The sequence below is a fragment of the Azospirillum picis genome, from assembly GCF_017876115.1.
Classification (GTDB): Bacteria; Pseudomonadota; Alphaproteobacteria; order Azospirillales; family Azospirillaceae; genus Azospirillum; species Azospirillum picis.
Genome location: NZ_JAGINO010000002.1, coordinates 1 through 222,413, shown reverse-complemented (window position 1 = coordinate 222,413; position 222,413 = coordinate 1). Strand labels below are relative to the sequence as shown.

Here is a 222,413-nt window from a genome sequence, read left to right as displayed (position 1 = left end):
TTCGCGGCCCTCTTCGCCATCAACCATGCGCTGGGGCTGACCGGATTGCCGGCCTCCCTGGTCCGGGAGCTGGAGGCGTCCGGATGGCTGCCCGACCGCCTGGCGGTGATGACGCCGCTGGCGCTGGCCGGCAGCAACAGCATCGGCAATGTTCCGGCGGTCATCCTCCTGCTGGCGGCCTGGCCGACGCCGCCGGAGGGGGCGCTCTATGGACTGGCGCTGCTGTCGACGCTGGCCGGCAACCTGCTGCTGCCAGGCAGCCTTGCCAACATCATCGTCGCGGAGCGTGCGGCGGCGGCCGGCGTGCGCCTGGGCTTCGTCGAACACGCCCGCTGCGGTGTTCCGATGGCACTGCTGTCGATGGCCGTGGCGGCCGTCTGGCTGTGGGCGGGCGGTTGGATGGCCTTGTGAGCCAAGCGAGTGATCCGGAGCTGTGACCTATGACGCGGCATGACTTTCCGCCAAGCAAACCTCTTCTTCGGGGTGTGACAAATGAGGTAATCTTTCGGCGCATCGGGGTGGGGAGCGCGCTGTGAGTCTGGTCGTTCAGTTCATGGAATTCATAGAAGGCGCGCCGAATCAGTCGCTGCGGGCATTGAGTGACCGGGTGCTGCGCAAGTGCCGCGAGGTGACGGGAGCGGAGGCCGGCACCGTCTTCATGCTGCGCGGGCAAGGAAAGGGCCGGCGGCTGGAGGCCGTCAGCGCGCAGAACGACCTGATCCGTACCCGTTCCACCCTGTTCACCGTGCCGGTGAACCAGACCTCGATCGTCGGCTATGTCGCGTCGACCGGCGAGACGCTGCTGCTGGATGACGCCTATGCCATCCCCGGCGAGCGGCCCTACCGCTTCAATCCCGGTTTCGACCAGAACACGGGTTTCCGGACCCGCTCGATCATGGCCTTCGCGTTGAAGGGATTCCGCGACCGTCCGATCGGCGTGGTCCAGTTGATCAACCGGCGTCCGGTCGCGGGGGAGGCGGGGCCGCCGACCTTCCTGGCCGACCACGAGCAGATGATCGCTCCGGTCAATCACATCGTCGGGCGTGCCCTGGAGCGGGCGGCGACGCTCGAACGCCTGACCGAGCGGAACCGTGCCCTGATGCAGGAGCGTCGCCGGGTCGCCGAGCTGCAGGTCGAAACGGAACGCGCCTTCATGGTGTCGGTCAATCTGCTCGCCCGTGCCGCCGAGGTGCACGACGAGGAGACCGGCAACCACATCCTGAGGGTCAACGAATACTCCTATGCGCTGGCGACCTGGGCCGGATGCAACCGCGCCTTCTGCAAGGAGATCCGCTTCTCGGCCGCGCTGCACGATGTCGGCAAGATGAGCGTCGACCAGGCCGTGCTGCACAAGAAGGGCCGGCTGGACGATCGGGAACTGGCGGAAATGCGGCGCCATCCGGTCTACGGCCACGACATCCTGGTCACGTCGGACCGGTTGAAGATGGCGGCCGAGATCGCGCTGTACCATCACGAGCAGTGGGCCGGCACCGGCTACCCGATGGGCCTGAAGGGTGAGGAAATCCCGCTCGCGGCACGGATCGTCGCCATCGCCGACTGCTACGACGCACTGCGCAGCCCGAGGCCTTACAAGCCGTCCTTCAGCCATGAGAAGAGCGTGGACATCCTGCTGAACGGCGACGATCGCATAAGGCCGGCGGATCATTTCGACCCCCGCCTGATCGCTCTTTTCGCCCAGCATCATGCGGAGTTCGACGCGATCTGGGAGCGGCTGAAGGATCCAGAGCCGGTGGAGGCTTGACGGTCGGAGCCGTGGGAGGCGGCCCCGGCCGCCATGAGCGCTGCCCTTTGATCCGCATCAAAGCGGACGATCCGTCCATCGTGTGATATGGCGGGGCAGAGCAAGCGTCCAAGACAGATGTCGCCATGAAATACGTCGATGAGTTCCGCGACCCGCTCCTGGCCCGTACCGTCGCCGCGGCAATCGCGCGCGAGGCGCGGCCGGACCGCGCCTACAACCTGATGGAGTTCTGCGGCGGTCACACCCATGCGATCTCCCGCTACGGCATTCCCGACCTGCTGCCGGGCAACGTCCGCATGATCCATGGACCGGGTTGCCCGGTCTGCGTGCTGCCGGTCGGTCGGATCGACGACGCCATCGCCCTGGCCCGCCGGCCGGAGGTGACGCTCTGCACCTACGGCGACGTCATGCGTGTGCCCGGATCGGGGCGGCTCAGCCTGCTGAAGGCCAAGGCGCAGGGCGCCGATGTCCGCATGGTGGTCTCGGCCGACGCCGCCGTGCGCATCGCCGCCGAGAATCCCGGACGGCAGGTGGTGTTCCTCGCCATCGGCTTCGAGACGACCACGCCGCCCACGGCGCTGGCGGTCCGTGCCGCCGCGGCGCAGGGCCTGTCGAACTTCACGGTCTTCTGCAACCATGTCCTGACGCCCTCGGCGATCCAGGGAATCCTCGCTGATGCCGGGGACGGCAAGGAGGTGGCCTCGCTCGACGGTTTCGTCGGCCCCGCCCATGTCTCGGTGGTCATCGGTTCCGAGGCCTATGCGCCAGCCGCTGCGGAGCATGGCAAGCCGGTGGTGATCTCCGGCTTCGAACCGCTGGACGTGCTGCAGTCCATCCTGATGCTGGTCCGCCAGATCAACGAAGGCCGCGCCGAGGTGGAGAACCAGTTCACCCGCGCCGTGACCGCCGAAGGAAACCGCAAGGCCCAGGCCATCGTGGCGGAGATCTTCGAGACGCGGGCATCCTTCGAATGGCGCGGATTGGGAAGCATACCGCACAGCGGCCTGAAGCTGCGAGAGGCCTATGCCGCCTTCGACGCCGAGAGGCGCTTTCCCGTCGCCGGTGCCAGCGTGCCCGACCACAAGGGCTGCGATTGCGGTGCGATCCTGCGCGGAGTGAAACGCCCGGTCGATTGCAAGCTGTTCGCCGGCGTCTGCACGCCCGAGAACCCGATGGGCTCCTGCATGGTTTCGGCGGAGGGCGCCTGCGCCGCGCATTACACCTACGGGCGCTTTCGCGACGCCTGACCCGCGGACGCCCGCGTCGGTCGCAGGTGGCGAGCCGGGAGCTTGCGATCTTTCGCCGCTGGCTGGACGCAGGCCGTGCGGTTAAACATGATGTGTCTCAAACAATCCGCTTCCCCGCCGTATGGCGGGGGTGACCGTTGCTACCGGACATCGCACCATCACCGGGAGGACTCGCATGGCTTACAAGCATATCCTCGTCCATCTCGACAGCAGCCCGCATGTCGAGGCGCGGCTCGACGCCGCCATCGGCCTGGCGCAGCGCCATGGCGCCTTCCTGCGCGGCCTGTTCGCCCAAGGCGACCGCAGCGCCACGAGCGTGATCGCCCGGCGGCCCAGCGATCACCTTGTCGAGGCGGCGGCCCGCAGCGAGACGCTGTTCAACGAAAAGCTGGCCGCATCCGGCCTGCAGGGACAGTGGCACGGCCTCACCCACGGGGAATACAACCATGTGATCCGTGAAGTGATCATCTGGTCCCGTTTCGCCGACCTGACGGTGCTGGGTCAGTATGACCGCGATGCCGGGCAGCTTGCGGCGCCCGAGGAGTTGAACGAGCAGGTGGTTCTCAATTCCGGCCGGCCGGCGCTGGTGATCCCGTATGCCGGCAAGTTCCCGGTCATCGGCAAGCGCATCGCCGTCGCCTGGAACGCCGAGCGCGAGGCCGCCCGCGCGCTTTCCGACGCCATGCCGATGATCGAGAAGGCTTCCGAGGTGACGGTCATCACCGTCCTGACCCAGGCCTCGTCCTCTGTGCCGGAGACGCCGCGCGTCGGCCTGCTCGACCATCTCACGCTCCACGGCGTTACGGCGGAGCAGACCCATTTCACGGTGACCGATATCGGCGCGATGGACGCGCTGCTCGCCCGCAGCATGGACACCGGTGCCGACCTGCTGGTGATGGGCGCCCACGGTCATTACGGCTTCCCGTTCCTGCACCGCGGCAGCGGCACCCGCCATGTGCTGCGCACCTGCCCGGTTCCCCTGCTGCTGTCGCACTAGAGTCTGTCTGGTGCTTGTTGAAGCACCAGACAGACTCTGAGCTTTTGGTCTTCCGTGTGGGTCACGTTTCAAGCGATACCGCTTGAAACGATCACACTCTAAGACGCCGACCTGCCGGTTCAGCTTCGCGTAGCGCCCCTTCCCCGCGAGAGCGGGGAAGGGGCGGACCGTACACCGCCCGTTCCTCAGGCGGCCTTCACGCCGGCCAGGAAGCTCTCCACCTCGCGCCGCAGGCGGGCCGCCTCGTCGCCCAGGCGGTCGGCGACGCTGCGGACGTCGTCGGCGGCACGCCCGGTGTCGCCGGCGACATGGGTCACCCCGACGATGGTGCTGGTGACCTGTTGCGTCCCCTGGGCCGCTTCCTGGACATTGCGGCTGATCTCCTGGGTGGCTGCGCTCTGCTCCTCCACCGCCGAGGCGATGGTGGCGGAGATCTGGCTGATCTCGGTGATGATGCGACCGATCTCCTCGATCGTGGTGACGGCCTCGCGCGTCGCCCCCTGGATTGCCGAAATCTGTCCGGTGATTTCCTCGGTTGCCTTGGCGGTCTGGTCGGCCAGGCTCTTCACCTCGCTCGCCACGACGGCGAAGCCCTTGCCGGCCTCGCCGGCGCGGGCCGCCTCGATCGTCGCGTTCAGCGCCAGCAGGTTGGTCTGGCTGGCGATGTTGTTGATCAGGCTTACCACGTCGCCGATCCGCTGGGCGCCGTCGGCCAATCCCGAGACGACGCTGTTGGCCCTTCCCGCGCCCGTCACCGCCTGTTCGGCCACCCGGGTCGACTGGGCGACCTGACGGCCGATCTCGCCGATGGAGGAGGACAGTTCTTCCGCGGCGGCGGCCACGGTCTGCACGTTGGCGGATGCCTGTTCGGCGGCCGATGCCACGGCCGTGCTCTGCTGGCTGGTCATATCGGCAGTGGTGGTCAGGGTTCCGGCCGACTGCTGCATCTGCGCCGCCGCACCCGACAGCCCCTGCACCACGGCGGTGACGTTGCCTTCGAAGGCACGCATCAGGTCGTCCAGGCGGGCCGCGCGGCGGGATTTCGCCTCTTCCTCCTCCCGCTGGGAGGCGGCAAGCCTGTCGGCCTCGATGGCGTTGCGCTTGAAGACGTCGACCGCATTGGCCATCGCGCCTACTTCGTCGCCGCGACCGACACACGGCACCTCGACCTTGCGGTCGCCGCCGGCCAAACGCACCATGACGGTGGTCATGGCGACGATCGGTGCGGCGATCGACCGGCGCAGCAGCAGTCCGGCCGTCACCGCGGCCAGAACCGTCAGCAGGGCGCCGCCTATTGCGGTCATGTAGCCGGTGGAGAAGGCGTCCTGCTGCTCGGCTTTGCGCCGGTCGAGCAACCCGCGCTCGGTGGCCTCGATCTGGACGACCAGTGCCCGGATGCTGTCCATCGAGGTCTTGCCCAGTGCCTTCGCCTCCATCGCGCGTGCTTCGGCGCGCGTCTCGGCCTTGGCCATCAGGGCGACTTCCGGTTCCGCCACCGTCCGCCGCCATGTCTCGGCATGCTTGCGCAACTCGTCGAGCCTGGCCTGCTGCTGCGGGTTGTCGGCGGTCAGTTTCTTGACGTCGCCGAAGGCCGAGTCGAAAGCCTGTTGCCCTTTGCGGAAGGGATCCAGGAAGGCGTCGTCGCCGCTGACCAGGTAGCCGCGCAGTCCCGTTTCCTGGTCGACCATTGCCGCCATGACGATATCCGCGGTCTGGATCACGCGGTAAGTGTGGATCGTCCAGTCGATCGAGGTCTGGATCGAGGACAGCGTGACATAATTGGCGGCGCTGATTCCGCCGGTGATCGCAATAAGGACAGCGAAGGCCGACAGCAGCTTCCCGCCGATACGAAGATTGGTGAACCAGGACATCGTCATGACCCTCATGTGACGACTGGCATCGACCCCATTGCGATCAAATCCCTGTCCTGATGCCACCATTGGGACCTTTCGCGGTGCCCGCATTACGGCAGGGACGTCGAATGGAGCGGCCAGATCGCTGCCAATCACCCGACTTCATGCATGGATCACGAGGTCAGGCCTTTAAGGATGCTCTAATTCTATTTTCTGAAGGAAATCTTAAACGCAAGCGGAAGCATGCTCGCGAAGAGTTGAAATAATCGCCGGTCGTGAATACACCAATATGCATTCCCAATAGCTCCGGCGCTCTTCGGCGCGGCAGCTTCAGCGCTGCAGGTGCATATCGATGTGTGCGATGCCGAAATCGTCATAGACGGCGCCGCTGCGCCGGAAGCCGAAGCCGCCATAGAAGCGTTCGAGATGGAGCTGTGCACCGATGACGACGGTGCGGCCGGGCCAAGTCTCCGCAAGGACGGACAGGGCTTCGGCGACCAGGGCGCGTCCAAGCCCGGTGGCGCGGTGCGAGCGGTCGACCGCCAAGCGCCCAAACGAAACCGGTGCATCGGGAGCGTCGCCCGTCGGCGGCAGGCAGCGGGCGCAGCCGGCGATGTTGCCGCTGCGGTCGGTGGCGATCAGGTGCAGGGCGTTCGCGTCACGCCCGTCGATGTCGGGATAGGGGCATGTCTGCTCCACCACGAAGACGCTGCTGCGCAGCCGCAGCAGCTCGTAAAGTTCGTGCGTGGTCAGCGCGTCGAGTCCGACACGGCGGATGGCCGGCAGAAGCGGGGGCGGAGGGACGGCGGGCGGGGCAGGTTCAGGCGATGGCATTGCGGATCATGTAGTCGGCGATGTCCTTCGGCTTGACCTTGATCTCGGTCAGCGGCTCGTCCGCGGTCATCGCCTTGGCGACCAGCAGGCTGTTCTGGACATTGGCGAGCGCGATGCGGAACACACCGGGCGTTCCCTTCAGACGCGGGTAGTAGGTGGGGTCGATGACTTTCTCGCGGCGGCCGAGCCTCGCCAGGGCCTCGTCCTCGTCAAGGCCCTGGCCGTCGATCGTCTTGGACTGCACCAGCTTCCAGTCGTTCTCCCCGCCCCAGCCGGTGGCGATGGCCGCTTTTGCGGCGGCCTCGTCCTCGGCGACACCGAGCTTGAAGATGTGCTTCCCCTGCCCGACGTCGGATGCCCACTTGGTCAAGGCGGCGCTGCGCGCGACGTAAACGACGGCCATGGCGGTTACTTTCCTGGCGAATTTTCCCGGCGAATTCCAAGGGCCGGCCGGAGCCGGCAGGCTGCTGCTACAGCGACGACTGGCGCGCGACAGGTGTGATCAGGATACGGCTGACGACATCCTTGCCGAACATCGCGACGACCGACTCATCGATGCGGCGGCGCAGGGCGGGAACGTTGGCAATGTTCCCGCGGACGATCCATCCCTCCTCGATGCCTTTGTAGATGGCGGTCAGGATGGCGTCCTGCAGGCGCGGAATGCTGAGCTGCACCTCGCCGAGCCGCAGTGCGTCGGCGATCTCGAGATTGACCTCGATCTGCGTGTATTTCTCGATACGGTTGCCGTTCACCACCGGGACCATCAGCGGCTTGATCCGCACCGATGGCGGCGGCCCCCCGGGACCGCCTTCAGCCGCCAGGGCCGGCCCGGCGGATGCGGCCAGGATCGTGAACAGCGCGAAGAGGACGGCAAGAAGCGGAGCGGACGGCTGGCCGCGCATGACGGAACACCACGAAGGACCGGCGGGACGCAAATCCTACCGGTCCGACGCGGGTGTTTCAACTGCCGCCGGGCCGCCGAAGCGGCCGGCGGCGCAGAGGTCACGGCCGGCGCCTGGATGCCTTGGGCGCCGGCCACCCCGTCAGGCGGCCTTGCGGCCGCCGGCGGCGAGCGCCTTCTTGTTGACGTCGCCGATCGCGAGCTTGTTCAGCAGGGTATCGGTGTCCTTCTCCTCGGAGAGGGTTTCCTCCAGGAGCTTGGCGACCTTGTCGAGGCCGCAGGCGGTGGCGTAGGCATGGAGCGTGCCGTAGCTGGCAATCTCGTAATGCTCGACCTTCTGGGCGGCGGCGATCAGGGCGGCGTCCTGCACCTCGGGGGCGAGGCCCATTTCCAGAATTTCCTGCGCTTCGCTGATCAGCCCCTCCATCGCATCGCAATGCTTGCCGCGGGCGCGGGTGTCCAATTCGTCGAAGACCTGCTGCAGGCGCTCGATCTGGCCGTTGGTCTGCTCGACATGAAGTTCGAACGCCTTTCGGAGTTGTTCGGAATGCGCAGCCCGCGCCAGTTTGGGCAGGGCCTTCGCGATCTGCTTCTCGGCATGGTAGATGTCGCGAAGATCCTCGATCAGCAGATCCTGCATCGTCTTGGCGGCCATGGTGGCGGTTCCTTCCTCGCTGTTCGATGGTGCCGGGCACCGGCTTGCGACCCGGCAGCCTCGACAACACGGCAGGGGAGGGCGTTGTTGCAGCCTCCAACGATTGGTACTGACCTTTGGGAAACAGGAGGAGACGGAGCAGATGGCCCAGACAGGCGGGGGCGATGAAGTCCTGTTCGAGTTCCACCGTGTCGGAAGCTACCTGAAGGTGGTCGCCATCGACGCCAAGACCGGCGTCGAGGTGTCGGTGGCCGGACCGGCGACGGGCAGCATGGAATTGCTGAAGCGCACGGCCATCAACAAGCTGAGGTTCGTCCAGAGCAAATCCGGTCCGGGGCAGGGGACTCCCGGCGGCGGGCGGCGCTGACGCGCGCATTGTGCCGTCAGCGGTACGCGGCGCAGGCGGGGCGAAGAAAAACGCGCCGCCGGACAGGACCGGGCGGCGCGCATGGAAGTCTGGCTTTTGCTGATGGTGAGCGCCGGCATGCCCACGCCGGCAGGCACGACCTTCAGTCGCACCGCCGGTCGTAGAGCGAACCGCTCGGGCCAGACAGTAGACCTATGCCTGCCCGATGGCACTGGCGCAGGCGGCTTAACGCTTGTAGAAGCGCGCTTCGCTGAACGAATGGCGCATAAAGTCAGCCCCCGGATGGCGGCCCGGCTGGCCGCCCGAGGGCGAGGAACAAACCCCAGAGGATCGAGGCGATGGTTCGTGTGACGGCTTTCCTGCGCGCAGCCCTGACGGCGGCACTGTGGGCCACCACCCTGGTGGCGGCATCCCCATCGTCCTGGGCCGCGTCCCCGACCGCGCAGTCCGGAACCCCCGGCCATGCCGTGCCGGCGGCCAACGGCCGATCGGGCAGCGGCTCGGGCAGCGGTTCCGGAGCCGGCACCATGCCGGGGAACACGGTGCCGCAACCGACGACGCCGGCCGCGATCTGCCTGAAGCCCGGGGCGCCGGTGTGCATGGACGATCCCGGCACCTTCGTCAGCGCCGACAAGATGTCGTCCTGTCAGGGCGAGGTAAAGGAATACGTCGACAAGACGATGGCCTACCTGACCTGCCTCAACGATGAGAATGTGGCGACCGGAAAAGAACTCGGCCGTAACGTCGACCGGTTCAACTGCCGCCTGTCGGGGCGCAAGGGCTGCAACTGACAGCCGGGTCCGGCAGGCGCCTGACGGGCGGGGAAGCGGCGCGTAAGGATCGCCGCCGCACCCGTTCCGGACCCGGTGCCGCGGAGGCCGTTTCGCGAATTCAACCAAACAGACTTCAAATGTGCGGAGCGCACGCGCACATGACACGCACACGGGCCGCCTTAAACAGGAGCGGCCCGCGTTGCATACGGACGGACTGAGGAATTAACCGGTCTTGCGGCGGGTCTGGCGGCCGGAGCTGCGGCCGAGGCCGATGCGCTTGGCAAACTCGGAACGCTGAGCGGCATAGTTCGGCGCGACCATCGGATAGTCGGGCGGAAGTCCCCAGCGTGTACGGTATTCGTCGGGCGACATGTTGTAGGTGCTGCGAAGATGCCGTTTCAGCATCTTCAATTTCTTTCCGTCTTCCAGGCAGACGATGTATTCAGGCGTGACCGACTTGCGAATCGGAACGGCCGGCTTCAGCGGTTCCGCCGCAACCTCCCTCGGCTGACCATTCAGGCCGGTCAATGACGAGTAGACGGTATTGATCACGTCGGGGATTTGCTGAGCAGGCAACACGTTCTTGCTGACATACGCCGATACGATGTCGGCGGTCATCCGCAGCAGCGCATTGTCCGGCACATCGGCGCGAAGCTGGTCGCTCATTGCACTGTGTCCTGGTCTTTCATTTGTCCGTAGCAACCAAGTTGCATACCGTGATTTGGGTGTCAATATAATTTCCGCAAGCGTCAAAATAGTTGCTTTTGCCGTTCAGAACAAAGCAGCGCTGCGTAAATCAGCATTCGCTGAAAACCGCGACCCGGTTGTGGCTCCGCCCCTGCTTTAAGGGCTGTGTAGTAGGCAAGGGCTTTGAATTTTCCGCCGAGTCACGCGCGGCAATTGACGCTTTCTACCCCCCTATAACGAATCGGTTATCTCCCTTCCTTCTCCCGGGACAACGAAGAGGTGAAATTCGCCCCGGAACTTTCCCGGGTTGGTGTGGCGCCGGGTTGCAATGGGCGTCGATGGACGCGAGGCGCCGGGCGGACCTCCGAAGGCCGCCGGGCCTTCCGATTCTTGCCATGCATCCACGTCATGGTGTGGCAGTGGCGGTTCGCATCGACATCTGGTAGGGTGCGGGCGTCTTTCGTTGCCTTGCGGGTCGACCGCGAGATCACGACACCGATTGGCACGCACCGGAGTTTTCACCGCCATGACCGTCCGCACCGTAGCCCTCGCCTCCGACCACGCCGGATATGAGCTGAAGGCTCAGATCGCCCGGCAACTGGAGGGCGCCGGTTTCAGCGTCCTCGACCTCGGCACCGATGGTCCGTCGTCGGTGGATTATCCGGACTTCGCCGCCGCCCTCGCCGCCGCCGTCACCGACGGGCGCGCCGAGCGCGGCGTGCTGGTCTGCGGCAGCGGCATCGGCATCAGCATTGCCGCCAACCGGCATCCCGGCATCCGCGCGGCGCTGGTCCACGACGTCACCACCGCCCGCCTGTCGCGCGAGCACAACGACGCCAACGTGATCGCGCTCGGCGCCCGCATCATCGGTGCGGAGATCGCGAAGGATTGCGTCGACGTGTTCCTGAAGACGGAGTTCGAAGGCGGCGAACGCCACAGCCGCCGCATCGCCAAGATGGGTTGACCGCGCAACCGCGCGATACCCTTTGCGGCGCGCTATGCGGCTGCATGAATTTGGCCCTCGGGCCCGCGGCCGGGACGCGACAGCGCCCGGACAATTGTGTCTGATGACCCCTGCCTGAAGCCTTCCGTTCGTCTGGTCCGGATCGTTTCGCGTATTCGATGAGGAGCCCACCGCCATGTCCAGCAGCAATTCCGCCGAGATCGGCCGCTTCTTCGCCGCCTCGCTTGCCGAGACCGATCCCGAACTGGCCCGCGCGGTGCGCGACGAGCTGGTGCGCCAGCAGGAGCAGATCGAGCTGATCGCGTCCGAGAACATCGTCTCCCAGGCGGTTCTGGAGGCGCAGGGCTCCGTCCTCACCAACAAGTATGCCGAAGGCTATCCGGGCAAGCGCTATTACGGCGGCTGCGAGTTCGTCGACGTCGCCGAGACCCTGGCGATCGAGCGCGCCTGCAAGCTGTTCGGCTGCGACTTCGCCAACGTGCAGCCGAATTCCGGCAGCCAAGCCAACCAGGCGGTGCTGTTGGCCCTGCTGCAGCCGGGCGACTGCGTGCTGGGCATGTCGCTCGCCGCCGGCGGCCACCTGACCCATGGCGCCACCCCCAACCTGTCGGGCAAGTGGTTCAAGGCCGTGCAGTACGGCGTCCGCAAGGACGACCACCTGATCGACTTCGACCAGGTCGAAGCCCTGGCCCGCGAGCACAAGCCGAAGTTGATCATCGCCGGTGGGTCGGCCTATCCGCGCGTTCTCGACTACCAGCGTTTCCGTGCCATCGCGGACGAGGTCGGCGCCTTCTTCATGGTGGACATCGCCCACTATGCCGGCCTGATCGCCGGCGGCGTCTATCCGAACCCGTTCCCCTACGCCGACGTGGTCACCACCACCACCCACAAGACCCTGCGCGGTCCGCGTGGCGGCATGGTGCTGACCAACAAGGAAGACATCGCCAAGAAGATCAATTCGGCGGTCTTCCCGGGCCTGCAGGGCGGCCCGCTGATGCACGTCATCGCCGCCAAGGCGGTGGCATTCGCCGAAGCGCTGCGTCCGGAATTCAAGGCCTACGCCCAGGCGGTGGTCGACAACGCCCAGATCCTGGCCAAGACCCTGATCGAAGGCGGGCTGGACATCGTCTCCGGCGGCACCGACAGCCACATCGTGCTGGTCGACCTGCGGCCGAAGAACCTGACCGGCAAGGCGGCCGAGGCCAGCCTCGAACATGCCGGGATGACCTGCAACAAGAACGGCGTTCCCTTCGACCCGCAGAAGCCGATGATCACGTCCGGTGTCCGCCTGGGCAGCCCGGCGGCGACCACCCGCGGCTTCGGCACCGCCGAGTTCCGCCAGGTCGGCGAGATGATCGTCGAGACCCTGGACGGCCTGGCCGCCAGCAACTCCGGCGACAACACGGCGGTCGAGGCATCGGTCCGCGAGCGTGTGCGCGGCCTGTGCCGCCAGTTCCCGATCTATCCGACCCTCTAAGCATCCGGGGAAACGACAGATGCGCTGCCCGTTCTGCGGAAACGAGGACACACAGGTCAAGGACTCGCGACCGACGGAAGACAATTCGGCGATCCGCCGGCGGCGCTTCTGTCCCAGTTGCAGTGCCCGCTTCACGACCTTCGAGCGTGTGCAATTGCGCGAGCTGACCGTCGTGAAGAGCAACGGCCACCGCGAACCCTTCGACCGCGAGAAGCTGCTGCGGTCGATGAGGATCGCGCTGCGCAAGCGGCCGATCGACATCGACCGGATCGACCGGGTGGTCAACAGCCTCGTCCGCCAGTTGGAATCATCCGGCGACAGCGAGATCCCGTCGAAGCAGATCGGCGAGAAGATCATGGAGGCGCTGCAGACGCTCGATCAGGTCGCCTACATCCGCTACGCCTCCGTCTACAAGGACTTCCGCGAAGCGTCCGACTTCAACGAGTTCGTCGGCCAGTTGGCGCCCGAGGCGACGCCCGAGGTCTGAACGGGCCGGAGGCTGTGAGGCTCTCCTTCTCCCCGGTCACCGGCGAAGCCGGGAACCAGGGAGAAGGAGAGCCGGCACGGCAGTGATTGCCGGCCCTCAGCCGGCCTGCGCCAGGATCGCCAGCAGCAGGATCGCCACGATGTTGGTGATCTTGATCATCGGGTTCACCGCCGGGCCGGCGGTGTCCTTGTAGGGATCGCCGACGGTGTCGCCGGTCACCGCCGCCTTGTGGGCGTCGGAGCCCTTGCCGCCGTGGTTGCCTTCCTCGATGAATTTCTTGGCGTTGTCCCAGGCGCCGCCGCCGGACGTCATCGAAATGGCGACGAATATTCCGGTGACGATGGTGCCCAGCAGCATGGCGCCCAGCGAGGCGAAACCGGCCGCCTGCCCGCCGATGGCGGCGATGACCAGATAAAGAACCACCGGCGCCAGCACCGGCAGCAGCGACGGGATCACCATCTCCTTGATCGCGGCCTTGGTCAGCATGTCGACGGCGCGGCCGTAGTCCGGCTTGGCGGTGCCTTCCATGATGCCGGCGATCTCGCGGAACTGGCGCCGGACCTCCACCACCACGGAACCGGCGGCGCGTCCGACCGCCGTCATGCCCATGGCGCCGAACAGGTAGGGCAGCAGGCCGCCCACCAGCAGGCCGACGACGACATAGGGGTCGTTGAGCCGGAACTCCACCGGAACATTCGGGAAGTAATGGCCGAGGTCTTGGACATAGGCGGCGAACAGCACCAGTGCGGCAAGGCCGGCGGAGCCGATGGCATAGCCCTTGGTCACCGCCTTGGTGGTGTTGCCGACCGCGTCCAGCGCGTCGGTGGTGACGCGGATTTCAGCCGGCATCTCCGACATCTCGGCGATGCCGCCGGCGTTGTCGGTCACCGGGCCATAGGCGTCGAGCGCCACCACCATGCCGGCCAGCGCCAGCATGGTGGTGGCGGCGATTCCGATCCCGAAGACACCGGCCTGGCCGTGGGCGATCAGGATGCCGGCACAGATGACGATCACCGGCAGGGCGGTCGATTCCATCGAGACCGCCAGCCCCTGGATGACGTTGGTGCCGTGGCCGGTCTCCGACGCCTTGGCGACGCTGCGCACCGGCCGGAAGGCGGTCGAAGTGTAGAATTCGGTGATCCACACCAGAAGGCCGGTGACGCCCAGCCCGACCAGCGCCGAGACGAACAGGTTCAGCCCGGTGATCGTGCCGGCGCCCGCCATCGGGATCGCACGGGTGAATCCGAACAGCACGGCGGTGACGATCAGGATCAGCACCAGCGATAGCCCGGCTGCCGCCAGAAGCCCCTTGTAGAGCGCCTTCATGATGGCGCCGTCCGGTCCGAGCGTCACCGCATAGGTTCCGGCGACCGAGGCGAGGATGCACACCGCACCGATCAGCAGCGGATAGACCAGCATCAGCCGCAACACGCCGCCCGAAAAGAAAATCGCCGCCAGCAGCATGGTGGCGACGATGGTGACGGCGTAGGTCTCGAACAGGTCGGCGGCCATTCCGGCACAGTCGCCGACGTTGTCGCCGACATTGTCGGCGATGACCGCCGGATTGCGCGGGTCGTCCTCCGGGATGCCGGCCTCCACCTTGCCCACGAGGTCGGCGCCGACGTCGGCGCCCTTGGTGAAGATGCCGCCGCCCAGCCGGGCGAAGATCGAGATCAGCGAGGCGCCGAAGCTGAGGGCCACCAGCGCCTCCAGCACCTTGCGCACCTCGACCGGATCGTTGATGTGGTAGACCATGGTCAGCAGGGCGAAATAGACGCCGACGCCGAGCAGGCCGAGCCCGACCACCAGCATGCCGGTGATGGCGCCCGATTTGAAGGCGATGTCCAGCGCCGGCGCCAGTCCGCGCGTTGCCGCTTCCGCGGTGCGGACGTTGGCGCGCACCGACACGTTCATGCCGATGTAGCCCGCCGAGCCGGAGAGCACCGCGCCGATCAGGAAGCCGAGCGCCACGGCGAAGCCCAACGTCGCCCACAGGATCACCAGGAGCACGGCGCCGGCTATGGCTATGGTGGTGTATTGGCGGTTCAGGTAGGCGCGCGCGCCCTCCTGCACCGCGGCCGCGATCGCCTGCATCCGCTCCGATCCCGGCGATGCGGCCATCACTTGTCTGCTTGTGTAAAAACCGTACGCCAGCGCAAGCAGGCCGGCGGCGATGATGACGATGAACGCTAAAGCCATCGCATCCCCCGATTCATTTTCCAGGTCGCGCCCATGAAAGGCGTCTCCCAGGCCGTGCCAAATGCAAAGCGAATGGGGGAGAAGTCGGGCGCAAGTATTGCCGGGAAAAGCATGCGCCCGCTGGCGCGCCTTTGCAACCGCCGCCGGGACGTGGGTCGCGCGGCGAAATGGCCGGGGGCACACCTGACCTTTGTCGGTACCTCCGGGATTGTTGCACTGCGCAATGGGAACCGGTTGCGTGTGCCTGTGGGAGCGGTCAGAGATTACGCTGCGTAACCGCCTGAACCAGCACGTCCTGGACGGCATCCTTGCCGACGATCTTGCCGGCGGCTTCGATCAGCTTGTCCTTCAGGGCGGGAATGTTGACGAGCGGGCCGGAGAGGATCGACTTGTCGCCGATCCCGCCGTAGATCGCCGTCAGGAAGGCATCGGTCAGGCGGGGTTGGTTGGCCTGGACCATCGGCTGCTTCTCCTGCACCACCTCCACCGCCACCACCACCGTCACGAATTGCTCGACTCGCGACGGCCCGATCATCGGCACAACCAGCGGCGCCAGACGGACGAAGGATGTCGGTGGTTTGGGCGGCGGCTCCACCTTCTTCGGCTCGTCCTGGTGGGCGACGAAATACTTCTGGTAGACGAACCAGCCGCCGAAGCCGGCGCCGCCCAGAAGCAGGACGCCCAGCACGAGCACGATCAGGGCCTTGACCACCGCACCACACCTTCAGGAAACCGGAATGCCGCGGCACCCTGCGCCGTATGGGCTTTCCATTGTCTTAAGCCGGCGATCCGGCGGCCCCGGAAACCCTGCCCGGAAGCAGGTGCTCAGAAGTGATCCCACCCCCGGCGGGCGAGCGGCAGCGGAGCGCCGGCAGCGTCCAGCACCGTCACCGTGCCGGCCCGCCCCGGCACCAGCTCGCCGATCTGCGTGATGGATACCCCGCTGTCGGCCGCTAGCGACGCGAGGGTTTCCGTGGCCGACGATGGCGCACAGAAGAGCAGTTCATAATCGTCGCCGCCGGTGATCGCCAGGGCCAGCCGCGCCGCATCGCCGTCGATGGCGCCGACCGCGGCCTCCGACAGCGGCACGGCATCGCCGTACAGCAGGGCGGCACAGCCCGACTCCTCGCAGAGATGGCCGAGGTCGGCGACCAGCCCGTCGGACACGTCGAGCGCTCCCGTCGCGAGCCCGATCAGCCGAGGTCCGAGACCGGTGCGGGGGTCGGGGCGGCGCAGCCGGCGCAGCAGATGGTCACGGGCCGCAGCGTCCGGCATGTCGAGACGGCCATAGGCGATCTCCAGACCCAGCGCCGCGTCGCCGATCGTCCCGGTGACGAAAACCCTGTCACCCGGCTGCCCGCCCCATCGCGGCAGCGCCCGGCCGGCCGGAACCAGACCGAAGGCGGTGACCGACAGGGTGATCGGGCCGGATGTGGACACCGAATCGCCACCGGCGAGCCCTATGCCGAACCGTTCCTGGTCGCCGGCCAGCCCGCGGACGAAAGCCCCCAGCCAAGCCTCCGGAAGGTCGCGGGGCAAGGCGGTCGCCAGCGTGTATGCCAGCGGCTCCGCCCCCATGGCGGCGAGATCGGACAGGTTGCAGCGCAGCAACTTGGCCGCAATATCCTCCGGCCGGTCGTCGGGGAAGAAATGAACCCCCGCGACCATTGCGTCGGTGGTGACCACCAGCTCCTGCCCCTCGGGCAGCCCGAACACCGCGGCATCGTCGCGCAACCCCCGTGCGCCGGCGAAGCCGGCGGCCAGCGGTTTGAAGTAACGGGAGATGCGGCCGAATTCGCCGGAGGGAGGGGGGGTGGCCATGGTCGGGGGTCCGATCGATCTCTCCCCCTCCCGCGGGGGAATGACCCTGTCCACCCTTCGGTCCAGGGGCGGTGGCTGGGTTTCGCCGGCTGGGCGTCATCCCCGCGAAAGCGGGGAACCGGAGCTCACTCCTCGGCCTGGGACCGGCCGGGGTCGGGCTTCGCCAGGTCCTCGGCGCGGAGCGCGCGGGCAACGTGGTCGAGGACGCCGTTCACCATCGCCGGCTCGCGGCCGGAGAAGAAGGCGCGGGCGACGTCGACATACTCGCTGATCAGGATGCGCGGATGGGTGTCCAGATGCACGGCGATCTCGTAGGCGCCGGCCCGAAGGATCGCCCGCAGCAGAAGCTCCAGCCGGTCGAGCGGGAAGCGCGGGTCGAGGGCCGCGCCCAGCACTCCGTCCACCTCGGCACGGCGGTGGGTGACCCCGCGCACGATGTCGGCGAAAAGCTGCGGATCGCCGGCGACGAACTTGGCACCGTCGATCTCCTCGCCAAGACGATGCGCGACGAACTCGCCGACGACGTTCTCGACCGGTGCCTGGGCAAGGTCGATCTGGTACAGCGCCTGGGCCGCAGCCAGACGGGCGGCCTTGCGGCGGGCCTTGGCGGAGCCGCCGCCGGTCTTGTTCTTCCGGGACTTCGGCTTCGCGCCCTTGGGGTCACCGGCCTTGTGTTCGCCTGAGGCGCGTTCGGGTGTCACGGGGCTGCCCGCGTCGTCGTTGCTCATGTCTGCGATCGCTAAAAAAGAGGAGATGTCGGGATCAGCGCGGATAGAGGCGGAATTTGCGCTTCAGGTCAATCATGTCAAGACAGGCGCGCGCCGCTTGGCCGCCCATGTTCACCGATCCGACGTTGGCGCGCGCCCAGGCCTGCTCGCGGTTTTCCACCGTCAGGATGCCGTTGCCGACCGCCAGCGTGTAGCGCAGGGCCAGATCCTGCAGGCCGTGTGCGCTTTCCGCGCAGATGGTTTCGTAGCGCGTCGTCTCGCCCCGGATCACGCAGCCGAGAGCCACATAGCCGTCGAACCGCTTGCGCGCGGTGAAGAAATCCATGGAGCGGATGGCGTACATGATCGCCGCCGGAATTTCCAGGCAGCCCGGCACGCCGTAGCGGATGTGGCTGGCGCCGGCGCGGTCCAGTTCCGCGACGGCGCCCCGCACCAGCTCTTCGGCGATGTCCTCGTGGGCGCGGGCATCCACGATCATGATGTGGGGCGTATCGGTCATCCGGTGGCGATCGGTTCCGCTGCTGGGCCTGCTGCTGGTCCTGGGGGAGGTCAGTCGTCGCCCAGGGGCTCGGCGCCGGGCGTGATCGGCCGATGCCCGACCACGGTCAGGCCGTAGCCTTCGAGCCCGATGATCGGCTTCTTCCGGTTCGACAGCAGCACCATCTGCCGCACCCCCAGGTGGAGGAGGATCTGGGCACCGATGCCGTAGTCGCGCAGTTCCGGCGCGCTGCTCGCCTGGCCTTCCAGCCGGGCCTTCAGGACGGTCGACAGGCCGCTGGGGTTCGGCTCGCGCAGCAGCACAACGACGCCGCGGCCTTCCCTGGCGATCAGTTCCATCGACGCATGCAGGTCGTTGTCGCGGCCGGAGTTGCGGTCGCCCAGCACGTCGTCCAGCACCGACTGGGCATGCATCCGCACGAGGACCGGCTCATCGCCGGAGATGTCGCCCCGCACCAGCGCGATGTGCTCGGCATACTGGATCTTGTTGATGTAGACGTAGGTCTGGAAGCGGCCGCCGTAGCGGCTGTCGAGATTGCCGGCCAGCACCTGCTCGACGATCGTCTCGGTGTGGCGGCGGTAGGCGATCAGGTCGGCGATGGTGCCCACCTTCAGCCCGTGGAACTGGGCGAACTGCACGAGATCCGGCAGGCGGGCCATGGTGCCGTCGTCGTTCATGATCTCGCAGATCACGGCGGCCGGCGAATGTCCGGACAGCCGGGCGATGTCCACCGACGCCTCGGTGTGCCCGGCGCGGACCAGGACGCCGCCGTCGCGTGCCAGCAGCGGGAAGATGTGGCCGGGGGTGGCGAGGTCCTGCGGCCCGGACGCCGGGTCGATGGCGACGGCGATGGTGCGGGCGCGGTCGGCGGCGGAGATGCCGGTCGTGACCCCTTCGCGCGCCTCGATGGAGACGGTGAAGGCGGTCTGGTGGCGCGAGGCGTTCTGCTGCGCCATCAGCGGCAGGCGCAGCCGTTCGATGTTCGGCCGGTCCATGGTCAGGCAGATCAGGCCGCGGCCATGCTTGGCCATGAAGTTCACCGCTTCCGGCGTGGCGCAGGAGGCGGGGATCACCAGGTCGCCCTCGTTCTCCCGGTCCTCGTCGTCGACCAGGATGAACATCCTGCCCTGACGCGCCTCGTCGATGATCTCTTCGGCCGTCGACAGGTACTTGTGAAACTCGGACGTCATTCCTGCCCCGCGAGCCGGGCGACGTAGCGCGCCAGCATGTCGATCTCGAGATTGACCGCATCGCCCTCCTTCAGGCCGCCGAAGGTGGTGGCGGACTGGGTGTGGGGGATGATGTTCACGCCGAACCGGGCGCCGTCGACCTCGTTGACGGTCAGCGACACGCCGTCGATGGCGACGGAGCCCTTGGAGGCGATATATTTGGCCAGCGCTGCCGGCGCCTCGAAGGTCAGGCGGAGCGACTCGCCTTCGGGGCGGATCGACACCAGCCGGCCGACGCCGTCGACATGTCCGGACACGATGTGGCCGCCCAGCTCGTCGCCGACCTTCAGCGCGCGTTCCAGGTTGACCGGCGTGCCGGGCTCCCAACCGCCGAGGGTGGTCTTGGACAGGGTTTCCCCAGACGCCTGGATGACGTAGGCCCCTGGTCCCTTTTCGATGACCGTCAGGCAGACGCCGTTGTGGGCGATGGACGCCCCGATCGCGATCGTCTCCGTGTCGAAGGCGGTCTCGATGGTGAACCGGGTGTCGCCCTGCCGCTCCACGGCCCGGACGCGCCCGACATCGGTGATGATTCCAGTGAACATGGCGGCGAATTTAGCAGGTTTCGCGCCCAGGGGAAGCGCGCGCGACGCCGCGTGCCACGCAACGGACTGTTGCGTCTGTCAGGTCGAGGGCGGGGACCGGTCCGCCAGGGCGGACCTGCGGTAGCGCTCGGCCAGGTCCGCCCCCGCGGCCTGCACCGTCACCCGCTCGAAACGGGCCATCTCCGCCAACGCCTCGACCCCGAAGCCGGCAACCGCCGGCAGGCCGTCGCCGCCGATCAGCGAGGCGGCGCGAAACCATTCCAGCCGGTCGACCAGACCGGCTCCGAACAGGGAGCCCGCAAGCGCAGCACCACCCTCAACCAGCACCCGGGTCATGCCACGCGCCGCCAGCGCCGCCAGGGCGGCGGCGGGATCGATGCGGCCGTCGGGAGCGGTGGCGACCGGGATCACGTCCACCCCGCGCTCCGCCAGCGCTCCGGCACGGGCGGGATCGGGGGCGGGGCCGGTGACGACCCAGGTCGGGGTCCTACCGGCGTCGACCGCCAGCGCCGCGTCCGGGGGCAGGCGCAGGCGGCTGTCCAGCACGATCCGGACCGGGCTGCGGTCCTCCAGCCCCGGCAGGCGGCAGGTGAGTTCGGGGTCGTCGGCCAGCGCCGTGCCGATGCCGACCATGATCGCGTCGTTGGTGGCGCGCAGCCGATGGCCCCAGGCCCGTGCGGCCGGGCCGGTGATCCATTGCGAGGAACCGCTGCGGGTGGCGATGCGGCCGTCCAGCGTGCTCGCGACCTTCAGGGTGACCAGCGGCCGCCCAAGCGTCAGGCGGTTGAAGAAGCCTTCGTTGAGGGCCAGCGCCTCGGCCTCGCAGAGACCGGTGTCCACGGCGATGCCGGCGTCGCGCAGGCGGGCGAGGCCGCCGCCGGCCACCCGCGGATCGGGATCCCGGCAGGCGACGACGACGCGCGCCACCCGGGCCTCGACCAGCGCCAGCGCACAGGGCGGCGTCTTGCCGTAGTGGTTGCAGGGCTCCAGCGTGACATAGGCCGTTGCACCCTCGGCGCCGCCCGCCAGCCGCCGTGCCTGGGCCAGCGCCTCGGTTTCCGCGTGGGGGCGGCCGCCCGGCTGGGTCCATCCGCGGCCGATCACCGCGCCATCGCGGACCAGCACGCAGCCCACCGCCGGATTCGGCCATGTCCGGCCGAGCCCGCGCGCGGCGAGCGACAGGGCGGCCCGCATGTGGCGCAGGTCGGTTCCGGTACCCGCCTCGGCGACCGGTGCAGCGCCCGCCGCAGCCTTGGACATCGGGTCCCCCGCCGGCAAGAAGCTCATCCGCGGATCAGCTACCGGGGCTCTTGCCCTTGGTGTCCTTCGCGGAGAAGCGGCCGACGTTGCCCATCATCTGTTCCAGGAAGCCGAGCTCGCGGCCGGCGGTCGGCGTGGTGCGCTCGACCATCTCGATGTCCTGGCCGTTCGATTTGTCGAGCGTCTTGATCTGCCGCAGGATGCCGTTGTCGTCGAAATGGGCGACGACAACCCGGCGCTCGGTCACCTCCGGTTCGAAGAAGGCGGTCTTCTCCGTCTTCTGGCCGATGTAGTACCAGACGTTGGGATCGAAGGTCCCGACCGAGGTCGGCGTGCCGAGCACCGCGGCGACGTCGTCGCGGCGGCTCTGGCCCGGCTGCAGTTCGGCCACCATCTCCGGGTCCGTCAGGTTGCCGCGGGTGGCGACGGTCGGCGAGCATCCGGCGGTGGCCAGGCCGGCAAGCAGGGCAGTGCCCAGCAGGGCCGTGCGGAAAGCGGAAATATTCGATTCGGTCATGGTGCTCAGGCTATGATGGAGCCGGCGGGGCGGATGGCCGCCCCATTCGGGGGAGCCTCCGGTGCGGACAATCGCACCGGGCGCTTTGCCCTGTCAACGAGTCTGCGAGTCGGGAAGGGTGACCTTTCGTGTCGGCCAGCATCATAGAACGGCTATTGGTCCGGATCGCGGGGGGAGGGCGCTCCCGCCGGGTCGCCGCGGTGTCCGGCCTGTTCGCCACCGTCGTTTCCCGGGCGCGGGAGCCTGGATTCTATAGCGCCTTCGGTGTTCCCGACACGCTGGACGGACGCTTCGAGATGGTGGCGCTGCACCTGTTCCTGGTCATGCGCCGGCTGAAGGGGCAAGGGGCCGGGGCTGCCAAACTGTCGCAGAGCTTGTACGAGGCCATGGTCGACGACTTCGAGAAGTCGCTGATGGAAATGGGTGCCGGCGACAGCGGCGTTCCCCGCAGGGTCAAGACCATGGCGAGGGGCATGGCCGGCCGCATCCGCGCCTATGACGAGGCGCTGTCCGAACCCGGAGACGGCCGCCTGGAGGTGGCGTTGGACAACAATCTGTACGGCACCGTCGATCCGGCGCCGGCCGGTGCCCTGGGCGCCATGGCCGGCTACGTGCGCGCCAGCGCCGCCGCGCTGGATGCCCAGCCGCTGGAGGCGCTGCTGCGGGGAGAGGCGCGCTTCGCGCCCGTGCCCGTGCCGGCATGATGCGGCCCGCACTCTATCTATATCCGTGATGCCCGCTATCCGCACCGTCCGATCTGCGGCGACCGCCTGCCGGCGGGCTTGCCTTTCGGAACCGGCGGCTGCATGTGACAGGGAGGGGCGGATGCCGCCCGCCTTATCGACCCGACCAGGACCCATTCCATGACTGCTCTGAACGGCGCCGTGCCCGCCCCCGAATTCTCGCGTGTCGTCAATGCCGACACCGTGCGCCGCGCCGAAGTGACCGAGACCATAGAGGCGACGGAAGGGGAGCGCCGCGCGCTTGCCGAGCGGCTGGAGTTGGAGGCCATCGGCCGGCTTGCGGCGACCGTGCGCCTGCGCGCGGTGCGCGGCGGCACCATGATCAGGGTGTCCGGCAAGCTCGAGGCCGACGTGGTCCAGACCTGCGTCGTCACCCTGGAGCCGGTGCCCGCCCATGTGACCGAAACCTTCGAGGCGCTGTTCGCGCCGGAGACGATGGTCGAGGACCAGGGGCTGGAGATCGACTTCGATCCCAGCCTTTCCGACGAGGACATCCCGGAGCCGATGGAGAACAACCGCATCGATATCGGCGAGTTGACGGCCCAGCACCTCTCGCTGGCGCTCGATCCCTATCCGCATGCTGAAGGGGTCGAGTTCACGGGCTATGACGAGGGCACGGAGGAAGAGGAGGAGGCGCCGGCCGAGCCGGAGAAACCCAATCCCTTCGCCGTTCTCCAGCAGTTGAAGTCCAAGAACTAGGCTGGATGAGAGGCCGGGAGCCCGGCCGGCGGGAAGCATGGCCCCAACCCCCTCCAATGAGCGGCGGGGGCGTGGAAATTGGGGGCTGTTCGGGCTTGCCCTTTGGGGGCATTTGCCTTATTGAATGCCGCTCGCGCTGGGCGGCCCCTGTTCGGGCCGCCCTTTCCAATGAAGAGAGTTTACGGTCATGGCTGTTCCGAAGAAGAAGACCTCCAAGTCGCGGCGCAACATGCGGCGTTCGCACCACGCTCTGCCGACCTCGGCCTACAACGAGTGCCAGAACTGCGGCGAGCTGAAGCGCCCGCACCATGTCTGCGGGTCTTGCGGCCATTACGACCAGCGTGAAGTGGTTCAGAGCGGCACCGCGGCCGCTTGACCTCGATCGCGTCGTTCCGGGTCCCGAAGGCCGGGGACGCCCGTCGTCCCTGCCGGGGTCCTAGCCGGGGAGCCTGTTCGCGGTGAGCCAGCGCCTGACCATTGCCCTCGACGCCATGGGCGGTGACCTCGGTCCCGACATGGTGGTTGCCGGGGCGGACATCGCGCGGGAACGCCATCCCGACGTGCGCTTCCTGCTGTATGGCGACCGGCAGCGGATCGAGCCGCTGCTCAGCCAGCGGCCGGCGTTGAAGGCGGTGGCGGAAATCCGCCACACTGCCGATTTCGTGGCTGGCGATGCCAAGCCCGCGGTGGCGTTGCGCGCCGGACGGCAGTCCAGCATGCGGCTCGCCATCGATTCGGTGGCTGCCGGCGAGGCGGCCTGCGTGGTGTCGGCTGGAAACACCGGCGCCCTGATGGCGATGGCCAAGTTCGTGCTGAAGACGCTGCCGGGCATCGACCGGCCGGCGATCGCCTCCTTCTTCCCGACGCAACGGGGCGAGAGCGTCATGCTGGATCTCGGCGCAAACGCTGAATGCCAGCCCGAGAATCTCGTCCAGTTCGCGGTGATGGGGGCGGTCTTCGCACGTGCCGTGCTCGGCCTGCCGGAGCCGACGATCGGTGTGCTGAACATCGGCTCGGAAGACGTCAAGGGCAACGAGGTCGTGCGCGCGGCTGCGGCCAGCCTGCGGGAGATGCCGTTGCCCGGACGGTTCCATGGCTTCGTCGAGGGCAACGACATCGGCCTGGGTACGGTCGACGTCGTCGTCACCGACGGCTTCACCGGGAACGTCGCGCTGAAGACGGCGGAGGGGACGGCCAAGCTGTTCTCCGAATTCCTGCGCCGAACATTCGCCACGTCGTTCCTGGCGCGGATCGGGTATCTGCTGGCCCGTGGCGCCTTCAAGCGCTTCCGCGAACGGATCGACCCGCGCCGCTACAACGGTGCGATGTTCCTGGGGCTGCGTGGCGTCTGCGTGAAGAGCCATGGCGGCACCGATGCCGTCGGCTTCGCCAACGCCGTCGCGGTTGCGATCAATCTGGCTGCGCACGGTTTCAACGAGCGCATCAAGGAGGAGATGGGGCGCATAGCCGACGCGAACCCTCTCCCCGATTCGAAGGCGGCGGCGGGCTGAATGATGGTCATGCGTTCCCGAGTTCTGGGTTGCGGGTTCTACCTGCCGGCCAATGTCGTCACCAACCAGGACCTGGAACAGCGGGTCGAAACCACGGACGAATGGATCGTCCAGCGCACCGGCATCAAGTCGCGCCATATCGCGATGGAGGGGGAGAAGACCTCCGACCTTGCGATCGCCGCGGCGACGCGCGCGCTGGAGAATGCCGGCGTGCCGGCCTCCAGCATCGACTGCATCATCCTGGCGACCACCACGCCGGACAACACCTTCCCGGCCACCGCCACCAAGGTCCAGGCGGCGCTGGGTACCGCCGGCTTCGCCATGGACATCCAGGCGGTCTGCGCCGGCTTCGTCTACGCCCTGTCGGTCGCCGACAACTTCCTGCGTGCCCGCCAGGCACGCCGTGCCCTGGTGATCGGCGCCGAGACCTTCTCGCGGCTTCTTGACTGGAACGACCGTACGACCTGCGTCCTGTTCGGCGACGGTGCCGGCGCCCTGGTGCTGGAGGGGTACGAGGGCAACGGCGACGCCACCGATCGCGGCATGCTGTCCGCGCATCTGCATTCCGACGGCAGCCAGTATGATCTGCTCTATGTCGACGGTGGCGCGTCGTCGACCGGGACCATCGGCCATGTGCGCATGCACGGGCAGGAAGTGTTCCGCCACGCCGTCTCAAAGCTGTCGGCGGTGGTGGAGGAGGCGTTGGCCGCCAACGGCCTGCAGGCCTCGGACGTCGACTGGCTCGTCCCGCACCAAGCCAACCGCCGGATCATCGACGGACTGGCGCGCAAGATGAAGCTGGCGCCGGAAAAGGTGGTGCTGACGGTGGATCGCCACGGCAACACCTCGGCCGCGTCGATCCCGCTGGCGTTGGGCGAGGCGGTGGCCGACGGCCGCATCAAGCGCGGCGACCTGATCCTGATGGAAGCGATCGGCGGCGGCCTGACCTGGGGTTCGGCGCTGATCCGCTGGTAGGCCGGCAACGTCGCCTTCCGGTGCGGCGCGGCATGCAGGGGCGTGGTCGGGATGTCGGCGGGTGTTGCGCCTCCGCCAGCCGCCCGCGGCGGCGACCGGCTGTCAAGCTTTTGAATTGACGGACCTTCTTTCCCCGGATTACCGTCTTTGCAACGGTTGCGGGGGGGAGGTCGACAATGTCTCAGAATACGGTCACGCGCGCTCAACTGAGCGAAGCCGTCTACCAGGAAGTCGGGTTGTCGCGCAACGAATCGGCGGAACTGGTCGAAACCGTCCTGGACGAAATTTCCGATGCGCTCTCGCGCGGGGAGATGGTCAAGATTTCGTCCTTCGGCAGTTTCCAGGTTCGGCAAAAGGGTGAACGGATCGGCCGCAACCCGAAGACCGGGGAAGAGGTGCCGATCCTGCCGCGGCGTGTCCTGGTCTTCCGCGCCAGCCATGTGCTGAAGAATCGCATCAACGACGTGCAGGAGGGCGGTGCTCCGGCGCAGGCACGGGCGCTGTCCTGACGGCGGCGTCACATGACGGGCCGACCCCTGTCCGCTTTCATGCCTGATCCGGTGCCCGTCCCGTCCCGTGAACGCGGGGCTTGATCGTGCCATGAAGTCCGCCACCGCTTACCGCACCATCAGCGAGGTGTCGGCCGACCTGAGCGTGCCGCAACACGTCCTGCGTTTCTGGGAAACGAAGTTCCCGCAAATCCGCCCGCTGAAGCGTGGTGGCGGCCGGCGTTACTACCGGCCGGAAGATGTCGATCTGCTACGGCGCATTCAGGCGCTCCTGTACGAGGATCGCTACACCATCAAGGGTGTCCAACGCCTGCTGAAGGAAGGCCGGCTGTCCGATCCCACGCCCCCGCTGGCCGAGGATAGAGAGGACGCGGAGGGGGGCGACGGCGCCGCACCGGAGAACGGGCAGGGCGGGGACGACGGCACCGTCAACGACATGCGAGGCGGCATGGATGACGACAAGGCTTCCGCACTGTCCGACGCCGTACGTCACGAGATCACGATGGTGGTGGACGAGCTGAACGCTTTGCGTTCGGTGCTGTCCCGCCTGACCGAAATCGGCAGCAAAAAAAGCTGAAAAATCATCACGGGAGTTGTTGCATCGGCGAAAGCCCGCGGCTATAGTCCCGTTCCCTTCCGGAGCCAAGCCGCAAGCACTGCGGTGAAGTTGACGGAGCGTAGCGCAGCCTGGTAGCGCATCAGACTGGGGGTCTGGGGGTCGCAGGTTCAAATCCTGTCGCTCCGACCAGTTCCGGAAGGATCGGAAAAGCCTTGGAACCCAACGGTTCCAGGGCTTTTTCTTTGTCCGTTTATTTGTGATCATCATGTCGCGCCCTCTCCGGTGGTGGTGACTTTCGAAGACGGCTGTCCTCCTCGCATGAGTGAGCAGAGCTCCGCGATGGCTGCTGCAAGAGCCCATTGGCCCTGTCGAAAGACAAGCATTTTCATGATCGTTTGACTGCCAGGCCGTGCGCGCGGCTCGGAAACTCCGGATTCGGGCATTGGCGTCGCAGCGGAGCCGGACCGCATGCAACAGACGCATTGCGTGCAATATGATAGCGCATGCCTTAAACGATTGCGCACAATCAAATTGTGAGCGATATTTCTTCTCACACAGACACCGGGTCGTGACATCATCCAGGCGCGGCCCACCGCCTCCCATAGGGGCCGACCATGATGACCATGGCACCGGCGCCTCACCGCAAATCACAGCGAGGAGTAAAAGCGATGAAGACCCTCTATTCGACCAAGGTGACCGCGACCGGTGGCCGTGACGGCAAGGCTGCGAGCGAGGATGGATTGCTGTCGGTCGCTCTGGCGGCGCCGAAGGAACTGGGCGGGCAGGGCGGTGCGACCAACCCGGAGCAGCTCTTCGCCGCCGGTTACTCGGCTTGCTTCATCGGCGCCATCAAGTTCGTTGGCAACCGTGACAAGATAGCCGTTCCGGCAGGCCTCACGGTGACGGCGCAGGTCGGCATCGGCGCCCGCGACGACGGTGAAGGGTTCGGCCTGACCGTCGACTTCGCGGTATCGCTGCCCGGAATGGACAAGGCTGCCGCCGAGGATCTGTTGGCCCGTGCCCACAAGGTTTGCCCTTACAGCCACGCCACCCGCGGCAACATCCCCGTCACCACGACCGTGGTCTGATCCGGTCGCGAGGCGCCTGCCGCCTTCCGATGCGGTTCCACAGGTTTCGCCGGTTCCGCGATGAGGCGGGGGATTGCACCGCCGGGGTTTCGTGCGCGATTGTGCCCTGCATGATCGACCGGCGTGCGAGGCTCCGGCGGTGCGTGCATTTTCGTGGAATTCTCTGAAGGAGGCAGGATCATGACGGCCGGCAGAGACGATCCGTTGCTGCTCTCCAACCAGGCCTGCTTTGCGCTTTATTCAGCAAACCTTGCGATGGCGCGCGTCTACCGCCCGCTGCTGGAGGAAATCGGCCTGACCTACCCGCAGTACGTGATGATGCTGCTGCTGTGGGAGGAGGACGGCCAGTCGATGAAGGTGCTGGGCGAGCGGCTGGGACTCGACAGCGGCACACTCACTCCGCTGCTGAAGCGGCTGGAGGGGCAGGGCCTGGTCACCCGTGCCCGCGACCCTCAGGACGAGCGTCTTGTGCGCATCCGCCTGACGCCGCAGGGTGCCCAGTTGCGCGGCAGGGCCGAGTGCCTGCCGTCGCACATCGCCGCCGCCGCCGGTAGCTCGGCGGAGGAATTGGGGCGGTTGCGCGACGCCCTCCTGCGACTGCGCGACGACCTCAATCTGGCCGCCGACCGCAAGTGAGCGATCACCAGGGCGGAGCCAGCCCGGCCGATGGGATCGTGGTACAAGGGTCCCCGTCGACCGCGGTGCGGGGCGTCATGCCGCAAGGTTTCCTGTCCGTCCGCCCCTGCCGCCCTCCCGATACCAGATGAAGGCCGCACAATGCCCGCCATTCCCCGGATCTCCGAACATCTTGTCCGCCTCAGGCCGGCCGATGCCGACGATGCACCGGAGCTTGCGCGGCTGATCGATATCGCGGGCGGCGGCGTCTACGGTTTTCTCCTCGACGGCCTCATGCCGGGAATGACGGCGGCGGAGATGCTGACGCCGGGCCTTGCCGGCCGGAGCGGCTCCTTGTCCCATCGTCAGAGCGGCGTGGCCGAGCTTGATGGGCGGATCGTCGGGATCGCCCACGGCTATCCTGCCGACTGGATCCGCACCGAGGATTACAGCGGCCTGCCGCCGGACCGTGTCGCCCATATGGCGGAGTTCACCGGCTCCCATGACTGGGGCAGCTATTTCCTGGCGGCGCTGGCGGTCGATTCCGACCAGCGCCGCCGGGGCATCGCCAAGCGGTTGCTCGGCTGGTTCTACGAACGCGCCCGCGGCGGTGGCTTCGATCGGGTCACCCTGCATGTCTGGGCCGACAACGGGGTGGCGCGCAGCCTCTATGCCGCGGAAGGTTTCGAGGAGATCGGCCGGGCGGACATTCCCTGGCATCCCCGCCTGCCGCACCATGGTGGCAGTCTGCTTCTGCGCCGCTTCGTTTGACCCGGAAGGCCACGGCGAAAGCCGGTTTCACGAACCGGCGGGCGCGCGTTCGGCAGCCAGTTGGTCGACGCTGCGCACCACCAGGCCGGGGGCGGCGTAATGCACCATGTGGCCTGCGTCCGGCACCCAGTGCAGGGTGCTGTGCGGGATGACCCGGTGCAGCCGGCCGCTCTGTTCCCGCTGTTCGACGACACGGTCTTCCAGTCCGGCGATGATCGCCACCGGCAGCCGCAGGCCGGCGTAGCGGTGCTGCATCCGCTCGGCCGCCGGCACCAGGGTGACGCCGTCCTGAGCGTTGGCGCGCAACTGCCCCGGTCGCGTTGTCAACGCCGCCGGGAAGGTTTCCTCCAGGTCGTCCGGCACCGGGCGCGGTGCGAACAGGGTTTTCAGAACCGCCGGCATCATCACCTTGGCGAAGGGCGGCGACACGGTGTGGCGCAGCAGGTCGCCCACCACAGGGACAGCCGCCGGTGCGGCAAGCAGCGCATCGAGCCGCTTGGTCGGGAAATAGTAGCCGGCCATCAGCACCAGGCCATCCGCCGCGTCGGGATGATCGAGCGCCAGCGCCAACGCCACCAGGGTGCCGTAGGAATGGCCGATGACCACCGGCCGGTCGATGCCGAGCATGGCGAAGGCGTGGGCCAGCAACCGCGCCTGATCCTCCGGCGTCCAGTCGGGGCCGCGTGGACGCTCGCTGTGTCCCATGCCGGGCCGGTCGAAGGCCACCACCCGGTGGTTTTGTGCCAACCGGTCGAAAATCCCGCTGGCCAGGGCGTCGTCCGCCGCCGACACGTTGCCGTGCAGCACCACCACCGGTGGACCGCTGCCGGCCTCCAGATAGTGCAGCCGCACCCCGTCGACGGTCACGAAACGGCCGCGGGGCGGGTAGCGCCGCTCATCCCGCTTGGCGATCAGCGCATTGGCCAGGGCCAATCCGCCCAGCGCGAGCGCCGCGATGCCCATGCCCCCGGCGAGACCGGACCCGCGATATTCGGTAAGCTGGCTTGCCATGGCGGTTGTTCTCCCGACGATTCGCTGCGTTGCAACATCGCCGCTAACAACCGGCGGCCGGGGAGAAGGGTTCCCGACCGGCCGCCGACCGCCGTCCGCCTATTTGCCGGCCTTCAACTGGTCCCTTGTCAGCCAGAACACCTCGCCGAAGCTGTTGGCGGTTTCCAGCCACAGGAAGTCGAGCTGCGGATACTCGGCCTCCAGGATCTCGCGGCCGGTGCCGAACTCGCAGAGCAGGCCGCCCTCGGGGGTCAGGTGCTTCGGCGCTTCCTTCAGGATGCGGCGGACGATGTCCAGCCCGTCGTCGCCGCCCGCCAGCGCCAGCGCCGGCTCCGCCCGGTACTCGGGCGGGAGTGCCGCCATCGCCTGGGCATCGACATAGGGCGGGTTGGTGATGATGACGTCGTACTTGCGCGTCTTCAGCGGCGCGAACAGGTCGCCTTGGTGCAGCGTGATGCGGTCCTCGAAGCCGCTGTCGGCGACGTTGCGCTTCGCCACCTCAAGCGCATCGGCCGACAGGTCGACGGCATCCACCTGGGCTTCGGGGAAGATGCGGGCGGCGAGGATGGCGAGGCAGCCGGAGCCTGTGCACAGGTCCAGCACGCGCTCAACCGCCGTCGGATCCTCCACCACGGTGAAGTCGTCGCCGCCGAACAGGTCGGAGAACAGCAGTTCGCCGATGTAGGAACGGGGAACCAGCACCCGCTCGTCGACATAGAAGGGGATGCCCTGGATGTAGGCCTTGTTCAGCAGGTAGGGCGCCGGCTTACGGGTGTCGATGCGGGCGTGGATGATGCCGGCGACCGCTTCGCGTTCCGCCGATGTCAGCCGCGAATCGAGGTAGGGGTCGAGCTGCTCGATCGGCAGATGCAGGGTTTCCAGAACCAGGAAGGCCGCCTCGTCATAGGCCGAGCTGGTGCCGTGGCCATAGTCGAGGTCGGCCTCGTTGAAGCGGCTGACGCCGTAGCGCAGGAAGTCGCGGATGGTCGACAGCTCGGCGGCGGCGCCGGCGGCGGTATGCTTGGTGCTCACGATGGCGGGCTCCGGTGGCGGGGGCGGCGGGAAGGGATTTCGGTCGGGAGGTCAGAGGATGTCCAGCACCGCCTCCGGCGGCCGGCCGATCCGGGCAAGGTCGCCCTTCACCACGATCGGGCGCTCGATGGCCGCCGGGTTCGCCGACAGGGCGGCGACCAGCGCCTCGCCGTCAAGCTCCTTGGGGATGCCGGCCTCGGCGGCTTCCTTGGACCGGGTGATGGCGCGCGGCTCCTTGCCCAGCTTGGCAAGGATGGCGGTGAGCGTGGCGGCGTCCGGCGGCGTCTTCAGGTATTCGATTACCGTCGGCTCGATCCCGCGGGAGCGCAGGAGGTCCAGCGTCTCGCGCGATTTGCTGCACCGCGGGTTGTGGTAGATCGTCACGTCGCTCATGGTCCGATCCCATGGTTTCGATCCGGCGACAGATACACCCAACCCGCGCCTTGCGCCAATCCGGCATGCGGAAAGCGCCGTCGCGCTGCAGCATCGCCGTGATGACAAGGCCGGCGGTTGGGATTACCTTGCGCGCTCTATTTTCCGTGGCCCGTTCCGCCGGAACCGGCGGGGCCGGCCGATGACCAGAACGGATGCCGGCCGTGACCAAGCTCTCGCTCTCCAAGGACAAGATCAACATCCTTCTGCTCGAAGGCGTTCACGACAACGCCATCGACGAGCTGGCCCGGGGCGGCTACGCGTCCGTCGAGCGGCTGCCCCGCGCGCTGGACGAGGCGGAGCTGCTTGAGCGCATCGGCTCGGTCCACATCCTGGGCATCCGCTCGCGGACCCACCTGACGGCCAAGGTGTTCGAGGCGGCGCACAAGCTGATCACCGTCGGCTGCTTCTGCATCGGCACCAACCAGGTCGACCTGAAGGCGGCGCGGCGCCATGGCGTCCCGGTGTTCAACGCCCCCTATTCCAACACCCGGTCGGTGGCGGAGCTGGTGATCGGCGAGATCATCATGCTGATGCGCGGCATCTTCGAGAAGTCGCAGCTCGTCCATGGCGGCGGCTGGATGAAGTCGGCCAAGGATTCCTACGAGATCCGCGGCAAGACGCTGGGCATCGTCGGCTACGGCCACATCGGCACCCAGGTGTCGATCCTGGCCGAAGCCATGGGCATGCAGGTCCGCTTCTACGACACCGTGCGCAAGCTGGCACTGGGCAACGCCCGCGCCTGCGATTCGTTGGAGGAGCTGTTGTCGGTGTCCGACGTGGTGACGCTGCATGTGCCGGACACCCCGCAGACCCGCGACATGATCGGCGAGCGCGAACTGGCCGCGATGAAGAAGGGGAGCCACCTGATCAACGCCGCCCGCGGCCAGGTGGTGCAGATCGACGCGCTGGCCGCGGCGATGCGGTCCGGCCACATCCTGGGCGCGGCCATCGACGTCTTCCCGGTCGAGCCCGGTTCCGACAAGGACGAGTTCCAGAGCGAGCTGCGCGGCATCAAGACCGCCATCCTGACCCCCCACATCGGCGGATCGACCATGGAGGCGCAAGCCAACATCGGCACCGAGGTGGCGCAGAAGCTGATCGAGTATTCGGACAACGGCTCCACCGTCGGTGCGGTGAACTTCCCGCAGGTCGCCCTGCCGGTGCAGGCCGGCTGCACCCGCTTCCTGCACGTTCACGAGAACCGTCCGGGCATCCTGCGCAAGGTGAACGAGGTTTTCTCCGGCCGGAACCTGAACATCGCCGCCCAGTATCTCCAGACCGATCCGGAACTGGGCTACGTGGTGGTGGACGTCAACGGCGATGTCGACGAACTGGAGGTCACCAACGACCTGCGGAGCATCGAAGGCACGCTGAAGGCCCGCTTCCTGTTCCCGTCGCAGCACTGACGGGCGAGGGGCGGCGGCATCGGACACCGGCGATCGAACCGGCCCGGCCGCGCCCTTTTCCCGACCATCTTCCTTTGCATGTCTCTTGCCGGCGGGCGGTTTCCTGCTAACAGTGGTCGGATGACCGTTCGCCTCCTGTTCCTCTTCTTCTGCGGGGTCCTGCTGTCCGCCCAAGCGGCCGTGGCGCAGGACCGCGGTTGCGGTCAGTTCCCGGCTCCGCAGTTGACCATCGACAGCACGCTGGCGCCGGTCCAGCGTGACGACGGGCTGACCATCGCCCAGCTCACCCGCCTGCCTGGGCGCGGTCCCGGTCCGGTCGGCACCTCCACCGGCCATGTGCTGGGCCTGACCCTGGCGCGTTACGGTGAACAGTCGCAGGTTTCCGCCCTGTTCAAGGCGCTGGGCGACGGCACCTACTGCGCCGCGCCGAGCGCCGTTGCCGTCACCTTCGGCTTCCAGCAGCGCATCGTCCATGTCGCCCGCGAGATTCCCGGCGCGTCGTGCCTGCACGGCGAGGTCCTCGCCCATGAGATGCGCCATGTCGCCGTCGACGAGACCTTGCTGCGCGACATGCTTCCGCAGATCCGCAGCCGCCTCACCGACGTGGTCGGCCGGATGCAGCCGGTGCGGTCGCGCAGCCAGAACCAGGCGATGGCGGCGATCCGCCGACCGCTGGAGACGGAGATGCGCCGGATCATGCGCGACTTCGGCCAGGAGCGCGACCGGCGGCAGGCGCAGGTCGATTCGGTCGAGGAGTACGAGCGGGTCAGCCGCGTCTGCAACGGCGAAGCACGCAACTACCTGCCCAAACCGGCCTCGCGCCGCGGCTGACCCGCGTTCAACGTTTGCGCCGGCGGCCGGTGGCGTGGCGGTCGACGAATTCGGGCGGCTTGCGGCGGACCCAGCGGATGAAGCTGGCGATCTCCGGATGGCCGCGCAGGGCGTCGATCTCGTGATACTGGTCCCGCAGTTGCTGCTCGGTCAGCACGGCGTGGATTTTGGCGTGGCAGATGCGGTGCATCGTCACCGTCTCCCGGCCGCCGTAGGTCCGGGGGACGAGATGATGCTCGTTCAGGCTGGCGCCCGGCACCATCGGACGGCCGCAGAGCGGGCAGGCCGTGGTGCCGATATCGGCCGGAGCGGGTTTTGGGGGAAAGGGTTTGTCTGGAAGGCGCATATCGTCCGGAACGGTCGGCCATGCCCCATGTTGGCGATTCTGGAGGGACCATGATCCATATGGTCCGCACCTTCTGGGAGGCCACTGTGGACGATCGCAAATCACAGCCTCGCGACCAGAAGACGGCCGAAAAGGCTGCCGGTCATTCCGCCGATTGCACCGACTACGGACAGCCCGCGGGATCGCCTGGCGCGCGCGGCGGCACCACCTGCTATGGCGGCATCAAGCGGGTGCAGCCCCGCAACCGCTCCGCCGACCGGGAAACAGAGAAAGAGGAATAAAAAAGGGGGGAGCCGCCGTGAGGCGTTCCCCCCTTCCTTCCGCGGTGCCGGTGCGGGGCCGGCGTCAGGCCGCCGTCTTCTTCTGTGCGATCAGTTCGACGAACCGGTCGAACAGGTAGTGGCTGTCCTGGGGGCCGGGCGAGGCTTCCGGATGGTACTGCACCGAGAAGACCGGCTTGCCCTTCAGGCGGATGCCCTCGTTGGTGCCGTCGAACAGGCTGACATGGGTGACTTCGGCGTCGGCCGGCAGCGTTTCCGGAACCACGACGAATCCATGGTTCTGGCTGGTGATCTCCACCCGGCCCGAGGCGAGGTCCTTGACCGGATGGTTGGCGCCGCGGTGCCCGAGCGGCATCTTGGTCGTCTTGGCACCCAGCGCCAGCGACAGCATCTGGTGGCCAAGGCAGATGCCGAACATCGGCACGCCGGTATCCAGGAGCCCCTTGATGGTCGGCACGGCATACTCGCCGGTGGCGGCGGGGTCGCCGGGGCCGTTGGACAGGAACACGCCATCCGGCTGGTGGCGCATCACGTCGTCGACCGTGGCGGTGGATGGGACCACGGTCACCTTGCAGCCGGCCGCGGCCAGGCAGCGCAGGATGTTGCGCTTGGCGCCATAGTCGATCGCGACGACATGGTACTGCGGCTTGTCCTGGGTGGCGTAGCCGCCGCCGATGCTCCAGCCGCCTTCGGTCCAGTCATAGGTCTGGCGGCAGGAAACGTCCTTGGCCAAGTCCATGCCTTCAAGCCCCGGCCAGCCCTTCGCCTTGGCGACCAGCGCCTCGATGTCGAACTTGCCGTCCGGCGCGTGGGCGACGACGCCGTTGGGCGCGCCGAGGTCGCGGATGCGGCGGGTCAGGCGGCGGGTGTCGATGCCGGCCAGCCCGATCAGGCCGTAGCTCTTCAGCCAGTCGTCCAGGTGGCGGGTGGCTCGCCAGTTCGACGGGTCGGTGATGTCGGCGCGCAGGATCAGGCCGCGCGCCGCCGGGGTGATCGTCTCGATGTCCTCGGTGTTGGCGCCGGTGTTGCCGATGTGGGGGAAGGTGAAGGTGATGATCTGTCCGGCATAGCTGGGATCGGTCAGGATCTCCTGATAGCCGGTCATCGAGGTGTTGAAGCACACCTCGCCCACCGAATCCCCAACGGCCCCGATGCCTCGGCCGCGGAACACCGTGCCGTCGGCCAGGACGAGCACGCCGGTGTGAACCGCATTGTCGGAGGGGGGAGTGGCGAGAGTCATTCCGATGGACCTTCCCAAAAACCGCGGCCGTCGACGGATCGGGTGAGCGGCGGAACGGCGACGGCCAAGCGTCCCGCCGGGCGCGCACACGTAGCCGCTCACACCCCACATCCGCCGTGACGACGGGGATCGTGGGATCGAGCGGGCTGATCGGATGGGCCGGACATGCTATATGACGATTGGCCGCCGGATTTCCAGCAATAGCTTTGCAGGGCCGGGCTGCGCGGTTCCGCGACCGCCGCGCCCTCTCGGATCCCTGATCCGGCGACCCCTTATTTGGAATGGCAATCCACGACTGTTTTCGGAATAGTCGGCTTCCGGCTCCGCAGGCGCCGGCCCGACCGGACATGATCCAGGACCAAGGAACAAAAGACATGACGCTGCGCACGCGGTTCAACGACTCCCTGAAGGATGCGATGCGCGCCAGGGACACGCGCGCGGTCTCGACCATCCGCATGATCAACGCCGCCCTGAAGGACCGCGATATCGCCGCCCGCACCCGCGGCGTGACCGATGGCATCGATGAAGGCGAGATCCTGTCGATGCTGCAGGGGCTGGTGAAGCAGCGCAACGAATCGGCCGCCCTCTACGACCAGGGCGGCCGCCCCGAGCTGGCCCAGCAGGAACGCGAGGAGATCGCCGTCATCGAGCGTTTCCTGCCCAGGCAGATGAGCGAGGAGGAGGCCGGCGGCGCCATCGATGCCATCGTCTCGGAACTGGGGGCGTCGAGCATCAAGGACATGGGCCGGGTGATGGCGGAGCTGAAGGCCCGGCATGCCGGCCAGATGGATTTCGCCAAGGCCGGCGGCCTGGTGAAGCAGCGGCTGTCCGGGAAGTAGGCGCGGCATTTCCGCAGCGGCCCAAGTCTCCCCCGGCCCGGCATCGGACGGTCCCGGGCCGGGGGGGACTTGGGGCCGCCGACCCCCTGCTGTCCGCTTGCGCCCTTGGGACGACCGCCGCTGGTCCCCATACTATGCCTCTGCTATAGCCTGGGCAGGTTTCCCGGACTCCGCTCGCCCATGGGCGGCCCCGGAAAACCTGCCCAGCGCCCAACACACCCCGGTGACCGTCCGACCATGGCTTTCCCGCCCCAATTCCTGGAGGAGCTGCGCAGCCGGCTGGCCCTGTCGGAGGTGGTCTCCAAGCGCCTGCGCCTGATCCGCGCGGGCCGGGAGTTCAAGGCGCCCTGTCCGTTCCACAACGAGAAATCCCCGTCCTTCTACGTCAACGACCAGAAGGGCTTCTTCCATTGCTTCGGCTGCGGAGCCCATGGCGACGTCATCGGCTTCGTCATGCGCCACGACAACCTGGGCTTTCCCGAAGCGGTGGAACATCTCGCCGGCGAGGCCGGGCTTCCGGTACCGCGTCCGACCGAGGAGGACCGTCAGCGCTACGAACGGCGCAAGACCCTGCACGACCTGGTGGAGCAGGCGGCGCGCTGGTTCGAGCAGCAGCTTCATGCCCCGGTGGGTCGGCCGGGGCTCGACTACCTGCTGCGCCGCGGCCTGGATGGCGACACCATTGCCCGCTTCCGGCTCGGCTATGCGCCCGGCGACTCCGGGGCGCTGCGCAGCCATCTCGGCAAGCAGGGCTTTTCCGACGAGGACATGGTCAATGCCGGGTTGCTGAAGCGGCCGGACGACGGGCGTGCGCCCTACAGCTTCTTCCGCAATCGCGTGATGTTTCCGGTGACCGACCGCCGCGGGCAGGTGGTCGCCTTTGGCGGCCGCATCCTGGAGGGCGACGGGCCCAAATACGTCAATACCGCCGACACCCCGCTCTTCCACAAGGGCACACTGCTCTATGGGCTGTCGCGGGCCAGGCAGGCGGCGGCGGACGGCAAGCCGGTGATCGTCGCCGAAGGCTACATGGATGTCATCGCGCTGGTGCGCGCCGGCTTCGAGGGCGCGGTGGCGCCGCTGGGCACCGCGCTGACCGAGACCCAGGTCCAGGAACTGTGGAAGCTGATCCCGGCGGCCGAGAAGGTTCCCTTCCTCTGCTTCGACGGCGACAATGCCGGCCGGCGCGCCGCATGGCGTGCGGTGGAGCGCATCCTGCCGCATCTGGCGCCCGGCCAGTCGGCCCGGGTGGCCTTCCTGCCGGAGGGCGAGGACCCCGACAGCCTGATCCGCGCCCAGGGGGCCAAGGCGATGGGGGCGGTGCTGGAGGCGGCGATTCCGCTGTCGGAGGCGCTCTGGCGGATGGAGAGTGAGGGACGCTCCACCGATACGCCGGAAGCCAAGGCGGCCGTCAAGGCGGCGCTGGAAGGGCGCGTCTCGGCCATCGCCGACCGCGACGTCCAGAGCTTCTACCGCACCGAGATGCGTCGGCGCGTTGACGAGGCGTTCGCCCCCGTGCGATCCGGCGGCGGTTCCTGGAGCCGCCCGTGGGTTCCGGGACAGGGGCGGGGCCGTTTCGGCGAGCCGCCGCGCCGCCATGTGCCCGGCGTGCCGGGCGCCCGCACGTCGAAGCCGGCCGGCGAGGGCAGGGGGCGCGCCTCCCGCCTCGCCCTGGTGCGGGAGCGCATCCTGCTGGCCACCCTGATCAATCATCCCGAGCTTTTCGGCGAGTTGGCCGAGCCGATGGGGCTGTTGCCGTTCAGCGACCCCGAGCTGGAAAAACTGCGTTGGACGGTGATCGAATGCCTTTCCGACGAGGCCAACGGCGACTCGACACTTGACGCCGCTGCGCTTTGTCGCCACTTGTCATCCGCCGGCCATGATACGATGGTCGGTGCTTTGCTAAGCGAGTCGACCTATATCCATGCCGCTTTCGCCCGGCCGGATGCGTCACCCGATGACGCGCGGAAGGGCTGGTGGCCGGCATGGCGGCATCTGCATCATGAGAGGGTGCTCGACGATCTTAGGGAAGCGAAGACGGCTCTGACCCGTGACAACAGCGAGGCAAACTTCGCGAGGGTCGTGGCTCTTCAGCAGGAGGTCATAAAGTCCGGTCTGGGAATGACGGATGATGGTGACTTTGACGACGCCTGACGGTTGACGGTGCATGCTGTCGACGGAATGGCGTCGGTTGATGGGACGGAGCCGCATGGCGGGTTCGGGGTAGTCGGATGGTTGGGGGTGGGGCGGACGGACCGGGTGACCGGGACCGGGCGCTCTTTTCGTCTTTTCAATGGGGTAATGCGGGGGCACCGATCGCATGGCCACGAAAGCTGCGAACAGCGTTGAAGTTTCCGAAACGCGGGAGGAATCCGCAGACGGTCCTCTGATGGACGGCATGGGTTTGGCCGTCAAGAAGATGATCGCCCGCGGCAAGGAGCGCGGGTATGTCACCTATGACGAGCTGAACGCAGCGTTGCCGCAGGATTCGTCCTCGTCCGAGCAGATCGAAGACACGATGGCGATGCTGTCCGAGATGGGCATCAACATCGTCGAGTCGGAAGAGCAGGACTCGGACAACGGCGGCGAGGCCGGCGGCGACGGCGAGGGCCGCTCCGCGGGTAATCTCGACGACGACGACATCGGCCGCACCGACGACCCCGTGCGCATGTACCTGCGCGAGATGGGCTCGGTGGAGCTGCTGTCGCGCGAGGGCGAGATCGCGATCGCCAAGCGCATCGAGGCCGGCCGCGAGATGATGATCGGCGCGATCTGCGAATCGCCGCTGACCATCCGCGCCATCCTCGAGTGGCATGATTCCCTGATGGAAGGGAAGATGCTGCTGCGCGACATCATCGATCTGGACGCCACCTACGGCGGCGGCCCGGACGGCGAGGAGATGCCGGAAGGCCTGGCGGAGGCGGTCGAGTCCGCCGCGCCGAACGGTTCGCCTGCAGCCGCTGCCGGCGCCGAGGCGCCGGCCGGCGAGGAAGGCGACGAGCAGCGCCCGCCGCGCGCCGAAGGCGAGGGCGAGGAAGGCGAAGAGGGTGAGGAGGGTGAGAACAGCCTGTCGCTGTCCGCCATGGAAGCCGCGCTGAAGCCGCAGGTCATCGAGACCTTCGAGAACATCAAGGCGACGTACGACAAGCTGCACAAGCTGCACGAGTCCCGGATGGCCGCGATGCAGCGCGGCGAGGACGTGGCCAAGCAGACGGACAAGAAGTACGACAAGCTCAAGACCGAGATGGTCGAGCTGATGAACACCGTCCGCCTGAACAACCAGCGCATCGAGCAACTGGTCGAACAGCTCTATGGCCTGAACCGCAAGCTGACCGGTTTCGAAGGCCGTCTGCTGCGCATGGCGACCGATTGCCGGGTCAAGCGCGAGGACTTCCTGAACCAGTATTTCGGCCACGAGCTGGATCCGAACTGGCAGGAGCGCATCCGCGGCCTGAACCCCAAGACCTGGGGCAAGTTCGCGGAGAAGTACGACGGCGACATCCGCAGGGCGCGCGAAAGCATCGCCGCGGTTGCCGAAGAGGCGCGCCTGCCGATCAACGAGTTCCGCCGCATCGTCTCGACCGTCCAGAAGGGCGAGAAGGAGGCGAGCCGCGCCAAGAAGGAGATGGTCGAGGCCAACCTGCGCCTGGTGATCTCCATCGCCAAGAAGTACACCAACCGCGGCCTGCAGTTCCTGGACCTGATCCAGGAGGGCAACATCGGCCTGATGAAGGCGGTCGACAAGTTCGAGTACCGGCGCGGCTACAAGTTCTCGACCTACGCCACCTGGTGGATCAGGCAGGCGATCACCCGCTCGATCGCCGACCAGGCGCGGACCATCCGCATCCCGGTCCACATGATCGAGACGATCAACAAGCTGGTCCGCACCAGCCGCCAGATGCTGCACGAGATCGGCCGCGAGCCGACCCCGGAGGAACTGGCCGAGCGGCTGATGATGCCGCTGGAGAAGGTGCGCAAGGTCCTGAAGATCGCCAAGGAGCCGATCTCCCTCGAGACGCCCATCGGCGACGAGGAGGATTCGCATCTCGGCGATTTCATCGAGGACAAGAACGCGGTCCTGCCGCTCGACGCCGCCATCCAGGCGAACCTGCGCGAGACGACGACCCGCGTGCTGGCCTCGCTGACGCCGCGCGAGGAACGTGTCCTGCGCATGCGCTTCGGCATCGGCATGAACACCGACCACACGCTGGAAGAGGTCGGCCAGCAGTTCAATGTCACCCGCGAGCGCATCCGTCAGATCGAGGCGAAGGCGCTGCGCAAGCTGAAGCATCCGTCGCGGTCGCGCAAGCTGCGCAGCTTCCTCGATACCTGAGCGGGGACGGTCGTTCAGCGTTGGCAAACGGGGGCCTTTCGGCCCCCGTTTGCTGTGCGGCCGATCTTCGGCACGCTGCGAACGAGGGGTTGCATTCCCCGAACGCTTTGTCGCAAAGTGCGGCCCGCGGAAGGGCCTGTAGTTCAGCGGTTAGAACGCGCCGCTCATAACGGTGTTGTCGTCGGTTCGAATCCGGCCGGGCCCACCATCTTTTCAACGGGTTAGCCACCCTCCCGGATGGGAAAGCGGCCGATGGGAAAGCAATGGGAAAGCAAGGGCGGTCAACGGGTCGCCCGCAGGACCAAAGCTTCAGCCTTCAGGGCTTGTCGGATGACGCTGATGGTGCCGTCCGAGACGCCCGTGATTGCCTTCACCTGGGCGTGAGGCACCCCCTCTAGGATCAGGCGGCGGACCTCCGCCCGCTTCTCCTCGCCGATGCCGCGCCGGATGGCCTTGCCGGTCGGTGCGGTCATGACCGTAGGCGCGTCGCCCCCGGCCTGGGGCGGCTGCTGGCTAGCTTTCGTCATCGTCCCGAGTCGCTGCATCACCGCGTCGATCGCCGCTGCCGCGTCGGCCAGATAGCCCGGCTCGTAGGGTGCATAGACCGCGGTCGTGGCTGCCGCGCCTTGGGGGAGGTGCCCAAGGAAGATGCTGATCTGATCGCCAGGGACGCCGGCCTTGCGCAGCTCGCGGGCCATGGTGTGGCGGATCGAATAGGGGGTAACTCGTGCGTCGAGACCGGCGGTCTCTCTCGCGACTCGGAAGGCCGCGAGGATCGAGGTGACGGGCTTCCCCCGATAGGTGACGAACCGGCCGGTCTTCTTTTCGGCGGTCTCGGTCAGCCACGGGGTCAAGGCGGCGGCGACGGGTATCACGGGCCGCCATTTCTTGTTCTGGATGCGGCCGGGCGGGTTGAGCGTCAGGACGCCATGTTCTGCGTCGTACTGACCCGCTGTCATGTCCAGAACCGCCGCCGGCCGCGCCAGGGTGCCGATGGCGAGCATGAGGTACATCAGCATGTGCCGGGACTGCGCCGCGTCAATCAGACGGGCTAACTCGTCCAGGGACAGCGGGCGGCCCTTCGGCTCACGGGATCGTAGCTCCTCCGCTGGGCGGAAGCCGGAGATGAAGGGGACCGACTCGACCTCTTCGTTCTTCCTGGCATGGTTCAGCGCCGCGCGGAGCGTCGAGAGGATGCGGTCTATCCCGCCGGGCCCGGTGCCCAGCTCGGCGAGGTGTTGGCGGAACCGGCGCTGTGCGTCAGGGGTGATGTCCGCGACGGTCTTGCCCTCCCACCATTCCTGTATCAGGCGCAGCTCACGCTTGGCTGTCTTGGCAGAGGGGAGGGCGTGTGCGCGGTCTGTCCAATACCGTAGGGCGAGGGTGTCTATCAGCGCCTGCGACCGCGGAGCGTGCCGCGGTCGCTCATTGTCCAGCACCCAGGCGATCAGCGCGCGGTGGGCCGTCTGAAAGTCTCTCTCGCCAGTCGAGACGCGGCGGACCTGACGGCAGGATCGATCGTACCATGTCCGGTACCAGACGCCCGAGTCGCGTCCGGGTTTGGTTTCGAGCCAATATCCCTGGAAATACCCTGGCTTGTTGGTGTGGTCTGGCATGGCTCGATGCAGTGGCTGTTGAAGTAGGCTTTGAGTTGATCGGGCAGGTAGAAGATTTTGTTCAGGATGCGGACATGACCGATCTGGCCGCTCTTGCGCAAGGCTCGCAGCGATCCAATCGAGATCCCGAGTTCCCGCGCGGCGTCGGGTTCGGTCAGCCTGATCGGTAGGACGGTACCCTTCTCGGTCATTTCGTCACCTCACCAGCAGGGGCTGCACGGCCCCGTCGCCATAGATCATGTCCTGCGGGACATCGCCTGTCGGCTCGTCCCCATCCCAGCCGTTTGGCCAAGTGCCGGCGGCGATCAGCTCCCGGATGCGGTTTTCTTCCTCTGCGTTCAGCATGTCGATGACGGGGCGGCCGCTCTGCGCGGCGGCCTCGTTCACCGCGGCCTGGATCGTCAGGATGCGGTCTAGACCCATCAGCCGGGCTTCGAAGGTCAGCGGCCCCATGCGCTGCCTGTTCTTCGCCTTGGCGATGGTGCCATCGGCGTTCAGCCCGGTCTTCTTCAGCCGGTGTTGCGGCAAGCGCAACTCGCGGTACAGCGGCTTCAGACCGCGTAGGGGCGACAGGTACGCCCACTTCGGTGACTTCAGGATCGACTCCAGCGCCAGCTCCTTCTGGGCCAGCGGGCAGCCGGTGCAGCCCGTGCGGGCGTTGATCTCCTCCGCCTCGTCCCCGCCGTAGGCATCGGCAATATCCGCCGTGGCCCAGCCGGCGGCGTGTGCATCGAACATCAGCCATTCCCAGACATGACAGACCCGCCAGTGCAGCAGCGGGGCCAGCGTGGCGATTCGCCCCCGGATACCCCTCGCTGCCGGCAGAACCTGCTGATACCAGCCCTGGCCGCATTCGCCGCCATCCTTGCCGCAGGACATGGCGATGCGCTGGTCGCGGGCGGCGCTCTCGCCCAGGCGCACCCCGGTGATCATCAGGAAGGTGCCGTCGACGGCGTTGATCTGCTGTTCGATGGCCGCCGTCATCGGGTCCACCTTGATCTGACGGGTGCACCATCTCAGGGTGTTGTTGTTCGGAGGTGGTACCCCGCGCCCCAGAATGTAGACGAGGAAGCGCTTTTCGAGCGGGGCCGTGACCACGCGTACCGCGATCCCGCGCGCCTGGAGCTGATCCATGATCCGATGGGCAGCGATGGCGAGCGGCGGCAGCTCCTGACGGGTGTCGGCATAGAAGACCGTCAGCGAGCGCGGCCGGGGGATGCGCCCGGTGTCCAGCAGGTGCACCAGCAAGGTTAGGGTGGCGGAGCTGTCCTTCCCGCCGCTCCAGGCGATCCCCCAATGCGCGTGATCGCTGCCATGCGCCAGCAGGCTCTGCACCGTCAGTTCGACAGCCTCATCCTTGTGCAGGCGCTCGCGGTCCCAGAGGGTGGCTTGCAGCTTGGTCATGATGTCACCTGTCCGCGGCAGGCGGAGAGAAACCACACGAACCCGCCGGCATAGCCGGCGAGGATCGCGGTGATGGTCAGGGTGGGCAGCAGGATGGTCATTCCTCGCCCTCCGCCGGGAAGAGGAAGCTGCGGACGTCGTCCCAGCGGTCGGCCGTGCGTTCGAGCTGCGCCCGATATTCGTCTTCACGGGAGATGGCGGCTTTCCAGGCGTCGCCGTCGATCAGCCCGTCAATCTGGTCGCGGATCAGCTTGTCGATGACAGTGGGGTCGAGCGCGTCCAGCTCCCAGGACTGGTCGCCGTGGCGCTTGATGTAGTCGGCGAATCGGCTGTCACCCTCTTTGGCCGGATTGGGCGGTGGGCGATAGCGCCGGACCTGATCCATGTTCAGCGCCAACCGGCGGATTTCGACGATGTCTTCCGCCCCGGCAAACAGAGCAAGCCGCTCGTCATTGTCGCGGGTCATGTCCAACCCGGACGGGTCATGGTCGCCCAGGTGCAGCACGACCACGTGCTTGCCGGCACGGTGCTTCTTCCGAAGCCGGCGGCCAGCTCGCCACTGTTCGCTCTGGCTGGTGTAGCCACGGCAGGCGAAGAACGGCACATAGAACTCGTTGCACACCGGCTCGATGACACCGATGAGCGCTTCCTTCTCAATCCACACTTCGACGTGGGCGGGCTGGTCGGCCCAGCGGTTCACCCGGAACTGTGCCGCGCAGGCGTCGATGATGCTTTCCGGATCCTCCCAGGTCGACACGCTCTGGAGATTGCGCGTGCGGTCTTCGATGGCCTCCCAGTCGATGAGCCCCGCCATCCGACCGTTGTTCACGATCTGCCCGAGCCGCTTGTACGACTGCATGGTGTTCGGGATCAGTGCCCGCGCCACGAACTGGTAGTAGAGCTGGCGCAAGGTCAGTACGAAACCCTGCCGCTGATATTCGGCGATGATGTCGTTCGCCTGGAGGATGACCGCTTCGTTCTTGGCGGTGAAGCGCATCTCCACGAACTGCTCACGGGGCATGGCAGTCAGCCCCCTTCGGAAGGAGGTGGCGGCCGATCAGGGCGATGGTGTCTTCGCGCGTCGGCAGAGAGGCAAACGATTCACCCTCTTCGGTTGTGCAGGCGTCGCACAGGCGCGTAGTGCGGTCGATGCGGGTGTGTTCGCCACAGTTGTGGCAATGGCCGATGACGGACATTCAGTGCCCCTCCGGCTGGCTGCGTTCGGCGGCGTCACGCTCCGCGCGCTCCTTGGCCGCAATCAGCTCCCAGGCGTTCTTCAGTTCGGTCCGCACCTTGTCGATCCCTTCGGCAAGATCGGCGTGGCCCAGGTCGTAGAAAGCCTGGGCGGCAGCTTCCAACTCGTCATAGAGCTTGCTGTATCGCTTCCAGTTCAGCGGGAACCTGTTCGTCTTGATGGAAAGCAGGGGGGTAACCATGCGTCCTCACTTCCGCCGCTCGCGGCGGCCGGTCTTGGGGTTGAAGGTGCGGGGCCGCCACCGCCGGCCGGCGGCGCGGTCTTCGTCGAGGAAGGTGCTGACAAGGGCGGTGACCACGGCGAGCGCGCCGGGTTGGCGAAGGACGCGCCACGTCATCACCGCTTCGTAGAGCTTCGCGCCGCGCAGCCGCGCCCGGTTGTTCCAGGCGATGCGGCAGGCCGGGCGGCAAAATTCCTGTGCCAGATCGGTGGCCTTGTAGGCGGCTCCGCATTCCCGACACACCGACCCACCGGCCGGATGGGCGGGGGCCATTCCTGGGGCTTCTGGCGGAACGCGTGTACACGCCGCGGATTTGCTGAGGTTCTGCATCACTGGACCCGCAGACGCAGGTTCAGGAAGTAGATGCAGCTCGCCTTCTGACGCCGCAGACCATGGCGTCCGAGCTGCATCATCAGCCCCTTGCGGGTGATCGGCTCCAGGCCGCGGGGCTGGCACCAAGCGACGTAGGCGGTCCACAGCGCCTCCGCCTTCAGGCGGGCACCGGGGGCCGGTTCCGTGCAGTCGGAGAGGAAGGAGTCGACCCAGTCGGGCGTATCCTTCCCCTTGCTGTGTGCGTCCAGCGGCGGCAGGGGGGAAGACCGCCACAGCCGGCGGGCGGCGTCGCGACCGCCCAGCATGCGCGCCTCCCGGATGATGTCGATCCACAGGCGGTAGACCGCTTCAAGGTCGGGGTCGTGCGTCTGCGGGAGGGCGGGCAAAGCTCCGCCGTCCACCGGATCGGTGGTGTCGGTCATGTCGATGTCTCGGGGTGTGGTCCCGGTGACCCCCGGCAATTCCGCCGACGCCGGGGGTCTCTGGCTGGGACACACGCTATGTGGCTGGGATGCGCCAGCCGCGCCCGCTGCCTAGTGCGGCGGCGGCCGGAACGGATGCCGCATGCCTCCGCTCGGGTCGTCGTCGCAATATACCCCCGCAGGTCGCGGCCGGGCGATTAAGTCGCCCGGCCGCGTGTGCTACTGTGTTTTTGTTCAACCAAGCACAGGAGCTACCCGTGGAACCGTTTTTCGCGATGATTGAGGGCCGCTTCGCCGCCATCGAATTTGTCTTGGAGCAACTTATATCCCGCCAGTGCTTGACGGCCCCTAACCCCGTTCAAAATGCTCTGGAAGCAAGAGACCGGATGAAGGTCCTTCTCAGCAGAACCACTGCAGGACCAGGGATGAACCCGGAGGACTTTGAGCAGATATCTGCCGAGATGTCCAAGTACATGAACTACCTTATGAACAGGGTAGTTAAGCGCGTTCAAGATGTGGCTGACGATGAATAGACGGTCCTGACTTTCCGATGATCTGAAAGCCGCTTGACCGTCCGCGGCTCGACCCGAGAAGTTGTCGGGCGTAGCCGCGGGCGGCTTCGATGTGGGTCTTGATGTCGCTGGCGCTGAAGTCGGTCAGCAGGTCGGCTTCCGTCACCGCGTCGCCGGAGCCGCCCAGATCGGCGATTTTCCGTCCCATCTTACGGGCGGTCGGGTGCATTTCGGAGGGGCTGCGCATCGTGTGGCGGTGCTTCATATCGCGTTTCCCTGAAAAGCTCCCCGGCGGGCCGCGTCTCAGCCGCGCCGGGGCAGGTTGGGAGGAACGCCAAGTCGCGGCTATCAACCGGTGCTCACGACCAAGCGCGGCACATATATACACATACGCATATCTGGCGACAAAGAGAAAAATGCAGGTCTGTATGAGAACCCCGTTTTCATGCGTGATTATGCAGGGGGGGGAGGCAGAAGCTTGGCCGCATATGGTGCGACTGATACCGCACCATTCTCAGCCTATGGTGACGGTCGGCAGTCGATGTGAGCGAGCCGAGAGGTTAGCGCCTACGGAGGAATGGGCGGTACGAACCAATGACGAGGCCAGCGATTACCACTGTCTCCACATCATCCTCATGGCCGTTACGGAGCTTGATGGGGCGTTGAAATGCTGGGTGGTCTGACTCAGGCACAAGCCACGGCTCGTCATCCATAACAACGAGCTTCTTAACCGTAGCTTCGATGCACCCATCAGCGCGATGGCGCTCAACAACTACGTAATCATTCGGCTGCGGTTCTTCGCCCAAATCCTCAAAGCGGATGCACTCTACAACAGAGCCTTCAGGAAAGACGCGGTTCATAGATGGCCCGCGCACTTCCAGCCCGAAACGCTTTATTTCGGGATACTGAGGGTGTGGCGGAAGGGAAACCGAATACCACTCGTCGCGATTCCACTCCACTGCTTCCACCCAATGACCGGCTTGCACTGCGCCGACCACGAATACGAGCTGCAAGGTTAACTCTTCGTTGACCTGCTGCCCGAATGCAAACTGCTGCGGCGTTTCACCCGCCAAATCGGCCAGAGCTACGATCTGATCGAACTCCGGCTCGCTCTTGCCCAGCTCCCAGCGGCTCACAGTGGGCTGAGTGACGCCAAGCAGTTCGGCGAACTCAGCCTGATTCAGCCCGCGCGATTTGCGGAGCTGCTTGATGCGTTGGGCGAGCGGGTTCATGAGGAACGGCATATTCGCTTGCGTATCACATGGCAAATACGAGGTGGCATAATCATTGGGATAACCCCTTGCCCCTTTATACGTATGTGCATATAGTCGCGGCTCATGAACGCCATCCGCCGCATCCGATGCGAAATTCTCCAGCTCACGCAGGCCGAATTGGCGCGAGCGGCTGGAACCACCCAAGCCACCGTAAGCCGATGGGAGCGTGATGAAGCAGAACCGTCGCTGAGCGAGATGACCCGCATCCGGACCCGCGTGAAGGAGGCCGGTTTACCCTGGGACGACGCGTGGTTCTTCGAGCCGCCACCGGCGATGGCCGGTCGGAAGGCAGTCGCCGCATGACTGGAATAATTGCAACTGGCGGCCGGTGCGTGCCGCAGCAACCAACTCGTTCCGGGCTGGGAGGCTGGCTGCCATGGGTGTCGGCACTTCGTCTGCTGAGGGTCTTCGGGCATGGCTGTAATATGAATGCGAGAATAATTGCCGTCCTGTTCAATCCAAGAGAGAGTGTCGGACAATGACAAAGCGCCGTGATCCGCTGTCCTTGGAGGACGGCGTATTTCTTGCCCATGCCTGCCTGGGCGATGCTGGGGTCGAGGAAATCACCGGGAAAAGCGCCCGGCTGGTGCGCATGTGGTCGGACCCCGACGACGATGCCCACAAGATCCCGCTGATCCAGGCCCTGAAGCTGGATCGCGCGCTTGTGGTGCGGGGCGAGCATCCCGCGATCCTGACCGCCTACAAGGCGGAGCTGCGCCGCGCCCATGCCGCCGCCACCGTGCCCGGCGACCCCATGGCCCGTCTCGCCGACGCGATGGCGGAGATGGGTGACCTTGCCGAAGAGCTGCGCCGCGCCCGCTGTCCGACTGGTGACGGCGGGCGGCAGATCACCCCAGAGGAGGCGCGGGAAATCCTGCGCGAGTTGGGCGACCTGCGCAGCGTCCTTCTGGCGCTGGAGACGGACGTCACCTCATGCCTGCCGGCGCTCCGGCCTGTCGAGGTGGCGTGATGACTGCGCTACTGACCAACCGTGGTTGTGCCCTGGTGCTGTCCGGCCGGATGGATCATCCCGCTGATGCGCGATTCCTCGCTGCCTGGGGCGAGGGTGCCACCGCCCGGATTGCGGGCGAGCTGGCGACGGAGAACCCGTACCTGCCCGACACCATCAGCGGCTGGGGCTGGGCGGCCGGCTGGACCGAGACCGATCCGCTGATCGCGGCGATGCCCACCGTCGACCGCGGAGGGCTGTAGCCATGACCGGCCCGCGTGACCTCGACCCCGGCATCGCCCTGTCGCTGGCCTGCGGCCGGGTGCTGGTCGGCAAGCCGCATGAGGATGACCGGGCGGCCCTGGCCGAAGCCATCTTCGCCGTTCCCGACCGTCCCAGCGCCGCGCGCGGGCTGTCCCAGGTCGCACGGGCATGGCTTGCCGGCGACCTCGACAACCGGGCGCTGACCGCTGCCCTGACCGTCTTCAACGCTCCTTTCTGCGACGGCGGGTCTGCCGGCCGTCGCCCCCATCCGCCGGCCGTGCCGGGCGACCAGATGCCGCCCCGCGCCGCCGCCACCCACGCCGCGAGAACGGCCCAAGCCCTGGAGGATTGACCCCATGTCCGCCACGTTGAACGCGTTCCTCCGCAGTGCATGCGAGGGACGCGAAGCCTCTGTGCATGTCCGCGTCAGCCACCTGTACGGCGACTATACCCGGTTCTGCGCCGGGCACGGCGTGCAGCCGGTGCAACGCAAGAAGTTCGCCCGGCTGCTGCGGAAGGAGGGGCTGACCGTCACCCTCGACGATGCAGGCATCACCTGGGTGCGGGGAATCGTCTTCGCGCTGGAACTGCCGTCCGGTCTGGACCAAGCGGACAGGGACGCCCTGCGCCTGATCGCGCTGGAGCTGGCGCGGCAAAGGGTGGGCGAGGGTTTTACCGCCGCGCATGACGGTGCCCACGATCCGGGCGACTTGGAGATGGCCGGCGGCTGCTACCTGCTGAACGCGGGGACGTCGGACAAAGAGCGCGCCGACTTCCCCGCGGGCGCCCCCTGCGACCTGTGGCCCTGGGAGAACCGGTGGTGGAAGCCGGCGAGCCGCGTCCGGGATGCGGTGCGCGGTTCGGCGCTGGGCGCGGCCGGTATCGCCACCCGCCTACGGGCTGGCGAGCGGGCGGAGGGCTGACGCCATGGGAGACCATTGCACCATCGAATGGGTGGTCGCGCTCGCGCGGCAGATCAACGCCATCCCGGCCAGCCTCAACCCGATCCGGGGGTGCAGCCGTCTCAGCGAAGCCTGCCGGAACTGCTATGCGGCCAGCATCGCCCATCGCTTCGGCCACAAGGGGAACGGCGTCTATGCGGGCTTGACCAATCTGGACCCCGCCGGAACGCCCCGCTTCAACGGCACCCTCCGCTGGGTGCCGGAGGTGCTGAATACGCCGATCAATGCCAAGCGCAGCCGTGTGTATTTCGTCTGCGACATGTCGGACTTGTTCCACGGCAGCGTCGAACAAGACTGGATCGATCAGGTCTATGCCATGATGGCGCTGTGCCGGCATCACCATTTCCTGCTGCTGACCAAGCGGCCGGATCGGATGCGGCATTATTTGGCCTCGGTGGAAACGCCGTATCGGATCAACAGGTGCCTCTACAGGCTTGGCAGCCAATCTACACGGGCTGGCGATCTGCACTTGTCGCTGAAGGTGCTGGACGAAGGCACCAAGGATCGCCTGCCTGATTGGCCGCTCCCGAACGTCTGGACCGGTGCGACCGTCGAGGATCAGTCGGCAGCGATCGAACGCGTTCCGCACCTTTCGCGAACGCCATCTGCCGGGCGCTTCCTCTCATGCGAGCCGCTGCGGGGGGCGCTGGACCTGACCGATATTCCGTTCAGCTACAACGGTGTGAACGGCGGAACGGTCAAGGTGCTGAATGCCCTGACCGGTAATATCGCTGTTGTCGATCCGGTGTTTGGCCCTGCCGAAGGGGTCTCTGCCTTGGATTGGGTGATCTGCGGCGGCGAGAGTGGTCCCCGCGCCCGGCCCAGCCATCCGGATTGGGTCCGGACGCTTCGCGACCAGTGCGCCAAGGCGGGCGTGCCGTTCCTGTTCAAGCAACATGGCGAGTTTCGCGAGTTTGACACCGGAAGCCCCGCGGTCGAGGTGATCGAGACCGACGACGAGTTCTCCAACACGATCAACCCGGCCGACCTGGGCGCGGTCAAGCCGGTGTTCGTTGCCATGGATGGGCGCAGCTTCGCCCACTTCACCGACGTTCCCGAGGGCCTTCCTGTCCGGCTGATGGAGCGTCTCGGCAAGAAGGCCGCCGGCCGTCTGCTGGATGGCCGGACCTGGGACGAAGTCCCGGAGGTGGCGTAATGGTCGCCTACAGCTTCAACAAGCGGTTCGCCGACCGCATCGTCGCCGGCCTGGAACCCGGCCCGCTGCTGCCGGGGATGAAGCGCCAGACCATCCGGGCGCCGCGCAAGCGCCATGCCCGGCCGGGTGAAGAGCTTCAGCTCTATGTCGGCATGCGGACCCTGTCCTGTCGCCTACTGGGCCGCGCGATCTGCACCGCCTGCGTCCCCGTCACCCTCATTCTTGGCCGCCAGCCTTCGGTGATCGTCGGCGGAGAGGATGGCGGCCTTGCGCAGATCATCACCGACACGCCCGGTCTGAACGAGTTCGCCCACTATGACGGCTTCAGCAACTGGGCTGACCTCTGCGGCTTCTGGGCTGATGCCCATCCGGGCCTGCTGGAGTTCCGCGGCGTCCTGATCCGTTGGGAGCCACGGCCATGACCACCGCCAGCTATCTCGGCGACCTGCGGCGGCTGGCCCAGGACGCTACCAGCATCGCGGCCGAATGCGAGGTGCTGCACACCGCCATCTTGAGCCTGCGGGCCGGCCGCCGCATCACCGTCGACACTCACCAGCACCTGGGCTTGCGCCGGCAGATCAGCGACGTTGCCGCCGGCCGGCTGATGCCCATCACGCTGGTGGGGACCGCGCTGGTGCTCATGCCCGCCGGCTTCCGCCTGGAGACCAGCGACCGGCGGGCGGCCATCAGCCGGGGCGGGCAGGGCTATGCCTCGGAACGCCTGTGGTCGCTGGCCCTATCCATCGCTGATGCCTGCCTCTGGGCGCATGTCCACGATCTGACGTCCGGGGAGGTTCGGCCATGACCGAAGTTGCCGGACCGGAACTGTTCGAGGCGGCGGCGGCCTATGCCGCCCGCGGCTGGGCGGTGTTCCCGTGCGTGGCCGGGGACAAGCTGCCGTACAAGGAAAAGGACTTCTTCGAGCACGGCGTGCTCGACGCCAAGACCTCCCCTTATTGGGTGAAGCAGTATTGGACCCGCTGGCCGCGGGCGAATGTCGGTCTGGCAGCCGGGGAACAGTCCGGCTGGTGGGTGATGGACGCCGACATCAAAGAAGCGGTGGGCGACAAGCCGGCGGAAAACGGCTTCGAGACGCTGCAGATCCTTGAGGAGCTGTTCGGGGAGCCGCTGCCGGAGACGCTGGGGCAGAACACCCCCAGCGGCGGCCGGCATTGGCTGTTCCGCTGGCCGGGCCGCCCGGTCAAGAACAGCGCGCGGTCGCGTCTGGGCCCCGGCCTCGACACCCGATCGACCGGCGGTTACATCCTCGCCGCGCCTTCCATCCACCCGAACGGTGGGCGGTATGACTGGATCGGCAGTCCCGACGTCACGCCCATCGCTCCGGCCCCGGAGTGGATGATTCGGCTGCTGATGGGAGAGCCGGAAGACCTCGACTGGTTGCGCCTGCGCCTCGACGGCCGCGAGCTGCCGGCCTTCCTCGCCAAGCGCATCGGTCAGCCGGTGCCGAAGGCCGTCCGCACTCCTTCGACCAAGACCGAACGTATCTCCGCCTATGCCCGCGCGGCCCTGGATGACGAGGTGAAGCGGGTTCGCCAGACCGGCCCCGGCAACCAGAACAACGCGCTGAACGAAGCCGCCTTCAAACTGGGCGGGCTGGTCGCCACCAATGCCCTGCCGGAAGACCTTGTCGCGCAGCACCTGATGGCTGCGGCGCTGGGGTGGAGCCATGACCCGCGGAAGGGGCCGTGGAAGCCGGACCATCTGGAGAAGATCATTGCCGGCGGCATCGAGGCGGGCCGGCAGCACCCGCGCGAGGTGCCGGAGCCTCCGGCCCAACAGCAGCGACGCTATCAGCCCCAGCGTCGCCGCCGTAGCGATGCCCCCTCCGCCGCCACGCTGGGCGTTCAGATGGCCGCCGGCCGGGCGGTGTGGAATGCCCGCGCCGCATCGCTGGTCGACACCCCCGCCGCCGCCTTCCTTGCTGCCAACGGCGTGGACCCGTCGACCGCGGGGCCGTGGTTCGGCTTCGGCGAGGTAGACTATCTGCATGCCCCGGACGGGGCGGAGCCGGTGTGCATCGGCCGATGGCCCGCCCTGCTGGCGGGGATGGCGCGGTGGCCGGACCGGGACGGCAAGCCGGAGGTGCGCGCCGTGCTGGCGACCTTCCTGTCGCCGGATGGCCGCATGGCGACGATCGCCGATCCCAGCACGGGCGAGGTGCTGCCGTCCCGCCGCCTAATCGGGGCTTGGCAGGGTGCGGCGGTGCGCCTGGGCAAGCTGTCGGGGGAGCGGCTGCACGTCGCCACCGGGGCCGTGATCGGGCTTCAGACCCGCGCCGCCTATCCAGGCGTGCCGGTGTGGGTCGGCGGGCCGGTGTCGGCTCTGCTGCATCTGGCACTGCCGGAGACGGTGCGGGACGTGATCGTGATCGGCGCGGATGCCGCGTCGGACGAGCTGCGGGCCAGGGTGGCGATGTCGCTGGGCGGTGATCGCCGGGTGACCGTGCGCTTCACCCGGCGGGCGCGGAATGGGGGCGGGCATGGGTAAAGCGCGCGCCTACTACAACGAACGCGATGCCTATGCGGCGGCATGGCTGCGCAACCTGATCGCCGTCGGCCTGATAGCGCCCGGCGATGTGGACGAAAGGGACATCCGTGACGTTAGACCTGCTGACTTGGCGGGATACACCCAATGCCACTTCTTTGCCGGCATCGGGGTCTGGAGCCGCGCCCTGCGTCTCGCCGGATGGCCGGATGACCGGCCCATTTGGACCGGATCATGCCCTTGCCAACCTTTCTCCCAGGCAGGCACAGGCGATGGGTTTGCTGATGAGCGGCACCTATGGCCGTTCTGGCACCACCTCATCCGCGTCTGCGGCCCTGACGATGTCCTTGGCGAACAGCTTGCGTCGGACGACGGCCTGGTCTGGCTCGACCTTGTTCACGATGACTTGGAAGGCGAGGCGTACACCGTTGGGGCGGTTGATCTCTGCGCTGCGGGCGTCGGTGCGCCGAACATCCGGCAGCGATTGTTCTTCATGGCCCACACCAGCCGCATCGGACGGCGGGCGGGGTGGGCGGCTGACAGCGGGGATGTCCGGAACATCGCTTCCCCAGGCAGTCAACTCGGCGCTGGGAAGCTGGCCAACGCCAACAAGGGCCGATGCAGCCGGCGGGCCGGACAAGTGCCGTCGAGACACGGGCGCTCCGAACTCGCAACTGAAGACCATTGCTTCGCTGGCCGGTTGGCCGACACCAACGGGAAACGATGCGCTGCGCCATCCAGCGCCAGGGTTCACGACCAAGAACATCACGCTGAACCATGCAGCATCCTGGGCGACGCCTGCGGCGAGGGATTGGCGGTCGGATCGATCGCAGAAAACTACGGAGGAGCTGTACGGCTCCAAAGGCGTGTCGCTCCCGCGGCAGGCCCTGTTAACGGCTTCTGGGGCAACGCACAGTGGGTCTGGTGCGAAGACCAGCGGTGGCGGCCAGTTGAACCCGGCACATTCCCGCTGGCTCATGGGGCTGCCGCCCGAGTGGGACGCCTGCGCGCCTATGGGAACGCGATCAACGCGGAAGCTGGAGCGGAATTCGTCCGGGCCGTCCGGTGGGTCATGACCGAACTTCAGGGCGGCGGCCATGGATGATGCCGCCGCCCGCATGCTGGCCTTCCGCTACATGACCACGACCACGCGCCGCGCGCCGGACGTCTACCGCTGGTGCCGCCGGCTGCTGGGGCACCGTGACCGCGCCCGCGACTGCAACGCCCTGTGGTCGGATGCCTTCGACCTGCTGGCCGTGCTGATCGCCGATAGCGAGCTGTTCGCCGCCGGCATCGCCCGGCGGGTGGCCGTGGCCGAGCGAGCGACGGCCAAATTCGACCAAGACCGAACGAGGGTCGCCGCGTGACCAAGCCAGCCTCCCCCGCGCCCCTCCTGTTCGATCTGCCTCCGATTGGGGGTGATGCTCCCTCGCGGGCGTCCTCGCTGTCGGGCAAGCCTGCGTCCTGGCGTTGGGGCAGCCTCGCCCCAGCCGCGTATAGGCTCATCATGGCTGACCCGCCATGGCGCTTCTACAACCGCTCCGCCAAGGGCGAGGCCAAGAACCCGGTGGCGCATTACGACTGCATGCCGTTGGACGACATCGAGGCGCTACCGGTGCAGCAGCTCGCCAACCCGCGCGGCTGTCTGCTGTGGCTGTGGGGGGCCTGGGCAATGCTGCCGCAGGCGATAGCGGTGGGGCAGGCGTGGGGCTTCCGGTACGTGACCGGCTTCCCCTGGCTGAAGCGCACCCCCAAGGGCACGGTAGCCTTCGGCCCCGGCTATGTCGTCCGGGTCTCGACGGAGCACGTCACCCTGTGGGCCATTGGCGAGCCGCCCTATGGGCCGGGCTGCACGTCGGAGCGGGGCGTCCTGCTGGACGGTGGCGACGCCCTGGACGCTGCCACGCGCGAGCATAGCCGGAAGCCGGACGAGCAATACGCCATGGCGCGTCGCCTGATCCCCAGTGGCCCCGCGTGCGAGCTGTTCGCCCGCCAATCCTGGCCCGGCTTCGACGCCTGGGGCAACCAGACGGACAAATTCACGGCGCCGGCCGGGGAGGTGGAGCCATGACCTACCGACACCCCTCCGCGCCTCCCCCCTCCCCCCTCCAAACATGGGCGCCCGATGGGCGTGCCAGAGGCTTTCAGGTGCGCGATGCCCGATGACGGTTCCAAGATCGTGCCGGCGGACCTGCCCGACGCGCTGGAAGACCTGCGACAGCAGATTGACGGCGCGGTCGTGGTCGATGCCGGCATGGGTGGCGGCGGCGTCGCCCAACCGCCGGATGATGACGACGGAGAACCGCCGCCCGACCGAGAGCTTGCAACTTACGATAAGTCCGACAAGGGAAACGGCGAGCGGCTGATTCAGCGGTTCGGCCGTGACCTCGTCTTCGTCGATCAGAACGGGTGGGCGGTCTGGGATGGCAAGCGCTTCGGCTACGAGCTGGGTGAGGCGGCGGCCACGAAGCTGTGTCACCGCATGGTGGAGAAACTGCGGGACGAGCTGAAGGAACTGCGCGACCTGGGGCCGCCGCCGGCCCCTCCGACCGAGACCGAAGAGCCTGACCCGACCATCCAGGGCAAGATGCGGCTGGAGCGCATCAAGGACTGGGAACGCGGCCTGAAGGCGTTCGAGGCGTTCGCTGTCAAGTCGGGTGACACGCCGAAGGTGAAAGGCGCGCTGGAGCAGGCCAAGCCCTACCTGTCGAAGCCGATGCGGGCAATGGACGCGCATCCGTGGCTGCTGACGGTCGACAACGGCACGCTGGACCTGCGCCAGAAGCCGGAGAGCCGCGACCAGATGCACCTGGGCGGCTTCCGCAAGACGAACCTCATCACCCGGCTTGCCGGTGCGGCTTTCAACCCACAGGCGAGTGCGCCGCAGTTCGGCCGTTTCATAAACCGCATCCTGCCCGACGAAGAGGTACGGAAGTTCGTGCAAAAGCTTCTCGGATACTGTCTGACTGGAGACACATCCGAACAGATATTTGTCATCTTCTACGGCACCGGCAAGAATGGCAAGTCGAAGCTGATTGACCTGATCCGCAAGATTTTCGGGGACTATGCAGCCACGATCCCGGTGGGCGTCTTCCTCGACGGGAAGGACAAGAAGGCGGACGGGCCGAAGCCGTCGATTGCCAAGCTGCCGGGCGTGCGGCTGGTGCTGATGTCCGAGCCGGACAAGGGCGAGGCCCTATCGGAAGGTCTGGTCAAGGAGGTGACCGGCGGCGAACCGATGGAGACGCGCAAGCTGAACCGGGACCCCTTCGAGTTTCGGCCAGAGTTCACGCCGATCATGGTCACCAACCATCGGCCGATCATCCGGGGCCAGGACGTGGGCATTTGGCGGCGCGTGATCCTCGTCCCTTTCGAAGTCTTCATCACCCCGGACGAGCGCGACCCGCACATCCTCGACAAGCTGGTCGCGGAGAAGGACGGGGTCTTGAACTGGCTGCTGGACGGGCTGTGGCTGTGGCTGGAAGAGGGGCTGGACCCGCCTGAGAAGATCATGGCGGCGGTCGAGGAGTACCGGCGCGATCAGGACCCGCTGGGCGATTTCCTTGAGGCGGAGACGGCGGCGTTGCAAGGGCGGCGCGTCACGGCAACGGCGCTGTACGAAGCCTACACCAAGTGGTGCGAAAGAAATGCACAAGAGCCTCTCAAGCAAAACGGGTTCGGGCGGAAAATGAAGGATCGCGGCTTCCGCACAGTCAAGAGTTGCGGTGTGAACGAGTATGTGGGGCTGTGCCTGCTGGAGGGGCTGCCCCAGAGCGTCGAGGCTCCGCCCCCCGAAATCTGACGGGAGAGGGAGCAATCGACCCCAGAGGGAGCAATCGCTGGCATGGCCCCTCTGATGGAAGGCGCGGAAATCCTGGGTTTAGGGAGCATAGGGAGCGAAGGGAGCGATTTTCGGGGGTCTCACATATGTGCGTGCGTGTGTGCGCGGGTGCGTGCGGGCGCGTATGGCAGACCTCCGAACATTACTCCCTATCCTCCCTATCCTCCCTAAAGTGAGAGTTTCCAAGGGGTTCAGAGAGGGAGCATTCCCGCCGGGCGGGGAGCAACAGGGAGCAATCGGGCATGGATGGCGGAGCGGTGATGCTAGGCAGTGGCGAGGGTGATGGTGACGGGCTGGTCACCGGCCGGCTGCGCGACCTGCCGGAGCGGGGTGACCCGGCCGTGCCGGGGCTGGTGTGCGGGCGCGGCTGGGTGGCGCTGATGTACGCCCGTGGTCGAATGGACGTGGCGCAGCTCGCGGCGGCGGTGGACATCGGGCGCGGGCTGGCGATGGCGATCCCGACCGCGTCGGGGCTGCGGGCGATGGACCCGTCCCGGTTGGTGGTCGATGGCGGCAACCGCACCAGCCCGCCGCTGGCTCCGTCGGGCGGCACGGTGTCGTGGGAGCTGGCGGAGGGGCCGGCTTGGCGGTTGGAGCGGTGGTGCGCGAGCGTGCGTGCGGCGGGCAAGGCGGGCTGGCTGCGCGGGCGGCACCGGACGCTGTATCTGGACGTGGCGGTGGTGCTGGTGGTCACCGGGGAGGCCGAGCCGCGCGGACTGGACGTGGAGCTGGGCTTGCGCAATGGCCGGGTGTCGGAAGCCGTCCTGAAGGCGCTGGGCGGGTACGCCGCAACATTCGGTCTCGGTGTTCCGAAAAATACCGCTTGACGGACACGGGGACGTTTGGGTTAGCCTCTCCGCTAGATTGAGGTAGTGCGCCCGGCCGGGGTAATCCCCCGCGCCGGGCGCACTGCGTTTCGACCCATGACAGACACCCGCACCCCCTCCACACGGCACCCAATGGTGCCCCTCCGCTGCCCCCTGGGCGGCGGGGAGGCGCGTCCGGCGCCTGCCGTCCGCCTGCCGGCCCCCGGCCGGGGTGGCACCCCCGCCACCCCCACCCCCCTTGCGGGTCCTTCCGGCAATCCGGCCGAATACGGGTGGCGAAGGCATGATGGCGGGCCAGTGGGTGGGGTCCAAGTTTGCAGCAACGCCGTTGCAGGCGTTGCAACAGGACGTGCAACGTGAGCAACGACCGTCCTGACGACCTTGTCGGCGTCACCGAAGCCGCTGCCGCCGTGGGCGTGAACAAGTCCACCGTCAGCCGCTACGTGTCGCAGGGGCTGCTGACCAACTATGGGGTGTCCGGTCGCCCCTTGGTCTCCATCGCCGCCGTGCGTGCGCTGCCGGTATTCCTCGACCCGGCCAAGCGTCGCACGTCAGGTTCTGCCCCAGCGGCGGCTCCGGCCGATGCCGACCCGGCCGAATCGGCTCCGCGTCCCGTTCTCCCCACCACCATCGCCGCCAGCGTCGAAACCACGCTGGCGAACGAGCGCATCCGCAAGACCCGCGCCGACGCGGACCGGGCCGAGCTGGAGAACGCGAAGGCGCAGGCGCAGCTGGTCGAGCGGGACGCCGCCGCGAATGCCGGCTTCGACCTGGGGCCGGCTCTGATGCGCCTGCTGGACGAGCGGGCGCCCGATCTGGCGAACCGCCTTGTCGGCGTCGTCGACTATCGGACGGCACTCGGTGTCATTCAGGACGTCGACCGGCAGTTGCTGGAGAAGTGGAAGCGCCAGATCGAAACCACCATGGCCGAATTCGGCCTGACGCGGACCGATGGCAAGCCTGAGTGACCGCTTCCCCGCGCTGGGCGACGCCCGCGCCGTGGTGCTGTCATCCTTCGCCCGCGGGATTACCCCGCCGCCGCGTCTCACCGTCACCCAGTGGGCCGAGACGGAGCGGTATGTCAGCGCGGAGAGCGGCAGCCCGTACCCTGGCAAGTGGAACGGTGACCGTGTGCCGTACCTGCGCGAGGTGCAGGACGTTCTCAGCCTGTCGCACCCCTGCACCGAAGTGGCGTCGATGAAGTCGGCGCAGGTCGCCTTTTCGGAGGCCGGGCTAAACCTCGTTGGCTCGGTCATCCATGGCGAGCCGTCGCCGATCCTGATCCTGCTGCCCAGCCTGGGCGAGATGGACAAGTATGCCAAGCTGAAGCTCGGCACCACCATCGACGTCACCCCGGCCCTGCGCGAGCGCGTCCGCCCCCAGCGGTCGCGCGATGCCGACAGCTCCACCCAGGGCATGCTGCGCTTTGCCGGCGGCTTCGCCGTCATCGGCCATGCGTCGTCGTCCCAACCGCTCCAGATGATGAGCTATCGCGTCGTCGTGCTGGAGGAGGTGTCGGAATACCCGTGGGACGTCGACGGGCGCGGCGACCCGGTCGATCTGGCCTATGCCCGAACCAAGGCATGGCGCGAGACCCGCGGCGCGAAGATTTTCTATTGCTCCACCCCTGGCGTCGAAGGTGCCTGTCGCATCACGGCCAAATTCGAGGCCAGCGATCAGCGCCGCTACTATGTGCCGTGCCCGCATTGCGGTGCGTATCAGGTGCTGCGCTGGGAAACCCTGCGGTGGGACGGGGATGCGCCGCCATTTAGCGCGCACTTTGTCTGCATGTCGGTCGGCTGCGGTGGCGTGATCGAGCACCATCACAAGACAGAGATGCTCGCCCGTGGCATCTGGTTGAAGTGCCATCCGGGCAGCGAAGACGATCTGCCGCCGCCCCAGGTGATCGAGCCGGAGGAGCTTGCCCGGTGGCGTGCCCGCGGCTCCGCTGGACGACAGCCCGGCTTTGCCATCTGGCAGGCGTATTCCCCGTTCAACAGCTGGGACGGGATCGTGAAGGAGTTCCAAGAGGCCAAGCGCAAGGGGCCGGCCGGGTTGAAGGTCTTCACTCAGCAGACGCTGGGCGAACCATGGAGGGAGAAGGGCGACGCGCCGGAGGCTGAAAAGCTGCTGGAGCGTCGCTTGAGCTACCCGCACCGCCGGTTGCCGCCGGGGGCGCTGGTGGTCACCGGCTTCTGCGACGTGCAGGCGGATCGCCTGCAATGGGGCGTCTACGCCTGCGGCCATGGCCTGCCCGGTGTGCCCACCTTCTGGCGTATCGACGGCGGCACCATCCCCGGCGACCCGGAAGAGGACGAGGTGTGGAAGCGGCTGGAGGCGATCCAGGCCCGCCGCTACCCGGACGCTCGCGGGGCGACGTGGCCGATTGAAGCTTTCGGCGTCGATACCGGATACCTGTCGCATCGGGTCTACCTGTGGGCGCGTCGCCGTCCGGGCGTCTTCGCCTGTGACGGGCGCGGCGGCGATGGCACCCAGGCGTGGCTGCTGCCGCCTCTCGGGACGCCGAAGAAGGTCGACATCGACTGGCGCGGCCAGCGGGTCAAGGGCGGGTGCCTGCTGTGGCCGATTGGGACATGGCCGCTGAAATCGCAGCACTATGCCGCCCTGCGCCGCATGCTGCGCGGCCCCGGCCCGGACGGCGTGATCCGCCCCGGCGGCCTGTACGTCAATGAGGACGCCGACCTGGGCTTGCTGAAGCAGATGACGGCGGAGACCCTGCGCAAGGGCACCCGCAACGGACGTCCGCACCAATGGTGGGAACAGCACGGCGCGAACGAAGAGCTGGATATTGCTGTCGGCTGCCGGGCGCTCGCCTACTACCTGGGCTGTGACACCATGACGGCCGACCAGTGGCAGGCGCTCGCCGCCCATCGGGCCGCCGCTCCGGTGACGAACCGTGACCTGTTCGACCTGCCGTTGGTCGCGGCAGCGGAGCCGCCTGTCTTCGCTCCGGCGGCTCCGCTGCCGCCCGCCGTCTCCGTCACCGAAGAAGCGCCCCGCGCCCCTTCGGTCGTTTTGCCGGCACCTCTGCGCCGGGCGATGAAGGGGGCCGGCGGCCCCCGCATCACCCTGCCCAAAGCCACTGACGCCGACGATCCCTATCTGTCGTGAGGGTTTCCACCATGGCTGACATCGAGACGCTTCGGACGCGCCTGTCCGAAGCGGAAACCGCTTTGCACACCCTGCTGACCGGCGGGCGCTTTGTGCGCGTCACCAGCGGCGATGGCCGGACCGTCGAGTTCTCGACGGCCAACGTCGCCGATCTGCGCCGCTACATCGCGGAGCTGAAGGAGCAGATCGCCTCTGCCTCCGGCCGTCCGCGCCGTGCCCTGCTGATCAGCTTCTGAGCGCGCGACCATGCCCCCCGTTCCGTCCGTGACGATCCTCGACCAGCACGGCAACCCGATGCGCCCGGTGCACCGCTCCGCCGTCGACACCGCCTATGACGGCGCGTCGCTGATGTCGCGCGAGCTGGCGTCCTGGCAGGTCGGCGCGACGTCGGCGGATGCCGAGCTGCTGCCGGAGCTGTCCACCCTGGTGGCGCGGTCGCGCGACCTGTGGCGGAACAATGGCATCGCCTCGTCCGGCATTCAGTCGATCCTCGACAACGTCGTCGGCACCGGCCTGCGGCTGTCGAGCACACCCGATTACCGGGCGCTCGGCCGGGACAAGGCGTGGGCGGACGAGTGGAGCGAGGTGGTGGAGGCGAAGTGGCGCGCGTGGGCGGAGACTACCGATTGCGATGCCGCCCGCACCCTGACCTTCGCCGGCATGACGGCGCAGATCACGCGGGCCGGGCTGCTGAACGGCGAGGGGCTGTCTGTGCCGTTGTGGCTGCCGTCGCGTGACCGCAAGTATGCGACCTGCATCCAGGTGATCGAGGCGGACCGCCTGTCCAACCCGAACGACCGGATGGACGGGCCGACCCTGCGCGGCGGCATCGAGATCGATCGCTACGGTGCGCCCACCGGCTACTGGATCAGGAATGCGCACCCCGGGGACTGGTTCAGCTGGGCGCCCGACATCAACCAGTGGACGCGGGTGCCGGCCATGACGCCCTGGGGGCGTAAGCAGGTCATCCACGTCCATGACCGTGAGCGTACCGGTCAGAACCGCGGCAAGCCCCTGCTGTCGCCCGTGCTGGCGCAGTTCAAGATGTACCAGCACTACACGGAATCGGAGCTGAAGGCGGCCATCGTCAACGCGATGATCGCCGCCTTCATCAAGACCAGCTCGACCGCCAAGGATCTGGAAGAGCTGTTCGGCGGGTCTGACCAGTACATGGAGAAGCGGGCGGAGCATGCGGTGCGGCTGAAGGGCGGCTCGGTCATCCCGCTGTTCCCCGGCGACGAGATGCAGCCCTTCACCCCGGCCCGGCCGGCGACGGCTTTCGACGCCTTCACCAAGTCGGTTCTGCGTCACATCGCGGCGGGGATGAACATCCCCTATGAACTGCTGCTGAAGGACTTCAGCCAGACGAACTACAGCAGTGCGCGGGCTGCGATGCTGGAGGCATGGCGCTACTTCCTGGGCCGCCGCGCGTGGCTGGCCACCTATTGGGCCACCCCGGTCTTCCATCTCTGGCTGGAAGAGGCGGTCGCCCTGGGCGAGGTGGAGGCTCCTGACTTCTACGGCAACCGCTACGCCTATGGCCGCTGTCGCTGGATCGGCGTCGGGCGTGGCTGGGTGGACCCGGTCAAGGAAGTGGCCGCCGCCGAGATGCGCATGAAGATCGGGGTTTCCAACCTGGAGGATGAGTGCGCGGAGCAGGGCAAGGACTGGCGCGAGGTGGCCGAACAGCGCGCCAGCGAAGCGGAGTTCCTGCGCAAGCTCGGCCTGCCGGTGCCCTGGGAGGCCCCGACGCAGGTGATCCTGCATGACGGCCCGGAACCGTCCGACCGCGATCGCCAGTCCCGCGAGGATTGATCATGGGCCCTTTCCTGTTCGTCTCGGGGCCGGCGCTGCTGGCTCCGGCCTTCGTCACGTCCGCATCGGCGCTGCTGCCGCAGCTCGTTGGCGCGGCGCCGGCGGGCGCCTCGTCCGGGCTCCAGCGCCCGGCGCCTGGTGCTTTGCATCTGTCCGAGCTGGACGAGCGCAGCCGGCCCTATCAGCTCGTCGGCGGTGTCGCCATCGTCCCGGTGTGCGGCCTGATCGTGCCGCGCTTCGACTGGATCGGCTGGAGCTATGCCACCGGCTGTAACGTCCTGCGGCTCCAGCTCGGCATGGCCTTCGCCGATCCCCGGGTGCAGGCAGTCGTGCTCTGGTGCAAGAGCGGCGGCGGCTTCGTCTCGGGCGTGGCCGATCTGGTCGATTGGGCCGCCCAGGCGAAGGCCGCCGCCGGCAAGCCGGTGGCCGCCATCCTCGACGATTACGCCTATTCCGCCGCCTATTGGATCGCCGCCGGCATCGCCGACACCATCAGCGTGCCGCGCACGGGCGGGCTCGGCTCCATCGGCGTGATTTCCATCCATTGGGACGTCTCGGCCGCGCTGTCGGAAGCCGGCTGGAAGCCGACGATCATCGCCGCCGGCAAGCACAAGGCGGAGGGCAACGCCTTCCAGCCGCTGCCGGACGACGTCCGTGACCGCTGGCTGTCGGAGAGCGAAGCCATCCGTCAGCTGTTCGCCGACACCGTCGCCCGTGGCCGCAAGACCGCGGGCGCATCCCTCGACCTTGCCGCCGTGCTGGCGACGGAGGCCGCCACCTGGGACGGCCCCAACGGCACCGCTGCCGCCGTCGAGCAAGGCTTTGCCGATGCGGTGCTGCCGCCGGACGACGCCTTCCAAGCCCTTCTCACCCATCTGTCCACCGCACAGGGAGCCTGACCCCGCCATGAAGATTCCGTTCAGCTTCGCGCACCTCCGTCCCGGCGCTGCCGCCGGCCCTGTGGTGCCGCCCGGCACGCCGAAGCCCGCTTCGGGTGCCGTCACGCCTCCGGTCCAGCCGGCAGCCTCCGGCGATGACAAGCCGAAGGAAGGGGAGGAGGACGAAACCGAGGACGAGGACGATAAGCAGGCCGCGTCGGTCCGCCGGAAGGAGCGCGAGCGCTGTGCCGCGATCTTCGCGGCCCCGGCGGCGGCCGGCCGGGTGGAGCTGGCCGCGACGCTGGCTTTCGGCACCGACCTGCCGGCGCAGCAGGCCATTGCCGTGCTGGAGGCTGCGCCGGCCGCCGCCGCTCCGTCGACCGCCCAGGCTCCGGCGAACCCGCTCGCCGCCGCCATGGCGGCGCTGGGCAATCCCTCCATCACCCCGGACGGCGGAGCGTCGGGCGGGGGCGATGACGTCTCGGCCGAGGTGTCCGCGATCATGAACCTGCACGCCGCCCACAACGGCGCGCCCGCGAAGTAAAGGAGCGCAGCCCCATGCCCGCCAGCTTCACCAGCGAATCCTTCACCCCCGACCGTTTGCAGGTCGAAGGGCCGTTCCCGGCCAAGGGCATCACCCTGGCGTCCGGCCAGACCCTGCCGCGCGGGGCGGTGCTCGGCAAGATCACCGCATCCGGCAAGTACGTGCTCAGTCTGGCCGGGGCCAGCGACGGCAGCCAGACCCCGGACTTGATCCTGGCCGAAGCCACCGATGCCGGTGCCGCCGATACCGCCACGGTCGCCTACATGAGCGGCACCTTCGGCGATGACGCGCTGACCTATGGCACCGGCCACAGCTACGCCACCGCCTTCGCCCCGCTGCGGGACGTCGGCATCCTGATCGTCAAGCCCCTGTCCTGAGAAAGGGCTCTTCCATGGTCGATATCTTCTCCACCGCGGTGCTGGCCGGTGTCGTGCGTCAGGTCAAGACGCCGCCGTCCTTCCTGCTGGACCGCTACTTCACCAGCGAAACCCGGTCCACGACCGAGGAAATCGCCTTCGACCTGATCACCCGCCGCCGCCGTCTCGCCCCCTTCGTGTCGCCGATGGTGGCCGGCAAGGTCGTGGCGTCGCAGGGTTACACCACCAACACCTTCAAGCCGGCCTATACCAAGGACCGTCGCAGCTTCAACCCGAACCGTGCCCTGAAGCGCACTGTGGGCGAGGCCATCGGCGGTGCCGTGCTGGCCCCGGCCGACCGCATGCGCCTGCTGCTGGTGGAGGATCTGGAAGACCAGACCGACATGCTGACCCGCCGCTTCGAATGGATGGCGACATCGGCGCTGACCACCGGCAGCGTCACCGTGGTGGGCGAGCTGTACCCGTCGGTCGTGGTCAACTTCGGCCGCGACGGCTCGCTGACGGTGACGCTGTCGGGCACCGCCCGCTGGGGCCAGTCGGCGGCGGCCATCCTCGACAACCTTCAGGACTGGGCGTTGCTCGTCCTGCAGAAGTCGGGGTCGATGCCCACCGACCTGATCATGGGCGTCGACGTCTGGAAGGTGTTCCGCAAGGACCCGGCCGTGGTCGAAAAGCTCAAGCAATGGAAGGATCAGGCGGTCAGCCTCAACACCGGAGCGATGAACGCGCCGGTCGAAGGCGGGCAGTTCATGGGGCAGGTCGACGGCTTCAACGTCTTCGTCTACTCGTCCTGGTATGAGGACGAGCAGGGGGCCGAGCACTCCATGTGGCCGGCTGGCACCGTGGTGCTGACCGGTGTGGGCGTCGAGGGCGTGCGCGCCTTCGGGGCGATCCGGGATGACGAGGCCGGCTTGCAGGCGCTGCCCTACTTCCCCAAGAGCTGGGTGGAGAAAGACCCGGCCATCCGCCAGCTGCTGATGCAGTCGGCGCCGCTGATGGTGCCGACCAACGTCAACGCCTCTCTGGCCGCGCAGGTGCTCTGATGAAGATCGTCGCCGTCAACACCATCGTCGCGGTGGTGAAGAAGGAACAGGTCACCGTGCTGCCCGGCAAGACGGTGGAGCTGCCGGACGCCGAAGCGGCTGCCCTGGTCAAGCGCGGTGCCGCCAAGCGGGTTGTGCCCGATCCGGATGCGGTGCCGGAGTCCGAAGTCGGAGCCGAGGCCGGACCCGACCCCAAGGCCGATCTGCTCGGCTGATCCGGCATCACCTCGACCATGCGCGACGGGCGGCCCCGGGGCCGCCCGTCGCGCATCGGGAGACTGTCTGCAATGATTGACCTCGATTCGGTTCTTCACGCTTCGGTGGCTCAGGTCTGGGGCCGCCCGGCCATCTACACGCCGCCATCCGGTGCCCCGGTGGCGTCATGCCGTGCGGTCTTGTCCGAAGGCGACCGCGACTGGCGGTCCGGCGGCAGCGGTGTGACCACCCCCGCCCGGATCGCAGAAGTGCGCGTGTCGGAAGTGCCGCTGATGGAAATCGAAGGCACCTTGGCCATCGGCGCGGACGTCTTCGTCATCGACAAGACCAGCCAGCCGGATGCGGACCGGCTGCTGTGGCGGCTGGAGCTGAAGTGATGCCGACATCGATTCGCGAACAGGTGCTGACGGCCTTCGAGGCGCGCCTGGGCATGGTGGTGGCCGCCAACCTGCCGGGCGTGATCACCGTCTATCGGGGGCTGCGCAAACCAGTGCCGGACGGCAAGCTGCCGGCGCTGGTGATGAAGGCATCGCCCGTATCGTCCGATCAGGAAAGCGCTGCGGTGACCCGCAACGTCGAGCGGATCACGGTCACCGCCTTCCTGAAGAACAACGCGTCGGATGCCGAGCTGCACCGGCAGGGCGTCGACCTGGGGGCCGCCATCCTGCGCGCCGTCGAGGCCGATCCGACCTTGGGCGGCATCGCCGTCGACACCAACCTGACCGAAGCCGATCAGGACGAAGCTGACGGCGAGGGCGTCGGCGGGCTGGGTGACGTCTTCTTCGCCTTCGCCGTCGAATTCTGGACCCGGCCCGGCGACCCCTATACCGCGGCCCCCTGACCCTTTTCCCCCAACCGGAGAGCATCCATGGACATCCCGGCCCATCGGGCGGCGGCGGTGGCGCCGACGCCTGCCCACAGCTTCGAGCTTCGCGACGGCGATCAGCTCGTCAACCTGACCGAGGAAGAGCGCAAGGCCGCCGAAGCCGCCGCGTCTACCCGCACCCCCGCTACCAAGGGCCGCCGGCCCGCCGCCGAAGCGCCGTCCGCGCCCGCGTCGACGGCCGAGTAAGGAGTCTCCGTCATGGCCATGCGCTCCCGCAACGCCGCCCTGCTGGCGAAGATCGAGACCACCGAAGGAGTGGATGCCGCCCCAGTGGCCGGCACCGATGCGGTCTTGGTCGAAAATCCGCAGATCAGCTTCAACCCCAACACCGTCCAGACCAGCGAGGTGACCGGCAGCCTCGACGGTCAAGGCCCGATCAGCGGCGGCATGACGGTTCAGTTGACCTTCGACGTCCTGCTGAAGGGCTCCGGCACCCCCGGCACGCCGCCCGAGTGGGGGAAGCTGATGAAGGCCGCCGCCTGGGCGGAGGTGATCACTGCCGCCGCAGTCCCGGCCGCTGCTGAAGCCGCTACCGCCGGCACTCCCACCAGCCTGACCTTGGGTGCCGGGGCCAGCGGCACGGCGCAAGCCTATCGCGGCATGCCTCTGCTGCTGACCGGCAACCCGGCGGCCGGAGCGACGTCGTTCGTGTCCGACTATACCGCCGGCAAGCTGGCGACCCTGACCGACCAGTTCGGCACAGCGCTGTCGGTCGGCACCAGCTATCAGGTGCCGGTGAATGTGGTCTACAAGCCGGCGTCGGTCTCCATCCCGTCGCTGACCTTCCACTTCTTCCAGGATGGGCTGAAGTATATCGTCGCCGGCTGCCGGGGCAACGCGACGGTGAAGCTGACCAGCGGCAACATCGGCCGGATCAGCTTCACCTTCACCGGCATGTTCGTCAGCAAGACCGACGCCAATGTGCCGGCCGGGCTCGTCTATGATGCCACCCGTCCGCCGGTCTGGAAGGCCGGCAAGGCGCTGGTCAACCGTGTGGTCTCGGCCATGGCGTCGTTGTCGATCGATTTCGGCAACGAGATGACCAACCCGGACAACCCGAACGCTGTGGAGGGCTTCGACCCCTCCGTCGTCACCGCGCGCAATATGACGGGTAGCTGCGACCCGCTGGAAACGCTGGTCGCCACCCGCGACAGCATGGCGGCGCTTCGGGCCGGTACCCAGCAGGTCATTCATGCCAGCTACGGCACGGTGGCCGGCAACCGGATCGGCGTCACCATCCCGGCCGCCTTCTACACCAACCTTCAGCCGGGCGACCGCAACGGCTTGGTGGCCAGCACCCATCAGTTCGCCTGCAAAGGACAGGATGCGGGCGCCTTCGTCTGCCTCTACTGACCCCCGCGACCCCGGCCGGCACCGGGTAACCAGTCGGCTCCGGCCGGCGGGGCGCCGTCGTGCGCCAGCGGGCGGTGATGTCGGCACCGCCCGCACCCACCCCTCACCGACAGAGGATCGTCACGATGCTGCCTGTTTCGACCAAAAACGTGATCACCTTTACCCCGCTTCGCGACCAGATCGAGACTCTGACCGGGTTGCAGGCCAGGGCTGAAACCCCGGAGCTGGCCGAGGGCTTTGCCCGGCTGATCGACGCCGTGCAAGCGCAGCTCGACGCAAATCCGGATCAGCCGGTCTTCCGGTTGGCCGTCCCGAGCCATTTCCAGCGTGCCAGCTTCCGTCGCGACCTGCGCGCGGCCGGCGCAACCTACCCCGGCGATGCCGAGCTGTACCGGGCACTCCGCGAAGACCTGCGCGAGGTGAACCCCTATAACCTCGATACCTTGCTGGAGCTGATCGACGAGGTTGAAGCCTCCGCCCAAGGCGACGTTGACCCCGACGCGCTGGACGGGCTGGAAGCAATCACCCGCCTCGCTCGTGCGGCTGGCGGGCGCTATGCCGCCATGGAAGGTGACCGCGAATTCTGGCTGTCGGTCGCGCCCATCGTCGCCTGCCAGCATTTCCTGCTGGGCTGGGAGGGGGTGAAGGCCAAGGATGGTTCCGCCGCTCCCTTCGTCCGCCGCCGCGATCTCACCACCGACGAGACGCTGTCCCACCTCGACGAAGACGAGCTGCGCGCGGTGGGCTTCAAGATCATGGGGCTGATGCGCCCGTCGAAGGATCAGGAAAAAAACTTCGTATCGCCGTCGCGGTCAGCCTCCAGCCGGAAGCCTACCAAGACGGCGTCGAAGAGCTTGCCGGCGAAGCGGGATGGGTCCTCTTCGGCGAGCATTTCCGCCGAAACCCCCGTCTCGATCTGACGGAGGATCACTTTGACATGGTCCAGCTCTGGCGCGCCTACCAGCCGCATGCCGGGCGCATCGGCGGCATGGCGCAGGGCGTGGTGCCTGTCACCGGGCACCTGCCGGAGGCCGGTGGTGTTGGGGATCAGGCCGCCATTATGATGGACGCCTTCGCCATCATGAGCCAAGCCGAAGCCGAACTGCTGGCGCGCGAGCCGTCATGATCGTCGGCCGTCTCTCCGGTGACGTGAAGGATCTGGTGAACGCCGGCTTCGACGACATCGCCGACGCCGCGCGGGCGGCGGTGCGGTCAGCGTCTGAGGCCCTTCAGACTGAGCTGCGCCGGCAGACCCGTGCGGCCGGGCTTGGCAGCGGGCTGGAGAAGGCGTGGCGGCTGGAGCTGTACCCGAAGACCGGCCGCCGCACCCTGCGTCCGGCCGGTCTCGTCTTTTCCAAGGCCACTCGCCTGCATGACGCCTTCGACAGCGGCGAGACCATCACCGCACGCGGCTCCAAATGGCTGGCCATCCCCCTGGCTGCGGCCAAGGAGCTGGGGTTCGACAAGATGGAGCAGCGGCCGGATAGCCGCCGCGCCAGCTTGGTGCCTGCCAAGTGGTCGAACGTGGCGGCGGCGGAGTCCCACTTCGGCGGGACCCTGCGCTTCATCCCCATCGGGAACGGCGCACGGGCGCTGCTGGTCGCCGAAGGCAAGGCCCGCGGCGACCGCCTTGCCCGTGGCGGCGTGGGCCGTGCCACCTCCATCCCGCTCTTCCTGCTGGTGCGCCGGGTGCGCGGCCGGAAGCTGCTGGACATCAGTGCCGCCACCCGCGCGGCCGAAGCCCAACTCGCGTCCAACCTCTCCAACATCCTCGGGCGGTAGCCGTGGCAGCACAGAAGAAGGTCAGCGTCCGCATCGGCGTCGAGGCGGACAACCTTGACGCGGTCCGGAAGAAGCTGGAAGACCTGGGCGTCACCATCAGGGGCGTCGTCAACGACAATGCCCCGGTGGACCGGCTGCGCCGCTCGTTCGAAGCGCTGGAAGGCCGGCTCGACCCGGTGTCCCGTGCGACTCGCAAGCTCGCCGACGATGAGAAGCTGCTGAAGCGTGCCGTCGACGAAATGGGGGTGTCGCGCGAGCGGGCCAACGCGCTGCTGAAGGCCGCGCGGGATGCCTACGATCCGGCGGCCATCGCCGCCCGTAAGGAAGCGGATGCCCTGCGCGCTCTGGTCGATAGCCTCGATAAGACCGCCGCCGCCGAACGCAAGGTGACCGATGGTCAGGCGCTGCTGGACAAGGCTCTGTCCGGCGGGGTGCAGGGCGTCACGCTGAGCGAGGCGCAGCACCGCAACCTGAGCAAAGCGCTTCGCGAGCAACATGGGCTGCTGGAACAGTCCACCGGCAAGACCAAGCTGGCTGCCCATGAAATGGCGAATCTTTCCTATCAGATCCAAGACGTTTTCGTGTCGCTGGCTGGTGGGCAAAACCCCCTAATCGTGCTCATTCAGCAGGGGCCACAGGCCACGTCGGCTGTTGGCGGCGTCAGCCGCGCCATGGCGCTGATGCTGTCGCCCATCGGCCTGACCATTGCCGCTGGTGCGACGCTGGCGGCCGGGCTGGCGCTGGTCACCTCGCGGGCTGTCGGCATCGAAGGTCAGCTGCGCAGCCTGTCGGTCACCACCAAGGCCTATGGGACGGAGGCGCAATCCACCGCGGCGCAGCTGCGCGACCTTGCCAAGTCGATGTATGCGGACGGCGCGGGCAAGGACGAGTCGGACGCTGCTGTCAAGGTGATCTCCTCCACCCGCGGCCTGTCCGCCACCATGGGCAGGGAGATTGCCGGCATCGGCAATGACATGGCCGCCGGCATGGGCAAGCCGGTGGACGAGATGGTGAAGCAGCTCGGCTCGCTCGCGACCGAGGGCTATCCCGCCATCAAGAAGCTTCAGGACGAAATCGGCTTCCTGACGTCGGACGAGCTGAAGGCCGTCCGCGCGATGGCGGAGCATGGGCAGCAGGCCCAGGCGCTGGGCATCGCCTTGGAGGCCCTGCACCGTCGCTTCGACGGGCTGCGGCAGCAATCCATGTCGCCGGCTGAACAGGCCTTCCGCGACCTGGGCATCGGCTGGAATGCCTTCATGGATGCGGTGGCGCAGAGCCGTCCGGTCATGGAGATGATCACCGGGGTCTCCGGAGCCGTCACCCGGATGGCGGCGGCGGTCACCAGCACCCCGAAGGAGCAAGTCGCCGACATCGAGACGCGGATTGCGGCGGTGAAGAAGAGCATCGCCACCCGCGACGCCGCCAAGGGTGACGGTGAGACCTATCTCAATCTGAGCCTCAAATCGCTGCTGTTCGGCACCACGGACGGGTCCGATTTGGACAAGCAGCTTGCCGACCTCGAACAGCAGCTGAAGGCGGCGCAGGGCCGGCTGGTGACGGAGCTGTCCAAGGCCCCGGTGCGGGTCGCTGGCACGTCAGCCGGTGCAGCTAGTGCCGGCGGGAAACAGGATGAAAAGGCCGTCCAGTATGTGGACGAGCAGACCGCCGCCTATGAGCGTCTGGCGAAGGCGATGGGCGGCAGCCAAGCCGCCCGCACGCTCGAAATGGCGTCGATGCGCGCCGAAGACGAAATCCGCGAGAAGAAGCTGTCCGGGCAGGATGCTGAAGACATCCGCATCCTGCGCCGCAAGGAAGCGCTGTTGCAGCTGTCGACCGCCTATGGCGACGAACTGCACAGCATGTCGCTGGCCACTCAGGGCAACATCCTGCTGGCTGCTGCCTATGGGCAGGGTGAGGCGGCGGCACTGCGGCAGAAGGCCGCCAACGATGCCCAGGCTGCTGCTGCCGGCAACGCTGCCGTCAGCGTCGCCGAACTCACCCGGCAGAACCTGCTGAATGCTGCGTCGTCGACCGCAGCCGATGCCGCCAAGGCCGTGGCCGATCTGACCGAGCAAGCGGAGGCACAGGAGAAGGTTGCGGATGCGGCCAAGCTGGGGGCCGCTGCCCAGGCCGAAGCCGAACGGCAGGCGCAGGTTGCGGCCCAGACGTCCGGCATCCTGGCTGCCGCCCAGGTGGCGGAGGAAGAAGGGGCGGCGGAGCTGGCGAAGACCCTGCGCGGCTTGGCCGGTGCCTATGACGACGTATCCAAGCGGGGCGTGCAGGCGCAGAGGCGCACCCAGGGCGAGGAGTCCCTGCGCAATGCCCGGCAGAGCCTCGACTATGCCCGGCAGGAGCTTGCGCTGATGGGGCAGGCGGAACCTGTCCGCACCCGCACCCTGCGTTCGCTTCAGATCCAGCAGCAGGCGCAGGACATGGCGAAGTCCGCGACCTCGGATCAGATCGCGGAGTGGGTGAAGCTTCAGGAACAGATTGCCGACACTCAGGCATGGACGCAGTACGCGAACGACGTGCAGGCGACATCAAAGGAAATCGCCAGCAGCATTTCTGAGAACGTCTATGACGGCTTCACCGATCCGGACAAAGCGGTCAGCGTGGTCGACTTCTTCAAGTCGATCTTCAAGCGGATCGCAGTGGCTGCGCTGGAAGCCAATATTGTCCTGCCCATCGTCACCCAAGTCGTGGGGTCGGTGCCATCGCTGTTCGGGATCCAGACGCCCACTGGGGCTTCGGGGGCTGCTGCACAGGTCTCCGGCAGCGGTAGCATGTTCAGCAATGCCTCGACCCTGATCAGCGCCGGCCGGTCTGGGCTATCGTTGTTCAGCGGTGGTGCAGGCTTGTCCGCGACGCAGGCGGCCGGGTCGTTCGCGACCAGCAGCATGGGGCAGGCGCTTGGTCTGTCGCAGTCGGCTGCCGGTCTCGTTCCGGAAGCCGCTGCCTCGGACATGATGCTGACCAGCTCGGGCAATGCCCTGGTGTCCGGCGCCGGCACCATCGGCGCGGCGATGCCCTATGGTGTGATCGGTGGCATCGGCGGCTCGCTGATCGGCAATGCGACCGGGTCCAAGGCCGCGGGCGCCCTGTCGGGTGCGGCGCTGGGAGCGGGCTCGGCTGGCATCGGTGCCGGCATCTGGGGCCTGTCGGCGGTGGGGGGGCCATGGGGCATCGCTGCTGCCGCCATCATCTCCGGCATCATGGCGGCGCTCGGCACGCAAAAGCCCAGCGTCGGCCCCAACACCAGCGGCAACGTTACCCTGGATGGGAAGGGGGGCTTCCGGACGGACGCGGCCCTGGCGGACAACGGCGCGGACGCCGCGCAGATGCAGCAGGTCACGGACGCGGTCGCCACTGCCATGAATGCTGTGGTGGTCGGGATCGGTGGCAGGGTTACGGGCGGGGACGGTCTCAATACCGGGTTGCTCCAGTATTTCGCCAAGGATGACAAATGGTATGTCACCCCGCAGGTCGGAGATAATGCTGGCCAACGGGCGGAGTTCGGATCGCAGGATGAGGCGATCCAGTATTACATGCGGGAGAGCCTGAAAGGGCTGATCGGGACTGGTCAGCTGACCGGTGCCAACGATGACGTCAAGACAGCCCTCGGCACGTCGAAGGCAACCACGGCTGAGGACTTGGCCAGCGATCTGGGCTTCGCCGCGACCTTCCGCGACCAGTTCGACGCGCTGAACGCCAGCATGGATCCGGTGTCCAACCAGATCAAAACCTTCACCGAGCAGGCGAAGGAACTCGGCGAGCAGGTGAAGACCAACATCACCGATTGGCGCGACAAGGCGAGCGAACTGGGGCTTGCGACCAATGAGGAGCTGACCGCCGCCGCCCGCAAGGGAATCGAGGCCATGATGGGCATCGGCAAGGTTGCCGAGCCTCTGCGCGGCGTCGCGGCTGTCACCAAGCAAGCGGAAATTGAGTTCGAGGCGTTCCGCCCGGCCCTGGAAGCACTCGGCTACACCGCAGCCGATGTGACGGATATGGCCGTCAGATACACACAGAAGGCCGTCGACGCCTACAACAAGACCATTGGGCTGGTGCAGCAGCAGGGTGCAGCTTCCATCGAACAGCTGGTCGACCCGCTGTACAAGATGGACGCCATCGACCGTCTGAGCAGCCTTGGGTTGGATGAGACGAGCGGGGTCATCCTCGACTTGGCCCGCTCCATCACCGGGGTGGAGGATGCAGCCCGCAAGGGCACCCTGACGATCGATGACGTCAGGGGCGCCTACGTCGACGTTGCTGACGCCTATGTGCAAGGCTACCTGACGGCGGATCAGCTGACCACGGCGGTGGGCTATCTGACCCAGGCATGGGCAGATAACACAACGGTCACCGAATCGGTGACGAAGTCGCTGTCGGATTTTCGCTCGTCCTTGTCGTCGGTCTTGTCGTCTGCCTTGTCGACAGCGCAGGCGGCTGCAACTCAGTGGTCGGGGCTGGTTGACAAGATCAAGTCGTCGCGCCTGTCGCTGGCGCTGGGCGAGTATTCGGCACTCGATCCCGGTCAGCAGCTGGCTGTCGCCCAGCAGAATTGGGTCGACACGCTGACCAAGGCGCAAGCCGGCGACATTGCGGCGGTGGAAGCCCTTGCGGACGCTGGGGAAGCCTTCCTGAAGGCGGACCGGACCGTCAACGCGAGCGCGAACCCCGAGGTTTACTATAAGGTGCAGGCCGGCCTGTCGTCGGTGGAGACGGTTGCCCAGCGCCAGTTGTCCGCCGCGCAGCGGCAGGTCAACTACCTGTCCAGTATCGATTCCTCCCTCAAGAGCCTCGACGCCACGGCTGCCCGAGAGAGCAAGCTGTCGTCCCTGCTGGCATCTGGCCGATCCTGGGGGGCACCTGAAAGCGTCGCGACCAATCTCCAGATCGCGATGGAGACCGACTTCGCCGGCAACTTCGGGACCGGCGACCTGAACGGCCGTTCCGACGCCTGGATCTTCAGCCAGCCCGAATCGGTGAAGGAGAAGGTCCGGCAGATCATGCGCGCCAATGGACAGGCGTGGCGGATCAACTTCGAGACCGGCGGTATCGTCGGTGGCTATGAAGGTGGTGGACTTGTCGGGAATGGTGTCTGGGGCCGGGACAGCGTCCTGGCCCGGTATGCCCGCGGTGGCATGATCGCCTTGGCCGGCGGAGAGGGGGTGCTCACTGCGCCGGCCACCGCCGCCATCGGCGCTGACGTGGTGGATTACATCAACCGCAACCACGCTCTGCCGTCCAACGACCGCTTTCCTCCGTCCAACGTCGTTTCCCTCCGCCCGCCGCCGCGGGTGTTCGGCGGTGGGCCGGACAGCACGGCGGCGGCCTTCGACCGGCTGGCGGCGAAGATCGATCGCCTTGCGGCTGCGGTGGAGTTGGCCGACAGCAGGGCAGGCGGTCAGCGGGCGGCCATCGGTGCCGACCTGAAAGCCGAGCTGGAGAGCGTGCGCGATGATCTGGCAGAGCTGCCCCGCCGCATTGCCGGAGCCATGCCGAAATGATGATGCGCCTCTATGAGCTGGACGCCTTCCACAAGGCGTCCGGGCATGTCCACCGTTGGTATCTCTGCGCCGGCTCGCGGGGCTACCAGTCCCGCGGCACCGACACGCCGGCCCGTGTGACCTGGCTGCCGCTGGTCGGGCAGTGGGACTCGGTCGCGGTGGAGGCGGCCGGTGCCGGCGGCGGGTCGGCCCTCCGCACCGCCGACCTGCGGCTGATGAACGTCCGGTCGGCCGACACGCTGCCGCGCTGGGCGAACGTCCTCGATGTCACGGCGGCGACCTTGCTGCGGGTGGAGTTGGGTGTCCGTCCGCTGAACGCCCTGCTGACCGACTATGTCATCCGGACCATCGTCGTGAAGGAGGTGGACGAGGCGGAGGCCTACAGCACCGCCGTCACCGTCTGGCGGGCCAAGGCCGGCCTGATCCAGCCGGACAAGACCGAGCTGCGCCTGCCGCTGTGGGACCGCCTCGCCGACTTCGACGCGCCGCTTCTGGATCCGGAAGACTGCTATGCCGGCACCGGTGGGCTGGAGGGGCCGGCCACGTTGGCGGGGATGACCAAGGAGCGGTGCTGGGGGTGGCGCCCGATTGTCGCGCCGACCTACCTGGGCGTCATCAACGGCCGGCACACCTACAGCTGCAACGGCGGGCACCCCATCGAGGGCATCGTGCGGGGCTGGGACAAGGCCAAGCTCTATGCCCTGGTGACCGGCACCCCATCGGCGACGAACAGCCCGGCGGAGTTTGCCGTCAACACCAGCACGGGCATCATCACCATCGGTGGCGGCAAGCCGGAAGACTTCCGGATCGAGCTGAAAGGCAACAAGACGGCCGGCGTCTGGCACCGGTACATCGGCCAGATCGTCGCCCATCTCGCCACCACGCACGGCGGCATCATCGACACGGCCGACGTCGCCGGCATCGACGCGACGCCGCGCACAGCGGGGCTCTACCTGCCGGCCGGCGACACCACCACGCACCGCGCGGCCTACGACAAGCTGGTCGGATCGGTGGCCCGCGGGCGCTGGTACATCGACCTGACCGACCGCCTGATCGTCACCCGCCTGCCGCGCGCCACCGCCGCCACGCCGCTGCGGTCCTACCGGAAGGCTGCCGGCGAGACGGACGGGCTGCGGCCGACCGCCGGCAACAGCGAGGTGCCGGCGAAACAGGCCATCGTCCGCTACGCCGAGAACACCACCCCGGCTTCGGAAACCGCCACCGCGGCAACGGCCGACGACGCCGCGCTGTGGACGACGCAATGGCGTCAGGCTCCTTCGGCTGTGGACACCACCGTTGCCGCCGCCTGGGGCGTGTCCGCCAAGCCCGCCTATCTCGACACCGCCCTGACCATCGCCGCCGAGGCCGCCGCCGAAGCGCCGCTATGGCTGGAGGAGAAGGCCGATCCGCCCCGGCAGTACGAGCTGCGGGTGCGCGACGGCGCGCCCGGCCTGTGGATCGGTGATGCCATCCGGGTGACCGACGACATCGCCGGCTTCGAGACCGGCGCAACGGCAGTGATCTACGGCCGCACCAACCGCGAGCGCGGCGGCGGGGCCATCCTCTACCTGGAGCGCTGATCATGGCGAACCCTCTCGGCTATGCCGCCGACCGCAACGAAGTCGCCAACCCGGCGGCCCTGAACCCCTGCACCATCACCAGCAACGTCGACTGGGTGCCGACGGCACCGCTCGACGCGATGAAGACCACGCCGCTGATCGACGCGGCGGTTTCCACGAGGCTGGGCGACGATCCGGACGATCCGGACGGCGATGGGCCGGTGGTGATCGAGTTCGAATGGGACAGCCCCATCGACCTCACCTATGTCGGGCTGATCGACACGAACCTGGAGCAGCTCGCCACCGTCCGGCTGGAGGCTTGGACCGACGCCCTCGGGACGGACCTTGCGGCGACGGCGCAGACCAACGTCGTGCCGCCGCTGGTGGACCCGGCCACGCTCCGCTTCGGCGCGCCGAACCAATTCCGCGGAGACATGGACCCCAGGGACTACCCGCTCTTCCCGAAGAACGTGCATCTCGTGGTGTCGCTGTGCCGGGTGCGGCGGGTCCGTCTCAGCATCTGGGGCGACACGGTGCAGACGGACGGCCAGCCGGACACCGGCTATCGGATCGGGCTGGCGTGGGTGGGTGACGGCTTGCCCTTCGACCGTCACGTTGGATCGTCCGGTGAGGATTACCGGTCCTACGACCAGCGCACCGAGACGGACGGTGGTGGCGTGTGGGTGGAGCCGGGCATTGGTCGGCGGGCGGCGCTGATCGACCGGGCTGTGACGGACCGCACCCTGCGCGACGCCCTGTTCCGCATGGCGATGCGGGTCGGCAAGTCCAAACCCATCGTCTGGCTGCCGAACGTCACCGATCCAGCGGCTTGCTTCCAATACGGCGGCCTGTTTCGGCGCGTCGATGACCATGCGCACAAGTACATGGCGCCTTTCTACACATCAGGATCGATTGAATTGGAGGAGTGGCGGGAATGAGCGAATTCTCAAACGCCGCCGAGGATCTCGGCGAATACAACGCTGGAACCTACAATGCCACGACGAACCCGAAAGGTTACTCTGGCGTCGGCGGCATGGATGCCAACTGGGTACCCACGTTGCGGGCCGTGGCGACGGTGGCGAATGGCATTTCCGACCTTGCTGACCAGACGCAGCAGGCGGTGACGCAGATCGCAGCAGCGCAGTCCACGCTCACCATGACGTGGGACGCCAGCACGGCTGATGCTGATCCAGGGGTTGGCGAGGTGCGAGCCTCCACCGCCACCCTGACCGCCGGCAGCTACACCCTCTATGTCAGCACCACGGATGCCGCTGGTGCCGCAGCCACCAATACCCTGGCCGGCTACGCTGCCAGCAGTTCGTCGGTCAAGGGACGGTTGCGGTTGGTTAAGGTCGGCGCACCCGGCACCTACGTCGACCTGGACGTCACAGGAGCGACGACCGCGACTGGGTATCGCAAGGTGGGCGTGACCTATGTCGCCGGTCCGGGTGGCTTTGCGGCCGGCGATGCCCTGGCGCTTGGCTTTGTCCGTACCGGGGACAAGGGCGACACCGGGCCCCTGCCGACGATTGCCACCACCTCTGCCACAAGCCTCACCATCGGCACGGGCAGTAAGACCCTCACCACGGCGGCGGCCCTGAACCTTGCGGTCGGGGCCAACCTCATGGTGGCCAGCACCGCGGCGCCGAGCAACTGGATGTTCGGACAGATCACGGTCATCGGCGGGACGAGCGTAACCATCAACGTCTCGACAGTGGGCGGCAGCGGAACTTTTGCCGCGTGGACTGTATCGGGCGGGGGCGCCGGTCCGTCAGGGCCGAGTGGCACGAACGGCACCAACGGCACGAATGGAGCGGGCGCCGTTTGGTACGGTACCTCTGCCGGATCGGCCAACGCTCAAACCCTCTCCGGCTCGCTCGCCAGCCTGACCGGTAACCCCTCTGTGGAGTTCGTCGCCGGCTACACCAACACCGGGACGCTGACCTTGGCCGTCGGCTCGACCGCAGCCACAGCGGTGTATGACGCATACGGTGCCGCGCTTCTCGGCGGCGAGGTGGTTGCCGGGGCGAAGTACGTTGTGACCTACGACGGTACCCGGTGGAGATTGCCCGGCGGGACGGGGAATGCGTTGAAAACGGTCGCGCCATCGCTCAACACGGGCGTCACGCCGAACGAACTCACGGTGGACTTCAGGTTTGGTCACAAGGCGAGCCGGACCGTCACGGCGAACCTGAAGATCATCCCGACCTTCCCTGTCGGCGGTGGGGTGGGCGTGCTCGACCTGACGAATGCCGGGGCCTACACGATCACCTTCTCGACCGGCAAGAAGACCTCTGGAGGCGCCCCCGTGTCCTTCACCACTTCCGGCCTTGATCGCCTGACCTTCATTGGAACGGATGCCGATTACGAGGTCGTGACCCGAAAGGACATCAAATGATCATGTACCTGATCCCTGGTTACCAGATGCCCGTCACGCTCGGCCAGCTGCGTCGCGCCTATCCGGATGTGGCTTGGGCCAACGCTGATGCAGGCGGGCCGGACATCGACGCCCTAGCGCTGGTTGGTGGTTCCGTTGCGCCGGATCAGCCGGCCTACGATCCGCTTACCGAGGAGCTGATGTGGGATGGCTCTGGATGGGTCGTTACCCCCGTCCGGATCTTTGAGTTTCCGGATGGCGGAACCGCTGGAAGTTATACCGAGGAGGACGGGCAATGACGCCTATCGAGTTGATGTTGCTTGAGGCAGCATCCGTGGGGCAGGGCGACCCATGGTTCGCGAATGTCCAAACGCTGATCCAGCCGAAGGCAACAGATACTAGCATCTCGGACTACTCGTCGTTCCACCGAGCGGTGACCGTCTCCGGTGGCGCCGCTGTGTCGTCGAGCGGAATGTTCACCGGCTACGGCGGCGTGCCGCTCGACGGCGTGGACGATGCGCTATCGGTGTCAATCCCGGCGCTCGGAACGCAGGACTTCGTTGCAGAGGCGTGGCTCAACCTCACCGACTTCTCTGCCCCTCGCCCGATCTTTGACTTCCGGTCAGGGGATGCAAATGGCTTTGATCTCTACACAGACTCCAACGGAAAATTGTACGCCAGTCGTGATGGTTTTGGTTTTGGTGGGTCGGCTTCGACGTTCCCACTCGGTGCCGATGCCTACGTTATGGCTGTGCGCACCGGCAACTCTGTTGCGGTATTCGTCAACGGCGTTCAGGTGCTATCCTTCCCCTACGGCCTGAGTATCTCGACTACTACGAGCCGCATTTGCTGGGGATCAAACGGGCGCTTCAAGGGCAAGCTCTACGCCCACCGCCTAACGGTCGGCTCCAACCGCGGCTACACGGGGAGCGCTATCTCGATTCCTGTCGAGCCTTGGCCCACTACATGACAGGCGCGACAATAGTCCAGCCGATTGTCGCGCCGCCGAATGTCAATCAATAGCGCGTCTGCGGTGCATGTTCCTTGTACATGGTCTGGAACGGGATCGCGAACGGTTTGTCTTCGACTTTTTGAAAGATTGCGAGCGTTTCGCAGATGTTCAGGTCTCGGTGAAGAGATGTTGAGTAATTCTCCTGGCTCTCTGGTGTTAGGAAATGCATCATTCTATGTGGCGTCAAAACAACTATAGCCATTATTTTGTAGCTGTTGGCGTGAGCAAGGTCGAAGAAAAGGGTTGGTTGGAATTGGTGAAAGCCATGGTTCAGCCAACCATTGCTTGGAGTCCAATGAACCATATGCCCGCCAAGTTTAGTGTGCTTATGGACTGTCGTGAAAAACTGCAAAACATTAAAGACGTGTTCCGCCGTGCCGTTGTTAATACAGATATCGTATTGCTTACCAAGGTCACAATCAAAATTGAGGTCGATCTTGTGCGACTGTTCGCCGCCGAGATCGACGGCCTCGTAAGTTTTATTGTTGAACAAGGCCTTGTAGAGAAGCTTGGCGCCAAATTTCCGCTTCTGCGATTCCGTCATCAAATCCATGCTGGCGGCTTCATCAAGGAGAGCTTGGCGCCGGTTTTCTGGTGCATGTGCTGTGATGACCTCGGTGAATGGCACCCGCTGGTCCGCTTCGCACTCGCCGAATTCCAGGATCGAATCGCCTGTTGGTAAGAAATTTTGTTCGCGGCAATACCGGAGCCCGCGCAGCTCCCATTCCTTCGTGATGGCCATGCTTGCCTCAATTTGCCGCGAGCGGCTTGAAAGGGGTGCGATCAGCGGCCCCTCTCTATGTCTCCTGATGGGGTGAGTCAATCTCTCGCCAGCACCCCCGCAAGTAAGCCGATATCCCCCGCTTCGTATCTCCCCAAGGAGCCACCATGTCCCCCATTGCCTGGGCGGCTGTGTCCGCCCTGATCCTGGCCTGCGCCCATCGTGAGCGTGGACAAGACCATTCCTGGATTGGCACAACTGGCGCGCGCGTGCTCTTCTGGGCGGTGCCGGTCGGCGCCATCGTCTTTGCCATCCCGGCTCCGCCGAACCCGGCAGGGCTATGGACGGCGGTGCTGGCCGGTGCAGCTGCTTATGCCGGGATGGCGTGGCTGCCGCACGGCGTCGGGCAGAACCTGAGCGAGACGCCCGCCGACTATCCCAACAGCTGGACCGCCTGCGTCCCTCTCCTCGAAAAGCTGGGCTATCTGGCGGCCGTTGGCATCGCCCGCAAGGCCCTGATCGCCCTGCCGCTGACCCCCGACCATCCCGCGGCGCTGTGGCTGCCGCTGGCCGGCCTCTCCATGCCGCTGGCCTACCTGCTCGGCACCAAGCTCCCGGCGCTGCCCTGGCGTCTCACGCGGCCAACCGAATGGGGCGAGCTGCTGACCGGTGCCGGCTTTGGCGCCGCGCTCGGTATCGTTCTGACTGTCTAACTGCAAGCCTGCCGCTACGGCTGGCCATGCGGCAACGCTCTAATCCCTGACCGATCCGGCGCCCATGAGGCGCCTTTTTCATGCGCGGAGGGCATGGTGAACACTTTTCGGGCAGTTACCTATACCGGCTCGGTGCTGGTGACCTGTGGCGCGGCCATGGCGGCGACAGACCCGCCGCCCATTGACCAGTTAGCCGGGCAGATTGAGCGATTCCTTGATCTGCTGGAGCGCGGCGGAGCTGCGGTCGTAGCGCTGGAGCTGGTGTTGGGCGTCGCCTTCCTCGCCGCTCTGGCCGCCGTCGTGCTTGTCCTCATCACCGTGGTGCAGGCGCTGCCGCGTGCCGCCCGGCCGCTTGCCGACGCCTACGCTACGGTACGAGGCGGCGCGACGCGGCGCGAAGAGCGATTGCGCGCCGAAAACGTCTCGCTCGCTCGCAAGGTCGATCTGCTGGAAACGCAGGTCGTTGGGCTGGAGCATCGGGACGAAGAGAAGAGCCGGATCATCGCGGCTCTGGTCGAACAACTCGCCGCTGCCGGGCTGGACGTCACGGCCCTCCGCGCCATGGCCGCTCATATCCCGCCCGTCGGGGTGGACCATGCCTCCGCCGCCTGATGCCGCGCAGCAGCTCGCCGCGCGCGTGCTGGCGGAGTGCGGTGGCGACGAAGAGCTTGCCCGCCTCGCCCTTGCTCGTCTTGTCCTGGCCGCGTCCCGCGGCATGTCGGCCGGCTTCCTCCGGCTCGGCCAGTCCTCCAAGTAGAAGGAACTCGACCATGACCCAATCTGCCCAGCTCCCCATGATGCCGGCCCGTGAGGTGGTTGCCCGCACCCTGTGGGGTGAAGCGCGCGGTGAAGGTCGCAACGGCATGGCCGCTGTCGCCTGCGTCATCCAGAACCGGGCGCGCAACCCGCGTTGGTGGGGCAACTCCCCGGCGGCGGTGTGCCTGAAGCCCTATCAGTTTTCCTGCTGGCTGCCGGACGATCCGAACAGGGGCAAGCTGCTGGCGGTGACCGACCGTGACTCAAGCTATCGGGCGGCGCTGGAGCTGGCCGACGCTCTTCTTGCCGGCCAGCTGGTGGACATCACCAACGGGGCCGACCACTACCACACCACCGGGGTGGCTCCGGCTTGGTCGGGGGGCAAGAAGCCGGTGGCCGTGATCGGCAACCACCGCTTCTTCCGCCTGGAGCTGAAGTAGCGCCCAGACTCCGCGTCTACACCTCTGACGACCGTTTGGCCGCCGGCATCCCCGAGCGGCTTTTCTTATGCCTGGAAGGAGGCATCATGTCCGCATTTGACTGGCGCGCTGCGGCGGCCTATGTCGCGACCCGTCTCAGTGAGCCGTCCACCCGCCTTGCGGTCGGGGCCATCCTGTCCCGTATCCTGGGGCACTACACGCCGGAGGATGTGTCTCTCTGGCTGGAGGTGACCGGCTATGTGCTGACCGGCATCATCGCTGCCATCCCTGACCGGCGACAGGCGGCATGACCGGCATTCTAACCTTCCTCGGCACTCGGGCCGGCGGTGTCGCCGCCCTGGTGCTGGGCGGGCTGCTGATGGTCGTGGTGGGCGCGCTGGGCGTGTCCCTATGGCTGACGCGGTCCGACCTCGCTGACGAGCGGGTGCGCGCCGACACATTAGAGAGTGCGGTCCGCATCCAGAACGACGCCGTCATGGATTGGCAAGAGAAGGCAGCCGCTTTTCAGTCGGCAGCCGAGGTGCGGGCGCTGAAGGCGCTTACGCCTCGCCCGAAGCCTAACATCACCAATGTCGAGGAGCTGAATGCATGGCTCGCCTTGCCCCGCTGATTGTAGCGCTGCTGTTGGTCGGCTGCGCCTCAGACCCGACTGTCGTTAAGGTGCCGGTGATCCAGCGTGCGGTCCCGCCGCCCGAGATGACGGTACCAGTCCCGCCGCCCGGCCGGATTTTCACGGTGCCCGGAGTAGCTTCGGTCGCCTGCCTCGATCCGGTGGGGCGGGATGCCCTTGTCGGCTACGTCGACCTTCTCCGGCAGCGGGTGGCGGCGTGGGAGGCATGGGCTGCCCCCTGACCCTGCCGAAGGTATGGGAAAGCAATGGGAAAGCAGGGCGTGGAAACCCGTTGCTTCGCAACAACTGCCGCAGCACACGGCACGCTCAAAAAACCCAGGAAATCCGCCATTGTTCGGCCAGAACGCGCCCGCTCATAACGGTGTTGTCGTCGGTTCGAATCCGGCCGGGCCCACCAAACCCTCCCCATCGACTCCCCCTGGATGATCGAAGGCGCCTTGGCCGTCGCGCCCGCCTGGGCCGCTGTCGCTGGCAGGCTGCCGCACGTCCCGGCCTGATGCCGGAAGGCCGGTTGAAGCCTTTTCGGCACAAGCTTGGCGGTGTCGCATAAATTTTGCTGCATGGGACGGAAAGTCTGGAATAAAGGATGCGCGGCGCGCGTTCGCACCCATATGCATCGGGTCTCCACTTTCGGCCATCAGGCCGGATGAGCCGGCCCGGCCCTGGAAATGCGGCGTCGCGTCGTCCCGTCCGGCCTGCCGGCCGTAGGGGGAGGCCATGGCGTGAGTCGTGGCGTGATCGCAATGATCGGGTGCGCGGTTGAGCAAATTCGGGGTCGATCTGGAAGTCCACATCGCGTCCTTGCGGCGCTACGCGCGTGCCTTGCTGCGCAATGGTGCGGATGCAGAGGATCTGGTGCAGGAGGCGCTGACGCGCGCGGTGGCGCGTGCCGACAGCTTCCAGGCGGGGACGAACCTGCGGGCATGGCTTTTCACCATCCTGCACAACGTCCACGTCAATCAGGTCCGTTCCAAGGCCGCCCGGCCGCAGGAGGTCGACGTCGAGGATGTCGAGTCCAAGCTGGTCACCCCGGCCCGGCAGGAAGAGCGAGTGGAACTGCGCGAAATGATGCGCGCGGTCGACGAACTGCCTGAGGAACAGCGCAAGGTGCTGCTTCTGGTGGCGCTGGAAGGCCTGAAGTACGACGAGGTCGCCGACATGCTCGGCGTGCCGATCGGAACCGTCATGTCGCGCCTGTCGCGGGCGCGCGAGGCGGTGCGGGCGAAACTGGCGAACGAGGGTGGCGTCACCCTCCGGCGGGTGAAGTGATGAATGCGCATCGGGTCACAGAGGACGAGCTCCACGCCTACGTGGACGGACAGTTGGATGGGAACCGCCGTCTGGTGGTGGAACGGTGGCTGGCCGAGGATTCGGACGCGGCGCGCCGGGCGGAGGATTACCGCGCCCAAGCGCTGCTGCTGCACGAGATGTTCGATTCGGTGCTGCGGGAACCGCCTGGCGATGCCGTCCAGGATTTGACCGACAGGCTGAAGGGCCGCGTCGCCTTCAACGACAATCGGCCGGCCTGGCATGCCCGGCCGCTGGTTCGCTTCGCCGCCGCGGTCATGCTGGTGGTCGCCGGTGCGGCTGGCGGCTGGATGGGCCATGGCGCGGAGCAGCAGGCCACCGCCCCGATCGCCCAGCAGCGCCAGACCCTGGCCACCTTCGCCCAGGAAGCCACGCAGGCCCACCGCTTCTATACCTCCGACGAGCGCTTCCAGGTCGAACTCGGTGCCGACAACCAGGACGAGCTGAACGGCTGGCTGTCCAAGCGCATGGGGCGTGACGTGTTCGGCCCCGACCTTGGCCGTGTCGGCTATCGTCTGATCGGCGGCCGTTCCCTGCCCACCGACCTCGGAGCCGGTGCGCAGTACATGTACGCCAACGACGCCAACAAGCGGATCACCCTGTTCGTCGGTGCGCCGCAGGGGGGCAACCAGTCCAACTTCAGCTTCACGCAGAACGGTGACGTCGCCACCTTCTACTGGGTCGAGGGGCCGCTGGCCTACGCGCTGGCCGGCCGGCTGTCGAAGGAAGAGCTGCTGGAGATCGCCAAGGCCGTCTACAACGACGTGAAGGCCGGCCCGCCGCGCCGTGAGCAGCCGCCCGAACAACAGCAACAGCAGCAGCCTCCCCAGCCGCAGCAGCAGGACCAGCCTGCCGGCGTGCAGCCGATCAGCGATACGCAGAAGCCGAAGGATAGTTGAAGGCGGTGTTCAGGGGGGCTCAGGCCCCCCTTTACCGTTCCCGCATCAGCGTCGCCTTCAGCCAGTCGCGGACTTCCCGGCAGACCGCCTCGGAGGCTTCCTCCAGCGCATGGCCGGTTCCCGGCACCAGAACCAGCTTCTTCGGCTCGCGTGCCTTGCGGTGGACGTGGATGGAGCAGCTTGGAGGCAGGATCTCGTCCGCCTCGCCGTGGATCAGAAGGATCGGGCAGGAGAGGTCCCACACCGGATCGGTGCCGTAGCCCTGGGTGGCCAGCGCCACCACCGTGCACACCGCACCCCGGTTGGACGCGGCCGCCTGGATGACGACGGCGCCGCCGAAGGAGTGGCCGATCAGCGCCACATGGTGGATGCCCTGGCGGCCGAGGAAGCTCAGTCCGCACAGCACGTCATAGACCGCTGCCTCCAGGTCGCGCGAATCGCGGAAGCGCACGCGCAGCGAGGCCACGCCATCGGCGGCGAGGTCGCGGCAGAGCCGCGGATACAGGTCGCGCGCCGGCGTGTCGAAGCCGCCGCCGACCCCGCCGACCCACAGCGCCGCCAGCGTGGCGCCCGGCGCAGGATAGAAGTGCCCATCGATCGATCCGTGGTCGGTCTCCATCACCACGGGTTGGTAATTCTCGGTATTGGCGATGCCCAGTGTGGCGTTCAGCAACGGCACGGCCGTCCTCCCTCTCCGTCCTTCCATGACGTAACAGGCGGAATGCCGCCCGGTTGCCGTCCGTGCCGTCGGGGCGCGGTAAGCGGCCGTTGAAAGCCGATGTCGGGGGGCAGCCGCGGGGCATCCGCCCGTAGGAGGCGGCCTCGACCGGCGGCTTCGCGGCGGCAATGCTTGAGACGTCGGCAACGAAGCCGCAACCCCGCTGTTCTCTGCTGACAGGCTTTGGACAGACGGGAAAGGAGTGGCGATGGCGTCGAACAGTCTGACCGGGCACGGCCGGTGGCCGCAGCAGGCGTCTTTTCGCGGTGGTTCCGGGCCGGATGCCGCTGGGCAGGCCGGAGCCGGGGGCCGCTGGCTCGCGATGGTCGGCGGCACCGCGCTCGGCATCGTCGGGTTGCGGCAACCCGGCTGGGGCGGCAGGATGCTGGCGCTTGGTGGCGCCGGACTGTTCCTGGCCGGCGCGCTTGGGCTGCGCCCCTTCGGAGCCGGCCCGCTGCGTGCGGCGCGCGATCCCGGCGCTTGGCGCACGCCCGCGTCGCGCCGGCGTTCGCAGGTGCCGGAGCGCACGCAGGCCGTGGTCACCATTGCGGCCGAGCCGGGGGAGATCTTCCGGTTCTGGCGAAACTTCGCGAACCTTCCCAAGCTGATGCCGCAGCTTGAGCGGGTCGACGTGCTGTCGGCGACCGAAAGCCGGTGGACAGCCAGAGCGGACGTGCCGGCGGGCGCGGGGCTGAACTGGCGTTGCGTCCTCGACCGCATCGACGAGGACCGGCTTCTGACCTGGCACACGGTGGGTGAAACCCCCCTGCCGCACCGTGCCTCGCTGATGCTTGCCCAGGCGCCGGGAGACCGCGGGACCGAGGTGCGCCTGACCCTGGTCTACCGTGTTCCCGCCGAGACGGTCGCAGCCAGCCTCGGCGTGACGCCGGAGTCACAGGCGGAAGAGACCCTGCGCCGCCTGAAGCAGCGGATCGAGACCGGCGAGTTGTCGACCATCGCGCGCCAGCCGCATGGTCATGGCAGCCACTATCGGCCGACCGATTCCAGGGAGGCGATGGAATGAAGGCGCTCTGCTGGAACGGCACCAACGACCTGCGGGTGGAGCGCGTGCCCGACCCGGTGCTCGTCAACCCTCATGACGTCATCGTCAAGGTGGTCCTGTCTTCCGTCTGCGGGTCGGACCTGCACCTGCTGGACGGCTATGTTCCGACCATGCGCGCCGGCGACATCATCGGCCACGAGTTCCTGGGGGAGATCGTCGAGAAGGGGCCCGAGGTCCGCTACCTCAACCGCGGCGACCGCGTGATCACGGTGTCGATCATCGGCTGCGGCCATTGCGGCCATTGCCGGCATGGCGAAAGCTCGCTGTGCGACAACTCCAACCCGAACCCCGACTACGCCCGCACGGCTTATGGCCATTGCGGCGCCGGCATCTTCGGCTACAGCCACGCCTTCGGCGGCTATGCCGGCAGCCATGCCGAATACATCCGCGTCCCCTATGCCGACTTCAACGCCTTCCGCGTGCCGGAAGGCGTGAGCGACGAGAAGGCGGTCTTCGTGTCGGATGCCGTACCGACCGGCTACATGGCGGCCGACATGGCCGGCATCCGGCCCGGGGACGTGGTGGCGGTCTGGGGTTGTGGCGGTGTCGGCCAGATGGCGATCCGCAGCGCCTATCTGCTGGGGGCTGAGCGGGTGATCGGCATCGACCGCTTTCCCGACCGGTTGCGTCAGGCACAGTTGAAGGCCGGGGCGGAGACGCTGGACTACAACAGGGTCGACGTCTTCGACGCCCTGCAGGCGATGACCGGCGGGCGCGGCCCCGATGTCTGCATCGACGCCGTCGGCATGGAGGCGGACAGCGCGGCCGGGGCGGTGGAGGATCTCTACGACCGGGCGAAGCAGGCGATCGGCCTGCAGACCGACCGGCCGGCGGTGCTGCGCCAGATGATCGAAAGCTGCCGCAAGGGCGGCACGCTCTCCATCGTCGGGGTCTATGGCGGTCTGATCGACAAGTTCCCGATGGGGGCGGCGATGAACAAGGCCCTGACCTTCCGCATGGGACAGCAGAACGGCCAGCGCTATGCCGAGCGCCTGTTCCAGCACATCGAAAAGGGCGAATTGGACCCGTCCTACCTGATGACCCACCGCCTGCCGCTCGACGAGGGGCCGCAGGGCTACCGGCTGTTCAAGGAGAAGGGGGACGGCTGCATGCGTGTCGTCTTCGCCCCATAGGTTGCAGACAAGAGGGAGAGGGTCATGGAACTCGTCTACGCCTATCCCGCCGAACATGGGCGCAGCGTGGAGGCCGAGATCGTCGGCAGCCTGCGCGACCGCTTCGGCAACGTCGTGCAGACCGGCCGGGAGGAGCGGGACGCCGAACGCGGCGACCGGGCGGATGTGCTGGTGACGCTGGAGGTCGCCGACGACAGGGTCGAAGCGGCCCTGACCACCCTGCGTGCCCATCCGCTGGTGATCGATGCCGCCGCGGGGAGCTTCGGCGAACGGGTCTGAGGAAAAGGCCTGCCGATGGGCAATACCACCATCGCGCCTCTTCCCTGGGAAAGCGGCATATCCTCCGCTTTCCCCTTTCGTGTTCTTGGAAGGGAATGTGGGATGAGACGACTTTTGATGGTTATCGCCCTTGCGGTCTGCATCGGCGGGGGCACCGGAAGCGGCGGGGCTGCCGCCCAGGCCGTGATCGACGGCTGGTCATGGAGCATCCTCGTCCCGTCCTACACGCAGACCGACGTCCTCGGCAGCCACCTTCGCGAACTCATGAACCGCGACGCGCAGCGGGACATGCCGCCGCCCGATGTCTCGGCACTGCGCTACACACCGTCGAAGGCACGCCGCAGCGCCAATCTCTCCGCATTCGTGGAAAGGACGCGGGCTGTCGATCCGAACGGTGCGGCCGACCTGCAGCGGCTGTTCGCGGATGGCGACATCATCGAAAAGATCGCCGCGCTGATCGCTCCCCATGGCCTGCGGGTCGACAATCTCGCCGACGCCTACGCCCTGTGGTGGGTGACAGCCTGGCAGGCGACGCGCGGCGACAACGACACGCTGGGGCACGACGTCATGGCTGCGGTCCGCGCCCAGGCCGCGCGCGCGCTCAACGACGCCGGCGGTCCCGCCAGGGCGTCCGATGCGCAGAAGCAGGAGCTTGCCGAAGCGCTGCTGGTCCAGACGGCGTTGATCGACGGTGCGGTGGAGCAGGCCAAAGGGAATCCGGTGCGGATGAGGCAGGTCCGTGCCGCAGTCAGCAACGGCGCGCAGCGCATGGGACTGGACATGGCCAGGATGGAGCTGACGGGAGGCGGCTTCGTTCCGGGAGGAGGGCGGTAGGCGGGGGACGCCTCCGCGCCGCCCACTAATTCCTTAGTGTTCGAAACAATTTCGCAAGCCCCCGTGACCACGCTGCCCGGCACCTGTTGACCATCCCCGCAAGGCAAGTCCGCATCACTCATCCGGGGGTCATTTGCCGTGAAGATGTCCGCAACGGTTCCGCCTGTCGAACAGGCGCAGGCCACCGTCAAGCGCCGCTGGCCCATCGGGGTGGAACTGCAACCCGGCGGCGCCCACGCGCGGGTGTGGGTCCCGAAGGCGGCACGGGTGGACCTCGTGACCGAACCCGACGGACGGGCGACCGCGCTGGCTGGCGAGGGGAACGGCTACTTCTCCGGCCTGGTGCCGGGGCTGGAGGCGGGCGGGCTTTACCGCTTCCGCCTGGATGGCAAGGACACCCTCTATCCCGATCCGATGTCGCGCTTCCAGCCGGAGGGGCCGCATGGCCCCTCGCAACTGGTCGATCCGCACCGCTTCGCCTGGACCGACCGGGATTGGCGCGGCCGCGCCATACGGGGCCAGGTGATCTACGAGATGCACATCGGCACCTTCACCCGCGAAGGGACCTGGGAGGCCGCCATCCGGCAACTGCCGGCGCTGGCCGATCTCGGCGTGACGGTGCTGGAGGTGATGCCGGTTTCGGAGTTTCCCGGCCGCTTCGGCTGGGGCTACGACGGGGTGAACCTGTTCGCGCCGACGCGGCTCTATGGCGATTCCGACGCCATGCGGCGTTTCGTTGACGAAGCGCACCGGTTGGATCTCGCCGTCATTCTCGACGTCGTCTACAACCACTTCGGACCGGACGGCAATTACCTGAAATGCTTCTCCGACGACTACTTCACCGACCGCTACGAGAACGAGTGGGGTGAGGCCATCAACTTCGACGGCCCGGACGCCGGGCCGGTTCGCGAGTTCTTCCTGTCCAACGCCGCCTTCTGGATCGAGGAGTATCATCTGGACGGGCTGCGGCTGGACGCCACCCAGTCGATCCATGATGGCAGCGAGCGCCGGGGCGAGCCTCATATCCTGACCGAGATATCCTGCACGGTGCGCAAGGCCGCCGGCGGGCGCGCCACCATCCTGGTGGGAGAGAACGAGCCGCAGCATGCCAGCATGGTGAGGTCGGCCGAGGAGGGCGGCTGCGGGCTTTGCGCCATCTGGAACGATGACCTGCACCATTCGGCCATGGTCGCGCTGACCGGGCGGACGGAGGCCTACTACACCGATTATCGCGGCACGCCGCAGGAATTCGTGTCGGCGATGAAGTACGGCTTCCTCTACCAGGGGCAATGGTACCGTTGGCAGGGCAAGCGGCGCGGCATGCCGGCCTTCGACGTGCCGCGGGCGGCCTTCGTCACGTTCCTGCAGAACCATGACCAGATCGCCAACTCCGCCCGCGGCCTGCGGCTGCATGCGCTGACCTCGCCGGGACGGCTGAGGGCGATGACCGCGCTGATGCTGCTCGGCCCCGGCACACCGATGCTCTTCCAGGGACAGGAATTCGCGTCCGACAGCCCCTTCCTCTATTTCGCGGACCATGTGCCTGAACTGGCCGCACTGGTCGAGAAGGGCAGGGCGGAGTTCCTGGCGCAGTTCCCCAGCGTGGCTGCCCCGGCAATGCGATCGCGCCTGCCCGAGCCCCACGCGGAGGAGACCTTCACCCGATGCAAGCTCGACCACCGGGAGCGTGAGGCGAAGCCCGGGATCTGGTCCCTGCATCGTGACCTGCTGCGCCTGCGCCGGGAGGATCGGGTCTTCGCCGCTCCCCGCGTCGGCGGCCTGGACGGGGCGGTGCTCGGCGAGGAGGCGTTCGTTCTGCGGTTCTTCGGCGAGGGTGGCGATGGGGACCATCCGGGCGACCGACTGCTGCTGGTCAACCTTGGTCGCGACCTTCCGCTGCCGGCGCTGCCGGAACCGCTGCTGGCGCCGCGGCCGGATGCGGATGGCGGCGGTGCCTGGACCGTGCTGTGGTCGAGCGAGGAGCCGGTCTACGGCGGCTGCGGCACCGCCCCGGTCGAGCAGCCGGACGGAACATGGCGGCTGCCCGGCCATGCCGCGCTGGTGCTCGGCCCCGCGACCGGCGTCCGGGAAAAAAGCGATGGTGCGGGAGGCAACACAACCCCCGTCATCGCGGTTTCCGATGGAACGGAACCTTAAAAGCGGATCGCAGGTCCATCATGGCTGATTTCGTTCGCACCCTGTCGCGCGATGTCCTGAACACCGCCCCGGATGGCGCGGAAACCCGCGAATGGCTGGTGGCCAACGGCCTCGGCGGCTATGCCTCTGGCTCGGTGTCGGGGGCGGTGACGCGGCGTTACCATGGGCTGCTGGTCGCGGCCTTGCCGGCGCCGCTCGGACGCGTGCTGATGCTGAGCCAACTGAGCGACAGGGTGGTCGATGGCGAGGGGCGTGATTTCTGGCTGAGCTGCCGCGATGGCGACGGTGCCGAGGATGGCGACGATGGCGAGCAGGGCCGGACGGCTGCCCTGCAGGAGTTCCGCATGGAGGCCGGGTTGCCGGTCTGGCGCTTCCGTGCCGGCGACGCGGTGATCGAGCGCCAGATCGTCCTGCCCCATGGACAGAACATCGTTCACGTCACCTACCGCGTGCTTGAGGCGAAAGCCCCCATCCGGCTGCGGCTGCGGCCGGTGCTGGCCTTCCGCACGTTGGAATCGGCCGTGGACCGGCCGCTGGCCCGCGATTACCGCATCACCGCCAGCGGCCAGCGCTACGAGGTGTCGGCGGGCCCGGACCTGCCGGTGCTGCGGATGGCCGTCGAAGGCGGCGACTTCTCGATGACGCTCGACGGCGGCCTCCGCCGCGACATCTATTACTCTGTGGAGGCGCAGCGCGGCTACGAGTCGCGCGGGTCGCTGTGGACGCCGGGCTTTTTCAGCGGCGAGGTCGGGGCGGGGCAGAGCATCACCTTCGTCGCGGCGACCGAGGAGTGGTGGCGGCTGGAGGCGCTGCCGCCGTCCGACGTGCTGGATTTCGAGGGCGAGCGCCGCCGCCGCCTCATCCAGAACGCCCATCCTTGCCTGCGCGACGGGGCGATGGCGGAACTCGTGCTGTCCGCCGACAGCTTTCTGTTCGTGCCGGCCGGCCGCGTCGCCGACCAGATGCGGGCTCGGGCGGAGGGCGACGAGGTCCGGACGGTGATCGCCGGCTACCACTGGTTCACCGATTGGGGCCGCGACACGATGATCGCACTGGAGGGGCTGACCCTCGCCACCGGCCGTCACATGGAGTCCCGCTGGATCCTGCACACCTTCGGCCACTACATCCGGGATGGTCTGATCCCCAATATGTTTCCGGACGGCAAGGACAGCGGCCTCTACCACACCGCCGATGCGACGCTCTGGTTCTTCCATGCCCTGAACCGCTATCTGGGCGTCACCGGCGACCGCGACACCCTGCGGCTGTTGCTGCCCAAGCTGCGGGAGGTGATCGACTTCCACCGTCGCGGGACCCGGTTCGGCATCGGTGTCGACCAGCGCGACGGATTGCTGCGCCAGGGTCAGGAGGGCTATCAGCTCACGTGGATGGACGCCAAGGTCGATGATTGGGTGGTGACGCCACGTCGCGGCAAGGCGGTCGAGATCAACGCCCTGTGGCACAACGCCCTGCGCCTGATGGCGGGATGGCTGCGCGAGGAGGACGGCGAGGCCGCCGCCCGGCCGCTGGACGAACTCGCCGACCAGGCTAGGGCATCCTTCAACGCCAGGTTCTGGTGCCCGTCGGCAGGGCACCTGTTCGATGTGGTGGATGGCGAGCATGGCGACGACATCGCCTGCCGACCCAACCAGATCTTTTCGGTCTCGCTCGACCATCCGGTGCTGGACCGCGACCGGTGGGAACCGGTGGTGGAGACTGTCCGCAGCCGGCTGCTCACCCCGGTCGGGCTGCGGTCGCTCGCGCCCGGGTCGCGGGATTACAAGCCGAAATACTTCGGCGACTTGCGGGCACGCGACGCCGCCTATCACCAGGGCACGGTCTGGGGCTGGTTGATCGGCCCTTACGTCGACGCCTGGTTGAAGCTGCACCCGGAGGATCGCGAGGGCGCTCGGCGACTGCTGGAAGGCTTCCTGCCTCATCTGGATGAGGCGGGCATCGGCACCATCAGCGAAATCTTCGATGCCGAGGCGCCGTTCGTGCCAAGAGGCTGCATCTCCCAGGCGTGGAGCGTCGCCGAGGTGCTGCGGTGCTGGGTCAAGACGCAGCCTTGATTGATCAGGAGGTTGCAAAGCGTTGACGGACGAAAGTAATAGGCCTGTTGGCAGGTGCGTAACTGCCCGTAACGATGGTGCAATACCCTAGGGCGCAGTTGTCAACAGGGCACAATCCGGTGTGGAATCGCAGTCTCGGGTGGAATGTGACAGATTTCGGTTGACACGCCACCCAAGCCCCAAGTGCATGAAATCGACGATTGTTGTTTTAAATCAGCGCTCTAACATTATTGATGCTTTTTTGGGCAAACACAGCGCGGGCCTTGAATCGCTTAGGGCGAATCGAGGCTTCGCACTCATTGCCCACATAGTTATCCACAGCCTCTGTGGAGACCGCGAGTTGGCGCTGGCGGCCTTGACCGTTGTTGTGCCGATTTCTGCCCACTGACCTTCGGATAGATGGAATTCGGGTGAGGTGCTTTGCCCGGCAGGCGCAAGGAGGTAGCCGGATTGGATTTTGGCCAAGCGCCTGAAAGCATCCTATAGTTCATCTCCAGTCTCTTCGGTGGAAGGTCGGTATCGACGGTTCCGGTGGAGGGAAGTCAAGCGGAGGTGCCCATGCGGGAAGTGGCCGGCATGCCGTACCCGGCGGTGCGATCCAACTGGGGTAGCGGCGTTTCCGATGATGCCCTCTCCGGAGCACCGGTTCGCCGCGGTTGGCCCGGTCTGCTTGGGCCCGTTGCCGCGGTCGTCACCTCCGTGTTCGCGGCCACGCTGCTGGCCGCGCTGATCCTCCATCTCCTCGTCGGACTGGCCGTCCGGCTGCCTGCCTCCGATCCGCTCGGCGCCCTTTCGGTTCTGGGCGGAATGTTGGTTGTGCTGGCGACGCTGATGCCTTTTGCGCTGCTGTGGGTGCGGCGCGCGCACGGGGCCTGGACGGCTCTTCAGGCCGCTCCAGGTGGCGGAGCGGGCGGAGGGGCGCTCACCGGTCGCTGAGTTCCGCCGATCGGCATGGCGCCGAAAGCGCGCCGCTTGGTCGGGGCGCCGTATCGATCCTCCTACGGTGAACGGCCGTGAGCGCGTGGGGACATGACGACGGGGCCGCGCGGGACCGCCTCCAGGAATCCGTTGCCCCCGGCACCACGGCTGCGCTTAACTCGGTGGGAGGCGGCGGTGTGCCGTCCTGCAAGGCTCGGCTGGAGCCGGCATCCGGGGGGCGGTGATGGGGCTTTTCGACTTTCTGAAGGTCACGGTGAAGGAGAAGGCGGCGCCCAAACCGGCTCAGCGACCGGTCAGCGTCGTTGAATTCGATGGGAAGAGCTTCCCCTTGCTGTCGCTGACCACCAAGGGCTTCGTCGCCCGCGGGTTCGACAACTCCCTGATTGCGGGCCAGAACGCGCGGGTTTCAGTGCGGGTGGACGATGGCGGCACCAAGTTTTCCTTCGTCGCGACCGTGTCCGTGGTCGAAGCGAAGGGCGGCTCGCTCGCCGCGACCTGGTCCATCCTGCCGACCGAGGTCGACTCCGCGATCCGCCATTATGCCCAGCAACGCAAGCAGCAGGATTCAAAGGGCGGCGGACGCTGAGAGGAGGTGTCGGGAGGAACCGGTTTCCCGCCTCCGGCGAACCGAATATCCCGCCATACATCGAAGAGCCGGCGCATGGTCGGGGTCCGCATCCGGTGACCCCCTTCCACATCGTCCGCGATCAGTCGCGGCTTGCGGGCACCGTGGCCGGCGCGGGCATTCCGGCGTTGACGATCTTCGGCATGGTCAGCAACCGTGCCCTCTCCAACCATTCCGACAGCGTCACGAACTCGCATCCCTTCGCCCGCAACTCGGCGATCACGCGGGGGAGCGCCTGTGCCGTGGTGGGATAGGTCGAGTGCATCAGGAAGACGTTGCCGGGCATGCCGGCGACCTGGATCTGGTTGACGATTTTGTCGGCGTTCCTGATCTTCCAGTCGCGGGTGTCCACCGACCAGAGCACGGAGCCCATATGCTCCTCGCGCGCCAGTCCCAGCAACTCTTCGGAATAACGGCCGTATGGCGGGCGGAAAAGGACGGGATTTGCCCCGAAGCTGCGGAGGATGCGGTTCGTTTCGGCGATCTCGAACCGTGCGGCCTCCGCATCCATCTTGCGGAGATCGGAGTGGGTGAGGCTGTGGTTGCCGATCTCATGCCCGCCGGCGACGAAATCGTGGATCAGGTCGCCCTGCCGCTCGGCGATCCTGCCGACCGGGAAATAGGTCGCCCGCACCCCTTCGCTGTTCAGAATGTCCAGGATCTGACGGGTCACCGTGCGGTGCGGGCCGTCGTCGAAGGTCAGCGCGCAGAGGTTCCAGTTTTCCTTCTTCAGCGTGGCCGGCATCACGTCGTACCGCGAATCCGGCATCACCGAGCGCAGCCGCCCCTTGCGGCGACTGTGCTGCTCGATGTCCGCCATCGTCCGGGCGTCCTCCTCGCTGTAGATGATCGTGCCGTCGGGCGGCGCGGTCATGGTGGCGAGAGACGGCGGCACCACAAGCGGGGCGGCGGCGGCCGAAGCGATCGGTGCCAGGACCGACGTCGTGGTCCCGGCGGCCTTGCCGTCGGCGACCGTGGGGACGACTGCAGGGGCGGCCACTGGGGCGGCCACTGGGGCGGCCGCCGGGGCGACCGGCACGATGGCCGGCTTGCCGGCCGCCGGAGCCGGTCGAGCCGGTGGCATGGAGGGCACCGGTGCGGGGGATGGCGGGGCGACGGCCACCGTCACCGCCGGCGGCAGGGGTTTTGCCGGCGGCCCATCCACCGCGGCCCGCGGCTCGGCGGGTGAGGCCGTTCTGGCGGTGGCCGGTGCGGCGGCCGGGCGGTCCACCACCAGGCATCCAAAGCCGGCGCCGAGGATCTTGCGGCAGAGCGATCTCGGTTCGCTGGCGTTGTCGATCCGGGCGTAAAGCGCCACGCCGCCGGCTCCGCTCTTGGCGTCGAGCGGCATCACCGATGCCGTCAGGCCGGCAGCCAGTTCCGGCGCGCGGCGCTGCAGATCCTTCCAGCTCCACCAGGCGTCGCCGTCACCGGAATAGATGCCGAGCTGCAACACGGCTCCATCAGGGGCGGCGACCGGCGACGGGGCGGCGGCATTGGCCCCCTGTGCAGAGAACAGCATGACGGCGCCTGCAATGATCGCAGCGCCGAGCATGTTGCTGCGCAGTCGCGGCGCCGTCGGCAGAGCCGCCTGGCGCAAGAGGGCGAAAGAAGCGGCGTTCGGCGGGAAGTTGCGCAACATATCGGTTCCGTCACTTGGCCCAGCCACCATTCGCCGGACCACCGGTTGATGCGGCTGCAATATCATCCCGAAAGTACTAATTCAAACGACAAGCGGTGGAAATCGAAGCCGGACGGCGATTTCCGAAAGGGCGTTGCCGATGGGGAACGGTCGGATGACGCTCATGCCGAACCACCGGAACCGCCGGGGTGGCGGCGGGGTTCATAAGGGGAGGAGCGGGTGTCGAGGGCGGTGCGCAGGCACCGCTTGGTCATCCGTGGATAACAAGGCCCACCGGTGAAGGAGATGACGCCCCATGGCCGAGGATTTGGAAAGCCGCATCCGTCGGCGCGCGCATGACATTTGGGAACGGGAAGGCCGGCCCGAGGGGCGATCCGACGCCCACTGGGAACTGGCCAGCGAGGAAATCGCGATTGAGGACAATTACCGCAGCACCCTGAAGCCCAACCCGGCGGGTGGCCCGGAAGCCACGGCGCAGCGCACCGAGCCGGTTGAGCCTGTGCTGAGCATCGCCAACCAGGGCGAGATGCCCGGCTTGGCCGACCAGGGCGAGGAGTCCACCATTCCGATGCGCGGTGATCGCGACGTCTGGCCGACGCCGGAGGAAGCCGCATCGACCGCCGTGCCGCCGAACCGCAGCCGGAAGACCCGTCGCCGCGCCTGACGGCCGCGTGGCATTCCCGGACCCACCCTAAGGATCGGGAGGGGCCGGGAATGCCGCAAACCGTGCACCGGCCTGCACCTTCCCGGACCGGGAAACGGGATGGAAAATCCGCTCAGGCGGGTGAGCGGTCCGGTGCCGGGGGGGCGGAAGCCCGGCCGGTTTCAGGCTGCACCGCAGGTGTCACGCCGGTGCTGGGCAGCGGCTCCGCCGCCGGACCGGTGACCGGCATCTCATCGATCCGGTCATAGATGTCCGGATGCAGGCGGACCGACCCGTCAGCCGTGACCGTGGCGATCCAGTACACGAACTGAACGGGCATCGGGGTCGGAAGCTTGATCCACTGCGGCTGGGCACGATCGAGCATGCGGTCGATGCGGGCCGGGGTGATCGGTGTGCCCTGAAGCAGGGTTTCGGCCAGCAGGCGCGGATCCTCCAGACGGACGCAGCCGGAGCTGATCGAGCGCAGCTCACGGGCGAACAGCCGGGGCTCGTTGGTGCCGTGCAGGTAGATGTCGTAGGGATTGGTCAGGTTGAAGCGGAAGCGCCCGAGCGCGTTGTGGTTTCCCGGCTGCTGGACGATGCGGACGCGTCCGGGGGAGACGCCTTGCCAGTCCACCGTCTCCGGCGCCACCTCCTGCCCGTCGAGATAGACGACGGCGTGCTGGATGCCGGGCGTGCCGGTGGCGCGCAGGTGCGGAAGCTTGTCCTCCTTCATGATCGTCGGCGGCACGGTCCAGGTCGGATTGACGATCACATGGGTGATGCGGTCGGTCAGCAGCGGCGTTTCCCGCGACGGGCGGCCGACGATGGCCCGCATCGTCATCACTTCCTCGCCGTCGCGAACCAGCGTGGTGGTCTGGTCGGTCAGGTTCACGACGAGCACGCTGTCGGGAGCGGTGTCGCGGAAGCTGCGCATCGCCACCGCGCTCTGGCGCATCAAAGCGGCCGCTTCGGCAGGGCCGCGGTCCAGCGCTGCGCGGGTCCCGGCGCCGACCAGCCCGTCGGGCTTCATCCGCTGCGCGACCTGGAAGGCCCGCACCGCACGGTCGATCTCCGGCGTGAAGATGCTGGACACCTGGTCGGCGGGCAGCAGCCCGAGTTCCACCAGACGCTGGGCAAGGCGTCCGACCCGGTCTCCGGAGCTGCCGAGCTTCAGGAGCCCGCCCTGGCCGATCGGCGCCGAGGTCTGTGCCGGCATATGGTCGAGTTCGGCCGCGGCGGAGTCCAGCCGGTCGGCCCAGCCGGTCAGGGTATCGCGGTAAGGGGCGGCGTCGGCGGGAAGCGACGCGATCAGCAGGGCCGACGACAGCAGGGCCGATGACAGCAGGGCCGGCGACAGGGCAGCCGCCAGCAGGCTGGCGGAACGATCCGGCCTCCGGGTGATCCGCTTGTGGAAGGGGCGGAGATCGGCGGCTACTGTCATGTCAATCCCTCTGTCGCAAAGTGCCGGCCCTTCTGTCTCGGAGTGCCGGTTGTGCGCCTGCGCGGATGCGCGGCCGGTCCGAATACAATCTATGCATTGCTGTCGGGGTTGGCGAGCGGTGCAGCGCGAAAAGCCGATGCTCCCCATGATGGTGTGATCTTCCTGCCAGCCATGCTATGACCGCTTTATGCAATAAGGTCACACCACCAGATTTTTTTATTGCCTCGGACGATGACCTTGACCTATACGGTTATCCGTCCGGCGGCGCTTCCCCTCTGACGAAATGCGCCGGGCAAGCGTTGGTCATAAGCCGTATAAGGGCTTGGGATCCATAGCGGTCATCAGCTCTTGAGCCATCGCGCACGCTTCGCGACCAGCCACACGCCGAAGGGCCGGAAACAAGCGGCCGGAACGAAAACGACGAGGTTCGGGGATGTTTCTGGGGAATGACGAGCGTGCTGCTCCTTCAATGGGGCGGCGCGGGTTCCTGGGTTTTGCCGCGGCTGCGGTATCGGCGGCCGTTCCGGTCGCCACGGGAATGGTGACGGGGGTGGCCACGGTGGCCCCGGTGCTGTTGGGCAGCGGCACGGCGGAAGCTGCTCCCTTGACCGGCGGTGTGCGTCGTTTGGCGCTTCACAACATCAACACCAACGAACGCTTCGACGGTGTCTATTGGGCCGACGGCCACTACCGGCCGGAGGTGTTGCGGAAGCTGGACGTCCTGTTGCGGGACCACCGCGCCAAGCAGGTGTGCCGCTATGACCCGCGTCTGTTCGACCTGTTGGCCCGCGTGCATCAGGCGGTCGGCTCCGATCAGCCGTTCGAGGTGATTTGCGGCTATCGGTCGCGCCGTACCAACGCCCTCGCGCGGCGCCGGTCCCGCGGCGTGGCGAAGGAGAGCTATCATACCCGCGGCATGGCGATCGACATCCGCCTCCCCGACGCGCATCTGCGTGGGATATCGGAGATCGCCAAGGGAATGCAGTCGGGGGGCGTCGGATACTATCCCCGCAGCGATTTCGTCCATCTGGACGTCGGGCCCGTCCGAAGCTGGTGATACCGCCCACGCGGACGCCGGCTTGCAGGCGGGGACGGCAAGGCTGACCCGCCGGCGATCATGTGCGGCGCTGAGCCGGTATGGAAAAGGCTCCGTGATCGATCAGGATCGCGGAGCCTTTTGATTATGGCGTCTTCCGTGTGAGTCACGTTTCCAGCGATCCCGCTTGAAACGTGACTCACACTCTCAATGCGGCCTTGCACCCCGGCCTTCGCCGCCATCGTCGGCGCCGGGGGGCGGATCAGCCACGCGTCGAGGGCTTCGAGGCACGCAGAATATCGGTCGGATCCCAGACGGCGCCATGGCGGCGGCGGGGCTTGCCCTTGTCCCCTTGGGCTTCAAGCAGTTTGGCAGCCTTGGCCCGAGACGAATCGCCGCGCGTCTGGCGGGTGCTGCTGCGCACCGCCTCCGCGTCCACCGGCTGGGCGGGCGGAAGCTTGGCGGCGCCGTGCCCATCCATGTAGGAGGGCAGGGCAGTCTGACCCCCGTCCAGCATCTCGCCGCCGTCGCTGTCGGGCTCTTCCGGCATTTCCCTGATCCCGGGAGACAAGGCGGACAGCAGCGCCAGCAGTTCATCGGAAACATGGGACGGTGCGGCCCGCCACAGCCGGAGCAGGCGGGCTTCGCGCCGGCTGATCTGGGTGCCGCTCTCAGCCGGCTCCTCGCCGTCGCCGCGCGGACGCTGCGCCTGGGAAGGGTCGTCATAGCTGTCGAAAAAGAAGCTGACCGGAACGTCCAGCACCTGGCCAAGGCGATAGAGTGTGCCCGCCGAAATTCGGTTTGAGCCGCGCTCGTACTTCTGGACCTGCTGGAAGGTCAACCCGATCGCTTCCCCAAGCTTCTCCTGGCTCATTCCCAGCAGCGTGCGGCGCATTCTGACGCGCTGCCCGACATGGGCGTCTACAGACCAGGATTCCGGCGATCCGCGTCGTCCTCTTTTGCGTGCCGTCGCCTCACTCATGTCCATTGGTCTCCGATACCCAGTCGACAACCGCCTCTCTTTGCGAGAATGAAAAGATTGTTTACATGGGCTTTGGCGCGATTCAAGGGAAAACTTGCGAATATTGGGCCATTCCGACCATATTCCGGTAGGTGGGTGCGGGAGACCAGCATTCGCGCGAGTTTCCGTGTTACGACTTTGTATTAATTGGTCGACCGGGGCGTACATTTCCGTCGCACCTTTGTGTACCTCCTACACCCGATCACTCAGGAAAATCCCGGATTCTTTTGCCGCACCCGCTGGTTGGGGCGATCGTTTGTCCTTTTCAGCCATCGCCCGGAAGGAAGGCGGTGGAGTTTACCCGGACGGGAGCCGCGACAATAAACCTTCAGGTTGCGGCAAATAATCATGCGTGGAAAACGCAATTTCTGCTATTCAAGGCCGATATGCCTTGTCACGCGCCGGCGTTCGGGGTCGCGATGCGGGCAACCGTCCGCCATTCCATCATTAATATCTCGTTAACCGTAATTTCCGGTTTATCAACGCCGTGGAAGCGGGGGGATTCCGGGCCGATCGCCCCCTGGTGCGTGACCGTCCGTATCGGCCTTGCCGCTCATGCCGGCGGTCGGTGACCAGGGGCCGCCGGGCATGGCGAAGGACTCGACATGGTCACGCAGCTTCTGCACCTGCGACGGCGTGGCGATGCGGCCGAAGTGCGACTTCAGGAGGGCCGCCAGGGCCCCTCTCGTCGGCCGGACGCCGGCGGCCGACAGCATGCGGTAGACGGCGAAAGCCTCCGCGTAGGCGGCGATGCGGTCGGGCCGGCTGCGCAGTTGCGCCGCCTGGGCAGTGCCGCCGCGGCGGAGATGGTCAGCGAGACGCGACGCCGCCTGATCGACCGTCAGATCGGGGAGGGGCACCGCCTCCTCCTCCGGCTGTTCCGGCCGGCCGATGGCTTCACGTCGCCGGCGCCTGCGCTGCCGCTCCCGATCCCCGGCGCGCAGGCGGTCGGCATAGGCGGGATCGGATGCGCGCCGTTCCGTGCGGTTGCGGTTGGATCGCGCCGCCCGCTCTTCTTCCCGGGCACGCTGTTCCGGGTCGCGCAGAAGGAACGCCAACTCCTCGGCGGTCAGCCGCGGCGCTCCGGCCCCCGAGGTGTCGGCGGCAGCGTCGGCAGCGTCTGGGGCGTCGGAGGCGTCCGGGCGGTCCATGCCGGGGATAACGCGGCGGCGCGTCGGCCGGTTCCCCGCTCCGGCTCGCTGTCTCCACCCCATCTGCCTCGTCCCCCTGCCGTCCCGTGTTGGAGAGCCCGCTTGGATGATGCGGGAGATTTCATGTCCGGGCGATGCCCGCCCGTGCTAGACAGGGCCGTCCGTTCGTGGGGGCCGGTCCCTCGGTCCCTTTCCCGAGTGCCACATTGGAACGCGCCCGCCCATGACCCCCCGGCAAGCCCTTCAGCAACGCCTCGCGGCTTTGGACGCGCATCTCCGCGCGGAGAACCCGAACCTGCTGCCGGTTCTCCCGACCTTCCGCGCCTTCGACCGCATCCTCTCCGGCCTCGGGTTGATCGGCCGGTACGAATCCCTGACCACCCGGATTCCCTGGTGGCCGATGGTCGCCGTGCTAGGGACCTTTTCCGCCGGCAAGTCGACCTTCCTGAACGGTTACCTCGGCGAAGCGCTGCAGAACACCGGCAACCAGGCGGTCGACGACAAGTTCACGGTCATCTGCCATGGGCCGGAGACCCGCAAGGAAGCCCTGCCGGGCACGGCTCTCAACGCCGATCCCCGCTTCCCCTTCTACCGGATCGCCGACGAGATCGAGAAGGTGGCGGCAGGCGAGGGCAAGCGGATCGACAACTACCTGCAGCTCAAGACGCTCGCCGGCCCGCGCACCAAGGGCAAGATCTTCATCGACTCGCCGGGCTTCGATGCCGACGACCAGCGCCGCTCCGTCCTGCGGCTCGTCGATCACATCGTCGAGCTGTCGGACCTCGTCCTTGTCTTCTTCGACGCCCGCCATCCCGAGCCGGGCGCGATGCAGGACACGCTGCGCCATCTGGTGTCGAAGACGGTCAACCGCGCGGACGCCCGCAAGGTCTGCTACATCCTGAACCAGGTCGACACCACCGCGAAGGAGGACAATCTGGAGGCGGTGTTCGGCGCCTGGCAGAGGGCCATCGCCCAGGCCGGGCTGGTATCCGGCCGCTTCTATGCCATCTACGACCAGCGTTCGGCCGTCGACATCGAGGACGATGGCCGGCGTGCCCGCTACGAGGCGCGGCGCGACCACGACCTGGCTGAAATCCACACCCGCGTCAACGAGGTTGAGGTGGCTCGCGCCTACCGCATCATCGGCTCCATCGACAGCTTGGTGAAGGAGGTGGAGGGCGAGGTGCTGCCCAAGCTGCGCGAGGCGATGGCGACGTGGCGGCGGCGTGTGCTGACGGTCGATCTGGTCCTGGCTGTGCTGCTGGTGCTGGTCCTCGGCACGATGGTGCAAACGGTCGGCGGCGGCTTCGCCGCCTTCTTCGGCTGGCTGTTCGATGCCGGCGGCGGCGGGGCGCCGCTGAACCTGATCGGCACGATTCTGGTTCTGGGCGGCCTGTATCTGGCCGGCCACTTCAAGATCCGGCAGGTTTTCGCCCGCCGGATCGCCCGCGGCCTCAGCGACCGTTTCGGCGATGTCGACCTCGACCTGCGCCAAGCCTTCCTGAACAACACGCGGTTTTACCGGTCCATCTTTGCCAAGCAGCCGGTCGGCTGGGGGCAGCGGGCCCGCAAGGCGATCTTTGCCATCCGCGAGGCGACCGCCGTGCATGTCCAGCGCGTCAACGATCTCTACACCGATCCCGCCGGACGCCGCAGCCGGTCGGCGCAGGCCGCCGCCGCGGAGTGAGCGCCGGCACAGGACAGTGGCCCGGTGGAGCGGGAAGGCTGCGGTCCGCCGCCTCCCGCCCCGCCTTCCGGGTCGCGGCAGCTTCCATCGCCGCCCTGCTGGCGCTCTGGCCGGCCGCCGGGCCGGCCGCCGGAACCGGTCGTTCCAGCCCGTCACCGCCTGCCGGCCTCGACCTGGTGACCGGCGACTATGCACCGTTCACGGCGGAGGAACTGCCGGGGGGCGGCCTGGTGACCGAACTGGTCCGCCGCGCCTTTGCGGTCGGCGGTCTTCGGTATGACGTCCGGTTCCTGCCGTGGCGGCGCGGGTATGACGGCGTGGTCGCCGGACGCTTCCTGGCAACCTTTCCCTATGTCCGGACGCCGGAACGCGAGCGGGAGGTCCTCTACTCCGATCCGGTCATCGAGGCGCGGCAGCTCGTCTACCTGTCCACGCGCAGCCCGATGGAGTTCCGCGACGGGGATGCCGGCCCGGAGTCGTTCCGCGACCGCAGGATCTGCCAGCCGGCCGGATACGCCTTGCCGCCCGAACTTGATCTGCTGGTGGCGCGGGGGGAGGCGAGCCGCCTGACGCCGACGGACCTCAGCGGCTGCATCGGGCTGCTCGCCGACGGCCGGGCAGATGCGCTGGTGATCGACGAATTCAGCGGCGCGGCGGCCGTCGCCCGGTCGGGTCGGGGCGGCGGCATCCGGGTGGCGGAGCGCCCCTTCGCCATGGTGACCCTGCATCTGGTGGTCGGGCGGGCGACGCCGGGGGCGGAGGAGGTCGTGGCGGCCTTCAACGACGGGCTGAAGACCCTCAGGGACCAGGGGGTGTATGCCGGCCTTCTCGCGCGCTACACCGCGCCGGAGCCGTGATGATTTCCGCCGCCCCGGCCGAGGTGGCGCCGCTTTTCCGCGCAGGATCGTCCCGTCACCATGGACAGGACGGAGCATCGTGCTATAAACGCGCGGTTTCGATCATGGAAAAGGGGCGCGGGCCGTGGCCATCGACGCGTCGATTCTGGTCCTCAACGGGCCGAACCTCAACATGCTGGGCGTGCGGGAACCGCAAATCTACGGCTCGATGACCCTTGACGACCTGGAGGCCGCCTGCCACGAGCGCGCCGACCAGCTCGGGATCACCGTGGATTTCCGGCAGTCCAACCACGAGGGAGAGCTGGTTTCCTGGATCCAGCAGGCACGGACGGAGAATGACGGCATCGTCATCAACGCCGGTGCCTACACCCACACTTCTGTCGCCATCATGGACGCGCTGATCCTGTCGGAGCTTCCGGTGATCGAGGTGCACCTGTCGAACATCTTCAAGCGCGAGCCGGTCCGCCATCACTCCTACATCTCGCCGGTGGCGAATGGGATGATCTGCGGGTTCGGGCCGCACGGGTATCTTCTGGCGCTGGACGCCATCGCGAACATCATCGACCGCGATTAAGGAAACGGGAACGACTGACATCATGGCGAGCTTCGACATCGACGGCGATCTGGTCCGCAAGCTGGCGGACCTCCTGCGTGAGACGGGCTTGAGCGAGATCGAGTTCGCCGAGGGCGAAAAGCGTATCCGCGTCACACGTCCGACCGCCGCGCAGACGGTCGCCGTCCAGGCGGCCCCGGTCCTGGCGGCCGCCCCGGTCGCCGCCGTCGTGGCCCCGGCGGCCAAGCCGGCCAGCCACCCCGGCGCCGTGACCTCGCCGATGGTCGGCACCGCCTATCTGGCCGCCGAACCGGGCGGGACCCCCTTCGTGCGTCCGGGCGACGTGGTCAAGGCCGGGCAGACCGTGATGATCATCGAGGCGATGAAGGTCATGAACCCGATCAAGGCGCCGCGCGCCGGCACGATTGCCGAGGTGCTGGTGTCCGACGCCCAGCCGGTCGAATTCGGCGAAGTCCTCCTCATCATCGAGTAAGCGGGGCATTCCCTTGGCGATGTTCGAAAAGGTCCTGATCGCGAACCGCGGTGAGATCGCTCTGCGCATCCACCGCGCCTGCCGCGAGATGGGGATCCAGACCGTGGCGGTGCATTCCACCGCCGACGCCGACGCCATGCATGTCCGCCTCGCCGACGAGAGCGTGTGCATCGGCCCGGCGTCTGCGCGCGAAAGCTACCTCAATATCCCGGCCATCCTGTCGGCGGCCTCGATCACCAACGTCGATGCCATCCATCCCGGCATCGGCTTCCTGTCGGAGAACGCCCAGTTCGCCGAGATGGTGGAAGAGCATGGCTTCACCTTCATCGGCCCGACGCCGGAGCATATCCGGGTCATGGGCGACAAGGTGACCGCCAAGAAGACGGTGATGGCGCAGGGGCTGCCGGTGGTGCCCGGCTCCGACGGCCCGGTGGCGACACTGGAGGAGGCGGAGAAGGTCGCGCAGGAGACCGGCTATCCCGTGCTGATCAAGGCGGCGGCGGGCGGCGGCGGCAAGGGCATGAAGGTGGCCCGCAGCCCCGACCAGTTGAAGGAGGCCTACCAGCTCGCCCGTGGCGAGGCGCGCGCCGCCTTCGGCAACGACGAGGTCTATCTCGAGAAGTATCTCGGCCGTCCCCGCCACATCGAGATCCAGTTGCTCGGCGATACGCACGGCACCTGCGTGCATTTCGGCGAGCGCGACTGCTCGGTCCAGCGCCGGCACCAGAAGGTCATCGAGGAGGCGCCGAGCCCGGCGCTGAACGCCGAGCAGCGCGAGTACATCGGCGATCTGGCGGCCAGGACGGCGGCGGCCATCGGCTACCGCGGTGTCGGCACGATGGAGTTCCTCTTCGAGGACGGGCGGTTCTATTTCATCGAAATGAACACCCGCCTGCAGGTCGAGCACACCATCACAGAGATGATCACCGGCATCGACCTGGTGCGCGAGCAGATCCGCGTCGCCGCCGGCGCTCCTCTGGGATACCGTCAGTCGGACATCCGCTTCGAGGGCCATGCCATCGAATGCCGCGTGAACGCCGAGAACCCGGAAACCTTCATGCCGTCGCCGGGCAAGATCGACGGCTACCATGCGCCGGGCGGCCTGGGCGTGCGCGTCGACTCCGCCCTTTATGACGGCTATCGCGTCCCGCCCCACTACGACAGCCTGATCGCCAAGCTGGTCGTCCACGGCACCACCCGCAACGAATGCCTGATGCGTCTGCGGCGGTCGATCGAGGAGTATGTGATCGGCGGCATCCAGACGACGCTGCCCCTGCATGACCGCATCATCGCCCAGCAGGCTTTCATCGATGGGAATTACGACATCCATTGGCTTGAGCAGCTCATGGCGAAGTCGTAATCGGCTGAGGTCAAGCATAGTATAAAAAGTAGAGTGCGGCATATCGTCGCAGAGAAAAACCCCTCCTTCGACCCGAAGGAGGGGTTTTTCGTTTGCACAAGATTTTTGATCCTTAATTCCAGGCTGGTCGCTTGGCAGAGATTCATTCGCATTTTGACAATCTGGACTTCATGATCCGGCGTTTTTCGCATTTTGCGACGCAGGCTGCCATCCCGGCACGTAGCATGATGGTGGGTCGTCGAGTGTCCGGATCGTTGCGACCGTTGCGCCGCATCGGGGTTTCCCCTGATCGCCACCGGATCGTCTCACGGGTTGCATGGCACGGCTCTTGCTCTTTTGATCTGGGTCAGTGCGGTCCGCCGTCCACTCCGGGTAGATGGGCAGGCTTCCCATTCTCCATCCCGCCCTCCGCCGGGCCGCCCCTGTCCTGTGGCATCGGTCCGGCGGTGCCGTATCCCTTGCCCGACGAGGCTCGTCCATGCGCCTGAACGAACCGATCACCGACCGTGAAATCGTGATGGAAGAGGGCGTGCTGCTGGTGTCGCGCACGGACACGGGCGGCCGCATCACGTTCGTCAACAAGGCCTTCGCCGACATCAGCGGTTTTGCCGAGAGCGAGTTGATCGGCGCCCCCCATAACCTGATCCGCCATCCCCACATGCCGAAGGAGGCCTTCGCCGACCTGTGGGCGACCATCAGGACCGGGAACCCGTGGGAAGGGCTGGTGAAGAACCGTACCAAGAACGGCGACTTCTACTGGGTACGCGCCAACGTCACCCCGATGGTTGAGAACGGGCAGGTCACCGGTTTCATCTCGATCCGAACCAAGCCGTCACGCGATCAGGTGGCTGCGGCCGAGCAACTCTATGCCGACATCCGCGGGGGCCGCGCGCACCATCTGACGGTCCGCAACGGCCAGCCTGTCGCGCGCGGCGCCACGGCCGCCCTGCGACGCTGGTCGGGAAGCGTCGCAGGGCGGTTGGCGCTGGTCCTCGCCGCCATGATCCTGGCCATGCTGGCGGCCGGCGGGGTCACGCTGCACGGCATGGCCGATGCCAATGCCGCCCTGCGCACGGTGTATGAGGACCGCACGGCCCCCGCCGTCGATGTCGGGGAGATCCTCGACCTCATGCGCGACCAGGTGCAGACCCTTCAGCGCCTGATCATAGACACCAGGGACGGAACCCGGCGCACGGGTGCCGATGCGGGCGAGGCACGGATCGCGTCCAATACCGCCACCATCGACCGATTGTGGGGGAAATACATGACCGCCGGCTTCACGCCGGAGGAAAAGCTGCTGGCCGAGCGCTTCGCCAGGCAGCGCGCCGCCTTCGAGGCCGAGGGGCTGAAGCCGGCGCTGGCGCTGGCCGGGCGCAGCGACGCCCTGCAGCTTGAAGTCCTGGTGCGCGACCGCGTCGACCCGCTCTTCCAGGCAGCCTATGCGACGAACCATGAACTGCTGAAGCTTCAGGTCGATGTCGCCCATGCCGAGTATGAGGGCGCTCTCGGCGATTTCCGGCGCAATTTGATCCTCAGCATCGCCGCAGGCATCGGCGGCCTGCTGGCGGCGGTCATCGGCGGCTGCGCCCTGCTTCGCACCGTGCGGCGTCCATTGGACGCCTTCTCCGCAGACTTCGACGCCATCGCGCGCAACGACCAGAGCCACATCATCGACCTTCCCGCGGCGGCAGAGTTCCATCACGTCGCCGGCCAGTTGAGAGGGCTGAAGGCAAGGCTCTGCTATTCGGTTCAGGAGCGGGCGGAGCGGAACCGGCAAGCTGATGCGGAGCGGCGCGACGCGCTGGAGGCGATGGCATCGACCGTCGAGCGCGAGGCGGGACGCGCGGTCGAGGAGGTGGCGCAGAGGACCGGCGCCATGGCCGATGACGCCGAAGGGATGTCCGGCTCGGCCGGGCGGGTCAGCCTCAATGCCCAGACGGTGGCGTCGGCCGCCGGGCAGGCGCTGGCCAATGCCCAGACCGTCGCTGCGGCCAGCGAGCAGCTCGCGGCGTCGATCCGCGAGATTTCGGCGCAGGTCGCCCATTCCAGCGCCGTGACCCGCCGCGCGGTGGACAGCGGGCGCCACACCCAGATGACCATCCGCTCCTTGTCGGAAACCGTGGTCAAGGTGGGCGAGGTCGTCAACCTCATCCAGTCCATCGCAGGCCAGACCAACCTTCTCGCGCTGAACGCCACCATCGAGGCGGCCCGCGCCGGGGAGGCGGGCAAGGGGTTCGCCGTGGTCGCCGGCGAGGTAAAGAACCTCGCCAACCAGACCGCCGCCTCGACCGAGGAGATCACCCGCCAGATCACCGCGATCCAGGCCGTGACCGACGAAGCCGTGCAGGCCGTGGAGGAGATCGGCCGCACCATCGCCGAGATCGACCACATCACGGGGTCGATCGCTGCGGCGATGGAGGAGCAGTCCGCGGCCACCCAGGAGATCAGCCGCAACGTGGTCGAAACCTCGACGGCGGCTCAGGAGGTGTCGCGCCGGATCGCCGACGTCTCGGAAGAGGCGGACCGCACCGGCGAGCAGGCGAGCCACGTCAAGAACGGGTCGGGCGAAGTCGCCCGCTCGATCGAGGCGCTGCGCCAGATCCTGGTCCGCATCGTCCGCACGTCCAGCGGCGATGCCGACCGCCGGCGCAAGCCCCGCTTCCTGGTGGACGAGGCAGGGACCCTGACCATCGACGGCGAACGGCTGGCCGTCCGGGTGCGCGATCTGTCGGTGGGCGGCGCCATGATCGATCCGGTGACGGGTGCAGGCGGCCGGTCGCTGGCCGGAATGACCGGCCACCTGCGGCTGGACAGGTATGGCGTGGAGGCCGCCGTCGCCGCCAAGGCGGTGGAGCACAACCACATCCATCTCGCCTTCGACGTCGACGCCATGCCGCGCGAGTTCCTCCGGGCGGTCGAGGCGGCCACCAGGGACGGGCGGACCGCCGACGCAGCCGCCTGACAAACAGATGTGAGAGGGGCGGCGCGCCGCCGAAATGGCCGCAGCGCGGCCGCCGGCCCTGCCACAAATGGCTGCACGCCTTACAGGATCCAAACCATATTCCATCGCCCTGTAACCGTCCGGCGATTGCCGGCGGTCGGGGCGGGCGGTATCAGTGAGGCATGGCGAACCGGGATCGGGAAGGACCATGCAGGCGATCGACTACACCCAGCACCGTATCCTCGTGGTGGAGGACCAGCCTTTCGTCCGCCGCACCATCGTGCAGGTCCTGGGGCAGATCGGCTTCCGCGCGGTGGCCGAAGCCGAGGATGGCGAGACGGCGATGCGGGAGTGCATTCGCGTGAACCCGGACCTGATCGTCTGCGACATCGACATGAAGCCGGTTTCCGGCCTGCAGTTCCTGGCACGGCTGCGTGCCAGCACCGAGGCCGCCAACCCCCGCGCGCCGGTGGTCTTCCTCACCAATCACACCGAATCCGAGGTCGTGAAGCAGGCGATGGCACTGGGCGTCAACGGATTCGTGGTCAAGCCGCCGTCCTTCGCCGCGCTGAAGGAGCGTGTCGACCGGTTGCTGGGGGAGCGGTGAGATCGGCCGCCCGCGTCCCGCTTGTTCTGGCCGCCGCCCTGACGCTCACCGCCTGCTCGGGTGAGCCGTCCGAAGCCGATATGCGACGCCTGGTCGAGGCGCACACCCGAAAGGTGCTCGACCGGCAGGGGACTGCTGGCTTCCGCGCCTTCGACGGCTTCCGCAAGCAGGGCTGCGTCGAGGCCAAACCGAAGGGTGGCCGTGCCACGGGGCAGGACGCCGGCGGGCAGTATGACTGCTATTATGCCGCCACCTTCGTGCCGCAACCAGGGCAGCCGCCGCTGACGGTCAACGGCAAGGGCCGTTTCCGCCGGACCGACGACGGGCTGGCTTTCGAGGATTTGGGTGCCCAACCGCGCTGACGGAGGCTGGCCACCCAGTTCTGCCGGGGACGCGCCGATGTGGCCTCATCCCGCCGCCCCGCGAGACAGCCTGGACAAGGTGGCCAACGGATCGCCGGATTCCTCGCCGAAACAGACCCCGACGTCGTCGCACACCTCGCAGTTGGGGGACTTGCACAGCATCAGCCCCTCGCGTTCGCAAAGCTGGCGATAGAAGAACTTCTTCCATTTCATGTCGCCGGCGTTCAACGCCACCAGCGCCGGGAAATGGCGACGGAACATGGCGTTCAGTTCGCCGCGGTGGTGGAAGCCCATGTCCTGCCAGAGGTGGTTCGGCTCCAGGGACCGCCGGGCAAGGATGGCGGCAAGCCAGCGCTCCTCCGCCGCGCCGCGGGCACCATGCTCGACCAGCAGGTCGCGCAGGTCCGCCTCCTCGATGGCCTCGTCGTCCGGTTCGCCGTCGTCGGCGCAATCCGGCAGGGCGGCCACGGCCGCCACGAGTTGCGGGACATGTCTGGCCGCCAGTTCCGCCAGGTCCGCCTTCGGCAAGGCAAGCGCCTTCGGCAGGCTGCGGTCAGGGTCGGTGGAGGCGATCTGCAGGATCCGGGCGAAGATCATGGCGTCGAGGGCGGGGCCGTCGCCAGGCGTCGCATCGGCCGTTCCTGCCGCTTGGCCGCAGGTGGCGGGGAGGGAGCAGTCCACTGGGCATCTCCATCATATGACGGCCCGACGACCCCGCTATCCTGACCCATCCTGCTGCACCTGCGAAGGCCGTGGATCGGCTGAAAGTCTGCGGCATTCCGCCGCATCACGGGCCATCCGCAAGCTCGGCGGTGAAGCGTTCGAAGAAGGCGGCCAGCACCCGGTCGGTCTTGGCCTGCACCAGCTTCACCGCCAGCCGGCCGACGGCGCCGCCGAGCGCCACCGACAGGCTGTAGTTCAGGAGCGTGTGCCCGTCGCCGGATTCCTCCAGGACCACCAGGGCTTCGCCCTTCACGGCACCGGCCAGGCCGCCGTTGCCTTGCGCGACCAGGCGGTAGCGATGGGCACCGTCCTGCGGCTCCAGTTTCAGCTTGCCGGAGAAGCGGGCCTTGAGCGGGCCGACGGTCGCGCGAACGCGGGCGGTATAGTCGGTGGGCGACAGCCGCTCCATCTCTTCCAGCACGGGGATGCATCGCATCAGCACCGCCGGGTCGCACAGCGACGCAAAGACGCGGTCGCGCGGTCCCGGAATGCTGTGCGTGCCGGTGATGTCCATGAGCCGCCATCTCCTCGTCAGCCGTCCGTCGGTCCGATCCCCGGACGGGTTCGTTCATCTGGTATGGCGCAACCGCGCAGCCAAGCCAGGGAAATCAGGAAAGGAAGCGAATCGATGCGACAAGCCGCCACCACGCTCGTAATCGAGACCAGCGGCGCTGGCCTGGTCGAGGTGACGGTGCCGATCCGCCGCTGGGTGGCCGGGCAGGGGCTGGAGACGGGGCTGCTGACGGTCTTCTGCCGCCACACCTCGGCATCCCTGACCATCCAGGAGAATGCCGATCCCGACGTCCAGGCCGACCTGCTGCGCTTTTTCCGTCGCCTGGTGCCCGAAACCCAGTCGCTCTACGACCACACCGCCGAGGGACCGGACGACATGCCCGCCCACATAAGGTCGGCCCTGACCGGCGTCAGCCTCTCGATTCCCGTGATGGACGGCGCGCCGGCGCTCGGTACCTGGCAGGGCGTCTACCTGTTCGAACATCGTGCCAGGCCGCACCGGCGGGAGATCGTGCTGCATCTGTTCGGCGAGTAGGCCCGGCCGCGGCTTCCCTGAAAATTCTTTCATCCCGTCGCAAGGCACCGGTGAGCGGGCACTTCCTAGATTGCCGTCTACACCCGAGGGGTGATGCGGGGCATCCGAAGCCGCCGGTCACCCCCGGCCCGTCGCCAGATCGACTGCCCAAATCGACTGCCCAGATCGACCGCATGGAGTGCCCGAGAATGACCACCCACCCCTCGTCCGAGACCTCGACCCGTCCGAACCGCCTGCGGCGGACCGTGGCTGCCCTGCTGCTGGGCTCCACCGTGTTGACGGCACCGGCCTTGGCCGGTTGGGCAGCGTCGCAGGCACAGAACAGCGCACCTCCGCCGGCCGTCGCCATGGTGCAGGACACGCCGGCCAGTTTCGCCGACCTCGCCGACAAGGTGACGCCGGCCGTCGTCAACATCGCCGCCACGCAGGAGGCCAAGGCCGAACCGCGGGCCAAGGGCGTGCCGAACCTTCCCTTCCCGCCGGGCTCGCCCTTCGAGGAGTTCTTCCGCCAGTTCCAGGATCAGATGAACCAGAATGGCGGCCAGCCCGACGACCAGGATCAGGACCGGGCGCCGCGCGGCAAGGTCGGGGCGCTGGGCTCCGGCTTCATCATCGACCCGGCCGGCTATGTCGTGACCAACAACCACGTCATCGACGGCGCCAGTGAGATCACCGTGACCCTGCATGACGGCGCCAGCATGCCGGCGACCCTGGTCGGACGCGACGCCAAGACCGACATCGCGCTGCTGAAGGTCAAGTCGGACAAGCCGCTGCCCTACGTCGACTGGGCCGACAGCTCGAAGACACGGGTCGGCGACTGGGTAATGGCGGTCGGCAACCCGTTCGGTCTGGGCGGCACCGTGACCAAGGGCATCGTCTCGGCCCGCGGGCGCGACATCCACAGCGGCCCGTACGACGACTATTTCCAGCTCGATGCCGCCATCAACCGCGGCAACTCGGGTGGCCCGACCTTCGACCTGTCCGGCCATGTCATCGGCATCAACACGGCGATCTACTCGCCCAACGGCGGTTCCGTCGGCATCGGCTTCGCCATTCCCTCCAACCTCGCCAAGGAGGTGGTGGCCCAGCTCAAGGACAACGGCAAGGTCGAACGCGGCTGGCTGGGCGTGAAGATCCAGGAGGTCACGCCCGATATCGCGGACAGCGTCGGCCTGCCTGCGGCAAAGGGCGCCCTGGTGGCGGACGTCACCGCCGACAGCCCGGCCCAGCGCGCCGGCCTGAAGCAGGGGGACGTCGTGTTGTCCTATGACGGCAAGCCGGTCGAGACCCTGCGCGACCTGACCCGCGGCGTGGCGGAGACCAAGGCCGGCAACACCGTCGACGTCAAGGTCCTGCGCGAGGGGCGCGAGAAGACCGTCGCGGTCCGCATCGACAAGCTGTCCGAGCAGACCGCCGTCGCCTCCGCCGACACCGCACCGGCCGAGCATGGCGAGGCCGCCCCCGTCAAGGGGCTGAAGCTGGCGCCGCTGGGCGCCGCCGAGCGCAAGCGGCTCGGCGTCGGCGACGATGTCCACGGCGTGGTGGTGACCGGGCTGGCATCGGGGGCCGACGTTCCGATCCGTCCCGGCGACGTGATCGAGCGGGTGGGCGACACCACGGTGAAGAACCCGGCCGACGTTCGCCAGCAGGTGGCCGAGGCCGAGAAGGCCGGCCGCAGCGCCGTGCTGATGCTGATCAACCGCCAGGGCAACGAATCCTTCGTCGCGCTGAAGCTGAAGGCGTGACCGGCGGCAATGGGACCCGGCCGTCGGGTCCCTTTTCCGCCACGCGGAGAGGGGGCTCTTGGCCGGGCGGTTCCGGGAGGCTAAACTCGTGCTCATGAAGATCCTCGTCATCGAAGATGATCGCCAAGCCGCCAGTTACCTTGCCAAGGGGCTGAAGGAGGCTGGGCATGTGGTGGATGTCGCCAATGACGGGAAGGAAGGCCTGTTCCTGGCCGGGGCGGAGCATTACGACGTGATGATCGTCGACCGCATGCTGCCCGGCCGGGACGGCTTGTCGCTGGTCCAGGTGCTGCGGGCCGCCGGCAACGACACGCCGGTGCTGTTCCTTTCGGCTCTGGGCAGTGTCGATGACCGGGTGAAGGGCCTGAAGGCCGGCGGCGACGACTACCTGACCAAGCCCTTCGCCTTTTCCGAGTTGCTGGCCCGCATCGAGGTGCTGGTGCGCCGTCGGGGTGCCGCCCAGCCGCAGACCCGGCTGGTGGTGGGTGACCTGGAACTCGACCTGCTCTCGCGCAACGTCAAGCGTGCCGGCAAGCCGATCGACCTGCTGCCGCGCGAGTTCTCGCTGCTGGAGTATCTCATGCGCAATGCCGGCAGCGTGGTGACGCGCACCATGATGCTGGAGAATGTCTGGGACTATCATTTCGACCCCCAGACCAATGTGATCGACGTCCACATTGCCAGGCTGCGCCAGAAGATCGACAAGGACTTCCCTACGGCGCTGATCCATACCGTGCGCGGTGCCGGATACAGCCTGCGCACGGCCGAGGCGTGAGCCGCCCCATGCCCGGGTGCGCCGGCCGGCCATGCGTGGCCGGGGACGGTGCCAGGCGCTTTCACCGGAGAGGTTGCGGTTCGTGACGAGGGGCGAGGTCCATGGCGGTGGTCCGCACGCCTTCGTGACGGCCGGCCTGCGGCTGGTGCGCACCACGGCGTTCCGGCTGGCGCTGCTCTATCTGGCGATGTTCGTGCTGTCGGTGGGCCTGATCCTGGGGGTCGTCTACCGCACCACCGCCGGATTCCTGGAGCAGGAGATCGGCGAGACGATCGCGCTGGAGGTGGCCGGCCTGCAGGACCATTACCGCAGCTACGGGCTGGGCGGGCTGGTCGAGGTCGTGCGCACCCGCAGCGCGGTCGCCAACAACAACTCGGTCTACCTGCTGACCACGCCGGCCGGGGCGATCCTGGCCGGGAACCTGTCGGGCTGGCCCGCGGCGGTGCCGAGCGCCAGCGGCTGGACCCATTTCAAGGTCGCGGACTATGGCGGGGTGAACGATCGCCCGTCGACGGCGCAGGCCGTCACCTTCACCCTGCCCGGGCAGTTCCGCCTGCTGGTCGGCCGCGACATGAGCGAGATCGACCAGTTGCGCACGCGGATGTTCCGCTCCCTCGGATGGATCCTGGGCTCCACGGCCCTGCTGGGGCTGGGCGGCGGGCTGCTGATGAGCCGGGGCGCCATGCGGCGGATCGAGGCGATCAACCGGACCACCCGCCAGATCATGGGCGGCGACCTCAGCGACCGGGTGCCGCGCTTCGGCGGCGGTGACGAGATGGACCGGCTCGCCGGCAACCTCAACGCCATGCTGGACCGGATCGAACGGCTGATGACCGGCATGCGTCAGGTGACCGACAGCGTTGCCCACGACCTGCGCACGCCCCTGACCCGCCTGCGCTCCCGCATCGAACTGGCGCTGCTGCACGAAACCGAGGATCCGGAGGTCTACCGGACCGTGCTGCAGGACACCATCGCCGAGGCCGACCGGCTGCTCGCCACCTTCACCGCCCTGCTGTCGATCGCCGAGGCGGAGTCCGGCGCCAAGCGGCAGGATTTCGAGCCGGTGGAACTGGCGGAGGTGGTCGGGCTCGCCGCCGACCTCTACGAGCCGGTGGCGGAGGAGCGCGGGCAGCGCCTGTCGGTCGAGATCCGCTCACGGCCGGTGGTGAACGGCAATGGCCAACTGCTGGCGCAGGCGGTATCGAACCTGCTGGACAACGCGATCAAGTATACGCCGGAAGGCGGGACCATCAGCCTGCTGCTGGACGGTCCGGCTCCGGGACGGGCAGCCTGCATCGACGTGGCCGACAGTGGCCCCGGCATTCCTCCGGACATGCGCGAAAAGGTGCTGCAACGCTTCGTCCGCCTCGACGCCGCCCGTGCCTCGCCCGGCAACGGGCTCGGGCTGAGCCTCGTCGATGCCGTGGCGACGCTGCACGGCGCCCGGTTGGAGCTGGGTGACAACCAACCCGGCCTGCGCGTCAGCCTGGTGTTTCCGCCGGAGGCGCGGCGCTAGAGTCTGTCTGGTGCTTATTGAAGCACCAGACAGACTTTAAGCTTTTGGTTTTCGGTGTGATTCACGTTTCAAGCGATACCGCTTTAAACGATCACGCTCAAGAGCGTGACCGGTTAAAGCGGGGTTGTCCGTTCCGTGAATCCCGGTGAAACCAAGAGGTTGGAGTTCCCTTGCAGAAACCCGCCATGCGCTCTTGCGCAATGGCCAAGCTCAAGCTTGGGGGCAAAAGAAAGCCCGCCGGGGGCGGCGGGCTTTTTCAAGTGACATCAGCGAGAATGACTCCTTGGCGTCAGAAAAGGATATGGTTCCGGCCTGGGAAACTTCCATTCTCATCTTCGGACTATCGCCGACGATCTAGCCTCACTGACCTTCGCAACGTCCACGCCTTCCGTGCGTTCACCTTCTGACCTGCCGGCAAACGGCAAGAGAGAGGGAGCATCGAGGCATGGCAACACCTGGCCGCACGGCAATCGGAACTCCGGCATCCGAACCTGCGCCCCGGCGCGAGCTGGCGGTTTTCACCTGGAAGGTTCTGATCGTTGCCGGCGTGGCGGCGTTGGCCCTGTTCCTCTGGCGCGTTTCCGGCACGCTGCTTCTGATCTTCACCGGCGTGCTGTTCGCCATCCTGCTGCAGCGGCTGACCGGCTATGTCTCGCGCTTTACCGGGCTCGGGCACGGCTGGGCCCTGGCGATCGTGCTCCTGCTGCTGGTCTTGCTGATCGGCGGCGGCGGATTCCTGATGGGGCAGTCGATCGCCTCGCAGGTCGACCAACTGCGCGAGCAGATCACCACCGCGGTCGGTGCGCTTCCCGATAGCTGGCGGGAGCGCGTCACGGAGCAGTCGCGCAACTGGCCCTGGATGTCGAGCCTCAGCTCCTTCGCCTCGGGGCTGGCCTACATGGTCGGCGACCTCGTGGTGGTGATGTTCGCCGCGCTCTACCTGGCGGCTTCACCGGGCGTCTACCGCCGGGGCGTCGTGCTGCTGGTGCCGCCGGCCGGCCAGGACCGTGCGCGCGAGGTGATGGACGTCACCGGCGAGGCGCTGTGGAAATGGCTGATCGGGCAGCTCGTCGCCATGGCTGTCGTCGGGCTGCTGATCACGGCCGGGCTCTGGATCCTCGGCATCCCGTCGGCGCCGGCGCTGGGCATGATCGCGGCGCTGATGGAGTTCATTCCGCTGGTCGGCCCCTTCCTCGCGGCGGTGCCGGCGGTGATGATCGCCTTCGCCCAGTCGCCGCAGGACGCCTTGTGGGTGGCCGGTCTCTATCTGGTGATCCAGCAGATCGAGGGGAATCTGGTGACGCCGCTGCTGCAGAAGCGCGTGGTCGATCTGCCGCCGGTCGTCACCATCGGGGCCATCGCCGCCGGCGGCGTCCTGTTCGGCATCCTGGGCATGTTCCTGGCGACGCCGATCGCGGTCACCGTGATGGTGCTGGTCAACCTGCTCTACATCGAGGACAAGCTGGGGGAGCGCCGCCACTTCCCCAGTTCGTAGCGGCGGCGATCAGGCCTCCGCCGCCGGCACCGCGGCGGACTCGCCTTGCTGCCGGCGGGTCGAGCGCAACGGCAGCTCCTTCAGGAACAGCGTCATGACGAAGGACACCGCCGCCAGCGCCGCCGCCAGCAGGAACAGGATGGCGAACCCGTGCTCCAGCGTCGCCGTCACGCCGGCGCGGGCGGCCGGCGCGAGGCCGGCGAGGGCCGCGGCGCCATGTTCCAGCACGGCGCGGCCGGACAGGCCGGCATTCTCCAGGCTGTCCGACACCACGGCGTTGAAGACGGCGCCGAACACCGCGACGCCGATCGAACCGCCGAGCGAGCGGAAGAAGCCGACCGCCGCGGTGGCCGCCCCCAGGTCGCGCTGCTCCACCGCATTCTGAACCGCCACGGTCATCACCGGCATCACCAGGCCCAGCCCCATGCCCAGCGGCACCAGGATCAGCGTCGACCACAACCCGTTGCCGGCCACGTCGGGGAGGGCGCCCAGAAGGGCGTACATCACGCCGGCCAACGCCAGCCCGGCGAGGGGGAACACCTTGTAGCGGCCGGTCCGGGCGATCAGGCGCCCGCCGCCGACCGAGCCGAAGGTCATGCCGAGCACCAGCGGCAGAAGCAGCAGGCCGGACACCGTCGCGCTGGTCCCGCGGACGAGCTGGAGATGCAGCGGCAGATAGACGATGCCGGCGAACAGCACCATCGCCGAGACAGCCACCACCGGGGTCGCCACCGCCACCACCGGGCGGCGGAACAGGTGCAGCGGCAGGATCGGCTCGTCGGTCCGCCGTTCGTGCCACAGGAAGACCGCGAGCATGGCGAGCCCGGCCCCAAGGAGGCCGAGGGAGAGCGGGCTGCTCCACCCCATGGCGCCGCCGCGGGTGGCGACGATCAGCAGGCAGGTCACGGCGCCGGTCAGCAGGGCCGCGCCCGGCACGTCGATCCGCGGCTTGGTCCGGCCGGCGGGCAGCCGCGACAGGGTGCTGCGCGTCATCGCCAGCGCGGCGGCTCCGAGCGGAAGGTTGATCAGGAAGATCCAGTGCCAGCCGACCGTCTCGGTGAAGACGCCGCCCAGCAGCGGCCCGGCGACGCTGGCCAGCGCGAAGACCCCGCCGATCATGCCCTGGTAACGGCCGCGCTCGCGCGGGGCGACGACGTCGCCGATGATGGTGAAGGCCAGCGACATCAGCCCGCCGCCACCCAGCCCCTGCAGCCCGCGGAACAGGATGAGCTGGGTCATGCTCTGCGCCATCGCGCACAGCACCGAGCCCGCCAGGAACAGCAGGATGGCGACCTGCAGCACCCGCTTGCGGCCGAACAGGTCCGACAGCTTGCCGTAGATCGGCGTCGTGGTGGTCGATGTCAGCAGGTAGGCGGTGACCACCCAGGGCAGCATGTCCAGCCCGCCGAACTGGCTCGCCATCGTCGGCAGGGCGGTGGCCACGATGGTCTGGTCCATCGCCGCCATCAGCATCGCCAGGGCGACCCCGCTGAACACGCGCAGGATTTCCTGGTGACTGAAGACCGGCGGAAGGGCATCACGCGCTGCGGTGTCGGGCATGGTCAGGCGTCTCGGCCGTTATGGGCTGCGAACGGGGCTGCGGAAGCGGCCCCACCATAGACCCCGAACCGCTCCACGCAAGCCCGTTGCGCCGCTTCGGACGGAATGTCCCCTCCGCGCCCGGCGCGATGCGCTCCTAACGGTCGAGCGAGATTCCCGGCATCCGCGCCTGTACCCCGTCCCGTGGCGCGGCGGCCAGCAGCGGCCCGAGATCGGCCAGCAGCGGCCGCAACTCCGCCAGCGCGGCGAGCGCGCCGACCAGTTCGCCCTTGTCCGACAGCAGTTCCATCACCTGCTCGGTCAATGACTTGGGCGGAGGGTACGGGGCGAGCGTCACCTGGGCATCGGGGGCGAGGCCGGCCGCGGTGCGGGCCAGTGCCAGGGCCTGCTCCTGCCCGCCGACCTCGTCGACCAGCCCCAGCTCGCGCGCCTGGGCGCCCGTCCACACCCGCCCCTTGGCGACGCCGCGCGCCTGCTCCGGCGACAGGCGCCGCGCCTCTGCCACCCGTTGCAGGAAGGCGGCGTAGGTTTCGTCGATGACGGCGTTCAGCCGCTCCATGGCGCTGTCGTCGAACCCGCGCAGCGGCGACCACATGCCGGCGTTCCGGCCGCTCTGCACCCGGTCCCAGTGGACGCCCAGCTTGTCGGACAGCCCGGCGAGGCCGAACTTGCCGGCAACGACGCCGATCGACCCGGTGATGGTGGCGGGCGAGGCGACGATGCGGTCGCCGGCCAGCGCGATCCAGTAGCCGCCCGAGGCCGCCGCGTCGCCCATGCTGGCGATCACTGGCTTTCCCTTCTGCCGAGCCTTGACCAGAGCCCGCCGGATCGCCTCCGAGGCGGAAACCGACCCGCCGCCGCTGTCGATGCGGAACAGGATGGCCCGGACCTCGGGGTCGTCGGCCGCCTGCTCGATCGCCTCGACGATGGTTTCCGAGCCGGCGGAGACCCCGCCCAGCGCCGGCTTGCCGCTCTTGCCGCCGGTGATCGTGCCGACGGCATGGATGAGCGCGATGGTCGGCCCCTCGTTGTTCGGTCCGCCGGCGACGGCCACATACGCGGCCGGGTCGACGGCCTCCGCCCCGGCACCGGCGCGCGCCAGCGCCGCGTCGTGCGCCTCGTCGGCGTAGCCGACATGGTCGATGAACTTCTGGGCCAGCGCCTCCTGGGAGAGCAGGGGGGCCTTGTCGATCGCCGCGCGCACCGCTGCCGGGGCGAGGCGGCGGCTCTTGGCGATGCCGTCCACCAGTTGGTTGGTGAGGTCGCCGACCAGCGCCTCCATCATCTCGCGGTTGGCCGGCGTCATGCCGGACTTGGTGAAGGTCTCGGCGAAGCTCTTGTATTCCTCCCGCTGCAGGAACTGCGGCTGGACGCCGAACTGGCTGAAGGCGTCGGCGGCAAAGGGAAGCTCGGCCGCCAGGCCGGTGATGCCGACGGTTCCCAGCGGCTGCAGCCAGACATCGTCGAAGGCGCTGGCCAGCAGGTAGGACTTGTTGCCCGCTCCGGCCCCGCCATACTCCTCGGCGAAGGCGACGGCGAAGCGCCCGGAGGCGCGGAAGCGCTCGATGGCGCCGCGCAGTTCCTGCGCCTGGGCGAAGCCGATGCTGTCGTCGCCGAAGCGGGCGAGCACGCCCTTGACCCGCGGGTCGCGCCGGCCGCGGTCCAGCGCGTCCAGCACCTCGCGCAGGCTGGACTGATGCTCCAGCAGGCCGCTCAGCCGGCCGCTGTCGCTCTCGGCCAGCGATTTGGTCAGGTCGAGGTCAAGCACCACGGCGTCGGGCAGGGTGGGCTGATGGCGGACGGCGAACACGGCCGCCGCCACTGCACCCGCCACCATCAGGAAGCCGATGACGGCGAACAGGCGGACGAAGAATCGGACAATCCTCATGATTCCAACCCTGCATGCTGTGGTGCCGCCCCGGGCTCCATTCTCGGAGGCACGCTGTGCGCGGCCTCCGGCCGGCTCAGCGGTCGAGTTTGTGGTACTCGCGGTTGGGAAGCATGTCCACCGCGGTCGCCACGCGGTTCGACATGTTGTAGAAGCCCACGGTGTCGGCGATGTCGAAGATGTCCTCGGCCGTGAACCCCGCGGCCCTCAGCGCCTCGCGGTCCGACTCGCCGACCGACATCGGCTCCTTGGTGAGCTTCCAGGCGAAATCGAGCATGGCGCGCTGGCGCGGCTCCAGCGGCGCCACGCGGTAGTTGGCGACCAGCATCTCGCCCAGTTCCGGGTCGCCGGACAGCTTGCGGACCGCCTGGCCATGGGCGACGAGGCAGTAGTAGCAGTGGTTCGCCGACGATACGACGACGGCGATCATCTCGCGTTCCAGCTTGCTGAGCCCGCTCTCGCCCAGCATCAGCTCGTTGTAGAGCATGGCGAAGTTGCGGAGCTTCTTCGGGCGCAGGCTGTAGGCGCGCAGCACGTTGGGGACGAAGCCGAGCTTCTCCGTGCATTTGTCGAACAGCGCCGCCATGTCGGCGTCCAGGTCCGGCGTCTCGGGCAGGGGAAGGGCCATGACGTGATCGGGTTGCGGCATCTTTGCGTTTCCTCCATGGGCGGTTGGTCCGCCGGCTTGCGGGTGCCGAGCGTAACCGCCTCCGGGGGCGCTTGTCTTCCGCCAAGCCGGCGCGCCGGCGCGAATTAAGGAGGAGGGCGGGGCGGGTCAGGCCGCCCGGATTTGTCCGATGAAGGTGGTGACGTCGCGGCGCAGGGCGTCCGCGTCGTGCTTCAGCGCCTCGGCCATGGCGAGCACCTCCTTGGCCATCGTGCCCGTCCGTCCCGCCTGTGTACCGACCACGCCGGCGCTGTGCGAAACCTCGCCGGTGCCGTCGGCGGCCTGACGGACGTTGCGGCCGATCTCGGCGGTGGCTGCGTTCTGCTCCTCCACCGCGGCGGCGACGGCGGAGATGTTCTCCTCGATCCGCGCGACGACGGCGCCGATGCCGTCGATCGCCTCCACGGTCAGGCCGGTTGCCGCCTGGATTTCCGCGACCTTGGCGGTGATGTCCTCGGTCGCCCTGGCGGTCTGGTTGGCGAGGGTCTTCACCTCGCCCGCAACCACGGCGAAGCCCTTGCCCATCTCGCCGGCGCGGGCCGCTTCGATGGTGGCGTTGAGGGCCAGCAGGTTGGTCTGGCCGGCGATCTCGGTGATCATCCGCACGATCTCCCCGACCTGTCCGGCTGCGGCACTGAGATCGGCGATCACGCCGGCGGTGCGACGGACGTCGCCGACCGCCTTCTGCGCCATCCCGGTCGATTCCGCCATCTGCCGCCCGATCTCGGCGATCGAGGCGGTCAGTTCCTCCGAGGCGGCGGCGACCGCCTGGACGTTGTCGGATGCGCCTTCCGACGCGTGGGCGACCGACAGCACATGGCCCTCGGTGTCCGAGGCGATGCGGCTCATCCGCTCGGCATTGCCGCGCAGGCCCGAAGCGGCACCGGCAAGGCGTTCGGCCGTCTCCTCGATATGGCGGTCGAAATCGGCCACCAGCCGTTCCAGCCGCTCGGCCTCGCGCAAGCGGTCTTCCTGGTGCCGCCGCTGTTCCGCGGCCAGGCGGTCGGCGTCGGCAAGGCCGCGGCGGAAGCCGTCCAGACTGCGCGCCATGGCACCCAGCTCGTCGGCGCGTTCGGCACCGGCGATGGCGAGGTCCCGCTCGCCATGCTCCATCCGCGCCATGTCGGCGTTCAGCCGGGCGATCGGACGGGTGGTGTTGCGGGCGACCAGCATGGCGGTGAGTGTCATGACGGCCAGCAGCAGCAGGACCCCGACGACGACGCCGGTCAGCCGCATCATGGAGCCCCGGGCGTCACGGCGGGCAAGGTCGATCAGGTCGCCGGCCACCCGCGTCTCGACCGTCCGCAGCATGTCGATGAGGGTGGTGACGCCGTCGAACCATCGGGCGGCGTCCATCCCCCGGTTTCCGGCGCCGTACGCCGACGCGACGCCGACGCGCCTCATCCCCTCGACATCCTCCACGGCCCCGCCGGTGACGGTACGGTCGTAGAAGCCGGCTTCGTCGTCGGTCAACTTTGCCCGCAGCCCTGTCATCAGGGCCTTGTACTCGCCGGTCAATTCGATGAAGCGCTCGTGCGCGTCCGCGGGAAAGCGATCCTGGCGGAAGGCGGCGCCGCCGACGGCGCGCTGCTGGCCCAGCCGTTCCTTCGCCTCCGAAAGCGCGACCATGGCGTCCGCAGCGCGCCGCTGGCTACTGTCGTCGGACATCGTCCGCGCCTGACCGGCGGCGTCCAGCAGCTTGCGGATCAGGCCGGTGTAGCTCTTCACCACCTCAAGCGGCGACTGGGTCATGCCGGCGACGCCTGCACGCAGGGCCTCCAGTTGGGACAGCGACGCGCGCGCGTCGTCCATCGTCCCCTGCAGGCGGGCATCGCGGAAGTGCACGGCATCGAACTGCACCGCCAGCGCCGACAGCCTGGCATCCGACCCGGCGCGTGCCGCTTCCATCCGTGTCCGGTCCTCCGGCCGTCCGGCACCGAGATAGATCGAGGAGGAGCCGCGCTCCTTCTGCAGCTCGTGCACGAGGTCGGTCATGCCGACCGACAGGCGCGTGGCGGCTTCCAGGTCGCCCGCACGCCGGCTGGCGCCGTACTGGTCCCAGACCAGCAGCGAGGAGAGCACGAGAACGCCTGCCATCGGGACAGACAACGCCAGGGCCATTTTCCGGCCGATGCGCATGTTGCCGAGAAGGCGGTCGGCGACCTTCGTGAACGAAATCATCTCAAACTCTCCAGCGTCCGGGCGGCGGCAGGGGCGAAGCGGCCCTCAGGCGAACCGTATGAACGCGTATGGAGAAAGGCATAGTTGGGGTTAACCATGACTCCAGTCGGGGCATCGCCGCAGATATCGCCGCGGCAGGGTGGCGGAGCGCGCGATCCCGACGCGTTCCAGCCACAACGGAAGGCGCCCGTGCCACCCGGACTGCGTGACTATGCCGCGCCAATGCGGAGGAGCCGCCCTTGCCAAGGACGAACCGCCGCGCTTGCGGTGCGCGAGCGAGATTTGCCTCGCTTCCGTCGCGTTGCGGCGGTAGAACGTCAGTCCCGGTCCGCAGGTCTCTTGGGTTCGTGGCGTGACCGGAGCGGTCTTCCGGAGCGTCCATGTCGAACACCGAATTCCATCGCATCAAGCGCCTGCCGCCCTACGTCTTCGCCGAAGTCAACGCGATGAAGGCGCGAGCCCGAGCTAACGGCGCCGATATCATCGACCTCGGCATGGGCAACCCCGACCAGGCGACGCCGCAGCACATCGTCGACAAGCTGGTCGAGGCCGTGCGCGATCCGAAGACGCACCGCTATTCGAACTCCCGCGGCATCCCAGGCCTGCGCAAGGCCCACGCCGCCTACTACAAGCGCCGCTTCAACGTCGACGTCGATCCCGAGACCGAGTGCATCGTCACCATCGGGTCGAAGGAGGGGCTGGCCAACCTCGCCCAGGCGATCACCAGCCCGGGTGACATCATCCTGGTGCCGAACCCCAGCTATCCGATCCATCCCTTCGGCTTCATCCTGGCCGGCGCCTCGGTGCGCCACCTGCCGGTGGGCATGGAGAACGGGGCGTCGACCGACATCGACAGCTTCATGATCATGCTGGAGCGCGCCGTGCGCCACAGCGTGCCGAAGCCGCTGGCGCTGGTGCTGAACTACCCGTCGAACCCGACGGCCGAGGTGGTCGGGCTGGACTTCTACCGGCCGATCGTCGAGTTCTGCCGCAAGCACGGCATCTACATCCTGTCCGACCTTGCCTATGCCGAGATCTTCTTCGACGGCAATCCGCCGCCGTCGATCCTGGAGATCCCCGAGGCCCGCGAGATCGCGGTGGAATTCACCTCGATGTCGAAGACCTATTCGATGGCCGGCTGGCGCATCGGCTTCGCCACCGGCAACAAGACGCTGATCACCGCGCTGGCCCGCATCAAGTCCTACCTGGACTACGGCGCCTTCACGCCGATCCAGGTCGCCGCCGCCGCCGCGCTGAACGGCCCGCAGGAGTGCGTGCAGCAGGTGCGCGACATGTACAAGCAGCGCCGCGACGTGATGATCGAGGGCCTCGCCGCCGCCGGCTGGGAGGTCCCCAGCCCGAGCGCGTCGATGTTCGCCTGGGCGCCGATCCCCCCGCAATTCGCCCATCTCGGCTCGCTGGAGTTCTCCAAGCTGCTGCTGCAGCAGGCGGAGGTCGCGGTGGCGCCGGGCATCGGTTTCGGTGAATACGGCGACGGCCATGTCCGTCTGGCGATGGTGGAGAACGTCCACCGCATCCGCCAGGCCACCCGCAACATCAAGGAGTTCTTCCGCTCCAACGCCGGCGGTGTGGCGGCGAGCAAGGACCCTGCGGCGCGCGCCGCCCTACTGGATCCCGAGAAAGCGAAAGCCTGATGCCGAACAGCCAGCAAGCCCCCCTGAAAATCGCCGTCGCCGGCCTCGGCACCGTCGGCGCCGGCGTCCTGAAGCTGCTGGAGGTCCAGGCCGATCTGATCGAACAGCGGTGCGGCCGCCGGATCGAGGTGGTCGCGGTCAGCGCCCGGTCCAAGGGCAAGGACCGCGGCGTCGACCTGTCGAAGCTCCGCTGGTACGACGATCCGGTCGCCATGGCGGCGGACGGCGGGGCCGATCTGGTCGTCGAGCTGATCGGCGGGTCCGAAGGGCCGGCGCGCGACACCGTCGCCACCGCCATCGAGACCGGCAAGCACGTCGTCACCGCCAACAAGGCGCTGCTGGCCGTCCATGGCACCGAGATCGCGCGCAAGGCCGAGTCCCGCGGCCTGGCCGTCGCGTTCGAGGCGGCGGTGGCCGGCGGCATCCCGATCATCAAGGGGCTGCGCGAGGGACTGGCCGCCAACCGGGTGACCGAGGTGCACGGCATCCTGAACGGCACCTGCAACTACATCCTGACGGAGATGCGCAACACCGGCCGCGACTTCGCGGAGGTGCTGGCCGACGCGCAGGCGCTGGGCTATGCCGAGGCCGATCCCAGCTTCGACGTCGACGGGGTGGATGCCGCCCACAAGCTGGCCATCCTCGCCTCGGTCGCCTTCGGGACGCCGGTCGATTTCTCCGCGGTCCACATCGAGGGCATCCGCCAGGTCTCGGCGGTCGATTTCGACTATGCCGACCAGCTCGGCTTCCGGATCAAGCTGCTGGGGATCGCCCGGCGCACCGAGGCCGGCATCGAGCAGCGCGTCCATCCCTGCATGGTGCCGAAGAGCGCGCCGATCGCCTCGGTGGACGGCGTGTTCAACGCCGTCGTGGCGCAGGCCGATTTCGCCGACCGGGTGCTGTTCGTCGGCCGCGGCGCCGGCGCCGGGCCGACGGCCTCGGCGGTGGTCGCCGACCTGATCGACGTGGCGCGCGGCCGGTCTACCCCGACCTTCGGCGTTCCGGCCGACCGGCTGGGTGCTCTGGCTTCCTCGCCGATGGAGTCCCGTCGGGGGGCGTACTACGTCCGCCTGATGGTCGTGGACCGTCCCGGTGTGATAGCGGATATTGCGGCGGCGATGCGCGACCAGAACGTCTCGATGGAGCAGTTCCTGCAGCGCGGCCGCTCGCCGGGCGAAGCCGTTCCGGTGGTCCTCACCACCCACGATACCGAAGAGGCGGCCATGCAGAAGGCGCTCGCCACCATCGCCGCCCGTGACAGCGTGCTGGAGCCGCCGCGGATGATCCGGATCGAGCAGTTCTGACCCGTCGGGATCCGTCCGGCCCGTTTCCCACCATAACCAAACATCAGCCTATACGACCGAAGAGTCGGGGGGAGCATACGATGTCTACGCCGTCTACCCATGTCGACCTGTCCCAGATGGACCGCAACCTCGCGCTGGAGGCAGTGCGGGTGACCGAGGCCGCCGCCCTGTCGGCCTCGCTGCTGATGGGCCGCGGCGATGAGAAGCTGGCCGACCAGGCCGCCGTCGATGCCATGCGCCAGGCGCTCAACACGCTCTTCATCGACGGCACCGTCGTGATCGGCGAGGGCGAGCGCGACGAGGCGCCGATGCTCTACATCGGCGAGAAGGTCGGCGCCGGCATCGGCCAGGGACCGAAGGTCGACATCGCGCTCGATCCGCTGGAAGGCACCACCATCTGCGCCACCGGCGGGCCGAACTCGCTGGCCGTCATCGCCATGGCCGACGAGGGCGGCTTCCTGAATGCCCCGGACGTCTACATGGACAAGATCGCCGTCGGTGCCGGCCTGCCGGACAACGTCGTCGACCTGGACGAGACCCCGGCCAACAACCTGAAGGCGCTCGCCAAGGCCAAGGGCACCTCGGTCGAGGAGCTGCTGGTCTGCATCCTGAACCGCCCGCGCCATGCCGAACTGATCGCCCGCGTCCGCGAGGCCGGCGCGCGCATCATGCTGATCAATGACGGCGACGTCTCGGGCGTCATCGCCACCAGCCAGGCCGGCACCGGCGTCGACATGTATGTCGGCTCCGGTGGCGCGCCGGAAGGCGTGCTGGCCGCGGCGGCGCTGCGCTGCATCGGCGGCCAGTTCCAGGGCCGCCTGCTGTTCCGCAACGACGACGAGAGGGCCCGCGCCGCGCGCTGGGGCATCACCGACCTCGACAAGAAGTACAGCCTGCATGAGCTGGCCAGCGGCAACGTCATGTTCGCCGCCACCGGCGTGACCGACGGCGCCATGCTGAAGGGCGTGCGCCGCTTCCCCGGCGGGGCCTACACCCATTCGGTGATCATGCGCTCCAAGTCGGGCACGGTCCGCTACATCGAGGCGCACCACAACCTGTCCCGCAAGCCGGGCGTGAAGTAAGCCCGTCAGGCTGCTGACGGGAAAGGGCGCGCGGGGAGGACTCTCCGCGCGCCCTTTTTGATTCCGACTCGACCTCTGGCTGAGATGCCTGGAGTGCCCGATCCTGCCGGGAGGACCGTGGCACTCCCGGCGACTGGGCCAACCGGCCGTGGGGCCTGTACGAAATTTCCAGGCCGGCGGGGCCGGAAAGCATCCCTCCGGGGACCGCCGGTTGCTGCGCTGCAATCCTGGCATCGGAGCTCCGCCTCCCCCGAAGCTCTCGGCCTTCCGCCCGATCCGGGGGCGGTTACAGCCGTCGGGGCGGTCGCTCCAAAAGGGACCCTTTCGGCTTCCCAGCCGTGGTACCCGCGCGATCCTTCGCCCACAAAGTGTCTATCGAATTCGCGCAGGGCAGCCGACGTCGGCGCGCAGGGAGCGGGCCATTGATTTCCCGGAAGGTGGGAGCAAAATAGAGCCCATGTAATGAAGCCAGATTCTGGAGATCATCATGGCCTATTCTTCCGCTCATGACACGGCAGGTAAACTGTTTGGCGCTGAAACAAAGGAAGTTACCATTCTTCAGCGGATTGTCCATTGGGTTCGCGAGCGCGCTGATCTTCGCCGCGCGGAATATGAGCTGAACCATATGTCCGATGCCGAACTTTCCGATATCGGACTGACCCGTGGCGAGATCCACAATGCGGTGCGTGGCAGCGTCTGACGGCCAACCGTTCGAAGCGCTCCGCCCAAAGGCGTGAGCGAGCCTGTGCATATGCGAAAGGCCCCGGAAAATTTCCGGGGCTTTCGCATATGCAGAGGCATTAACCTTTCCTTCATGCACCCTGCCCATGCGGCACATGTGCGTGGGAAGTGTTGCGCGCTGCAACAGAGTTATGGTTAATGCGGTTTAACATTATCCCCGGTTCTGTTCGAAAATGGAAACGGGGTGCCTTCGGGAACCCGTCACCGTCCGTGAGAGCCGTGGACTCATGAGTCTCATTCATCGCCTTCAGTCGCTGGAAGCCGAACGCGATGCCGCACGGGAGGAAGCCGAGCGGGCGAACCTCGCCAAGTCCAAGTTCCTCGCCGCCGCCAGTCACGATCTCCGCCAACCCTTGCAGGCCCTGTTCTTCCTGTCGGCGGCGCTTGCCCGCCATGTCGGCGACAACAACGGGCGCGACCTGCTGTCCCGGCTCGACCAGGGGCTGGATACCATGAAGGGGCTGCTCGATGGCCTGCTGGAGGTGTCACGCCTCGAGGCGGGCGTGGTCACGCCGGTTCTCGACTGCTTCACGATCAACGAGGTCGCCGATGACCTCGATGCCGCCTATGCCGACCAGGCGACCAGCAAGGGTCTGGTCTGGCGGGTCGAGAGCTGCGACGCCATCCTGCGCACGGACCGCGGCCTCCTGATGCAACTGCTGCGCAACCTCGTCGACAACGCCCTGCGCTACACTGAGGCGGGAGCGATCCGCATCCGCTGCCGGGTGGACGGCGATCAGGTGGCGATCGAGGTCCAGGATACCGGCATCGGGATTCCCCCCGAACATCTCGACCGCATCTTCGAGGAGTTCCATCAGGTCGGCAATCCGGAGCGCGACCGCATGCGCGGCCTGGGGCTGGGGCTGGCCATCGTGCGGCGGCTGTCGCAGCTTCTCGACCATCCGGTGCAGGTGCGCTCCGTCCAGGGGCAGGGGTCGGCTTTCCGCGTCCTGGTCCCCATCGCCCCGGCCCGCTTCACCAAGCGGCAGGCCGGCGGAGCCGATCGGGTCCCGGTGATCGACCGCAGCCGGCTCGCCGTCCTGGTCGATGACGATGCCGTCGTGCTGCTCGGCCTGCAGACCGTCCTGACCGAATGGGGGTTCCGTGTCGTCGCTACCGATAGCGCCGATAAGGCGATGGACCGGCTGTCGGCGCTCGGACGCGTGCCTGACATCGTCATCGCCGATTATCGTCTGCGCGAAGGCAGGGTGGGAACCGAGGTCGTTCGCCGGGTTCGCGAACGCTACGGCTCCGCCATACCGGCGCTCATCCTGACCGGGGAAACCGGTGCCGACACCCTGGCCGATGCGTCCGCCCACGAGGTTCCGGTGCTGCACAAGCCGGTAACCCCGCGACAGCTTCAGGCGGAAGTCGACCGGCAATTGCGGATCGACCGGTCCCAACCCGACGCCCAGGCCGCCCAGTAGGCGGCGCTCCCGGGTCAGATCAGCGCGCCCTGCCGGACATCGTCAGCCGACCCGTTCACCTCGGCGGCACCCTCGTGCTCCGGACCGTCCAGGGCATCGCGGCCGGCCGCCGTGAGGCGGCAGACCAGCCAGTCCGGCTTCAACGGGTTGTCGAACCAACGCTCCGCCCAGCCGGCCCGCAGGCATGCCTCGACCGTCGGCCTCTTCACCCGTTGGCCCCGATCGTCGAACAGCGGCAGCTTGCCGCCCGGTTGCTCCAGGCCGCGGCGCAGCCAGGCCGCCTGGACGCCGGACGGAGTGCTGCGGGACGGGGAGCGGCGTGACTTGGCCATGGAGCGAAGGACTCTTGCGGATACGGGAACGGGCAGGGACTTGCCGGCCCCGATGGGACCTGTGGCAAAGTGCGGGCATCCTACGCGAAAGCGGGGGCGTATGCATCGAAAAGGAGGTGCCTTGCCATGACCGGTTCCGCCCCACCGCAAAGCGGAGACGATCCGCTGGTGATCGCCTACATCACCGCCGCCTCGAAGGCGGATGCCCTGCGCATCGGGCGCAGTCTGGTGGAGGAGCGGCTGGCCGCCTGCGCCAAAGTGCTTGACGGCATGACCTCGGTCTACCGGTGGGAGGGCAGGGTGGAGCAGGCGGACGAGGCGGTGCTGATCGCCAAGACCCGGAGCAGACTGTTCGACCGGCTGGCCGCCCGCGTGCGCGAGCTGCACGGCTACGACACACCTTGCGTCCTGGAACTGGCGGTGGGGCGCGGCAACCCTGCCTACCTCGACTGGCTGCGTGCCGAAACCGCCTGATGCCTGTGCTGCCGGCGCCCCGCAGGGCGGGTTTGGAATGGAAAGCGGCCATTCGCCCTATTGACGGCGGTCAAGGTCCCGCGCTGCTGTGGGGGGTAGGCGTCCGGCTCGGGGACGTCGTTTCCACGCCGCACCAGAGCAGGTGAAGGACAGCAGGCCATGGATGATTGTACCGCACACCGCCCGACCCCGCTTTCCCTGGACGAAGCCGTCGGGCGCATCGCCCGCAGCTATGGTGCCGTGACGGGGACGGAGCAGGTGCCGTTGCGCCACGCGCTCGGCCGCGTGCTGGCGGAGGAGGTGGAGGCGCCGGTCAACGTGCCGCCGGCCGCCGTTTCCGCGATGGATGGCTGGGGGTTCGCTGCCGAGCCTGGGCAGGTTTCGCGGGCGGAGAGACATCGCCGTTTGAACGTGGTCGGGCGGGTGCCGGCCGGCTCGGTCCTCGACCGCGGCGTCGAACCGGGGCAGGCGGTCCGCATCTTCACCGGCGCACCGGTTCCCGCCGGCGTCGACACCGTGGCGATGCAGGAGGATTGCCGGACCGACGGCGATGCCGTCCTGGTTCCCGCGGCGCTGCCGCGCGGCGCCAATGTGCGGTCAGCCGGCGAGGACATGACCGCCGGCACCGTCGTGCTGCAGCCCGGCCGCCGTCTGCGCGCGCAGGAGGTTGGGCTGGCGGCGGCGGTGGGCCGGTCGACGCTGACCGTGCGCAAGCGGCTCCGCGTGGTCCTGTTCTCCACCGGCGACGAGCTGCGGGAACCCGGAACGCCGAAGCCGGGTCACGCGATCTACGATGCTAATCGCTACACGCTCGCCGCCCAGCTCGATGGGCTCGGGGTGGAGGTGCGGGACCTCGGCATCCTTCCCGATCGGGCCGATGCCACCCGTGCCGCGTTGGCGGAAGCCGCCGGCACGGCCGACCTGATCGTCACCAGCGGCGGCGTCTCGGTCGGCGAGGAGGATCACGTCAAGGCGGCGGTCAACGCGCTGGGCTCCATCGACCTGTGGACGCTGGCGATCAAGCCCGGCAAGCCGCTGGCGCTCGGGCGGATCGGTGACACGCCCTTCCTCGGACTTCCCGGCAACCCGGTCTCGGCGATGGTGACCTTCCTGCTGGTCGGCCGCCCGCTGGTGCTGCGCCTGTCGGGAGCCTCCGCCGTCGCCACCCCGCGCAGCTTGGTGGTCGCCGGCTTCTCCTTCGCCAAGAAGCCGGGCCGCCGCGAGTTCCTGCGCGCCCGCCTGGAGCGTGGAGATGACGGCCGGCCGGTGGCGGTCAAGTTCCCGAGCGACAGTTCCGGCGTCCTGACCTCGATGGTCGAGGCCGACGGCCTTGTCGACATGCCGGCCGACGCCACCGCCGTGCATCCCGGCGACATGGTGGAGTTCCTGCCTTTCACGGGCCTGTTCGGATGAGCGAGGCGTCCTAACCCATCAGGGATTTCTATCCAACCGATCCCGGCAATAAATTGGACCTATCATGGATGTGCTCCCATACTGCCCGTGAAATGGGAGGCATTCATGACGCTGGAGCAGTTGCGCATCTTCGTCGCGGTGGCCGAAGCGCTGCATTTCACCCGCGCCGCCGAAAGCCTGCACCTGTCGCAGCCCGCCGTCAGCTCCGCCGTCGCCGCGCTCGAGGCGGAGCATGGCATGCGCCTGTTCGACCGCATCGGCCGGCGTGTCGAACTGACCGCCGCGGGGCATCTGCTGCAGCGCCAAGCCCGAAGCATCCTGCTGAAGGTGGAAGAGGCCGGGACGATGCTGGCCGAACTCTCCGGCCTGTCGCGGGGGACGTTGCGCCTGGTGGCGAGCCAGACAGTGGGAAGCCACTGGCTGCCGCCCCGGCTGCTGCGTTTCGCCGCCGCCCATCCCGGCATCCGTGTGGACCTCGCCATCGGCAACACCGAGCAGGTGGCCGAAGCGGTGCGCGACGGCCGCGCCGAGCTCGGCATCGCCGAGGGGCACATCGCCGATCCCGCCCTGGTCACCGAGGCGATTCCCGGCGACCGACTGCTGCTGGTGGTCGGTGCCGGCCATCCCTGGGCCGCCAGCGGCCGGGTCATGCCGGAGGAGTTGGCGGCCGGGCGCTGGCTCTTGCGGGAATCGGGTTCCGGCACCCGTGCCCGGCTGGAACAGGCGCTTCACGCCGCCGGCCTCGACCTTTCCCAATTCCAGGTGGCGATGACGCTTCCGGCAGGCGACATCATCCGGGAAGCCCTGCTGGCCGGGCTGGGGGCGAGCGTCCTGTCTGACCTCGTCGTCGCCGAGGATCTGGCGTCCGGGCGGATCGTTGCCGTCGACGGGCTCGACCTGCCCGCCCGCCCGTTCCATCTGGTCCGCCACCGCGACCGCCACCGCAGCGTGGCCGAGCGGGCATTCGTCCGCTCGGCCCTGGTACAGGGCGTTCCCGCAGCCGCGGTCCAGGCATAGGGGGCGGGCCGGGGAGGGCCATCCGTACTTGACGCAGCGACCTTGACAGCCGGGGTGGCGCGCTCCTTATCGGTGAGGTAGGCTTTTCGCCGACGAATTTTCCGGGCGCATCGGCCCATCCCCGCGCAATTCCCAAGAGGACCAGATGAAGTTCTCCTTCGCCAAGCCGTCCCTGCCGGCGTCCGGCGTTCTCGCCGTGACCGTTGCCGCCGAACGCAGCCTCGGGCCGGTCGGCCGCGAGCTCGACCAGAAGACCGGCGGGGCGCTGGCCCGTGCGATGGCCGCTGCACGCTTCAGCGGCAAGAAGGACGAGACGCTGAGCCTGCTCGCTCCGGCAGGCACCGACCTGGACCGCGTCCTGCTGGTCGGTATCGGCAAGGCCGAGGATATGGGCGATCTGGCCCTGCAATCGGCCGGCGGCGCCCTCGCCGTGGCGTTGGACAAGGCCACCGACGAGGCGTCGCTGCTGGTCGAACTGCCGGAAGGCGCCAAGCTGGCGGCACCGGCCGCAGCGGCCGAGATCGCCTTCGGGGCGCAGCTCCGCTCCTACAAGTTCGACAAGTACCGCACCAACGACAGGAAGGCCGACAAGAAGGATCCGAAGCCGAGCCTGCGCAGACTGACCCTGCTGGTCGAGGACGAGGGTGCCGCCAAGGCGGCCTTCAAGAAGCTCGACACGCTGGCCGACGCCATCCGCTTCACCCGCGACCTGGTGTCGGAGCCGGCCAACGTCATCTATCCGGAAAGCCTTGCCGAGAAGACCCGGGAACTGGAGCAGTTCGGCGTGGAGGTCGAGATCCTCGACCAGAAGAAGCTGAAGAAGATCGGCATGGGCGCGCTGCTCGGCGTGTCGCAAGGCAGCGCCTTCGAGCCGCGCGTGGTCGTCATGCGCTGGAACGGCAATCCGGATGCCGGCGACAAGCGGCCCGTCGCCTTCATCGGCAAGGGCGTCACCTTCGACACCGGCGGCATCTCGATCAAGGGCGCTGCCGGCATGGAGGACATGAAGTGGGACATGGGCGGCTCGGCCACCGTGATCGGCACCATGTACGCCCTGGCCGCCCGCAAGGCCAAGGTCAATGCCATCGGCATCGTCGGGCTGGTGGAGAACATGCCCTCCGGTACCGCGCAGCGGCCGGGTGATATCGTCGCCTCGCTGTCGGGCCAGACCATCGAGGTCATCAACACCGACGCCGAAGGCCGCCTGGTTCTGGCCGATTGCCTGTGGTACGCGCAGGACGTCTACAAGCCCAAGCTGATGATCGACCTCGCCACCCTGACCGGTGCCATCATCACCGCGCTGGGGCACGAGCATGCCGGCCTGTTCAGCAACAACGACGACCTCGCCATGAACCTGACGGCTGCCGGCCTGAAGGTCGGCCAGCCGGTCTGGCGCCTGCCGCTTGGCGACGCCTACGACAAGGAGATCGAATCGCAGGCGGCGGACATGAAGAACGTCGGCTCCGGCGGCGGCGCGGGCAGCATTGTCGGTGCCCAGTTCCTGAAGCGCTTCGTCAACGACCTGCCGTGGGCGCACATCGACATCGCCGGCGTGGCCTGGTCGAAGAAGGACGCCGCCACGGTGCCGAAGGGCGCCACCGCCTTCGGCGTGCGCCTGCTCGACCGCTTCGTGGCGGATTTCCACGAGGAGTGAGGCCGACCCCCCGCCCATCTCCGAAGGGGAGGGGGCGGGAAAAAGGCGTGACCTCTCCGGACGCCCTCGTCTTCCCCGCTCCCTTGCGGGGAAGACGAGGGCTGACACCGCCCGCGCGACGAGTTCCTCCTGAAGCGCTTTTGTGAAGGGCCATGACCGAAGTCCGCTTCTATCACCTGCAACGCCGCACGATGGAACAGGCCCTGCCCAAGATCCTGGAGAAGGTCCTGGAGCGGAACTGGCGTGCCGTCGTGCTGGCCGGTTCGCCGGAACGGGTGGATATGCTGAACCAGCATCTGTGGACCTACGATCCCGGCTCCTTCCTGCCGCATGGCGCGGCGCGCGACGGCTTTGCCGAGCGCCAGCCGGTCTGGTTGACCGATGCGGACGAAAATCCGAACGGTGCCAGCGTGCTGGTCACGGTCGACGGCTGCGTCAGCGACCGCATGGACGAATACGATCTCGTCTGCGACCTGTTCGACGGCAACGACGAGGAGGCCGTGCTGGCCGCCCGCCAGCGCTGGAAGGCCTGCAAGGCGGCGGGTCACGCCCTGACATATTGGCAGCAGACCGACCGCGGCGGTTGGGAAAAGCGGGCGTGACGGTGCCGGCCTGACAGGGCCGGTGTGCGTTTATCATGTATTTCAGTTGCATCCGAACAATCGAACGGCAAAGCTGGAATGCCCGAAAACGGACGATTCGAAGGTGAACGCTCCCCGATGAACAGGAGCCAGATCGACCCGGCGCTCGCCCGGCAGGTCAAGGATGCCGGCATCCTGATCGTGGACGACAATCCGTCCAACGTCGACCTCCTTCGGGAGATCCTGGGCCATGACGGCTATACCCGCGTGCGCGGCGAGACCGACCCGCGCAAGGTCCCGGATCTCTGTGCATCGGAGCCGTTCGACCTGCTGCTGATCGACGTCCGCATGCCGCATATGAGCGGCTTCGAGCTGATGGAGCGGCTGAAGCCGGTGTTCGACGGCGACTATGTGCCGATCCTGGTGCTGACCGCGCAGACCGACCAGGAAACCCGGCGCAAGTCGCTGGAGCTGGGTGCCAACGACTTCCTGACCAAGCCCTTCATCGCCTGGGAGCTGCTTCACCGCGTCCGCAACATGGTAGAGATCCGCAAGCTCTACCGAAGGGCGGCCGAGCAGAACCGCGAACTGGAGCGCCGGGTCGAGGAGCGCACGGCCGAGCTGTCGGAAGCGCTGGAGGCCGCCCGCAAGGCCGACCGGGCCAAGCTGGATTTCCTGGCGGTGATGAGCCACGAGCTTCGCACGCCGCTCAACTCCATCATCGGCTTCGCCGACGTGCTGGCGGCGGAAGGGATGGGCAAGCTCGGCCATCCCGACTACCTGGAATACGTGAAGCTGATCGAAGACAGCGGCAAATCGCTGCTGACCATGGTCAACAACATCCTCGACTATACCCGCGGTTCGACCGGCGCCGTCGAGCTCCAGGAAAGCGACGTCGACATTCCGCAGCTTATGTCAGGCTGCGCCGACCTGCTGGCCCCGAAGGCGACGCTGAAGCGGCTGACGGTCGCGGTGCAATCCTGCCCGTCCTTCCGGATGCGCGGCGACCGCCGCCGCCTGCGCGAGATGGTGCTGAACCTGCTGGACAATGCGGTGAAGTTCACGCCGGCTGATGGCCACATCACGCTGGCCGTGGAGGATCGTGACGGCTATGTCGGGCTGAGCGTGCGCGACGACGGTCCGGGCATACCGGCAGAACTGATGGGCCGCATCTTCAACCCCTTCACGCAGGCGGAGCGTTCCCTGGTGCGCCAGCACGAAGGGGTCGGCCTGGGGCTGCCGATCGTCCGGCGCTTCGCCGAACTGCATGGCGGGGGCGTCGCGCTGGACAGCGTGCCGGGCGGCGGCACCACGGTGACCATCCTGTTGCCGAAGGAGCGGCTGCTGGTCGCGTAGGGTACCTGCCCCCAGAGTGTGATTCACGTTTCAAGCGCTATCGCTTGAAACGTGAATCACACGGAAGACCAGAAGCTAAGAGTCTGCCGGGAGCGGCGCCTACTGGAACAGGAACGTTTCCGGTGCCGCCCCGATGCGCGCCACCAGCCCGCCACCGGCGGGGACGCGGCGCCACTGGTCGCGCTGGGCGTCGACCGGTTCCGACACCACGATCAGGCCGTTGCCGCCTTGCCGCCAGTAGAGGCTGGGCGGTTTGTCGTCCGATGCCCAGCGGACAGCCCACACCCGCTCGCCATCGGTCCAGGTGGCGGTGAAACGCAAGGGGGAGGTGATGCCCTGCGCCGTCATCTCGTCGCGCACGGCATGCAGGACCCGCTGGAAGGCCCCGACCGAATCCCGCTCCAACCCGGCCCCGATCGCCGCGAGGAAGATCGCCTCGCTGTCGGTGGTTCCCGTGCGCGCGCCGTACAGCTCGTCGGGGATCATCGCCTCGACCTTGCGCCGCAGACGCGGCCAGTCGCCGACCTGCCCGTTGTGCATGAACAGGTAGCGTCCGACCTTGAAGGGATGGCAGTTGGCGCGGCTGACCGCGGTTCCGGTCGCCGCCCGCACATGGGCGAAGAACAGGTGGGAGCGGATGTGGTTGCAGATCGACTGCAGGTTCTCGTCGGACCATGCCGGCCGGATTTCGCAGTAGCGGCCCGGCTCGGTCCGCTCGCTGTACCAGCCGACGCCGAAACCGTCGCCGTTGGTCTCGGTCTTCGCCTCCTCGGCGTGCATCGACTGTTCGATGAGGGAATGGCAGGGAGTGCAGACCAGCGTTTCGAGGAACACCGGCTCGCCGCAATAGGCAAGGAACCGACACATCGACCGACGCACCGTGGCAGCAGCGACAAGGACTGCGTCAATTTGACCCTATGGCCGGGATGAAGCAAGGGGCGGAGTCACGCAACCGTCATGCCGCCCGGCCGGTGTTGCATTTCCGCAGGGACCGCCGTCGCCCGGTCCCCGGCGGCGAAGCGAGGGCGCCCGGCTACCACACCACCTTGGGCAGGGCGGCCACGCGCAGCGGACCGACGAACAGCGCCCGGTCCTGCACGGTGACGGGGGCGGTCAGCACCGGCTCGCCGTTCGGCCCGGTGGGGCGCGACAGCATGGTCAGGACGGTCCGGGCGATGGCGGCCTCGTTGGGGCGCATCATCGGCTTGACCGCATCCAGCACGGCAGGGGCGCCGCGGATCTCGGCGGTGAGCGCCGCCTGGGGCTGGAGCTGCGGGTCGAGCGCCAGCGTACCCGACAGCACCGCCCCCAGCGGCCCCCAGTCCAGCGCCAGCCGGTCCAGTTCCACGGTCCCGCCGTCACGGCTCCAAGCCGAAAGGCTGGCCGGCTCGGGACGCGGCGGCCTGCCCATGACGCGCAGCTTCAGATCCGCCTTGCGGACCTGCCGGCCGAGCGCCGGGGGCGCCGCCCCGTCCGGCAGGGTCAGCCCGTCCGCGGCGAGGGTCACGCTGAGGCCGGCGGCATCGTGGCCGGCGGGGAGCTGCTCGGGCTGGCTGGCGGTCACGTCCAGCGCGTCGACCGGTACGGATTGCCCGGCAGCTTCGGCGGTCAGGCCGGTGAAACGCAGGGCAAGCCGATCCAGCGAACCGGACAGGCGCCACACCGCCTCGCCGCTGCCGCCCTGCGGGGCCGTCAGCTCGACCGGGGGTTGGCCGGGCTGCGCCAGGGACAGCTTCTGCAGGCCGGGAAAGCTCAGGGCGACCTGGGTCGGGTTCCAGGGGGCCGCCTGCGCCACCAGCCGGCTCCCCTGCCAATCGGCGCCTCGGGTGGCGAGGTGTGGCTGTTCCAGCACGGCCCGCAGCGTGAAGGGGAAGCCGGCGACGACCAGTCCGCGGTGCTCCACCACCGCGCCGTTGGCGCGCTGGTCGGCGATCCAGTTCGCGACGCCGTCCTCCACCATGCGCGCCGCCTGCCACCACCAGAGCGAATAGGCCGCGACCGGCAGCAGCGGCACGAACAGCAGGAGAAGCAGGGCGATGCGGCGTCCGGTCAGCAGGCGTCGGCGCGTCGGAGTGGGGGCAGGGTACATCGAGGGCATGTCCGTTCCTTGTCCGTGCCGTTATAGCGGCGTGGGCAGGCGCATGCTAGGCTTCGAACCCGATTCGCGCCGCGCCGGCCACCGTCCGGGCGCGCCCGTTCCAACCGAACCGGTCCGATGCCTCCCGACATCCACTCTCCGCCTCCCGCTTGGTCCGCAGATATTTCCATCGCTCCCGGCTCCGATCTCTGGGTGTTCGGCTACGGTTCTCTGATGTGGAATCCGGGCTTCCCCTTCGCCGAGCGGCATGCGGCAACGCTGACAGGCTATCACCGCAGCTTCTGCGTCGCGTCGCACCGCTACCGCGGAACACCGGAACGGCCCGGCCTGGTGCTCGGCCTCGACCGAGGCGGTTCCTGTCGCGGCATCGTCTTCCGCGTTGCGGCCGGCGACGTTCACCGTGCGCTGGAGTATCTGTGGGACCGCGAGATGATCGACCGGGTGTATGTGCCGAAGATGCTCGACGTTCGGTTGCGGGATGGCCGGTCGGCGGGCGGGTTGGACAGGGTCAAGGCCTGCTGCTTCGTGGTGGATCGCAGCCACCCGCAATATTGCGGCCGGCTGGAAGAGTCTGCGGTCGTTTGTCGCATCGCCGGCTGCTGCGGGCTGCGAGGAACGAATATTGATTACTTAGCAAACACAGTGTTGCACCTCGAAGATCTCGGGATACGGGACAAACGCTTGATGGAGCTATACGAATCCGTTTGCAGTTACGACTGAGGGCGTAGGACCGGCCAATGGATTTCGTTTCCTTTGGCTGGGGTTGGCGGAAAATCTTCAAAATCTGTTTTCGATTTTGAATATTGCGACAACATGTAACAAGCCGATGGTTACCATTGTCTGCTTTGACTTATTTTAATTCGGCTCCTAGGTTTCAGACAGCTTATCTGGAGGGCTGTTTGAATGCAAAGCATCGGCATTCGTGCAAGAATGTTGGTCATAACTGTTACTATGCTTGCGTCCATGACCGGCGTTGCGGCCATAATTCTCAGCGGTCTGCAGGACACGCAGGAGGAGGCCAGCCAGGATAAGGTGCGGTCGGTGACGGAGGCCGCGATCGGCATCGTCAAGGACTACGAGAGCCGGGTGGCGACCGGCGAGCTGACCAGGGATCAGGCGCAGAGCCTGGCCCGGAACAGCCTGCGTGCGATGCGGTACTCTGGAACGGAGTACCTGTACGTCATGGAGGCCGACGGGAAGGTCCTGGTCCATGGCGGCCAGCCCCAGGTTGAAGGCAAGAACCTGGGCGAAGCCAAGGACCCCAATGGCGTCGCCTTCATGAGGCTGCAGTTGGACGCCGCCCGGAATGGCGGTGGCTTCGTTGCCTACTCCTGGCCGAAGGCCGGCCAGACCGAGCCGAGCCCCAAGATCAGTTACGCGCTGATGTCGCCGCAATGGCACTGGATGGTCGGCAGCGGCGTTTACATCGACAACATCGACGCCGATTTCCGTCGGCACGCGATCGATGCCGGCATCTGGGGTGGCGGGCTGGGCACCCTGGCGCTGGTGCTTGCGCTCTGGCTGACACGGTCGATCACGCTGCCGCTATCGCGGCTCACGACGGTCATGAGCAGGCTTGCGGACGGCGACCTGGACGTCGCGGTGACCGATGCCGGCCGTGGCGACGAGATCGGCCGGATGGCGAAGGCCGTCGACATCTTCAAGGACCGCGCGATCGAGAACCGACGCCTGCGTGACGGGCAGGAGGAATTGCGCGCGAAGGCCGAGGCGGAGCGGTTGCAACTCCTGTCGTCGCTCGCCGACGGGTTCCAGCGGTCCATCGGCGAAGTGGTCAGCCAGGTGACGGCATCGGCCGGCACCATGCGGCGGACGGCTGATGCCCTGAACAGCAGCACGACCAGCGCGGCCAGCCGCAGCTCCGCCGCGGCGATGGCGGCGGACGAGGCGGCGGTCAGCGTCAACACCGTGGCCGGGGCGACAGAGGAGCTGTCCGCGTCGATCGGCGAGATCGGGCGGCAGATCGGCGCCTCGAACGAGGTGGCGAACCGTGCGGTGACTGAGGCCACGAGGGCCAACCGGGTGATGGACGGGCTGGTCCGCGCCGCCGCCGAGGTGGGCGATGTGGTGAGCCTCATCAACTCCATCGCCGGGCAGACCAACCTGCTGGCGCTCAATGCCACGATCGAAGCGGCCCGCGCCGGCGAGCACGGCAAGGGTTTCGCCGTCGTCGCCAGCGAGGTGAAGGGGCTGGCCAACCAGACCGCCCGCGCGACCGAGGACATCCAGAAGAAGATCAGCGAAATCCAGCAGGCCACCGATGTCGCGGTCGCCGCGATCCATGACATCGACGCGGTGATCGGCGAGATCACCGGCATCTCGGGAGCAATCGCCGCCGCCGTCGAGCAGCAGGGTGCGGCGACCCGCGACATCTCCAGCAACGTCCAGCAGGCGGCGATGGGCGCGCAGGCCGTCTCGTCGAACGTCGCCGGCGCCAACGAGGCTGTCGCTGATGCCGGCGGCAAGGCGAACGAGATGCTGGACGAGGCCGGTCGGCTGTCCGGCGTCGCCGACCGGCTGCGCGGCGAGGTGGACGGCTTCCTCGCCAGCATCAGGGCGGCCTGAGCGGTCAGTCCTCCAGCAACGCGCGTCCGGACGCGACGACCGCCACCAGCGCGTCCATCACCGCCCGCACCGCCACCGACCGCCGTAGGTCCTCATGGACCGGCAGCGGTCGGTGGCGGTGCGGGCGCTGCGGGATCGGGCACCGCCGGAACCAGCGCCGGGCTGGAACAGCCGCGGACATCGGGTCGCGCTGGCTGGGATCGCTTGCCGGCCCCATATTGGCGGCATGACGACCACAGGCATCCGGGCCCTGGCCCTGGCGGCCGCGGCCGTCGTCCTGGGCGTGGCCGCCCGGGCCGGCGCCGCCCCGCTTCACCATGACGTCGAACTGACGCTCGAACCCGCCTCCGGCCGGCTTGAGGCGGTGGACCATATCACCCTGCCGCCGGGCCTCCAGGTCCTGCGCCTGGATCCCGCCCTGGAGGTGGGCGAGGTTCGCGTCGGCGACCGCCCCCTCCCGGCGGCGCGACGCGGCGAGGCCCTGCGGCTGACGGTACCCGATGATCCCGGGGTGGTGACGATCCGCTATGCCGGGCGCCTTCCGGGCTTCGCTGCGGGGACCGGGCTGGCGCTGGATGGCGAGGGCGCCTTCCTCCCGGGTCAGGCCGGCTGGCTGCCCGGCCTGACCGCCGCCAAACAGGAGCCGCCGACATGGCGGCTGTCGGTGCGGGTGCCGGCGCCCTATCTGGCGGTCGCCACCGGCAGGCTGGTGGAGGAAGCGCGCGATCCCGCCGGTTACCGTGCCGTGTTCGAGGAAACCCGCAGCGTCGAGGAGCCTTCGCTGTTCGCCGGTCCCTGGACGCTGGAGGAGCGGACCGCCGGCGACCTGCGCCTGCGTCTTTACCGGCACGCCGAGCAGGCGGGGCTCGCCGACGGCTATCTCGACCTGACGCAGCAGGCCATCGCCGGCTTTTCCCATCGGATCGGACCCTATCCCTTCGCCGGGTTCAGCATCGTCTCGGTGCCGCCGCCGGTCGGGTTGGGATTTCCGGGCCTGACCGCCATCGGGAGGGCCGTGCTGCCGCTGCCGTTCATCCGCGGCCAGTCGCTGAGCCACGAGGTCCTGCACAACTGGTGGGGCAACGGCGTGCGGGTCGGCGAAGGCGGCAACTGGGCGGAGGGGCTGACCACCTACATGGCCGATTATGCCGGCGCCCGTGCGCGCGCTGCCGACGCGGCGCGACAGATGCGGCTCGACTGGCTGCGGGACTATGCCGCGCTGCCGGCGGAGCGCGATCGCCCGCTAACGGAATTCCGGTCCAAAGTGCACGATGCCGCCCAGATCGTCGGCTACGGCAAGGCGGCGATGTTGTTTCATATGCTGGAGGACGAGATCGGGGCGGATGCGTTCGACGCAGGCATCCGCGGTTTCTGGACGGAGCACGCCTTCAAGGACGCCGGCTGGCCCGACCTGCGCCACGCCTTCGAGACGGCATCCGGCCGTGATCTTGGAGGCGTGTTCTCGCAGTGGGTCGAGCGGCGGGGCGCACCGGCCCTGACGCTGGCCGATGTGCGGACCGACGCCGGCCGCATCGTGCTGACCCTGCGGCAGGACGCGGATCCTCCCTACGCGCTCACCGTGCCGGTGCGGGTTGAGACGGCGGCCGGGGTGGAGACCCACGGCGTGCGGCTGGACGCGCGCGAGGCCGCGATCAGCCTGCCGGTTTCCGCAGCCCCGGTCGCGGTGTCCGTCGACCCCGAGTTCGACCTGTTCCGCCGGCTGGCTCCGGGGGAAGCGCCGGCGATCCTGCGTGACGTCACGTTGCGCACCGGCGCCGAACGGGTCATCGCCGCCGATGGCGACGCGGCGCAAGCCGCCGGAATGCTTGCGGCGCGGATGATGGACGCGGCGCCGCCGGCCGGCGGCGGCCGCGCGGATGCACCGCTGGTGCTGGTGGGCACCGACGCGGCGGTGGGGCGGGAATTGGAGCGTCGGCGCCTGCCGCCGGTTCCGGCGGAACTCGCCGGGCGGGGCAGCGCGCGGGTCTGGGTGTCGCGGACGAGTGACGGGCGGGCCGTCCTGGTGGTGTCGGCGGCCGACGCGGCTGCCTTGCAGGCCCTGCTGCGGCCATTGCCGCATTACGGGCGGCAGAGCTGGCTGGTGTTCGACGGAGCGAAGGCGGTCGATCGTGGCGTCTGGCCGGCGGGTGACAGTCCGTTGCGGCGCACGGTGGGGCGTTAGGGACGGTTATGCCTCTCCGGCTGGCGGCGCCCCACCTCCCCATCCTCGCGGCATAGTCAGGAAGGAGAAGCGGGGAGGTGGGGCGCCGCCAGCCGGGCCAGCGCCTATTCCGCCGCCTTGCCTTCGCCCCAGACCAGCCCGTTGAACAGCGGCTCGATCACCGTCTGGCCGACGTCGCGGGTGATGAAGACCAGCTTCGTCCGATGATCGTCGCTCGGCCATTCCTCCAGGCGGACAGGGGGATGGAACATGTGCTGGACGCCATGGACGACGACAGGCAGTTCGCTCTCCTGGACGTTCAGCAGCCCCTTCACGCGCAGCAGGCTGTCGCCGGCCTGGGCGATCAGCGCCTCCATGAAGTCCACGAAGCCGTTCCAGGGGATCGGCCGGTCGATCACCATGCAGAAGGCGCGGATATGGTCGTCGTGCCGGTTGGCGTCGTGGTGGTGATGCCCGTGGTCATGATCGCCGTGCCCGCAGGCGGGACCGCAATGGTCGCCATGCTCGTGATGGTGCTCATGATCGTGCCCATGGTCATGGTCATGGTCATGGCCTCGCGGCTCCGCCTGCTGGTCGCGGTAGGCCTCCTCGCGCAGCCAGCGCACCACGTCGGGGCTCTTGGTCTCGGGATTGTAGAGGCCGGCGTCGAACAGCCGTGCCGGATCGACCTCGCCATGGGCGGCCGGGATGACCGGGGCCGCCGGGTTGATGGCGGCCAGCCGCTGCATCAGCGCCGCCGTGGCGGCCGGGGTCGCGACGTCGGTCTTGGTCAGCACGATGCGGTCGGCGACGGCGGCCTGCTTGACGCTCTCCGGCTGGCGGTCGAGCTGGAGCGAGCCGTGCGCGGCATCCACCGTGGCGATCACGCCGTCCAGGCGGAAGCGGGCCGCCAGCAAGGGGTCGGACATCAGGGTGTGGATGATCGGAGCCGGGTCGGCCAGGCCGGTGGTCTCCACCACCACCCGGTCGAAGTCGGGCACCTCGCCCTTCACCCGCTTCAGGAACAGGTCGCGCAGCGTGTCGACGAGATCGCCGCGAATCGTGCAGCACAGGCAGCCGCTGTCCATCAGCACCATGTTCTCCGACGCCTTGGCGACCAGCAGATGGTCCAGGCCGACCTCGCCGAACTCGTTGATGACGATGGCGGTCCGCGCCATGCCGGGATTGCGCAGCAGGGCCTGCAGCAGCGTGGTCTTGCCGCTGCCGAGGAAGCCGGTCAGCACCGAGACGGGAAGACGGGCAGGGGACGCGGCGGGAGCGCTCAACGGGGATTCTCCTGACAGGATTTGCACAGGCCGCGCACCTCGACGGTGGGGCGCTGGACGCGGAAGCCACGGTCGGCCGCCGCGGCGATGATGGCGGCGCCGACCCGCGGATCGTCGATCTCGGCGGCATCGCCGCAGGACTCGCACACCAGGAACTGGCCGGAATGGACGGCGCCGGGATCGGCGCAGCCGACATAGGCGTTCAGCGATTCGATCCGATGGACCAGCCCTTGTTCGACCAGAAACTCCAGCGCCCGGTAGACGGTCAGCGGAGCGGTCGCCTTGCCCTCCTGCTGGCTGAGGTCCTCCAGGATGGCATAGGCGCCGCGGGGCCGGTGGCTGGACCAGACGAGTTCGAGCACACGGCGGCGCAGCGCGGTCAGCCGGGCGCCCCGTTCGGCGCACAGCGCGTCGGCGCGGGTCAGCGCATCGGCGATGCAGTGGGTATGGTCGTGCAGGGCGGACATGGGTGTTACTTTATAACATGTGACCTGCCGATGCAACGTGGCGAACAGGACATGCCAGGGCAGGTCCTGCGGCAGCGACCCGGCAGGCGAAAGCGCATGAAGAAGGCGGCTCCGTCGCCGGAGCCGCCTTGCCGAGTGGCATTGTCGTTCTTCGGGCGGGATCGGGTCGGCCGCGGGGGAGCGTCCGCCATCCTTCTCGCTTGCCGGACGGGACGGCCCCGTCGGACCGTCGACGGCAGGATAACCGCCACGCATGACGCTTTGCGGACGCAGGGGTGACGCTTCGGTGAAGGGCATCGCTCAGGACGCGGCTTCCGCACGCCGCTTGTGCGTCCGGTAGAGCGTGAGCGCCCGGTCGCGGGCCGCCCCATGGTCGAGGACCGGATGCGGATAGTCCTTGCCGAGCGTGACGCCGGCCTTCCGCAGCACCTCGGCGGGCGCCGCCCAGGGCTGGTGGATCCAGCGCCGAGGCAACCCGGCCAGTTCCGGGACATAACGGCGGACATAGTCACCCTCGGGATCGAACTTCCCGCCCTGCAGCACGGGGTTGAAGACGCGGAAGAAGGGCGACGCATCGGCGCCGCTGCCGGCCACCCACTGCCAGTTGCCGACATTCTGGGCGAGATCGGCATCGACCAGCGTGTCCCAGAACCACCGCTCTCCCTGCTGCCAGGACAGCAGCAGGTCCTTGACGAGGAAGGACGCGGCGATCATCCGCACGCGGTTGTGCATCCAGCCAGTTTCCCACAACTGGCGCATGCCGGCGTCGACGATGGGATAGCCGGTGCGCCCGCGCCGCCACGCCCGGAACCCCGCCGCATCCGTGCGCCAGGGGAAGCCGGCGAACCGGCGGTCGAGCGGCTCGTCCGGCAGGTCGGGCACATGGTGCAGCAGGTGGTATTGGAATTCCCGCCAGCCGATCTCGCGCAGGAAGACCTCGATCCCCGGAGCCAGTTCCGGGCGGGCGTCGGCCGCGTGGCGGGCGGCGTGCCAGATTTGCCGTGGCCCCAGCTCTCCGAAGGCCAGATAGGGCGAAAGGGCGGAGGTGCCGTCCTGGTCCGGGCGGTCGCGCCCGGCCGCATAGGCGCCGACCGGTCCATCGAGGAACGCGGCGAGCCGCGACTGTGCCGCCACCTCGCCCGGAACCCAGCGTTCCCGCAGGCCGGCCGCCCAGTCGGGCTTGGTCGGCAACAGGGTCCAGTCCGCGAGGGCGTCGCCGGCCGGCCGGTCTTTCGGGGCCTTCAGGGTCGCGGGCGCGCGGGTCGGACGCGGGGGCGACAGCGTCGCCGCCAGATGGCGCCAGAAGGCGGTGAAGACCTTGAAGTGTCCGCCGCTCTTCTTGCTCACGGTCCAGGGTTCGGCGAGCAGGCCGGCATTGAAGCTGCGGACGTCGACGCCGCGCTCCTTCAGCCTTTCCCCGACCGCGGCGTCGCGGGCCGCCAGCGCCGGTGCATAGCGGCGGTTCCACAGCACGCTGCCGGCGCCCGTCTCCGCCACCAGGGCTTCGAGAACCGCGCCGGCGTCGCCTCGGCGGAGCAGCAGGGGCGATCCGCGGCGGGTGCAGCATGCACCGAGCCGTTCCAGGCTGCCGTGCAGCCACCAGCGCTGGGCGCCGCCGAGGGCACGCGCCGAGGACGGAGCGGTGGCGTCGGTCGCCTCATCCTCCAGGATATAGAGCGGAATGACCGGTGCGCCGTGCGTCGCGGAGTCTTGGACGGCCGCTGCCAGTGCCGGGTTGTCGGCCAGACGGAGATCATTGCGGAACCAGACGATGATCGGAACGGACATGCGGGCTGCTCGGTGGGGCTCGTCCAGGCATACCGATATAGGCCGCGCTTGCGCTTGCGCTTGGGCCAGGGCCTCAGCGCGCCCGGTCCGGCGCCAGGCGGGCACTGGGAAAGCGATAGACCCGGCCGCGCGCGGTCATCAGCACCTCGAAGCCCGGTGCCAGCAGCCCCTTGAAGGCGGGGTCGAGCACGTTCAGCCCGCCGGTGAAGCTGCCGAAGGCCGGCAGGATCAGTTTGGCGCCGTCATGGGCGAAGCAGCGCTCGCGCACCCGCCGCCCGCCCAGGGCCACAGCCGCCGCCGGGTGCAGGTGACCGGACAGTTCGCCCACCGCGCCGGGCCGTGCTTCGTGCCGGAAGGTGAGGGGGCCGATGGTGAGGTCCGCCACCACGCGGCCTCCGAAGCCCTGCGGCGGCTCCGGGTCGTGGTTGCCGGTGATCCACACCCAATCGGCGGTCGCGGTCAGGGTGCGGAGCCGGTCGACATCGGCCGGATCCATCCGCTCGGATGCCCGGCGGTCATGGAAGCTGTCGCCCAGGCACAGCACGCAGGCCGGACGTTCCCGGGCGACGAGGCCGGCCAGCCGCTCCAGCGTCGCCCGTGTATCATAGGGCGGCAGCATGCGGCCGCGGGCGGCGAAGGCCGATCCCTTTTCAAGATGGAGGTCGGCGACCGCCAGCACGCCCTGCGCCGGCCACAACAGCGCGCCGGTGGGGTCGGCCAGCAATGGGGCACCGCAGAGCGTCAGGGCGGCGGCGCCCTCGGCGCTTCGGCTCCCGCAGTTTCCGGAGTGGAGGGCCGTTGGAGGCGCGCGGTTGCCGTCGATCATCGGGAACGGCTCCTGTTCCTGGTCTTGCAAAATGGGCCCTTGCGAAAGTGAGGCTTGCGGCCCGGATGAAACAGGCGGAGCGCCGGTGCCGTCACAGGGACAGGCGCCCCTGCCGCGGGTTGCCGGGCCGGGGCGGGGCGAGTTCGGGCATGGCTTCGGCCAGCAGCTCCGCCTCGGCGGCGGCGAGCAGTTCGTCGGTGGCGCTGCCGTCCACCCGCTCCCGCCCGATCTCCAGGATCACCGGCACCGCCAGGGGGGAGATGCGGTCGAGGTCCTTGTGGGTGATGCGGCCGCGCACCCGCATCAGGAAATCCGACAGCCGGCGGATGTCGGTCAGCCCGCCCGCCGCATCCGCCCTGGTCGCCCGCAGGAGGACATGGCCGGGGTCGTGCTTGCGCAGCACGTCGTAGATCAGGTCGGAGGAGAAGGTGACCTGCCGTCCGGTCTTCTCCTGCCCAGGGTGGCGGCGGTCGATCACCCCGGCGATCAGCGCCACGTTGCGGAAGGTCCGGCGCAGCATGGAGGATTCATCCATCCACGCCTCCAGGTCGTCGCCCAGCATATCCTGGTCGAACAGGGACTCCATGCCCACCCCCATGTCCTGGGGCGAGCGCAGCGACCAGACCGCCAGCACATAGTCCGTGGCGACGAATCCGAGCGGGCCGAGCCCGAACCGCTCCATCCGGCGTGTCAGCAGCATGCCCAGGGTCTGGTGGGCGTTGCGCCCCTCGAAAGCGTATGCGACGAGGAAGCGCTTGCCAGCCTTGGGGAAGGTCTCCACCAGCAGCCCGTCGCGGGTCGGCAGGACGGAGCGGCAGCGTTGCAGCCGCAGCCATTCCTGCACGTCCGCAGGCAATCCGTCCCAATGGCCGGGGTCGGCCAGCATGGCGCGCACACGCTCGGCGAGCTGGGTCGTCAACGGCAGCCGGCCGCCGGCATAGGCCGGGACCTTCGGGTCGCCGCTGCCGCCCTTGGCGACGACGGCTTCCATCTCGCGCACGCCCATGAACTTCAGCAACTGGCCGGCGAACAGGAAAGTGTCGCCGGGGGTGAGCCCCTGGATGAAGTACTCCTCCACCTCGCCCAGCACCGGGCCGCGGTTCAGGCGGACGCGCAGCAGCGCCTCCTGGGTGATGGTGCCGACATTCATGCGGTACTGGCGCGCCACCGCGGGGCGGGCGACCGCCATGCGGCCGTCCTCGCGCAGCGTCAGGCGCTGGAAGCGGTCGTAGGCGCCGAGCGCGTAGCCGCCGGTGGCGACGAAATCCAGCACGTCGTCGAACTCGTCGCGCGTCATCGCGGCATAGGGCGCGGCGGAGACCACCTCCTCATAGAGCTCGTCGGGGAGGAAGGGCGCGGCACAGGCCATGCCGAGCAGGTGCTGGGCCAGGACATCGAGCCCGCCCGGCCGCGGTGCCTCGCCGTCGAGCGTGCGCTCGTGGACGGCTTCCAGCGCGGCGCGGCATTCCAGCACCTCGAAACGGTTGGCGGGGACCAGCAGGGCGCGGCTGGGCTCGTCCAGCCGGTGGTTGGCCCGGCCGATGCGCTGGACCAGCCGGCTCGACCCCTTCGGGGCACCGATCTGGACCACGAGGTCGACCGCCGCCCAGTCGATGCCGAGGTCGAGCGACGAGGTGGCGACCACCGCCCGCAGCTCGCCGCGGGCCATGGCGCCTTCCACCTTGCGGCGCTGCTCCACCGCCAGCGAGCCGTGATGGAGCGCGATCGGCAGGTTGTCGTCGTTGACCCGCCAGAGGGCCTGGAACACCAGTTCCGCCTGGGCGCGCGTGTTGACGAACAGCAGGGTGGTGCGCTGATGGCGGATGCGCCCGTAGATCTCCTTCATGGCGTGCATCGCCATGTGGCCGGCCCAGGGCACACGTTCCTGCGACGTCAGGATTTCCACCTCCGCCCGGGCACCGCTGCGGCCGAGCACGAGGCGGACGTCGTCGGAATCTGTGCCGTCATGGCGGCCGCGCCGCGACAGCCAGGCGAGCAACCGCTCCGGTTCCGCCACGGTGGCGGACAGGCCGACCCGGCGGGCGGCGGGGGCGAGGCGTGACAGCCGTGCCAAGCCCAGGGCCAGAAGGTCGCCGCGCTTTGTGCCGGCCAGCGCGTGAAGCTCGTCGATGATGACGCAGCGCAACCCACGGAACAGCCGGTCGGCGTCGGTGTAGGAGAGCAGCAGCGCCAGGCTCTCCGGGGTCGTCATCAGCATCTGCGGCGGATGGGTGCGCTGGCGCTTGCGCTTGGCCTCCGGCGTGTCGCCGGTCCGCGTCTCGGCCCGGATCGGCAGGCGCATCTCGGCGATCGGCTGTTCCAGGTTGCGCTGGATGTCGACCGCCAGCGCCTTCAGCGGCGAAATGTAGAGGGTGTGAAGGCCCTCGCGCGGGCGTTCGGCGAGGTCGATCAGCGAGGGCAGGAAGCCGGCCAGCGTCTTGCCACCGCCGGTCGGGGCGATCAGCAGCGTGCTCTCGCCCCGCTCCGCCGCCTCCACCATCGCGACCTGATGCTGGTGCGGCGCCCAGCCGCGCGAGCGGAACCAGGCGGCGACGTTTGGCGGGATCAGGGCGGGCGTGTGGGCATCCATGGCGGCCGCGACTGTAGCGGAACGCCGGGAACGGAGGAAGAACGATGTGCCGGTGGTGCCCCGCCTGCGTCTGGCTGCGCCGGGGGGCTGGCGTCGGGGTCCCGACTCAGGCGAGCGCCTTCTTCATGCCGAAGCAGTGTTCCGGACCCGGGAAGGCGCGGCTGCGCACCTCGGCGGCATAGCCGGCGGCGGCGTTGCCGACCGCTTCGCCGAGATCGGCGTAGCGCTTGACGAATTTCGGCCGGAACGCGCCGAACAGGCCCAGCATGTCGTCGGTGACCAGCACCTGGCCGTCGCAGGCGGGGGAGCCGCCGATGCCGATGGTCGGGATCGCCACCTCTTCGGTGATGCGGCGGGCCAGCGGCTCCATCGTGCCTTCCACGACCAGCGAAAAGGCGCCGGCATCGGCGATGGCACGGGCGTCGGCGGCGATCCGCTCGGCCGCCTCGGCATCGCGGCCGACCGCCTTGTAGCCGCCCAGCGTGTTCACCGATTGCGGGGTCAGGCCGACATGCCCCATCACCGGGATGCCGCGGGCGGTCAGGAAGGCAACCGTCTCCGCCATCTCCAGCCCGCCCTCGAGCTTCACGGCCTGGGCGCCGGTTTCGGCCATCACGCGGGCGGAGGCACGGAACGCGGCCTCCCGGCTTTCCTGGTAACTGCCGAAGGGCAGGTCGACGACGACGCAGGCACGCTCCGATCCGCGCACCACGGCGGCGCCGTGGGCGATCATCATGTCCAGCGTCACGGGCAGGGTGCTGTCCAGCCCATAGACCACCATGCCCAGCGAGTCGCCGACCAGCAGCAGGTCCACATGCGGGTCGAGGAGCCGCGCCACCGGTGCGGTGTAGGCGGTCAGGCAGACGATGGGCTCGCCCCCCTTGCGGGCACGCAGCGCCGGGACCGAATGGCGTGCGGTGAGGTTCGAAGCGCTCATGGGGGACCTTTCCTGAACGTGTCGCTGGTGGAACGCAGGCAGGTCGGAGGCCGGCGATCCGCCCGACCAGGGTGATCCGCAAGTCAGGCAACCAATACGCTTTTCCCACGCACATTAAACGCACGGGAAACCCTCATGCACCAAAACCGCCCACGCGGCAATCGCGGGACGGTTCGATGCAAGACACAAGGGGTCTTAGGCGCGCACTTTGCGCGCCCATCGCTGACGCCGGAGGCGCCCGGCGGTTAGTAGCCCTCGCGTTCCATCCGCTTGCGGAGAAGCTTACGGGTGCGGCGCACCGCCTCGGCCTTCTCGCGGGCGCGCTTCTCCGAGGGCTTCTCGTAGTTGCGGCGCAGCTTCATTTCACGGAAAATGCCCTCGCGCTGCATCTTCTTCTTGAGCGCGCGGAGGGCCTGATCGACGTTGTTGTCTCGGACCAGAACTTGCACGTTTACCGTCACCCTTCCAAGTGAGCCGCGTTGCACGAAGGCAACAAACAGGCATGCGCGGCGGGCGCACCCCTTGTGTGGCGGAGTGTGTAGCACGCCCATCCCGCTTTGTGAAGGGGAGTCTTCGCCGGCAAGCGATGGCGGGGCAGTAGGCCGTTGCCCTGGACGCGGCGAGCCTCCACATAGAGGGCATGGCTGTGCTCCCAATCGCCCGTATGGGCAATCCCGTCCTCCGCAGGATCGCCGACCCCGTCGCCGATCCAACGGATCCTGCCGTCGTCCGGCTGGCGGCCGACATGATCGCCACCATGCTCGACGCTCCGGGCGTCGGCTTGGCCGCGCCACAGGTTTCGGAGTCGCGCCGCATCATCGTCTTCCGCGTGCCTGCCGACCGCAGCGGTGGCGAGGAGGTGGCGAACACCGTCCTGGTGAATCCGGTGATCGAACCGCTGTCTGACGAAACCGTCCTGGGGTGGGAGGGGTGCCTGTCGATTCCCGGGCTGCGTGGCCTGGTGCCGCGCCACAACCGCATCCGGTACCGCGGATTCGGCCTGGACGGCTCCCGCATCGAGCGGGAGGCGAGCGGGTTCCACGCCCGTGTGGTCCAGCACGAGGTCGACCACCTGGACGGCGTGCTCTATCTTGATCGCATGGACGATCTGCGCCTCCTCGTCTGTACCGAGGAGATGCATCACCTCAACGCGGCACTTGCCGCGGCGAAGGATGCGCCGGCAGAGGCGTAAGGGAGACGGGTCATGAGCATCGAACAGCTTCGCGACGACATCCTTGTCGCAACCTTGCCGAACGTCGTCTTCGACGGCTGGAGCCTGCAGGCGTTGCGCGACGGCACCCAGATGGCCGGACACCAGCCGTCGGACCTTCTGCGCGCCTTCCCCGGCGGCGTGACCGACGCGGTGGAGCATTTCGCCGAATGGACGGACCGCCAGATGCTCGACCGGCTGGAGGCCCAGTCCCTGGCCGAGATGAAGGTGCGCGACCGCATCGCGCTGGCGGTGCGTACCTATTTCGAGGTGCTGGCCCCGCATCGCGAGGCCAAGCGGCGCCAACTCTCCTATCTGGCGCTGCCGCAGAATGTCGGGCTGGGATTGAAGCTGCTTTACCGCACGGTGGATGCCATGTGGTTCGCGGCCGGCGACGCCTCGACCGATTACAACCACTATACCAAGCGGGCGCTGCTGGCGACGGTGGTCAGTTCCTCGACCTTCTACTGGCTTGACGATCAGTCGGAGGCTCAGGTCGAGACCCGCTCGTTCATCGACCGCCGGCTGGCCGACGTCATGGCGGTCGGCAAGGCGACCTCTGCCGTCGGCAAGATCGGCGCCGTCCTGACCCACTTCCCGAATCCGCTGCGGTTCGCCCGCCAGATGCGCCAGCGTTCCAGCGGCGCCCAGGCCGGCAACGCGACCATCCATATGGCGGAAAACATCTGACGTCCTATCCTGCCCTCTCTCCGAGCGGCGGGGGAGGGCAGGATCAGGTCTGCGGCTTGCCCTTCCGCGCCTTGCGCGCGGCGGCACGCAGCGCCGCCTCGAAGCCGGACCGCGCCCACGGCAGCAGCTCGTCCGCATCGTCCAGCGCCGAGTCGGGGGGCGGGTAGTAGGACAGTGCGGTTGGCTTGTCGGGGAAGGGGCGGAAGGGCTCCAGGCCCAGCTCCGCGAACGAGGCGCGGTTGAGGTCGTCCGCCTTGAGGTACAGAGCGTCGTCAGCAATCAGCGCGAAGGTCACGCCGTCGATCGACAAACCATAGCCGCCGAACATGCGACGCGCCCGCACATCGCCCATGGCCGCCATCATCTCGCAGACGCTGGCGGCGAATGGGCTCGGCGGGCGAGGCGGCATCTACTTCTTGCGGAACGCGTCCAGGGCGACGACCTCACCGCGCTTCGGCTCCTCGGCCGCGGGCTTCTCCTCCGCCTTCTCTTCGTCCCGGTCGGTGGCCGGACGCGGCGGCATCGTCGAAACCTCGGCGGACTCCGCGGCGGCCAGCGGCTGGAACTGCAGGGCGAAGTTCACCGACGGGTCGGCGAAGGTGGTGATGGCGGCGAAGGGGATGACCAGCCGCTCATGCACGTTGTTGAAGCTCAGCGTGACCTCGAAATGATCGTCGGTGACCTCCAGCCCGTAATACTGGAACTGGAGCACGATGGTCATTTCGTTGGGGTACTGCGCGGCCAGGTAGGCCGGGATCTCGACGCCCGGGAAACCGGTGCGGAAGGTCAGGTAGAAATGGTGGTTGCCCGGCAACCCGCGCTCGGCAACCTCGGTCAGTGCGTCGCGGACAACGCCGCGCAACGCGGTCTCGACCATCCGGTCATAGCGAAGCTGCTCTTTCGGCATGCTTGGGCGGGTCCCTGGATTAGGCATCTCGCTGCGTGCCGCAGCGTTGGAAAGGAGAGGTGTGGGCCTTCTGTTGCTAGGCGGCCCACGGCCCCACCCTTGGGCGCTAACCCGCGGGGATTTGGTTCAGGCTACCAGCCGCCGTTAGGCAGCGAGGCGAGCCTCAGCAAAGTTGTCGTTGGCAACTATTGCAATGGCCCGATAACGGCGGAACCATGCCGAGCGAAGACCATGTCTTTACCACGCGTGTCGATCCTGTTTCGCCCCCAACGACCCCGGCCAACGAGTTCCGGTGTATGGTTGGTGGAGGCGCCGGGTACCGCCCCCGGGTCCACAACGCTTATTCCACATAGCGTTTATCGCCATAGTCGGCGAACCGACGGTGCGAATATAGGGGCTCCCGTCCGGCATGGGAAGAGGGCGCGTGACATGATCGCCGAATGCGTTGCGGTGACGCGGTCGCGCCGGCCGCCGGAAAGGTACCTTGCACAGGCGTGCCGCTCTGCTTAAGAGTCCGGCCGTTGCAGCCCCGGAGTCACCATGCCGATCACGCCCGAGCAGCGCGATGAAATCGATCGCCTGCGCGCCGTCACAGCCACCACCCGCCGCGCCACCGTGCCGGCGCTGGAGGAAATCCTGTACCAGCCGCTGGAGGTTCTCGACCACGGCTTCGTCCGCGTCATCGACTATATGGGCGACGATGCTGCGGTCGTGCAGGCGGCGCGCGTGTCCTACGGCAAGGGTACGAAGAAGGTCAGCGAGGACGCCGGGCTGATCAAGTACCTGATGCGGCACCGGCACTCGACGCCGTTCGAGATGTGCGAGATCAAGTTCCACGTCAAGCTGCCGATCTTCGTGGCCCGCCAGTGGATCCGCCACCGGACGGCGAACGTGAACGAGTATTCGGCCCGCTACTCCATCCTCGACCGCGAGTTCTACGTGCCGGCGCCCGAGCAGCTCGGCGCCCAGGCCGTCGTCAACCGGCAGGGCCGCGGCGACGTGCTGGAGGGAGAGGAAGCCGCGGCGGTCATGCGCCTGCTGCGCGAGGACTCCGAACGCGCCTATGACCATTACGAGGAGATGCTGAACCAGCGCGAGGACGGCACCGTCATCGACCCGTCCCGCCAGGGGCTGGCCCGCGAGCTGGCCCGCATGAACCTGCCGCTGAATTACTACACCCAGTGGTACTGGAAGGTCGACCTCCACAACCTTCTCCATTTCCTGTCGCTGCGCGCCGATGCCCATGCCCAGTACGAGATCCGTGTCTATGCCGACGCGATGCTGGACGTGGTGAAGCGCTGGGTCCCGGCGGTCTACGAATCCTTCACCGAATACCGCATGGGCGGCGCCCACCTCTCGCGCGCCGGGCTGGATGTGGTGAAGCGTCTGCTGGCCGGCGAGCCGGTGACGCAGGAGGAGAGCGGGCTGTCCAAGCGCGAATGGCGCGAGCTGATGCAGCAGCTCGGCCGTTCCGAAGGCTGAGGGGGCAGGCGGGCATGGCACCGGATCAGGCCGAAAGCGCCCACCGCCAAGGCCTGATCGCCGCCAAGGAAGGCCGCTGGGACGAGGCGCAGGACCTCATCGCCGCCGCGATCTCCGCCCGGCCGGGCGTACCTGTCTGGTGGGCGAACTACGGGCTGGTGCTGGAAAGCAGGGGCGATGCGCTCGGCGCCGCCCAGGCCTATGCCGGCGCCCTCAACCTGGACGGCGGGCTCGCCATGGCGATGGACGGCCTGCTGGCCACGGCCGGCCAGCTCGCCGATACCGGGCACGCCGATCTGGCGGATGCCTGCTATCGCCGCGCCCTGGCGCTCGACCCCGCCGGGCTGGCGGCACTGGTCAATGCCGGTAACCTGTCGCGGGCACGGGGGTGCCGACCACAGTCGGTGCGGCTGCAGCGGCGAGCCGCCGTCCTGTCACCGGAAAGCTGGATTCCGCCCTACAACGTCGGCAATGCACTGGCGGAGATGGACCGCCTGGACGCTGCCGACCGCGCCTACCGTGCCGGCCTCTGCCTGGAGCCCGCCCGGGTGGAGCTGCTGGCCAACCGGGCGGTCCGGGTTCTGGCTCCCCTGATCCGCATCGCCGAGGCGCGAACGGCGCTCGATCGTGCCGTCCGCCTGGCGCCGGATGCCGATTTTCTGTACGGCGCGCGGCTGCTCCTGATGCAGTACGATGCCGGCCTGACCATGCCGCAGATCGCGCAGGCCCATGCCGACTGGGGCGCGCGCCACCCCGACCGACCGGCGGCGCCCGTCGCACCCCCGGCACCGCGTCTGCGCGTCGGCTACGTGTCTCCCGATTTCCGAGCCCATCCCGTCGGCTATTTCCTTGAGCCCGTGCTCGCATCCCATGACCGGAGCGCCGTGGAGACCACCTGCTACTCCAACACCGCCAGTCCGGATGCGACGACCACCCGGCTTCAGGGCCTTGCCGACCATTGGGTCGAGACGGCCAGGATGGATGACGCGGCCCTGCTGGAGCGCATCCGCGCCGACAACATCCACATCCTGGTCGACCTGGCCGGCCATACGATGGGCAACCGCCTGGGGGTTTTCGCCCGGCGGGCGGCACCGGTGCAGGTGACCTGGGCCGGCTATGTCGGCACCACCGGACTGCCGGCGATGGACTACCTCATCTCCGACAGCCGGCAGAGCCCGCAGGGTGCGGACGGCTGGGCGATCGAAGGCATCCTGCGCATGCCCGACGCCTATGTCCCCTGGTCGGCGCCGGCCGATGCGCCGCCGGTGTCGCCGCTGCCGATGCTGGGGGGTGGCAGGCCGACCTTCGGGTCGCTGAACGCCCTGCCCAAGCTGAACGACAAGGTTGTCGCGCTGTGGGCGCGGGTGTTGGCGGCGGTGCCCGATTCACGCCTGCTGCTGCGCACGCCCGGGCTGGATGATCGGGAGATGGCGGCGCGGGTTCTCGCCCTGTTCAGGGCGGCCGGCGCGGATCCCGCGCGCGTGGAGTTGCGTGGCGGCGCCGTTCGAGCCGATTTCCTGGCAACCTATGGCGAGATCGACGTCGCGCTCGACCCCTTTCCCTATTCCGGCGGGGTGACGACGTTGGAGGCGCTGTGGATGGGCGTACCGGTGGTGACGCTGGGCGGCGACCGTTTCTGCTCGCGCCATGCCGTCACCCATCTCGCCTCCGCCGGCCTGTCTGCGCTGGCGGTCGAGGGCGAGGATGCCTACGTCGCGATGGCCGCGTCGCTGGTATCCGATCCGGACGGCCTGTCGGCCCTGCGCAGGCGCTTGCGCGACCGTTTGCGCGCCTCGCCGGCGCTCGACGGAGTGCGCTTCACCCGCGCGCTGGAGGCCGCCTACGGTGCGATCTGGCAGCGCGCGGCGGCGGGGGAGGGACCGGCGTCCTTCGCGCTCTCCTTCGCCTGATGAGGCCCGTTCGGCTGCGGAGGCCCATTCGACTACGAAAGCTGGGGCACGTGAGCGTCAGGCGCGGTAGTCGGGCTCTTCCGCCGGCCCGTCGTCGGCCATCGCCTCGTCCGATTCGTCCTGCCGCTCCGCCGCAAGGCGCCGCTGGTTGGCCAGCATGTCGAGCGCACCCTGCAGGATGTAGGCGGCGGCCATCTTGTCGACGACCTCGTCCCGGCGCTTGCGGGTCATGTCGGCTTCGCCGATCATGAAGCGCTCGACCGCGGAGGTCGACAGGCGCTCGTCCCAGAAGGCGATCTCGGCCTCCCATCCCAGCAGGTCCGGCCGCTCCAGCAGGTTCTTGGCGAAGGCACGCACCGACTCGGCACGCGGCCCCTCCGTCCCGTCCATGTTCAGCGGCAGGCCCACCACCAGACCACCGATGCCGTAGTCGCGGATCGTCTTGCCCAGTTCGCGGGCGTCCTGGGTGAATTTCGTGCGCTTGAGCGTGCCGATGGGGGATGCGACGATCAGTCCCGGATCGGCGACGGCAAGGCCGACGGTCTTGGTGCCGACGTCAAGGCCCAGCAATCGTTGACCTTTGCCCAGACGGGCCGCGAGTTCGGAGAGGGTGTGGATCATGGACCGACCATAGGGCCGCGCGTCCATCCCCGCAAGATCGCTTGAGTTGTTGAAAAAGATACTTATTCTTCTAAGCATGATCGCTGCTGCACCCATGGCCAACCTGTCGCACCGGCCGCTGGCGGATGCCGACATTCCCACGATCTGCGGCTTTCCGCGTTCCGCGGAAGAGCTGTATTTCCTGTTCCCTCGCGCCGTCTGGCCGCTGACGCCGGAGCAGGTGCGGGCGACCCTGGCGGTCCGCCGAGATCCGACCGTGGTGACGATCGCGGAGGAGGGCCGGGAGCGCGTGGTGGGCTACGCCAACTACGCCACGTTCGAGGATGGACGGACCGCCAGCCTCGGCAATGTCAGCGTCGATCCAGACCTGCGTCGCCGGGGCATCGCCGAGTATCTGGTGCGGACGATGATCGACCGCGCCTTCGGCCACCACCATCTTCCCGAACTCACCCTCTATTGCTTCAACACCAACACGCCGGCCCTGCTTCTCTATGCCAAGCTCGGCATGACGCCGATCGCGCTGGAAACGCGGGTGACGCCCTGGGGCGAGCCGATCGCTCTGTTCAAGCTGCGCCTGGATGCGGCCGGATGGCAGTCGGCGTCGCGGATCGCCGCCTGAAGGCTGGTGGTCGCCGGACAACGGCGTATAGTCGGCATCGGCGGCCGGTCCGGCCGGCGACTTTGAGGGAGCGGACCAATGAGCGGGTCTCCAGCGGCTGCGAACCGGCGTTCCATGTTGGCCGGCCTTGTCGCCGGCGCCGCCGGACTTCTGGCGGCGGACGGCGCACGGGCCATCACCGCGCAGCCGGGTTCCGATTATGGGGCCATGCTCGACGCGGCCTGTGGTGCCACGGCCGATCACCAGCGGCAGGTTGCCGCGGTGGAAAGCGCTCTCGGCGCCACGCAGCCCGATGCCCGGGTGATGGATGTGCTGCGGCGGACGAAATGCCCGGCCTGCGGCTGCCCGTTGGCGCCTCCAACCGGCGGCATGGCCGGTTTCTGACCGCCTCCATGGTCCGCAATCGTTGCGGCGGGCGACCGCGGGTGTTAGCTTCGCGGCCGATTTCCAATGTTTTGGAAGAGAGTAGAGGCATGTCGCTCGACAAGGCCACGGTGGCCAAGATCGCGCATCTGGCCCGCATCAAGGTGCCGGACGAGGAACTGGAATCCCTGGCTGGGGAACTGAGCCAGATTCTGACCTTCGTGGAACAGCTCAACGAGGTCGACACGAAGGACGTGCCGCCGATGACCAGCGTCGCCGCGCAGAAACTGCGCCGGCGCAAGGACGAGGTCACCGACGGCGGCTATGCCGATCAGGTCCTGTCGAACGGCCCGGAAACGGCCGAAGGCTTCTACGTCGTGCCGAAGGTGGTCGAGTAATGACGGCGCTCACGCATCTCACCATGGCCGGGGCCCTCGACGGCCTCGCCAAGAAGGAGTTCACCGCGGTCGAGCTGGCCGAGGCGCATGTGCGTGCGGTCGAGGCCGTGCGCCCCTTCAACATCTTCATCACCGAGACCCCCGAAGCCGCCCTGTCGATGGCCAAGGCCAGCGACGAGCGCCGCGCCAAGGGAGAGGCCGGGCCGATGGACGGCCTGCCGATCGCGGTGAAGGACCTGTTCTGCACCAAGGGCGTCGCCACCACCGCCGGCAGCCGCATCCTGGACGGCTTCAAGCCGGAATATGAATCCACGGTGACCTCCCGGCTGTGGCGCGACGGCGCCGTCATGCTGGGCAAGGTGAACCTGGACGAATTCGCCATGGGTTCCGCCACCATCACCGCTCATCAGGGCGAGACGGTCAGCCCGTGGAGCCCCGGCGCACCGGGCGCCTGGGAGAAGAGGGTCGTCGCCGGCGGGTCTTCCGGCGGCTCCGCCGCGGTGATCGCGGCGCGTGCGGCTCTCGGCGCCACCGGCACCGACACCGGCGGCTCGATCCGCCAACCGGCCGGCTACACCGGCACCGTCGGCATCAAGCCGACCTATGGGCGCTGCTCGCGCTGGGGCATCGTCGCCTACGCCTCCTCGCTGGACCAGGCCGGGCCGATGACCCGCACGGTCGAGGATGCGGCGATCATGCTGCGCTCGATGTGCGGCTTCGATCCGAAGGACTCGACCTCCGTCGACATGCCGGTGCCGGATTTCCGCGCCGCACTGACCGGCGACATCCGCGGCCTGCGCGTCGGCATTCCCAAGGAATACCGCGTCGAAGGCCTGTCGGCCGAGATCGCCGCGCTGTGGGAGCAGGGCATCGCCTGGCTGAAGGAGGCCGGCGCCGAGCCGGTCGAGATCAGCCTGCCGCACACCAAATACGCGCTGGCCGCCTATTACATCATCGCGCCGGCCGAGGCGTCGTCCAACCTCGCGCGCTATGACGGCGTGCGCTACGGCCTGCGGGTCGAGGGCGGCAACCTCAAGGAGATGTACGAGAACACCCGTGGCGCCGGCTTCGGCAAGGAAGTGCAGCGCCGCATCCTGATCGGCACCTATGTGCTGTCGGCCGGCTATTACGATGCCTACTACAACAAGGCCCGCCAGGTGCGCACGCGCATCAAGTGGGACTTCGACGAGGCGTTCAAGAGCTGCGACGTCATCCTGACGCCGACGGCTCCCAGCACGCCATTCGCGATCGGCGAGAAGATGGACGATCCGGTGCAGATGTACCTGAACGACGTCTTCACCGTTCCGATCAACCTCGCCGGCCTTCCGGCGATGTCGATCCCGGCCGGGCTCGGTGCCGATGGCCTGCCGCTGGGCCTCCAGTTGATCGGCCGCCCGTTCGACGAGGAGACGCTGCTGCGCGTCGGCCAGGTCGTCGAGAAGGCCGCCGACTTCACCGCCGTTCCGCCTTTCATGGCGTGATCCGGCCATAGGGTGAGCCGGGCGAAATCCCGGACGGACAAGGGGGCCGTCCCGCAAGGGACCGGCCCCCTTTTTCATACAGCCCCTTTTTCATACAGCGTGAGGAACAGGCTTTCCCCCATCGTCACCGCAACGACAGGCGGGCGCGAAGGGAAAGGCTCCGTCACCCTCAAGCGCCGCCGATTCCCTGGACGTACCGCTCGCCGGTCTTCGGATCGACGTTTTCGCCCGTTCCCGGGGTGCCGGGAGGAGCCTCGTCCTTGTCGCTCATCCGCTCGACGGCGGGCTTCACCGGAATCGGTTTCGTGGCGGGCTGTTCAGGCTTCCTGTCCTCGGCCATGTCTGCATTCTCCCGTGCGTTGATCGTTCAACACACACCAACAGGGCAGGCCCGGCTTCGTCACTCCGCCGCTTCCAACGCCACCTGCGCCAGTTCCAGCAGCTTCCTGTCCACCTCGGCCTCGTCGTATCCGGGGGTGTCGGCCAGCGAGTCCCGCAGGCGCATGGTGATGAACTCGCCGGTGTGGTGCTTCTCGTAGAGGCGCACATCGCCCAGCGCCTTGGCGACGCGGTGCAGCCGGTCACGATCCATCTTGCTTTCTCCTCACTTGAACCATTGAAGGCATCCTGGCCGTTGCCCTGCCAACAGGCGCGCGGCGGCATCATCCCACGGACATGCCGACGCTTGTGTCGACGCTTGTGCGGTCCTCCATGCGCCGTACTGCGCCTGGATGGCGGAACAGGATGCCGCCTTCGCACGTCCCTTTCCCTGTAGCGACTGCTGGTGGGGAGCGAAGGCATGGTTCCTGACAGTGAGGTTCCCGACAGTGACCAACGGCGTGAACTGCTGAACCGCGTGCGTGTCGTGGTCGAGCATTACGAGCGTCACAGCACCGCCGGCGCCACCATCATGCGTGGCGTGCGCTATGACCTGGCGGTGCGGGCGACCGACCTCAACGGAGACGGCTGCCTCTTCCCCTCCTGCCGTTGCCCGAAGGCCGATTGCGCCGACCGCGCCGCCTGTCCGCCGCCGGACACCGGGGCCTGGATCCGGTAGGCGCCGCCCGGCAGAGCACAAAAGAAAACCGCCCCCGACGTGGACCGGGAGCGGTTTCGCGAAAAGCCGAAGACCGGGAGCGGCGCCCGTTGCCGAGCGCCGCGCCGAGGCATCAGACCGAGTAGTACATCTTGTACTCGATCGGGTGCGGCATGGTCTCGAAGGCCATCATCTCTTCCGTGCGGAGGTCGATGTAGCCGTCGATCATGTCCTGCGTGAAGACGTCGCCCTTGCGGAGGAACTCGTTGTCCTCGCGCAGCGAGCTCAGGGCTTCGCGCAGCGAACCGCAGACGGTCGGGACCTTGGCCAGCTCTTCCGGCGGCAGGTCGTACAGGTTCTTGTCCATCGCGTCGCCCGGATGGATCTTGTTCTGGATGCCGTCCAGGCCGGCCATCAGCATGGCGGCGAAGGCCAGGTACGGGTTGGCCGACGGATCCGGGAAGCGGACCTCGACGCGCTTGCCCTTCGGCGAGGCGACGTAGGGGATGCGGCAGGACGCCGAGCGGTTGCGGGCCGAGTAGGCCAGCAGCACCGGAGCCTCATAGCCCGGGACCAGGCGCTTGTAGCTGTTGGTCGACGGGTTGGTGAAGGCGTTCAGCGCCTTGGCGTGCTTGATGATGCCGCCGATGTAGTACAGCGCCAGCTCCGACAGGTCGGCATAGCCGTTGCCGGCGAACAGCGGCTGGCCTTCCTTCCAGATCGACTGGTGGCAGTGCATGCCCGAGCCGTTGTCGCCGAAGACCGGCTTCGGCATGAAGGTCGCGGTCTTGCCGTAGGCATGGGCGACGTTGTGAACGACGTACTTGTAGTACTGCATGTTGTCCGCGGTGCGGACCAGCGTGTCGAACTTGATGCCCAGCTCGTGCTGGGCGGCGGCCACCTCGTGGTGGTGCTTCTCGACCGGAACGCCCATCTCGGCCAGGACGCTCAGCATCTCGGCGCGCAGGTCGTTGCAGCTATCGATCGGGGCGACCGGGAAGTAGCCGCCCTTGGTGCCCGGGCGGTGGCCCAGGTTGCCGTCCTCGTATTCCTTGCCCGACGAGTAGGAGCCCTCGTCCGAGGCGAACTCGTAGGAAACCTTGTTCATGTCGACCGAGTACTTGACGTCGTCGAACACGAAGAACTCGGCTTCCGGGCCGAAGAAGACGGTGTCGCCGATGCCGGCCGACGCGGTGTACTTCTCGGCCGCCTTCGCGATGCCGCGCGGGCAGCGGGCGTAGGCGCCGCCGGTGCCCGGATCATACACGTCGCAGAGGATGTTCAGCGTCGGCTGGGCAGCGAACGGATCCATCACCGCAGTGGTCGGGTCGAGCTGCAGGATCATGTCCGACTCTTCGATGCCCTTCCAGCCGGCGATCGAGGAACCGTCGAACATGATGCCGTCCTCGAACACGTCCTCGTCGATGGTCGAGACGTGCTGGGCGGTGTGGTGCAGCTTGCCGCGCGGGTCGGTGAAGCGCAGGTCCACGTACTTGACGTCGTGTTCCTTGATCAGGTCGAAGACCTTGCTGATGTCGGACATGTCTCTTTTTCCACGCATTAAGAGGGTTGGATCCCGCTGCGTCAAACCGCCGCCGGACACCGGAAGGCTGTCGGGGGGCGGGAGGCGGCGCTGGCGGTGGACGTTATCTCACGCCTTTCTTCCCCAGACAACTTGCCAACCCAAAAAGTCGCATAGCCGTCATATGCGGCCATAGGCCGGCCGGCGGAAGCAGCGCTTGTCGGGAAGGAGAGGGGAAATCGGCGCATGTTGGCTGGTGCTGATGGCTGGGTGGGACTGGACGCCGGACGCGATCAGATCGCGTCGGCCCCTTTCTCGCCCGTGCGGATGCGGACCACTTCTTCCACGGGCGTGACGAAGATCTTGCCGTCGCCGATGCGGCCGGTATGCGCGGCCTGCTGGATCGCCTCGATCGCCCGTTCCACCAGGGAATCCTCCATCACCACCTCGATCTTCACCTTCGGCAGGAAGTCGACGACATATTCCGCGCCGCGGTAAAGCTCGGTATGGCCCTTCTGGCGGCCGAAGCCCTTGGCTTCGGTCACGGTGATCCCCTTGATCCCGACCTCGTGAAGGGCCTCCTTCACTTCGTCGAGCTTGAACGGCTTGATGATGGCTTCGATCTTCTTCATGGGTCTCTCGTGTACGAGGTGCCAACGCCGGCAGGCACCGTCCGCGGCACTGCCGGCAAGCGACGACGGTAAGCATGGAGCGTGCCACATTCGGCCGATCCGGCCCGTCGGCATCGACGCTGGTCATAAGCCCGTTGGATGCCATCCGATGGTGCAGCCTGCTGCTTAAGGATGCGGCGAAGTGAACAATATTTGTGCAAATGGTGCAAGGGATCTGCAGGCCGTCGCCTTCAACCCCGCTCCGGCCGGCGGAGCGGTGCGAACCGGACGGGCGTGGAGAAGTTTTTTCGCGCCCATGAAAAAAGGCGCTTGACCCCTGCGGCGAGCTGGAGCATAACGCGGCTCCCGACGGCGGAAACGCTGACGGCGGCGGTGGTAGCTCAGTTGGTAGAGCCCTCGGTTGTGGTCCGAGTGGTCGTGGGTTCGAGTCCCATCCATCGCCCCATTCCTCTCTTCCCTTGAAAATCCGTGACCTGCATCGTCCGCGCGGCTGGCTGGCCGTTTCGCGGGCGTTTATGCTTGTCCGGCCCTCGTCTTTCCGCGAAGAATTCGTCTTTCCGCGAAGAACTTGCCTACGGTTAGAATGGCTGAGTTCATGTTCGCCCGGAGGGGTGATGGCGCCGGAGGCGGGGGAGAGCGGGATGGATGAGCTTCTGTCCGTCGCGGAAATGTATCGGGCCGACCAGCTTGCGATGGCCGCCGGGGTTTCCGGCCCGGCCCTGATGGAGGCGGCCGGCGCCGCCGTGGTCCACGCGGTCTGCGAACGCTGGGCGCCGCATCCCACGGCGGTTCTGTGCGGCCCCGGCAACAACGGCGGCGACGGCTTCGTGATCGCCCGGCTGCTGCTGGAGGCAGGGTGGCCGGTGCGGCTCGCCCTGCTCGGCACGCGGTCCGCCCTGACCGGCGATGCCGCGGTCGCGGCCGACCGCTGGCCCGGCCCGATCGAGGCCGCCGACCCCTATATCCTGAAGGGCAACCCGCTGGTGATCGATGCCCTGTTCGGCGCCGGCCTGTCGCGGCCGCTCGACGGGATCGCGCGGGCCATCGTCGAAGCGATGGATGGCCGGACGGTGGTGGCGGTGGATGTCCCCAGCGGCCTGCATGGCGACAGCGGTCGCGTGCTGGGGGCCGCGCCGCAGGCCTCGCTGACCGTCACCTTCTTCCGGCGCAAGCCCGGGCATGTTCTCCTGCCGGGCCGCACGCTGTGCGGCGAGGTGGTGGTCGCCGACATCGGCATCCCCGACCGCGTGCTCGACAGCATCAATCCCCGGACCGCGGTGAACGGCCCGTCCCTGTGGCGCCACCGTTTCCCGTGGCCGGCGCTGGACGGGCACAAATATGCGCGCGGGCATGCGGTCGTCCTGGGTGGCGGGCGGATGACCGGCGCGGCGCGGCTCGCCTCGCTGGCGGCGTTGCGGATCGGGGCCGGGCTGGTGACGGTCGCCTGTCCGCCCGAGGCGTTTGCGGTCTACGCCGCCGGATGCCCGAGCGTGATCGTCGATCCGGTCGGGGATGTGGAAGCCTTCGCCCGCCTCCTGGGCGACCAGCGCAAGAATGCCGTCCTGCTCGGCCCCGGGGCGGGGCGGGGGCCGCAGACGCATGCCGCCGTCATGGAAGCGCTGGATGCCGGGAAGGCCTGCGTGCTCGACGCCGACGCGCTGACCAGCTTCGCCGATGCGTCCGACGAGTTGTTCGACCGGCTCGGCGGACGCTGCGTGCTGACCCCGCACGAAGGCGAGTTCGCCCGCCTCTTCGGCGATTCGGTCGGCATGGACGGGGACAAGCTTTCGCGGGTGCGGGCCGCCGCCGCGCGGTCCGGTGCCGTGGTGCTCCTGAAGGGCGCCGACAGCGTGGTCGCGGCTCCCGACGGGCGGGCGGTGGTCAACGTCAACGCGCCGCCCGATCTTGCCACCGCCGGAACCGGCGACGTGCTCGCCGGCATGGTGCTGGGGCTGCTGGCTCAGGGCATGGACGGCTTCGAAGCCGCCTGCACGGCGGTCTGGCTTCATGGGGAGGCGGGCAGGGCATTCGGCCCCGGCCTGATCTCCGACGACCTGCCGGCCGCCTTGCCGGGTGTGCTGAAGGCACTGAAGGCGCAGGGCTGACCGGGCGGCGCCCTCGCCGCGGCGGCCCGCCACGGCATCGCTCCCGGCATCGGCAGTACCCCTGACGGCGGAGTTCGCCCGGTCCCTTGCAGCCGGCCGGCGGTGGGGCCAGAGTCGGTCCATGAGCGATGCACCCGACACCACAACGCTGGAGCCTGTGCCGCCATCGCCGGCCGCGCAGCCCACTTTCCTCGACCGCGCGCTGGACAACCTGCGCACCCGTTGGCGCGAGATCGCCGCATCGGCCCGCGGCGCCGTCGGCGCGCCGCCGCGCACCCATCTTCCGAAGGAGGATGCGGAGCGGCTGAAGGAGCAGATCGAGGCGTGCCTGGAATCGCGTGGAGGCGAGGTTTCCGCCCGCGCCCGCGCCGCCCAGCTCGGCCGCACCTACCTGGCGCTCGACCCCCAGGGGCGGCGCAATTTCCTGATGATGCTGGCCCGCGATTTCGACGTCGACCGCGAGGCGGTCACTGAAGCCATGGCCACCTTCCAGGCGGCGGCGGATCCGGTCGCCCGCGGCCACGCCGAGCGTGCCCTGCGCCGGGCGCTGGAACCGCCGCGCCTGCGGCTGCTGACTCAGTTCAACGCCCTGCCGGAAGGGGTCAAGTTCCTGGTCGACCTGCGCGCCGAGCTGATGGAGATGGCGCGGGACGAACCGCTGCTACAGGCGCTGGAGGACGATCTCAAGAACCTGCTGCGCGCCTGGTTCGACGTCGGGTTCCTGGAGATGCATCGCATAACCTGGGACAGTCCGGCCTCGCTGCTGGAACGGCTCATCAAGTATGAGGCGGTGCACGAGATCAGCGGCTGGCAGGACCTGAAGGACCGGCTCGATTCGGATCGCCGGTGCTTCGCCTTCTTCCACCCGCGGATGCCGAACGAACCGCTGATCTTCGTCGAGGTCGCCCTGGTGCAGGGCATGTCGGACAACGTCCAGGCGCTGCTCGACCCGAGCGCGCCGGTTTGCGACCCCAAGAGCGCCGACAGCGCCATCTTCTATTCCATCTCCAATGCCCAAAGCGGGCTGGCCGGGATCAGCTTCGGCAATTTCCTGATCAAGCGGGTGGTCGACGGGCTGGCGACCGAGTTCCCCAACATCAAGTGCTATGCCACGCTGTCGCCGATTCCCGGCTTCCGGCGCTGGCTCGACCGGACGTTGGAACGCGATGGCGACGCCGTGCTGACCAGTGCCGAGGCGGAGCGGCTGGCCGGCCGCCTGGCCGAACTGGAAGCCGCCGCCTCCGGCGGGCCGGCGCAGGATGAGGCGCCGGACGAGTCGCCGCTGCTCGCGCGGGCGCTTGCACGGCCGGGCTGGCACGAGGACGAGGATCTGCAGACGCTGTTGCGCGGGCCGCTGATGCGGATATGCGTGCGCTACCTGACGACGGTGCTGACGACGGGCCACGGGCGGCCGCGCGCCCTGGATCCGGTGGCCCATTTCCACCTGACCAACGGTGCGAGGATGGAGCGCCTGAACTGGCTCGCCGACCGGCAGCCCAAGGGGTTGCAGCAGTCGCTGGGCATGATGATCAACTACCGCTACCGGCTGGGCGAGATCGACACCAACCACGAGGCCTACAGCGGCGACGGACGGATCATCGCCTCCTCGGCGGTCCGGGCGCTCGGCAAGGCCGGATGACGCTTGGCCCGAAGCCGCCCGCCTACGGCCGAAGGCCCGTCCGAAAGCCCGGCCCGAGACCGTGACGGCGCTCGCCGGCGGGGGGCGGAATGGCTTCTCCGCCCGGACGTGGGGCCACTCCGTTCGGCTGGCCCATTTTGCCTGTTTGCTTCCGGCGTGCTGTGCTATAGACCGGACTTCGCCGGCGGTCCGGCGGGTGTTCCGGCACCCGTCGCGGCTGCCTTTGCCATGAACGCGGGCGTGGCGGAATTGGTAGACGCGCTGGATTTAGGTTCCAGTGACTTCGGTCGTATGGGTTCAAGTCCCTTCGCCCGCACCATGGCAGCACCTTGGACCGCATGGACAACACGGATTCGGGCCGCCCGGACGGGCGCCGCCGGGCCGGAACAACGAGATAGGCTTTCGTTCCGATGAACATCACCGAGACCAGCACCGACGGCCTCAAGCGCGAATTTCAGGTCGTCGTTTCCGCCAAGGACATCGAAGAGAAGGTGAACGGCAAGCTGGAAGAGCTGCGCCGCACGGTCCAGTTGCCGGGCTTCCGTCCTGGCAAGGTGCCGGTCACCGTGATCAAGCAGCGCTACCAAGGCGCCGTCCTGTCGGAGGTGCTGGAGGACGCCATCTCCGACAGCTCGCGTCAGGTGCTGAGCGAGCGCGGCCTGCGCGTCGCGCTGCAGCCGAAGATCGAGGTGGAGAAGTACGAGGAGAAGGGCGACCTCACCTACAAGATGGCCGTGGAGCTGCTGCCGGACGTCGAGCCGGGCGACTTCACCTCCATCGAGCTGGAGAAGCCGGTCGCCGAGGTGACCGACGAGGCGGTCGAGGAAGCCCTGTCGCGTCTCGCCTCCTCCCACTCCACCCAGGCCCCGGTCACCGAGGATCGTCCGGCTGAGACCGGCGACATCGCGGTGATCGACTTCGCCGGTACGGTCGACGGCGAGGCGCTGCCGGGCATGGACGGCAAGGACTACCCGCTGGAGCTGGGTGCCGGCCGCTTCGTCCCGGGCTTCGAGGAGCAACTGGTCGGCGCCAAGGTCGGCGAGCACCGCACCGTCAACGTCACCTTCCCCGAGGACTACCCGCACGAGCGCCTGAAGGGTGCTGCGACGGTGTTCGAGGTCGACGTCAAGGAGCTGCGCAAGAACGTCCCGGCCGAGGTCAATGACGAACTCGCCAAGGAGTTCGGCATGGAGAGCCTGGACAAGATGCGCGAAGCCATCCGCGACCGCATCAAGGGCGAGTATGACGGCATGTCCCGCCTGCGCGTGAAGCGCCAGTTGCTGGACAAGCTCGCCGAGGCCTACTCCTTCGACGTGCCGCCGGGCATGGTCGACATCGAGTTCGAGGGCATCTGGAGCCGCCTGCAGGAGGAGCTGAAGAACGGCACCGCCGGCGAGGACGCCGGCAAGTCCGAGGACGAGCTGAAGGCGGAGTACCGCGCCATCGCCGAGCGCCGCGTGCGCCTGGGCCTCCTGCTGTCGGAAGTCGGCCGCCGCAACGACATCCAGGTCACCCAGGACGAGGTGAACCGCGCCCTGATCAACGAAGCCCGCCGCTTCCCCGGCCAGGAGCGTCAGGTGTTCGAGTTCTTCAAGCAGAACCAGCAGGCGCTGGACAACCTGCGCGCGCCGATCTTCGAGGACAAGGTGGTCGATCACATCCTGGATCAGGCCAAGGTCAGCGAGAAGACCGTCAGCGTCGAGGAGCTGAGCAAGGACGAGGACGAGGCCGGCGACGAATCCGCTGCCGCCTAAACTCCCAGAAGGAGTGGGGGCGGACTACCATCCGCCCCCGAAGGTTCCTATATGTGGTTCCGTGCCGGCAACGATCACCGGTTCAGCCAACTGCGGGGGCAGGGAAGAACACATGTACGACTTCGAGCCGAAGATGAATGCTCTGGTCCCGATGGTCATCGAACAGACCAACCGGGGCGAGCGCGCGTACGACATCTATTCGCGCCTGCTGAAGGAGCGGATCATCTTCCTGATCGGCGGAGTGAACGACGCCGTCGCCAGCCTGATCTGCTCGCAGCTCCTGTTCCTTGAGTCGGAGAACCCGAACAAGGACATCGCGCTCTACATCAATTCTCCGGGCGGTTACGTCTCGGCCGGCCTCGCCATCTACGACACCATGCAGTACATCCGTCCGCAGGTGTCGACCGTGTGCATGGGCCAGGCGGCTTCCATGGGCTCGCTGCTGCTGGCGGCCGGCGCGCCGGGCAAGCGCTTCTCGCTGCCGAACAGCCGCATCATGATCCACCAGCCGTCGGGCGGTGCCCAGGGACAGGCCTCGGACATCGAGATCCAGGCCCAGGAGATCCTGAAGCTGCGGTCGCGCCTGAACGACATCTACGTGAAGCACACCGGGCAGGACCTCGACACCATCGAGACCGCCATGGAGCGCGACAAGTTCATGTCGCCGGAAGAGGCGAAAGCCTTCGGCCTGATCGACGAGGTCGTGGAGAAGCGCCCGGGCGTCGACCATAGCCATTCCTGAGTGCACCCAACAAAGGGTTGATCGGGTCGTGGCGCTGTTGTTGAATGGCGATGACACGATCCGGTCATCAGGCTGGTGCAGCGGCGGCAGGACGCGAAAGCGGATGCCCGGCGAGGGGACGGCAGGGGTCCCGGAACGTGATGCGTCGCAAAAACGACGCGTGACCTTGTCGCGGACGCCGTCCGCGATAACCTGAGTAGGACCGGCGTCGGGGGGCGCCGCGAACGGGCATGGTCCCAGGGGCCACGCCTCCCGCGAGATGACGGAGTACCGATGAGCAAGTCCAGCAGCGGCGATTCGAAGAACACGCTCTACTGCTCCTTCTGCGGCAAGAGCCAGCACGAGGTCCGCAAGCTGATTGCCGGTCCGACGGTATTCATCTGCGATGAATGCGTCGAACTGTGCATGGACATCATTCGCGAGGAGAACAAGACGACCCTCGTGAAGTCCCGCGACGGGGTTCCGACTCCGCGCGACATCCATGCGGTGCTCGACGATTACGTGATCGGACAGTCCTACGCCAAGCGCGTGCTGTCGGTGGCGGTCCACAACCACTACAAGCGCCTCGCCCACGGGACGAAGCACAACGACGTCGAACTGGCGAAGTCGAACATCCTGCTGATCGGCCCGACGGGCTGCGGCAAGACGCTGCTGGCCCAGACCCTGGCCCGCATCATCGACGTTCCCTTCACCATGGCCGACGCCACGACGCTGACCGAAGCCGGCTATGTCGGCGAGGACGTCGAGAACATCATCCTCAAGCTGCTCCAGGCCGCCGACTACAATGTCGAGCGGGCGCAGCGCGGCATCGTCTACATCGACGAGGTCGACAAGATCAGCCGCAAGTCCGACAACCCGTCGATCACCCGCGACGTGTCGGGCGAAGGCGTGCAGCAGGCGCTGCTGAAGATCATGGAGGGCACCGTCGCCTCCGTGCCGCCGCAGGGCGGGCGCAAGCATCCGCAGCAGGAGTTCCTGCAGGTCGACACCAGCAACATCCTGTTCATCTGCGGCGGCGCCTTCGCCGGGCTGGACAAGATCATCGCCCAGCGCGGCAAGGGCACCAGCATCGGCTTCGGCGCCGATGTGCGGTCGGCCGACGAGCGTGCGACCGGCGAGATCCTGCACGAGGTCGAGCCCGAGGATCTGTTGAAGTTCGGCCTGATCCCCGAGTTCATCGGCCGTCTGCCGGTGCTGGCCACCCTGTCCGACCTGGACGAGGCGGCGCTTGTCGAGATCCTGAGCAAGCCGAAGAACGCCCTGGTCAAGCAGTACCAGCGCCTGTTTGAGATGGAGGATGTCCATCTCGAGTTCTCCGAGGACGCCATGAAGGCCATCGCCCACAAGGCGATCCAGCGCAAGACCGGCGCCCGCGGCTTGCGGTCGATCATGGAAGCCATCCTGCTCGACCCGATGTTCGACCTGCCGGGCCTGACCGGCATCGAGAGCATCCTGGTCAACAAGGAAGTGGTCGAAGGGCGTGCCAAGCCGCTCTATGTCCATGCCGAACGGCGGAGTGAGGCGCCGGGCGCCTGAGTCGTCCGGCGGATTCGATCCTGGGTTGTTAAGGAGGGGCGCTTCGGCGCCCCTTTTTCATGCCTGCGTGCAGGCGCAGACAGGGAGCCCATTTTAAAACTAGAAGTGGTCTCTTAGACATTCAACCATATCCGTATTGCTTATCCAGAGTAGCATTTTAAGGAATTCAAAATCTTCCGGTGAGAAGATCGAATCGAAAGATTGGACCCGGTGGACAAGCCATACAATTTTCGGCTCGTCATCTTCCGCTTCCGACTGTTTGTGCAAGAACCTTTCGGTGGGCGAGCAATGAAAATACGAAGCTTCCTTTATGTCTGTCTTGCCTGCGTCGGCGTGGTCGCCGCCGTTCCCGCCACATGGCTGGCTCTGCAGGAGACGGCATCCGCCGGTCGGGCCGCGAGTGCCCGGAATATCGTCGATGTCCTGAGCGCGGCGACCTCATTGAACGAAGCGCTGGCGCTCGAACGCGGGGTCATCAACCTTCCGCTGAGCGCGGGCACTGCAATAGACCAGGCAACGCGGGATTCCCTGGCAAAGGCGCGGTCGCAGTCCGACGGAGCGCTGGCCCGCTATGTCGCCGCGGCGAAGACGCTCGGCAATCCCAAGGCGGACGCCGAAGCAGGGGGCCTGTCGGCTGGCCTTGCGCAGGTGCGCAGCCTCGCCGACGGCTGGCTTCCGCGGGACGCCGCCGGCCGCCCCGCTGACGCCGCCGCGCAGTTCTTCGCCGCCATGGTCAAGGTGACGGCCCAGGTCGGCGTGACGATGAACCGCCTCGGTCACGAGCTGAACGACCTGGATGCCGCGGTCAGCGACCGGGCGGATGTCGCAATCCGCGCCGCTTCGCTCCGCGAGCAGGCCGGCCAGCAGTCGGTCCTGTATCTCCGCACCCTGGGCACCGGCAAGCCGATGCCTGCCGAACTCGAAGCGGAAGCGATGACGCTGGAGGGACGGATCATGGCGAACTGGGCCTCCGTCGAAGACGACATCGTCGCGGGGGAGATGGAGCCGGCGCTCCGCACCGCGCTCGATACCGCCCGCAAGGGGTATATCCAGGGGTTCGGCGCCTTCAAGGGCCGTGTGCTCACGGCGTCACGGGCCGGCAAGCCCTATGACCTCGACGGAGCGGAGTGGCGCCGTTCCGCGTCCCCGCTGCTGCAGGACCTGCTGGTGATCCGGGATGCCGGCTTCACCGTCGGCCGGGAGATGGCCGATGACCACCATGCGGCGTCGCTGCGCCGTCTGATGCTGGCGGTCACTGCCATTGCCGTCGGCTTTGCGGCGCTGCTCGCCGTGGCGGTCGCGATCACCCGTCGCGCCTCGCGTCCCGTCGTCGAGCTGGCCAAGGTGGTCGGCGCCATCGCCGGCGGGCGGCGCGACCTGGATGTGCCACACCGCCAACGCTCCGATGAGATCGGCGAGATGGCGGCGGCGATCGATGTGCTGCAGACCCGCGCCCGCGAGGCTGATGCCGCGGCGGACCGGCGGCGGGTTGAACGCGAGGAGCGCGAGCGCAATCGCGGGGCGATGGAACGGGCGACCCAGGAGTTCGCGGCGCAGTTGGAGACGGTGGTCGGCCACCTTTCCGCCACCGCTGAGTCGGTGCGCGGCAACTCCGAGCAGCTCTCGTCGGCGGCCGAGAACTCGTCGTCGCTGTCGTCCTCCGTGGCGTCGGCCTCGGACTTGGCGAACGGCAACATCCAGACGGTCGCCGCGGCTGCCGAGCAGCTCCAAGCCTCGATCGGCGAGATCAGCCGCCGCATCGATGAGGCGTCACGCGTCGCCCAGGAGGCGGTGCGCGAGGCCGGAAGCACGGCCGGCATCGTCTCGACCCTCGCCGACGGCGCCGCCGGGATCGGCTCGGTGGTCGATATGATCAGCTCGATCGCCTCGCAGACCAACCTGCTCGCCCTCAACGCGACGATCGAGGCCGCCCGGGCCGGCGAAGCCGGCAAAGGGTTCGCCGTGGTCGCCAGCGAGGTCAAGAACCTGGCGGGCCAGACCGCCAAGGCGACGGAGGACATCCAGATCCGCGTCGGCCAGATCCGCGACGTCAGCGGCAGCGCCGCCACGGCGATCGGCGCCATCAGCCGCACCGTCTCGGCGATCAGCGAGGCCGCGTCGGCCGTCGCCGCCGCGGTGGAGGAGCAGAATGCAGCCACCCGTGAGATCGCCCGCAACATCCAGGCGGCCGCGCAAGGCATGGTCGAGGTTTCCGGCAGCATCGGGCAGGTCGCAACGACCGCGGAAAGCACCCGCTTGGCGTCCGGAGAGCTGCTGACGGCATCGCGCGGGCTGTCGCAGGAGGCCGGAACCCTGCGTACCACCGTCGACGGCTATGTGAGCCGCCTCAAAAGCGCCTGATCGGCCTGATAGGGGACTGAAAGGGCGGTTTGCCGTCGCTTTGCGGCGCCCCGAACCGCTCTCCGCGGCCGCAGCCCCTTGAAGGGGGATGGGGCGTGTGCCACGTTAGTCCGGTGCCGTAGGCGATCTCCGCGCTTTTGACGAGGCGGGGGCCGTGTCAGGCCCATTCCGGGCTGGCGGCGATCCATTCATTGAGGCCCTGCCCATGATCGAACTCTCCCGTGGTGCCCTCTACCCGGTCCTGCCGTTGCGCGACATCGTGGTCTTCCCCCACATGATCGTGCCGCTGTTCGTCGGGCGTGAGAAGTCCGTCCGCGCGTTGGAAGACGTGATGAAGGATGACAAGCAGATCCTGCTGGTCACCCAGAAGAACGCGGCGCAGGACGATCCGTCTCCGGCCGACATCTACAGCGTCGGCACGGTTGGCACCGTATTGCAGCTACTCAAGCTGCCGGACGGGACCGTCAAGGTGCTTGTGGAAGGTGGCCAGCGCGCCGCCATCACCAAGTTCGCCGACAATGAGGAGTTCTTCCAGGCCCAGGCCGAACTGGTCGAGGAAAAGACCGGCGAGAACCAGGAGCTGGAGGCGCTGAGCCGCGCCGTGGTGTCCCAGTTCGAGCAGTACATCAAGCTCAACAAGAAGATCCCGCCGGAAGTGCTGGTCTCGATCAACCAGATCGAGGAGCCCGGCAAGCTGGCCGACACCGTCGCCTCGCACCTGGCGCTGAAGATTCCGGAAAAGCAGCAGCTTCTGGAATGCGCCACCGTGTCGGAGCGCCTTGAGCGGGTCTATGCCTTCATGGAAGGCGAGATCGGCGTGCTGCAGGTGGAAAAGCGCATCCGCAACCGCGTCAAGCGGCAGATGGAGAAGACCCAGCGCGAGTATTACCTGAACGAGCAGTTGAAGGCGATCCAGAAGGAACTCGGCGAGACCGAAGACGGCCGCGACGAATCCGCCGAGCTGGAAGAGAAGATCAACAAGACCCGCTTCTCCAAGGAAGCCCGCGAGAAGGCGTTGGCCGAGCTGAAGAAGCTGCGGTCGATGAGCCCGATGTCCGCGGAAGCCACCGTGGTCCGCAACTACCTGGACTGGATGCTGTCCATTCCGTGGAAGAAGCGCACCAAGGTGAAGCGCGACCTGAAGCTGGCCCAGAAGGTGCTGGACGCCGACCATTACGGCCTGGAGAAGGTCAAGGAGCGCATCCTTGAATACCTCGCCGTCCAGAACCGCATGAACAAGGTCAAGGGCCCGATCCTCTGCCTCGTCGGTCCGCCCGGCGTGGGCAAGACCTCGCTTGGCAAGTCGATCGCGAAGTCGACGGGGCGCAACTTCGTCCGCATGTCGCTGGGCGGCGTCCGTGACGAGGCCGAGGTCCGCGGCCACCGCCGCACCTACATCGGCTCGATGCCCGGCAAGGTCATCCAGGGCATGAAGAAGGCCAAGTCCTCCAACCCGCTCTTCCTGCTGGACGAGATCGACAAGCTCGGCGCCGATTGGCGCGGCGACCCGTCCTCGGCCCTGCTGGAGGTGCTGGATCCGGAGCAGAACGGCACCTTCAACGACCATTACCTTGAAGTCGACTATGACCTGTCCGATGTGATGTTCGTCTGCACGGCCAACACGATGCGCATGCCGCAGCCGCTGCTGGACCGTATGGAGATCATCCGCGTCGCCGGTTATACCGAGGACGAGAAGGTCGAGATCTCCAAGCGCCACCTGATCGAGAAGCAGATCGAGGCGAACGGCCTGAAGAAGGGCGAGTTCACCATTTCCGACGACGCACTGCGCGACCTCGTGCGCTACTACACGCGGGAAGCCGGTGTCCGTTCGCTGGAGCGTGAGATCGCCAACCTGTGCCGCAAGGCCGTCAAGGAGATCCTGCTGAAGAGCAGCAGCGGCGCCAAGGTGGCGGTCACCCGCCGCAATCTGGACAAGTATGCCGGTGTCCGCCGTTTCCATTACGGCGAGGCGGAGCTGGAGGATCTGGTGGGCGTCACCACCGGTCTGGCCTGGACCGAAGTCGGCGGCGAGCTGCTGTCGATCGAGGCCGTCGGCCTGCCGGGCAAGGGGCGCGTCACCACCACCGGCAAGCTGGGCGACGTGATGAAGGAATCGGTCCAGGCGGCCGAGAGCTACGTCAAGTCGCGTGCCGTTGCGTTCGGCATCAAGCCGACGCTGTTCGAGAAGAAGGACATCCACGTCCACGTTCCCGAGGGCGCCACGCCCAAGGACGGCCCGTCGGCCGGTGTCGCCATGGCCACCTCGATCGTCTCGGTGCTCACCGGCATTCCGGTGCGCAAGGACGTGGCGATGACCGGCGAGATCACGCTGCGCGGCCGCGTGCTGCCGATCGGCGGCCTCAAGGAGAAGCTGCTCGCCGCCCTGCGCGGTGGCATCAAGCATGTGCTGATCCCGAAGGATAACGAGAAGGACCTCGCGGACATTCCGGACAATGTGAAGCGTGGGCTGGAAATCATGCCCGTCAGCACGGTGGACGAGGTGTTGAGGAATGCACTGGTCCGTCCGCTGGAGCCGATCGAGTGGACCGAGCCCGAGGTCGATCCCGCCACGGCCAAAGCCCAGTCGGACAAGGCCGGCGGTGACGGGGAAGGGCTGCGTCACTAAAGGGGCGAAGTGGAAGCCGAACGGAATATCGTTCGGCTTCCGTCGTCTCCGGCATCACAATGACGGTGGCGAATGAGGGTGCATGACACAGATTTGCCGTCTGTCGGCAATTGACGGGCGGCAAGCGCTGTGCTTATTCTTTGCTTCCAATAACACATGGACAAAAAGTCGTGGGGCGGCTTTTGTCTGTCAGTATTTGCTGAATTTGGAAGGGGGATTACGTGAACAAGAACGATCTCGTGGCGCATGTTGCCGAAGCGTCGGGCCTGTCCAAGACCGATGCGACCAAGGCCGTCGACGCCGTGTTCGACAGCATCGCCGAATCGCTGAAGAAGGGCGATGAGGTCCGTCTGGTCGGTTTCGGGACCTTCGCGGTGGCCGAGCGCGCCGCGAGCGAGGGCCGCAACCCGCGTACCGGCGAAAAGATCGATATCCCGGCGTCCAAACAGCCGAAGTTCAAGGCGGGCAAGACGCTGAAGGACGCGCTGAACTGAGACCGGTTCACCCCGGTCTTGAATTGCTTTGTCCATTCGGGGCATAGTGCGGCCGGCCGGTGAAATACCCGGCCGGCCTTGCTGCTGCAACATTGCGGCGGCATTGTTCGGGCGATTAGCTCAGCGGTAGAGCGTCTCGTTTACACCGAGAATGTCGGGGGTTCGATCCCCTCATCGCCCACCAATTTTTCAAAGATTTAGCATTATGCCGAGGCCCCCGTGAGGGGCCTTTGTCATATCTGCGGCGGGTGTGTCCACAACACTGGTCTTTCACCGACCGCCCCAAGGTGCCTCATCAACTCGATGGCAGCAATCTCCTGCGGATGCTGAAGTCATTGGCGCAGGCCATGGCGTCCTCCACTTTCCGACAGTCCGCGATTTGGCAGGCGCGACAATTGTCCGCACCTTGCCTCATTCAGAGTGAGTGAACAGCTTCACAGATCCCATCCGGCGGCAGGCATACGACGATACGCATCGATTACAGGAGAAATGCCGATGATCTGCCGGGGCTTCACCATCAACGGTCGGCGTACCAGCGTGCGAATGGAGAAGTGCTACTGGGAAGCGCTGGAGGATGTGGCACGCCGCCGTGGCCTTCCCATGAAAGCGCTGATAGCGGATGTCGACCGGACACGCGGTGACGGATCCCTCACCGACTCCCTGCGGTTGGCCGCGCTGACCTATTTCCGTGGGCTGGTGTCCCAGCTCGACCAGTACGGCATGCTGCGTGCCGAGACAAACAGCATACCGCGCCCGAGGTTTCGCAGCTTCAGGCGCCGCCTGACCGACCAGGCATCGGCGATTCTGCCCGAGCACAGCACGGTTCAATGACGGACCGGTAGCCGGCCGCCGGCAACGTTTGTCAAAGATGGATCGGCGGGTCGATGCGCAGCATCCCAACGCCATGCGCCGGCGCCCCGGCGCATGGCGGGAGGACGGCAGTGCGTCCTTCGCGACAAGCACCCTGTCAGCGGACCGGTTGAATTGCCTCGGAGGCCGATGAGGCTGGTCGCGTAGGGGGCGGCGATGACGTTCCTCCATCGCGTGGTGGGGAATGGGCGCATTTGATGCGTCATTCCCCATGCCGCACCTTGCCAAGTTCCGGGCGTTGGTGAGACAGGGGAGGTGCCCCTGCGGCTCGCTCCCAACCTTGCCCTAGACGTGAAGAGTGCCACCTTTCGAAGGAACGGAAACGGAGGTTAACCCACTCGTCTGGTGGAACAGCCATCATCCAAAAGCGTTCCAGGCGCGAATTGCGTGAGGTACATTCCCCTTCGACTGACGCTGCCGGCTTGGTCCTATCGGGAATGTCTGCGCTTGATTGGAAAGGTGGTATTTTGGTGTCCGCACTTCCTCTTCCCAGCCGCCCCTTGGGAGTGGCGCGTGATGTGATCTCCACGCCTCGTGCCTATTTCTGGTCGACGCCCATTATTCTGGCGGTGACCCTATTCTTGCTCGTCTCGGAGGGCCCAGGTGTGGTCCGCGACATCCAGATCAGCCAGAATCCCCTGGTGCTCGATGATGGCGATGTACAGAACGGGCGGTGCAAGACCCGCAAAGCCATCTTTACCGACTGCGAGGCGCGGCTCGTCTACAACTACGAGGGGCAGAACTACAGCACGGACGTCGAGGTGATGTTCGTCGATTTCCATGTCGGGAATTACGAGACCGATCTGGTGATTTCAGCCGATCACCCGGAATTGGCGACGATGACCCTGGCCCTGGACAAGCTCTGGAATCGGATCATCACGCTGGCGGCGTTCATCGCGCTGCTGGGCGGCTCAAGCGTGGTGATGGTGTTCCTGGGCCTGAGGATCTGGCGCGTCAGGCGGCAGCTTCGCCACCCGGCCAAGCTGGTCGCCGTTCCGGTCGAGATCACCGCGTTCGACCGCAGGCGCGGCACCTTGTCGATCACTTATAACGACAAGATTGCCGACGACAAGACTGGCCGCTCTGCCTACACCCGCATGAGGAACGGGCAGGAGCCTTTCGTAATCGGGGAGGCCAACGGCAAGGCGGTCGGGCTGGCGGTGAGGCATGGAGACACGGCCCTGCCCGTGCTCCTGGACGACCGCCTGCAGCGGATCGATCTCACCGACGAGGAGCGGGCGGCCGCCCTCGCTCCGTTCGCTCAACAGCGGAACGAGGGCCGGGGTGGCTCGATACTGATAGAGGAGCCCAGGAAGACCGTATCTGTCCGGAGGCGGCTGCTGGGATTCTTCGCCGTGCCGCTTCTGATCGTTGCCGGTGTGATGGGCTTCTGGCTGTGGTACGTGACCAGTTCTCCCACGCAGTTCCAGTCCCCCGGCATGGACATCAACAACCTGATGCCGGCGCCTCTGAACCGATGGGGATGCGACCAGCTCAAGAAGAGGTTTGGCGACGACCGGGCTCCGTTCGGATGCGTTGCCGCCGATTACACGAGTTGGAAATAGCAGCGGTTGACGAGAGGACCGGTCGGGCCTTGCGGCTGGCCGCCGGAACCGCCCAAACGCTTTCGCCGCCGGGCCGTTCCCAAACGGCGCGCCAGCGGCAGACCGGGTGAGGTGGTGAAAAGCCCCAAGATTGCCACAGCGCCGTCCATCGCGGGCGGCGCTGTGGCGCACGCAGGCGAGCAATACCGTGATGCGTTCCACCGCCATATGGCGCCGACCGACGCACTCGCTGCTCGCCATCTCCTGTTTGGTGGTGCTCTGATTGATCGCGGGCCGCAGCAGCATCGGATAGTGGGTGTGAACTTAGACGGTGCCAGGGGGCGGGGCATCAGTCACAGGTTGCACTGGCTTGCTCTCTTGCGGGGCATCCAGAGAGAACTTCAGGACGGTTGGGATGTCGGTGGCATCGACGGAGATGGGCCGCTTGGCGCCCGGCTTGTCTCGGCGCATCTGGTTCGAGCCAAGCGCCTCATCTCCCTCTCTCCGGAATAGCCGGACTGCCCATCGCGTCCTCGCGTCCGGTTGATGGCGTTTGCATCGTGTGGCAGGTCGACCGGCACGCGGTGCAACTGCTCACAGACCCCGTCGCGATACCATTCGCGCAAGCTTCCGCCGGCCGGTCATGCAACAGCCGCGGCCCATCTCCATGCGGGCAATTCCGAAAAAATGCCGGAGAGCAACACGGACAGATGCTCCGTATTGCGCGGTTGGCAGGGCGAGACCACCAGCCTGTCCTGAACGGCTCCGGTGGAAGCTCTAGCTCAATCACCCCTTGGAGGGCAGGGAGATGCAAGAGGTGCAGTCGTGCCTTTCCAAATATTCGGATATCATCCGGCCAAGCACTTCCGGCTTGCCGATGCCTGTACACGTCCTGGGGAAATCCGCGTCGATGCCGATCCCGTAATGCCGGGCAAGCCTGCTTCAGGGATATTGAAGAGGCGGCGATCGTCATAGCTGGCCGCGCCCAGGCGCAGATACCTCTTTTCGTTGCGATTCGCTTCCTTCAAGGCTGCTTAGGGCCGGCCAAGCTGCATAGTGCAATATGTAAACGACGAGTTACCGTCCTTGGAACACCGAAGAATAGTTGCTGAACGGCAACACATCATCGCCTATAAGGGGGAAAAAGGTTGCGCTATGCAAAGATTGGGATTTATGCCCAACTCGCTTTGAGTGGAGCTGGTATGGTGGTTTCACCACCCATGCTAACAGGGGCGGATGCGTGCACAACTCATGTATGGCGGGTGATTGGCCGAGCCGATCGACGTCGAAGCCGAGGGGGGGAGGCCGCGATGTTCTTCTCTGAACAGGACGCCGTCGTATTCGCAAATGAACGCGCGGGTCGGCTTGCCGGCGCCGGAGCTGGACGCCGCCGGTTCCGCACGATGGTTGCCCTCTCCGGCCGTCGAGTGTGGTCACATTGGGGAACCCGCCATTGCTGGTGATCCGAAACCGCAGGTGAGCGGGTGGCGGTGATGCGGGCGTGGTGAGCGGCATTTCATTTTTGGACGCAAGGATCACGGTGTGGCGGCCTCGCCGGTCGCATGATCGGGTCAGGTGATGCCGGACGGCATCCGGTCGAGCGGAACTGGGCACCGAGCTCTGGGAAGCGAAGATGATGGAGCAGGAGAAGCATTGCGCGGCTGCGTTCTGCAACGGGGAACAGCCTTTGGACATGCTCTTGCCGTATATCGGGCATTTGACCAGCGCCCAACTCCGTGAGCGGGCAGCCAATGATCGTGATGACGCGGCGGCGATGGCGGGGCGAGCCTCGCCGGCTTGCATCCTGATGCTGCTGGAGGACGCTGAACGCTGTGAAGCCCGGGCCGAGCTGTTGGAACGGGAAGGCCGGAGAGGGCAAGCAGCCGGGCAGGAGGTTGCGACAGCCGGCTTGGCGTTCGGAGCGAAGGAGGACGCCGGGCGCGGCCGTGCCGCGTGCCGCCAAGCCGGTTGCGAACCGGGAGGCCGCCAGGCGCAGGATGCCCGGCGGACGCCTGAGCCGCTCCATCTGCCCACCGCCCGATCCCGGTCCCCTCTGGTGGTTGGATGATGTCGATGCCGTCAGGCTACCTTCCGGCACACGTCAGCGCGGCACTGCGGACCGAGGCCGGTACGACAAGTTCCCGCGGCGTCGATGCAATCACGCGCTTATCCCAGCTTTCGGCGCGGGAGGTCGATGTCCTGGTCCTTCTTGCGGCCGGAAGAACATCCAAGGTGGCGGCCCACGAGTTGGGGATCAGCCCGAAAACGCTGGAAGTGCACCGCGCGCGCATCATGGAGAAACTAAGCTGTTCCAATCCGATCGAACTCGGTCGGCTGTGGGAGGCTGCCGTCTGGAGCGGACTGCGGCCAAGAGCGGTCTTGCCATCGGCATCCGCCGCGGTGACGGCCGCATCCCATACCAGGCTGCTCTGAGCCGTTCGGAGACGCGCGTGACCCTCCGGTGCCGCCCGGTAGGGGGCCCGATCTCGCCTCGCACAGGCCATCGGCCAATGCAGACGACCGGATGCGGCGGTCCCCCGGAACCCGAGCGTGTTCTCTTGAGGCTGGAGCCGTCGGAGCCCTCGTCCTGCGCGGTCTCACGATCCAACGACCTTGTGAAGAATTTCACTGTGTCGTGCCGATCGCCTGCCCACACTGCAGGCATCAACGTGAGGCATACTCCATGAAGCGTCGTAGCCTGATGATCAACGGACGCCGCGTCACCCTGCGGATGGAAAAGGAAATCTGGCAGGCGGTGGACGATGTTGCCCGCCGCCGCTGCATGACGGTTTCCGACCTCGTTTCGGAGGCGGACCGCAGCCGGGGGAATGACAGCCTGACCGCAGCCGTTCGGGTTGGCGTGGTGGACTATTACCGGCGTCTTGTCGACAATCTCGACCGTTACGGTATGACCAGGGCCGTGCTGTCGAAGCCTTTCGAATGCCGTAAAACGGTGTCCACGGAACATACGACCCTGCAGTAGCCAGCATGCCCTCAATCCCGGCCCCCCCTTTCCCGGCCCGACCCCGAGCGCCCTTCCGGGCAGGGTTGAGCAGATTTGGGAGGAGGGGAGGCCGGTCATCGGGGTGGCCCATCACCGAGGGGAGGTGACGCTCCCGCCGGGTGAACGATCGATGTCGGGCATCGGGAGCCGTGACTTCCTGCCGGCCAGCCAACTGACGGCAGCGGCGGACGCGATCACGAGACTGCCACCGGCCACCTCATGGACCGAGGGCGTTTCCTCGAACATCAGGCAGCCGATCAAAGCAGCCGCCGGGAAGGTCAGCAGGTCGAAGGGTGCAAGGAAAGCTACGGTCGCTTTCGCATAGGCGCGGGCCGCGGTGAGCTGGGCGGCAACGGCGAAGACCCCGAAGACGATCAGGGCGGGCCAATCGTTCATCGGCGGCAGCACCCATTCGGCAGCGGTGGGCGCCAATGCCGCCATGCAGAAGGCCGTGTAAATCAACACGATCATTTCTGGCGAATTGGAAGCCGTCAGTCGCCTGACCGCCGTCTGCGAGCCTGCCGATGTCACCGACGCGAGCACGGCCGCCAGTATGCCGACGCGGAACTCGGGAACGGTCAGCGATGGCCAGAGCGTCACCCCGGCTCCGGCCACGCCGATGAGCAGGCATCCCCAGAGGAGCCAGCCGCTGCGCTCCCCGAGCATCAGGCGACCGGCGACCGGCAGCAGCAGGACCCGCGTGATGAAGATCAAGGTCGCCAGCGCCAGGGGAATGGTCGTGAGAGCGTACATGAAGCTATAGGCGGCGGCGATCCCCAGGCCGCAACGCAACAGGTGACCGCGGACATCGCGTGGCTTCCCAAGGGTGGCAGCCAGCCGCCATGCACCGAACAGCAGTGCCACGCCGAAGCCTGCCCTGAGGAAGGCCAGCTCCGTCGCAGGCAAGGCCTGACCGAGAAATTTGGCCGCACCGGAACTGGCGGTGAAGGTGGCGGCCGAGGCGATTGCCCACAAGGCGGCAGAGCCACGGGGCGAGAGGGGGAACGGCATACGGTCAACCCAGCCGGAACGTCATCCGCCGAACTGTCGCGGAAGCGCGTTCAATAGCCTGTTTCCACGCCCCGCGGGAAGTCGGGATTCCCTCGATACCGGCTTCTGGTCGATGGCCTTCTCAATGGGTGACCGTGGGGTCAAGAGGCGGACAGCGGATGCCCGAGGTTTTCTTGATCAGCGCGCATGCTGATCAAGAAAGCTGCGACACTGGTCGAAGTCGTGCAGGCATCCATCAGGCAGGTCGATGCCTTTGCGTTCCGCCAAGCTGCGGGCGAAGGATACCATGCGTTCGGTCGGCTCGCGGCGTCGGCGGGAGTCCGGCGGCGCCCCTGTGCCGTGCGAGGTCGCATCCGGCGGTGGCACCGCCGGACCCGCGGCCGCTCCGGAGCCAACCGGTGTCCGGGTGGATGCGGCGGCCGTCGCCTTCCGGGTGCGGCGTATCTTGGGAGCGGGACCGGTGCCGTCGGTATCGCCCGTCGCGATCTTGCGGCTGCGCCCCTTTGGGGGCCGCGTCGCGGGCTTGCCGGTGCCTCGCGGTCCCGCGCCACGGCGCGTGGCGCGTATCCTGGCTGCCGGAAGCCCGAGGTCCAACGAGGTGCCGCCGTGGCCGGCGAGCACGCCGATCAGCCGGGCGGCCTCCGTCGCGATGGCATTGATCACGGCGCGGAAGTCGGCGCGGCCGGTCACCACGTCGTCCAGCTTCATCTCCCACAGCGCGGTGGTGCCGGGATCGACCAGGGGCGGCGCCGCGGCCCGCAGCGTCTCGAACAGGTGCAGGCCGGCCGGAGTCGGCACCAGCCACTTGCCGTCCGAACCCAGCAGGGACTGTTTCCTCAGGCCCTTGATCACCTCGGCGCGGGTGGCGGGCGTGCCGATGCCTTTCGCCTCCTTCAACCGGTCGCGCAGGGCCGGGTCGTCGACGAAGCGCCAGGCATTCTGCATGGCGTCGACGAGCGTTCCCTCGTTGTAGCGCGGAGGGGCTTGCGTGCGTTTCGCCTCCACCTTCGGATCGCTCAGCACCGCCGCCTCGCCATCGTTGAGCGGAGGCAGCGTCTGTTCCGTCTCCTCCTCAGGCTTGCCATCGGCCTCGGCGGAGCCGAAGGCCGCCTTCCAGCCCATTTTCAACGGAATGCGGCCGACCGCACGGAAGGGAGCGGTCTTGCCCTCGACCGGTACCGGCATGACGACGCTGGTCTGCCGGTATTCGTAATCCGGCATGACCGCGGCCAGATAGGAGCGGCAGACCAGCGCGAACAGCCGCTTCTCGTCGTCGCTCAGCCGGGCAAGGCGGGCTTCGAGATCGTCCAACACGTTGACGTTGGGGATCACCGCATGGTGCGAGACCCCTTCCAGCGCCTTGTCGCAGAAATGCCCGGACTTGCCCTTGCGGATCACCGGACGCGCGATGTCGAGGTGGGCGAAGCCGCGCAACCGGGTCAGGGCGCCGACCACGGCCGGCACGTCGGCGATCTGGTTCTCCGACAGGTAACGGGCCTCGGCGCGCGGATAGGTGATCAGCTTCTTGCCGTCGCCGTCATACAGTTCCTGCGCGACAGCAAGGGTGCGGTCGGCAGTCCAGCCCCAGCGTTGACCGCAGGTCTTCTGCAGCGAGGGAAGGTCGTAGAGCTTGGGCGGCGCCTGCCGCTTCTCCTCGACCGTCACCGCCAGGGCGCCGCGGTGGCCGTCGGCGGCGCGGGCGATGGCTTCCGCCACCCCGCGGTCCTTGATTCGGTCCCGGGGTGCCGGGGCATGGCGCAACTGGAACTGGCCGGCGGCGACGGTGGCGGTCGCCACCACCTCGAAGTAATCCTCGGGCTTGAAGTTGCGGATCTCCAACTCGCGCAGGCAGACGATGGCGAGGGTGGGCGTCTTGACCCTGCCGATGCCGATCACGCCACGTGTACCCGGCGCCAGCAGCGTCTTCGTGGCGGTGCGGGTCAGCGACAGGTTGTAGATCTGGTCCGCCTGCTGGCGTGCCACCGCCGCCTCGTAGAGAGAGCGCATCTGGTCGTTGGGCTTCAGGGCGGTGAAGGCGTCGCGCAGGGTCTTGGGATCCTGGGCCGTGAAAAGTGCGCGACGGACCTTGCCGCGATAGCCCACATGCTCCAGGATCTCCTGCCCGATCAACTGGCCTTCGCGGTCGCAGTCGGTGGCGAGGATGACCTCGTCGCAGGCCCGCAGGGCGGCCGTGATCGCCTGGAGCTTGGCGGCCTTGTTGCCGCCGGAGTCGGGCTTGGTCGGGTACAGCCCGTCGGGTTTCAGCAGGGCGGTCGACCAACGCTTCCAGGCGGGATCCACCTCGTCCGGTTCGGCAAGCCGCAGCAGATGGCCTTCGGCCGGCAGGATGCGGCCGTGACGGTCGCCCAGCGCAGCGCGCAGGTCCTTCGCCTGGCTGGATTTCTCTGTGATGATCAGCGTCGCCATGCCCTGGAGGATAGACAGTTGAGGGAAACAGAGCAAGAACGTGCGGCGACCGATTCCGCGTTCCGCATCGCGGTGCTGCGGGCCGTGGCGGGACTGGCGCTGGCACTTGCCGTTCCGGCCTCCGTCGTCGCGCCAAACGCCGCCCGGGCGGAGCAGCCCTTGCTGCCGGGGGTGGGCCAGGCCGATCGCCGCGCGCCGGTCGATGCCGCGGAGGCGCCGTGGCGCAGCGTGGTGCGCGTGCAGACCAATCTCGCCGGACGCTGCACCGGTGCCCTCGTCGGGCCGCGCACCGTCCTCACGGCCGGGCATTGCCTGTTCAATCCGCGCACCAGGCGCTTCCTCCAGGCTTCCTCCCTGCATGTCCTGTTCGGGTATGACCGTGGTGCCTACAGCCGGCATGCGACGGTGGTGCGGGTGGAAACCGACCCGTCCTACGATCCCGCGGCGGCCCGGCCCGACGAGGCGGGCGACTGGGCGATCCTGACGCTGTCGGAGCCGGCGCCGGCGTCCGTGCCGCCCCTGCCGGTCCAGGCCGCGCCGCTGCCGGCCGGAACCCCGGTCATGCTCGGCGGCTACAGCCAGGACCGGTCGCAGATCCTGATGGCCGATCGCGACTGCCGGGTGCTCGGAGGGGGGCGGGGACTGCTCGTGCATGATTGCAGTGCGACCCGCGGCACCAGCGGCGGACCGCTGCTGGTGCGGGCCGATGGCGGGAAAGGGCAGGGGTGGGCCGTCGCCGGAGTCGGCGTCGCGGCCGGCAACACCCCGGAGGTGCGCAACATCGCCGTTCCCGCCGCCAATTTCGCCGCTCTTTTGGCGAGGAATACCGCTGCGGGGCAGCCCTGAGCGGCGGGTGCACATTTTTTTCTTCGCGTGCGGCCCCGAATGGCATAGAGGTACGCGCGTCTCGTCAAGCACCGGAACCCGGAGTCTTTTCGTCATGTCGATCCAGCGCTTCCATACCGGACCGCGCATGAGCCAGATGGTCGTCCACAAGGACACGGTCTATCTCGCCGGTCAGGTCGCCGCCGAGCCGGCCCCCGATGTCGAGCGCCAGACGGCCCAGATCCTGGCCCAGATCGACGCCCTGCTGGCCGAAGCCGGCACGGACAAGAGCAAGCTGCTGTCGGCCACCATCTACCTGGTGGACATGGCCGGTTTCGGTGCGATGAACAAGGCCTGGGAGGCCTGGGTCGACACGTCCAATCCGCCGGCCCGTGCCACGGTGGAAGCCAAGCTGGCGGCGCCCGAATATCTCGTTGAAATTCAGGTCACCGCCGCTAAATAAGGCGGCGGAAAACGGGGCGACCCGGCAGCCTCGGTTGGGGTGTGCCGGCGTGGCCCGAACGCTGTGAGGGCCGCGCGCTTCAATAATCCGACAAATTGCTTGTCGGTTTACGGAATGTTAATGACGCCTTAACAGATCGCCCGTAAAACCCCGACCAACCTCTGCCGCCGAAGCGGACGACCATGACGGTCGCGCTTCGGTTGCCGCGTTACTGCAATGGAACCGCAACATGCCGCGCCAAACTCCACTCTCTGATATTCGGAACATCGGCATCATCGCCCACGTCGACGCCGGCAAGACGACGACGACCGAGCGCATCCTGTACTACACCGGCCGCAAGCACACGATCATCGACGTCCATGAGACGAAGGATCTCAAGACGTCGACGACGACCGACTACATGGAGCAGGAGCAGAAGCGCGGCATCACCATCCAGTCCGCCGCGGTTTCGGCCTTCTGGCGCGAGAAGAAGATCAACGTCATCGACACTCCCGGCCACGTCGACTTCACCATCGAGGTGAACCGCTCGCTGCGTGTGCTCGACGGCGCGGTCGTGGTGTTCGACGGCGTCGCCGGCGTGGAGCCGCAGTCGGAGACCAACTGGCGTCTGGCGGACAACTACAACGTTCCGCGCATCTGCTACGTCAACAAGATGGACCGTTCGGGCGCGAACTTCCGTCGTTGCGTTGACATGATCCGCACCCGCCTGAACGCCCGTCCGGTCTGCATCCAGGTTCCGCTGGGCTCGGAAGACAACTTCCGCGGCATGGTCGACCTCGTCGAGATGAAGGCCTATGTCTGGTTCTCCGACGACAAGGACGCCAAGTGGGAGATCTGGGAGATCACCGACGATCTCGCCCAGAAGCTGAACCTCACCGTCAAGGAAGACCTGGACAACGTCGCCAGCATCCCGGCGCTGCGGTCCGAGCTGGTCGACACTGCCCTGGAGCAGGACGACGCGGCGATGGAAGCCTACCTGGAAACGGGTGAGGAGCCGTCGGCCGACGTGCTGCGCGCCTGCCTGCGCAAGGGCACCATCAAGAGCGCCTTCACCCCGGTGCTCTGCGGCTCGTCCTACAAGAACAAGGGCGTCCAGCAGGTTCTGGATGCGGTCGTCGATCTGCTGCCGGCCCCGACCGACGTCGAGGCGATCAAGACGGTGGACGAGGACGGCAACCCGAACGGCGAGCGCCTCAGCTCCGACGACGCGCCCTTCTCGGCGCTGGCCTTCAAGGTGCTGAACGACACCTACGGTTCGATGACCTTCGTCCGCGTCTATTCGGGCGTGCTGACCAAGGGCATGTCGATCCTGAACTCGACCCGCGGCAAGCGCGAGAAGATCGGCCGCATGGTCGAGATGTACGCGAAGGACGCAAACCCGATCGAGGAAGCCCGCGCCGGCGACATCATCGCGCTCGTCTCTCTGCAGGAGACCGAGACCGGTGACACCCTGTGCGACGCCTCCGCGCCGGTGATCCTGGAGCGCATGCGCTTCCCCGACCCCGTCATCAGCGTCTCGGTCGAGCCGAAGACCAAGGGCGAGCAGGAGAAGTTCTCGATCGCTCTGGGCAAGATGGTCCGCGCCGATCCGTCGCTCCGCCTGGAAACCGACCGTGAAACCGGCCAGACCATCCTGCGCGGCATGGGCGAGCTGCACCTGGAAGTGACGCTCGACCGCATGCGCACGGAGTTCGGCGTGGAAGGCAACATGGGCAAGCCCCAGGTCGCCTACCGTGAGACGATCACCAAGCCGGTTGAATACACGTACACCCACAAGAAGCAGACCGGTGGTTCGGGCCAGTTCGCCGAGGTGAAGATCATCTTCGCGCCGCGCGAGCGGGGCGAGGGCTTCGAGTTCCTCGACGAGACCGTCGGCGGCACGGTTCCGCGCGAATACGTGCCCTCGGTCAAGAAGGGCCTGGAAATGCAGAAGGAAGACGGCGTCCTCGCCGGCTACCCGACTGTGGACTTCAGCGCCCGCCTGGTGGACGGCAAGTACCACGACGTCGACTCGAACGCCCTGACGTTCGAAATCGCCGCCAAGGCCTGCTTCCGCGAGGCCCTGCCGAAGGCCGGCCCGATCCTGCTCGAGCCGGTGATGAAGGTCGAGATCGTCACCCCCGACGATTACCTGGGCGACGTGATCGGCGACGTGAACCGTCGCCGCGGCACCGTCCTGGGGCAGTTGGAGCGTGGGTCGAACATCGCCGTCGAGGCCAATGTCCCGCTGAACGAAATGTTCGGCTACATCGGCCAGCTCCGCGGCATGACCTCGGGCCGTGCGTCCTACACGATGGAGTTCAGCCACTACGAGCCGGTGCCGCGCAACGTCACCGACGAAATCGTGGCCGGCCGCAACAAGGCCGCCTGATCGCCTTTCGGGCAATCAGGACTGTGTTGAGACCCGACGGTCGGCGGAGCAATCCGCCGGCCGTTCGGCATTCGGAGGAGTGACGCCAAGGGGGGGGCAGCGACCCCGCGGTCCGAAGGATGCGGCCGATTCCAGAACCTTGGCGATAGTTCCACCCCACGTACCGACGGCATAGCAGTCATAAGTCGACGGCCCAAGCTGCGGCTTTGGGTGCCCTGCCGAAATCCCTACGGTTTTGCAACCAAAAAATAGTTGGCAGATGGCGAATTCCGTGCCCAAATTTGGGGCATGCTGATTCGTCGCTTCTTTTCCTTGACTGTGCTTTTGCTGATGACCCTCGGGGTTCCCGCTGGGGCAGGGCAGGGGAATCTGCAGCTCGACAGCCTTTTCCAGGCGTTGCGGAGCACGACCGACGTTGCCTATGCCGAATCGGTCGAGGAGCATATCTGGGACTTCTGGCTGGAACATCCCGATCCGGCCATGGTCCATGATCTGCGCGCCGGCGTCCTCAGCCTGAACAACGACGACTACCAGGCGGCGCTGCATGCGTTCGATGCGGCCGTCACCCGCGACCCCTCCTACGCTGAGGGATGGAACAAGCGCGCGTCGGCCCACTACATGCTGGGCGACTATGCGGCGGCGATGACCGATCTGCACCATGCGCTGTCGCTGGAACCGCGCCATTTCGGCGCCCTGGTCGAACTGGGTCTGGTCTACCTGTCGATAGGTGACGAGCGGGTGGCGCTCCGGGCCTTCGATGCGGCGTTGGCGATCAATCCCCACCTCGACCGGGTGCGCGACCAAGCCGACTCCATCCGTCACCGGCTGAACGGTATGGGGGTCGGAAGGGAGCGGCCGGCATCCCTGGCACTGTAGTCCCCGTGCCGCCGCCGATCATGGCGGCGACCCATCGCCCGGAGCAGCGGCACCGACCGCCTGAATCCAACTGTCGGATTCCAGCAGCCCAACCCCAACGGCCGGGACCCGATGGCCGAGACCCGATGGCCGGGATCCGATGGCCCGCGCCTTTCCACCCGCTGGTTTGCTCCCCCTGCGAGGCCGGTGTTCCGTCGTCGGGCCGCGCTTTCAGTCCGCCTCGACCCAGGCGATGCGCAGGATGTTGGTATTGCCCGGCGTGCCGAAGGGAACCCCGGCGGTGATGACCAGCCTCTGCCCTTCGCGCGCGATGCCGTCTTGCAGGGCGATGCGGGTGGCCTTCTGCACCATCTCGGAGAAGTCGGCGATGTCGGCGGTGTGGACGGCAAGCACGCCGAACACCAATTGCAGGCGCCGCGCGGTTTCGATCGCCGATGTCAGCCCGAGGATCGGGACTTCCGGGCGTTCCCGTGCGGCGCGCAGCACGGTCGAGCCGCTGGTGGTGTAGGTGACTATGGCCGCGGCCTGGATGGTGTGGGCGACTTGGCGGGCCGCCGCGGTGATGGCGTCGGCGGCCGTTTGCTGCAGGTCGGGATGCTGGGCGTCCATGATGGTGCGGTAAAGCGGATCGCTCTCCACCCGGCAGGCAATCCGGTCCATGATCGACACCGCCTCGACCGGATAGGTGCCCACCGCCGTTTCCGCCGACAGCATGACCGCGTCCGCGCCGTCGTAAACGGCCGTCGCAACGTCGGAAGCCTCCGCCCGCGTGGGGGAGGGGGAAGCGACCATCGATTCCAGCATCTGGGTGGCGACGATCACCGGCTTCCCGGCCTGGCGCGATTCGCGGAGGATCCGCTTCTGGAGGGTCGGCACATCCTCCGCCGGCAGTTCCACGCCGAGGTCGCCGCGCGCCACCATGATGCCGTCCGACATCTCGATGATCTCGGCGAGATGGGCGATGGCCTGGGGCTTTTCCAGCTTCGACAGCAGGGCGGCGCGGCCGGCGATCAGCTTGCGCGCCTCGGCCACGTCCTCCGGTCGCTGGACGAAGCTGAGCGCCACCCAGTCCACCCCCTGGTCGAGCGCGAAGGCCAGATCCTTGCGGTCCTTTTCGGTCAGTGCCGACAGCGGCAGCATGACGCCCGGGACATTGACCCCCTTGTGGTCGGACAACCGGGTTCCCGACTCCACCACGGTTTCCGCGAAGTCGGCGCCGCAGGCGGTCATCCGCAGGCGCACCCGACCGTCGTCCAACAGCAGTTCGGCGTCCGGCTTCAGCGCCGCGAAGATTTCCGGGTGGGGCAGGCCGACCCGCGTCGCATCCCCCGGCTCCATCGACAGGTCCAGGCGGAAGCGCTGCCCCGGCGTCAGCGTGACGGCACCGGTGGCGAAAGTGGCGACGCGCAGCTTGGGACCCTGGAGGTCCGCCATCACGGCAATGGGGCGGCCGGTCCGGGCCTCGAGCGCGCGCAGCACCGCCAGCCGGGCGCCGTGGTCGGCATGGCTGCCGTGGCTGAAGTTCAGGCGGAAGACGTCGACGCCGGTCTCGAACAGCCGGGCGATGACCTCCGGCGACGCGGTGGAGGGGCCGAGCGTGGCGACGATCTTCGTCAGGCGGGACCGCCGGATCTTGCCGGCACTGCCAGTCATGGTCATGAACGCGAACCTTTCCCATCGGAGGGGGCGGTGGAACGGGATCCGGCGTGCCGGCATCGCCCGTTCGACCGGGCAATCGACCTTCGGCGGTTGTTGCCCATCACTCCATGGCGATCAAGCCTCTGCTTCGCCGCGCGCCATGATGGAGTGCTTCTGCTCCCCGCCGCCAAGTCGTTCAGCGGTCTTCCGTCCGGCCGGGTTCGGGATTTGGCCGGTAATTGGCCTTGACAAGTTTTGCGGGTTTTCTATAGTCGCCTCCTCCCGCCGCCCCGCAAGGGTGGCGGGAAGCATTGTGCGTTCCTTGTTCCGGCGTAGGGCCGGGCGGGATTTGCTCGGTGTGTAGGCGGCCCGACGGGCTGCCGTTGAGATATCGAGATCGAGGAGAGCAGCGTGGCGCGTATCGCTGGCGTCAACATCCCCGCGCAGAAGCGCGTGGAGATCGGGTTGACCTACATCCATGGCATCGGCCCCTTCAAGGCCAAGGAAATCTGCGCGAAGCTGGACATCCCGGCCGAGCGTCGCGTGAACGAGCTGACGGACGACGAAGTCCTGAAGATCCGCGAGACCATCGACGCCGATTACCGCGTCGAGGGTGATCTTCGTCGCGAAGTCGCGATGAACATCAAGCGTCTGATGGACCTGGGCTGCTACCGCGGCCTGCGTCACCGCAAGGGCCTGCCGGTCCGCGGCCAGCGCACCCACACGAACGCCCGCACCCGCAAGGGTCCGGCCAAGCCGATCGCCGGCAAGAAGAAGTAAGAGGACGAACGCAAAATGGCCAAGCCCTCCGCCGCTTCTCAGCGCCTGCGTCGTCGCGAGCGCAAGAACATCACCGCCGGCGTCGCTCACGTGAACGCCTCGTTCAACAACACGATGATCACCATCACCGACGCGCAGGGCAACACCATTGCCTGGTCGTCGTCGGGCACCATGGGCTTCAAGGGTTCGCGCAAGTCGACGCCCTACGCCGCCCAGGTGGCTGCCGAGGATGCCGGCCGCAAGGCGCAGGAACACGGCATGAAGACCTTGGAAGTCGAAGTGAAGGGTCCGGGTTCGGGACGTGAGTCCGCCCTGCGCGCCCTGCAGTCGATCGGCTTCCAGATCACCTCGATCCGCGACGTCACGCCGATCCCGCACAACGGCGTTCGCCCGCCGAAGAAGCGTCGCGTCTGATTTAGCTTCGTTTCCGCACCCGCGGGGACCGACCGTTCCGGGACAGGGGGCCGCTGCCATCGCGGCCCCCTCAGCATGGGAACGACTCGGGCCCCGCGTGTTCGTATTCACCCGATGGCATCTTGAGGTCGATCCGTGCTTCAGAAGAACTGGCAGGAACTGATTAAGCCGAGCAAGCTGGACATCCAGCCCGGCGACGACGCCGACCGCTTCGCGACCGTGGTCGCCGAACCGCTGGAACGCGGCTTCGGTCTGACGCTCGGCAACGCGCTGCGCCGCATCCTGCTCTCCTCGCTGCAGGGTGCCGCCGTCACGTCGATCCACATCGACGGCGTGCTGCACGAGTTCTCGTCGATCCCCGGCGTCCGCGAGGACGTGACCGACATCGTCCTGAACATCAAGACGATGGGTCTGCGCATGGGCGGCGACGGCCCGAAGCGCATGCGCCTGCGCGCCGAAGGCCCGGGCGAGGTCAAGGCCGGCATGATCGAAACCGGTCCCGACATCCAGGTCATGGATCCGGAATTGGTCATCTGCACGCTGGACAACGGCGCGCGGCTGAACATGGAGCTGACGGTCGAGACCGGCAAGGGCTACGTCCCGGCCAGCCAGAACCGTCCGGAAGACGCGCCCATCGGCCTGATCCCGATCGACGCCCTGTTCTCCCCGGTCCGCAAGGTGTCCTACAAGGTCGACAACGCCCGCGTCGGGCAGGTCACCGACTATGACCGCCTGTCGATGACGGTGGAGACCAACGGCTCGGTCAAGCCGGACGACGCGGTGGCGCTCGCCGCCCGCATCCTGCAGGACCAGTTGCAGCTTTTCATCAACTTCGAGGAGCCGACGCACGCCGTCTCCGAGGAGAAGCACGAGGAGGTTCCGTTCAACAAGAACCTGCTCCGCAAGGTGGACGAGCTGGAACTGTCGGTCCGTTCGGCCAACTGCCTCAAGAACGACAACATCGTCTACATCGGCGACTTGGTGCAGAAGACGGAGGCGGAGATGCTCCGCACCCCGAACTTTGGCCGCAAGTCGCTGAACGAGATCAAGGAAGTGCTGTCCCAGATGGGCCTGCACCTCGGTATGGAAATCCCGAACTGGCCGCCGGAGAACATCGAAGAGCTGGCCAAGCGTCTGGAAGAGCCGTACTAAGCATCTCGCGCTACCCGCGCCCTTTCCGCCCCGAGTGCGGGGAGGGCGCGTTTCCCAGGGCCGCACCGGCCCGACCCCTTGGCCGTACCAGCATTTCGACTGGGCGGCGGGGTTCACGATCGGCTCCCCGAGGGGGGCCACGCCATGAAGGAGGACCGCCATGCGTCACGGCGTTTCGGGACGTAAGTTCAGCAAGACCAGCAGCCACCGCAAGGCCATGTTCTCGAACATGGCGAACGCGGTGATCAAGCACGAGCAGATCACCACCACCCTGCCGAAGGCGAAGGACCTGCGTCCGATCGTCGACAAGCTGATCACGCTCGGCAAGAAGGGTGGCCTGGCCAACCGCCGCCTGGCTTTCGCCCAGTTGCGCGACAACGACACGGTGACCAAGCTGTTCACCGTGATCGCCGAGCGCTACAAGGACCGCCAGGGTGGCTACAGCCGCGTCCTGAAGGCCGGCTTCCGCTATGGCGACGCCGCCGACATGGCGGTGTTCGAGCTGGTCGACCGCGACGTTTCCGCCAAGGGCCAGGATTCCGGCCCGACGCAGGACGCCGTGGAGGCCGAGGGCGAGACCGCCGAGTAAAATGACCGGCAATCGCGCCGGCCTTGCCGACCGTGCGGCATCGGGTCTCAGGACCACTTGCCGGGCGGGACGGAGCCGCCGATATCGGTGATATGTTAGACCCTTCCCTCGGGGCCACCCCCGAGGGAAGGGTTTTCTCTTATGTGGCCGGTCGAATGCTGCGTTCTCTTTACACGCGCCTCCAGCGCCTGTCCGCCCGCGACGATGCCGTCTGGTGGATGTCGGCGATCTCCTTCGCCGAAAGCTCCTTCTTCCCCTTGCCGCCGGACGTGATGCTGGTGCCGATGTGCCTGGCGAAGCCGAAGCGCCTGTGGTTCTACACCAACATCTGCGCGCTGGCGTCGCTGCTCGGCGGACTGCTGGGCTATGCGCTGGGCTTCTATCTGTTCGAGAGCGTCGGGCGGATGATCATCGACTTCTACAATGCGCAGGAGTCGTTCCATCATTTCCAGGAGATGTTCGCCGAGTTCGGCCCCTGGTTCCTGATCCTGAAGGGGGTCACGCCCATCCCCTACAAGCTGCTGACGATCACCGCCGGATTCGCCCACCTCGACCTGACCGTCTTCATCCTCTGTTCGATCGTGGCGCGCTTCTCGCGCTTCTACATGATTGCGATCCTGCTGCATTTCTATGGCCCGCAGGTGCAGCACATCATCGAGAAGCGCCTGATGCTGGTGGCCACCGTCCTGCTGGTCGTGGTGGTCGGCGGCCTGCTCAGCTTCAAGTTCGTCTGACGGAAGCGCCGCTCAGTCGGGCATTCCCTGGTCCGGACGGTCACGCCGGGATGGCGGCAGAGCGCTGCGTTCCGCCCTGTCGCGGCGGACGATGACCACGATGGCCACCGCCACCACGAGCCCGCCGAGCAGAGGCAGGATCATCTCGGTCATGCCGACGTTCGGCAGGGCGAGCGCCCGTGCGGCCAGCATCACCAGCCCGAGGAGCAGAAGGCCCAGCAGGATGGGCCAGGATCGGCGCCGCGGCCCGTCGCGGTGCGATTTCGGTGTCATTTCAGTCATTCCCTTCCAACACAGGTTATCGGCATAGTGGAGGCCGAAACGGGGATGGTCCAGGGGGGTGTGGCATTCCGTCATGCCGGGGGCCGTCCCGCATCAAGAACAATAGGAGCCGTCGTGGCTATGTTCCGTCCGGTTCGTCTCATCGCCCCTCTTCTCGCCGTCGCCCTGTTGAGCCTTTCCGCCTGCGCCGACCGTCCGGCGGCACGCCAGTCCACGGGGCCGGCCCCCACCGTGACCGTGGTTCCGGGGGGCTCGACCCAGCGGGTGCCGGCCGGCGATGACCAGTCGCTGCGCCTCGACGGCGACGTCGGTCCAGGCGGCACCTGCCAGGCCCAGTGCGAACGCAGCCACAATGTCTGCATGGACTCGGTGGCGGCACGCACGGACGGCAACATGGGGCTTTCCGGCACAACGCCGTTCTCGCCGACCGACAATTGCGACTTCCAGCTCAAGCAGTGCTTCCAGCGCTGCGGCGCGGCGCGCTGAGGCACCGGTCATGGCGAAGCGCGGCGAGTCGGGCGGGGACGCCGGCCTGTTCGAATCGGCAGTTCCCCGGCCGCTCGCCGACCGGCTGCGCCCGCGCAGCCTGGAGGAGGTGGTCGGGCAGAACCATCTCCTGAAGGCGGATGGCCCGCTCGGCCGGATGGTGGCGGCAAGGCGTCTCGCCTCGATGGTGCTGTGGGGGCCGCCCGGCTGCGGCAAGACCACGATCGCCCGCCTGCTGGCCCACAGCACCGACCTTCATTTCGAACCGCTGTCGGCGGTCTTCTCCGGTGTGGCCGACCTGCGCCGCGTCTTCGATGCGGCACGGGCGCGGCGGTTGGCCGGGCAGGGCACGCTGCTGTTCATTGACGAAATCCACCGTTTCAACCGATCGCAGCAGGACGGCTTCCTGCCATACGTCGAGGACGGCACCGTCACGCTGGTGGGCGCCACCACCGAGAATCCGTCCTTCGAGCTGAACGCGGCCTTGCTGTCGCGGGCGCAGGTCTTCGTGCTGAACCGGCTGGACGATGCGGCGCTGGAAAAGCTCCTGTCGCGGGCGGAGGCGGAAATGGGCCGTCCGCTGCCCCTCGACGCCGACGCCCGTGCCGCGGTGAAGGCGATGGCCGATGGCGACGGCCGCTTCTGCCTGAACCTGTGCGAGGAGCTTTTCGCCCTGCCGGCCGGCACCATGCTCGACAGCAACGGGCTGGCCGCCACCATCCAGCGGCGGGCGCCGCTGTACGACAAGGCGCAGGAAGGGCACTACAACCTGATCAGCGCGCTGCACAAGTCGCTGCGCGGATCGGACACCGATGCGGCGCTCTACTGGTACAGCCGCATGCTCGACGGGGGTGAGGATCCGCGCTACATCGCCCGCCGGCTGACCCGGTTCGCGGTCGAGGACATCGGCTTGGCGGACCCCAATGCCCTGACCCACGCGATTGCCGCCTGGGAAGCCTATGAGCGCCTCGGCAGCCCGGAGGGCGAACTCGCCATCGCCCAGCTCGTCATCTATTTGGGAACGGCGCCGAAGTCGAATGCCGGCTATACCGCCTACAAGTCAGCGGTTCGCGCGGCAAAGGAAACCGGTTCCCTGATGCCGCCCAAGCATATCCTGAACGCGCCGACCAAGCTGATGAAGAACATCGGCTACGGCAAGGGCTACGAATACGACCACGACACCGCCGACGGCTTCTCTGGCCAGAACTATTTCCCGGACGGCATGGAGCGGCGGGATTTCTACCGTCCGGTGGAACGCGGGTTCGAACGCGAACTCCGCAAGAGGCAGGACTATTGGAGCAAGCTGCGCGAGCGGCGGGGAGAGGGTGAACAGGGGTGAGGGGCGAACAGGGCGGGGGACGCCGCCTCAGGCCGCCATGCCGTCGGCCGGTGCGGCGGCGATCAGGCGGTAGTGGCTGGGATCGGCCAGAACCGAGCAGCTCAGCGTCTTGAAGACGCCGTCGTCGTCGGTGCAGACCACCCGCGCATGGGGAATGCCCAACAGGTCGACCGTTGCCGTCACCCGCCAACCGCGGCCGCCGACACTGCCGACCGACTGGAAAACCTGTCCGATCTGGACACGCTTCTTGCTCATGACGGAATCCTCGGAGGGCCGCCCGCCTCTGGTGCGGAGCCGGCCCGTTGCGCAATACATCGACCCGCAGTTAAACGCAGCCGCGAGTCGCGATCAACAGGGAAACCATCGGGCAGTCGCTTGGAAAATGTCTCCGCCCCTGTGGCGGCTTATCAGCAGCCGGATTTCGGCAGCGCCTCGATCTTGTCCAGCACGGCCTTGACCGTAAAGTCGCCGTAGTCGATCTGCATGGATTCGGCGATGCCGTTTTCCAGCAACTGCAGGCTCATCTCGTATTCCGGCTGTGCTGAATCGCTTTGCAGCGGGAAGAAGGCCATGCGGACCGGCCAGGCCTTCGCGACCTTCAGCAGCGGATCCTTGCCCGCCTCCCTGGGAGCCTGCGGCTTGCCGACGACGGCGGAGACCTCGGTCGGCCCCTCGGCGTCGGACCCGTCGAAGATGGTGCTGGAGAAGAAGGCCTCCTTGCGCACGGCATGATCGATGATCGCCAACGTATGGGCCGTCGGGAACATGGTGCCCGGCGGCAGGTCCATCTCCTGGGGTTCCGGCTTGGTGAACTGCGCGGTCCCGCCACCGCCCTTCGGCTTCAGGTTGGCCTCGCCGCGCACCTCGTCGTCGAGTTCGCCATTGACCAGCTTGCGGACGTTGAAGCGGTAGCGCAGCCCGTCCTTCGCCTCCCAGGTGGTGTAGTTGGTGTTCATCGCCATGTCGTCGCCTTCGCTGTAGACGAAGCGCAATTGGAACCGCTGCTCCGTCGTCCAGCCGTCACAGGCGTCGGCCCACTCGAACATCATGCGGCCGCGGACGTCGCTGACCTTCGAGCCGTTGCGGATCGACCCGAGCGACATTGTGTAGAGCGCGCGATGGGGTTGGATTTTGCCTGCTACCGCCGCCAGCGAGGTGGCGGCCGGCTGGGCCATGGCCGGGGAGGCCGCGAGGAGAGCCCCGGCGGAAAGGGCGACGATCAACGCCGCGCAAGCGGGTGCCGGCAGTGCGGAATGACGGTCGAGCAAGACGGTATCCACGAGGTGATTGACGGCGTCGGGTGGAGTATGGGTGTTTTTGTCGGGACCCGGAAGAGCCGACACCCGATTTCCTAATCAATGGAAGGGAACAGACAGAATGACAAGCCCCGCCGAAATTCCGTCCGAGGCGCCTTCCGGGCCTTCTCCCGCATTCCGTCCGGTTCTGCTGCTGACCCGCCGGTTGCCGGACGCGGTGGAAGCGCGGGCGGGGCGCGACTATCAGGCGATCCTCAATCGCGACGACCGGACGCTTGATGGACGGGAGATCGCCGCTCTGGCCGGGGAGACGGAAGCCGATGCCGTCCTCTGCTGTGCCGGGGACCGCATGGATGCCGCGGCCATCGCCGCGCTGCCGCAGCGCGTCAGGATCCTGGCCACCTTCTCCGTCGGGACGGATCACATCGACGTGGAGGCGGCGAGGGCGCGCGGGCTCACGGTGACCAACACGCCCGACGTCCTGACCGATGCCACGGCCGACATCGCGCTTCTTCTGCTCCTCGGGGCGGCACGGCGGGCATCGGAAGGCGAGCGGATGATCCGGGACGGCTCCTGGACCGGCTGGACCCCGACGCAGTTGATGGGGACTCACGTCGGCGGCAAGCGGCTGGGCATCGTCGGCATGGGGCGCATCGGCCAGGCGGTGGCGCAACGGGCTCGCGCCTTCGGCATGGCGATCCATTACAGCAACCGTCGGCGGCTGCCGGCGGAGCTGGAGGAGGGCGCCACCTACCATGCCGACCCGGAGGCCATGCTGCCGGTTTGCGACGTGTTGTCTTTGCATTTTCCGTCGACGGCCGAAACCCGACACTGGCTGAACGCCGCGAGGATCGAGCGGCTGCCCGCAGGGGCGATCCTCGTCAACACCGCCCGCGGCAGCGTGGTGGACGACGAGGCGGTGATCGCGGCGCTCGCCAGCGGTCGGCTCGCCGCAGCGGGACTCGACGTGTTCGAGAACGAGCCGAACCTGCACCCCGGCTATCGAAGCCTGCCCAACGCCTTCCTGCTGCCGCACCTCGGCAGTGCGACGGTGGAGACGCGCAACGCCATGGGCTTCAGGGCACTGGACAACATCGATGCGGTGTTTTCCGGCCGTCCCGCACCGGACCGGGTGGTGTGACGGCCGCGACCAGCACGGCGCCGCGAACGGCCGCCCGGTCCGCCCCGGCACGGATTGCCCATGGGCGGCAGAAGCTGCCGGGTGCGGTGGGCAACTCGGGCCGCCCTGCCGGATGATCCCGCGGCACAATAGATAAAATGCCCGAAATCGTTGGTCGGCGAGTTGGCATGCGGGTTGCTTGGGGAAGGGCGGAGTGTTTCGACCTTCGTCAGAGGAGCCGACCCATGAACGCCATCGTTGCCGCCCTGGACCTGAAGCGCCACAGCTCCGATCGTTTCGACGGCGCGTCGGACTGGTCGCCGGTTGCGCTGGCCTCACGCGTCGGGCTGGTGCGCGGGACCGAGCGGCAGACGCTGGATGACACCATCGGCCTGCTCGCCGAGGCCCGCGAGACGATCGACGAACTGCGCGAGCGGATCGCCTATCTCGAAAGCCTGACGATGACGGACGAGCTGACCGGCCTCCTGAACCGTCGTGGCTTCTACAGCCATTTCCGGCGCGAGTTGGCGCAGGCGCGCCGGCATGGCAGCGCCGGCGGCCTCCTGGTCATGATCGACCTCGATGGCTTCAAGGCGATCAACGATACCCACGGCCATCTCGCCGGCGATGCCTATCTGCGGCACATCGCCCGCTTGATCGTGGACAACGTCCGCCAGGAGGATGTCGTCGCCCGCCTCGGCGGCGACGAGTTCGCGGTCCTCCTGACCAATACCGACACCGCCAACGGACTCGCCCGTGCCCGGCAACTGGCCGCGATCGCCGATGCCACCCATGTGGAGTGGGGCGGACAGGCCCTGCCGATCCGCTTCTCGGTCGGGACGCAGCCTTATGGCGGCGAGGACAGCGAGGACGAGGTGATGCGGCGCGCCGATACGATGATGTACGGCGCCAAGAATGCACGCCGCCGCAGCACCCGCCGCAAGGTGAAGGCCGCCGCCTGAACAGGGCAGGCCGCATCTCGGCGGTCATCGTTCCGCAAAACACATGCCGCCCACGCCTGCGTGGGCGGTTTTGCTTTGCGAGGTCGGCGACGACGAGGTCGCATGGGCATCGCTTCCCTGTCGGCCGTAACGGCAATTTAACCGTCGCGACCTAATCAGAAAGGGGGTATACCGGATTCTCGGTGCCGAGCGCATGCCGGCGGCATGGGCGATGTCGATGTGGAAGCAGCCCAGGGAGGATGCATGTCAGCGGAACCGGGCGGCCCGGCTGCGGTCGGCGGGCAGCCGATGAAGACCGTCCTTATCGTGGAGGACAACGAGCTGAACATGAAGCTCTTCCATGACCTCCTCGAAGCGCACGGATACGGTACGCTGCAGACTCGCGACGGCATGGAGGCGATGCGGCTTGCCCGGGAGCACCGGCCGGACCTGATCCTGATGGACATCCAGCTTCCCGAGGTGTCCGGGTTGGAGGTCACGCGCTGGATCAAGGACGATCCCGACCTCAGGCGCATTCCGGTGGTGGCGGTGACGGCCTTCGCCATGAAGGGGGATGAGGAAAAAATCCGGCAAGGTGGCTGCGAAGACTACGTTGCCAAGCCGATATCCGTCGTGAAATTCCTCGAAACCGTTAAGAAATTCCTCAACTGAACGCGTTCCTCCTGGCGAAAATCTGTAGGACTCCATCCTTCCATGTCAGCGCGTGTCCTTGTCGTCGATGACGTTCTGCCCAACGTGAAGCTGCTCGCGGCGAAGCTGACGCGCGAGTACTTCAACGTTCTGACGGCATTCAACGGGCCGGACGCGCTGGAAATGGTGCGGAAGGAGGCCCCTGATATCGTCCTGCTCGACGTCATGATGCCCGGCATGGATGGTTTCGAGGTCTGCGAGAAGATCCGCTCGGACCCCGCCACGATGCACATTCCGGTGGTGATGGTGACCGCGCTGTCGGACGTGGCCGACCGCGTCCGCGGGCTGGAGGCCGGAGCCGACGACTTCCTGACCAAGCCCGTGAACGACATCGCGCTGTTCGCCCGCGTTCGCTCGCTGGTGCGGCTGAAGATGATGATGGACGAATGGCGCCTGCGTGAGAGCACGTCCGGCCATTTCGGCGTTATCGAGCGCAGCGGCTCGCTGCTGAGCGAGTCCTTCGAGCGCGCCCAGGTGCTGGTGCTGGAGGACTCGGCACTGGACCTGGAGAAGGTAACGGAGACGCTCAAGCGCGATCACAACACGGTCCTGGCCGCCGCTACCTGCGCCAAGGCGCTGGAGCGTGCGCTGGGCGGCGACCTGGACTTGGTCGTGGTCAGCCTGACGCTTCTGAACGAGGACGGGCTGCGCCTCTGTTCGCAGTTGCGCTCGCACGAGCGCACGCGCCAGGTACCGATCCTGCTGATGGTGGACGAGGGCGACCTCGGGCAGGTGGCGAAGGGGCTGGAGCTGGGCGCCAACGACTACGTCATCAAGCCGGTCGACCGCAACGAGTTGCTGGCCCGCGCCCGCACGCAGATCCGGCGTCGCCGCTACCAGGAACGGCTGCGCTCGAACTACGAGCAGAGCCTGTCGATGGCCCTGACCGACAGCCTCACCGGCGTCTTCAATCGCCGGTACGTCAACGCCCATCTGCCGCGCCTGCTGGAGCGCGCGATCGACAGCCACAAGCCGGTGGCCGTGCTGATGTTCGACATCGACCACTTCAAGGTGGTCAACGACACCTATGGCCACATCATCGGCGACGAGGTGCTGCGCGAGGTTTCGACCCGCGCCAGCCGCAACCTGCGCACCTTCGATCTCGTCGCCCGGCTGGGTGGCGAGGAGTTCATCGTCATCCTGCCCGACACCGACGGCGAGGCGGCCCTGATCGTGGCGGAGCGGCTGCGCTCGCGCATCGCCGACACCCCGTTCACGGTATCGGCCGACCGGGGCGAGATCAGCGTTACCGTTTCCATCGGCATCTCCGTCGGCGGACGGCTCGGTGACACCGCCGATGCCCTGGTCCGCCGTGCCGACGAGGCGCTCTACGAGGCCAAGCGTTCCGGCCGCAACTGCGTCATGGCCGACCCGCGGGCTGAACAGCGCGACGGCTGACGGCGCCGCCTTCGCCGGATCAGCGTGGGCGCTGGCTGGCCAGCAGGCTGGCGACAGCGGCACCGTTCCGTCCGGACCGCTGGCCGATCGCGTCGAGGCTGTCGCCGGGTGCCGCATCGATGCCGGCGGCCTTCAGCACGCCCAGCGCCTTCTCGACGCCGAGGCCGAGCGCGGGCGCCGCGGTTTCCAGGCTGCTTTCCGACAGTGCGCGGAACACCGCGCCGGCGTTGGCACCGGCGCCGGTGCTGCCGGTCATTCCCGTGAAAACGACCGAGGCGACCAGGCTGGCGGTGAAGGCGGCCCGCGCCGCGTTGCGTTTCAGGTAACCGGTGAAGGCACGCCAGTTCTTCGCCAGGTGCCAAGCCGCTATGGCGGAAAAGGCCACGCTCAGCCATTCGTGCGAGAAACGCACCAGACCGGCGTTCCAGTGCCCAAGCAGCATGATCCCGGTTACCGTGGACACGAAGAAGGTCACGAGGGTGACCGGCGTGACGACGTCACGGGTCACGACCTGGACGTTGATTGCCATGGAAGCCCCCTGTTCGATGCCGTTCCTGAGCGGCCTGACCATAGCCCCCAACTGTAACTGGACGATATCAGCCGGCAGGGCGGGACGTAACAGTGTGTAACCCGCCGGGACGGACGGTCGGGTATCGCGACCGATCGGCGGGATGGTCTGCCGCGGTTCCCGCCGATGGGCGCCGACGCGAAACCCTGCGACGTGCCAGTCCGGCGGCTGGAACAGCAATCGCGTCCAAGACGCCTGCCGTTGCCGGCTGTTACAGTGCGGTATGGACCAGCAGCACGCACTCATCGAGAAGCCGGCCGGGCGTGGCGATTTCGCGCGGTTGTGGCGCGAGGCGCGGTTCGACGGCATGGAATGCCTGAACGCGCGCTTCCAGCGCCACAGCTACGCCCCGCATACGCATGAGACCTACGTCGTCGGCGTCATCACCGCCGGCACCGAGCTGTACCGGTGCCGCGGATCGGACCGCGTGGCGCAGGCGGGGCAGGTGGTGGTGCTGGACCCGGACGTGCTGCATGATGGCCGCCCCGCGGCCGACGGCTATGCCTACCGCATGTTCTATCCATCGGTCGGGCTGTTCGAGCAGGCGATGGCGGACGCTACGGGGCGTCCGGTGGCACCGCATTTCCCCGCCATGGAACTCGACGACCCCGAGCTGTTCCTGCTGATCCGCGGCCTGCATCACGGGCTGGAGGATCCGCACCGCGAGCCCCTGCGGACCGACACCGACGCGATGCGCGCCTTCACCCTGCTGGCATTCCGTCACGGCGACCTGACCGCCCGCCCGCTGCCGGCAGGGCGCGAGCCGGTGGCGGTGCGCCGCGCGCGCGAATATCTGGACGCCCACCTCGACGACCCGGTCGAGCTGGCCGAACTGGCGGAAGCGGCGGGCCTCAGCCGCTTCCACCTCCTGCGGGTTTTCCGGGCTGCGGTGGGAACGACCCCGCATGGCTACCTGACCGACCGCCGGGTGGCCCGCGCCAAGCGGCTGCTCGCAGGGCCGCTGCCGCTGGCCGAGGTGGCGCTGGCCTGCGGGTTCTGCGACCAGGCCCATTTCAACCGGGTGTTCAAGGGGCGGGTCGGCGTTTCGCCGGGCCAATACCGGCGCGGCAGCAATCCGATCCAAGACGTCCTCGTCTCGGCAGCCTAGCTTGCCCGGCATGACGAGCATGCAAACCATGACCTCGCGGGCCTCGGCAAGACAGGATTTCGCGCTGGGCGCCCTGCATTCCCTGCCGGTGGTTGCCGGGGCCGTTCCCTTCGGCTTCCTGCTGGGCAGTCTCGCCGCCAAGGCCGGTCTGTCGCCTCTCGACATGGGGCTGATGAGCGCCCTGGTCTTCGCCGGCAGTGCCCAGTTCGTGGCGGTCGACCTGCTGGGCAAGGGGACCGCCGGGCTGGCGGTGGTCGGCGCCATCCTGCTGGTGAACCTGCGTCATCTGCTGATGGGGGCGACGCTCGAACCGCGGTTCCGCGGCGTGTCCAAGGCGCGGGCCGGACTGGCCCTGTTCTTCATGACCGACGAGCAGTGGGCGCTGGCCCTGCGCCGCGGGCAGGAGCTGACGCTGGCCTATTGGTACGGCGTGGCGCTGACGCTCTATCTCGCATGGCTGGCCAGTTCGGTCGCCGGCACGATGGCCGGCGCCCTGATCGCCGACCCTGCCGCCTGGGGGTTGGACTTCACCTTCATCGCCGTCTTCCTTTGCCTGCTTGCCGGCTTCTGGCGAGGCGCCGGTTCCCTGCCGCCCTGGATCGCCAGCGCCGCCGCAGCGCTGGGCGTGCATGCCCTGTCGCCCGGCGGGCCTTGGCATATCCTGGCGGGTGCCGTCGCCGGCGGCGCGGCCGCGGCCTGGCAGTCGCGGCTTGGCCGGGATGGGGTGGGAGAGGGCGGCGCGTCATGATCCCCGATGCCATGCAACTGGATTGGAGCCTGTTCGCCGTGGCGCTTGGCGGCGCGCTGGTGACATGGCTGACGCGGATCGGTGGCCCCTGGCTGATCACCCGCGTCCGGCTCGGTCCGGCGGCGAGCGCCGCGCTGGAAGCGACTCCGGGAGCGGTTCTGGTCGCCCTGGTGGCGCCGTCCGCGCTGTCCCGCCCGTCGGACGCGCTGGCGGCGGCCTTCGTCTGCCTGATCGCCCGGCGCGTGCCGATGGTGGTCGCGGTGGCGGGCGGGGTGGCGATGGTCGTGCTGTTGCGATGGCTGCTGTAGCCGTCACGGCAAACTGTCGTCTGGTGAAGAGGCCGGCGGATGCCTATAAGTCGGGAATGACCGATCCGACCCTCGTCCCGCCCGAGTCTGCCGTTCCGTCCGAGTCTGCTTCCCCGCAGGGCTCCTTCGACCCGCATGCCCTGCCGCCGCTGCGGGAGGTGATCGCGCGTTTCGGCCTGGATGCCCGCAAGGCCCTGGGGCAGAACTTCCTGCTCGACCTCAACCTGACCGGACGGATCGCGCGGTCGGCCAACCTGCCGCCCGGCACCACGGCCGTCGAGGTCGGTCCCGGCCCCGGCGGGCTGACCCGTGCCCTGCTGGCCACCGACGCGGTGAAGGTCATCGCCATCGAACGCGACCGCCGCTTCATCGAGGCGCTGCAGGACGTGGTCGAGGCCGCCCGGGGCCGCCTGGCCATCGTCGAGGCCGATGCCCTGACGGTCGATCCCGAGCAGCTCGCACCGGCCCCGCGTGCCGTCGTAGCCAATCTCCCCTACAACGTCGCCACCCCGCTCCTGCTGGGATGGCTGGCGCGCATCGAAGCCTATGTCAGCCTGACGCTGATGTTCCAGAAGGAGGTCGCCGACCGCCTGGTGGCGAAGCCGGGCAGCAAGGCCTATGGCCGCCTGTCGGTCATCACCCAGTGGCGGAGCGAGGCGCGCGTGCTGTTCAACCTGCCGCCGCGAGCCTTCACGCCGCCGCCGAAGGTGGAGTCCACGGTCGTCCACCTGACGCCGCGCATCGGTGCGGAGCCGGCGGACTGGCGTGCGGTCGAGCAGGTGACCGCGGCGGCCTTCGGCCAGCGCCGCAAGATGCTGAGGCAGAGCCTGAAGTCTCTCGGCAACGCCGAGGCGCTGCTGGAGGAAACCGGCATCGCCCCGACCGCCCGCGCCGAGGAGATCGACGTGGCCGGCTTCGCGGCGTTGGCGCGTGCGTTCCGGGCGAGGAATCCGCTGGAGCCGCCCCGATGATCCGGGTCACCCCGCGCATCAGCCTCGACGAGAGCGAACTCCAGGAGGATTTCGTCAGGGCGTCCGGGCCGGGCGGCCAGCACGTCAACAAGACCGAATCCGCCGTCCAGTTGCGGTTCAACGTCGCCGCGTCCCCGAACATTCCACCGGATGTGAAGGTCCGGCTGGCGAAGCTGGCAGGATCGAGGATGACGTCCGACGGGGTGTTGATCATCCAGGGCGACAGCTACCGCAGCCAGCTCCGGAACCGCGAGGACGTGCGGGAACGCCTGATCGACCTGATCCGGGACGCCTCGGTTCCGCCCAAGATCCGGCGCAAGACCAAGCCGACCTACGGATCGCAGCAGCGGCGCCTGGAGGGCAAGGCCAAGCGGTCGGAAGTGAAGCAGGGACGCCGCGGCCCGACCGGCGAATAGCGCAAGCCGGGACGCGCGGCGGCGCGGATTGGCCGCATGGCGCCGCCCGCCGGCAGGCGCCTCCGCCCCGGCATGTCCGCCATGAGATGGGCGCATTAGACGATGCAACCGCCCCGTGCGAGATTTTTGTCCGCTGGACTGCACAACATTTTCCCCGCGCGGACAGTGCCGGGGTCGGAGACGTTTCCATGAGCCAATCATCTTCGGGGGCGTCCCGGGGCGCGCTGCCCACCCCGACCTCGGCCCGGCTTTCGGTCGGTTTCGCCTGGGTCGGGCATTCGCTGATGCACATCGTGTCGGCGCTGTTCCTGACCATCGTGCTGGCGCTGGAAACCGAATGGAAGCTCTCCTATGACGAACTGATCCGGCTGTGGACGCTGGGATCCTTCATGATCGGGCTGGGGGCGCCTTTGGCCGGATGGCTGGGCGACCGCTGGAGTTCCGCCGGCATGATCGCGCTCTTCTACCTGATGACCGGTGCCGGCGCCGTGCTTGCCGGCCTGTCGGACGGGCCGACCATGCTGATGTGGTCGCTGGCGCTGCTCGGGCTGGGGGCGTCGATCTACCATCCCGTCGGCATGGCCTGGATGATGGCGAACGCCGAGAACCGCGGCAAGGCGATGGGGTGGCTCGGCCTGTTCGGAACCTTCGGCGTCGCCACCGCGGCCGTGGTCGCCGGCAGCCTGACCGAATGGCTCGACTGGCGCATGGCCTTCATCATCCCGGGCGTGCTCTGCCTCGGGCTTGGCGTGGTGCTCGCCCTGCTGATGATGGCCGGCGTCGTCCAGGACCGGCATGCCGACGTGAAGCCGCAGCCGGCACCGTCGCGCGGCGACGTGGTGCGCGCCTTCTTCGTGCTGTCGCTGACCATGGTCTGCGCCGGGTTGATCTTCAACGCGATGCAGGTGGTGCTGCCCAAGCTGTTCGAGGCCCGGCTCGGCGGATGGCTGGGCGGGGGCACCTTCGGGGTCGGCGGGCTGGTGACCGCGGTCTACCTGATCGCGGCGCTGCCGCAGATGATCGGCGGTGTGCTGGCCGACCGCCATTCGCTGAAGCGGGTGTACACGCTGTGCCTGCTGGTGCAGATCCCGATGATGGCGGCGGTCGCCGTGCTGTCCGACCTGCCGCTGGTCGCCGCGGCGGCGCTGGTGGTCATCGCCTCGCAGACGCAGATCCCGGCGGAGAACATGCTGCTCGCCCGCTACACCCCGGACAAGCACCGCGGGCTGGCTTTCGGCGCCAAATACATCCTGTCCTTCGGGGCCGGCCCGCTGGCGGTCCAGCTCGTCGCCTGGGTGTACGAGCGCACCGGCGAATTCACGATGCTCTATCTCACCCTGTCGGCGTTGGCCGCATTGGCTTTCTTCGCCGCCGTGCTGCTGCCGGACGACCGCAGGAAGGCGGAGCCGGCGGTCGAGCCGCTGCCGGCGGCGGAGTAGCCCGCCGCCGGCCGCAGGACCTTACCCGAGCGTCCCGGTCAGCGCCCGGTCCAGGTCGGCGATGATGTCCTCGGGCGTTTCCAGCCCGATCGACAGGCGGATCACGTCAGGCCCGGCACCGGCCGAGGCCTGCGCCTCCGCCGAAAGCTGTCGGTGGGTGGTCGAGGACGGGTGGATGATCAGCGAGCGGCTGTCGCCGATGTTGGCGAGGTGGCTGAACAGCTCGACGCTCTCCACCACCTTCACGCCGGCCTCGAAACCGCCCTTGACGCCGAAGGTCAGCACGGCACCGGCGCCGCGTGGCAGGTACTTCGTCGCCAGGGCGTGGTACTTCGACGACTCCAGCCCGGCATAGCTGACCCAGCTCACCGCCGGGTGGCCTTCGAGGAACCGTGCCACCTTCAGTGCGCTGTCGGCATGGCGCTGCATGCGCAGCGGCAGCGTCTCGATGCCGTTCAGCGTCAGGAAGGCGTTCATCGGCGCCTGGCTCGGCCCCAGGTCGCGCAGGCCGACGGCATGGCCGTGGATGGTGAAGGCGAGGTGGCCGAAGGTTTCGTGGAAGCGCAGGCCGTGATAGCCGGGATCCGGCTCGCTCAGCGCCGGGAAGCGGCCCGACTTGCTCCAGTCGAAGGTGCCGCTGTCGACCACGACGCCGCCGACCGAGCTGCCGTTGCCGGACAGGAACTTCGTGGTGGAGTGGACGACCAGCGTGGCGCCCCACTGGATCGGGTTGATCAGGTAGGGGGTGGCCAGCGTGTTGTCGACGATCAGCGGGATGCCGGCATCGGCGGCGATCTTCGCGACGGCCTCGATGTCGGTCACGACGCCGCCGGGATTGGCCAGGCTCTCGACGAAGATCGCCTTCGTCTTCTCGGTCAGCGCCGCCTTGACGGTGTCGACGTCGTCGGTGTCGACGAAGCTCGGCTGCCAGCCGAAGGCGCGCGGGAAGCTGATCCCGAGCTGGTTCAGCGAACCGCCATACAGCTTCTTCGACGCGACGATGTGGTCGCCCGGCGCCATCAGCGGGAACAGCGCCAGCAGCTGCGCCGCATGGCCGGACGAGGTCGCGGTGGCGCCGGCGCCGCCTTCCAGGTTCGCCAGCCGCTCCTCCAGCACCGCCACCGTCGGGTTGGTCAGGCGGGAATAGATGAAGCCGACCTTCTGGAGGTTGAACAGCGAGGCGGCATCGTCGACATCCTCGAAGACGAAGCTGGTGGTCTGGTAGATCGGCGTCTGCCGGGCGCCCGTCGCCGGGTCGGGTGCGGCGCCGGCATGGATGGCCCGGGTTTCGAAGCCGAAGCTCTTCGATTCAGACATCTGCGTGGTTCCCCCTTTGTCAGATCAGTTTCTTGAAGGATTTCGTCGGCGCCCGGCGGCGTGCCATCAGGACGTTGGAGTTGACGCCGATCCGGCCGATCTCTCCGTACAGCCGCTGGATCTCCATCTTGGGGCAGCGGTCCATCACCACGGTCAGGCCGGCCGCCTCGGCCCGCGCCGCCGCCTCGTCGTTGCGGACGCCGAGCTGCATCCACACCACCTTCGCACCCGCCGCGATCGCCTCGTCCGTCACCCCGCCGGCCGCGGCGGAGTTGCGGAAGACGTCGACCATGTCGGGAGGCTCCGGCAGGTCCTTCAGGCCGGCATGGACGGTCAGGCCGAGGATGGTCTGGCCGGCGAGCTTCGGGTTGATCGGGATGACCTCGTAGCCCTTGTCGCGCAGGTACTTCATCACGAAGAAGCTGGCCTTCACCGGATCGGCGCTGGCGCCCACCACGGCGATGCTCTTCACACGATCCAGCACCCCGCGCAGGAAAGCGTCGGTGTAATCCGCAGGTTCGGTGATCGTCGCTGCGGCGACATCTGGTCCGGTCATCGGCCGCACCAGACCGGCGCGCGCTTGCCCAGGAAGGCATCGATGCCCTCGGCGGCGTCCTGCGCCATCATGTTTTCCGTCATCACCCTGGCTGCATAGGCGTAGGCCGCCTCGGCATCCAGGTCGATCTGGCGGTAGAAGGCCTCCTTGCCCGTGGCGAGGGTCAGCGGCGACTTCGAGGCGATCTTGGCCGCGACCCCGTCCACCAGACGGTCAAGCTGGTCCGCCGGCACCGCGCGGTTGACGAGGCCGATGCGCGCCGCCTCCTCCGCGTCGATCAGGTCGCCCAGCAGCAGCATTTCCATCGCGGCCTTGCGCCCGACCGCGCGGGTCAGCGCCACCATCGGGGTCGAGCAGAACAGCCCGATGTTGACGCCCGGGGTCGCGAAGCGTGCCCCGTCCTCGCAATAGGCGAGATCGCAGGTCGCCACGAGCTGGCAGCCGGCCGCGGTCGCGACGCCGCGCACCTTGGCGATCACCGGCTGGCGGATGCGGTTGATCGTCAGCATCAGGCGTGAGCACTGGGTAAAAAGCGCCTCGTAGATTTCACGGGAGGGCGAGGCGCGCATCTCCTTCAGATCGTGCCCGGCGCAAAAGACGCCACCGGCCCCGGCCAGCACGACTGCACGCACGGACCGGTCTTCGTGGATGGCGTCCAGCACATCCTGAAGCGCCGCCATCAATCCCATCGACAGGGCGTTGCGCGCTTTGGGCCGGTTCAGCGTCAACGTGGCGATACCGTCACGGTCCTCGCGCAGGACCAGCGGCTGCTCGGTGTCGTGGGGCGATACTGCGGCGCTCATGGTTGTCGTCCTCCCGCATTGATTGGGTTGTGCACCGCCGGCAGCTTAACGCGCCGGCCCTGCCGGTAGCACGGGGAACCTGTGGATCCGAGGGAATGAGACGGCATACAAGGGAGAATTTCAACACGAATATCTGCTATTAAGTCAGGAAAAAATACTAAACTAGTAGGAAAATGTGATGGGGAACGTATGGATCAGACTCGGCGCGTCTCGCCGAACGTCGATCAGGCCGAGAAGTGAAGGCGTCCGGCGATGTAGGTAAGGCCGGCCTCGACCGTTTCGCCAGCTGCGACCTGCCGGCCGCAATCCAGGAACTGCACGGCCTGCTGCCAATGCCGCGAATCCGCCCCGGGGGCGGTGGACAGGACCGTCCTGTCGTCGATGTGCAGTTCGAACCAGAAGGCGATGGCATGCAAGGCACCATCGGCTGAGATCGGCAGGCCGGCCGAGCCGACCGGTCCATGGGCGGGCGGGTTGCGCAGGTCGATCCAGCAGACATCCGTGGGCGGTCCCAGCGGCCGGTGCGGCAGGTCGTTCAACGCCAGCACCATGTAGGAGGGGTTGCGATAAGCCTCCAGGCGCGACAGGTCGAAGCCGGCGACGGTGCCGACGGGATTGACGCTCCGCAAGGCGGGACATTCGATGGGCATGGCCTTGATGACGGCGCCCTTCGGCAGGATGGCGGCGTCCGGCTTCACCAGGGCGCGGGCCGCCTTGGCCACGCTCGCCGCGACGCCTTCGCCGAGAAGCCCGGCATCCAGGATTTCGGAAATCAGCAGGTCGGCCGGTTCGGGGAGATCCGTTCCGACGCGCAACTCCGACGACCGCTTGTTGATGACGGTTATCCGGTCCGCCAAGCCGTTATCGGAGATGATGCCGCGTGCGAGCTCCGCCAGTGGCCGGGACAGTTCGCAGGTATAGACGTGGGCGGCGCCGGCCCTGGCGGCCATCAGGGCGAGCAGCCCGGCGCCGGTGCCGATCTCCAGAACGATCATTCCCGGCTTTACCGCGGCGTCGATCGCACGCTGGTAGGCGGCGTTGCGTGCCTGATCCGCCAGCATGGTGAAATGCCATGCAGGGAACTGTCGGCCGAGCACCCGGCGCAGCTCGAGGTCGGCCGCCTGGAAGGAGGGCTGGATGGCCAGCGCCCGGCGGTATCCGGCCACCGCAGCGCCCATGTCGCTGCGGTCCTTCTCCACCGACGCGAGGCTGTACCAGGCTTCTGCATCGCCGGGCGCCAGGGCGAGCGTCCGGCGGTATCCGGCGACAGCAATCCCGAGACTGCCCGACTCGTGATGGAGGCCGGCATGGTTGAAGTGCGCTTCCGGCAGCATCGGAGCCTGCCGGAGCAGGTCGTCGAGGAGGGCGATGGCCTTGTCCACCGCGCCGGACCGCGATAGCGCGGCTGCGGCGCGAAGGGTGGTGCCGGGCGAGTGCGGAGCCTGGCGGGCAACCCGCAGGAACGCGAGGGCCGCGGCGTCCGGACGGTCCGCTTCCAGCAGGTCGGCGGTCGCATGACGTGCCGGAACATGGGCGGGCGACAGCACGAGGCAGCGACGGAAGCTGGCCAGCGCCTCGCCGTTGCGACCGAGCCGGCGCAGCAGGACGCCGCAATTGTACGGCGCCTCCTCCTTCTGCGGGTCGAGGTGGACGCAACGCCGCGCGATGGTCAGCGCCTCCGCGGGATCGTCGGTCATCGCCGCCAGATTGCCCAGGGCGTCGGGATGGTCGGGCGCCAGGGCCAGGGCCACGCGGCAGCAGGCGCGCGCGTCGCCGGCCCGCCCGGCAGCCTTCAGGGCATTCGCAGCGTTCGACCGGTAGGAGGGCTGGTCGGGTGAAAGCCGGATCGCCGTCCGGAACGAAGCAAGCGCCTCCTCCGCCCGCCCGATCTGCGCCAGTGCCACCCCCAGGAGGTGATGGGCGTCCGCCTGCCGGCCATCCGCCTCGATGATGCGCCGATAGAGGGTGGCGGCTGCGTCGAGGCGGCCGGAGGCGTGATGGTCGAGCGCTGCCAGCAGGGCTTCTCGGATGGTCGCCATTGCTCAGCCCCGGCCATCGGCCTCCGGTTGGGGTCAGGATGCCTTCGCGGCCTTCTTCTTCGGCGCGTCGGCCTCTGCCGGGGCGTCCTTGGCCGGGGCGTCCTTGGCCGCCTTTGCCTTGGTCGCCTTCTTGGCTGCGGGCTTCTTCGCCGTGGCCTTCGCCTTTGCCGGCTTCTCCGTCTCGGCGCCGTCGGCCTTGGCCGGCTCGGCATCCTTCGGGGCCTTGCCCTTCTTGGCGGCGTCCTTGGCGACTTTGGCGTCGATCAGTTCCAGGGCCTGCTCGAGCGTGACGCCTTCCGGGTCGGTACCCTTGGGGATCGAGGCATAGACGCTGGCATGCTTCACGTAGGGTCCGAAGCGGCCCGAGCCCATGGTGATCGGCTTGCCGGTCTTGGGGTGGTCGCCCAGTGTCTTTGCCGGGGCCGACGCCTTCTTGGCCGCACCGGCCAGCAGGTCGACGGCGCGGTTGATGCCGATGGTCAGCACATCGTCGTCGGGCGTCAGCGACTTGTAGACGCTGCCATGCTTCAGGTAGGGGCCGAAGCGGCCGATGCCGGCACTGATCTCCTCGCCGGTCTCCGGATGGTTGCCGATGGCGCGGGGCAGCGCCAGCAGCTTCAGCGCGGTGTCGAGGTCGACATCGGCGGCGGCCATGCCTTTGGGCAGGGACACGCGCTTGGGCTTCGGCGCATCGTCCTTCTTCTTTTTCTTCGCCTTCTTCTTGCCGTCGGCCGGGGTTTCGGCGGCAGGTTCCTCGGCGGGCACGGCAGGCGCGGCGGCCGCCGGTGCCGGGCCGAGCTGGATGTAGGCGCCGAACGGTCCGCGGCGGACCGACACCGGAAGGCCGGTCTCGGGGTCGTTGCCGAGTTCGCGCGGCCCTTCCTGCCCGTCGCCGTTCTCGTCGTTGGCGACGGCAAGCGGTCGGGTGTACCGGCATTCGGGATAGCGCGAGCAGCCGATGAAGGCGCCCATCTTGCCCAGCTTCAACCCGAGACGGCCTTCGCGGCAGACCGGGCAGACCCGCGGGTCATGGCCGTCCTCCGACGGGGCGGGGAAGAAATGCGCGCCCAGCTCGTTGTCGAGCGTGGTCAGGACCTGGGTGATCGTCAGGTCCTTGGTGCCGTTCACCGCAACGTCGAAGGCAGTCCAGAAGTCGCGCAGGACGGTCTTCCAATCGACCTTGCCGTCGGAGATCTCGTCGAGCTGGTTTTCCAGCTCCGCGGTGAAGTTGTATTCGACGTAGCGGTGGAAGAAGTTTTCCAGGAAGGCCGTCACCAGCCGGCCGCGGTCTTCCGGGATGAAGCGGCGCTTGTCCAACCGGACGTAATTGCGGTCCTGCAGGACCTGGAGAATCGATGCGTATGTCGACGGCCGGCCGATCCCCAGCTCCTCCAGCTTCTTGACCAGGCTGGCTTCGGAATAGCGCGGCGGCGGCTGGGTGAAATGCTGATCCGGCGTGATCTCGCCACGGTCGAGCGCGTCGCCCTGGTCCATCGCCGGAAGGCGGCGCTCCTGCTGGTCGTCCTCGGCCGCATCGTCGCGGTCTTCCTGATAGACCTTGAGAAAGCCGTCGAACACGACGATGGAACCGGTGGCGCGCAGCACGACGTCCTTCGACGGGCTGGCGATGTCCACCGCCACCTGGTCCAGCACCGCGCTTTCCATCTGGCTGGCCAGGGTGCGCTTCCAGATCAGTTCGTAGAGCCGCAGCTCGTCCTGCTCCAGGTGCGAGGCAACGGAGTCCGGGCGGCGGTGCAGGTCGGTTGGGCGGATGGCCTCGTGGGCCTCCTGCGCGTTCTTGGCCGCCGTCTTGTAGACGCGGGGCTGCGCCGGCACGTAGCGCTCGCCAAATTGCGTGCCGATCAGGCCGCGCGCCGAATCGATGGCTTCCTGCGACAGGCTGACGCCGTCGGTTCGCATGTAGGTGATCAGGCCGACCGTCTCGCCGCCGATGTCGACGCCCTCGTAGAGCTTCTGGGCGGTGCGCATCGTGCGGGTGGCGCCGAAGCCAAGCTTGCGCGAGGCTTCCTGCTGCAGGGTGGAGGTGGTGAAGGGCGGCGACGGGTTGCGGCGGCTCTGCTTGCGCTCGACCTGCGACACTGCGAAGGCCTGGGGACGGATGCGCGCAACCGCCGCTTCCGCGGCCTCGCGGTTGGGCAAGCCGAACTTGTCGAGCCGCTTGCCGTCGAGCTGGGACAGCGATGCGGTGAAGGCGGCGCCGGCCGGCGTGGTGAAGCCCACCGCGATCGACCAGTATTCCTGAGGCTTGAAGACCTCGATCTCCGACTCGCGCTCGCAGATCAGCCGCAGGGCGACCGACTGCACGCGGCCGGCCGACTTGGAGCCCGGCAGCTTGCGCCAGAGCACCGGCGAAAGGGTGAAGCCGACAAGATAGTCGAGCGCCCGGCGTGCCAGGTAGGCGTCGACCAGTTCCCGCGAAACGTCGCGCGGGTTCGCGAGCGCGGCCTGGACGGCGCTCTTGGTGATCTCGTTGAAGGTGATGCGGCGCACGTCGCGCTCGTCCGAGAGGTGCTTCTCGCGCAGCAGCTCCGACAGGTGCCAGGCGATCGCCTCTCCTTCGCGATCCGGGTCGGTTGCGAGATAGACGCGTTCGGCCGACTTCACCGCCTTGGCAATCTCGTCGATGTGGCGCTTGGAGCGGTCGCCCAGCTCCCAGTCCATCGCGAAATCCTCATCCGGGCGCACCGATCCGTCCCGCGCCGGAAGGTCGCGGACATGGCCGAAGCTGGCGATGACGGTGTAGTCGTCGCCCAGATACTTGTTGATGGTCTTCGCCTTGGCCGGCGATTCGACGATGACGACGTTGCTGCCCGGCAAGAAACCAACCCTTCGCGTGTGCCCACACAGACCAAGGCGGCGCCGATCAGGCGAGTGAGACCTGATGACCGGGAAGACGCTGGACTCGGCCGGCAAGCTCAAGTTCAAGCACCACGGTCAGCACCACCGGAGCGGACAATTGGCACCCGCGGACGAGTTCGTCAATGGTGACGGGGGAGGGACCCAGGTTTTCGAGCACCAGGGAACGGGCCTTGGCGAGGTCGGCTTCCCCCGGTTCAGCCGCCCTCGCGGCCGAGAAAAGATCCGCCTCGCGCTCGCGCACCGCGGGTGGTCGCATGGTCTCGATGGCCTGCAGCACATCTTCGGCCCGCTCCACCAGCGTCGCTCCCTGGCGCAGCAGGTTGTTGGTTCCGTGGCAGCGGGGGTCGAGCGGCGAACCGGGCACGGCCATCACCTCCCGTCCCTGTTCCAGCGCCATCCGCGCGGTGATCAGCGAACCGGACCGCAGGGCGGCCTCCACCACCAGGACCCCCAGGGACAGGCCGGAAATCACCCGGTTGCGTCGTGGGAAATGCCGAGCCTGGGGTTGCGTGCCGATCGGGCTTTCCGCCACCACGGCCCCTTGCGCCACGATGTCGCGGTAGAGCTGCTCGTTCTCCGGCGGGTAGACGACGTCGATGCCGCCTGCCAGGACCGCGGCGGTTCCGCCGGCAAGCGCACCGGTGTGAGCCGCGGTGTCGATGCCGCGGGCAAGACCGGAGACCACGAGAAGCCCGGCCGCTCCAAGATCGCGCGCCAGCGATTCGGCAAACTTCTTGCCGTTCAGCGAGGCGTTGCGTGCGCCGACGATGGCAACGGCACGGCGGCGCAGCAGGTGGGCATGGCCCATCACCGAGATCACCGGCGGCGCGTCGTCCACCGCCGCCAGCGGTTCCGGATAATCGGGTTCTCCGGCGCAGAGCAGCCGGGCGCCGAAGCGCCGGTTCGCCTGCATCTCCCGTTCCGCATCCGCCTTGGACAGGATGCGCAGCGGCTTGGCGCGCCCGCCGCGTTTGGCCAGATCGGGCAGCGCGTCCAACGCCGCAGCGGCACTTCCATACTGCTCGATCAGGCGGTGAAAGGTGATCGGCCCGACATTTTCCGTCCGGATCAGCCGGAGGCGGTCGAGCCGTTCAGTGTCGGTCAAGGGGCGGGCGGGTTGTATCATCTCATGAATTTACAACCATGTAGCTTGGCCTTTCAACACTCATTCGTGTGGATGAGAGGCCAAGCTGTCCATTTCCATGGTGCCGGATGGGCGATGCGGGCGGATGTGAGCCGAGGATGGGGCTTCAAGAGGCTATGGTTTCGTGTCGTTGGCGTCGCTTCGAAGCGGTGCCGAGTTCAACACGAGGTGGCCGGCCTGCCGCCTCCGGCAATCATGCGGGCGGGAGCCCGTGTTTATACGTGCCACACGGGGGTGCTGCGGTCGCAAAAGCCGCGATGATGCGGCACTTGTTCTTCGCGTCGGCAGAAATCATAAGTGATAGAGAAGATATGGACATCATATTTTCCTGGCAAAAATATTCCCCCTTTGGCCATTTGAAAAATTGCAGAACTGGTTCGCATTTGCAAGCCGGGTCCGGAGGTTTCTTTCAAGACGCTAAGGATTTTTACGAAATTTGGGATTTACCCGAATAGAAAGACCTTCCTGCTCATGGATAATCGCCCCGCATCAACGAACGCGGATGAGGCAGGCGATGTTCGGTCGGGGGAAAATCAATCGGGCGCTGGCACAGAAGATGGCGGCGCTCGATGCCTTGCGGGCGAAGGTGATGGTCGCGGACGAGGATTTGACCATCGTCCATGTCAATCCCGCGGCGGTGGCGCTGCTGCGCGAGGCGGAGGCGGACTTGCGCAAGGAGCTTCCGCGGCTCGATGTCAGCCGGCTGGTCGGCAGCAACATCGACATCTTCCACAAGAATCCGGGCCACCAGCGCCAGTTGCTGGGCCGATTGACCAAACCCTACGGCGCCACCATCAAGGTCGGCGGCCACCAGTTCGACCTGCTGGTCACGCCGCTGACCGAGAACGGCAAGCGCATCGGCTTCGTGGTCGAATGGGCCGACGCCAAGGAGCGGCTCGAAAACCTCGACTATGCGGCGCAGATGGCGGCGATCAGCCGGTCGCTGGCAGTGATCGAGTTCACCACCGACGGCATCATCACCAAGGCCAACGAGAACTTCCTGCGGGCGATGGGCTATCGCCTCGACGAGGTGGTCGGCAAGCACCACAGCATGTTCGTCGAGGCGTCCTACCGCAGCAGTTCCGAATACGCCCTGTTCTGGGACACCCTGAAGCGGGGCGAGTTCCAGGCGGCGCAGTACAAGCGGATCACCAAGGCCGGCGAGGCGGTGTGGATCGAAGGCGCCTACAACCCGATCTTCGACGAGAAGGGCAAGGTGGCGAAGGTCGTGAAGTTCGCGGTGGACGTCACCGCGCAGGTCACGCTGCTGAGCAACCTGAAGGTCATGATCGACAGGAATTTCGGCGAGATCGACCAGGCACTGAGTGTGTCGACGGGCGAAGCCGCCTCTGCCAACACCGCGGCGGATGCCACGTCGCAAAGCGTGCAGATGGTCGCGGCCAGCGCGGAGGAGTTGGTGGCCTCGATCGGCGAGATCGCGCAGAGCATGACCCGCGCCCGCGCGGCGACCGACGGTGCCTTCGACCGCACCGTCACGGTGGCGGAAAGCACCGACCGGCTGGCCGCCGCCGCCCAGGCGATGAACGGGATCGTCGGGCTGATCAACAGCATCGCCGGCCAGATCAACCTGCTGGCGCTGAACGCCACCATCGAGGCGGCGCGGGCCGGCGAGGCCGGCAAGGGCTTCGCCGTCGTGGCGTCGGAGGTGAAGAACCTCGCCAACCAGGCCGGCAAGGCGACCGAGCAGATCTCCGCCGAGATCGAGGGCATCCAGACAACCTCCGTGGAGGTTGCCAACGCGCTCGCCGCCATCCGTGAGGCCGTCGCGACCGTGCGGGAGCATGTGATCGGCACGGCGTCGGCAGTGGAGGAACAGAGCGCGGTCACCCAGACCATGTCGTCCAGCATGCAGAGCGCGTCTGCCGCGGTGTCGATGGTCACATCCAACATCACCGCCATCTCGGCCACTGTCGAGCAGGTTGCCGGCGCCGTCGGCCGCACCAAGGAGGCGGCGCTTGTCCTCGTCCGCTGAGCAGACAGGGTAGGGGGCCCGGTGCACCTCCTCTCTGCCGTCCCGCCCGGCCGCCGCCCCCTCAGAGTCCGTCTGATGCTTATTGAAGCGCCAGACAGACTCCAAGATTTTGATTTTTCCTGTGATTCACGCTTCCAGCGATTCCGCTTGAACCGATCACGCTCTAGTACTACAGCCGGGATCGATTTGCGGTCCGCTTGTTGAAGGCTTCATCCTACCGCAGGGAGGTTGGGATGGCGACGGCAACGGAAGCGGCGAGTTG

223 protein-coding genes, 5 tRNA genes, 1 other RNA gene and 1 pseudogene (1 of these 230 running past the window's edge) are annotated in these 222,413 nt (G+C 67.5%); 156 read left to right on the top strand and 74 right to left on the bottom strand.

Features of this window, described 5'->3' with window-relative positions:
• From J2850_RS03545 to J2850_RS03530, 4 genes are all read left to right on the top strand, one after another.
• Positions 1-411 carry the final stretch of an SLC13 family permease gene (locus J2850_RS03545; RefSeq protein ID WP_209978821.1) on the top strand. 816 nt of this gene lie to the left of the window's left edge, so 411 of the gene's 1,227 nt are visible here — the last part of the coding sequence; its start codon lies off the left edge, out of view; its stop codon occupies positions 409-411.
• A gap of 121 nt (positions 412-532) precedes the next feature.
• The gene (locus tag J2850_RS03540; protein ID WP_307353893.1) at positions 533-1,762 is read left to right on the top strand and encodes a GAF and HD-GYP domain-containing protein; all 1,230 of its coding nucleotides are present in this window, start codon (positions 533-535) and stop codon (positions 1,760-1,762) included.
• Positions 1,763-1,887: 125 nt separating this feature from the next.
• Positions 1,888-3,009: a hydrogenase formation protein HypD gene (gene hypD / locus J2850_RS03535; protein ID WP_209978819.1), complete on the top strand. Its 1,122-nt coding sequence runs from the start codon at positions 1,888-1,890 to the stop codon at positions 3,007-3,009.
• Positions 3,010-3,184: 175 nt separating this feature from the next.
• Positions 3,185-4,006, top strand: a complete 822-nt coding sequence (locus J2850_RS03530; RefSeq protein WP_209978817.1) for a universal stress protein — start codon at positions 3,185-3,187, stop codon at positions 4,004-4,006.
• Positions 4,007-4,191: 185 nt separating this feature from the next.
• Here J2850_RS03530 and J2850_RS03525 read toward each other — a convergent pair whose 3' ends face one another.
• The 5 genes from J2850_RS03525 to J2850_RS03505 form a co-directional block, all read right to left on the bottom strand.
• Positions 4,192-5,883, bottom strand: a complete 1,692-nt coding sequence (locus J2850_RS03525) for a methyl-accepting chemotaxis protein (protein ID WP_246512770.1) — start codon at positions 5,881-5,883, stop codon at positions 4,192-4,194.
• A 306-nt stretch (positions 5,884-6,189) separates the two neighbouring features.
• Positions 6,190-6,693 (bottom strand): GNAT family N-acetyltransferase, encoded by a 504-nt coding sequence (locus tag J2850_RS03520; protein WP_209978812.1) that lies wholly within the window; start codon positions 6,691-6,693, stop codon positions 6,190-6,192.
• On the bottom strand, positions 6,680-7,096 hold the full coding sequence (locus J2850_RS03515) for a hypothetical protein (protein WP_209978810.1): 417 nt from the start codon (positions 7,094-7,096) through the stop codon (positions 6,680-6,682). Before J2850_RS03515 ends, J2850_RS03520 begins: the two co-directional genes overlap by 14 nt.
• A 67-nt stretch (positions 7,097-7,163) precedes the next feature.
• Complete coding sequence (locus J2850_RS03510) at positions 7,164-7,595, bottom strand: hypothetical protein (RefSeq protein WP_209978808.1); 432 nt, start codon at positions 7,593-7,595, stop codon at positions 7,164-7,166.
• Positions 7,596-7,736: 141 nt separating this feature from the next.
• Positions 7,737-8,249, bottom strand: coding sequence for a YciE/YciF ferroxidase family protein (locus tag J2850_RS03505; RefSeq protein ID WP_209978806.1), 513 nt, complete (start codon positions 8,247-8,249; stop codon positions 7,737-7,739).
• Positions 8,250-8,391: 142 nt separating this feature from the next.
• Here J2850_RS03505 and J2850_RS03500 point away from each other — a divergent pair, with 142 nt between their 5' ends.
• Both J2850_RS03500 and J2850_RS03495 read left to right on the top strand, forming a co-directional pair.
• Entirely contained in the window at positions 8,392-8,616 is a 225-nt protein-coding gene (locus J2850_RS03500) for a DUF6898 family protein (RefSeq protein ID WP_209978805.1), read from the top strand.
• Positions 8,617-8,954: 338 nt separating this feature from the next.
• A complete protein-coding gene (locus tag J2850_RS03495) occupies positions 8,955-9,407 on the top strand; it encodes a hypothetical protein (protein ID WP_209978802.1) in 453 nt (150 codons plus the stop codon).
• A 204-nt stretch (positions 9,408-9,611) separates the two neighbouring features.
• On the opposite strand, the gene J2850_RS03490 is transcribed toward J2850_RS03495, so the two are convergent.
• Positions 9,612-10,055, bottom strand: coding sequence for a Ros/MucR family transcriptional regulator (locus J2850_RS03490; RefSeq protein WP_209978800.1), 444 nt, complete (start codon positions 10,053-10,055; stop codon positions 9,612-9,614).
• A 547-nt stretch (positions 10,056-10,602) separates the two neighbouring features.
• Here J2850_RS03490 and rpiB point away from each other — a divergent pair.
• From rpiB to nrdR, 3 genes are all read left to right on the top strand, one after another.
• Positions 10,603-11,040, top strand: coding sequence for a ribose 5-phosphate isomerase B (gene rpiB, locus J2850_RS03485; protein ID WP_209978798.1), 438 nt, complete (start codon positions 10,603-10,605; stop codon positions 11,038-11,040).
• 175 nt (positions 11,041-11,215) lie between these two features.
• Positions 11,216-12,517, top strand: a complete 1,302-nt coding sequence (gene glyA, locus J2850_RS03480; RefSeq protein WP_209978796.1) for a serine hydroxymethyltransferase — start codon at positions 11,216-11,218, stop codon at positions 12,515-12,517.
• Positions 12,518-12,536: 19 nt separating this feature from the next.
• On the top strand, positions 12,537-13,004 hold the full coding sequence (nrdR, locus tag J2850_RS03475; RefSeq protein WP_209978794.1) for a transcriptional regulator NrdR: 468 nt from the start codon (positions 12,537-12,539) through the stop codon (positions 13,002-13,004).
• A 96-nt stretch (positions 13,005-13,100) separates the two neighbouring features.
• On the opposite strand, the gene J2850_RS03470 is transcribed toward nrdR, so the two are convergent.
• From J2850_RS03470 to J2850_RS03430, 9 genes are all read right to left on the bottom strand, one after another.
• Positions 13,101-15,203 (bottom strand): sodium-translocating pyrophosphatase, encoded by a 2,103-nt coding sequence (locus tag J2850_RS03470; protein WP_209978792.1) that lies wholly within the window; start codon positions 15,201-15,203, stop codon positions 13,101-13,103.
• A gap of 256 nt (positions 15,204-15,459) precedes the next feature.
• A complete protein-coding gene (locus J2850_RS03465) occupies positions 15,460-15,915 on the bottom strand; it encodes a hypothetical protein (protein WP_209978790.1) in 456 nt (151 codons plus the stop codon).
• Between the two features lie 113 nt (positions 15,916-16,028).
• Entirely contained in the window at positions 16,029-17,024 is a 996-nt protein-coding gene (thiL, locus tag J2850_RS03460) for a thiamine-phosphate kinase (RefSeq protein WP_209978789.1), read from the bottom strand.
• Between the two features lie 125 nt (positions 17,025-17,149).
• On the bottom strand, positions 17,150-17,752 hold the full coding sequence (nusB, locus tag J2850_RS03455) for a transcription antitermination factor NusB (protein WP_209978788.1): 603 nt from the start codon (positions 17,750-17,752) through the stop codon (positions 17,150-17,152).
• A gap of 34 nt (positions 17,753-17,786) precedes the next feature.
• Positions 17,787-18,251, bottom strand: a complete 465-nt coding sequence (locus tag J2850_RS03450; RefSeq protein WP_209978787.1) for a 6,7-dimethyl-8-ribityllumazine synthase — start codon at positions 18,249-18,251, stop codon at positions 17,787-17,789.
• Between the two features lie 50 nt (positions 18,252-18,301).
• Positions 18,302-19,441 (bottom strand): 3,4-dihydroxy-2-butanone-4-phosphate synthase, encoded by a 1,140-nt coding sequence (gene ribB, locus J2850_RS03445; RefSeq protein WP_209978786.1) that lies wholly within the window; start codon positions 19,439-19,441, stop codon positions 18,302-18,304.
• Positions 19,438-20,025, bottom strand: a complete 588-nt coding sequence (locus J2850_RS03440) for a riboflavin synthase (RefSeq protein WP_209978785.1) — start codon at positions 20,023-20,025, stop codon at positions 19,438-19,440. The genes ribB and J2850_RS03440 overlap by 4 nt, the downstream gene beginning before the upstream one ends.
• Positions 20,026-20,103: 78 nt before the next feature.
• Complete coding sequence (ribD, locus tag J2850_RS03435; RefSeq protein ID WP_209979351.1) at positions 20,104-21,219, bottom strand: bifunctional diaminohydroxyphosphoribosylaminopyrimidine deaminase/5-amino-6-(5-phosphoribosylamino)uracil reductase RibD; 1,116 nt, start codon at positions 21,217-21,219, stop codon at positions 20,104-20,106.
• 100 nt (positions 21,220-21,319) lie between these two features.
• The gene (locus J2850_RS03430) at positions 21,320-21,802 is read right to left on the bottom strand and encodes an outer membrane protein assembly factor BamE (RefSeq protein ID WP_209978784.1); all 483 of its coding nucleotides are present in this window, start codon (positions 21,800-21,802) and stop codon (positions 21,320-21,322) included.
• A 128-nt stretch (positions 21,803-21,930) separates the two neighbouring features.
• Between J2850_RS03430 and J2850_RS03425 the strand changes: the two genes are divergently transcribed.
• The 11 genes from J2850_RS03425 to J2850_RS03375 all read left to right on the top strand — a co-directional run bounded on the left by J2850_RS03425 (position 21,931) and on the right by J2850_RS03375 (position 29,272).
• Positions 21,931-22,506, top strand: a complete 576-nt coding sequence (locus J2850_RS03425; protein WP_307353886.1) for a ubiquinol-cytochrome C chaperone family protein — start codon at positions 21,931-21,933, stop codon at positions 22,504-22,506.
• 159 nt (positions 22,507-22,665) lie between these two features.
• Positions 22,666-23,244 carry a YceD family protein gene (locus J2850_RS03420; RefSeq protein ID WP_209978783.1) on the top strand — a complete coding sequence of 193 codons (579 nt, stop codon included), beginning with the start codon at positions 22,666-22,668 and terminating at the stop codon, positions 23,242-23,244.
• 187 nt (positions 23,245-23,431) lie between these two features.
• Entirely contained in the window at positions 23,432-23,620 is a 189-nt protein-coding gene (rpmF, locus tag J2850_RS03415) for a 50S ribosomal protein L32 (protein WP_085088893.1), read from the top strand.
• Between the two features lie 82 nt (positions 23,621-23,702).
• Positions 23,703-24,755: a phosphate acyltransferase PlsX gene (gene plsX / locus J2850_RS03410; protein ID WP_209978782.1), complete on the top strand. Its 1,053-nt coding sequence runs from the start codon at positions 23,703-23,705 to the stop codon at positions 24,753-24,755.
• A gap of 3 nt (positions 24,756-24,758) precedes the next feature.
• Entirely contained in the window at positions 24,759-25,730 is a 972-nt protein-coding gene (locus J2850_RS03405) for a beta-ketoacyl-ACP synthase III (protein ID WP_281414952.1), read from the top strand.
• Between the two features lie 176 nt (positions 25,731-25,906).
• On the top strand, positions 25,907-26,239 hold the full coding sequence (locus tag J2850_RS03400; RefSeq protein ID WP_209978780.1) for an integration host factor subunit alpha: 333 nt from the start codon (positions 25,907-25,909) through the stop codon (positions 26,237-26,239).
• A gap of 91 nt (positions 26,240-26,330) precedes the next feature.
• Positions 26,331-26,816, top strand: a complete 486-nt coding sequence (locus J2850_RS03395; protein ID WP_209978779.1) for a MerR family transcriptional regulator — start codon at positions 26,331-26,333, stop codon at positions 26,814-26,816.
• A gap of 94 nt (positions 26,817-26,910) precedes the next feature.
• Positions 26,911-26,987 (top strand) — tRNA-Pro (locus J2850_RS03390).
• A gap of 479 nt (positions 26,988-27,466) precedes the next feature.
• Positions 27,467-27,886: an organic hydroperoxide resistance protein gene (locus J2850_RS03385; protein ID WP_209978778.1), complete on the top strand. Its 420-nt coding sequence runs from the start codon at positions 27,467-27,469 to the stop codon at positions 27,884-27,886.
• Between the two features lie 180 nt (positions 27,887-28,066).
• On the top strand, positions 28,067-28,522 hold the full coding sequence (locus J2850_RS03380) for a MarR family winged helix-turn-helix transcriptional regulator (protein WP_209978777.1): 456 nt from the start codon (positions 28,067-28,069) through the stop codon (positions 28,520-28,522).
• A 141-nt stretch (positions 28,523-28,663) separates the two neighbouring features.
• Positions 28,664-29,272: a GNAT family N-acetyltransferase gene (locus J2850_RS03375; protein ID WP_209978776.1), complete on the top strand. Its 609-nt coding sequence runs from the start codon at positions 28,664-28,666 to the stop codon at positions 29,270-29,272.
• 27 nt (positions 29,273-29,299) lie between these two features.
• On the opposite strand, the gene J2850_RS03370 is transcribed toward J2850_RS03375, so the two are convergent.
• The 3 genes from J2850_RS03370 to arsC all read right to left on the bottom strand — a co-directional run bounded on the left by J2850_RS03370 (position 29,300) and on the right by arsC (position 31,708).
• Positions 29,300-30,283, bottom strand: coding sequence for an alpha/beta fold hydrolase (locus tag J2850_RS03370; RefSeq protein ID WP_209978775.1), 984 nt, complete (start codon positions 30,281-30,283; stop codon positions 29,300-29,302).
• A 99-nt stretch (positions 30,284-30,382) separates the two neighbouring features.
• Positions 30,383-31,315, bottom strand: a complete 933-nt coding sequence (gene prmB / locus J2850_RS03365) for a 50S ribosomal protein L3 N(5)-glutamine methyltransferase (RefSeq protein ID WP_209978774.1) — start codon at positions 31,313-31,315, stop codon at positions 30,383-30,385.
• Positions 31,316-31,366: 51 nt separating this feature from the next.
• A complete protein-coding gene (gene arsC, locus J2850_RS03360) occupies positions 31,367-31,708 on the bottom strand; it encodes an arsenate reductase (glutaredoxin) (protein ID WP_209978773.1) in 342 nt (113 codons plus the stop codon).
• Positions 31,709-31,911: 203 nt separating this feature from the next.
• On the opposite strand from arsC, the gene serA reads away from it, so the two are divergent.
• Together serA and J2850_RS03350 are read left to right on the top strand one after the other, a co-directional pair.
• Positions 31,912-33,156: a phosphoglycerate dehydrogenase gene (serA, locus tag J2850_RS03355; protein ID WP_343206871.1), complete on the top strand. Its 1,245-nt coding sequence runs from the start codon at positions 31,912-31,914 to the stop codon at positions 33,154-33,156.
• A gap of 120 nt (positions 33,157-33,276) precedes the next feature.
• Complete coding sequence (locus tag J2850_RS03350) at positions 33,277-33,987, top strand: hypothetical protein (RefSeq protein WP_209978771.1); 711 nt, start codon at positions 33,277-33,279, stop codon at positions 33,985-33,987.
• A 7-nt stretch (positions 33,988-33,994) separates the two neighbouring features.
• Here J2850_RS03350 and J2850_RS03345 read toward each other — a convergent pair whose 3' ends face one another.
• Positions 33,995-34,333, bottom strand: coding sequence for an HNH endonuclease (locus J2850_RS03345; protein ID WP_246512768.1), 339 nt, complete (start codon positions 34,331-34,333; stop codon positions 33,995-33,997).
• A 50-nt stretch (positions 34,334-34,383) separates the two neighbouring features.
• On the opposite strand from J2850_RS03345, the gene J2850_RS03340 reads away from it, so the two are divergent.
• Positions 34,384-34,614, top strand: a complete 231-nt coding sequence (locus J2850_RS03340) for a hypothetical protein (protein WP_209978769.1) — start codon at positions 34,384-34,386, stop codon at positions 34,612-34,614.
• Positions 34,615-34,678: 64 nt separating this feature from the next.
• Here the strand turns inward: J2850_RS03340 and carA are convergent, their stop codons facing one another.
• Positions 34,679-35,854: a glutamine-hydrolyzing carbamoyl-phosphate synthase small subunit gene (gene carA, locus J2850_RS03335; protein WP_209978768.1), complete on the bottom strand. Its 1,176-nt coding sequence runs from the start codon at positions 35,852-35,854 to the stop codon at positions 34,679-34,681.
• A 374-nt stretch (positions 35,855-36,228) separates the two neighbouring features.
• Between carA and J2850_RS03330 the strand changes: the two genes are divergently transcribed.
• The 4 genes from J2850_RS03330 to J2850_RS03315 all read left to right on the top strand — a co-directional run bounded on the left by J2850_RS03330 (position 36,229) and on the right by J2850_RS03315 (position 41,234).
• On the top strand, positions 36,229-36,693 hold the full coding sequence (locus J2850_RS03330) for a GatB/YqeY domain-containing protein (protein ID WP_209978765.1): 465 nt from the start codon (positions 36,229-36,231) through the stop codon (positions 36,691-36,693).
• A gap of 237 nt (positions 36,694-36,930) precedes the next feature.
• Complete coding sequence (gene dnaG, locus J2850_RS03325) at positions 36,931-38,847, top strand: DNA primase (protein WP_209978764.1); 1,917 nt, start codon at positions 36,931-36,933, stop codon at positions 38,845-38,847.
• Positions 38,848-39,013: 166 nt separating this feature from the next.
• On the top strand, positions 39,014-41,026 hold the full coding sequence (gene rpoD, locus J2850_RS03320) for an RNA polymerase sigma factor RpoD (protein ID WP_209978762.1): 2,013 nt from the start codon (positions 39,014-39,016) through the stop codon (positions 41,024-41,026).
• A gap of 132 nt (positions 41,027-41,158) precedes the next feature.
• A tRNA-Ile gene (locus J2850_RS03315) sits at positions 41,159-41,234 on the top strand.
• 73 nt (positions 41,235-41,307) lie between these two features.
• On the opposite strand, the gene J2850_RS03310 is transcribed toward J2850_RS03315, so the two are convergent.
• The 10 genes from J2850_RS03310 to J2850_RS03265 all read right to left on the bottom strand — a co-directional run bounded on the left by J2850_RS03310 (position 41,308) and on the right by J2850_RS03265 (position 48,032).
• Complete coding sequence (locus J2850_RS03310; RefSeq protein ID WP_209978760.1) at positions 41,308-42,465, bottom strand: tyrosine-type recombinase/integrase; 1,158 nt, start codon at positions 42,463-42,465, stop codon at positions 41,308-41,310.
• 8 nt (positions 42,466-42,473) lie between these two features.
• Positions 42,474-42,833: a helix-turn-helix domain-containing protein gene (locus J2850_RS03305; protein WP_209978758.1), complete on the bottom strand. Its 360-nt coding sequence runs from the start codon at positions 42,831-42,833 to the stop codon at positions 42,474-42,476.
• A gap of 4 nt (positions 42,834-42,837) precedes the next feature.
• Positions 42,838-44,046, bottom strand: a complete 1,209-nt coding sequence (locus tag J2850_RS03300; RefSeq protein WP_209978756.1) for a phosphoadenosine phosphosulfate reductase domain-containing protein — start codon at positions 44,044-44,046, stop codon at positions 42,838-42,840.
• 97 nt (positions 44,047-44,143) lie between these two features.
• Positions 44,144-45,067 carry a hypothetical protein gene (locus J2850_RS03295; RefSeq protein WP_209978755.1) on the bottom strand — a complete coding sequence of 308 codons (924 nt, stop codon included), beginning with the start codon at positions 45,065-45,067 and terminating at the stop codon, positions 44,144-44,146.
• Complete coding sequence (locus J2850_RS03290; RefSeq protein WP_209978753.1) at positions 45,057-45,242, bottom strand: hypothetical protein; 186 nt, start codon at positions 45,240-45,242, stop codon at positions 45,057-45,059. Before J2850_RS03290 ends, J2850_RS03295 begins: the two co-directional genes overlap by 11 nt.
• Complete coding sequence (locus J2850_RS03285; protein WP_209978751.1) at positions 45,243-45,482, bottom strand: hypothetical protein; 240 nt, start codon at positions 45,480-45,482, stop codon at positions 45,243-45,245.
• 6 nt (positions 45,483-45,488) lie between these two features.
• A complete protein-coding gene (locus tag J2850_RS03280; protein ID WP_209978748.1) occupies positions 45,489-45,794 on the bottom strand; it encodes a hypothetical protein in 306 nt (101 codons plus the stop codon).
• Positions 45,795-45,850: 56 nt separating this feature from the next.
• Complete coding sequence (locus tag J2850_RS03275; protein WP_209978746.1) at positions 45,851-46,276, bottom strand: hypothetical protein; 426 nt, start codon at positions 46,274-46,276, stop codon at positions 45,851-45,853.
• A gap of 498 nt (positions 46,277-46,774) precedes the next feature.
• Positions 46,775-47,053, bottom strand: coding sequence for a hypothetical protein (locus tag J2850_RS03270; RefSeq protein ID WP_209978744.1), 279 nt, complete (start codon positions 47,051-47,053; stop codon positions 46,775-46,777).
• 295 nt (positions 47,054-47,348) lie between these two features.
• Positions 47,349-48,032, bottom strand: coding sequence for a LexA family protein (locus J2850_RS03265; protein WP_209978741.1), 684 nt, complete (start codon positions 48,030-48,032; stop codon positions 47,349-47,351).
• 93 nt (positions 48,033-48,125) lie between these two features.
• Between J2850_RS03265 and J2850_RS03260 the strand changes: the two genes are divergently transcribed.
• The 36 genes from J2850_RS03260 to J2850_RS03085 all read left to right on the top strand — a co-directional run bounded on the left by J2850_RS03260 (position 48,126) and on the right by J2850_RS03085 (position 81,008).
• On the top strand, positions 48,126-48,365 hold the full coding sequence (locus tag J2850_RS03260; RefSeq protein ID WP_209978739.1) for a helix-turn-helix transcriptional regulator: 240 nt from the start codon (positions 48,126-48,128) through the stop codon (positions 48,363-48,365).
• Between the two features lie 175 nt (positions 48,366-48,540).
• Entirely contained in the window at positions 48,541-49,032 is a 492-nt protein-coding gene (locus J2850_RS03255; protein ID WP_209978738.1) for a phage regulatory CII family protein, read from the top strand.
• On the top strand, positions 49,032-49,274 hold the full coding sequence (locus tag J2850_RS03250) for a hypothetical protein (protein WP_209978736.1): 243 nt from the start codon (positions 49,032-49,034) through the stop codon (positions 49,272-49,274). Before J2850_RS03255 ends, J2850_RS03250 begins: the two co-directional genes overlap by 1 nt.
• A 2-nt stretch (positions 49,275-49,276) precedes the next feature.
• Positions 49,277-49,627, top strand: coding sequence for a hypothetical protein (locus tag J2850_RS03245; protein ID WP_209978734.1), 351 nt, complete (start codon positions 49,277-49,279; stop codon positions 49,625-49,627).
• A 4-nt stretch (positions 49,628-49,631) separates the two neighbouring features.
• The gene (locus J2850_RS31630) at positions 49,632-50,198 is read left to right on the top strand and encodes a hypothetical protein (RefSeq protein ID WP_246512766.1); all 567 of its coding nucleotides are present in this window, start codon (positions 49,632-49,634) and stop codon (positions 50,196-50,198) included.
• Positions 50,199-50,202: 4 nt separating this feature from the next.
• A complete protein-coding gene (locus J2850_RS03235; protein ID WP_209978733.1) occupies positions 50,203-51,393 on the top strand; it encodes a phage Gp37/Gp68 family protein in 1,191 nt (396 codons plus the stop codon).
• Positions 51,393-51,815, top strand: coding sequence for an ASCH domain-containing protein (locus tag J2850_RS03230; protein WP_209978731.1), 423 nt, complete (start codon positions 51,393-51,395; stop codon positions 51,813-51,815). Before J2850_RS03235 ends, J2850_RS03230 begins: the two co-directional genes overlap by 1 nt.
• The gene (locus J2850_RS03225) at positions 51,812-52,198 is read left to right on the top strand and encodes a hypothetical protein (protein WP_209978729.1); all 387 of its coding nucleotides are present in this window, start codon (positions 51,812-51,814) and stop codon (positions 52,196-52,198) included. Before J2850_RS03230 ends, J2850_RS03225 begins: the two co-directional genes overlap by 4 nt.
• Positions 52,195-53,901 (top strand): bifunctional DNA primase/polymerase, encoded by a 1,707-nt coding sequence (locus J2850_RS03220; RefSeq protein ID WP_209978727.1) that lies wholly within the window; start codon positions 52,195-52,197, stop codon positions 53,899-53,901. Before J2850_RS03225 ends, J2850_RS03220 begins: the two co-directional genes overlap by 4 nt.
• Positions 53,894-55,003, top strand: coding sequence for a DNA cytosine methyltransferase (locus J2850_RS03215; protein WP_209978725.1), 1,110 nt, complete (start codon positions 53,894-53,896; stop codon positions 55,001-55,003). Before J2850_RS03220 ends, J2850_RS03215 begins: the two co-directional genes overlap by 8 nt.
• Positions 54,996-55,265 carry a hypothetical protein gene (locus tag J2850_RS03210; RefSeq protein WP_209978723.1) on the top strand — a complete coding sequence of 90 codons (270 nt, stop codon included), beginning with the start codon at positions 54,996-54,998 and terminating at the stop codon, positions 55,263-55,265. Before J2850_RS03215 ends, J2850_RS03210 begins: the two co-directional genes overlap by 8 nt.
• Before the next feature lie 140 nt (positions 55,266-55,405).
• The gene (locus tag J2850_RS03205; RefSeq protein ID WP_209978722.1) at positions 55,406-55,969 is read left to right on the top strand and encodes an MT-A70 family methyltransferase; all 564 of its coding nucleotides are present in this window, start codon (positions 55,406-55,408) and stop codon (positions 55,967-55,969) included.
• Positions 55,970-56,053: 84 nt separating this feature from the next.
• Complete coding sequence (locus J2850_RS03200; protein ID WP_209978720.1) at positions 56,054-57,700, top strand: DNA primase family protein; 1,647 nt, start codon at positions 56,054-56,056, stop codon at positions 57,698-57,700.
• A gap of 281 nt (positions 57,701-57,981) precedes the next feature.
• Positions 57,982-58,566, top strand: a complete 585-nt coding sequence (locus tag J2850_RS03195; RefSeq protein WP_209978718.1) for a hypothetical protein — start codon at positions 57,982-57,984, stop codon at positions 58,564-58,566.
• Between the two features lie 356 nt (positions 58,567-58,922).
• Positions 58,923-59,534 (top strand): hypothetical protein, encoded by a 612-nt coding sequence (locus tag J2850_RS03190; RefSeq protein WP_209978717.1) that lies wholly within the window; start codon positions 58,923-58,925, stop codon positions 59,532-59,534.
• The gene (locus J2850_RS03185; protein WP_209978715.1) at positions 59,518-61,698 is read left to right on the top strand and encodes a phage terminase large subunit family protein; all 2,181 of its coding nucleotides are present in this window, start codon (positions 59,518-59,520) and stop codon (positions 61,696-61,698) included. Before J2850_RS03190 ends, J2850_RS03185 begins: the two co-directional genes overlap by 17 nt.
• Before the next feature lie 11 nt (positions 61,699-61,709).
• Complete coding sequence (locus J2850_RS03180; RefSeq protein WP_209978713.1) at positions 61,710-61,934, top strand: phage head-tail joining protein; 225 nt, start codon at positions 61,710-61,712, stop codon at positions 61,932-61,934.
• A 10-nt stretch (positions 61,935-61,944) separates the two neighbouring features.
• Positions 61,945-63,513, top strand: a complete 1,569-nt coding sequence (locus J2850_RS03175) for a phage portal protein (protein ID WP_209978711.1) — start codon at positions 61,945-61,947, stop codon at positions 63,511-63,513.
• Between the two features lie 2 nt (positions 63,514-63,515).
• A complete protein-coding gene (locus tag J2850_RS03170; protein WP_209978707.1) occupies positions 63,516-64,412 on the top strand; it encodes a S49 family peptidase in 897 nt (298 codons plus the stop codon).
• Between the two features lie 7 nt (positions 64,413-64,419).
• Complete coding sequence (locus J2850_RS03165) at positions 64,420-64,935, top strand: hypothetical protein (protein ID WP_209978705.1); 516 nt, start codon at positions 64,420-64,422, stop codon at positions 64,933-64,935.
• A gap of 14 nt (positions 64,936-64,949) precedes the next feature.
• Positions 64,950-65,312, top strand: a complete 363-nt coding sequence (locus J2850_RS03160; protein ID WP_209978703.1) for a head decoration protein — start codon at positions 64,950-64,952, stop codon at positions 65,310-65,312.
• A gap of 14 nt (positions 65,313-65,326) precedes the next feature.
• Positions 65,327-66,355 (top strand): major capsid protein, encoded by a 1,029-nt coding sequence (locus J2850_RS03155; protein ID WP_209978701.1) that lies wholly within the window; start codon positions 65,327-65,329, stop codon positions 66,353-66,355.
• Positions 66,355-66,570, top strand: a complete 216-nt coding sequence (locus tag J2850_RS03150) for a hypothetical protein (protein WP_209978699.1) — start codon at positions 66,355-66,357, stop codon at positions 66,568-66,570. The genes J2850_RS03155 and J2850_RS03150 overlap by 1 nt, the downstream gene beginning before the upstream one ends.
• Positions 66,571-66,642: 72 nt before the next feature.
• On the top strand, positions 66,643-66,948 hold the full coding sequence (locus J2850_RS03145; protein WP_209978697.1) for a head-tail joining protein: 306 nt from the start codon (positions 66,643-66,645) through the stop codon (positions 66,946-66,948).
• Positions 66,948-67,412 (top strand): hypothetical protein, encoded by a 465-nt coding sequence (locus J2850_RS03140; RefSeq protein WP_209978695.1) that lies wholly within the window; start codon positions 66,948-66,950, stop codon positions 67,410-67,412. Before J2850_RS03145 ends, J2850_RS03140 begins: the two co-directional genes overlap by 1 nt.
• 27 nt (positions 67,413-67,439) lie before the next feature.
• Complete coding sequence (locus J2850_RS03135; RefSeq protein WP_209978693.1) at positions 67,440-67,643, top strand: hypothetical protein; 204 nt, start codon at positions 67,440-67,442, stop codon at positions 67,641-67,643.
• Positions 67,644-67,655: 12 nt separating this feature from the next.
• Entirely contained in the window at positions 67,656-68,810 is a 1,155-nt protein-coding gene (locus J2850_RS03130) for a phage tail tube protein (protein WP_209978692.1), read from the top strand.
• A 125-nt stretch (positions 68,811-68,935) separates the two neighbouring features.
• Positions 68,936-69,730 (top strand): hypothetical protein, encoded by a 795-nt coding sequence (locus J2850_RS03125; RefSeq protein ID WP_209978690.1) that lies wholly within the window; start codon positions 68,936-68,938, stop codon positions 69,728-69,730.
• A 17-nt stretch (positions 69,731-69,747) separates the two neighbouring features.
• Positions 69,748-69,936: a hypothetical protein gene (locus J2850_RS03120; protein WP_209978688.1), complete on the top strand. Its 189-nt coding sequence runs from the start codon at positions 69,748-69,750 to the stop codon at positions 69,934-69,936.
• Positions 69,933-70,592 carry a DUF6441 family protein gene (locus tag J2850_RS03115; protein WP_209978686.1) on the top strand — a complete coding sequence of 220 codons (660 nt, stop codon included), beginning with the start codon at positions 69,933-69,935 and terminating at the stop codon, positions 70,590-70,592. The genes J2850_RS03120 and J2850_RS03115 overlap by 4 nt, the downstream gene beginning before the upstream one ends.
• A gap of 2 nt (positions 70,593-70,594) precedes the next feature.
• On the top strand, positions 70,595-76,102 hold the full coding sequence (locus J2850_RS03110) for a phage tail length tape measure family protein (RefSeq protein WP_209978685.1): 5,508 nt from the start codon (positions 70,595-70,597) through the stop codon (positions 76,100-76,102).
• A complete protein-coding gene (locus J2850_RS03105; protein ID WP_209978683.1) occupies positions 76,099-77,682 on the top strand; it encodes a hypothetical protein in 1,584 nt (527 codons plus the stop codon). The genes J2850_RS03110 and J2850_RS03105 overlap by 4 nt, the downstream gene beginning before the upstream one ends.
• A 2-nt stretch (positions 77,683-77,684) precedes the next feature.
• Complete coding sequence (locus tag J2850_RS03100) at positions 77,685-78,599, top strand: hypothetical protein (RefSeq protein WP_209978681.1); 915 nt, start codon at positions 77,685-77,687, stop codon at positions 78,597-78,599.
• Entirely contained in the window at positions 78,596-80,059 is a 1,464-nt protein-coding gene (locus J2850_RS03095) for a hypothetical protein (protein WP_209978679.1), read from the top strand. Before J2850_RS03100 ends, J2850_RS03095 begins: the two co-directional genes overlap by 4 nt.
• Positions 80,056-80,337, top strand: coding sequence for a hypothetical protein (locus J2850_RS03090; RefSeq protein ID WP_209978677.1), 282 nt, complete (start codon positions 80,056-80,058; stop codon positions 80,335-80,337). Before J2850_RS03095 ends, J2850_RS03090 begins: the two co-directional genes overlap by 4 nt.
• A complete protein-coding gene (locus J2850_RS03085) occupies positions 80,334-81,008 on the top strand; it encodes a LamG-like jellyroll fold domain-containing protein (protein ID WP_209978675.1) in 675 nt (224 codons plus the stop codon). Before J2850_RS03090 ends, J2850_RS03085 begins: the two co-directional genes overlap by 4 nt.
• A 46-nt stretch (positions 81,009-81,054) precedes the next feature.
• Here J2850_RS03085 and J2850_RS03080 read toward each other — a convergent pair whose 3' ends face one another.
• On the bottom strand, positions 81,055-81,792 hold the full coding sequence (locus J2850_RS03080) for a class I SAM-dependent methyltransferase (protein ID WP_209978673.1): 738 nt from the start codon (positions 81,790-81,792) through the stop codon (positions 81,055-81,057).
• A gap of 146 nt (positions 81,793-81,938) precedes the next feature.
• Here J2850_RS03080 and J2850_RS03075 point away from each other — a divergent pair, with 146 nt between their 5' ends.
• The 9 genes from J2850_RS03075 to J2850_RS03035 all read left to right on the top strand — a co-directional run bounded on the left by J2850_RS03075 (position 81,939) and on the right by J2850_RS03035 (position 86,518).
• Positions 81,939-82,484 carry a hypothetical protein gene (locus J2850_RS03075; RefSeq protein ID WP_209978671.1) on the top strand — a complete coding sequence of 182 codons (546 nt, stop codon included), beginning with the start codon at positions 81,939-81,941 and terminating at the stop codon, positions 82,482-82,484.
• Between the two features lie 93 nt (positions 82,485-82,577).
• Positions 82,578-83,096: a hypothetical protein gene (locus tag J2850_RS03070; RefSeq protein WP_209978669.1), complete on the top strand. Its 519-nt coding sequence runs from the start codon at positions 82,578-82,580 to the stop codon at positions 83,094-83,096.
• Positions 83,080-83,241 (top strand): hypothetical protein, encoded by a 162-nt coding sequence (locus J2850_RS03065; protein ID WP_209978667.1) that lies wholly within the window; start codon positions 83,080-83,082, stop codon positions 83,239-83,241. Before J2850_RS03070 ends, J2850_RS03065 begins: the two co-directional genes overlap by 17 nt.
• 13 nt (positions 83,242-83,254) lie before the next feature.
• Positions 83,255-83,680, top strand: a complete 426-nt coding sequence (locus J2850_RS03060) for a cell wall hydrolase (RefSeq protein WP_246512764.1) — start codon at positions 83,255-83,257, stop codon at positions 83,678-83,680.
• 86 nt (positions 83,681-83,766) lie between these two features.
• On the top strand, positions 83,767-83,970 hold the full coding sequence (locus J2850_RS03055; protein ID WP_209978664.1) for a hypothetical protein: 204 nt from the start codon (positions 83,767-83,769) through the stop codon (positions 83,968-83,970).
• Positions 83,967-84,290 carry a hypothetical protein gene (locus tag J2850_RS03050; protein ID WP_209978663.1) on the top strand — a complete coding sequence of 108 codons (324 nt, stop codon included), beginning with the start codon at positions 83,967-83,969 and terminating at the stop codon, positions 84,288-84,290. Before J2850_RS03055 ends, J2850_RS03050 begins: the two co-directional genes overlap by 4 nt.
• Positions 84,269-84,532: a hypothetical protein gene (locus J2850_RS03045; RefSeq protein ID WP_209978661.1), complete on the top strand. Its 264-nt coding sequence runs from the start codon at positions 84,269-84,271 to the stop codon at positions 84,530-84,532. Before J2850_RS03050 ends, J2850_RS03045 begins: the two co-directional genes overlap by 22 nt.
• A gap of 538 nt (positions 84,533-85,070) precedes the next feature.
• Positions 85,071-85,580, top strand: a complete 510-nt coding sequence (locus J2850_RS03040) for a sigma-70 family RNA polymerase sigma factor (RefSeq protein WP_209978659.1) — start codon at positions 85,071-85,073, stop codon at positions 85,578-85,580.
• Positions 85,580-86,518 carry an anti-sigma factor family protein gene (locus J2850_RS03035; RefSeq protein ID WP_209978657.1) on the top strand — a complete coding sequence of 313 codons (939 nt, stop codon included), beginning with the start codon at positions 85,580-85,582 and terminating at the stop codon, positions 86,516-86,518. The genes J2850_RS03040 and J2850_RS03035 overlap by 1 nt, the downstream gene beginning before the upstream one ends.
• A gap of 31 nt (positions 86,519-86,549) precedes the next feature.
• On the opposite strand, the gene J2850_RS03030 is transcribed toward J2850_RS03035, so the two are convergent.
• Positions 86,550-87,197 (bottom strand): alpha/beta hydrolase, encoded by a 648-nt coding sequence (locus J2850_RS03030; protein WP_209978654.1) that lies wholly within the window; start codon positions 87,195-87,197, stop codon positions 86,550-86,552.
• Positions 87,198-87,444: 247 nt separating this feature from the next.
• Between J2850_RS03030 and J2850_RS03025 the strand changes: the two genes are divergently transcribed.
• The 9 genes from J2850_RS03025 (at position 87,445) to J2850_RS02985 (ending at position 96,296) form a co-directional block, all read left to right on the top strand.
• Complete coding sequence (locus J2850_RS03025) at positions 87,445-88,260, top strand: SRPBCC family protein (RefSeq protein ID WP_209978653.1); 816 nt, start codon at positions 87,445-87,447, stop codon at positions 88,258-88,260.
• Positions 88,257-89,432 carry a zinc-dependent alcohol dehydrogenase gene (locus J2850_RS03020; RefSeq protein ID WP_209978652.1) on the top strand — a complete coding sequence of 392 codons (1,176 nt, stop codon included), beginning with the start codon at positions 88,257-88,259 and terminating at the stop codon, positions 89,430-89,432. The genes J2850_RS03025 and J2850_RS03020 overlap by 4 nt, the downstream gene beginning before the upstream one ends.
• Before the next feature lie 24 nt (positions 89,433-89,456).
• Complete coding sequence (locus tag J2850_RS03015) at positions 89,457-89,711, top strand: hypothetical protein (RefSeq protein ID WP_209978651.1); 255 nt, start codon at positions 89,457-89,459, stop codon at positions 89,709-89,711.
• 117 nt (positions 89,712-89,828) lie between these two features.
• Positions 89,829-90,545, top strand: coding sequence for a DUF6683 family protein (locus tag J2850_RS03010; RefSeq protein WP_209978648.1), 717 nt, complete (start codon positions 89,829-89,831; stop codon positions 90,543-90,545).
• 144 nt (positions 90,546-90,689) lie between these two features.
• Entirely contained in the window at positions 90,690-92,702 is a 2,013-nt protein-coding gene (gene treZ / locus J2850_RS03005; protein WP_211113771.1) for a malto-oligosyltrehalose trehalohydrolase, read from the top strand.
• 20 nt (positions 92,703-92,722) lie between these two features.
• On the top strand, positions 92,723-94,771 hold the full coding sequence (locus tag J2850_RS03000; RefSeq protein ID WP_209978646.1) for an amylo-alpha-1,6-glucosidase: 2,049 nt from the start codon (positions 92,723-92,725) through the stop codon (positions 94,769-94,771).
• Between the two features lie 187 nt (positions 94,772-94,958).
• Positions 94,959-95,159 (top strand): hypothetical protein, encoded by a 201-nt coding sequence (locus tag J2850_RS02995; protein WP_209978645.1) that lies wholly within the window; start codon positions 94,959-94,961, stop codon positions 95,157-95,159.
• A 170-nt stretch (positions 95,160-95,329) separates the two neighbouring features.
• The gene (locus J2850_RS02990; RefSeq protein ID WP_209978643.1) at positions 95,330-95,707 is read left to right on the top strand and encodes a hypothetical protein; all 378 of its coding nucleotides are present in this window, start codon (positions 95,330-95,332) and stop codon (positions 95,705-95,707) included.
• Between the two features lie 226 nt (positions 95,708-95,933).
• The gene (locus tag J2850_RS02985; RefSeq protein WP_209978641.1) at positions 95,934-96,296 is read left to right on the top strand and encodes a hypothetical protein; all 363 of its coding nucleotides are present in this window, start codon (positions 95,934-95,936) and stop codon (positions 96,294-96,296) included.
• Between the two features lie 121 nt (positions 96,297-96,417).
• Here J2850_RS02985 and J2850_RS02980 read toward each other — a convergent pair whose 3' ends face one another.
• Positions 96,418-97,977 (bottom strand): polysaccharide deacetylase family protein, encoded by a 1,560-nt coding sequence (locus J2850_RS02980; RefSeq protein WP_246512762.1) that lies wholly within the window; start codon positions 97,975-97,977, stop codon positions 96,418-96,420.
• A gap of 295 nt (positions 97,978-98,272) precedes the next feature.
• Here J2850_RS02980 and J2850_RS02975 point away from each other — a divergent pair, with 295 nt between their 5' ends.
• Positions 98,273-98,641 carry a DUF2934 domain-containing protein gene (locus J2850_RS02975; protein ID WP_209978637.1) on the top strand — a complete coding sequence of 123 codons (369 nt, stop codon included), beginning with the start codon at positions 98,273-98,275 and terminating at the stop codon, positions 98,639-98,641.
• Between the two features lie 112 nt (positions 98,642-98,753).
• On the opposite strand, the gene J2850_RS02970 is transcribed toward J2850_RS02975, so the two are convergent.
• The gene (locus J2850_RS02970; protein WP_209978634.1) at positions 98,754-100,064 is read right to left on the bottom strand and encodes a L,D-transpeptidase family protein; all 1,311 of its coding nucleotides are present in this window, start codon (positions 100,062-100,064) and stop codon (positions 98,754-98,756) included.
• A 433-nt stretch (positions 100,065-100,497) separates the two neighbouring features.
• Here J2850_RS02970 and mepK point away from each other — a divergent pair, with 433 nt between their 5' ends.
• Complete coding sequence (mepK, locus tag J2850_RS02965) at positions 100,498-101,121, top strand: peptidoglycan L,D-endopeptidase MepK (protein ID WP_209978632.1); 624 nt, start codon at positions 100,498-100,500, stop codon at positions 101,119-101,121.
• A gap of 702 nt (positions 101,122-101,823) precedes the next feature.
• Here the strand turns inward: mepK and J2850_RS02960 are convergent.
• A pseudogene (locus tag J2850_RS02960) lies at positions 101,824-102,082 on the bottom strand (helix-turn-helix domain-containing protein); the annotation flags it as partial.
• Positions 102,083-102,600: 518 nt separating this feature from the next.
• Complete coding sequence (locus tag J2850_RS02955) at positions 102,601-103,272, bottom strand: hypothetical protein (RefSeq protein WP_246512760.1); 672 nt, start codon at positions 103,270-103,272, stop codon at positions 102,601-102,603.
• Positions 103,273-103,495: 223 nt separating this feature from the next.
• On the opposite strand from J2850_RS02955, the gene J2850_RS02950 reads away from it, so the two are divergent.
• The 8 genes from J2850_RS02950 to J2850_RS02915 all read left to right on the top strand — a co-directional run bounded on the left by J2850_RS02950 (position 103,496) and on the right by J2850_RS02915 (position 112,132).
• Positions 103,496-104,959 carry a dynamin family protein gene (locus tag J2850_RS02950; protein ID WP_209978630.1) on the top strand — a complete coding sequence of 488 codons (1,464 nt, stop codon included), beginning with the start codon at positions 103,496-103,498 and terminating at the stop codon, positions 104,957-104,959.
• Positions 104,956-105,816, top strand: a complete 861-nt coding sequence (locus tag J2850_RS02945) for a substrate-binding periplasmic protein (RefSeq protein WP_209978629.1) — start codon at positions 104,956-104,958, stop codon at positions 105,814-105,816. Before J2850_RS02950 ends, J2850_RS02945 begins: the two co-directional genes overlap by 4 nt.
• 124 nt (positions 105,817-105,940) lie before the next feature.
• Positions 105,941-106,390, top strand: a complete 450-nt coding sequence (aroQ, locus tag J2850_RS02940) for a type II 3-dehydroquinate dehydratase (protein ID WP_209978627.1) — start codon at positions 105,941-105,943, stop codon at positions 106,388-106,390.
• 22 nt (positions 106,391-106,412) lie between these two features.
• The gene (gene accB / locus J2850_RS02935; protein ID WP_209978625.1) at positions 106,413-106,862 is read left to right on the top strand and encodes an acetyl-CoA carboxylase biotin carboxyl carrier protein; all 450 of its coding nucleotides are present in this window, start codon (positions 106,413-106,415) and stop codon (positions 106,860-106,862) included.
• A 19-nt stretch (positions 106,863-106,881) separates the two neighbouring features.
• The gene (accC, locus tag J2850_RS02930) at positions 106,882-108,222 is read left to right on the top strand and encodes an acetyl-CoA carboxylase biotin carboxylase subunit (RefSeq protein WP_209979340.1); all 1,341 of its coding nucleotides are present in this window, start codon (positions 106,882-106,884) and stop codon (positions 108,220-108,222) included.
• A 478-nt stretch (positions 108,223-108,700) separates the two neighbouring features.
• Positions 108,701-111,184, top strand: a complete 2,484-nt coding sequence (locus J2850_RS02925) for a methyl-accepting chemotaxis protein (RefSeq protein ID WP_209978623.1) — start codon at positions 108,701-108,703, stop codon at positions 111,182-111,184.
• 187 nt (positions 111,185-111,371) lie between these two features.
• On the top strand, positions 111,372-111,770 hold the full coding sequence (locus J2850_RS02920; RefSeq protein ID WP_209978621.1) for a response regulator: 399 nt from the start codon (positions 111,372-111,374) through the stop codon (positions 111,768-111,770).
• Positions 111,767-112,132, top strand: a complete 366-nt coding sequence (locus J2850_RS02915; RefSeq protein WP_209978619.1) for a hypothetical protein — start codon at positions 111,767-111,769, stop codon at positions 112,130-112,132. Before J2850_RS02920 ends, J2850_RS02915 begins: the two co-directional genes overlap by 4 nt.
• 45 nt (positions 112,133-112,177) lie before the next feature.
• Here J2850_RS02915 and J2850_RS02910 read toward each other — a convergent pair whose 3' ends face one another.
• Both J2850_RS02910 and J2850_RS02905 read right to left on the bottom strand, forming a co-directional pair.
• Entirely contained in the window at positions 112,178-112,813 is a 636-nt protein-coding gene (locus J2850_RS02910) for a nitrogen fixation protein NifQ (protein ID WP_307353845.1), read from the bottom strand.
• Between the two features lie 106 nt (positions 112,814-112,919).
• On the bottom strand, positions 112,920-113,369 hold the full coding sequence (locus tag J2850_RS02905) for an SRPBCC family protein (RefSeq protein WP_209978617.1): 450 nt from the start codon (positions 113,367-113,369) through the stop codon (positions 112,920-112,922).
• 114 nt (positions 113,370-113,483) lie between these two features.
• Here J2850_RS02905 and J2850_RS02900 point away from each other — a divergent pair, with 114 nt between their 5' ends.
• The 5 genes from J2850_RS02900 to J2850_RS02880 all read left to right on the top strand — a co-directional run bounded on the left by J2850_RS02900 (position 113,484) and on the right by J2850_RS02880 (position 119,434).
• Positions 113,484-113,903 carry a secondary thiamine-phosphate synthase enzyme YjbQ gene (locus J2850_RS02900; protein WP_209978615.1) on the top strand — a complete coding sequence of 140 codons (420 nt, stop codon included), beginning with the start codon at positions 113,484-113,486 and terminating at the stop codon, positions 113,901-113,903.
• Between the two features lie 188 nt (positions 113,904-114,091).
• Positions 114,092-115,648 carry a DegQ family serine endoprotease gene (locus J2850_RS02895; protein ID WP_209978613.1) on the top strand — a complete coding sequence of 519 codons (1,557 nt, stop codon included), beginning with the start codon at positions 114,092-114,094 and terminating at the stop codon, positions 115,646-115,648.
• A gap of 94 nt (positions 115,649-115,742) precedes the next feature.
• Positions 115,743-116,423: a winged helix-turn-helix domain-containing protein gene (locus J2850_RS02890; protein ID WP_209979335.1), complete on the top strand. Its 681-nt coding sequence runs from the start codon at positions 115,743-115,745 to the stop codon at positions 116,421-116,423.
• A gap of 82 nt (positions 116,424-116,505) precedes the next feature.
• Positions 116,506-117,939, top strand: a complete 1,434-nt coding sequence (locus tag J2850_RS02885) for a sensor histidine kinase (RefSeq protein ID WP_209978611.1) — start codon at positions 116,506-116,508, stop codon at positions 117,937-117,939.
• Between the two features lie 445 nt (positions 117,940-118,384).
• Positions 118,385-119,434: an AI-2E family transporter gene (locus J2850_RS02880; RefSeq protein WP_209978609.1), complete on the top strand. Its 1,050-nt coding sequence runs from the start codon at positions 118,385-118,387 to the stop codon at positions 119,432-119,434.
• 9 nt (positions 119,435-119,443) lie between these two features.
• Here J2850_RS02880 and J2850_RS02875 read toward each other — a convergent pair whose 3' ends face one another.
• The 4 genes from J2850_RS02875 to J2850_RS02860 form a co-directional block, all read right to left on the bottom strand.
• Positions 119,444-120,994, bottom strand: coding sequence for an MDR family MFS transporter (locus J2850_RS02875; RefSeq protein WP_209978607.1), 1,551 nt, complete (start codon positions 120,992-120,994; stop codon positions 119,444-119,446).
• 136 nt (positions 120,995-121,130) lie between these two features.
• Entirely contained in the window at positions 121,131-122,882 is a 1,752-nt protein-coding gene (sppA, locus tag J2850_RS02870; protein ID WP_209978604.1) for a signal peptide peptidase SppA, read from the bottom strand.
• 76 nt (positions 122,883-122,958) lie between these two features.
• The gene (locus J2850_RS02865; protein WP_209978602.1) at positions 122,959-123,531 is read right to left on the bottom strand and encodes a peroxidase-related enzyme; all 573 of its coding nucleotides are present in this window, start codon (positions 123,529-123,531) and stop codon (positions 122,959-122,961) included.
• A 126-nt stretch (positions 123,532-123,657) separates the two neighbouring features.
• Positions 123,658-125,730 carry a methyl-accepting chemotaxis protein gene (locus tag J2850_RS02860; RefSeq protein ID WP_209978600.1) on the bottom strand — a complete coding sequence of 691 codons (2,073 nt, stop codon included), beginning with the start codon at positions 125,728-125,730 and terminating at the stop codon, positions 123,658-123,660.
• A 380-nt stretch (positions 125,731-126,110) separates the two neighbouring features.
• On the opposite strand from J2850_RS02860, the gene J2850_RS02855 reads away from it, so the two are divergent.
• From J2850_RS02855 to J2850_RS02835, 5 genes are all read left to right on the top strand, one after another.
• Entirely contained in the window at positions 126,111-127,385 is a 1,275-nt protein-coding gene (locus tag J2850_RS02855; protein WP_209978598.1) for an LL-diaminopimelate aminotransferase, read from the top strand.
• On the top strand, positions 127,385-128,689 hold the full coding sequence (locus J2850_RS02850) for a homoserine dehydrogenase (protein ID WP_209978596.1): 1,305 nt from the start codon (positions 127,385-127,387) through the stop codon (positions 128,687-128,689). Before J2850_RS02855 ends, J2850_RS02850 begins: the two co-directional genes overlap by 1 nt.
• A gap of 80 nt (positions 128,690-128,769) precedes the next feature.
• On the top strand, positions 128,770-129,771 hold the full coding sequence (gene glpX / locus J2850_RS02845) for a class II fructose-bisphosphatase (RefSeq protein WP_246512758.1): 1,002 nt from the start codon (positions 128,770-128,772) through the stop codon (positions 129,769-129,771).
• A 487-nt stretch (positions 129,772-130,258) separates the two neighbouring features.
• Positions 130,259-130,471 (top strand): DUF1127 domain-containing protein, encoded by a 213-nt coding sequence (locus J2850_RS02840; protein ID WP_209978594.1) that lies wholly within the window; start codon positions 130,259-130,261, stop codon positions 130,469-130,471.
• Between the two features lie 268 nt (positions 130,472-130,739).
• A complete protein-coding gene (locus J2850_RS02835; protein WP_209978593.1) occupies positions 130,740-131,939 on the top strand; it encodes a hybrid sensor histidine kinase/response regulator in 1,200 nt (399 codons plus the stop codon).
• 14 nt (positions 131,940-131,953) lie between these two features.
• On the opposite strand, the gene J2850_RS02830 is transcribed toward J2850_RS02835, so the two are convergent.
• A complete protein-coding gene (locus tag J2850_RS02830) occupies positions 131,954-132,271 on the bottom strand; it encodes a hypothetical protein (protein ID WP_209978591.1) in 318 nt (105 codons plus the stop codon).
• A 126-nt stretch (positions 132,272-132,397) separates the two neighbouring features.
• Between J2850_RS02830 and cutA the strand changes: the two genes are divergently transcribed.
• The 6 genes from cutA (at position 132,398) to J2850_RS02800 (ending at position 138,766) form a co-directional block, all read left to right on the top strand.
• Positions 132,398-132,745: a divalent-cation tolerance protein CutA gene (gene cutA / locus J2850_RS02825; protein ID WP_209978589.1), complete on the top strand. Its 348-nt coding sequence runs from the start codon at positions 132,398-132,400 to the stop codon at positions 132,743-132,745.
• 159 nt (positions 132,746-132,904) lie between these two features.
• Positions 132,905-134,158 (top strand): molybdopterin molybdotransferase MoeA, encoded by a 1,254-nt coding sequence (locus J2850_RS02820; protein ID WP_209978588.1) that lies wholly within the window; start codon positions 132,905-132,907, stop codon positions 134,156-134,158.
• A gap of 105 nt (positions 134,159-134,263) precedes the next feature.
• Complete coding sequence (locus tag J2850_RS02815) at positions 134,264-135,175, top strand: LysR family transcriptional regulator (RefSeq protein ID WP_209978586.1); 912 nt, start codon at positions 134,264-134,266, stop codon at positions 135,173-135,175.
• A 145-nt stretch (positions 135,176-135,320) separates the two neighbouring features.
• Complete coding sequence (locus J2850_RS02810) at positions 135,321-136,829, top strand: leucyl aminopeptidase (protein ID WP_209978583.1); 1,509 nt, start codon at positions 135,321-135,323, stop codon at positions 136,827-136,829.
• A gap of 152 nt (positions 136,830-136,981) precedes the next feature.
• A complete protein-coding gene (locus J2850_RS02805) occupies positions 136,982-137,431 on the top strand; it encodes a DNA polymerase III subunit chi (protein WP_209978581.1) in 450 nt (149 codons plus the stop codon).
• A 117-nt stretch (positions 137,432-137,548) separates the two neighbouring features.
• Positions 137,549-138,766: an ATP-binding response regulator gene (locus J2850_RS02800; RefSeq protein ID WP_209978579.1), complete on the top strand. Its 1,218-nt coding sequence runs from the start codon at positions 137,549-137,551 to the stop codon at positions 138,764-138,766.
• Positions 138,767-138,865: 99 nt separating this feature from the next.
• Here J2850_RS02800 and J2850_RS02795 read toward each other — a convergent pair whose 3' ends face one another.
• Entirely contained in the window at positions 138,866-139,633 is a 768-nt protein-coding gene (locus J2850_RS02795; RefSeq protein WP_209978577.1) for a class II glutamine amidotransferase, read from the bottom strand.
• 166 nt (positions 139,634-139,799) lie between these two features.
• Positions 139,800-140,864 carry a DUF2125 domain-containing protein gene (locus J2850_RS02790; RefSeq protein ID WP_246512756.1) on the bottom strand — a complete coding sequence of 355 codons (1,065 nt, stop codon included), beginning with the start codon at positions 140,862-140,864 and terminating at the stop codon, positions 139,800-139,802.
• Between the two features lie 117 nt (positions 140,865-140,981).
• On the opposite strand from J2850_RS02790, the gene J2850_RS02785 reads away from it, so the two are divergent.
• Positions 140,982-141,584 carry a gamma-glutamylcyclotransferase gene (locus J2850_RS02785; RefSeq protein WP_209978575.1) on the top strand — a complete coding sequence of 201 codons (603 nt, stop codon included), beginning with the start codon at positions 140,982-140,984 and terminating at the stop codon, positions 141,582-141,584.
• A 243-nt stretch (positions 141,585-141,827) separates the two neighbouring features.
• Positions 141,828-143,447 carry a methyl-accepting chemotaxis protein gene (locus J2850_RS02780; RefSeq protein WP_209978573.1) on the top strand — a complete coding sequence of 540 codons (1,620 nt, stop codon included), beginning with the start codon at positions 141,828-141,830 and terminating at the stop codon, positions 143,445-143,447.
• Positions 143,448-143,451: 4 nt separating this feature from the next.
• Here the strand turns inward: J2850_RS02780 and J2850_RS02775 are convergent, their stop codons facing one another.
• Entirely contained in the window at positions 143,452-143,628 is a 177-nt protein-coding gene (locus J2850_RS02775; protein WP_209978572.1) for a hypothetical protein, read from the bottom strand.
• Between the two features lie 45 nt (positions 143,629-143,673).
• Between J2850_RS02775 and J2850_RS02770 the strand changes: the two genes are divergently transcribed.
• The gene (locus tag J2850_RS02770) at positions 143,674-145,629 is read left to right on the top strand and encodes a M1 family metallopeptidase (protein ID WP_209978570.1); all 1,956 of its coding nucleotides are present in this window, start codon (positions 143,674-143,676) and stop codon (positions 145,627-145,629) included.
• A gap of 104 nt (positions 145,630-145,733) precedes the next feature.
• Here the strand turns inward: J2850_RS02770 and J2850_RS02765 are convergent, their stop codons facing one another.
• The 7 genes from J2850_RS02765 to rpsU all read right to left on the bottom strand — a co-directional run bounded on the left by J2850_RS02765 (position 145,734) and on the right by rpsU (position 153,951).
• The gene (locus J2850_RS02765) at positions 145,734-146,921 is read right to left on the bottom strand and encodes a CobW family GTP-binding protein (protein ID WP_209978568.1); all 1,188 of its coding nucleotides are present in this window, start codon (positions 146,919-146,921) and stop codon (positions 145,734-145,736) included.
• Complete coding sequence (locus J2850_RS02760) at positions 146,891-147,361, bottom strand: Fur family transcriptional regulator (RefSeq protein ID WP_209978566.1); 471 nt, start codon at positions 147,359-147,361, stop codon at positions 146,891-146,893. Before J2850_RS02760 ends, J2850_RS02765 begins: the two co-directional genes overlap by 31 nt.
• 300 nt (positions 147,362-147,661) lie before the next feature.
• Positions 147,662-149,149 (bottom strand): cryptochrome/photolyase family protein, encoded by a 1,488-nt coding sequence (locus J2850_RS02755; protein ID WP_209978564.1) that lies wholly within the window; start codon positions 149,147-149,149, stop codon positions 147,662-147,664.
• A gap of 73 nt (positions 149,150-149,222) precedes the next feature.
• Positions 149,223-149,975, bottom strand: coding sequence for a ligase-associated DNA damage response endonuclease PdeM (gene pdeM / locus J2850_RS02750; protein WP_209978561.1), 753 nt, complete (start codon positions 149,973-149,975; stop codon positions 149,223-149,225).
• A gap of 91 nt (positions 149,976-150,066) precedes the next feature.
• Entirely contained in the window at positions 150,067-152,565 is a 2,499-nt protein-coding gene (locus tag J2850_RS02745) for a ligase-associated DNA damage response DEXH box helicase (RefSeq protein ID WP_209978559.1), read from the bottom strand.
• Between the two features lie 106 nt (positions 152,566-152,671).
• Positions 152,672-153,502 (bottom strand): 3-methyl-2-oxobutanoate hydroxymethyltransferase, encoded by an 831-nt coding sequence (panB, locus tag J2850_RS02740; protein ID WP_209978558.1) that lies wholly within the window; start codon positions 153,500-153,502, stop codon positions 152,672-152,674.
• 245 nt (positions 153,503-153,747) lie between these two features.
• Entirely contained in the window at positions 153,748-153,951 is a 204-nt protein-coding gene (gene rpsU, locus J2850_RS32015) for a 30S ribosomal protein S21 (RefSeq protein ID WP_012974546.1), read from the bottom strand.
• 191 nt (positions 153,952-154,142) lie between these two features.
• On the opposite strand from rpsU, the gene def reads away from it, so the two are divergent.
• Together def and J2850_RS02725 are read left to right on the top strand one after the other, a co-directional pair.
• Positions 154,143-154,694, top strand: a complete 552-nt coding sequence (def, locus tag J2850_RS02730; protein WP_209978556.1) for a peptide deformylase — start codon at positions 154,143-154,145, stop codon at positions 154,692-154,694.
• A gap of 12 nt (positions 154,695-154,706) precedes the next feature.
• On the top strand, positions 154,707-155,402 hold the full coding sequence (locus tag J2850_RS02725) for a COQ9 family protein (protein ID WP_209978554.1): 696 nt from the start codon (positions 154,707-154,709) through the stop codon (positions 155,400-155,402).
• Between the two features lie 43 nt (positions 155,403-155,445).
• Here the strand turns inward: J2850_RS02725 and J2850_RS02720 are convergent, their stop codons facing one another.
• From J2850_RS02720 to ssrA, 3 genes are all read right to left on the bottom strand, one after another.
• Positions 155,446-155,811, bottom strand: a complete 366-nt coding sequence (locus J2850_RS02720) for a TfoX/Sxy family protein (protein WP_209978552.1) — start codon at positions 155,809-155,811, stop codon at positions 155,446-155,448.
• On the bottom strand, positions 155,812-156,309 hold the full coding sequence (locus J2850_RS02715; protein WP_209978551.1) for an SspB family protein: 498 nt from the start codon (positions 156,307-156,309) through the stop codon (positions 155,812-155,814).
• Between the two features lie 58 nt (positions 156,310-156,367).
• Positions 156,368-156,729: a transfer-messenger RNA gene (ssrA, locus tag J2850_RS02710) on the bottom strand.
• Between the two features lie 120 nt (positions 156,730-156,849).
• Between ssrA and thyX the strand changes: the two genes are divergently transcribed.
• Together thyX and J2850_RS02700 are read left to right on the top strand one after the other, a co-directional pair.
• Positions 156,850-157,791 (top strand): FAD-dependent thymidylate synthase, encoded by a 942-nt coding sequence (gene thyX, locus J2850_RS02705; RefSeq protein WP_209978549.1) that lies wholly within the window; start codon positions 156,850-156,852, stop codon positions 157,789-157,791.
• A gap of 14 nt (positions 157,792-157,805) precedes the next feature.
• Positions 157,806-159,701: an O-linked N-acetylglucosamine transferase, SPINDLY family protein gene (locus J2850_RS02700; protein ID WP_209978548.1), complete on the top strand. Its 1,896-nt coding sequence runs from the start codon at positions 157,806-157,808 to the stop codon at positions 159,699-159,701.
• Positions 159,702-159,758: 57 nt separating this feature from the next.
• Here J2850_RS02700 and ruvX read toward each other — a convergent pair whose 3' ends face one another.
• Positions 159,759-160,322: a Holliday junction resolvase RuvX gene (gene ruvX, locus J2850_RS02695; protein WP_209978546.1), complete on the bottom strand. Its 564-nt coding sequence runs from the start codon at positions 160,320-160,322 to the stop codon at positions 159,759-159,761.
• A gap of 94 nt (positions 160,323-160,416) precedes the next feature.
• Between ruvX and J2850_RS02690 the strand changes: the two genes are divergently transcribed.
• The 4 genes from J2850_RS02690 (at position 160,417) to gatA (ending at position 163,183) form a co-directional block, all read left to right on the top strand.
• Positions 160,417-160,941, top strand: a complete 525-nt coding sequence (locus J2850_RS02690) for a GNAT family N-acetyltransferase (protein ID WP_246512754.1) — start codon at positions 160,417-160,419, stop codon at positions 160,939-160,941.
• A 78-nt stretch (positions 160,942-161,019) separates the two neighbouring features.
• Positions 161,020-161,325, top strand: coding sequence for a hypothetical protein (locus tag J2850_RS02685; protein WP_209978542.1), 306 nt, complete (start codon positions 161,020-161,022; stop codon positions 161,323-161,325).
• Between the two features lie 89 nt (positions 161,326-161,414).
• The gene (gene gatC / locus J2850_RS02680) at positions 161,415-161,702 is read left to right on the top strand and encodes an Asp-tRNA(Asn)/Glu-tRNA(Gln) amidotransferase subunit GatC (RefSeq protein WP_209978540.1); all 288 of its coding nucleotides are present in this window, start codon (positions 161,415-161,417) and stop codon (positions 161,700-161,702) included.
• Positions 161,702-163,183, top strand: coding sequence for an Asp-tRNA(Asn)/Glu-tRNA(Gln) amidotransferase subunit GatA (gene gatA, locus J2850_RS02675; RefSeq protein WP_209978538.1), 1,482 nt, complete (start codon positions 161,702-161,704; stop codon positions 163,181-163,183). The genes gatC and gatA overlap by 1 nt, the downstream gene beginning before the upstream one ends.
• Before the next feature lie 169 nt (positions 163,184-163,352).
• On the opposite strand, the gene J2850_RS02670 is transcribed toward gatA, so the two are convergent.
• Both J2850_RS02670 and J2850_RS02665 read right to left on the bottom strand, forming a co-directional pair.
• Positions 163,353-163,523, bottom strand: coding sequence for a hypothetical protein (locus J2850_RS02670; protein WP_209978536.1), 171 nt, complete (start codon positions 163,521-163,523; stop codon positions 163,353-163,355).
• 60 nt (positions 163,524-163,583) lie between these two features.
• Entirely contained in the window at positions 163,584-163,775 is a 192-nt protein-coding gene (locus tag J2850_RS02665) for a hypothetical protein (protein WP_209978534.1), read from the bottom strand.
• Positions 163,776-163,982: 207 nt separating this feature from the next.
• Between J2850_RS02665 and J2850_RS02660 the strand changes: the two genes are divergently transcribed.
• On the top strand, positions 163,983-164,240 hold the full coding sequence (locus J2850_RS02660; protein WP_209978532.1) for a hypothetical protein: 258 nt from the start codon (positions 163,983-163,985) through the stop codon (positions 164,238-164,240).
• Between the two features lie 112 nt (positions 164,241-164,352).
• Here J2850_RS02660 and glnA read toward each other — a convergent pair whose 3' ends face one another.
• Entirely contained in the window at positions 164,353-165,762 is a 1,410-nt protein-coding gene (gene glnA / locus J2850_RS02655) for a type I glutamate--ammonia ligase (protein ID WP_209978530.1), read from the bottom strand.
• Positions 165,763-166,034: 272 nt separating this feature from the next.
• Entirely contained in the window at positions 166,035-166,373 is a 339-nt protein-coding gene (locus tag J2850_RS02650) for a P-II family nitrogen regulator (RefSeq protein ID WP_012974531.1), read from the bottom strand.
• 369 nt (positions 166,374-166,742) lie between these two features.
• On the opposite strand from J2850_RS02650, the gene J2850_RS02645 reads away from it, so the two are divergent.
• The 15 genes from J2850_RS02645 (at position 166,743) to J2850_RS02575 (ending at position 185,027) form a co-directional block, all read left to right on the top strand.
• A tRNA-His gene (locus J2850_RS02645) sits at positions 166,743-166,818 on the top strand.
• Positions 166,819-167,014: 196 nt separating this feature from the next.
• Positions 167,015-168,478: an NAD(P)H-hydrate dehydratase gene (locus tag J2850_RS02640; RefSeq protein ID WP_209978528.1), complete on the top strand. Its 1,464-nt coding sequence runs from the start codon at positions 167,015-167,017 to the stop codon at positions 168,476-168,478.
• A 121-nt stretch (positions 168,479-168,599) separates the two neighbouring features.
• Positions 168,600-170,117: a malonyl-CoA decarboxylase gene (locus J2850_RS02635; RefSeq protein ID WP_209978526.1), complete on the top strand. Its 1,518-nt coding sequence runs from the start codon at positions 168,600-168,602 to the stop codon at positions 170,115-170,117.
• 234 nt (positions 170,118-170,351) lie between these two features.
• Positions 170,352-170,436: transfer RNA gene (locus J2850_RS02630), tRNA-Leu, on the top strand.
• A 91-nt stretch (positions 170,437-170,527) separates the two neighbouring features.
• Positions 170,528-171,871 (top strand): trigger factor, encoded by a 1,344-nt coding sequence (gene tig / locus J2850_RS02625; protein ID WP_209978524.1) that lies wholly within the window; start codon positions 170,528-170,530, stop codon positions 171,869-171,871.
• 112 nt (positions 171,872-171,983) lie between these two features.
• A complete protein-coding gene (clpP, locus tag J2850_RS02620; RefSeq protein ID WP_109109527.1) occupies positions 171,984-172,613 on the top strand; it encodes an ATP-dependent Clp endopeptidase proteolytic subunit ClpP in 630 nt (209 codons plus the stop codon).
• A 273-nt stretch (positions 172,614-172,886) separates the two neighbouring features.
• A complete protein-coding gene (gene clpX, locus J2850_RS02615) occupies positions 172,887-174,149 on the top strand; it encodes an ATP-dependent Clp protease ATP-binding subunit ClpX (protein ID WP_209978522.1) in 1,263 nt (420 codons plus the stop codon).
• 288 nt (positions 174,150-174,437) lie between these two features.
• Positions 174,438-176,510, top strand: a complete 2,073-nt coding sequence (locus J2850_RS02610) for a methyl-accepting chemotaxis protein (RefSeq protein ID WP_209978520.1) — start codon at positions 174,438-174,440, stop codon at positions 176,508-176,510.
• 205 nt (positions 176,511-176,715) lie between these two features.
• Positions 176,716-179,136: an endopeptidase La gene (lon, locus tag J2850_RS02605; protein WP_209978519.1), complete on the top strand. Its 2,421-nt coding sequence runs from the start codon at positions 176,716-176,718 to the stop codon at positions 179,134-179,136.
• Positions 179,137-179,357: 221 nt separating this feature from the next.
• A complete protein-coding gene (locus J2850_RS02600; RefSeq protein ID WP_209978516.1) occupies positions 179,358-179,630 on the top strand; it encodes an HU family DNA-binding protein in 273 nt (90 codons plus the stop codon).
• Positions 179,631-179,739: 109 nt separating this feature from the next.
• Positions 179,740-179,814, top strand: a tRNA-Val gene (locus tag J2850_RS02595).
• Between the two features lie 305 nt (positions 179,815-180,119).
• Positions 180,120-180,461 carry a ribbon-helix-helix domain-containing protein gene (locus tag J2850_RS02590; RefSeq protein ID WP_209978514.1) on the top strand — a complete coding sequence of 114 codons (342 nt, stop codon included), beginning with the start codon at positions 180,120-180,122 and terminating at the stop codon, positions 180,459-180,461.
• A gap of 476 nt (positions 180,462-180,937) precedes the next feature.
• A complete protein-coding gene (locus J2850_RS02585) occupies positions 180,938-182,065 on the top strand; it encodes a hypothetical protein (RefSeq protein ID WP_209978512.1) in 1,128 nt (375 codons plus the stop codon).
• A 2,043-nt stretch (positions 182,066-184,108) separates the two neighbouring features.
• A complete protein-coding gene (locus J2850_RS02580) occupies positions 184,109-184,477 on the top strand; it encodes a response regulator transcription factor (RefSeq protein ID WP_209978510.1) in 369 nt (122 codons plus the stop codon).
• Between the two features lie 250 nt (positions 184,478-184,727).
• On the top strand, positions 184,728-185,027 hold the full coding sequence (locus J2850_RS02575; RefSeq protein ID WP_209978508.1) for a ribbon-helix-helix domain-containing protein: 300 nt from the start codon (positions 184,728-184,730) through the stop codon (positions 185,025-185,027).
• Positions 185,028-185,138: 111 nt separating this feature from the next.
• Here the strand turns inward: J2850_RS02575 and J2850_RS02570 are convergent, their stop codons facing one another.
• Entirely contained in the window at positions 185,139-186,059 is a 921-nt protein-coding gene (locus J2850_RS02570) for a DMT family transporter (RefSeq protein WP_209978506.1), read from the bottom strand.
• A gap of 177 nt (positions 186,060-186,236) precedes the next feature.
• Complete coding sequence (locus tag J2850_RS02565) at positions 186,237-188,486, bottom strand: DNA topoisomerase (RefSeq protein WP_209978503.1); 2,250 nt, start codon at positions 188,484-188,486, stop codon at positions 186,237-186,239.
• A gap of 18 nt (positions 188,487-188,504) precedes the next feature.
• Here J2850_RS02565 and J2850_RS02560 point away from each other — a divergent pair, with 18 nt between their 5' ends.
• From J2850_RS02560 to J2850_RS02545, 4 genes are all read left to right on the top strand, one after another.
• A complete protein-coding gene (locus tag J2850_RS02560) occupies positions 188,505-189,332 on the top strand; it encodes a trypsin-like serine peptidase (RefSeq protein WP_246512752.1) in 828 nt (275 codons plus the stop codon).
• Positions 189,333-189,426: 94 nt separating this feature from the next.
• Positions 189,427-189,774 (top strand): RidA family protein, encoded by a 348-nt coding sequence (locus J2850_RS02555; protein ID WP_209978499.1) that lies wholly within the window; start codon positions 189,427-189,429, stop codon positions 189,772-189,774.
• Positions 189,775-190,003: 229 nt separating this feature from the next.
• A complete protein-coding gene (gene fusA, locus J2850_RS02550; protein WP_209978497.1) occupies positions 190,004-192,145 on the top strand; it encodes an elongation factor G in 2,142 nt (713 codons plus the stop codon).
• Between the two features lie 330 nt (positions 192,146-192,475).
• Entirely contained in the window at positions 192,476-193,021 is a 546-nt protein-coding gene (locus J2850_RS02545) for a tetratricopeptide repeat protein (protein WP_246512751.1), read from the top strand.
• Between the two features lie 210 nt (positions 193,022-193,231).
• Here J2850_RS02545 and pyk read toward each other — a convergent pair whose 3' ends face one another.
• Positions 193,232-194,680, bottom strand: coding sequence for a pyruvate kinase (pyk, locus tag J2850_RS02540; RefSeq protein WP_246512750.1), 1,449 nt, complete (start codon positions 194,678-194,680; stop codon positions 193,232-193,234).
• A gap of 390 nt (positions 194,681-195,070) precedes the next feature.
• Between pyk and rpsM the strand changes: the two genes are divergently transcribed.
• From rpsM to J2850_RS02515, 5 genes are all read left to right on the top strand, one after another.
• Positions 195,071-195,439, top strand: a complete 369-nt coding sequence (gene rpsM, locus J2850_RS02535) for a 30S ribosomal protein S13 (protein WP_014248113.1) — start codon at positions 195,071-195,073, stop codon at positions 195,437-195,439.
• 15 nt (positions 195,440-195,454) lie between these two features.
• Positions 195,455-195,853: a 30S ribosomal protein S11 gene (gene rpsK / locus J2850_RS02530; protein ID WP_012974490.1), complete on the top strand. Its 399-nt coding sequence runs from the start codon at positions 195,455-195,457 to the stop codon at positions 195,851-195,853.
• Between the two features lie 135 nt (positions 195,854-195,988).
• Positions 195,989-197,005 carry a DNA-directed RNA polymerase subunit alpha gene (locus J2850_RS02525; RefSeq protein WP_085089782.1) on the top strand — a complete coding sequence of 339 codons (1,017 nt, stop codon included), beginning with the start codon at positions 195,989-195,991 and terminating at the stop codon, positions 197,003-197,005.
• A 160-nt stretch (positions 197,006-197,165) separates the two neighbouring features.
• Positions 197,166-197,594: a 50S ribosomal protein L17 gene (rplQ, locus tag J2850_RS02520; RefSeq protein WP_209978493.1), complete on the top strand. Its 429-nt coding sequence runs from the start codon at positions 197,166-197,168 to the stop codon at positions 197,592-197,594.
• Between the two features lie 155 nt (positions 197,595-197,749).
• Positions 197,750-198,328: a YqaA family protein gene (locus tag J2850_RS02515; RefSeq protein WP_209978491.1), complete on the top strand. Its 579-nt coding sequence runs from the start codon at positions 197,750-197,752 to the stop codon at positions 198,326-198,328.
• A 12-nt stretch (positions 198,329-198,340) separates the two neighbouring features.
• Here the strand turns inward: J2850_RS02515 and J2850_RS02510 are convergent, their stop codons facing one another.
• Positions 198,341-198,601, bottom strand: coding sequence for a hypothetical protein (locus J2850_RS02510; protein WP_209978488.1), 261 nt, complete (start codon positions 198,599-198,601; stop codon positions 198,341-198,343).
• 123 nt (positions 198,602-198,724) lie between these two features.
• Here J2850_RS02510 and J2850_RS02505 point away from each other — a divergent pair, with 123 nt between their 5' ends.
• Complete coding sequence (locus tag J2850_RS02505; RefSeq protein WP_209978486.1) at positions 198,725-199,096, top strand: hypothetical protein; 372 nt, start codon at positions 198,725-198,727, stop codon at positions 199,094-199,096.
• Between the two features lie 10 nt (positions 199,097-199,106).
• Positions 199,107-200,435, top strand: coding sequence for a replication-associated recombination protein A (locus J2850_RS02500; RefSeq protein ID WP_209978484.1), 1,329 nt, complete (start codon positions 199,107-199,109; stop codon positions 200,433-200,435).
• 27 nt (positions 200,436-200,462) lie between these two features.
• Here J2850_RS02500 and J2850_RS02495 read toward each other — a convergent pair whose 3' ends face one another.
• Positions 200,463-200,690: a hypothetical protein gene (locus tag J2850_RS02495; RefSeq protein WP_209978482.1), complete on the bottom strand. Its 228-nt coding sequence runs from the start codon at positions 200,688-200,690 to the stop codon at positions 200,463-200,465.
• A gap of 152 nt (positions 200,691-200,842) precedes the next feature.
• A complete protein-coding gene (locus J2850_RS02490) occupies positions 200,843-201,703 on the bottom strand; it encodes a cell envelope integrity EipB family protein (protein ID WP_209978480.1) in 861 nt (286 codons plus the stop codon).
• A gap of 109 nt (positions 201,704-201,812) precedes the next feature.
• Here J2850_RS02490 and J2850_RS02485 point away from each other — a divergent pair, with 109 nt between their 5' ends.
• The 4 genes from J2850_RS02485 (at position 201,813) to J2850_RS02470 (ending at position 205,861) form a co-directional block, all read left to right on the top strand.
• Entirely contained in the window at positions 201,813-202,832 is a 1,020-nt protein-coding gene (locus J2850_RS02485; protein ID WP_209978478.1) for a 2-hydroxyacid dehydrogenase, read from the top strand.
• Between the two features lie 224 nt (positions 202,833-203,056).
• Positions 203,057-203,773 (top strand): GGDEF domain-containing protein, encoded by a 717-nt coding sequence (locus J2850_RS02480; protein ID WP_209978477.1) that lies wholly within the window; start codon positions 203,057-203,059, stop codon positions 203,771-203,773.
• Positions 203,774-204,016: 243 nt separating this feature from the next.
• A complete protein-coding gene (locus J2850_RS02475) occupies positions 204,017-204,424 on the top strand; it encodes a response regulator (protein ID WP_343206872.1) in 408 nt (135 codons plus the stop codon).
• Positions 204,425-204,466: 42 nt separating this feature from the next.
• Entirely contained in the window at positions 204,467-205,861 is a 1,395-nt protein-coding gene (locus tag J2850_RS02470; RefSeq protein ID WP_209978475.1) for a PleD family two-component system response regulator, read from the top strand.
• A 19-nt stretch (positions 205,862-205,880) separates the two neighbouring features.
• Here the strand turns inward: J2850_RS02470 and J2850_RS02465 are convergent, their stop codons facing one another.
• Positions 205,881-206,390: a DUF4405 domain-containing protein gene (locus tag J2850_RS02465; protein ID WP_246512748.1), complete on the bottom strand. Its 510-nt coding sequence runs from the start codon at positions 206,388-206,390 to the stop codon at positions 205,881-205,883.
• Between the two features lie 262 nt (positions 206,391-206,652).
• Here J2850_RS02465 and J2850_RS02460 point away from each other — a divergent pair, with 262 nt between their 5' ends.
• From J2850_RS02460 to J2850_RS02435, 6 genes are all read left to right on the top strand, one after another.
• Entirely contained in the window at positions 206,653-207,537 is an 885-nt protein-coding gene (locus tag J2850_RS02460; RefSeq protein WP_209978473.1) for an AraC family transcriptional regulator, read from the top strand.
• 10 nt (positions 207,538-207,547) lie between these two features.
• Entirely contained in the window at positions 207,548-208,285 is a 738-nt protein-coding gene (locus J2850_RS02455; RefSeq protein ID WP_246512746.1) for an AzlC family ABC transporter permease, read from the top strand.
• The gene (locus J2850_RS02450; protein WP_211113753.1) at positions 208,282-208,593 is read left to right on the top strand and encodes an AzlD family protein; all 312 of its coding nucleotides are present in this window, start codon (positions 208,282-208,284) and stop codon (positions 208,591-208,593) included. Before J2850_RS02455 ends, J2850_RS02450 begins: the two co-directional genes overlap by 4 nt.
• A gap of 56 nt (positions 208,594-208,649) precedes the next feature.
• Complete coding sequence (gene rsmA / locus J2850_RS02445; protein ID WP_246512744.1) at positions 208,650-209,564, top strand: 16S rRNA (adenine(1518)-N(6)/adenine(1519)-N(6))-dimethyltransferase RsmA; 915 nt, start codon at positions 208,650-208,652, stop codon at positions 209,562-209,564.
• Positions 209,561-209,980, top strand: a complete 420-nt coding sequence (gene arfB, locus J2850_RS02440) for an alternative ribosome rescue aminoacyl-tRNA hydrolase ArfB (RefSeq protein ID WP_209978471.1) — start codon at positions 209,561-209,563, stop codon at positions 209,978-209,980. The genes rsmA and arfB overlap by 4 nt, the downstream gene beginning before the upstream one ends.
• 188 nt (positions 209,981-210,168) lie before the next feature.
• On the top strand, positions 210,169-211,419 hold the full coding sequence (locus J2850_RS02435; protein WP_209978469.1) for an MFS transporter: 1,251 nt from the start codon (positions 210,169-210,171) through the stop codon (positions 211,417-211,419).
• Between the two features lie 21 nt (positions 211,420-211,440).
• Here J2850_RS02435 and J2850_RS02430 read toward each other — a convergent pair whose 3' ends face one another.
• From J2850_RS02430 to dprA, 6 genes are all read right to left on the bottom strand, one after another.
• Positions 211,441-212,736, bottom strand: coding sequence for an O-acetylhomoserine aminocarboxypropyltransferase (locus tag J2850_RS02430; RefSeq protein WP_209978467.1), 1,296 nt, complete (start codon positions 212,734-212,736; stop codon positions 211,441-211,443).
• A gap of 19 nt (positions 212,737-212,755) precedes the next feature.
• Positions 212,756-213,292, bottom strand: a complete 537-nt coding sequence (locus J2850_RS02425; RefSeq protein WP_209978465.1) for a CoA-binding protein — start codon at positions 213,290-213,292, stop codon at positions 212,756-212,758.
• Positions 213,289-214,095: an enoyl-CoA hydratase gene (locus J2850_RS02420; RefSeq protein ID WP_209978464.1), complete on the bottom strand. Its 807-nt coding sequence runs from the start codon at positions 214,093-214,095 to the stop codon at positions 213,289-213,291. The genes J2850_RS02425 and J2850_RS02420 overlap by 4 nt, the downstream gene beginning before the upstream one ends.
• 224 nt (positions 214,096-214,319) lie before the next feature.
• On the bottom strand, positions 214,320-216,134 hold the full coding sequence (locus J2850_RS02415) for a tetratricopeptide repeat protein (RefSeq protein ID WP_209978462.1): 1,815 nt from the start codon (positions 216,132-216,134) through the stop codon (positions 214,320-214,322).
• 33 nt (positions 216,135-216,167) lie between these two features.
• A complete protein-coding gene (gene topA, locus J2850_RS02410) occupies positions 216,168-218,972 on the bottom strand; it encodes a type I DNA topoisomerase (RefSeq protein ID WP_209978460.1) in 2,805 nt (934 codons plus the stop codon).
• A 46-nt stretch (positions 218,973-219,018) separates the two neighbouring features.
• Entirely contained in the window at positions 219,019-220,140 is a 1,122-nt protein-coding gene (gene dprA / locus J2850_RS02405) for a DNA-processing protein DprA (protein ID WP_209978458.1), read from the bottom strand.
• 520 nt (positions 220,141-220,660) lie between these two features.
• Between dprA and J2850_RS02400 the strand changes: the two genes are divergently transcribed.
• Positions 220,661-222,151, top strand: a complete 1,491-nt coding sequence (locus J2850_RS02400) for a methyl-accepting chemotaxis protein (RefSeq protein ID WP_246512743.1) — start codon at positions 220,661-220,663, stop codon at positions 222,149-222,151.
• Positions 222,152-222,413: the final 262 nt, after the last annotated feature.

What these genes read in the sequence shown, in the direction of transcription:
- J2850_RS03095 (WP_209978679.1), top strand. Translation starts at nt 78,596, where the DNA reads ATGAGCGAATTCTCAAACGCCGCCGAGGATCTCGGCGAATACAACGCT.
- J2850_RS02565 (WP_209978503.1), bottom strand. Translation starts at nt 188,486, where the DNA reads ATGGCGACGCTGATCATCACAGAGAAATCCAGCCAGGCGAAGGACCTG.
- glyA (WP_209978796.1), top strand. Translation starts at nt 11,216, where the DNA reads ATGTCCAGCAGCAATTCCGCCGAGATCGGCCGCTTCTTCGCCGCCTCG.
- gatC (WP_209978540.1), top strand. Translation starts at nt 161,415, where the DNA reads ATGTCGCTCGACAAGGCCACGGTGGCCAAGATCGCGCATCTGGCCCGC.
- J2850_RS03105 (WP_209978683.1), top strand. Translation starts at nt 76,099, where the DNA reads ATGATGATGCGCCTCTATGAGCTGGACGCCTTCCACAAGGCGTCCGGG.
- J2850_RS03235 (WP_209978733.1), top strand. Translation starts at nt 50,203, where the DNA reads ATGGGAGACCATTGCACCATCGAATGGGTGGTCGCGCTCGCGCGGCAG.
- J2850_RS03130 (WP_209978692.1), top strand. Translation starts at nt 67,656, where the DNA reads ATGGCCATGCGCTCCCGCAACGCCGCCCTGCTGGCGAAGATCGAGACC.
- J2850_RS03530 (WP_209978817.1), top strand. Translation starts at nt 3,185, where the DNA reads ATGGCTTACAAGCATATCCTCGTCCATCTCGACAGCAGCCCGCATGTC.
- J2850_RS02800 (WP_209978579.1), top strand. Translation starts at nt 137,549, where the DNA reads ATGAACAGGAGCCAGATCGACCCGGCGCTCGCCCGGCAGGTCAAGGAT.
- J2850_RS02780 (WP_209978573.1), top strand. Translation starts at nt 141,828, where the DNA reads ATGACCGGCGTTGCGGCCATAATTCTCAGCGGTCTGCAGGACACGCAG.
- J2850_RS02955 (WP_246512760.1), bottom strand. Translation starts at nt 103,272, where the DNA reads ATGGACCGCCCGGACGCCTCCGACGCCCCAGACGCTGCCGACGCTGCC.
- J2850_RS02480 (WP_209978477.1), top strand. Translation starts at nt 203,057, where the DNA reads ATGAACGCCATCGTTGCCGCCCTGGACCTGAAGCGCCACAGCTCCGAT.
- J2850_RS03350 (WP_209978771.1), top strand. Translation starts at nt 33,277, where the DNA reads ATGACCGTTCGCCTCCTGTTCCTCTTCTTCTGCGGGGTCCTGCTGTCC.
- ribD (WP_209979351.1), bottom strand. Translation starts at nt 21,219, where the DNA reads ATGCGGGCCGCCCTGTCGCTCGCCGCGCGCGGGCTCGGCCGGACATGG.
- J2850_RS03165 (WP_209978705.1), top strand. Translation starts at nt 64,420, where the DNA reads ATGAAGATTCCGTTCAGCTTCGCGCACCTCCGTCCCGGCGCTGCCGCC.
- rplQ (WP_209978493.1), top strand. Translation starts at nt 197,166, where the DNA reads ATGCGTCACGGCGTTTCGGGACGTAAGTTCAGCAAGACCAGCAGCCAC.
- J2850_RS03270 (WP_209978744.1), bottom strand. Translation starts at nt 47,053, where the DNA reads ATGAAGCACCGCCACACGATGCGCAGCCCCTCCGAAATGCACCCGACC.
- J2850_RS02925 (WP_209978623.1), top strand. Translation starts at nt 108,701, where the DNA reads ATGCGCCTGAACGAACCGATCACCGACCGTGAAATCGTGATGGAAGAG.
- J2850_RS02430 (WP_209978467.1), bottom strand. Translation starts at nt 212,736, where the DNA reads ATGTCTGAATCGAAGAGCTTCGGCTTCGAAACCCGGGCCATCCATGCC.
- nusB (WP_209978788.1), bottom strand. Translation starts at nt 17,752, where the DNA reads ATGAGCAACGACGACGCGGGCAGCCCCGTGACACCCGAACGCGCCTCA.
- J2850_RS03210 (WP_209978723.1), top strand. Translation starts at nt 54,996, where the DNA reads ATGGATGATGCCGCCGCCCGCATGCTGGCCTTCCGCTACATGACCACG.
- J2850_RS03305 (WP_209978758.1), bottom strand. Translation starts at nt 42,833, where the DNA reads ATGACCGAGAAGGGTACCGTCCTACCGATCAGGCTGACCGAACCCGAC.
- J2850_RS03170 (WP_209978707.1), top strand. Translation starts at nt 63,516, where the DNA reads ATGGGCCCTTTCCTGTTCGTCTCGGGGCCGGCGCTGCTGGCTCCGGCC.
- carA (WP_209978768.1), bottom strand. Translation starts at nt 35,854, where the DNA reads ATGACTCTCGCCACTCCCCCCTCCGACAATGCGGTTCACACCGGCGTG.
- J2850_RS02805 (WP_209978581.1), top strand. Translation starts at nt 136,982, where the DNA reads ATGACCGAAGTCCGCTTCTATCACCTGCAACGCCGCACGATGGAACAG.
- J2850_RS03380 (WP_209978777.1), top strand. Translation starts at nt 28,067, where the DNA reads ATGACGGCCGGCAGAGACGATCCGTTGCTGCTCTCCAACCAGGCCTGC.
- J2850_RS02425 (WP_209978465.1), bottom strand. Translation starts at nt 213,292, where the DNA reads ATGACCGGACCAGATGTCGCCGCAGCGACGATCACCGAACCTGCGGAT.
- rsmA (WP_246512744.1), top strand. Translation starts at nt 208,650, where the DNA reads ATGACCGATCCGACCCTCGTCCCGCCCGAGTCTGCCGTTCCGTCCGAG.
- treZ (WP_211113771.1), top strand. Translation starts at nt 90,690, where the DNA reads ATGTCCGCAACGGTTCCGCCTGTCGAACAGGCGCAGGCCACCGTCAAG.
- J2850_RS03230 (WP_209978731.1), top strand. Translation starts at nt 51,393, where the DNA reads ATGGTCGCCTACAGCTTCAACAAGCGGTTCGCCGACCGCATCGTCGCC.
- J2850_RS03385 (WP_209978778.1), top strand. Translation starts at nt 27,467, where the DNA reads ATGAAGACCCTCTATTCGACCAAGGTGACCGCGACCGGTGGCCGTGAC.
- J2850_RS03015 (WP_209978651.1), top strand. Translation starts at nt 89,457, where the DNA reads ATGGAACTCGTCTACGCCTATCCCGCCGAACATGGGCGCAGCGTGGAG.
- J2850_RS02760 (WP_209978566.1), bottom strand. Translation starts at nt 147,361, where the DNA reads ATGTCCGCCCTGCACGACCATACCCACTGCATCGCCGATGCGCTGACC.
- J2850_RS03495 (WP_209978802.1), top strand. Translation starts at nt 8,955, where the DNA reads ATGGTTCGTGTGACGGCTTTCCTGCGCGCAGCCCTGACGGCGGCACTG.
- fusA (WP_209978497.1), top strand. Translation starts at nt 190,004, where the DNA reads ATGCCGCGCCAAACTCCACTCTCTGATATTCGGAACATCGGCATCATC.
- J2850_RS03265 (WP_209978741.1), bottom strand. Translation starts at nt 48,032, where the DNA reads ATGCCGTTCCTCATGAACCCGCTCGCCCAACGCATCAAGCAGCTCCGC.
- J2850_RS03275 (WP_209978746.1), bottom strand. Translation starts at nt 46,276, where the DNA reads ATGACCGACACCACCGATCCGGTGGACGGCGGAGCTTTGCCCGCCCTC.
- J2850_RS02500 (WP_209978484.1), top strand. Translation starts at nt 199,107, where the DNA reads ATGGCGAAGCGCGGCGAGTCGGGCGGGGACGCCGGCCTGTTCGAATCG.
- J2850_RS03525 (WP_246512770.1), bottom strand. Translation starts at nt 5,883, where the DNA reads ATGACGATGTCCTGGTTCACCAATCTTCGTATCGGCGGGAAGCTGCTG.
- arsC (WP_209978773.1), bottom strand. Translation starts at nt 31,708, where the DNA reads ATGAGCGACGTGACGATCTACCACAACCCGCGGTGCAGCAAATCGCGC.
- J2850_RS03215 (WP_209978725.1), top strand. Translation starts at nt 53,894, where the DNA reads ATGGGTAAAGCGCGCGCCTACTACAACGAACGCGATGCCTATGCGGCG.
- J2850_RS03080 (WP_209978673.1), bottom strand. Translation starts at nt 81,792, where the DNA reads ATGGCCATCACGAAGGAATGGGAGCTGCGCGGGCTCCGGTATTGCCGC.
- J2850_RS02830 (WP_209978591.1), bottom strand. Translation starts at nt 132,271, where the DNA reads ATGGCCAAGTCACGCCGCTCCCCGTCCCGCAGCACTCCGTCCGGCGTC.
- J2850_RS02465 (WP_246512748.1), bottom strand. Translation starts at nt 206,390, where the DNA reads ATGGCAATCAACGTCCAGGTCGTGACCCGTGACGTCGTCACGCCGGTC.
- J2850_RS03125 (WP_209978690.1), top strand. Translation starts at nt 68,936, where the DNA reads ATGCTGCCTGTTTCGACCAAAAACGTGATCACCTTTACCCCGCTTCGC.
- J2850_RS02650 (WP_012974531.1), bottom strand. Translation starts at nt 166,373, where the DNA reads ATGAAGAAGATCGAAGCCATCATCAAGCCGTTCAAGCTCGACGAAGTG.
- J2850_RS03345 (WP_246512768.1), bottom strand. Translation starts at nt 34,333, where the DNA reads ATGCGCCTTCCAGACAAACCCTTTCCCCCAAAACCCGCTCCGGCCGAT.
- J2850_RS03100 (WP_209978681.1), top strand. Translation starts at nt 77,685, where the DNA reads ATGGCGAACCCTCTCGGCTATGCCGCCGACCGCAACGAAGTCGCCAAC.
- J2850_RS02725 (WP_209978554.1), top strand. Translation starts at nt 154,707, where the DNA reads ATGAGCATCGAACAGCTTCGCGACGACATCCTTGTCGCAACCTTGCCG.
- J2850_RS03060 (WP_246512764.1), top strand. Translation starts at nt 83,255, where the DNA reads ATGACCCAATCTGCCCAGCTCCCCATGATGCCGGCCCGTGAGGTGGTT.
- clpX (WP_209978522.1), top strand. Translation starts at nt 172,887, where the DNA reads ATGAGCAAGTCCAGCAGCGGCGATTCGAAGAACACGCTCTACTGCTCC.
- J2850_RS03070 (WP_209978669.1), top strand. Translation starts at nt 82,578, where the DNA reads ATGGTGAACACTTTTCGGGCAGTTACCTATACCGGCTCGGTGCTGGTG.
- J2850_RS03395 (WP_209978779.1), top strand. Translation starts at nt 26,331, where the DNA reads ATGAAGTCCGCCACCGCTTACCGCACCATCAGCGAGGTGTCGGCCGAC.
- J2850_RS03510 (WP_209978808.1), bottom strand. Translation starts at nt 7,595, where the DNA reads ATGCGCGGCCAGCCGTCCGCTCCGCTTCTTGCCGTCCTCTTCGCGCTG.
- J2850_RS02815 (WP_209978586.1), top strand. Translation starts at nt 134,264, where the DNA reads ATGACGCTGGAGCAGTTGCGCATCTTCGTCGCGGTGGCCGAAGCGCTG.
- J2850_RS02890 (WP_209979335.1), top strand. Translation starts at nt 115,743, where the DNA reads ATGAAGATCCTCGTCATCGAAGATGATCGCCAAGCCGCCAGTTACCTT.
- J2850_RS02900 (WP_209978615.1), top strand. Translation starts at nt 113,484, where the DNA reads ATGCGACAAGCCGCCACCACGCTCGTAATCGAGACCAGCGGCGCTGGC.
- J2850_RS02665 (WP_209978534.1), bottom strand. Translation starts at nt 163,775, where the DNA reads ATGGATCGTGACCGGCTGCACCGCGTCGCCAAGGCGCTGGGCGATGTG.
- sppA (WP_209978604.1), bottom strand. Translation starts at nt 122,882, where the DNA reads ATGAGGATTGTCCGATTCTTCGTCCGCCTGTTCGCCGTCATCGGCTTC.
- J2850_RS02810 (WP_209978583.1), top strand. Translation starts at nt 135,321, where the DNA reads ATGAAGTTCTCCTTCGCCAAGCCGTCCCTGCCGGCGTCCGGCGTTCTC.
- J2850_RS02670 (WP_209978536.1), bottom strand. Translation starts at nt 163,523, where the DNA reads ATGGCCGAGGACAGGAAGCCTGAACAGCCCGCCACGAAACCGATTCCG.
- pdeM (WP_209978561.1), bottom strand. Translation starts at nt 149,975, where the DNA reads ATGATCGACGGCAACCGCGCGCCTCCAACGGCCCTCCACTCCGGAAAC.
- ribB (WP_209978786.1), bottom strand. Translation starts at nt 19,441, where the DNA reads ATGACGTCCGAGTTTCACAAGTACCTGTCGACGGCCGAAGAGATCATC.
- J2850_RS02400 (WP_246512743.1), top strand. Translation starts at nt 220,661, where the DNA reads ATGAGGCAGGCGATGTTCGGTCGGGGGAAAATCAATCGGGCGCTGGCA.
- rpoD (WP_209978762.1), top strand. Translation starts at nt 39,014, where the DNA reads ATGGCCACGAAAGCTGCGAACAGCGTTGAAGTTTCCGAAACGCGGGAG.
- cutA (WP_209978589.1), top strand. Translation starts at nt 132,398, where the DNA reads ATGACCGGTTCCGCCCCACCGCAAAGCGGAGACGATCCGCTGGTGATC.
- J2850_RS03500 (WP_209978805.1), top strand. Translation starts at nt 8,392, where the DNA reads ATGGCCCAGACAGGCGGGGGCGATGAAGTCCTGTTCGAGTTCCACCGT.
- J2850_RS03115 (WP_209978686.1), top strand. Translation starts at nt 69,933, where the DNA reads ATGATCGTCGGCCGTCTCTCCGGTGACGTGAAGGATCTGGTGAACGCC.
- J2850_RS02895 (WP_209978613.1), top strand. Translation starts at nt 114,092, where the DNA reads ATGACCACCCACCCCTCGTCCGAGACCTCGACCCGTCCGAACCGCCTG.
- J2850_RS02855 (WP_209978598.1), top strand. Translation starts at nt 126,111, where the DNA reads ATGTCGAACACCGAATTCCATCGCATCAAGCGCCTGCCGCCCTACGTC.
- J2850_RS02820 (WP_209978588.1), top strand. Translation starts at nt 132,905, where the DNA reads ATGGATGATTGTACCGCACACCGCCCGACCCCGCTTTCCCTGGACGAA.
- J2850_RS02435 (WP_209978469.1), top strand. Translation starts at nt 210,169, where the DNA reads ATGAGCCAATCATCTTCGGGGGCGTCCCGGGGCGCGCTGCCCACCCCG.
- J2850_RS03090 (WP_209978677.1), top strand. Translation starts at nt 80,056, where the DNA reads ATGATCATGTACCTGATCCCTGGTTACCAGATGCCCGTCACGCTCGGC.
- J2850_RS02610 (WP_209978520.1), top strand. Translation starts at nt 174,438, where the DNA reads ATGAAAATACGAAGCTTCCTTTATGTCTGTCTTGCCTGCGTCGGCGTG.
- lon (WP_209978519.1), top strand. Translation starts at nt 176,716, where the DNA reads ATGATCGAACTCTCCCGTGGTGCCCTCTACCCGGTCCTGCCGTTGCGC.
- J2850_RS03280 (WP_209978748.1), bottom strand. Translation starts at nt 45,794, where the DNA reads ATGGCCCCCGCCCATCCGGCCGGTGGGTCGGTGTGTCGGGAATGCGGA.
- clpP (WP_109109527.1), top strand. Translation starts at nt 171,984, where the DNA reads ATGTACGACTTCGAGCCGAAGATGAATGCTCTGGTCCCGATGGTCATC.
- J2850_RS02920 (WP_209978621.1), top strand. Translation starts at nt 111,372, where the DNA reads ATGCAGGCGATCGACTACACCCAGCACCGTATCCTCGTGGTGGAGGAC.
- J2850_RS03000 (WP_209978646.1), top strand. Translation starts at nt 92,723, where the DNA reads ATGGCTGATTTCGTTCGCACCCTGTCGCGCGATGTCCTGAACACCGCC.
- J2850_RS03135 (WP_209978693.1), top strand. Translation starts at nt 67,440, where the DNA reads ATGGACATCCCGGCCCATCGGGCGGCGGCGGTGGCGCCGACGCCTGCC.
- J2850_RS02590 (WP_209978514.1), top strand. Translation starts at nt 180,120, where the DNA reads ATGCCGATGATCTGCCGGGGCTTCACCATCAACGGTCGGCGTACCAGC.
- J2850_RS03370 (WP_209978775.1), bottom strand. Translation starts at nt 30,283, where the DNA reads ATGGCAAGCCAGCTTACCGAATATCGCGGGTCCGGTCTCGCCGGGGGC.
- J2850_RS02835 (WP_209978593.1), top strand. Translation starts at nt 130,740, where the DNA reads ATGAGTCTCATTCATCGCCTTCAGTCGCTGGAAGCCGAACGCGATGCC.
- hypD (WP_209978819.1), top strand. Translation starts at nt 1,888, where the DNA reads ATGAAATACGTCGATGAGTTCCGCGACCCGCTCCTGGCCCGTACCGTC.
- J2850_RS02455 (WP_246512746.1), top strand. Translation starts at nt 207,548, where the DNA reads ATGACGAGCATGCAAACCATGACCTCGCGGGCCTCGGCAAGACAGGAT.
- J2850_RS03145 (WP_209978697.1), top strand. Translation starts at nt 66,643, where the DNA reads ATGATTGACCTCGATTCGGTTCTTCACGCTTCGGTGGCTCAGGTCTGG.
- J2850_RS02585 (WP_209978512.1), top strand. Translation starts at nt 180,938, where the DNA reads ATGTCTGCGCTTGATTGGAAAGGTGGTATTTTGGTGTCCGCACTTCCT.
- J2850_RS02700 (WP_209978548.1), top strand. Translation starts at nt 157,806, where the DNA reads ATGGCACCGGATCAGGCCGAAAGCGCCCACCGCCAAGGCCTGATCGCC.
- J2850_RS02660 (WP_209978532.1), top strand. Translation starts at nt 163,983, where the DNA reads ATGGTTCCTGACAGTGAGGTTCCCGACAGTGACCAACGGCGTGAACTG.
- J2850_RS03085 (WP_209978675.1), top strand. Translation starts at nt 80,334, where the DNA reads ATGACGCCTATCGAGTTGATGTTGCTTGAGGCAGCATCCGTGGGGCAG.
- J2850_RS02415 (WP_209978462.1), bottom strand. Translation starts at nt 216,134, where the DNA reads ATGGCGACCATCCGAGAAGCCCTGCTGGCAGCGCTCGACCATCACGCC.
- J2850_RS02850 (WP_209978596.1), top strand. Translation starts at nt 127,385, where the DNA reads ATGCCGAACAGCCAGCAAGCCCCCCTGAAAATCGCCGTCGCCGGCCTC.
- J2850_RS02450 (WP_211113753.1), top strand. Translation starts at nt 208,282, where the DNA reads ATGATCCCCGATGCCATGCAACTGGATTGGAGCCTGTTCGCCGTGGCG.
- J2850_RS03180 (WP_209978713.1), top strand. Translation starts at nt 61,710, where the DNA reads ATGGCTGACATCGAGACGCTTCGGACGCGCCTGTCCGAAGCGGAAACC.
- J2850_RS03405 (WP_281414952.1), top strand. Translation starts at nt 24,759, where the DNA reads ATGGTCATGCGTTCCCGAGTTCTGGGTTGCGGGTTCTACCTGCCGGCC.
- J2850_RS03075 (WP_209978671.1), top strand. Translation starts at nt 81,939, where the DNA reads ATGTCCCCCATTGCCTGGGCGGCTGTGTCCGCCCTGATCCTGGCCTGC.
- J2850_RS03020 (WP_209978652.1), top strand. Translation starts at nt 88,257, where the DNA reads ATGAAGGCGCTCTGCTGGAACGGCACCAACGACCTGCGGGTGGAGCGC.
- J2850_RS02555 (WP_209978499.1), top strand. Translation starts at nt 189,427, where the DNA reads ATGTCGATCCAGCGCTTCCATACCGGACCGCGCATGAGCCAGATGGTC.
- J2850_RS02970 (WP_209978634.1), bottom strand. Translation starts at nt 100,064, where the DNA reads ATGACAGTAGCCGCCGATCTCCGCCCCTTCCACAAGCGGATCACCCGG.
- mepK (WP_209978632.1), top strand. Translation starts at nt 100,498, where the DNA reads ATGTTTCTGGGGAATGACGAGCGTGCTGCTCCTTCAATGGGGCGGCGC.
- J2850_RS03220 (WP_209978727.1), top strand. Translation starts at nt 52,195, where the DNA reads ATGACCGAAGTTGCCGGACCGGAACTGTTCGAGGCGGCGGCGGCCTAT.
- J2850_RS03330 (WP_209978765.1), top strand. Translation starts at nt 36,229, where the DNA reads ATGACGCTGCGCACGCGGTTCAACGACTCCCTGAAGGATGCGATGCGC.
- J2850_RS03300 (WP_209978756.1), bottom strand. Translation starts at nt 44,046, where the DNA reads ATGACCAAGCTGCAAGCCACCCTCTGGGACCGCGAGCGCCTGCACAAG.
- J2850_RS02995 (WP_209978645.1), top strand. Translation starts at nt 94,959, where the DNA reads ATGAAATCGACGATTGTTGTTTTAAATCAGCGCTCTAACATTATTGAT.
- J2850_RS02580 (WP_209978510.1), top strand. Translation starts at nt 184,109, where the DNA reads ATGATGTCGATGCCGTCAGGCTACCTTCCGGCACACGTCAGCGCGGCA.
- J2850_RS02420 (WP_209978464.1), bottom strand. Translation starts at nt 214,095, where the DNA reads ATGAGCGCCGCAGTATCGCCCCACGACACCGAGCAGCCGCTGGTCCTG.
- J2850_RS03010 (WP_209978648.1), top strand. Translation starts at nt 89,829, where the DNA reads ATGGTTATCGCCCTTGCGGTCTGCATCGGCGGGGGCACCGGAAGCGGC.
- J2850_RS03515 (WP_209978810.1), bottom strand. Translation starts at nt 7,096, where the DNA reads ATGGCCGTCGTTTACGTCGCGCGCAGCGCCGCCTTGACCAAGTGGGCA.
- J2850_RS03400 (WP_209978780.1), top strand. Translation starts at nt 25,907, where the DNA reads ATGTCTCAGAATACGGTCACGCGCGCTCAACTGAGCGAAGCCGTCTAC.
- J2850_RS03340 (WP_209978769.1), top strand. Translation starts at nt 34,384, where the DNA reads ATGATCCATATGGTCCGCACCTTCTGGGAGGCCACTGTGGACGATCGC.
- J2850_RS02775 (WP_209978572.1), bottom strand. Translation starts at nt 143,628, where the DNA reads ATGTCCGCGGCTGTTCCAGCCCGGCGCTGGTTCCGGCGGTGCCCGATC.
- accB (WP_209978625.1), top strand. Translation starts at nt 106,413, where the DNA reads ATGGCGAGCTTCGACATCGACGGCGATCTGGTCCGCAAGCTGGCGGAC.
- tig (WP_209978524.1), top strand. Translation starts at nt 170,528, where the DNA reads ATGAACATCACCGAGACCAGCACCGACGGCCTCAAGCGCGAATTTCAG.
- J2850_RS02485 (WP_209978478.1), top strand. Translation starts at nt 201,813, where the DNA reads ATGACAAGCCCCGCCGAAATTCCGTCCGAGGCGCCTTCCGGGCCTTCT.
- J2850_RS02795 (WP_209978577.1), bottom strand. Translation starts at nt 139,633, where the DNA reads ATGTGTCGGTTCCTTGCCTATTGCGGCGAGCCGGTGTTCCTCGAAACG.
- rpmF (WP_085088893.1), top strand. Translation starts at nt 23,432, where the DNA reads ATGGCTGTTCCGAAGAAGAAGACCTCCAAGTCGCGGCGCAACATGCGG.
- panB (WP_209978558.1), bottom strand. Translation starts at nt 153,502, where the DNA reads ATGAGCGCTTCGAACCTCACCGCACGCCATTCGGTCCCGGCGCTGCGT.
- J2850_RS03195 (WP_209978718.1), top strand. Translation starts at nt 57,982, where the DNA reads ATGGATGGCGGAGCGGTGATGCTAGGCAGTGGCGAGGGTGATGGTGAC.
- J2850_RS03290 (WP_209978753.1), bottom strand. Translation starts at nt 45,242, where the DNA reads ATGTCCGTCATCGGCCATTGCCACAACTGTGGCGAACACACCCGCATC.
- J2850_RS02460 (WP_209978473.1), top strand. Translation starts at nt 206,653, where the DNA reads ATGGACCAGCAGCACGCACTCATCGAGAAGCCGGCCGGGCGTGGCGAT.
- J2850_RS03200 (WP_209978720.1), top strand. Translation starts at nt 56,054, where the DNA reads ATGCCCGATGACGGTTCCAAGATCGTGCCGGCGGACCTGCCCGACGCG.
- J2850_RS02635 (WP_209978526.1), top strand. Translation starts at nt 168,600, where the DNA reads ATGAGCGATGCACCCGACACCACAACGCTGGAGCCTGTGCCGCCATCG.
- J2850_RS02985 (WP_209978641.1), top strand. Translation starts at nt 95,934, where the DNA reads ATGGGGCTTTTCGACTTTCTGAAGGTCACGGTGAAGGAGAAGGCGGCG.
- J2850_RS02875 (WP_209978607.1), bottom strand. Translation starts at nt 120,994, where the DNA reads ATGCCCGACACCGCAGCGCGTGATGCCCTTCCGCCGGTCTTCAGTCAC.
- J2850_RS02570 (WP_209978506.1), bottom strand. Translation starts at nt 186,059, where the DNA reads ATGCCGTTCCCCCTCTCGCCCCGTGGCTCTGCCGCCTTGTGGGCAATC.
- dnaG (WP_209978764.1), top strand. Translation starts at nt 36,931, where the DNA reads ATGGCTTTCCCGCCCCAATTCCTGGAGGAGCTGCGCAGCCGGCTGGCC.
- J2850_RS02905 (WP_209978617.1), bottom strand. Translation starts at nt 113,369, where the DNA reads ATGGACATCACCGGCACGCACAGCATTCCGGGACCGCGCGACCGCGTC.
- J2850_RS02785 (WP_209978575.1), top strand. Translation starts at nt 140,982, where the DNA reads ATGCCTCCCGACATCCACTCTCCGCCTCCCGCTTGGTCCGCAGATATT.
- J2850_RS03225 (WP_209978729.1), top strand. Translation starts at nt 51,812, where the DNA reads ATGACCACCGCCAGCTATCTCGGCGACCTGCGGCGGCTGGCCCAGGAC.
- J2850_RS03050 (WP_209978663.1), top strand. Translation starts at nt 83,967, where the DNA reads ATGACCGGCATTCTAACCTTCCTCGGCACTCGGGCCGGCGGTGTCGCC.
- J2850_RS02865 (WP_209978602.1), bottom strand. Translation starts at nt 123,531, where the DNA reads ATGCCGCAACCCGATCACGTCATGGCCCTTCCCCTGCCCGAGACGCCG.
- J2850_RS03470 (WP_209978792.1), bottom strand. Translation starts at nt 15,203, where the DNA reads ATGGCTTTAGCGTTCATCGTCATCATCGCCGCCGGCCTGCTTGCGCTG.
- J2850_RS03150 (WP_209978699.1), top strand. Translation starts at nt 66,355, where the DNA reads ATGAAGATCGTCGCCGTCAACACCATCGTCGCGGTGGTGAAGAAGGAA.
- J2850_RS03490 (WP_209978800.1), bottom strand. Translation starts at nt 10,055, where the DNA reads ATGAGCGACCAGCTTCGCGCCGATGTGCCGGACAATGCGCTGCTGCGG.
- J2850_RS03420 (WP_209978783.1), top strand. Translation starts at nt 22,666, where the DNA reads ATGACTGCTCTGAACGGCGCCGTGCCCGCCCCCGAATTCTCGCGTGTC.
- accC (WP_209979340.1), top strand. Translation starts at nt 106,882, where the DNA reads ATGTTCGAAAAGGTCCTGATCGCGAACCGCGGTGAGATCGCTCTGCGC.
- J2850_RS02715 (WP_209978551.1), bottom strand. Translation starts at nt 156,309, where the DNA reads ATGCCGAAAGAGCAGCTTCGCTATGACCGGATGGTCGAGACCGCGTTG.
- J2850_RS03375 (WP_209978776.1), top strand. Translation starts at nt 28,664, where the DNA reads ATGCCCGCCATTCCCCGGATCTCCGAACATCTTGTCCGCCTCAGGCCG.
- J2850_RS02685 (WP_209978542.1), top strand. Translation starts at nt 161,020, where the DNA reads ATGAGCGGGTCTCCAGCGGCTGCGAACCGGCGTTCCATGTTGGCCGGC.
- J2850_RS03440 (WP_209978785.1), bottom strand. Translation starts at nt 20,025, where the DNA reads ATGTTCACTGGAATCATCACCGATGTCGGGCGCGTCCGGGCCGTGGAG.
- J2850_RS02745 (WP_209978559.1), bottom strand. Translation starts at nt 152,565, where the DNA reads ATGGATGCCCACACGCCCGCCCTGATCCCGCCAAACGTCGCCGCCTGG.
- J2850_RS03185 (WP_209978715.1), top strand. Translation starts at nt 59,518, where the DNA reads ATGGCAAGCCTGAGTGACCGCTTCCCCGCGCTGGGCGACGCCCGCGCC.
- J2850_RS02495 (WP_209978482.1), bottom strand. Translation starts at nt 200,690, where the DNA reads ATGAGCAAGAAGCGTGTCCAGATCGGACAGGTTTTCCAGTCGGTCGGC.
- J2850_RS31630 (WP_246512766.1), top strand. Translation starts at nt 49,632, where the DNA reads ATGTCCGCCACGTTGAACGCGTTCCTCCGCAGTGCATGCGAGGGACGC.
- J2850_RS02790 (WP_246512756.1), bottom strand. Translation starts at nt 140,864, where the DNA reads ATGCCCTCGATGTACCCTGCCCCCACTCCGACGCGCCGACGCCTGCTG.
- J2850_RS03120 (WP_209978688.1), top strand. Translation starts at nt 69,748, where the DNA reads ATGGTCCAGCTCTGGCGCGCCTACCAGCCGCATGCCGGGCGCATCGGC.
- J2850_RS02950 (WP_209978630.1), top strand. Translation starts at nt 103,496, where the DNA reads ATGACCCCCCGGCAAGCCCTTCAGCAACGCCTCGCGGCTTTGGACGCG.
- def (WP_209978556.1), top strand. Translation starts at nt 154,143, where the DNA reads ATGGCTGTGCTCCCAATCGCCCGTATGGGCAATCCCGTCCTCCGCAGG.
- rpsK (WP_012974490.1), top strand. Translation starts at nt 195,455, where the DNA reads ATGGCCAAGCCCTCCGCCGCTTCTCAGCGCCTGCGTCGTCGCGAGCGC.
- J2850_RS03520 (WP_209978812.1), bottom strand. Translation starts at nt 6,693, where the DNA reads ATGCCATCGCCTGAACCTGCCCCGCCCGCCGTCCCTCCGCCCCCGCTT.
- J2850_RS02545 (WP_246512751.1), top strand. Translation starts at nt 192,476, where the DNA reads ATGACCCTCGGGGTTCCCGCTGGGGCAGGGCAGGGGAATCTGCAGCTC.
- J2850_RS02690 (WP_246512754.1), top strand. Translation starts at nt 160,417, where the DNA reads ATGGCCAACCTGTCGCACCGGCCGCTGGCGGATGCCGACATTCCCACG.
- J2850_RS03045 (WP_209978661.1), top strand. Translation starts at nt 84,269, where the DNA reads ATGGCTCGCCTTGCCCCGCTGATTGTAGCGCTGCTGTTGGTCGGCTGC.
- J2850_RS03065 (WP_209978667.1), top strand. Translation starts at nt 83,080, where the DNA reads ATGCCTCCGCCGCCTGATGCCGCGCAGCAGCTCGCCGCGCGCGTGCTG.
- J2850_RS03255 (WP_209978738.1), top strand. Translation starts at nt 48,541, where the DNA reads ATGACAAAGCGCCGTGATCCGCTGTCCTTGGAGGACGGCGTATTTCTT.
- J2850_RS02640 (WP_209978528.1), top strand. Translation starts at nt 167,015, where the DNA reads ATGGATGAGCTTCTGTCCGTCGCGGAAATGTATCGGGCCGACCAGCTT.
- J2850_RS02575 (WP_209978508.1), top strand. Translation starts at nt 184,728, where the DNA reads ATGAAGCGTCGTAGCCTGATGATCAACGGACGCCGCGTCACCCTGCGG.
- J2850_RS03505 (WP_209978806.1), bottom strand. Translation starts at nt 8,249, where the DNA reads ATGGCCGCCAAGACGATGCAGGATCTGCTGATCGAGGATCTTCGCGAC.
- thiL (WP_209978789.1), bottom strand. Translation starts at nt 17,024, where the DNA reads ATGGCCACCCCCCCTCCCTCCGGCGAATTCGGCCGCATCTCCCGTTAC.
- J2850_RS02470 (WP_209978475.1), top strand. Translation starts at nt 204,467, where the DNA reads ATGTCAGCGCGTGTCCTTGTCGTCGATGACGTTCTGCCCAACGTGAAG.
- glnA (WP_209978530.1), bottom strand. Translation starts at nt 165,762, where the DNA reads ATGTCCGACATCAGCAAGGTCTTCGACCTGATCAAGGAACACGACGTC.
- J2850_RS02510 (WP_209978488.1), bottom strand. Translation starts at nt 198,601, where the DNA reads ATGACACCGAAATCGCACCGCGACGGGCCGCGGCGCCGATCCTGGCCC.
- J2850_RS02515 (WP_209978491.1), top strand. Translation starts at nt 197,750, where the DNA reads ATGCTGCGTTCTCTTTACACGCGCCTCCAGCGCCTGTCCGCCCGCGAC.
- dprA (WP_209978458.1), bottom strand. Translation starts at nt 220,140, where the DNA reads ATGATACAACCCGCCCGCCCCTTGACCGACACTGAACGGCTCGACCGC.
- J2850_RS03250 (WP_209978736.1), top strand. Translation starts at nt 49,032, where the DNA reads ATGACTGCGCTACTGACCAACCGTGGTTGTGCCCTGGTGCTGTCCGGC.
- J2850_RS03260 (WP_209978739.1), top strand. Translation starts at nt 48,126, where the DNA reads ATGAACGCCATCCGCCGCATCCGATGCGAAATTCTCCAGCTCACGCAG.
- J2850_RS03295 (WP_209978755.1), bottom strand. Translation starts at nt 45,067, where the DNA reads ATGCCCCGTGAGCAGTTCGTGGAGATGCGCTTCACCGCCAAGAACGAA.
- arfB (WP_209978471.1), top strand. Translation starts at nt 209,561, where the DNA reads ATGATCCGGGTCACCCCGCGCATCAGCCTCGACGAGAGCGAACTCCAG.
- pyk (WP_246512750.1), bottom strand. Translation starts at nt 194,680, where the DNA reads ATGACCATGACTGGCAGTGCCGGCAAGATCCGGCGGTCCCGCCTGACG.
- J2850_RS03450 (WP_209978787.1), bottom strand. Translation starts at nt 18,251, where the DNA reads ATGACCGATACGCCCCACATCATGATCGTGGATGCCCGCGCCCACGAG.
- nrdR (WP_209978794.1), top strand. Translation starts at nt 12,537, where the DNA reads ATGCGCTGCCCGTTCTGCGGAAACGAGGACACACAGGTCAAGGACTCG.
- J2850_RS02880 (WP_209978609.1), top strand. Translation starts at nt 118,385, where the DNA reads ATGGCAACACCTGGCCGCACGGCAATCGGAACTCCGGCATCCGAACCT.
- ruvX (WP_209978546.1), bottom strand. Translation starts at nt 160,322, where the DNA reads ATGATCCACACCCTCTCCGAACTCGCGGCCCGTCTGGGCAAAGGTCAA.
- J2850_RS02840 (WP_209978594.1), top strand. Translation starts at nt 130,259, where the DNA reads ATGGCCTATTCTTCCGCTCATGACACGGCAGGTAAACTGTTTGGCGCT.
- J2850_RS03285 (WP_209978751.1), bottom strand. Translation starts at nt 45,482, where the DNA reads ATGGTTACCCCCCTGCTTTCCATCAAGACGAACAGGTTCCCGCTGAAC.
- J2850_RS02990 (WP_209978643.1), top strand. Translation starts at nt 95,330, where the DNA reads ATGCGGGAAGTGGCCGGCATGCCGTACCCGGCGGTGCGATCCAACTGG.
- J2850_RS02720 (WP_209978552.1), bottom strand. Translation starts at nt 155,811, where the DNA reads ATGCCGCCTCGCCCGCCGAGCCCATTCGCCGCCAGCGTCTGCGAGATG.
- glpX (WP_246512758.1), top strand. Translation starts at nt 128,770, where the DNA reads ATGTCTACGCCGTCTACCCATGTCGACCTGTCCCAGATGGACCGCAAC.
- J2850_RS02755 (WP_209978564.1), bottom strand. Translation starts at nt 149,149, where the DNA reads ATGTCCGTTCCGATCATCGTCTGGTTCCGCAATGATCTCCGTCTGGCC.
- J2850_RS03175 (WP_209978711.1), top strand. Translation starts at nt 61,945, where the DNA reads ATGCCCCCCGTTCCGTCCGTGACGATCCTCGACCAGCACGGCAACCCG.
- J2850_RS02860 (WP_209978600.1), bottom strand. Translation starts at nt 125,730, where the DNA reads ATGATTTCGTTCACGAAGGTCGCCGACCGCCTTCTCGGCAACATGCGC.
- J2850_RS03155 (WP_209978701.1), top strand. Translation starts at nt 65,327, where the DNA reads ATGGTCGATATCTTCTCCACCGCGGTGCTGGCCGGTGTCGTGCGTCAG.
- J2850_RS03055 (WP_209978664.1), top strand. Translation starts at nt 83,767, where the DNA reads ATGTCCGCATTTGACTGGCGCGCTGCGGCGGCCTATGTCGCGACCCGT.
- J2850_RS03245 (WP_209978734.1), top strand. Translation starts at nt 49,277, where the DNA reads ATGACCGGCCCGCGTGACCTCGACCCCGGCATCGCCCTGTCGCTGGCC.
- J2850_RS03140 (WP_209978695.1), top strand. Translation starts at nt 66,948, where the DNA reads ATGCCGACATCGATTCGCGAACAGGTGCTGACGGCCTTCGAGGCGCGC.
- J2850_RS02975 (WP_209978637.1), top strand. Translation starts at nt 98,273, where the DNA reads ATGGCCGAGGATTTGGAAAGCCGCATCCGTCGGCGCGCGCATGACATT.
- J2850_RS03035 (WP_209978657.1), top strand. Translation starts at nt 85,580, where the DNA reads ATGAATGCGCATCGGGTCACAGAGGACGAGCTCCACGCCTACGTGGAC.
- J2850_RS03160 (WP_209978703.1), top strand. Translation starts at nt 64,950, where the DNA reads ATGCCCGCCAGCTTCACCAGCGAATCCTTCACCCCCGACCGTTTGCAG.
- rpiB (WP_209978798.1), top strand. Translation starts at nt 10,603, where the DNA reads ATGACCGTCCGCACCGTAGCCCTCGCCTCCGACCACGCCGGATATGAG.
- J2850_RS02980 (WP_246512762.1), bottom strand. Translation starts at nt 97,977, where the DNA reads ATGTTGCGCAACTTCCCGCCGAACGCCGCTTCTTTCGCCCTCTTGCGC.
- gatA (WP_209978538.1), top strand. Translation starts at nt 161,702, where the DNA reads ATGACGGCGCTCACGCATCTCACCATGGCCGGGGCCCTCGACGGCCTC.
- J2850_RS03430 (WP_209978784.1), bottom strand. Translation starts at nt 21,802, where the DNA reads ATGACCGAATCGAATATTTCCGCTTTCCGCACGGCCCTGCTGGGCACT.
- J2850_RS03025 (WP_209978653.1), top strand. Translation starts at nt 87,445, where the DNA reads ATGGCGTCGAACAGTCTGACCGGGCACGGCCGGTGGCCGCAGCAGGCG.
- thyX (WP_209978549.1), top strand. Translation starts at nt 156,850, where the DNA reads ATGCCGATCACGCCCGAGCAGCGCGATGAAATCGATCGCCTGCGCGCC.
- J2850_RS03205 (WP_209978722.1), top strand. Translation starts at nt 55,406, where the DNA reads ATGGCTGACCCGCCATGGCGCTTCTACAACCGCTCCGCCAAGGGCGAG.
- J2850_RS02770 (WP_209978570.1), top strand. Translation starts at nt 143,674, where the DNA reads ATGACGACCACAGGCATCCGGGCCCTGGCCCTGGCGGCCGCGGCCGTC.
- J2850_RS02475 (WP_343206872.1), top strand. Translation starts at nt 204,017, where the DNA reads ATGTCAGCGGAACCGGGCGGCCCGGCTGCGGTCGGCGGGCAGCCGATG.